Origin of the sequence: Nitrosomonas communis, from assembly GCF_001007935.1 — a bacterium.
Lineage (GTDB): Bacteria > Pseudomonadota > Gammaproteobacteria > Burkholderiales > Nitrosomonadaceae > Nitrosomonas > Nitrosomonas communis.
Window position 1 is genome coordinate 1 of sequence record NZ_CP011451.1, and the last position, 230,686, is coordinate 230,686.

Below are 230,686 nucleotides of genomic sequence, written 5' to 3' on the forward strand. Positions count from 1 at the left end.
GAAAAAGTATCATTAATTAATAGGTTACAAAAGCCTTTTACCTTGGTGGCTTTTTTAAATAATCATCCTAAAAACTCTATAAGCATTTCCATCTGTAAATGCAAAAAAATTTTACCTCCGACAAAACATATTCTTGCTAAGCCCCTATCCCACCAACAGCCAACAAGCGGGCATGGGTCACACTCTATTTCGGTTATTCAATTGTTTACATGTTGTAATATGCTTTAGTCGTCTTTTTATTCATGCTCTGCCTTCGGGCATGACTGCATTGCGGGAGAGAATGTTATAGTTGCTCCATGCCCGACCTCTGCTTGATGACTTATGCGGCCAGACCACGTTAAAAACCGCGTGTAGGTTTCTTATAAATTACTCTACCTAAAATTAATCTTAATTTTGTCATGTACTCCGTCAGTAAAAAAGCAAATAAAAACCTGGAAAGAAATGATCACTTGGCAATAGTAATAGGCAAAGCGAGAGATTTTGCTTCAGTAACAGTCAATCGAAACAGAATATAAAGCAATTGGAAAGCATTCTGATTCCAGTGTGCATCTGGTCCGTAGGTATTAATTGCATAATATTGGCCATCCAAGTGGCCGATAGCTCAGTATTAGGAACAGGCTTATTTGACACGAGAATCTCCATAATATTAATAGGATTTTCATCTCTGAGAATAGGAGGAGTACGTGAGTCTTTTTCTACATGATACTCTGATTCTTCCCCAAGTGAGTGACCGAGAAAATTGAGAATCGCATGAAAGCTTCTTAACCGGAAAGAACCTCTAAGGGGCCATTCTCCCCCGACATAGCCTGAGCGGATATCAAAGATAACATCGTTATCTATCAAAGAATTTGCCAAACTATACAAATCTTCAACTTCTTTAACACGCAGTGTATCAGGATCATAGTTAGTTATAAGAATAGGTCCCGACACTTGCTTGCTAAGCGTATACGTACTCTCCTCCTGGTTGTAGCGGACAGTAAATTCTTTTTGCAAAGACTGAAACCCTTCTGCTGAAACAGCGCCTGCAGGAATAGTCCAGCTTCGCTCAAACGTCAGCGGCTCTGCATATAATTGCTTCTGATCCTGAATGGCTGAAAAATGGAGCGCTACACGACGAAACATCTCGTAGCCCTCTCGATCTGATGGGCTGTTATAATAAGTAATCTTTTGAGAATATCTTTGCTGCGGCAAGCGAACACGGTCCTCGTGCTCCTTGGCAAGCTGGATAGCAGGAAGATTTAGTAGCGTAACTTCCTGCGCCATCATCCGCAGCATCAGATCTACATCAAAATGCTGCCGAAGCAACAGCGTAAATTTGTGTTGACTGAACGGAGCAAGGAGTCGTTGAGTAAATTCTTCACCTGCAATTGGCTCAATACTGAAAGTAGGGTTTTCTGAAACACCACCACCAAATATCGGCACCAACATGCCACCCTGAGCGCCTGTTAGTGCTGGAGAAGCGCCCGCATTCGCACTGAAATTGAAAGTAGCCGCAATAGCCGAAACTCGGGTGAAATGAAGAGGCTGATGATGTCGAGCCCGGGCAATATTAACGAGTAGCTGCTTGGCATCCGCATTGACAACTGCTTCATCATATGCCATCACTGCGCGGTTGAGCGTAATAGGCGACAAACAAGCAGAAAGGGTAGAAATAAGTAAAATACACAATGACAAACGGCAAATAAGTTGTTCCATGATCGATGCGTACGGCTAGCGGTTCAAATTTTGCATTTTGCAAGCAACTCGGAAACAACGCAATCGAAGCAATGTATTGTATTGTTAGTATTCTTATGAAATCAGACGATAGGTCACCTCTAAAAATTTATATTTGCGAGCATCCGCTTCTCGGATTGTCTGCCTACCCGTTTCGTCACCATACTTCGTGGTTCACAAAAAATGCTTCCTTACCTATTAGTGATAAGCTGCGTCAACATTTTTTTTTGCTCGCCTTGTCTTGTTTAGAACTCTCAATTTTTAGAGACACCCTATATTTATTTTTTATCAAGCTAAAGTTAACTTTGATTTATTGGAAGAGCGGTGACTTAGTAGCAGCATTAATTTATATTAGGGTTTTCAATGCAATGAAAATAGGCTAGATTGATTGCACATTTTCAATATATTCATATTCTTGATAAGAATTTGAATTAGTATAAGTTTTACCAAATTTTCAATACTGCACATCGTAGGAGAAGCAATGAAAAAACTCGTAACACTACTTTTATCACTCACTGTATTATTCTTTTTAGTCTCTCAAACAGCAATGGCACAAAGCTATACCATGTATGGTGAAAAAATGGAGAAGAATTACCCAACCATGGCAGGTGAAAAACTGATGAATGGGCTTGTTAATACAGCGACCGGTTGGGTGGAGCTTCCCAAAACAGTCATCTTGACTAGCCAACGCGATGGCGCGCCTTATGGTTTAACAGTCGGGTTGCTCACCGGCCTTATCCACACAGTTGGCCGTACAGTACTGGGTGCATTGGACGCTGTTACATTTTTCATTCCTACCCCTCCAGTTGTTTCCCCACCCTATATCTGGCAAGATTTCCATAAAGAAACCACTTATGGATAAGTATTAAGCTGATTGAAAATTCAACAGATCGTTGAAATAAAGTAATGATTATGGCTATTTTTCACGATCTGTTAAATATGAAAAGAGTTACAAGACCAAATCGGAAATGTCTTCCTTTCATGAAAGCATTGATTAACTCTGCATAAACCTGATCGATTGTGAAGAACTTTGAGGGCTTCTAAAGAAGCCTATCACCTTCTTTATGCTTTATTTCTCAGGATCATACAATGCCGCTTGTTGTCCCCTTTGCACATCCACCCGCATTAAAATCACCAAACCAATAAGAAAATAACCACCCGTAATCAGCATAGCAAGACGATGATCACCACGTGACATCCAGCTAACCAGACCATAAGTGATCGGCCCAGGATAGAGGACAGCTTTACCGCCAATCCCCATAGCCCAAAGAATTCGGCCCGTCGAGAAGAAGGACTGAATACTCCAACCAATGCCCGCGCGGCAGATTGAGATGCACCTAAGCACAAACCAGCAATATTGGCGGCTAACCAGAACATGGCAGAGCTTTTAGCCATCCATGCCAATAAAATCATAATGATCCAACCAATGAGCGTAAGTGCGATAGTAGGAACATGACCTAATTTATCCTGCAAGTTACCAAAAATAAATGCCCCTATTGCAGCAGTAATATTCACTAGCAGGACCAATAAGATCGTGTCTGTAGTGTTAAATCCCATCGCTTGCTGGGCATAAATTGCTGCCAATGCAATCACTGCTTGAATGCCCGCTTGATAAAAAACAAGGCAGACAAGAAAGCGCACCAGATCTTGGTAATGGTGTACATGCTTGAGCGTATTGCCCAATCGTGCAAAAGCTCCCCGGATGATATGATCACTCGTTTGATGCAACTGCGGCAGCGCTCGTTCTTTCAAGTAAAGAAAAGTAGGAATACAAGCAATAGCGAAAATGAGTGCAGTTATGAGCATGGTCACTGGCACGAATTGATCGGCTTCTTGCCCTTTCCCTTGCGCCCATGTCACATACGCAAGGGAGCAACCCAAGGTGAATAAACCACCCATATAACCAAGACTCCATCCCCAGCCAGATACTTTCCCTAGCGCATCGCTTCGTGCTAACTCAGGCAAAAAAGCAGCTATCAAATTTTCACCACTCCCAAAGAAAAAGTTGGTGAGAATAATAAAGAGAATTGCTAACCACAAATCACCCGGTCCGACAAAATAAAGTAATGCAGTAAATAAGACACAACCGATAGTTGTCAGCAATAATAAGCGCTTCTTCATGGCGTAAATATCTGCATAAGCACCGAGCGCTGGTGCAGTTAGAATAATAAGGATATAAGAAACTGCTAATGATGCTGTCCATGCAAATGTACCCCAATCCTGATTATCAGCCACGACCGCTACAAAGTAGGCATTAAAAATGGCAGTAATAACGACAGTGGTATAGCCTGAATTGGCAAAATCGAACATTGCCCAGGACCAAACTTCGCGCCGACTTACACCCTCAGTAAAATATGGTAGTTCTTTCTTCGGATTCATGTTACAGCCAATATCATTATTTTCTGATTGAGAGCATATGGATTTTTTATAAGAATTTTGGCAAAGCTTGCTGCCAGAGTGAAAATTATTTAATAAAACGGCAGCTTCAGCCATACGTTATCACAATTTTCTATCACGAAGTTCGGTATCACCATGGCTCCGGATAGGTTTTAAAATGCAGAAATACCAATAGCTATAGAAACTATCTTCTTATTTCAATCCCAAATTAAAAAAGACACAATGGCGAGCCGTAGACAGTATAAATAATACGGCAAGGTGAAGCTGACAAAGTCAGTTTTGATTTAGAAATGGAATCAGTACTTCCATTACTATTGCTTTTCTTATACTGGATATTTCGTCAATTCCGGCCTGATGGCAAGCCAGTTAATGAGTAAATTTATATATCTGCGCAAGCTGATATTCACGGCAATAGGCATGAAGTGGAACCGGAAGATGTTGAGTAGGTTCTCACAATCTGGAAATACATATCTGAACATTACAGAGAGGAATGGAAAAATATATACCACATTCCCCGCTGCAACTGATTAGCTCAAATGAGAAAAGCCCTTAGGCCCATCCGATCTTTAGATCAGGTAAAACATCCACTTTCTGTAGCAATCTTCGATTAGCCGAACGTAGAATACCGAGTAAAGAGATTAATTGAGACAGGAACTCTTCTCCAGAAGTCAATCGATACCATTCGTCGCCATCAGGATCTTCTTCATCGAGAGTACGCCAGAATAGTTTGTCGAAACCCCTAAAAGAAACCGGGCGTCCTGCAAGCAGGTCATGCTTGATTTCATCAACCCAAGCATGACGCCTGCAGATCAAACCTTCAGCACCTTTGTAGACAACAACGGAGAGATAATCGTAAAGATCCATCGGTCCACAAATCTTGGCAAGTTCAGTAATTCGTTGACCCACCATGGCATCTCTAATTAGGGCACGCAAAGCTATTGTTGAGACTTCAAGACTAACGCCTGTTTGTAGGGAATGAATTTTGTCGAGATACATTTTCAGAAAACCAGAAAAACCAGAAAAAATAAACCATCACCAATTAATAATCCGATTTGAAATTTTCACTAAGGTTCATTTTCTGACTAAAAAATTTAGTCTAGAAAGAAAATTAATCTTATTAACACGCTGTTTAAAATGTATTCGAGGCAGCTGATGATAGACAAGAGTAGGAGAAAAAGCGGAGTTTGTATCTGATAAATAAATATTTTCAGTTTATTGTTAAAATGACAGCGACAACATAGAGTGTTTTTCAACAGCTTGTTAAATTATTTTAAGATATCGTTGCAAGTAATTGGAATGAAAAATTTCTTTTAGTCATCCCTAAGGTATCTCTATACCATATAGAGGAGATGAGTGAGGGCATAATTTAATATTAAAAATAGGGAAGCAACTATTTCAGAACGCTTGTTACTCATACCGTAAAAAATTCTCTGCGAGCGCTTCTTCACCATATCGAGCAATCAGCGTATCAATCTCTGCAAGCAGCGCGTCGTCTTCATCTTCATCCAACGCGCCATCACCGACTAAACTAGCGATCAAACCCGAGAAAATAGCTTCTTTTACAGCGCCAAGCGTTGGCGGAGCCCGCCGATTCTCATTATACATAACCGCTTCGATCACTCGAGAAAGCGGTTCGCTAGCAATATCTTGCACAAAGTCAATGGCTAAGGCTGTTTCACCAAATTCCTCAATCAGTGCATCTAACTCATCAAGTAATGATTCATTCACATCAAAATGATGCAGGTTCTCTGTCTCAGTAAATGCTGGAGGCAACAAACCTACGAGAAGAGCACGAACGCTAGCAAGTGTTATCGGTTGATCAGTGTCTGCCTCATTGAGCCGGCTTTCAATCAACGCAGACAAACCGGGACTAACACGGCTAGCAACATCAATAGGATTACGGATCATAATGTTTTCCTTTTAGTGATAGCAAATACTATAACAAGGTTAATCCATACACTATTCATCATACAAGGTAGCAACCTTTCAATAAGTTTATACCCCTCAATTTTTAATTCCATCACGGAAGAGAATTAGCTGACTATTTTTACAGACTACGCTATCAACTCTTAAATTAGATTAATAACCAAGGCATTTGCTGATATCTAAACTATTCTCATCAGAATCCTGATGATTCAATATGACGACTACATCCATACTCCCCCTTTCCTGAATCGATCGTTAGGAAGCTGATATTTCATTGCATGCTCTTTCATGCGCAGGTGAAGTTCCTTCCTAAGTTGTTCTTGCTTTTTTGAAGCTTCTGTTGGATGTGCATGATCGCGAGACGTTTGCCATCCCTGCTGCGTCATAAGTTGATTTTCAATAATCTGTTTCTCATTTTGTGCTTGAATATCTTCTATCGATTGCATGCGATCAAGCGATAATATAAATAATCCAATACTCAACGAGATTATACTTATCACAGTAGAAGGGATTAATATTTCCTGTTTCATAATCAACTCCTTGAATGGGTTAGTTGAAAATAGGACTCCAATCACACAACCTTTCAAAGGATGATAGTTTTTTGTTCATTACAGCACTATTAAGCATAATGAGGCAGATAATGGGTTAAAACTTATATTCGATATACGTGAATGTAAGTTTCATGTACCTCTCAGTCATTACTGCACAGTAATACTACGTCGCTTTGAAGATTCAGCTTTTGGCAAAGTAATTTCTAGAATCCCACTTTTCAAAGATGCAGTCGTTTTGGCAGTATCCACTTCTCCTGGCAATGCAACTGAACGAGAGAATGAAAAATTGGAAATTTCGCGTCTATGATAATCACCTTTCTCTTCTTTTACATCGCTAGCACATTGACCTTTGATCGTGAGCAAATTGCCGGTAAGAGAAATATTCAGGTCTTCCTTCTCTATACCAGGGATTTCAGCACGAACCAGAATTTCATTATCTCGATCGATCACATCCAGCTTCGGTGAATGTGAAGCTTCCAATTCAAACGGGTTATCCCATGCCGGGACCCCTCCCATCGCCATAATGACGGCCAGCCACGCCGAAAGAAGCGATCAAAAGCGCGTTCCATCTCAGTAAAAGAACGTTCTATATCAGTGGCTGGTCGCATAGCAGATACTTCACCTTTTGTTGCTTCTTTTTTTGCTGCTTCTTTATTTGTAGAGACTGGAATATTCTCTTTATTTTCTTCTGCCATCATGATTCTCCTATTCCGGGTTAAAAAATTCTGTTTTTTTTCAATGCAAGGTATGTTCTTGATAAACAGGGTAGATCATGATAATCATCCGGTGTGAACCACAATCTTTCATATCGCTGAAAAAAAGCTTTCCTGCGAAATGTACTCCACTCATACTCACCACTTCAAAATGGTGTCCTATGCGTGAAAGAAAACGTAGATAGGGATTAGCCTGTTCTCCTTTTAGCAAATCGATCTCTGCCAGCTTTGGCAATAATCTGGAAATATGTAGTTTTGGCAAATTCTTGGGCCATCCTCCCAATAAATCCGCGCCCGCCTTGTTGCAATCACGAATGATGCCGTCTTCAGAAAGTATCAAAACTACATACTCGCTTTCGTTAATCTCTGCCTTAGCAGTAAAATTATTTCTCAGTAGTGCCTTACTGGTAATACTCATTATTCACCTCCACTTCAGCAGTCAGCCAATCATCCAGTTCATGTCCGGGTTGGAATCCTCTTTCCTGTGCTTTGTAATAAGCTGCAATAGCGATACGAGAATTGCGGTTTTCCTGCATATGCTCGCCATTAGATTCGTTACCTGTAACCGTTACTTTTTTCCTGGTATTCTTGGTAAGTGGTTTAGTAGGTTCCATCTTTGCCTCCTTGTTTAATCAATAAATTAATTGAGCAAAAAATTTATATAATCTTTCGTGACGGTATAAAAACCGTAATCATCAATTTATCGAAAAACAGAAGATGATTAAATACGTATAAACACGTAGATCATTCAGCAGAACGGCTTTTTCCCGATTTTCTTTGATTCTGCGCAATAAACTGCCCATCATTAAATAAATTGTAAATAAGGAAGCCAAAGCCAGGCTATTTGGTCGAGAAGACCGGAATAGGGTGGATAAGATGATTCGACAGAATATGGATAGGCATCAGACCGACTTGAACTAGAAGATAAATTGTTCATCAACCATGAAACTATCCATCAATACTTTTATGCAGACAAACTGGCAGGGGTGATGAGTGGCAACCTGCAACCTATCGCTGCCTGAAGCCGCGACGCAAGCGCTATGCAAGCGGGCAAGACCGACGCGGCACAAATTTGCAATCGAGTCATCACCGATGTGCAGAGCACGCGTATAGGTGATGGAAAAAGCAATACCATGAGCGGTAAGCACCCTTAGCGGGTGGTACTGTCGCCTCGGCAAGGCGGAAATGGCGCTGCGGAAGAAGCTTTCCCTATCAATTCAAATTCATAGCATCTTTGCGCCTAACCATCCATGACCGGTGATTTGGTAGGGTAGCATAGTGGTGGTTGCGTATGGAATTTACCGGACTTGGTTTCAGGGAAAGGTTAACCAAAAATCCTCGAGATTCACTTGCCAGAACAGCGTAGCAAGCTAAGATTGCGGATGTGTTTGTGTTGCTGTTCAGGCGGTGCAAGGAATGGAGGGAGAATATCTAGAATAACGTGAGTTCGACATAAGAAAAGCTGTAAAAGAAACCTGAATTCCTTATGATGAAATGGTTTTGCAAAAGAATTTCATCATGAGAGGAGTCAGATTTCCATGGATACTACAACGATTTTTTGTGAGAGTGACGAATTTTGTAAAGAGTTTGAGCCGCAATGGGAGCAGCACTTATTAGAGTCATCGCTGAAACAGCGTCGGCGGCAAGGAGCGCTGTGTCTAAGCGAAATCATGACCATCATGGTCGGGTTTCATCTATCCGGGTACCGGACGTTTAAACACTATTACCTGAATTACGTGTTGAGGTATCAGCGCGATTATTTTCCAGGGTTGGTGAGTTACCACCGCTTTGTGGAGCTGTTGCAAGGTAGCCTGGTGCCTTTGTGCTGTTTTCTGACCAGTCGCTTTGGGCAATGTAGTGGGATCAGTTTCATTGATTCGACTAAGATTAGTGTGTGCCATAATCGCCGTATTGGGTCTCATCAAGTAATGGCAGGGTTTGCTGCCCGGGGAAAGGCCAGCATGGGTTGGTTTTATGGATTCAAGCTGCACCTGGTCATTAATGACCAGGGAGAATTGCCAGGGGTAAAAATAACGGCGGGCAATGTGGATGACCGTGACCCGGTACCAGAGGTGACGCGCTCCTTGTTTGGCAAACTCTTCGGTGACCGGGGCTACATTTCGCAATCACTCTTTGAGCAACTCCGCGAGCAAGGCGTGCAGCTCATCACCAAAGTACGCAAGAACATGAAAAACAAGCTGTTGCCGTTGTTTGACAAGCTGCTGCTACGTAAACGTTCGATCATTGAGAGCGTCAATGACCCATTGAAGAATATCTCGCAAATCGAGCACTCCCGCCATCGCAGCCCAGTTAACTTTTTTGTTAATCTGATAGCCGGATTGGTGGCTTACACCTTTCGCGAGAAGAAACCCTCACTTAATATCAGGCTCCCTCAAGCTCTTCCAGTCGTGATTTGATGATTCTTATGTCGAACTCACGTTAGAATATCTAATTCCATTTCTAAATCAAAACTGACTTTGTCGGCTTCACCTTGCCGTATGATGGATACTGTCTGCGCCTCGCCTTCCTGTCATTTTTGATGTGGAAATAGAATAAGGAAACATTTTATGGACAACGAAGTATTGTGATGAAATGGGGGTAAGCAGGTAATTTGTGAAGTGGATGCTCGCAAATATGAATTTTTAGAGGTACCCATAAAATAGAGCCAAAGCAGAATCAAGCAGCATAAATCTCTACCAAACCAAAATACATGAGGACTTAGCTGCCGTAACTTCATCAGAACAGTATCAGTAAGCATCAGCGTTCGAGGCATAAGATAGTGTACAAATAACACTCACCCCTACTCACTCCGGCAAGTGATGCTTACCAGCACTCACCCGCTTGGCTTGTGGAGTTTCGGCTCCTAGCTCCTCGATGAACTTGACTTCATCCCCTTCCTGCAAGAGCTCAAAGCTTGGATCAATGACATTATCGCGATGAAAATAACGTTCCACGCTATCCTGTCCTCTAATAAAACCATAACCTTCTTCATAAAAGATACGCGCAACGTGTCCAATCTGATCAGCAGCGTGTGCTTTGGTTTTAAGCTGCATTCGACGTGCATGATCCTCAAGCTGACGCTTGGCAGCGTCGAAAGCCTCGCGCAAGGCGACATAGGGATCTTCGTGATGATCGCGGTTAACCACAATATCGTTGCCGGGCACACCGATATTGATGCGGACATTGAACTCTTTCCCTTGATGATGATGCTTATGCGGCATTTCAACTACTACATGGCAGGAAACAATGCGATCAAAAAAGTTTTCGAGCTTTTCCACTTTGTCGCGAATATGCGCTTCTAGTGCATCGGAAGAAGATATATCGCGTATGGTAATTTGTAGTGGGCTTTGCATAATTATTGTTCTCCTTCCATAGTTGATCTTTAATTACTAGCGGCGAATACCCGCTTCCTTTTGCTGCTCGTGTGCCATGAGCTTTACGAGTGCATCGAGTTCCTCAGACAGTAACCCTAATAAGTCATCGAGCGTAACAATACCGATCAGCATATTATTATCATCTACTACTGGCAAACGACGTACCCCCTTGACACGCATATATTGAATTGATTCAAATACACCCGTATTTTCCTTTACGCTAGCAAAATCAGAGACCATAATATCACCAACAGTGATAACATTTGTATCGAGTTCTGGTGCAATAACTTCCATGACCAAATCGCGGTCAGTCACTATACCGACCGGCACGCGCTTTCCTTCTCCCTCGTCATCGACCACCAGCACATCTCCAACATGGTGCTGGCGCATCAGCTTAGCTGCCTGTAATACAGTATCATCACGTTGAGCAACGACGACTTCACGTTTACAAATTTCACCTATAGGCATTCTATTCACCTCTTGTCTATAATTAAGAAACCTCTGCATAACTGTGTTTCTAGAGGGTTTCGCTGTATGTGTAACTCATAAAATCAATGACTTAAAAAAACCAAATTCCCCAAAAAGGTCAGTTATGCGGAGACTGATTAATTTTCTAATTAGATTGAAGCAATATATGCTGCTTATTTAGCGTGTGGAAGCAACGGATCTTCAGTGTCAGCAGGAATAGATTGTTCCTCTAATTCTTCCATCTTTTCAGTGTCAGTTTTTGTTTGAGGAGCAAATGATTCAGCAGAGCAGGCTTAGTTCTCTCTGCGGCCGCTTTATTTTCTATTTCAGCGCCAGGAGAAGATTTCTCTTGCTTTGGTTCACTACAAGCGGCAAGAGCCAAAGATACGAAGGCAACAACATATATACTTCATTTCCTTCTCCTTTATAACATAATAAAAGCTTAAGAAAGTGATTTAGCTTCCGATTATCACAGCTATCACACATTTCATCTGCATTCATATATATTCAACTTTTTAAACTTAATAATAACTCTAAATTCGTAAAGCTTACTACCAGTGATAATGTATCGAAAAAAAAGAAAGGGTTAAATACGTACAAATACGTATAAATATTTTCTTATTATGGTATTGATTGATAGACGAAAGCTGTTTTTTTGTCGTAGACTGTAGCTTATCCAAGATACAAATAATTTTTAAATATACTGTGATTGATGATTGACTCATTTACAGGGCTAAGCTTTCAAACACTGCTCAATGCAGTATCAGATGCTATATTGTTAATCGATGACTCGGATCGCATTGTGCTAACAAATGTGGCCGCGCAACAACTATTCGGTTATGTAGATCATGAACTTTGCGGTCTCGCGATCGAAGAACTCATATCTCCTCACTATCGGGATCTTTATCAGTACTACCGAGAAGTTTATCTCGGCAAGCCATGGGAACGCGACATAGGAAATGATAGAACACTGGTTGTCTTAACTCATGACAAACAGGAGCTGAAGGTAAATATTGGCCTGAATCCCCTGACAGCCCACGATCAACTTTATATTTTGATCACGCTGAATATCAGTGATCGACGTCGTCAGGCAGAAGTCGCACTGAAAGTTAGTGAAGAACGGTTGTGGCTAGCCAAACAAGCAGCAGCATTGGGTGTTCTTGATATCGATTTCGAAAACAACGTCATACACATTGATAAACGGATGCGCGAGCTCTGGGGTTGCGCAACTGGGGAAATCATGACTTATGATAAGTTTATCCGTGCGATTCATCCCAAAGATTATGCCACTCACCAAGCCGCTTTTGAGAAAGCCATGGATCCTGCTGGTGATGGCCACTACCTTGCAGAATTTCGTGTTATTAATGCTGCTGATGGATTTGAGCGTTGGATCACCATAACTGGGCAAGTGCACTTTGAAATAAGACGTGCAAATCGCCTTGTCGGCATGGCTCGCGATATCACTAAACGCAAAACACTCGAGAAAGAACTTCAAATGCAGCGTGCTGAATCAGAAGTACTTTTTAAGCAGCAAGTAGCGATTCATACGGCTTCTGCCATTGCCCATGAGCTAAATCAACCGCTTACTGCAATCTCTGCATACAGTGAGGTCACATTGCGTGCAATGGAAAGTGAGGCTTTCAATATCGACGAAGTAAGACAGATGCTTGAAAACTGTGTCAAACAATCTCAGCATGCTGGTTGCAGACTGCACGAACTGGTTGCCTTTCTGCAAAAAGGAGAATTGGTTACTGAAAAACTCAGTCTGAATGAAGTGGTAACGGATGCTTTAAAAATTGCTCACAGCGAGGGCTATAACGATTTTCATCACGTATTACATTTGGAATCTAATCTCCCTGCAGTGCTTGCCAATCGTCTTCATATACAAAAAACCCTGGTAAATCTATTGATAAATGCTGTGGAATCAATGCGCGCAGCGAATATCTCATCTCCTGCAATTACGATTGCCATCAGCATATTGAACGAAAAAAACTTAGCCATGGTCTCAGTACTTAATATTGGCCCTGGTATTGATCAAGAAATAGTCCGGTATATTTTTGATCCTTTCTTCACAACAAAACCAACCGGGATCGGCATGGGATTGTCGATCAGTCGCGCCCTCATTGAGGCTAATGGCGGTCAACTCTGGCTTGATCCTGATACCAAGGAGGGTGCCAAATTTAACTTCACACTACCTTTTGCATCATGATCTCTCAACACTTCATTGTTTTTATCGTGGATGATGAGCCAGCAGTAAGAGATTCTTTGGCTCTTCTACTCAAGCAGGAAGGAATCTTTGTGCAAACTTTTGAAAATGCTGAAACCTTTCTTAATGCTTATCAACCTGGTCACAAAGGTTGTATTATTCTTGATGTACGCATGCCCGGAATAGGTGGCTTGCAGCTTCAGGAAAAACTCTTAAATTATAAAAACATAATGCCCATTATATTTCTTACTGGGCATGGTGATATTCCTATGAGTGTCAGAGCAATCAAAGCGGGTGCAATCGATTTTCTCACCAAACCCATTACCCGCGTAAAACTTCTTGCCTCCGTTCAATCAGCTTTTCTGGAAAGTGAAAAGCTAATAGAAGCGAATAAACATAACCAGGATGCGCTATCACGCTTGGCAAGTCTCACGAAACGTGAGCATGAAGTTATGATGATTGCTATTCAGGGATACCACAACAAGGAGATTGCATCTCGTCTCGGTATCAGCTTTCGCACGGTAGAAATTCACCGATCCAATATCATGCACAAGACAGGCGCAATCAATTTGCTTGATCTTGCACGTATTGCCTATGAAAGTGGATTAAACACCTCAACATAATGCTGTGCTTTGCCAGCGTTAACTCAACGTCACCGCTACAGTAAGCAGCAAAAGATATATACGTATTTATACGGATAGCCTCTCGCATCGATTCTTGATACGGTAACCAAAATAAGATTTGCAATAGGAGTTGGCTATGCAAGAAACACAGGTTGAAATGACTGTTTTTGAGGCCATTCTAGCTAGGCGTTGTGTTCGTAATTACACTGAGCGAGTAGTTGACTTGGGCGCTATACACATCTTGCTAGAAGCCGCCATACATGGTCCTACAGCATTACATGAGGAACCATGGACATTTGCCATTATTCGCGATAAAGAGCTATTAAAAGATATTTCAGATTATGCCAAACCTCTGTTTGCTGGAGAACTTCAAATAGCAGGACGCGCCCCTGGTTCCTTTACTGAACCTGATTTCAATATTTTCTACGATGCGAGTACGCTGATTCTGATTTGCTCGAAACAAACCGGGTCTTGTGTAGCTGCGGATTGCTGGCTGGCAGCCGAGAATCTGATGCTGGCAGCATGTGCCATGAAATTGGGGAGCTGTGTAATCGGTGCTGCATTGACAGCTTTAAATACACCAGATATCAAGGTTAAATTAAATATCCCGGAAAATTTTCTATTATTGTCCCGATTATTCTTGGTTACCCAAATGGGGAGACACCCCCTACTCGGAGAAAGAAACCTGTCATTATCACACTAACCAGTTAGCTGCTTGGTATCAAGTAAACTAAACAAGTTCTTCCATTTCCAAATCAAAAATGACTTTGTCAGCTTCCACCTTGCCGTATGATTGATAACTGTCTGCGGCTCGCCTTCGCGTCATTTTTGATTTGGAAATGGAATAAGACTCTATACATAATCTTGGAAAATAGCTTCCCGTCAGTTAAAAAACAGAGATAAGCTGCTTATCAATCCTATCCACAAAACATAAACTAATCGAATTCTAAATGGTGTCTTTAGCAAAATTTCTCAGGTGGCCTTATCTACAACATTTAATATGCATCCTAACAATGTACTCCCTGGCAACATAATCTGGCGGCTTTGTTTTATCGGGTTACTTGCTGCGGCAGTGGATGCAGGTTCTTTCCTATTGCTAATGCATAGTGAGGCTGGTCTTTCATTAGCGCATATCACAAGCTTTCTCATAGCTGCTTCGATAAATTACTCATTCTTTTCGAAATGCTTGCCTCAATCAATTGACCCAAACTCCCTGCGATGGCAGCTATTCAGTCGCTACTCGATAGTCAGTATCCTGGTTTTGCTGATGCGCGGCGGCTTATTAACCTTGCTTCTTAACGTCTGGCATATACCACTCACACTGGCCATTTTTCTGATTATCGTTATAACCGCTGCGATGAGTTATATGGGGCTCGTATTTTATATATTTCCGCTTCTGCAGCAGCTGCCTTCTCCAGCTATAGGCTGGCGTGAGGCCACGATTGGGATTATCGTGTTTGCTATCCTGCTGCGCTTGATCTATTTAGTTCAAGCTCAGCTAATTCCAGACGAAGCATACTACTGGGTATATGCTCAGCATATGGACCTGAGCTTCTTTGATCACCCACCCATGGTTGCATGGCTGATCTGGCTTGGTACCTCAATCTTTGGTGATAATGAGTTAGGGGTCCGCATCAGTGCATTCATTTGCAGTCTGATAACAATGGGTTATCTATATGCATTAGCATGCAACCTTTACGACAAACAGACGGGGTTGCGCACGCTGTTGTTACTGGCCATCTTACCCTTTAGCTTTGCAACCGGCATGTTGATGACAGCAGATGCACCCTTGATCGCAGCCTGGGCTGCCACACTCTATTACATGGAACGTGCGCTAATAGCCGGTCGCAGTTCTGCCTGGCTGGGTATGGGAATCACATTCGGCCTCGGTCTTCTCTCAAAATATACCATTGGCTTATTGGTATGGCAGCTTTATTGTTTGTTATCCTGGATCCCATCGCGCGTCGCTGGATGCCGACGTGCTCATCCCTATCTTGCTGCCCTACTTGCCTTATTATTATTTACCCCGGTCCTTATCTGGAATGCCGAACATAACTGGGCTTCATTCCTGTTTCAAGGGCGACGACTAGAAGGAGCGGGTGATGATCAATTCTCAGTACATCTTCTGTTTCTTAATATTTTAGTGCTACTCACACCAGCTGGATTCCTTGCTGCAGTATGGGCGCTCATAACAGGTGGTAATCAAGATAGCGATCAATCTGCACAAAGACGTCGCTTGTTTTTGCGGGTTTTCACTGGAACGCCATTTGCGGTATTTTTGTTCTTAGTATGTTCGATTCAATGCGTTTTCACTGGACTGCTCCGCTATGGTTAGCGGTATTGCCAACGATAGCATGGATGATGGGACAGACCCATCATTTAGGCAATATCGCAAGCCGTCTGCAGGCAGCATGGAACCCGACTATCGCAATTTCCATGATTGCCTATGCATTGATACTACACTATGTCGTACTGGGATTTCCAGGTATCCCCTATCCGGAGTTCATGAAACGCTATTTCTGGCGTGAAACAACTATTGAAGTTGAAAAAGTCGTTCAGAATATACAGCAACAAACTGGACAAAAACCGCTTGTCGTAGGCATGAGCAAATGGCCGATTGCGAGCTCACTGTCTTTCTACAATCGAAAAGAACCTATGGATATTCGCTCACGTAATATGTTTGGTGATAGCGGCGCTATGTATCAATTCTGGTATCCATCGGAACCGCCAACCATGCGGCCGATCATACTGGTTGGTATAGAGAAAAACCATCTTGAGCAGGGCCGCTGGGGTAACGATATTACTTATATGCTTGATCAACCTGGCCCCATACAGAGCCAGTTAATCATGCGTGAGAATAAACCGTTGCGGTGGGTATATTATAGAATTGCCCGAGGATATCGGGGTAATTGATGATAGCAGATTAACCTAGCGGCAGCTCTCAAGTTCGATTGTTCCTGTTTCTTTTTGCCAGCTGATGGCAATAGCGGTAATGACAAGTAGTAAAGTAGGAATTTTGCTATAAAGAATAAAGGTGTCCGTTAGGCCTGATAAGAAAACAAAACTGACCAGGGTTACTCCCAAGATAGGAAGTTGGTAAGCTCGTAGCGTTTGAAACCAGCTTTTTAGAAGAAAGGCTAACGCGAAAATGCCAAGCACTCCGACATGCATGCCAATTTCAATCCAATCATTGTGATAGTTAGTTGTTTTATGATATTCAGGTAGATTCTTATAACGACCATCTTTATAAGTGGTTATCGTATCTTCGAAATAACTGCCTGCTTTTCCTGTACCATACCCAGTTAATGGTTTTTGCATAATACCGTGCAAACCTATATCCCAGATGGCAAGACGATATCCAAGGCTCGTGCCATATTTTCCTTGCTGGTATAACTCTACACCGTCAAGGATTTGAATCAGCCTTCCCTGAAAGCTGGCGCTATTGAATGCAAATATAAGGACCACAGTCATTAATGACAATGCAATGCCAGCCAATATTCTGATGTTTGTTTTATAGAATAGAAGAATTAATAAACCCGTCGACACCAGGGTTGCCAGGAGAGGCCCACGTGCATCTTGATTGAATTGAAGAAACAACAAGAAGCCGCCAAAAAACCAGAGTGCTGACTTTAATTTTTTATCGCTATTTATGCTTGCCAGGTAGATCGCCAGCATGACTCCAATCCCGAGCATTAATGAAAAATTTAAATAGCTAATATTGAGAGGAGGGATTCCTTGTACTCCAACAATTGCCCATTGATAAAACCCCATCAGTAAAACACCGAAATAACCAGTGAGCAATCCCCCGATTGCCCAAGGCAAGCGCTCTTTATTCAACAAAGATAAAAAAGGAATAAAGATCAAGAAGGCAAAATATCTTCTCCACTTTATATATCCAAACTCAGGATAATCACCCCAGAGTGTTCCGAGTGCAACCACACCAGATAAAATGAGTATTGCCATTACGAAAGGATCTTTGATCATTCCTCTCAACCGGTTAAAACCACCATCCAAAATCCAGAGTACAGTCAAAACGATACCGGCAGGCAGGCTCAGCCACTTGCTCCACAAAGCAATACCCAAAAAAAGTAACATGGCTTTTGTCAATATGTTGTGCCATGCATAAGAAGTCTGTATCAGATTGGCTGAACTGACTAGTTTATTTTGCATCAGTAATTTTTATACTTAATCTTGAGATGATCTGCGAAATACACCCAATGTCGCTGTTAAGAATGATTTTTTTGAGAAGTCATGTTCATCTCTAGATTGATTCCAAGGATCAGATCGCATGCTTCTCGCACAGCACCATGTCCAGCCGGACGGATGCAAACATAATGAACTCGCTGCATAATTTCTGGGACAGCATCTGCTGGGCAGATAGCCGCGCCTACCCTGCTTATGCAGTCTAAATCACAAAGATCGTCTCCCATATAGGCGATATCTTGTAAAGACATCCGCCAGAGCTTAGCCTTACTCTGGAGCACTTCAAATTTATTTTTTATTCCTGGATAGTATTCATCAATATTCAGTTTCTTCATTCTCGCGGCAACAGCAGGGCTAGCTTCGGAGCTCATGACACAGACCTTGATGCCGTTTTCACGCAGCAATTGCAAACCATGTGCATCGCGGGTATTAAACTTCTTGAATACCTCACCATCCGATCCATAATACATACCGCCATCAGTTAGTGTGCCGTCCACATCAAGGATGAATGCTTTAATCTGTGAAGCACCGAGGGTGGATTTTAATTTTTGCCTTAGCAGAAGTTGCTCCACCACCACCCAGTCGACTTCATCATCAATCTCAATCGCAGTTTCAGCAGTCATCTCATGAATACCGATGCGCCCGCCCAAACGGCTGGCCGTTTCTTTCAGCAGTTTTGCTCGTGTAAAGTAAAAAGCCCCATTTTCCATGAGACATCCTTCAAAATCTTGCCGTCTTGGGCGATTAGCCGGATCATAGTTAATAGGTATTGCTGATTGGGTCCAGAAAAAACGTTTCGATGACACGGCAGTTAGCAGAGAATCCAGATTGTCAGTAATAAATTTATGCTTAGCCATACGGAAATCATCTGCACGGGTAAGCGGTGAAGTAGCCTGGATCAGACTAACCACATCAAATGATATTTTCTGGTGAAACTCGAGCATAGCGCTTTCGGTACTCGCTGTGTCTGTGCACGTTTCAGCCGAACGATCCAGCACTTTAACAGCAGAAGGAAATTCTTCCAGTACTCTCTTTCGGATTCTTGGTGAATCGGTAGCAACGTAAATCTCATCAAAACACTGTGAAGTAAGCGCTTGTTCCAGACTCCAGGCGAATAGAGGCCGACCTGCGATGGAGCGAATATTCTTATCAGGAATCGATTTCGAATTCGCACGCAGAGGCATAAAAGCAACCCAGTGCATCAGTTGAAATGAACTCCTTGCAAACGTTTGAGCTTATTACGCTGCGGTAACTCAATTTCCAGTATAGGGGTATCTTTAAATGTCAAAGCGTTAGATACAGCACGCACATCGCGTACCAGCTTGCGTAACCCATCTGGCTCCAATGAGGCGGCATGATCAGTCCCCTTCCAAGTCCGATCCAGAGTAAAATGCCGTTCAATCCAGGATGCGCCCAATGCCACGGCTGCAGAATCAATGGCTATTCCGAGATGATGCCCAGAAAACCCAATTTCCTTAACGCGAGAACCAAACCGTTCCTCTATAGTTCGTAACTCCAGCAAGCAAACCTGCTCAAAAGGAACGGGATAACCTGAGGTACAAGCATATAACACAACCCGATGAGCGGCATCATGTGCTTCCATCAAATTCACAATCTGTTCTAGCTCAGGAGGGGTTGTCATTCCTGCGGAAATATGAATATCACCGCTATAGTTACGAGCAAGGAATTCCAGCATAGTTAAATTGAGATTGCACGCTGAAGGTATCTTAATGAATTCTGGATTGAGATCTGCAATTTCCTCTGCAGAAGTAAGATCCCAGACTGAAGTTGAATAACCGATATCATGCTCTTTGCAACACTCTTTTAACTGTTGATGTTGCTCAACATTAAATTCCAGAAATTCACGGTGTGCTCCATAAGTTTCCCCATAGCTATTCTGTGGATTGGGGTGAGGTGCATGGTACTCCTCGGGCGTAAGCAGCTCCTTATTCGATCGTTTCTGGAACTTGACGAAATTGCATTGAGCAAAGCTCGCGGCGACTTTTATCATCTCACGTGCAATCTCAATGTCACCTTTATGATTACAGCCTATTTCAGCAACAACTCTGGGTGTTTTCATAGATATCAATCAGTAAAGTAAGAAACTTATGCGCTGATCCTGAATACATGCTTAGCATATGGCGCAACTTTAATCTTGTCAAAGCGCTTTAATAAATCACCAAAACGCGCAATTTTCTGTTCAATTTCTTCTACTGAAATTCCAGGAAAACGGTGATTATGATAGGCCAGCCGATTGGGACCTGGGCGACGCATATAGAGATTCGTTAAACCAGCTTTTAGCTTGGTAAATAGCCACCCTTGAAGATAGACTCCGAGTGGTTTGGCCGGTGGTTGTCCTTTACTGTAACCACTGGCTTCCAAAACATCTACTATCCGCTCACAAGCTAATGGCCCTTTTTGTGCCGCCAGGAAATAATCGATGAGATCCTGGCGTTCCTGACCATCAGCTGCCCCTATTTCACCCTTAAGAATCTGAGACAAAATCTCTGCCAATTCCTCAAAATTAAAGCATTGATAACTCAGTTTAGTAGGCAGGCCTTGAAAGTCATAGTCGTAATATTTGTTAAGCGTTGCCAGGTAAGAGATCGCAGGAACATCGAGCATATAAGCCTCCAGCCCGGTCGTGCAGCCATTGTGTACCATCGCTTTTGCAGCGAGTAACCAAGGAATGACATTGCCTTGATTGGTTATGACTACTCGCGAGCATTTCGCAGCAATTTGATGATAAATTTGATAACTTTCACTGGGATGAGGTCGAACAATGATAGTTAACTCAGGAAATGCCTGCTCGAGCATTGGAATAAGTTGTTTGAAATCCTCCAGAACTGAAAGTTTATGCGCTCGCAGACCTTCAGCAAACTCCTTGCTCATGCCAATACCAGACTGCCCCAAACGTGCTGGCTGCGAAGGAGCTTTTGTTGGCAGAAATAAGCCCACGCTGGGAATATAGGGGTTTACATCACTAAAATTGGTGTTAATAAGAATGAAATCTCCATAAAGACTACGCAGCTTTTCAACGTCTGGGGCAAAGTAAGGACGGATTTCTGACCGCAGCATATCACCACGCGGATTTCCGGTAATATGGATGGGCATATTCTCAGGCAGTACAGGATATTGTCGAAGCAGATCAACATTTTCCTGACCCCAGGCAAATACATGCGACACATTTTTAATGGTCTTAGGAGACAAGCGAAGGGAAAAATACGTCTCTGAAGGTGGATGAACCAGCGCCTCTTCTTCCCATGCCACAATCTCATGACCTAGTTGGCGCAATATCTTAAACATTGAACTACTCAGGCCACGCATACTTTTCGCTAAATAAATTCCCCGAGGAACGGAGGCTACCTGGAAATGAGCATACGCTCTGGAACCCATGATGACTGGAAAACCACGCTCAGCTGCAATACAGGATAAAAGAATTTTCGCATCTAACTCACGAACTTGGCTTTCAACAGGAATAATTAGCGGTGAAGCTCGAGTTTTCATATGATATAGCACCTAACTTACAACCATTAAACAGGAATTAAACTAAACCGCTCTGGCGTCACAGGTGATATGGCTTTTTCATTTGCCAATATACTCCATCGATCGGAAAAAGCATTAAAAATATGCGAATTGCTGGAAATAGCAATAATTTCATGATTTAACCAGAATGAAGGCTTCGTCCAATTAAAACTACCAAAAATGGACCACTTCTGATCACCGGCTTCAACTAGTATGAACTTAAGATGCATGGGTAAATTATCACAATTTCGCTTGAATCGAATTCCCGCTGAGAGCAATCGCTGCTCTACGCTCGGAGTAACACGTCTAAGCGTTTGTTCTGCAATGATTTCCACTATTGCTCCTCGCTTAGTCAGGCCTACGATCACATCAACAGCCCGCTTTGTTCTGATATGAGATGCTGCAATACGAATACGCGCATTTTTGCCTATGTCATTCAAGAATTGTATGACGGGATGGGGACGCATGCTGGGTAAAAAATAAATAGTAGTATCCGTACCTTTGATGGCGTTATTTGCATTTGCAGAGAATCGATAAAATAGTCCTGATGATTTTTGGTGTAACTGTCGGGCATGCTTTACCAGTTGCTCAATGAGCAGCGGATCATAGCAACCAATCAACATATTATGACCCTGATCCTGATCACCAATCTCTCGGATAATATCCGATCTTTTTTCTAGTCGGTTTCCTGATGGATTAAAAGAGCCGATGAAGGCGACGGGTTTCGGGTGCGAAAAGCAGTACAGCTTTTCATGTAACTGAGGTCTCCATGCTCTTCTTGGCGGGGAAGGTATCCCGGTAAGCGTGACAGTACGAAGCTTATCACCTAGACCTTCTGGCGCTGAAAGCATGGCAATCACCTCATCATTAGCATCGGAAACACGTGGCTTGCCTGCCAGACAAACAGTCACTTTGACGCCTCGATTTTGAGCCTGGATGAGCGCTCTGGCAAGTTCTAAATCACGAAAATAATAAGCAACCCAATCGATAGAACCCCCTGCTGGCACAGCAGCGATCTGCTGTGCCAGCAGATCGCGCAGATAACCTGGCGACCGGTCAGGCCCACCAAAATAAACCTCGTAAGCTGATTTCATTTGCATAATGAATTTACCTCCAAGGGAGCATATTTAGCTTCGATTGTGCGTCTCAAATTAAATGCCAACAATTTGCCAAGCTGCTCATTGCCAACAGGCCCACCCCTCGTTCATTGGATGATATCTAAATCGGGCGCTTTATTCGCCTCGATTAAGCAAAAGGGCCGGTGTCGAGTATAGCAACCTCCCAGCCGATTACCACCTGATCAGAGAAAAGACAGCCATGAGCATCCTGCACAAAGCGGATAAATTCAGGCCAGCATGGAAGCCTGCGATGCAGGATGGGCACATTGGTTTCTGGATGTCGGTCGTACCATCCATCTGCAACTGTTAACCAGGCTCCGCGAATGCCTCTGCCCAGTTCACCTGTCTGAATATCGACATTCGCAGTAATGCCGCTGGCATGGTAATTGTCGACGACAGTTTTGCTGCTTCGCGCCATACGAAAGACCGCATCGGTCACCTCGTAGTGATCTGACTCATTACGACAGCTCATAACACGAATAGTGGCCAACGTGTCATCGGCAAGATTTGTGATTTCCCTGTGGTTTATGAACAGTGACTGCACAAGATAAGTCTTATGCTCTGAAGCTGTTCGCAAGTACTTAATTAATTGTTCTCCCGCCGCGACCATCCCATCGCCGCCTCGGTATTGCCGCCCCGAACCTAGATAATCCCAGCGCGAAGTACCTCCTCCACCCTGTCCGGCTAACGGTTTGATGAAAAGATCCATTTCGGGCAGTTTTTCATCCTGCCAATCTATTTTTCTGATTTGTCCTTTCTTAAAATTCCAAAAGATAGGTGTGGTTGCAATACCCTTATCATTACAGCGAACCTTAAGGCATGCTTTATTCTTGATACACGCTGTAGTATGCTCAACGGGAATGGGGAGACCACCATTATATTTACGTAACTTATAGATACCTGCTTTTATTTCGAAGCGATTAAGATATTCACCTGTGTGTTCTCTCTTATCCTCATCTTGCAGTTCAAAAATGTAGTACCAGGGTGATAGGATTGCATATCGGGTAGCAAGCCTTATTTGCTCGTAAATTTGCCTGATTATTCCCGTACCTGTTCGGTTTTTGATAAAGGGTCCATTAAGTGTGATGAAGACTATTGTCAGCAAGAGGATCATGAATGGCACCAATAGGAGCGCTGCATACATTATCAGGCGGTCAACCCTCCTGTTTTCATTCCAGACTTCACGTTGGTAGTACTGATGGGTGAAAGTAGCCGTCGTACCACCATCGAATAGTCTGGTAAGATCAAGAATGTACTGCTCAAATCACGCGTGATCCTGTCTATACCTAAATCCAATTTTTCCATTGCAGTTATCTCTTTATTTCTCATCTAATAAACGTATGATGATTTGAGCTAATTTACTACACTTCCTTATTCCTGATCTAGAGAACACAGGCTCTTTCTTTAATTCATCCCGTTTTTTGCATTACAAATTATGCAAAATGATTATTCTATGTACTTACCTCATAAATAGACAGAACTTTCCTTCAACGCTATAAAAATAATGAGTATTTGATAGTTTATAAAATATGGATAGTTATCTTATAAAGATAAATAAGCGCCTAAATACGCAATACATTCTTTACACGGGGAACGTTTTTGATGCCAATCTGTTTGATTGGAAAAGTGAATGCTTGAATTGTAAAAATCTCGTGAGAATTTTTCGTCATCACCTCAAGATGCTGATTTGCTGATGCTCTCCTAAGCGCGGCATAAAATTCGCTCATGATCAAGCTATATAGATTGCATAATAGAGCGTATTTACTTTCTCAGCTATCTCCTCAACTATGAGGACACGTTTTTTTCTCTGTTTTCACCGTATAAATAAACAACTAAATTACAAATTATCTTAAAACCACACATAAGTGAATACGTATAAATACGTAGGTATAAGCTTTATATTAGTAGAAAAAGTAGATTTATTCACGGGAATTAAAAATTTTTTATTTTCCTGGCTGCGTTTTATAGCATAAATAGAAATTAGCTATGATAAAACAATATCAGAGTAATCAATGATCAACAAGAAGCCTGAAGTGGTACCCAAAAACTGTACAGGTTGTTAAGCTCTGGCAGAATTAAAAAGGAGCTTAATAACAATGAGTAAAAAGCGCATACAATATTCGAGCGAATTCAAAGCAAAACTAGCGCTGGCAGCGATACGTGGTGATGAAACTGTCCCCCAATTAGCAGCGCGTTATAATGTACATCCCACGCAGATCAATAGCTGGAAACGGCAACTCATTGAGCAAGCTGCCGAGCTGTTTTGTAAAAATAATACTGCCGCCAATAAGGAGCAGCCTACAACAGATGACCTGCACCGGGTTATTGGTCAATTGGCGGTAGAACGCGATTTTTTAGCAAGAAAGCTCAATCATTAAGTCTTGTAGAACGCAAAGAGATGATTGAGCCCCATGGCAAACTTAGTCAAACTCGTCAATGTCAGCTGCTGGATCTGGCGCGCTCAACTTATTATTATCAACCGCAACCAATCAGTAATGCTGATCTGGTTCTGCTGCGCATGATGGATGAACAGTACTTAAAGACGCCACAATATGGCTCACGCAGTTATGCTACCTGGTTTCAACGCCAGGGAATCATGTTAGGGCGCAAGAAAGCCTCTTCCTTAATGAAGACACTCGGTATTGTCAGCATAGCTCCAAAACCCAGGACCAGCATCTCAAGCAAACAGCATAAGGTCTATCCTTATCTGCTTAGAGAACTTGTCATTAATAAACCCAATCAGGTTTGGGCTGCCGACATAACCTATGTCCCCATGGAGAAAGGCTTTGGCTATCTGGTTGCCATCATCGACTGGCATTCGCGTAAGGTGTTGAGCTGGCGCTTGTCCAATACCTTGGATACTGACTTTTGTACTCAGGCGCTGGAGGCAGCCATCCAGGATTATGGCTGTCCACAGATCATGAATACCGACCAGGGCGTACAGTTTACCAGCGAAGCATTTACCTCCATACTAAAAGATCATCATATTCAGATCAGCATGGATGGCAAGGGGTGCTACTATGACAACATTTTTGTTGAACGACTTTGGCGGACAGTTAAGTATGAGCTTTTATATACCAGAGAATTCAATAATCTGAAGGAGATAAAGCAGAATTTATCCACATGGTTTGAATGGTACAATCAAGAACGATTTCATCAAAGCCTTGACCGTCTTACGCCTGATGAAATCTACTATAGTGATCCAAGAATTGATCGGGTTGCCTGAACCTGTTTAACTATACATATCAGAGCTGAACTTTCTTTCAGGTTGTCCAGTTACAGGGAACCACATCAGCCTTGATGAATGAGCTTGTTTACCTTCCTTTCTTTTGGTTGGTAATATTGAAAATTACTTCGAAAGTAATCTGACTGAACAGTTTTGTATCGTCTTTTCTTTAAACGATAATTCTTTTATTTCCACTCTAAATGCACGGCCCCATAATGCCAGTGCGGCGCGTAATAGAAGTGGAATGCCGGGCATCATCCAAATTTCTGTAATACGCCTGTCTACCCGCCACCAACCACGAAGCATAACACTGATTAATGCACTTAAGCATAAGGGTTGACTATACATCTGCAAGCATAGCAATGTAGGAGATATAGCCGGTATAAGCCAATGTACATAACCCCCTTCATGGAATACATTCTCAATTGCATCGAGGACCGACGGAGGAAAATCTTCTAGTGAACAATCTCCCGAGAGCAAGAGTATACTCTGTCGTGCTTTAGGGTAGCGTGAAAGGTATATAGCTCGATTACGCTTTATGAGTTTCTGGAAGGCTCGTCCACGACCAAAAGAACCGCCCACTTTATGGTAAATTTGAGCGCCGGGATGTACGCCAAGGCGCCAACCGCGAAGAGCAAGCCGGCGGCCAAGATCAATATCTTCATAATAGCCTCGCCCAAATACAGGATCGAAACCACCCATTTCCTGAAAAATATCGCGACGAATCATAATGGCATGCCCTCGCAAGTAATATGTCGCAATATAGCCGCCCTCTCTCAGCAAATATTGATCCAAGTTATATTTGGCATAACTGTTACCGGCAGGAATAATGGCTGCTAACTTTGCATCAGCCGCTAATGTCGCACATAACAATGGCAGAAAATCATGGCTTATTTCAGTATCTGAATTAAGAATCAATATATAGAAAGCATCAGATCGATTAACTGCTTCATTTACTGATAGACCAAAGCCCTGATTCTTTTTTGCATGATAGACATCCACGCAATCGTACGGCAGATTATCTAGCATCTGCCGTGTCTCACCAGCGGAAGCATCATCCTGAATTAATATACGTCTAATGGAATTGCCAAGATAGGTCACGACAGAATCGACGCAGCGCCGTGTCAAATCTGGTGCATTGTATACAGGAATCACGACATCAATTGATTTGTCGGAATAGGCCATTGATCTACTCATGATAACTTACTCGAATTGGAAGAAACCAGACAATGCATACCTCCTCCATTTTTGTGCTCGGGCTCTCCATTCACTCTGAAAGACCGCACCGGGGACCGCTAGTTCTTCCAACTTATCTAATTCTAAGATCAGATCGAGATCCCTCCAAATTATTATTATTCTTTATCTTTCCGTACCGAACGTATTTGTGCTTGCGTCTCCAGCAAACTTACATAACGCGGCAATACATTGACATTATGACCATCGATCATTTCCTTGATAAAGCGCTGTCGATGCTCCTCGACATAGAAAGAGCTGCAACCATGAGAAAGAAATTTATTTATTTTTTGATAGACGTCATCACGACACCGCAGTTCTGTTTCCGGTATAAACTCAGCGACTGCAGAACGGCCCACATGCAGGTAATCGGCTGCCAATACCGGTTTTTTTGCCTTGATCGCTTCAAACACTACCGAAGTTGCAAGATCGATAATGACATCCGCCCAGTTCATCAAGTGAACCGAATGAATGGCGTCTCCAGCGATGCGCACATTTGGCAAGTAGCGCAGGGAAGCATCTTTGGTTAAAGATTGTTTCCAGCCGCCACGAGTATGAGGTTTGATCACCAATACAATTTCTGGAAAAGTAGCAATCATTCTAATCACCTCGCTGACTTCCTCCCAGAAAATGGTGAAATCATCCTTTCTCAAGAACATCGCTATTTTGAGCTGATGGCTGGAGCCTGTCAGCGGTGCAGGAGGTAATAATTTTTTCAATCTAGCGAGCCATTCATCGCAATAGCGCGGTGAACCTAGTATTTCTAATAAATGATCAGCTATAAAGGGGGAGAAACGTTTGGCACATAATTCATTCGGCACAACTAGCTTGTCAAATATTCGCCCAGCAGAATATAGCGTATTCGGCTGAAGATCCCATTCTCCACGTCGTATCAATTGATTAGCGTGTGGACTATCTCCGTGAGGAAGCGATACTGCCCCTAAGCCCATGGTATGGGCCATGGAGACAACTGTTTCCACCCACTCCAAAGATACCGGCGAATTTTTGGTAATCCAGTCAAATACCACCACCCCCTTATCCAGATTTACAAAACTATATCTTAGCAGTTGATGAGCAGCGCTTCTCCAAGCGTGTCCTCGTTGTTCATCATCAAAAATTCTACACAAGGCAACAGCAAAGGGTCCTATAAACGAGCGTCTTAAACTATGGCTCAATAACAGCGTTTGCATTCGCCATACAGCATATACAAGTGCTGGCAACAGTTCTCGTATATGAGCAACACGCACAGCCGCCAGACTGGCTAAATACTGAATGCGATAATCATCCCGAAATTTCGGATGGCCTATCAGAATGACGTCACAAGTATGACCCGATTCAATCCATTTGGAAATGACCGGGGTAATATGATCAATATCATTGTAATGGCGAAGAAAGAAAAGCGCTTTCATTCAATATTTACTAAAATATTCATTCAAAATGGTGAAATTAGATTAACCCTGGCAAAGCTGAGCGAAACCTTAATTTTTGTATCCTGCCCAACTAAGGAACTAGGGTTTAATGAATTATGGTAGCAAATGGCTTCTTCAATAAACCCAACGCTAACATGTTACTACATGGCACTGGAATTGAAGTCAAAACTAATTTATCTGGACAAAAAGGTGGCAATGTGATGATATTACCTGGCTTGCAGCTTGTTTATACTTATATATAAATCAATGATTTGTTATGGCAAGTAAGGAACATATTTTCCCTAGTCGAAGAAACTGAAATTGTGAGGATGCCGACAATTAGGCCGGGAACCGATTTATCAATGCCTGAGGTACGGAGCAAAGTCATCGAAATATTGGAAGCGAGAGGAGTTATCTACTTGCCCCGAAGTGGATTCGAGTTATCTGAGCGAGAGCAAGAATTGATCTCGAACACATCGAATATATTGATACGAGTGCTCGATGTCGAGGACGGCCGGCCAACAATCATTTTCGATCCAGCGCATGATCGCATCAAGAAATATCATTACGTACACGTAAAAGGAAAATGATGCGAGCCCAAGTCAAAGATACAGCGCATCCTGACCTTGAGGTAATCATGTCACATGGAATCTCCAACTGGATCAAGCTGGATCGCTCTTATCGATTTGGTACTGCATGGCGCGAAAGGAGACAGCACAATCTCGACCAAACATTCTATCTGCCGGCAAATGCGATAAATGATCCATCATGCTCTCCATTATACATCTTAGAAAGATAAACCGACGAAGCTTTGGTTTAAGGATAAGCAGACCCCGTTGGGTATACCAATCATTTTGATGAACGGCAATTAAAAATACCTTATCACAAGGGGGGGCGATACCGAATTCCGAGATTGAATTTAACAGGATAGACTACAAAAACTAAAAATTTAATTTGATGCGTTTACGTTTATTAAACTATGGAATCAAGTAGACATCATATACTCCGCCAGCATATCGACAGTATAATTTGAACCACTTCTCGCAAGTATCTCTGAAACTTCTTCGATACTTATCCCTCTTTTTATTAAAAGTTTTTTTGAGAAAAGGAAAGTTAAATTCCGTAAGGAGAGGCTTCCATAAGCAGGTAGTCGCATCTATCCAATTCTTTGGTCTGTCATGATAGTGGATTTGATTTAAGATACTCTCCAAGCTATAAAGAGCTGATAGTCTCAAACGGCGTCCAAATGATTGAGAAAAGCCAACTTCATATTTTTTTATTATCGCCATCTTAAATTCTAACACTTCAACTTCGCTAAAAAACCGGGTGAATTCCTGTGAATTTATTACAGTCTTTTTGCAATAGAGGAAGTACGATTGTAGATGGGGATGAAAATGTAAAGAATCTGTCATTCCTATAATATCAGCACTATTATTTTCCAATCTCGCGATTATATTTTTAATACTGAAATGGCCCTAGAACGCTATCATTTGCTAGAAGTAGTGCACGATGTAAATGATATTGAGGATACTCCTGCAACCCTACTTTCCAACCATAAAAATCATAACCCCTGTTCTCGCGTATAATTATTCTTATATAAAGTTTCGAGAATTCCTTTAGTTCTGTATCCAAGATCATCTCGCTTGAGCTGATGAAAATGATATCAAATCCTGCTAGCTTAAGCTCGCTAAGATAATAATATACATTCTTCCGAATGACGCTCTTTTCGTCAAAACTGCAGAATAAACATATTGGTCTAGCATAAGTTGGCGATAAATGCCCTGGTTTTGAGTATCGCACTTTTGGTTTTTCTTCTCTTCTGCTGTTTATGAATACGCTAGCCGAAATCTCATGCAAAAACTTTAAGTCTTCAGCTATTTTTAGTTTTCTAAAATACTGATATTTTAATAAATTTTGCTAAAGTCGCATAAACCTCAAAATTTTAGCAGGGCAAACAATTTTGCGCCAACACATGTTGGCACGTCACTCAAACAATGAATCGATCCCAAGTACCGTAGCGGTTGTGTACGGAACCACGTGGCAAACTGAATATGATTAAAAGTAATCCGCAAAATATGCTGGAAATGAGTGACTCAATACTTGTGTCATAAAAGAAGGGAGTAACTAACAAAGCCAAACCAAGTGGTATGAGAAAAAATCGACTAGCACGACCCGATTCAGCCAGAGCAGTAATAGCGACGGTCAACACAAGCGAGCCAATTAAATGATCTGCATTAGCCATACTTGTTCCAGCATCCAGCGTAATACGTGTAAACATCAGCCAGATTCCAATGGGTAAGCACATTACTAAATTCCAGGGCAAAGTCACGCCGCCCCCTAATATTTCCTTGAAAATTTTTGAGGGTCTTTGTGCAAAATTATCTTCAATTACCTCCCGTCTTCCTTCATCCGTATCTCCCTGGAAAAAAACGTGTATCAGGGAACGCCCCTGTTTTTTTCTACGGGATAGAAATTGTCCCGTCGCGACCAATTCGTCAATAGAATAGGGAATTTGTATCAGCATTGCCACTGCAGCAATCAAGCATAACGTGCACCAGGTTCCAATCAAGATCGGTTGAATGATAATAAAGAAAATGGAAACAATGCCCAATGGCACGATCATAATCCCGAATAGTATCACCAGCCATGGCATAGTTCGCCAACGCCTTGCTGAGCCTATGATGCCGGTCAGAATTTCTAATGCATACGTCATTGCTCCCAAGCCAGCATCGGGTACGGGCCAAGCTTGCGAAATAGATGAGGTGATTATTTCTTCGGTTCCATTGCGCGGATCTTGCGGTGAACCTGCAAAAAATGGCTCCCATACACTATCGATATGGCCAAGCTGATAAGCACACAAGTAGCGGGAGATAAAGAAACCAATAAACGCCAGTATGATAATGGGCAAACGCTGAAACCAGCTAGAAGGAGAGTACGACCAACCTGGCGGTATTGTCGGTCCGGTTTGAGCAGCAACAGCTGCAACACCGGGTACTGGTCGAGTTAAAATTGCAAAACCCATAACCAGCATCCCGACAATTGTGTCGTTGAGATAGGCAGCTGCGGTTGGTGCCCAGAAGATCAGTGGTGCACCCAATAGCCAGAGGCCTACTGCGCCACAAAGCCAGCGAGCTAGACCAAAACGCCACGACAAGGACATGAACGATAAAATAAGCAGCACCACACCAGAAATAACATCGCTCCAAACCATAGCTTGCGATTCGTATGCCAGGATGAAAGGAGCTGTCATGAGCCAGAAAGCCAGCCCTAGATTGAGGAAATGCGCCCAAAGATTTTCGTTATGTTGCCGAAAGTATTCTGTTTCATGTTTGTGTCTGATCTGGTCCGCGTTGAGATCTTTCTCTTGTGCCGTTCGTACCCAGTCTGGTAATAAAACACCGTTTCTTTTGTACCAGGCAGCAGGATCTTTCTTCAGGCTAGCAATGAGATTTTTTAATCCCTCATAAATCCTATGCTTCGGTTTCCAATGCAGTAATTTTTGTGCCCGACTGATATCGATATCGTAATGATCAGAAGCCAGGTCGATCATAAATGGTTTGATAAAAGGTTTTTTGCCCTGATCAATGGTATCAGGAACGATCGGCTCAGCCTGTTCCTCCAGCCATGCACCGGACTTGGCAATAAATTCCGGAATATCTACCGTTTGCCATTCCTTCTTGCCAAAAATCAGATAACCAATCCGATTTTGCAATTCCTGATAACTCATCACCTCATCCTCGCCAGCCAGCATGATGTTGGTGTGCGGTAATTTCTTGCGGCGGTCTACTACACGTTTGAATAGATCTACCATGTCTTCTTTATGGAGAAGAGCCTGGCCGGCCATCAGATCGCCCGAGTAAAGATGGCTTCTAAAGTCGCGTTCATAAATTCTGGCTATTTGGTGAGACAATGTCGGTACCGCCCTATCGTTATCATATACACCAGCTAACCGTAAAATGGTGTAAGGAATCTTGTTATGTTGCTGCTTGATGACTTTTTCTGCTTCGACCTTGGATTGTGGATAAGCCCACCGAGGCTTAAGCGGCATACCTTCATTGATTTTTTGGCCTGGTACAGTTGGTTCGTGAACCAACATTGTGCTAGAAAAAATAAATCGGTCAACTTCAAAGTCTTGCAATATGTTAAGTAAACGCTGGGTACCTTCAATGGTGACACTCTGATAAAGTGGATTAGGCTGCCCGGTAAAATCAAAATAGGCGATCAAATGGATAGCGGCAGCAATTTTTTGTCCATACTGGGAACGTATTTCATTAAATGCTGATTTGACGGAATTTTCAGAGGTTAGATTACAATCAATACTGATATCTGCTTTATCACACGGATTGATATCAAGCCCAACTACGAAGTAATCTTTTCTCAAGGCGTCACAGAGTGAACCTCCAATATTCCCGGAAGCCCCAGTTATAATGACAAGTGGTTTTTTTAGATTGGTCATATTTTTCTGATGATCCATCTTAAATGAACGTGCTCCAGAATTATTTTGTACACTATCAGCAAACAGAGCATCTTTATGGCAAAAAGAAAGCACTAAAACATATAAAGCTGTTTCTCAGCTTTATAGATCTTTTCTGCATTGCTTTATGACGACATAAGACTTTGGGTATAGATAAATTATTAGAATATAGACTCTTGAATCAGTTTCACCTTTTTACGAATAATTTCATTTCCCAATCAAAACTGACTTTAGTCGGTTTCAACTTGGCTTATGATTTATTCTCTCTGCGGCTCGCCTTTGCGTCAGTTCTGATTTGGAAATAGAAGTAGTGAATTATGTAATGTGACAGCAGCCTTCAGCTTTGCCGCCACAGATTCAACAGTTGTGGTCTCTATTACCATATGTGCTTCAGCATGAGTCAGCGCTTCCTGAGTTTTCAATTGAAGCTCCAGAACAGAAATATCTGCCTCGGAAGCATCCTTACCTGTTACGTTACGGGTTTGAATACGCTGCCTGAGCAATGTTTCCGGCACCGGAAAATCCAGGATATAAAATCCTACTCCGCAACGCATCGCAATTTGCTGAAATAACTCACGTTGCCAACGCGCAATGAAGGTAGCATCTATTAATACATGCCAGCCCGCCTCAAGCAGTATTTCGGCAAGCTCTGCCAAAAAATCATAAGTGCGCCGGGAGAATTCCCGGCTATAAATACCGCTTTCAACAGATGAACCGCTTTTAGCCAGCGCCTCCAGTCCAGCCAAACGTTTACGTTCGATATCGGAACGCAGGCTGATCATTTCAAACCTCATAATGAGACTCTGGCTAAACACGGTCTTCCCCGAACCGGATAAGCCATGTGTAATCATCAGAACAGGTTTTACCACCCGGGTAAGCCTTTCAGCTAATTGGAGATGATCCAATCCCTGCTGTCTTTCGTATTCCGCCATTTCCACAGACAATCCTGACTGAGCTGCACGGATAAAGGCTACTTTAGCGCGCACCATCGTACGATAAACCGCGTAGTAGCGCAAAAGCTTCATGCCGGCATAATCGCCTGTACGTTCCAGATAGCGATTGAGAAAACGGGAAGCCAGATCATGATGATTCCGAAACAGTAAATCCATATAGCAAAAGGCGACTTCTGACATCACATCAATCCAGCGCAAAGCTGGATTAAACTCGATGCAATCAAAAATTAATAACTTGCCTGCTTCCCAGGCCATATTGCCAAGATGCAGATCACCATGGCATTCTCGCACATAGCCTTGTACACGCCGCAGCTCAAAATCAGACAAGAGTTTGTTATGCTCAGCAACACTCCATTGATGAATCGCCTCTAGCCATTGAAGCCCTTCTGGCTTCTCTCCAGCTTGTTTACTAATGTGTTCGAAGTTATGGGCAACCGAATCCCAAATCATTTCTGCCGTACCCCATGGCGAATCCATCAGGGCAGATGGGATATGTAAATGAAAATCTGCCACGGTACTGGCAATGGTATCGACATGCTGCACCGATAATTGCGCCAGATGGTCGAGTCGATCCAGAGTTGTATCCGGATCAAACTGATCCATTTTAATAGCATAATCCAGCACAGGACCTGGGCCATTGAGGCAAGGTGCTGCTATTTCCCCATTAAAAGTAATGACTTCAAGATAAATATCCGGCGCCAACCGGCGATTGAGTCGCAACTCTTCTTCACAATAGAAGCGACGCTTGTCCAGCGTGCTGAAGTCAAGAAAGCCGAGATTCAGTGGTTTCTTTAGCTTGTAAACAAAATCGCCGGTTAGTAATACATGGGAAATATGCGTCTCCACATGCTGAATGCGCCCGACGGGGTGAGGATAACACCCCGGATCAAGCAGCGCTTCAATCAACTGCTTTTGTGCAGCTTCTTCTTTCATGGTCTGTTGCTATTTATATCTTCTTTAGAGGCTTGGATGCCCTTCATGCGCATACATTTGTTCGTGCCTCTCCTGGCAGCTCACACACCGCATGGCTATCGGATAAGCCAGCAAACGTTGTAAGCCGATTTCCTTACCACAATCAATACATTGATTTGCACTGCCTTCTTTGATCTGCACCAGTTTTCTTTCGATCTCGCGTAATTCGTTGATCTGTCGATCTACACGCACAATGTTCAGATCAGCCAGTAGATCAGCGAGCGAGAAGTCACAGTTATCACCAGGATCATTCCCCATCATAGCAGCAAAGGATTGGTTTTCGCGCTCGTCCAATTCATCACGAACTTCTTCGAGTAAATCCTGCTGGCGTTCACGTAATTTATTTTCAATCGATTCGATTTCTTTTCTGGTCAATTGTGTCATGGTTCACCTTCCTGCTTCCTTGGCTAAAAAATAATAATCTACTGGTAACAAAGCGTGCCTACAGAAAAATCACTTATTGTTCTTTTGGAGTCAAGCTTTAGTTTAGCGTTCTTATTCTTTTCCATTTGCTTCCCTACCTGGTTCCAGCTCTGATCCATGTATATGTGATCTCTTGCACGCTGCTTACTCAAGTCAAAGCAGCATGAGTTCCTGCACCTTATCTTTTCATATATCGTCATGGTCGGCTATAAGCTCTTTGTTGACTCAGATATTGAAATAGGACGCATAAAATCCAGTATGATGCAAGCAGTTAAATAGTAGCCCTAAAAAACGCCCTTAAGTAGGCTGTCATAAAATATTTGACTAGATCAAGCATTTTGCTGGACTCATCCATACGTGTTCACACGTATTTAATCATTCTCCATTTCCCTGTAGATTACGGTGACCAGGCCGAAGAAGGAATATTCAGTGAACTTATTCAGTCCTTTATTTAATTTGGATGAGTGAATTTTTAGAGGTAATCAATAACCATTAAGAATGTTGGTTAAGATTTGAATGGTTTCCCAACCTCTCATTTCTAACTTGTATTCCAAATATGTCATTAATAAGGGCTAAGATATACATGGGGACGTCTTTCCCTAAGCTGGTTTGTAATTCAAATATGGCATCTGTTGTTGTGCTTATGTTTTTATAGTTTGTGTAATACTTTAAATTAACAAGGAAAACATCATGATCACCATCGACAATAACAAGTGTTTTAAATCCAACTTAGTAGCTGAGTTAATTAACCTCAAACAAGAAAACCCTCAGCCCGATGTTACGACATACGCGTTTTCATCGGATGACCAATTATTATCAATTGTAGTCATTAGTACCGATCAAAAAGAAAATCAACGTGACACCACAATTATTCCCCTTCACTTCTATAACGTGAAACGTTCTTTGAACGATCAATGGGACGAACAATAATCTGAGTAACGATACACAGGCTGTGCTCACCTTCCTGCTCACAACCGCAACAATCATTAATAAGCCACTATAAATTCAGATTCCATCAGAAGTACATTGCATGACAAGACAAATTCCTAAAGAATCATCGCAATAGTTTTTTACAATTTCGACTTTTTGCACGAATGAGCAAGATTGGCACAGCCTGAGGATTGCCCTCTTTTATTGCGTCTTCCTTTCTCAAATTCTCAATAATATTGACAACCTTGCTTATCCCATCTAAAGTAACGCAACGTTGCTAAGTACCAAAGAACGCAAGTCCTCAGAAAAGCATAAACATAATTCAATGCTAAAACTACAGGTAATCGCCTTGGATGATCTGCGCATATCCATGAGCATTTGTTCTGCTGGCTAAGATGCAAGCAGTTAAGATACTCACCATACTGGTGAGTGCAATTTCAATAAAATGTTAATCTTAATGGAGGGAAGTTAATGATAAAAACAACCAAAGCATTATGTGCGAGTTTTGTACTTGGGTTGCTGTTGACAGGCACTACTCAAGCAGAAGATAAAAAAGCAGAACACCACCAACACAAAGAAGAACAACACTTCAAGGTCATTGTTAATGCTTATGACACCAATATTCCTGAGCTCAATGTCGAGGGCGTAACCGTTAAGAACATTCGTGCTTTTAATGTTCTCAATGAACCTGAAACGCTAGCTGTTCATAAAGGAACCAAAGTAAAAATTACCATAGAAAACAAATCTCCTATCAGTGAAGGATTTTCCATTGACGCTTATGACATCAAGGAAGTGGTCAAAGCAGGAGAAAGCAAAACAATCTCTTTCGTAGCAGATAAAGCCGGCGCCTTCCCCATTTGGTGCCAGCTCCATCCAAAAAACATCCATTTGCCAGGCACTTTCAACGTCCTGGAATAATGAGTTAGGTTGGAACCTGCAAAATTATTAGCAGACTCTAACCAACCTTTACCGTGATTATATGGCCGGATTTAATCTGGCCATACTTTTGTTACTAAGTCCCCCTTTTTTCTCTCGCTATATTTTCAGGCATCTGCTTACATAGGGGTCAATTCCTGATGGTGCATTTTGTTGTTTATCGCTCAGCCTACTTATTCCAATTCCAAATAAAAAAATAAATAATTTTTCCCATAAAACTATTTATTTACAGTTTATTATGTAATTTTATAATTACTTTTTCTATTAAAAATTACAATTACTATCACCCAGTTGAGTTTTTGCATAACATTTATCTACGTGATGGCAAAGACAATCTTCCTCTCATCTACTTACCAAGTTATATGGTATCCTGTCTGAAAATTTAATCTTCAAGGTTGCCGATATAGAACTTAATTGATGTATTTGGATAAAACATAAAGAGAAGATGCGCTCTAAGCCGACTCTATAGCGCGGCAACTAAATTACATAAGAAGATTTTTGCGATGCGCCTCTTAACGAGGGATAAGATGTATGCATTTACATTCTTGCGGCTCTATTATCTACTCCCCAATATTAATCTTGTCATAAAATTTAACTAATTTGATTTTTTCCTTCGATATTTCTTAATTAATAGGCAGTTAAGAAAATGGACTCTGGTACAATCATTGGCATCCAATTTAAAGTATGTGGATAAAGAATATTGTCATACTACTCATACTGACACTTTTTCTTCTATTAGAAAGTAGTCTTGCTTTAGCAGAACCACCAAAGCCACCGCTTATCGTATTATCGCAAGACCGCACAAAGATATCCATTACTTGGTCTCCAGTTTTAAATGCCAGCAGTTATCAGTTATTTTATGCACCTTTTCCTTTTACCGGACCAGAAAGCATCAAAAATGCTGACATGGGCAACGCCACATCTGGTTCAATTGAGTTATGGGATGGGGCTGCCTTTATTGTTGCGGTAAAAGCACTTAATGATGCGGGTAGTAGCGATTACTCCAACATTGAACTATTTATGCTTTCTAAAGCGCCGTTACTTGATCCTGAAGCATCACCGGTTACCGGTAATTGGTACAAACCGCCTGTAGCTATAACTTGGCAATGGCAGTTGAAAAGAGCAATAGAAAATGGTGGGATCAATGAAATCAAGGAAATCAATGAAATCAATGAAATCAATACAAGTTATCCAGTTCAGCTTTATGATATTGATTTATTTAATTCTTCTCCATCCTTGATTAACACACTCAAAGCTTCTGGCAAGAAGGTCATCTGTTATTTCTCAGCAGGCACTTATGAAAATTATAGAGAGGACAAGGATAAATTCAAGCCTGAGGAATTAGGTAATACTTTGATTGACTGGCCAGAGGAACGATGGCTTGATATTCGTTCACAAAATGTAGCGGAGATCATGATCTCACGGCTAAATTTGGCTCTGCTGAAAGGCTGTGATGGCGTGGAACCGGACAATGTGAATGTCTACGCAAATAATTCCGGCTTTGATTTAAGTGCCAGGGATCAGCTGGCATTTAATAAGTTTATTGCCAATGAAGCCCATAAAAGGGGATTGTCGGTTGCGCTTAAAAATAATTTGGAACAAATTCCTGAATTAATCGATTTTTTCGACTTTAGTATTAATGAGCGATGTCATGAGTTAAATGAGTGTGATTCGCTGACCCACTTTATTATTAACGGCAAGCCTGTATTAAATGCAGAATATCTGCAAAGTTACATTGACAGCCCAGCTGCGCGCCAAGCGCTTTGTGATACTTCTAAGGGAGCACAATTCAGCACCTTGATTCTGTCAAGAGATTTAGATGATAGTCAGCGATTTAGCTGCTTTTGAAAATACACACTCAGTCCTGCCTTACACCTGATACAACGCGCTACCGGATTAGATCTGCTGAAATTATATAAACCATGCAAAAAGTAAGAGGTACTCTAAGCTGTGATAATAGATGCAATTTAGGGCTATGTCTTAAGCTTGATATGGTTTCCCTTGGAAAAGAACTTATATGAATATTGCTTCAATTCTTCAATGACCTCATCTCTTCGTCGACTATTAATAAAGTCGACATAGCAAATAAATATTGAAATACGATTAATCATACTATTTTGGCAAAATAAGCCATATTTAATGCGAGATTCTATTTCTTGAGAAGATAGAGTAATCAAACAAAATATGATATTCGCGGAGTTTCATAAGTGGGATGTCCGGTTGGTGTATGAACACCGAGGGGAGCATGAGTTGCCATGACAAGTACTGGAATCGATAAGATTTATGAAAGATTGTACTGCTGAGGCGTTGCGCGAACAAGTGTAACAATTAGAGACTGATCAGAACATCAGAATAAGCCTGCCAGCCTCGGATCGTGAGCCACACATACAAGTTGGAGCAGGAGAATAGTATAAGGCTAAAGCAGTCAATGAGATATTGAGCGAGACACAGCATATTTTACTCAGGCAAAGCTCGACCGCCGACCGAAGCTATGGTGATATTTATCAATCAGCACAAGAAGCAGTACAAAGTCGACCCGATCTGCAGGCAAATTCAGATTACCCTGTCGAGTTGCTATAAGCATGAAACAGAGAACGAGATTCTAATCAGCTATCCGATCACACTAAAGCGTTTAAATGAGCTACACAAAGTATAAAGAAAATCAAATTTAAAGTTAAGACGCCAACCAAGTATAGGGATGATAAATAAGCAGAGGTATTCAAGATGCCCATTGTACAGTCAAGCGACTGATGGAGAAGTATGGAATACAAGCCATCAAGCGAGAAAAAAATGCTAGACGATAATGGCAGACGGCTTGCTTGAGCCCAACAAACAAGATTAGTCAACAATTTGTAGCGAATCGCCCCAACCAATTAAAAATGGCAAGCATCACTTTTTTGGCAAGTTGGACAGGATTTTTTTAGGTAGCTTTTCTCCTAGAAGTTTTTTCGCATTTATGGATCGGCTGGATAGTCGATACCCATGACATATAGGCTCACTATTCAAGGCATTACAGCAGAGTATGGTGGGGTCAGCGGGAAACCAGTGGGTTAATCTATTATAGCAATCATAGCACTGAATAATTGTCGATTCGCTATACCGAACTTTTAGCAGAAGCCAATACTGATTCTTCAGTTAGCAGCGTTAGCGATAATTATGCCAATGCGCTGCCTGAAACGACAAAAGGATGATACAAATTATAAGCCACCCAGCATGAGGCATGTAGCACAATATTCATAAAATGAAATTTACTGCTATGGAATGGGTTGGCTGGTTCAATAACCGCTGATTATTGAAGTTAATCAGAAGTACACAGTCGGCTGAATTTAAAATAGCATCATATTAATGTCAATTGAAGAAGTCAGTTAATTCAGCCTGACTCAAACTAAAAAATTCTCTGAAAAAACGGAACCTTTGATTATTCCTCTCAGCCTTCTCAGTCCTCTTAACTATCATCTTTCTTTTTTATTATGGTTAACAATGAAACAAAACCATCACCTATTTTTTAGTCAAACAGATTAGCCGTCTAAAGCAGGCAATCAAGACACAACCATAAGGTAATAACTAATTTGTCATAAATGTATGCTTTTGCATTATTGATATGCTGTTGTCCTCGTCATAACATAATCACAAATAAAGCTGGATTATTAATTTACTAGCCCGGTGCATGTCTTTGTTTTAGGGCTGGTTTCAGTCCGCTTTATTTTAATTGATCTATTTGGTACACAAGGTTTAAAGAGACCGACTATTCATTAGGATTGCCTCTATTTCCAAGGCTTTACTATAAATTTAGCTGGGCTGTCAAAACATTGTTTTGCTGGGTAGGCATTTTTGAGAAACAAGATGTAATTTTACTTGTTATGGACTCTTTGGTCTTATGAATTCCACTCATTAAAGGGAGATAATCATGAGTGCTAGCAATGAACAACAAAAAGAATATGATGCACAAGGATATGATCAAGAAGGATATGATCGGCCAGGGTATGATCAAAAAGGATATGATCGTGAAGGGTATGACCAGCCAGGGTATGATCAAGAAGGATATGATCGTGAAGGGTATGACCAGCCAGGATATGATCAAGAAGGATATGATCGTGAAGGGTATGACCGGCCAGGATATGATCAAGAAGGATATGATCGTGAAGGGTATGACCAGCCAGGGTATGATCAAGAGGGATATGACCGGCAAAGAAAAGATCAGCAAGGAAATGATGGACATAAACATGCTGGTCATGAAGCCGGTGGAATGAGTGGTGGGCCTGGCAGTAAAGACCAAGGCAGCAACGACGAAGGTAATAAAGATCAGGGCAGTAATGACCTTGGTAGTAAAGATAACCAAGATAACCTAGGCGGTCAATACAAATACTACCATCAGAGGAATGTCGACACACGTCCAGATCAACCTTGCCATGGTGACCAGGGAGCAGATAATTTTATTTTTCAGGGTATGGGGAACTGGAAAATTGACAACTTTGCTTGCCAGGAAGGCGATAGGCTGGATCTCAGTGGATATGGTTTGGCTCGTGATGAGATCGCTAGTTATGTCACAAATGTCACCATTCAGGCTGATACCTTGATCGTCAACTTTGGTGACAATGTATCGATTACGGTAGTAGGACAAACGCCCACCTGGGATCACGTAATTTGCGCTCAGCCACTTTGATGATATATCAATAGAAAGAGAAGCTTTATTTCCTCTCTTGCTAATACTGTAAAATTTGGAGCCGAAGTAAATAGAGCTTACTCAGAAAGTACAAACACTTGTTTTTACGTAAGAATATCGTAAAAATCAAATATTAAGTGCAAGTTTTCCAGATAAGTTATTTAGAATAACTTGCACTTGATTTGAGCTCAAGCTTACCTAAGTTCGATCAATTTTTATTAAACCGTATACTATTATGAATAATATTGTTTACAAAACAATATTATGGATAATCAATTTTGAACGAAATTACAACAAATACTTTTTGAGTAGACTCTAAACAAGGATAAGGTTGCTTTGGTCTCAGTATTCTTCGCCAGATATAGCATAGCTAAATAATACGTTGATTAATAAGAAAAATAATTTATTGTCTTTCCTTGGCCCTGCCTGTTCTTCTTATCCTGGAAGATTCTACTACTTCCAAAAAGCATTTTCTAACTCATAGGGTGAATGCGACATAGTAAAATATCACAGCAGCCTTCTAAACAAATCTAATTTAAATTAAATAATGATCAATACAGACTAAATGCTAAATTTTTCGGTCTCATAACGCGAAGGTTGTAGGTTCAAATCCTACCCTTGCAACCACCAACTATTACACACTATTGCTGTAACAGCTTCAACGATAGCATCCATCAGGAGCTAACTCCTCCCATGACTAAATGCTTCCTGCAAAATCATCTCAAAGCAATTCAGATGCCTTTTTACCTTTTTTAATATCGAGCACACGTGAATTACGTAAAATCTGGCTTTCCTGTTACTAAAAATTGGCTGATATGCTCTAGGCCAGAGTAACTTTAAATTTACCTTACTCCAGCCTAAATTTCCAGCATTAACAAAGAGAGGAAAAGTCTTCCCTCTCTAACACGCTATTAACCTTCAGCAGTAATAACGTTATCCCAGGTGGGCGGTTGGCCTACCAGTGTAATCGATATATTCTCGCCAAAGTTGACGATGAAGGTATCAGCCTCAATAGTGATATTGGTAATATGACTAGCGATCTCTCCACGAGTTAAACCATACCCAGTGAAATCGAGCATATCGCCTTCCCGTCCATTAAAATTGTCAATTTTCCAGTGTCCCTTGTCATGGAAGACAAAATTGTCTGCACCATCTTCCCCACGGCAACCCTCACCTGGGCGTGCGTCGACATGTTTATGTTTACCACCATGATCTTTGCCACTATGGTCTTTACCACCGTGGTCATTTCCATCTTGGCCTTTACCATCGCGGTCTCTACCACCGTGGTCTTTTCCATCTTGGCCTTTATCATCGCGGTCTTTACCACCGTGGTCATTTCCATCTTGGCCTTTACCATCGCGGTCTCTACCACCGTGGTCTTTTCCATCTTGGCCTTTATCATCGCGGTCTCTACCACCGTGGTCTTTTCCATCTTGGCCTTTATCATCGCGGCCTTTACCACCGTGGTCATTTCCGTCTTGGCCTTTATCATCGCGGCCTTTACCACCGTGGTCATTTCCATCTTGGCCTTTACCATCGCGGTCTCTACCACCGTGGTCATTTCCGTCTTGGCCTTTACCATCGCGGTCTTTACCACCGCGGTCATTTCCGTCTTGGCCTTTACCATCGCGGTCTTTACCACCGCGGTCATTTCCGTCTTGGCCTTTACCATCGCGGCCTTTACCACCGTGGTCATTTCCGTCTTGGCCTTTATCATCGCGGCCTTTACCACCGTGGTCATTTCCGTCTTGGCCTTTATCATCGCGGCCTTTAGCGCCTTGGCCTTTATCACCGTGGTCTTTACCGTCAGGCCTACCACTCATTCCATCTGCATCATGACCAGCATGTTTATGACCGTCATGTTTATGGTCATCATGTTTATGGCCGTCATGTTTATGGCCGTCATGTTTATGGCCATCATTTTCATCTCGATCGGATCCTTTCCAATCAAATCCTTTCCAATCGAACCCTTTCCAATCGAACCCTTTCCAATCGAATCCTTTGTGCTGGTCATTGTTAGTACTCATGGTTATTCTCCTTTAATGAGTAGGATCTATAAAATTAGAGTGTCCATAAAAAGTAAAATTACATCCTGCTTCTCAACAATGTCCATCCAGCAAAACAGCGTTTTAATAACCCAACTGAATTTATAGTGAAGCCTTGGAAATAGAGGCAATCCTAATGAATAGCTGGTCTCTTTAAACCTTGCTTGCCGAATAGATCAGTTAAAATAAAGCGGACTGAAATTTGCCAAAAGGCAAAGGCAAACACTTGTCTAATTAGTGCTCACCCTAAAATTCTCAAACCAAACAAAAAGAAAAGATTACGCTTACGTTCAAAAGTATAAGATGCTAGGAATGTGACAAAATGAAGATTTCTAAGAATGTGAGAAATGTACTGATATTTAATTAATTAACGCCACTCTGCCTCAAACTATTAGAAATTCTCGTCTCTTAAACTGGATATAACTTATTATTTCTTACAGGAATAAGGATTTTCGGGTAGACACTAATTAATAATCCAACTTTATTTGTAATCATACTAGAAAATATAAAATATCATGTCAATAATGCAATTGCATACATTTATACCGTAATAATCATCAGTTTATAAATGCATCCCAACAGCCCAGGAGGAGCAAATAACCTGATTGACTAAGAGATAGGAGGTAGTTTTAGTTCATCGCTAACCATAATAAAAAAACAATGTGATGGTAGAGAAGGATAATCAAATCCGTAGTGTAGAAAAAATGTATGAGATGCTCATACCCTGCAATGCACAAAAGGTCTTCGGCAAATGAAAAGTTACATATAGCGCTGGAAGATCTACATGATGAAAACTGCATGAGCCTTGTTTCGCTGATGGAAAGGGATCAATCTATTTTCGTCATCTGACGAAATCAGAAACTTTGTGGATTATTGTCACCATTTTTGTGCCCGAAGCTTTTGTGTGACACCTATGCTTCTAGTTGTTTAGCCCCACAATGTGCTGAAGTCATATATGGTTAATCATCGAGTAATAAAACTGTATGCAATTGTATTATTGTCCTCCTATTTTTTATCTCTTAGTATTAATTACGTAATAAAGTTAGGCAAGTTTGATTTATTGCTCCTGATTTACCTTTAGTGACATTTATGAGATTGAATCCCAATTCAATCATTTTATTGTTTATTTACTTTTGCATTTAATTAAACTATGCGCACAAATAATAATGTCATGCAAATCGTATTGATGCTTTTTCTTCTATTAATTAATAGCAGCCTTGCTTTAGCGGATGAACTAAAGCCACCTGCTATTTTAGTGACGCAAGATGGCACCAAGGTATCCGTTACATGGTCTTCAGTTCCAAATGCCAGTGGTTATCAGTTATTTTATGCGCCTTTTCCTTTTACCGGACCCGAAAGTATTAAAAGTGTTGACATGGGTAACACCACATCCGGTTCAATCGAATTATGGGATGGCGCGGCTTTCATTGTTGCGGTAAAAGCACATAATGATACAAATAGCAGCGATTTCTCCAATATTGAATTATTTATTCTTTCTAAAGCACCCTTACTTGATCCTGATGCACCACCTGTTACCGGTGATTGGTACAAACCTCCTGTTGCAATCACCTGGCAATGGCAGCTGAAAGGTGAAGTCAATACAAATCACCCGGCTAAACTTTATGATATTGATCTATTTAATTCTTCCCCATCCTTGATTAATACACTCAAAGCTTCTGGCAAGAAGGTCATCTGTTATTTCTCGGCAGGTAGTTTTGAAGATTCTAGAGAAGATAAGGATAAATTCAAAGCTGCTGAATTGGGCAATACTTTAGTCGATAAGCCGGATGAGCGGTGGCTTGATATTCGTTCCCACAATGTAGCGGAGATCATGATCTCACGCCTTAACTTGGCTCTGCTAAAAGGATGTGATGGCGTGGAACCAGATAATATGGATGCGTATGCCAATAATTCCGGCTTTGATATAAGCGCCAGGGATCAGCTGGCATTTAATAAGTTTATTGCCAATGAAGCCCATAAAAGAGGATTGTCGGTTGGGCTTAAAAATGATATAGAACAAACTCCTGATTTAATCAATTATTTTGACTTCAGTGTTAATGAACAATGTCATGAGTTCCATGAATGTAATATGCTAACCGGCTTTATTGCAAACGGCAAACCTGTATTAAATGCAGAATATCAACAAAGCTATTTAGATAATCCAGTTGAGCGTCAGGCGCTTTGTGATTCTTCTAATGGTGCACAATTCAGCACCTTGATTCTGCCAAAAGAGTTAGATGATAGTCAACGATTTAGTTGTTTTTGAAGATGAATACTGAATAAATTCTCACAAGTTTGGAGAAGTGGCTACATACATAAGGAAAAAACCAGTTACGCTCTAAGCTTGTGAGATTAATTTGCAATTATCAAACCATGTATCCAACTCATGGTAGTTATTGAAGTGTGGAGTCTTTATCCAGTCCCAGCACTACTTCATGAACAATTCGATAAAATGGCACAAGTTCTTCCCTTGCAGAGATAGCGGGAATTTTCCCTGCTCTATTTTCACCCTATTTCTCAGGCATAGCCGATATTTCGCAATTATGAATAAGTACCTTAAAGGTCTCAGAAACTAAACATTCCAATTTAATAAAGCAATCGAAATCAAGTTGATTTTTTCTAATTTTTACCCTGCTGTTGCACCTGTACATACGACTTACCGATCGCGGTAAGTTCTGCGAGTCGTGCTGCTACCTGGTGATTAATACTGCCTTGAGGATAGGTTCCGTTAGCATCAGCTTCGCCTGCTGATACGCCAGTCAGCAGTGTAATGGCTTGATCGACATTTTCTACAGCATAGATATGAAATTTACCCGCGGTTGCGGCCTCGATCACATTCTGACGCAACATCAAGTGCTGAACATTGGTAGCGGGAATTAATACACCCTGTTTGCCAGTTAAGCCGCGTGCAGCACAGATATCAAAAAATCCTTCAATTTTTTCGTTGACGGCGCCAATTGCTTGTGCTTGACCGAGCTGATTAACTGAACCGGTTATCGCCAATGATTGATCGATCGGAATATTCGCCAGATTGGAAAGCAATGCGCACAATTCGGCTAATGAAGCGCTATCCCCTTCCACCATGCCATAAGATTGTTCAAACGCGAGGCTGGCGGACAGCGCCAGGGGTTGATTTTTTGCATAACGTGCAGCAAGAAAGGAAGAAAGAATCAATACGCCTTTAGAGTGAATCGCCCCTGAGAGCTTAACTTCACGCTCGATATTGATCAAATCCCCTTTGCCAAATCGGGTCGTGGCGGTGATTCTGGTCGGCTGTGCAAAAGCAAACCCGCCCAACTCGATCACCGAAAGACCATTAACCTGTCCTGTCACAGCACCTTGTGTATCGATCATCAAAGTATCACGCAGAATTGCCTCGTATAGTCGGTCTCTCACCCTATCCTGACGGTGAACCTGGGAATCGATGGCCTGCTGGACATCGCTTGCCTGCACCACCTCATGACCTGCTTCACGCGCCCAATAATCTGCCTCATGCAATAAGTCAACAATGCTGCGCATATGCATGGAAAGTTTTTCCGAATCGCCCACCAGGCGAGCACTATGTTCGATCACTCTGGCAACTGCATAGCGATCGTAAGGCAATAACTTCTCTTTGCGCGTCAGCGTAGAAATCAATTGTGCGTAAAGCATATGGGATTCTGCATTCCGTTCGATCGTCTCTTCGAAATCTGCTGCTACCTTGAATAACTCCCTGAATTCAGGATCGTATCGCTGCAACAAGTAATAGAATAAGCGATCGCCGAATAAAACGACTTTCACGTCCAATGGAACCGGCTCTGGCTCGAGCGATACGGTGCTGACGAGGCTGTATAACTGCCCCAGCGATTCAATATGAATTTTGCGCGACTGTAACGCCCGTTTTAACCCTTCCCAGGCAAATGGTTGCATCAGCACTTTGCGCACATCCAGCAACAAGTAACCTCCATTGGCACGATGCAATGCTCCCGGTTTAATCAGCGTAAAATTGGTCACCAGCGCACCAAACTGAGAGACATGCTCCACTCGCCCAAGCAAATTGCTATAAGTCGGATTATCCTCACTGATGATCGGCGCACCAGGTTTTTTATGATTGGAGGCGAGCACATTGACCTGGTAATTATTAAATGTCTGGTGAGTGATAACCGTCATGCCGGAAATGTTGACGGATTCTTCGGGTTTGCGGAAATCATCCACATGCATTACCATATCCTGCTGCACCTCATCCAGAAAGTCGAGCACGTCAGGTAAATCTGTATAGATCGCGCGCAATTCGTTCATCATGTGCTCGACGATAGAGAGCATGATATCGCGGTTTAGCTGCTTAATTCGCTCACTACGCTCGCGACGACGCTGGGGCAGATGACTTAGAATTTTTTCCAGATGCGCTTGCAATTCAATAATGGCGGCTTCTATCCGATCTTTTTCCTTTTGAGGCAGCTTGTCATATTCTTCTGGCGGAATCACTTCCCGATTACGGCTCGGCGCCAGTGCAAATCCTTCTGGTGTGCGTAGCAAAACAATCTCTTTCTTCTCAGCTTCTTCTCCTAATGCTCTTATCTCCCGTTCCTGCAGTTCATTAAACTCTTGCTGAATTGCGCTCACCCTGTTGCGATATTCTTCGCTCTCAAACTGCGCCGGGATGGCGCTGCGTAAATAATCCACCAATCGCTCCATGTGTTGCTGCAATTCCTCTCCTCTGCCGGAAGGAAGCTTAAGCACTCTGGGTTTGTGTGGTTGGGCAAAGTTATTCAGATAGCACCAATCTGGCGGTTCAGGCTCCTTGCTTGCTTTTGATTCAAGTAATTGCTGGACTAAGCTACGCTTGCCTATCCCGGATGGACCCAGCACAAAAAGATTGTATCCTTCGCGGCGAATGCCAGAGCCAAAGCGCACTGCATCCATTGCACGAGCCTGACCAATAATTTCCGTCAGATCGGTTACCTCTGCCGTAGTCTGAAATGTGAACTGATCGAGGTCACAGGATAAATATAACTGTTGTGGTTCCAGAGGAAGAATAGTTGCCATTGTTTTATAAAGGAATTATATTAAAAATAATGCCACCCCGATTAAACCAACCTGAATAAGGTATGACATAAAATTATAAACGAATAGCATATTATTTCACTACGCGAAGGCGAACCGCAGATAGTACAAATAATACGGCAAGGTGAAGCCGGCCTGAATCGCTGCACCACAAACAGGCACCGTCACGACCGCTTTTCTAACGGCTCATTCACCAGAACTTGTGTGTCACTGGTCGCTATATAACTTAGAAATGTCTTGCCGAAAGCGCTGATGCCTTCAGCGCTGGGAATGATAATGGGATGCCCCCTGCACACAAGACTACCGTTGCCGAATTATATTCTTCGTATCTAATTCAATTCAGTAATAAGAATAGTATAACCACATCATACTTCATCCAACCACATTGTGAAGTGCTTATAACACTCATGACACAAATGACACAATGCCTCTCAGCGACAATAATACCAACTAGTGACAATTAGAATTGTCAGATCGAAAGATAAAATCATGATTAACAAGTAAATGCGTGCCTTTTCTATCGGTTTCTTTAAGCGATGCTGTTATCAGCATACCGCATAAAATCTGTCATTTTATCTTTTCTTCGAGATACTCCTTCAGTGCAACGGCATTATTGAAAGCGGGCTCGCGCGAACTGTAGATCAAGGTGACCGTTCCATGCTGGGCAGCGGTAACAAGGGGTTGCCATATTTCTGGCCTGGAATCTAATTCAGCGAAGTATCGTTTACGAAAATCATCCCATTTCTTCGGATCGTGAGCAAACCAGAGGCGTAGATCATGGCTGGGCCCAATGTCCTTCAGCCATTCATCCATTTTCAGGTCAATCTTCTTAATACCGCGCGGCCACAGACGCTCTACCAGAAAACGAAGACCATCAGTAGTTTCTGCTGCATCATATACTCGCTTTAACTTGATCATTTCTCAATCCCCAAGAAGAATGATTGGCTATAAACTGCCACATCAGAAAGCAGGTCAATTAATTTTTTCAAAGCTGCATAGAGCACCTCTACATTACCACCTTGTGGTTCACAGCATACTCTAGCACATCATTTGTAGATCATCATCACGCACTAGGTTCTGTTGACATTTCGTAATAATCCACGAGAATCTGATTCATTTCCTGTGAGAAGGAATAGCAGAACAGAATTAACCGATGAATAATGGGAATTTTATACCGACTCTTGCTGGTTCAGGAGCAAGTTTATATCGGAAGCGTTGAGACATGTCGCCGTTTTTTGAATGCAGTGTTGTGGATTCTACGTAGTGGCGTACAATGGCGTTTGTTGCCACAGTCATTGGGCAAATGGAATTCAGTTTTTAAACGTTTTTTCACGCTGGTGCAAGCATGAAGTCTGGAAATTTCTGCACGTAGGTTGCAGCCAATATCCTGACCTACAACAAATTCTGATTGATAGTACGATTATCCGTGCACATGCTTGTGCTGCTGGCGCAACAAACAGTTCGGCGCAAGCAGAAGCCCTGGGGCGGCGCTCGAAAGGCGGCTTCACCACTAAAATTCATGCTGTACCGATGCGTGAGGCAGCCCGCTGGATTTTATCCTGACTGGCGGTCAAGCCAGCGATATCGGACAAGCTGAGAATCTGTTGGCTCTGACGGCAGAAGGCGCGGTCGCTCTGGTGGGTGATAGAGGTTATGATAGTGATGCTTTTATTCAAACGCTCACTGAAAAAGGCGTTGAAGCTGTTATTCCGTCTCGCAGCAATCGAATCAATGCAAGAGATTGCGATTGGTTCGTTTATAAAGAGCGTCATTTGATTGAGCGTTTCTTCAACAAAATTAAGCATTACAGAAGAATATCCTCACGCCATGAATAAATGACTGGAAATTATATGGGGTTTATACGATTTGCCTCAGCATTAATTTGGCTCCGCTCAAATGTCAACAGAACCTAGAAGTTATTCCATTTCTAAATCAACCTTGGCTTTTCCGGCTTTTTCTTGTCGTATTATTGATACTGTCTGCGGCTCGCCTTCGCGTCAGGGTTAATTGACATATAGGATGACATAGGCAGGTAGCAACACAGTCTTCGGTCTCGAAAAGTGAGCGCAGTTTACACGCACTCTTGGTACGCACCCCTTGTGGTACAGCCGTAGCTTTTGGGCAATTAAATGAGCATCCAGGAGAATGTTTAAGTTCACGGCAACAATGCCATCGCGTGTGTAACTACATTTTCCACATTGAACCCGAGCTCGTGCATCACAGTCTCGCCTGAAGCCGAAGCGCCAAATCGATTCATACAGATGATGTCGCCGGCATCACCGACATATTTGCGCCAGCCAAGAGGTGCAGCCGCTTCCACTGCAAGCTTAGGTATTCCTGGCATCAGGATACTTTCTTGATACTCACGCTGTTGTGCATCAAACAACTCCCAGGACGGCATCGAAACCACACGCGAATGCACATTCTTTTTAATCAACCTTTCGCGAGCTTGCAAGAGGAGAGAAACTTCAGAGCCTGTTCCAATCAGGATCAAATCCGGCCGCGCTGCCTGCGCTTCCGCAAGAATATAGGCGCCACGTTTCACACCGGATACAATGGGATAATGGCTTGGATCAAGAACAGGCAACTTTTGACGGCTCAGTACCAGCGCCACGGGACCACGACGAGATACGGCGATTTGCCAGCATACACGCGTCTCATTGGCATCAGCCGGACGCATAACAACGAGGCCTGGAATAGCGCGAAGACTGGTTAACTGCTCGACGGGCTGATGCGTAGGACCATCCTCGCCAAGACCAATACTGTCATGCGTAAAAATGAATATGGAATGCGTCTGCATCAGCGCAGCCAAACGTATGGGCGGGCGCATGTAATCAGAGAAAATCAAAAACGTCGCACCATACGGCAGGATTGCGCCATGAAGCGCCATACCATTGACGATCGCACCCATTGCATGCTCGCGAACGCCGAAGTGGATATTGCGACCGCAGAACTGATCAAAGCCAAAGTCACTATAACCCATTAGCGTGGTCTTCGTGGAAGGGCTGAGATCCGCCGAACCCCCGATCAATACCGGTAACTTTTCCGCAAGGGCATTCATCACCTTGCCGGAAGCATCTCGCGTAGCCATCTGGCCGTCTTTAGTCGAAAACAAAGGAAGATTCTCATCCCAGCCACCCGGAAGCTCGTGATGCAACAAGCGCTGCAAGGTAGCCGCCAGATCCGGATGTTCTTTTTGATAAGCGTAGAACATCTCGTTCCATTCCTTCTCCCAGTGAGCACCCTTCGTTAGTGCTGCCTGAAAATACGCTTGCGCTTCTTCAGGAATATAGAATTCCGGCTCCAAGGGCCATCCAAGAGTTTTCTTTGTTGCCTTTAATGCCTCTTCCCCAAGCGGCTCACCGTGAGCACTGGCGCTATCTTGCTTTGGGCTTCCATAACCGATATGGGATCGAATCAAGAGCAGGGAAGGACGAGACCATTCGCTGCGGGCGATTTGGATCGCATGTTCGATCGCACCAATATCATTGCCATTAGCAACCGGCTGCACATGCCATCCATATGCCTCGAAGCGGTGCTGAACACTCTCAGTAAAGGCCAGATCAGTGTCACCCTCAATAGAAATATGATTGTTGTCGTACAGGTAAACCAGTTTGCCCAGACCTAAGGTGCCCGCCAGCGAAGCCGCTTCGGAGGAAATCCCCTCCATCAGGTCGCCATCCGATACAATGGCATAAGTATAGTGGTCGACCAGTGAAAAGCCTGGGCGATTGAAACAACTGCTCAAATGTCGTTCTGCGAGAGCCATTCCTACTCCCATGGCGAATCCTTGCCCTAGCGGACCTGTTGTTGCCTCGACGCCTGGCGTCTTACCATATTCCGGGTGTCCCGGCGTCTTCGATCCCCACTGCCTAAAACGCTTCAGGTCATCGAGTGAGAGATCATATCCAGTCATGTGCAACAGCGCATAGAGTAATGCGCAGCCGTGCCCGGCCGACAACACGAAGCGATCACGGTTTAACCATAAAGGATTTCTTGGGTTATGCCGCAGAAAGTGTGTCCACAGAACGTAAGCCATGGGTGCTGCATCTAACGGAAGCCCAGGGTGACCGGAATGCGCGCACTCAACGGCATCAACCGCGAGAAAACGCAGCGTATTGATGCAAATTTCATCTAGAGAATTCACACGACCTCCTTGTGGAATTTTGTGGCAATTCGGGCGAGCATGGCCACACAGATGATGCTCACGTCAATACTCACTCCAGTTTTGATATTCTGATGTCAAGCGGCAATACCTTAAAGCTTGTGCCAGATGTCCGACCTTATCATGCCAACTGATTATGGTAAGCCTTCAATCACACCGCCACCGACAATAACGACATACGGCTTAAAAATATCGATAAAACTGATAGCTACAAATTTCAGGTTGGCCCACAGTGTATAAGAAAAATAAACGCCTTTTTATTGAACCCTAATACTTCAATAGCTTATCGAGATAAACAGGTTAAGAAAATACGTGCGAATACGTAGGAATGAAAAAGAACTGCTTTTGACGCTCACTTAATCAATAAAAAACTGTTTCAGTACTCGCACCATAGATTCATGATCCTGCACACCAGCACTTTCGCGGATACTATGCATCGCCCACATCGGACAACCTACATCCACACTGCGTATGCCAAGCTTTGCCGAGGTCATCGGCCCGATCGTGCTGCCACAGGGTAGATCTGAACGGTGCGAGTAGCGTTGATAGGGAATACCCGCTTCCTCGCACCACTGGATGAAGCGCGCAATGGAGATACTTTCGGAGCTGTAGCGGCGGTTCGCATTGGATTTGATCACCGGACCTTTGTTGATGAACACTTTGTGATCAGCATCATAGGCCGAGGGGAAATTGGGATGATAGGCGTGTGCCATATCCGCACTGATCAAAAAGCTCTGAGCCAGCGCACGTGCAGTATCCTCACGATCCGAAGATGTGGCGATGCTGATGCGCTGCAATACATCAGCTAAAAAGCTGCCAGCAGCACCCACATGACTTTGACTGCCGATTTCTTCATGATCGAAAAAAGCGCAGACCAGCGTGCTCTCGGGATGACTCAGCACGGTATCATCCAGCAAGGCGTGCAGTCCGGCATGGCAGGAAGCCAGGTTATCAATCTGGCTGTTGGCGTAAAATTCCTGATTTGCGCCCCAGAATGCGCCTTTTTGGGTATCGTACACCGCCAAATCCCATGATAATACTTGGGACACGCTGATGCCTGCCGCTTGTGCCAGCAACGCCAGAAAATAAGGATGCGGCAGTTGGTCGCCGGTCAATTGTGCGAACAACAACGGCAATTCGTTTTGTTTATGGAGTTTTAAGCCATCTTCATTGACACCCCGGTTCATGTGTATCGCCAAATTTGGCAAACGCAACAGCGGCTGTTCGAAGCGCACCAGCTTATGCGCGAGCTCCCCTTGCTCATCGGCATAGCTGACCCGCCCGGCCAAACTTAAATCCCGATCGGTAAAGGTCGCAAGGATGGGCCCGCCATAAATTTCAACACCGAGCCGCGCGAGGCCATCGCTTGCCGTCGCAGCATTCGGTCTAATCCGTAACCCCGGCGAGTCGGTATGCGCTCCGATAATCTTGAAGCCCGCGTCGGCAGGTGTTTTACGTCCCAGTACGAACAGGACAATCGAGGAATCGTCGCGCACTACATAATAGCGCCCGCCCGTTTGCAATCCCCATTTGGCAGTTTCATCAAGTCGGACAAACTGAAATGCCTGGATCGCCGTTTCGATCGAGGCAACCACATGCCAAGGGCTCGGGCTGGTGTCGATAAAATCGAGTAAATGCTGTGCGCGCTGCTTAGCGGTCATAATTTATGTTTATATTCAGGTATTTATAATAAGGAAAAATACCTTTTTACTATACGTAAAGCCAGATATTTAGTCAAACAACTGCTAATTGATCAAAAAATTTGTTTTTACCGGGTATTAAAAAAGAAGCGATTTAAAAAATACGACAAGTTTAAAAAATATGCAGTCTTTTCCAGACGTGCGGCGCATTAAAGAATGAGCCTTACGCGCTGCAGCGTACTTACGCTAGAGCAAATAGCCACTACTCCCGCCGCCGCGCTATAATCACGTCAGGCAGTTGCCGAATCAGCGCGAGCAAGCGTTGCAGCTGTTGCAGATTGATGACCTCAAGTGAAAATTGCATTTTTGCTAAATTGCCACGGCTGAGGATGTTAGCTTTAGTGGCGTTCACCTTGGTGGCGTTAACCTTGGTAGCGTTCACCTTTTCGCGCACGAACAGATCACTGATATCGCGCAGCAGGCCTTGGCGGTCATGGGCTTCTACTTCAATATCGACGCTAGTAGCAAGATTTGCGTCAGCACCCCAGTGGGCGTGCAGTAGGCGGGCATGCCGATCTTCTGGCAAACGCGTGATAAAAGGGCAGGTTTGACGATGAATGGTCATTCCGCGATCGCGCGTCATATAGCCGACGATGCCATCCGGCGGCACTGGCTGGCAGCACTTGGCCAGGCTGATGAGCAGGTTGCCGACGCCTTCGACCACAATGCCTGACGTCACCTTGGGCACAAACATGTGTCTGGCAGCCAAAAGCGGGAGTGATTCCGCGGGCTTGGGCGATGTAATCTCTTGAATGGCATGAGCAATCTGGTGCTCACTCACATCGCCACGGCCAATAGCCGCAAGCAAATCCTCAAGATGGTTGTAGTGCAGCTTCTGTGCCAGCTTTTCCTGATTCATACTGCCGATACCAGCCCTATGCAGTTCGCGTTCCAGCTTGACGCGGCCAACAGCCACATTCTCCTCGAAGTTCTGATGCTTGAACCAATAGCGCACTTTGGCGCGGGCACGCGGGCTTTGCAGATAGCCGAGCGCCGGGTTAAGCCAGTCACGGCTGGGTGTGCCCGACTTGGAAGTGAGGATTTCCACACGCTGCCCATTCTGTAGACGCGTGTTGAGCGGGACGATTCTGCTGTCTACTTTGGCACCGCGCGTGCGGTGACCAAGCTCAGTATGCAGCGTGTAGGCAAAATCGATCGGCGTAGAACCCTTGGGGAGGTCGATCACCTTTCCTTGCGGCGTCAGCACGAATACCTTATCCTGAAAAAGCTCGCTTTTGAATTGTTCAAGCAACTCGCCCCCTCCGCTCACTTCGTCTTTCCATGCCAGAATCTGACGTAGCCAAGCGATTTTCTCATTGAGTTTGCTATCCGACTTGCCGCCCTCCTTGTAGCGCCAATGCGCGGCTACGCCCAACTCGGAGTTGTGGTGCATATCATGAGTACGAATCTGTACCTCGAGCGCCAGGCCGCGTAGACCGATCACCGCAGTATGCAGTGAGCGGTAGCCGTTGCTCTTGGCGCGCGCGATATAGTCGTCAAACTCGCCGGGAATCGGCTGCCACAGGTGATGCACCAGCCCCAGCGCAGCATAGCAGTCCTTAATGTCGTTCACCAGGATACGCACTGCGCGTATGTCGTAGAGCTCGCTGAACGACAGATTCTTCCTCCGCATCTTATTGATAATACTATGGATATGTTTGGGCCGTCCACTGACTTCACCCTTGATACCGGCCTGTAGTAACTCCTGCCTGAGCTGGGCAAGTACTTCATCGATGTACTGCTCGCGGTCCACGCGCCGCTCGTCGAGCAGGCGGGCAATTTCCTTATAAAGCTGCGGCTCTAAATAGCGCAGAGCAAGATCTTCCAACTCCCATTTGATCTGCCACACCCCCAGCCGATTGGCAAGCGGTGCGAAAATACCACGCGTCTCATAAGCGATTCGCTGCTGTAACTCACTGCTGGCACCGGCAAGATAACGCATGGTCTGCATGCGTTCAGCCAGCTTGATCAGCACGACACGAATATCTTGCACCATCGCTAGCAGCATTTGGCGCAGACTTTCGATCTGCTTCGCTTGGTCGACTTTGTTGTCTGATGTGTCAAGTTGCTCAATTTCGCTGAATTGACGGATCTGTTCCATACGCGAGATCCCTTCCACCAGCTTGGCGATACTTGGGCCGAATGGGTTTTCTATTTGCGCATACCAATCCTCCACATAATCCGGCACCGCGTGCAACAGCGTAGCCGCGGCAGTTTCGGCATCCATGCGCATATCAATAAGAATAGAGGCTGCGCCTATCGCATGCTGCAACAATGGCGTACCGTTCAGCGTGACTTGCCCTTCATATAATGGAGTAGCCATCGCGCAAGCCCGGCGCAACAGCGTGATTTCAGCTGGCGCAAATTGCGTGGCCAGATTATTCAGCCAAGCTTCGGTATCGGTATAGTCTGCAGCGGAGGGAAGAGATAGGCTACGTGTTAAAACCATAGAACGCTTATGGATCCTTCGAGCGGGAGGTTATTTTGAGCACTTTTAAAAAGCGCCATCATGTTGTCGACCATTTGGCCATACGCCAGGACGACCTTATTCTATTTCCAAATCAAAAATGACGTGAAGGCGAACCGCAGACAGTATCAATCATACGGCAAGGTGAAGCCGACAATGTCAGTTTTGATTTAGAAATGGAATAAAACACAGTCATCAATGCTTCATCCCACCACATCATGGAGAGTTTGCAGCACCAAATGACGCAGCGCCTGCCAGTGCTGTCTACCGTTAGCAACATGTTTCTGGTTGATTTCCAACTCGATTCCCAAATACACTTCCGCTGGAAATTGACGACGCAAGTAAGCCGTTAAGCCATCCGCTTTACCAGCATACGGATAATTACGCCGAATGGTTAAATCGGGTGCTTTTGCTTTGAGGCATGCCTGCCAACGATAGCATAAATCACGTTCTCCCAGTCTAGATGGATCATAAAGAAGACCGATATCAGCGTGACGTACCTCTCCATCAAGCACAGGCGTAAAACTATGTGAAGAAATATGAATAACTTGGCTGTTTTTCCTATTTATTACTTCAGCAATAGTCCGCTCGACCTGATTACGATAAGGCAGATAATAGCGTACCAGAATCTCTCGCCGAATAGTAGCCGATGTATTTTTGGTTACATCGGAGAATAATTGCGGATGGCCGATAGAGCGGTTAAGATCTATCAGCAAACGACTAGTAGTAGATACAAACAAGGAAGCGTGCAATAACTGAGCCAGATCCCTTGCCATGCGCAATGCACCACGGTCATAGCCCCGATGACTATACAATAAAACCTCAGATCCATGAAACAGATGCCGGTACTGAGTCGGGATACGGTTACCGCCATGTTCGCAGCTAATGACAAAATGAGTTGTTGATGCCAATTTTACTTCTCAGCCTTGTCTTTTAATAATTCCATTTCCAAATCAAATATGACATCAAGGCGAACCGTGGACAGCCAAAAAATAAGACAAGGAAAAACCGACAAAATTAAGTGATTGGTCCAATATATTTAGGTACCCCAGCTAGAAGAGATAGTTTAACTGGAATGTGCATTAAGAGCTAACTCGTAAAAACTTCAGAAAAGACAGAGCCACAGCCAGCTCTCCGAATACATCTACTACAAGCCTCTTATAAGAACAAACTTTATGGGTGATTCCAATACCTATCTTTTCTTCAATCAAGGCAAATCATGCTTGAATCGGTTGTCGAACTTGGAAGACCGCTGCAAGCAACGATTGATCCTGTATTTCCAGATAGTGTTGCCATCTATATTTTTAGCCAATATTTAGAGGATCAGATTACGGATTTTTCTGACCTCTTCGCGTCGCGTCATTAACTAGCCCTATCGTCATACAGTTCATTGTCGTGCAATTATAGCCGAATCTGATCAAGTATCTTATCATCACGGCTACGGCACAATTCACACCGATTCACGCTACTGCTGAATCAGCGCTACAAGGGTGCAAACATATCGACTACCCGATTCCGGCGCTGAACATAAATCCCCTCACTCAGAAGTCACGCAAACCAAGCGCGTTAATGATGATCCGCATGCTCATCAATACCATTGATCCGCTCTATGCTTGCCTACCACACCGAACAGGCAGAGTACGGTTACTTTTCGTCGCTAAAGCTTCAATCCGCGTAATTGCTCATTCTTTGACAATAAAGCCAAAGCTTCTCCGATCATGCTTGCAAACATAGAGATCAATCGTTATTACTCGGTCCTGCCGGCTCATTCGTTACTTTGATTGAGGTTGGGCAATGTCTTCCTTAATAGTTTAACGTTATTGATGAACTGGATTCTTTTCAGCTCGCAATTCACATTTAAGCGTCAGGATCCGTTAGCTTTCACGAGCACAGTGAGTTACAGGGCATCTTTTAAAAAAGATCATGTCGAACCAGGCGATGTGTATAGCTTAGCGTTGGGTGCCACGCTTGCTGCAAGTCCGCAAACTTCATTAAGTTTGGGTTTACAACAAAATTTTATAGATCACACCAAGTTATTTGGTAACTCAGTCCCTGGAACCGATGCAATCAGTAGTATATTCACACTCGGTGCTTCTTCCATTCTTGCCGGGCGGTTATTTTTCTCAACGATAGCCGGGATTGGTTTAACCAAGAGCGCACCTGATTATTTTGTCAGCGTAGCGATTCCACTCAGATTCGACGTGCCGTTTCAACAGATGTTCAGGTCAAATTAGAAAGGCTGTGCTTGGGTCAATTGCTGAAATTTTTTAGAATTTTTATGTGCCGTTCTATTTCATTAGCTAGAGCTTACTGATACCTTCTACGTAAGCTCTGTTTATCTAGCTGTCTGAGCAAACAGTTGCCGCTGACAATAATCACCAAAGGTTTCGTCCTCCATGCGTTCGCGGGCATAAACTGCCAGCAGGCTGTCGAGTGTGCTCAAGATTGAGGATTCATCTAGCCCTTCCTTGTAAACGGTATTGAGGCGATAGCCCAGGCGGTCACCGCCCAAGCGCAAATCGTAATGCCCCACTGAACGCCCTACCATCCCAATCTCGGCTACATAGGGGCGACCACAACCATTCGGGCAACCTGTCATGCGAATACTGATTTCGTCCTGCGTGAGTGCATATTTTTCCAGCAGCATCTCCACCTTACTGAGCAGTTCGGGCAGATAGCGTTGCCCTTCTGCCAGAGCCAGTGGGCAGGTCGGCAGCGCCACACAGGCAATCGCATGGGTGCGAATAGGCATGAGTGCAGCTTGCGTTTTAATGATGCCATGCGATTCCAAGATCGTATCTATCGCTGCCTTATCCTCGGCTGCCACATTCAGCAGCATAATGTTTTGATTGCCGGTTAAGCGGAATTTGCATAAGTTGCTTGCTGCAATCGCGTCCAGCGCGGATTTTGCGCGGTACTCGGGTGTGTCCACCACTCGCCCATTTTCGATGAACAGTGTGTAATGCCAGCGGTTTTTATGGTCTTGCAGCCAGCCATAATAGTCGGCGCGGCTGTTGAATGCGAAGCTGCGTGGCGCAGCCAGCGTAAACTCCAAACGACTTTCCAGATCGGCTTTGAATGCTTCCAGCCCCATATGATCAATGGTGTATTTCACACGGGCTTGTCTGCGATCGCTGCGGTTGCCGTTGTCGCGCTGCACGGCTGCGATCTGCCACACCGTATCCAACACTTGATCTGGTTTAATGAAGCCCAGCATATCTGCCAGCCGCGGATAGGTCACCGGGTTACCATGAGTGCAACCCAGCCCACCGCCCACGGTCACGTTGAATCCTGCCAGGCTGCCGTTTTCTTCGATGGCAATTAAACCCACGTCCTGCGTAAAAATATCAATCTCGTTATGTGGTGGGATAGCGATACCCACTTTGAATTTGCGCGGCAGATAGCGATTCTGGTAAAGCGGATCAGGTTCTGACTCAGCATTTTCATCCAAACGCTCCCCATCCAGCCAGACCTCCGTATACGCCTTGGTTTTGGGTCGCAGGTATTCGCTGATTTTAACTGCAAACGCATGAACTTCTTCGTGGAATGCAGAAGTGGCGGGGTGCGAGCCGGCCATGACGTTGCGATTGACATCACCGCATGTGGCGATGGTATCAAGCCCATATTTATTAAACCATTGTAAAGTGGGCTTGAGCTTTGACTTGACGACACCATGCACCTGAATAGTCTGGCGCGTAGTAATTTTGAGGATACCGGTAGTGTTCTCATGCAGGAGCGGTTGCAACCCCAGCCATTGCTGCGGTGTGATATCACCGCCTGGCAAGCGCAGGCGAATCATGAAGGAATAAGCCGGTTCCAATTTTTTGGTCTCGCGTTCGCTGCGGCGATCGCGATCGTCTTGCTGGTAGATGCCGTGATGCTTGACTAGCTGCTGATCGTCCGCCGAAAGCTGCCCGGTAAGCTGATTCTTCAATCCTTCAGCCAATGTACCGCGTAATCCTCGACTGCGAGTCTTGAGGTGTTCAACAGGTGAAAGGTTTTGTTCAGTCATAATCGCTTATCGTTTCCATGGCTTGTCATTTGTGCCGCAAAAGTTATGAATCACGGCTGTATCAATTGTATCAATAAACATCTTTCACATACCGGTTATCGTCATGCAATTGATCGAGAAAGGCTTGGGCAGCTTCGTGGCCACCCTTTTCAGTAGCGAAAATTTCCAGCAGAACTTGCTCCACATCCTTGCTCATGGGGTCTTTTGCGCCACAGACATAAATCACCGCACCACCATTTATCCATTCTACCAGTTCACTCGCGTTTTCTTTCAGGCGATGCTGGACATAGATTTTATGCTCTTGATCACGGGAGAAAGCAAGGTCGATTTTGTGCAGCACTCCCGTTTCCACGAAATCGACCCACTCAGCCTGATAGAGAAAATCGCAGTGCTGATGCTGCTCGCCGAAGAACAGCCAGTTGCGCCCGCTCGCCCCCCGCTCTGCCCGTTCCCAGACAAAGCTGCGAAACGGTGCGATGCCTGTACCTGGACCGATCATGATAATGTCCCGTTCATCCTCCGGCAGTTTGAACAGGCTGTTGCGCTGAATAAAAAATTTCACTTCATCACCCACTTTTAAATCGGCTAAATAGCGCGAACACAGCCCGTAGCCAATCTCGCCGTTTTCGCCCTGATGCCACGCCAGCGCCACCGTCAGATGAATGTTGCCGGCATGCGCTAAAGGTGACGAAGCAATGGAATAGAGGCGTGGCGTGAGGTGGTCCACTCCCTCAGCGAAATGAGGCAGAATAATGCCCGCCACATCGCCGGGCGCGTAAGCCAGCGACTCATCATACTCGATTTCAATATGATAGGTTGCTTTGGCAGAACCGCGGTCGTTGAGGTCGATAATTTCCCTCACAAGCCCCACTACCGGTTCCAGACGGGAATATCCTTTGCCTGAAGGTGCGGCTGTTTCTACGGTAGCTGGCACGCTGGCGGGTTGCGTAGAAGGTAGCGCCGACAATACCCCTGCTATCCATTGCGGGTAATGGCTGGCGAAATCCACATCCAGTTCACCGCGCTCATAAATGCGTTCCGCCCCCAGCTTTTCCATATAGGCATCCAGGTCGCGGACGGCTTGGTTGTATTGGGGATAGCTGCTGTCGCCGAGCCCAAGCACGGCGTACTTCACGCCCTTAAGCGACGCCTCTGACTGCTGGAGCATCTCAAAAAAAGCCAGCGCCGTCTCCGGCGGCTCACCTTCGCCATGGGTCGCGGTGACAAAGATAATTGGCTCATCACCTTGCAATTCTTCGGCTTGCTTAATTTTCTTCACCGACTGGGGCGAGGCGTTCCAACCATGCTCTTTGGCCTGCTTGGCTAGTTGCTGCGCGATCATCTTGGAATTGCCGGTTTCAGTGGCAAAAAACACGCGTAGCTTCTTTTGCGCAGTGACAGTGGCAGTAGCAGTGGCAACCATACCCTCTGGCTGCACTATCCCTTGCACATAGCCTGCAAACCAGATCGCTTGATCCCGGCTTAGCGTATGTCGCAATTGTTCCCATAAAGCTTTTTGCTGTTCGGTTAGCATGGGTATATATCATATTTACACATCATTTCCGCTCGCGGAGATGACAAATTACAATAGCCATTGCTCATTCTTTGTTCCAATAATATTTCCTTTTATGAAATGTTGCCTGCATCTAGTGCCGCCTTAGAAATGCAATAATGGTATGGCACTACTCTCAACAGCATGAAAGTGCTAGAGAAATGATGCAGTGACTCTCCTCATTGCATTCCCAAATCACGATGACATGAAGGCGGGCCGCAGACAATATCAGTTTTACGGCAAGGTGAAGCCGACCAAGTCAGTTTTGATTGTGAAATGGAATTCTACAATAGGAGCTTTCAATATTAGGATTATAACGGTAGGCATTGATTTAGCAAAAAAATGTTTTCCTCAGAAGCCGCGATTCGGTTTTTTCTCTTTTCCTGATTCCATTTCTCAATCAAAAATAACGGCAAGGTGAAGCCGATAATGTCAGTTTTGATTGAGAAATGGAATAAGCTAGAGTCATCCTACCTATTGACTATATTCGAGGCCAGCACATGCTATAAGGCCAAAGAATTTCATACTCGAACGCACTGATATAACGCGCTAAACTTTGCAACGCTTTGCCAAGTCGAAAGAGATAGTAGAACGCAGAACAACTATCAATTTAATTGATGAACCAGCAAAGGTTTTTTCCGGACTTAGTTCGGGAAAATTGAGGCATATTCATTCAACCTTTTATCCAGAACCTTATGCTACTAATTACCGGTATGCCGGGCGTGGGCAAGACCACACTCATCGGCAAAGTCGCCGAGCAGTTGCGCAACAAACGCATTGGCGGCTTTTATACCCGTGAGATACGCAAGGGCAGAGAGCGTTGCGGATTTCTGCTGGAAACCTTTGACGGACTGCAAAAAACTATTGCCCATATCGACTTTCCTCATGTGCATCGGGTAGGCAAGTATGGTGTGGATATTGCCGGGATCGATGCAGCAGTCGCCTCCGCACTGGCGCCGGATGCGAATGTCGATCTGTATCTGATTGACGAAATCGGCAAGATGGAGTGTCTGTCTGCAAGTTTTATCGCGGCCATGGAAAAACTGTTTGACTGCGGTAAGCCGCTGGTGGCAACCATCAGCAAAGAGGGTAGCAGCTTCATCGAACAGGTGAAACGTCGTCCCGATGCCTTGCTGTGGGAAGTCACCCACGCCAATCGGGACAAACTGCCGCAACAAGTACTCCATTGGCTTTCGACGCAATGACTGATTAAATTGGAGCATACCTTGGGATTGAGGCATTGTGCCGATTCTGAATGTATGAGGCAGAGGCACTTCAGCAACTCCCTGAAGGACACGGATAGCGAAAGCATGAACTCCACAAAGCGGTAGTAGCTCACCCACCCTGGAAAATAACCCCGCTGATAACTCAACACGTAATTCAGGTAATAGTGCTTAAACGTCCGACAACCGGATAGATGAACGCCCACCATGATGGTCATGACTCCACTTAAACACAGCGCTCCTTGCTGGCGACACCGTTTCAGCGACGGCTCTAATAAGTGCTGCTCCCATCGCGGCTCAAACTCTCTACAAAATTCGTAACTTGCATAAAAAAAATTGTTATAGTATTTATTAGACTCCTGCATAACTGGTTTTTTGAATAAATTGGTATTTCTAAATGATTGGTTTTATGAGTGACACATACAGAGAAAAACTCTAAAAACCCAGTTATCAGAAACCTCTGTAATCTGTTCCTGCCCTGCTCTGATAAATGCATTCCGTGCACCATGTAATGATTGACACGTTTATAACCAATAACCGTTCGAAGGATTTTTAGATACCTTACGATCATCATTGTCTTCATAAATATTTTGCCGACGATCTTCACACGATGTTCCATGATCAAGCACATTTGGAAATTCTAAACGAAGAGTCCTGACATATTTTCTTGTTACGCGACATGACCTCTTCTATGTTCATTCTTTAGCAACAAATTAAATAGTTTAAAAAGATAAAGTTACCTGTCAAATACAAAAAACATGTCTTTATTTATCGACATGCATAACTCTTTTTTAAACAGATTGTTATTCATTTTTCGAATATTGAGTACAAAATTTGCTTAATAAATGACGACAAATTCCTCATTTTTTTTCAAGGCATCAATATAATAAATTGATTAATAAAGGTTATATTTCTTGGCATAAATATTGCTATCTTTTTTACTTGAAAATTAAAATGACAAGAAAAAACTACTATGATTATTAAAAAAAAACAAAACTCTTTAATCGTCGCATCAGCCGTGGCGTTTCCGTTATTCTTTTCCTCTCTCAGCGCGAATGCTGTTAATCTTGACGCATTAAGGCAGTTGGGTGAGCAAGTGTTCTGGGACAAAATCTCCAATCCACCGCGCATGGCATGCGTTACCTGCCATGACCCAAGGGCTGGTTGGACGGGACCGCATTCCCAAACCAACCTTACTCAAGTGGCGATAACCGGTGCCAATCCGCACACGATCGGAAACCGTAAGCCACCCGCCAGTGCTTACGCAAGTTTCATCCCACCATTTCAGGAAGGTGTGGTTGGTCCACCGTCCGGAGTACTCGGGGGTGCTTTCTGGGACGGCCGTGCTAAAGGTAATATTCCTACCGGAAACACTACTGACCCGAACAAAATTGGCGATGAGGTTTTTGCAGGAACGGCCGATCCTGCTGGACTAAAAACTGCTTACGGCCAATATCGGGGACCGACCGCCGTCCAGGCGCTAGGCCCTTTCGTCAATCCTGTCGAGCAGAACAAAGCGGATAGAGCCGGTGTTTGCCGACATGTTCAAAAGGCTCAGTATGCTCCCCTTTTCGAGCAGGCCTGGACTATTCCGATCACTTGCGACGATACTCACGTCGATGTGAATTACAAGCGTATTGCAGTAGCAATTGCCGCCTTCCAAGACTCCGGCAAAGTCGTTTCGTTTAGCTCCAGGCGTGACCAGGCGCTCGCAAACGATGCTGACAAAAAGTTTCCGTTAGACGGTTTAACTGAGCAGGAAAATCTGGGTCATGACCTGTTTTATACGGTGAAGATTGGCGGCAACATAATTAGCGGGCCCGCCCCTAACGGTAAAGGAGCCAATTGCGTGGTATGTCATAATAGTGGCAATTCTCCTTTTGGTCCGAATCCGTCAGATGGGGCGGAGCCTACTCAGCTGTACACCGACTTTAGCTACCATAATATAGGCACACCGCCCAATCCCGCGATCGGACAGTTCAACCCCACGAACCCAGACGATGGCCTCAGTGATACCACCAACGACCCGGCTCACCGTGGCTTTTGGAAGACTCCAACCCTGCGCGGTGTGGATACTCGTCCCAATCCCTCTTTCGTGAAGGCCTATGCTCATAATGGTTTCTTCAAGAGTCTCAAGGGCATCGTAAATTTCTATAATACGAGCGCCACCGTATGTCCTCCCGAATTAGGGGTAGACACGGAAGAGAAGGCACTGGCGAATAAATGCTGGCCCGCAGCAGAACATCCGGAAAATACCGCTCGCGGGGGACCGATTCTTGGTAATCTTGGGTTAACCTCAGAGGAAGAGGATGCCATCGTGGCGTATATGAAAACGTTTAGCGATACCGAGATCCCTACGAAGCCGAAACCTTTTACGCCAGCTCGTAACAGATAAAACAGTCGAATGTTCACGGCACGGACCAGTAGCGTGCCGTGAACTGTAGTCTTGCTAAATTAGGCTGCATTGATGAGGTTGCCTATCATGGCTACGACCTCACTTATTTGACAAATACCCGCCTATTTTCCACACAGGATCAGGTTTTACCTTTGGTATTTTAGCTTATGCTTTCTATTCCTTTTGCTGGTTGGCTTACGTTCAAGCATACCTCACAACAACATGCTGATCCATTTGAGCTAATTCCGTCTCCCGATCAAACCTAACGAGAAGCCGAGCTGCAGACACGATAAAGACTAACAGCACAGTAGGGTTCTACCTTTTATTGCTCTTCTTCCTCACCCTTTGGACACCGGAAAGAACTGTAACGCAACAATGCACCTATTTTCTTTTCCCATCCTCGAATAAAATGCCCAGCAAGGTAAACCTAATATTTCGCTACAATAATGCCAGTTTCTCAGAATCATCCTCTCCCGCCAGCTATGTTAACCAAAACGAAATTTGATCCCATTGTTTTCCCAGGCAGGCTTTTGACTCCATTTTGCACCTTCCTTTAATTCCAAATGCGCTAGCATACTCGACTAGAAATCATCTCGCTTTGGAGATCATTTTACCGCTTTGCATCTTGCTCGACATAGCCGCTGGCAGCGCGTAAATAGACAACTCCCAAGGGCAATGAAAAATCGCCCTTCCCACTATGAGCCTTTCCATCTTGGTACCCAGTTAATTCTTAAGGCATAATGCATGTGCAACGGTTTAAAATCTCTACTACTCTTTTCGTCCGTTTCCAGAACAGCAATAAAACGGCGATGATGTGTCATCAGGCAATACGCCAAAATATCGTACCGCCTGTATTGCAGCACTCCCTTTGGATAAACGCTTCGACCGTTATCGAAGAAAAAATATTTCTCGCTGCGTGATGTAGCGCGGTATGCCCATATATACGGTTCTACATAATCTTGCCATGTAGTAGTGATAGTCAAACTCTATAAAAAGATAGCATTTATTCAAATACAAGCATTTCTGTCTGATACTTCCTTAATTCAGAAATCCTTATATCAAAGCTTATCACATCAACATAGCTATTTTTACTGTAGCTATAAAAGAGACAATCAATTTCTTCTTTTAGCACTTATTTTTTATTTTTATGTCGGTATTATATACCTTAAAAATAGATATAAATGTGATAGATAGGGTTAATGTATTAAAAACCATAATCTTATTATGCCTAATAGAAGAGAAAATCTCTTTGCTATTAAATAGAATGCCATGTTAGCCAAGCAAGTTGAGTATAGTTTTGTATCCCCAAAAGAACGTATTCTTGATATGGTTATTCTTAATGAAATACTGACACAATATTTTTGATAAAAGCTTTTAAATAAGGAAATGGGGGTGAAATTAAAGTAAGTTGATGGAGGTATTATGATGAAAAAATTAACTTTTTTGATGATTATTCTAATGCTTGGCTTCTTAGTTGGCTGTGCGCAAATGAGCCCGATAGGAAGTGTTCGAAGCAATGAACTTTATAGTGATAAATTGCATACCATAGACCCCAGTAATCATGAGGCCATGGCTACCTACTACGAAGAAGCGGCCAATGAGATGAAAGCAAAGCTACAAGCTCAGAAGAAGCGGCTTGAAGATTATGATAGTCATTCCTACTATTATGGGCGACGGGGACAAGATGTTCGGTCGCATACCACAGCGAATATTCGTATGTATGTGAATTCTATCAAAGAGAATATGAAGGAAGCCGCTCTTCACCGGAGAATGGCACAAGAACAGAAAAAACAAGAGTTCGGTTTAAGAAGGGAAGAGGCTACAGACTCTCCGTTAAATTAGTAATCATTTAGAAAAGCCATCTAAATTTTAGAGGATAATCAAATTAAAAAAAGCTGAGCCGCCCAGCGTCATTTTTGCTTTTGATTCACTGGAATATTGTGTATGCCGTTTATTTCATGATCATTGCTCTCTTTTTTATATTATCAGAGACACAATCGATCTAATTTCCATGAAAGGCACAAACAAGGAAAAATGAATTATGTATCCAGCCACATCAATCAAGTCATATTTGCGGCAATAGGCATTTTCCTATTGTTTTTTTTGATCCTAAATTCTACCCATGCTAATAGCCTATCTAATCTGTTCAATCAAAGTGGACTAGAATTTGGTGGTTGGATCAATGGCGGCGCAACTTACAACGCAAACCACCCTTCCGATGGTTTTAATGGCACAGTGACTTTTGCTGACCGTGCTAATCGATTTCAGTTAAACCAACTCTATTTATATTTGCAACGCAATGTCGAATCAGAAGGTACAAAATGGGATATTGGCGGCCGTTTCGACTTTTTGTTTGGAACAGATGCTATCTTTACTCAGGCTTTTGGTATATCCGCCTTTGATGAGAATACTGGCGAACCGACGGATAATAGAGGTAACTGGGATCTCAATTTGTGCTGTAAATCAACCCGCACTTACGGCATTGCTCTTCCACAAGCCTATCTAGAAGCTTATATACCGGTTGGTAACGGTCTCAATATTAAGGCCGGGCATTTTTACACCCCGCTGGGCTACGAAACCGTTCCCGCCCCGGATAACTTTTTTTACACTCGAGCCTATATCCTTAACAGTGGCGAGCCCTTCACCCATGTAGGATTTCTAGGTACTTATACCGTCAATCAAAATTGGATTATCCAAGGCGGTACAACGACAGGTAGTGCAACTGGCGGTTGGGATGGCGTTTTTGATAAGCAACTGGACAACTGGGGGGGACTGGCAAATATTATATGGGACAGCGATGACAAAAGAACTTCAGCGCAACTTGGCGGCACTTATGGGCAAACTGCTGTCGATGAGCCCTGGATGATGTACAGCCTCGTGCTGCAACATTGGCTCACCCCCAAGACGCACATGGTGCTGCAGCATACTAACGGCTGGGCCAGCAACATCAGTTTGCCTGATGGCATTCAGAATGCAGCATGGTATAGCATCAACACCCACCTGACTTATGATCTTTTTCGCGACCTTTCTATCGGCATTCGTGCTGAGCGTTTCCATGACCGCAATGGCTGGCGTGTTTTCTCACCTTATCGCATACTATCAGCGTTGAACAATAAAGGCGTTAGCTACGCGGGCAATGTTCCTTTCATCAGTGCTCCCGCAAATTATTATGCAGTTACGGTGGGTATGAACTGGAAACCGGGGCAACGCTGGAAAAGAGGTTGGGAGCCGATCCGCAACATCATGCTCCGAACAAATATCCGCTATGACAGAGCTGATGGTATTGATATGGCATTTCGGCCATTTGATGGCAAAAAGGATCAATTTCTGTTTTCTCTGGATGTAACGATGCCCTTCTGATTCAACTTAATTGAAAAAAATAGCGGCATAAGTGTATATGTCGTCACAACTAATTTTGGCTTATGGCTGCCTGAATTAATTCCATTTCCAAATCAAAATTGACTTTGTCGGCTTCACCTTGCCGTATGATTGATACTGTCTGCGGCTCGCCTTCGTGTCATTTTTGATTTGGAAATGGAAAATGGAGTAAGGGAGCAAAAAAATTTATGGGGAACTCCTCAGGATCTGCCTCCTATTCTGCATAAATTTCTGACAGATCAAGTTCAGCACGTAGTGGTAGATGATCGGACGCCACCTGCGCCATAGGTGAGCGATAACATTGCAGTTGACGCAGTACTGAGCCAGGTCGGACCCAGAGCCGATCAAGTGCCAGCAGCGGGAAGCGGGCAGGGAAAGTGGCCGGCGAAGGTGTCTCGACGAATGCCCGGTGGAACCAGCGAAGCAGCTGTCTCCTGAGAAACCACTCGTTGAGATCACCAAGCAGGATCTCTACTGGCTCAATTTGTGGTTCTATCAACTCCAGCACTCGCTGTGCTTGAATGCGACGTTCTCTAACTGACAAACCGAAATGAGCTGTCACCAAACGTGCAGTTGTATTTTTTGCCCGGATGCGTACATCGATGGCCCCACGTGGCTCCCGGCCTGGAACAGACAGGTCATGCTTAAAAATTTGCTCCACTGGTAATCGGCTGAGGAGCGCATTACCGTAATGAGCATTCTGTTTCAGCATGGTAGGTCCAGCGATCGGCTGATACACATCTTCGGCTAAGAATTCAAGCAGGTCAAGGCCACCATCTTGGCGTGTCTCCACTTCCTGAAGTGCAATAATATCTGCATCTAGTTCTCTTAATACCCTACGAATGCGCTCGGGTGAGAAGCAGCCATCATTCCCGTAGCAGCGGTGGATGTTGTAGGTAGCGATGATCACGGCTATCGGTTCAGTCCTTTTTCTGTTTTGGATTGTATGCCGACACGGCGCTTAAGCCAGGTGACCAGTCCATAGCCGATAAGAGCAATGCCGCCGAAAACCAGCGCCAACATAATACCGCTTTTCCAACTAGGCTCTACCAACATAGCGTGAATGCGATCGGTAAAAAGCGTAATGGCAGCAATGCCGGGCCACATACCGATCACAGTGCCCCAGAAGAAATCTTTGAGTTTGATGTGGGAAGCGCCAGCCACCACATTGGTGATTGTGTAAGGGGCAATGGGCACCACGCGGAAGAATATGACAGCCAGCATGCCTTGTTTCGCCAGCCGCAAGCTGATACGATTTAACCGGCCATTGCCAATTCGGTACACCACATTGCGACCAAGGTAAGCGCCGACCCCATAACCAGCTAGCGCGCAGCCAAGCGAACCAGCAAATGCACAGATGAAGCCGGTAAAAGGTCCAAAAGCCATAATAGTTACGATAATGAGCAAGGTAATTGGAAACATCATCAGCCCGAGGATTGTCACACCAACTATTGCTAACAGGGGGGCAGCGGGAAGTTCGGCGAATGCGCCGAGGGCGAGGAGCAGCGTTTCGTAATCAAGGTATTCCGATAACGGTGTCCAGCGCCACATTGCCGCCAATGCCGCCAGGAAGAGTAATATGATTATCCATACTATTACGCGTCGCCGCGCTGGTGGCCGCTCCTCTTCATAAACGAATTGCTCGACCAACCGGTCTGGATCGATTGGCTCCTCAGGATCCACTAGCGTCGTCTCGGACACCAATTCCTCGACTACCTCAGGCACTTCTAGAAGCAGAGGCACAGGCCGCAGCGTACGGCCACTGCCGGACAACGCGTCGATGGCTCGCGTCAATGAGCCCAGGTTCGCGGTTGCCTGGGCGATCTGCTGGGGTTCGACACCAAGGTGTTCCGCCAGCAACCGATTACGAAAACCAGCGATTGCGGTGCAGATATCTTCGCGACCTTCGGATTCGAAGGCAAGATCGCACTCTGTATCGATACCCATCGAACGATTGTTCAAATTGGAGGAGCCGATACGCACAAAAATATCGTCTACTACCATTATTTTGGAATGGACGATGATGTTGTTGTCGCCAAGCTCGGGGACTTCCGGGTAGAGTAAACGCAGACGCTTTTTGTGATCTCTTTGCTGCAGTTTGTGCGCGAATTTGGTGCGTAGTACATCCATAGTTACTTGAGACAGCCAACCGCACGTAGATTTGCCTGTCACAATAACTACTTCAGGACCTTCCGGCTCCTTGAGGCGTCGGGCAAGGGCGTCACAGATAACTGCGGAAGTGAGGTACTGATTCTCGATATAAATAGAGCGCTGGGCCGCAGCAATTGCATCCAAGTATAAGCGTTCGACCTCACGAATCTCGGTACACCCCTGATGAGCCGGCTCGGTACGAGCAATAGCCACGCGCACATTCTCCACATCTACGGACACGTCATCTGGCCATAGCTCTGCAACTGACCGTGGTGGGTGGGAAGGAATAGTATACCTACACGCCCGTTGCCAGCGATCGCGTACCAACTTGCTAAGCGAGCGGGCGACAGGACCTGCCACCATCAGCTGTACATCATGGTATGGAGCGGATGGACCATTGCCTTCGTCACGCCGCAGGTCATCAGCTTTATGTTCCGGCGTATCCCAGCGCCCCCGAGTCAGATCCAGACCACCACAGAACGCCACGGTATCATCTGCCACTATTACTTTCTGATGATGGCTGGCCCAGATGGGATGACAGTCGTCAAGCCAGAAATGGACTCGTCGGTGAGTGCGCCAATCCAATTGGTAAACTGGCAGCCATTCACGATCCATACCATAAAGCGCTATAAAGTCCCAATCGAGTACGTAGGCCAGGAATTCTGGCTCAGATTCGGCAAGATAATTAAGCAGCAATCTTAACGTCTTAGGCTGACCGTCATCCTCTCCATTACGGACGAGCAGAAGATCACTGTAAATGTCCCATGAGAGTATTAACAGCGAGCGTTTTGCTCGCAAGGCTGTGGCGCGGAATGCGCGAAAGTAGGCCGCACCGTCCACCAGAAAGGCAATACGGTCTGCTGTTTCGACACACCAACAATTCTGACCAGGCTTAAGAATCTTCATATTTGATGGAATGGGGAGGAGCCCGATTAGTTCCAAAGCAGAAAAATTTTCAAGCAGCATTTTTGATTCACATTACTTATGATCAAATAGAAAGAGCACAGATGAAGCATTATCAGCAGTTCACCCGAGGAGTGCACGCTATCAGATTTGCGAGTTACGGAAGACAGAGGTTTTAAGCAAGAAGAGATAGTGAGAAGCTAGCGTGAATAAGTCTACGATTTCGCGCGTAAACTAAGCAAGCCGGCAGGAACAGCGTGGTACCATTCGCTACCTACCGAGTCAGCATCAATGACCCGCCCGGAATGGTTGAGCAAAGCGCGCGTATATAGGTGATTGGGAAAACGATAATATGAAATTGACTGATGTTTCCGAAGAACAAGTGCAGCGGGCAGTCAATCGCCTTGGTCACCGACCACGCAGCTACCCGGATTTAGCACCCCGCATGAGGTATTCTTATAAGGGCATGGGTCGTCCGCTAGTGAACACGCCGCTGTGATCTGAGGAAATCTAGCTGAGCAATTCGAGATTGTTCACTACACGTGTGACGGCGAACACGTACCAGGCGTCAAGCTCGGCGCGGCGGCGCTCGTCAGCAGTGCGCACGTAGCCTTGCAGCGTCACCACATAGTTACTACACTTGACATCGATCTGATCAGGCTGCACGAACGGATCCATCTCGAGCACCAGGCGCACGGCATCAATAACTTCGTAGTCGGTATCCTCCTCCGATGGCGCGACGTCAAGCGAGTTGACGACGTTGCAGCAGCCAGGCGTCCACCAGGCAAGTACTTCAGAAATGCGTTTATGTGAAAGGCTGATCACTGTACCGTCGAGCGTAACGATCCCATCCTTGACTTCAAAGTCGATTGATCCGCCGTCTTCGGGCGGTGCCTCGCGTAGCGTCTCGAGCTTACTGCTATTCATGACGCGAATGGTGCAGTTGCGTAACTCGTTCGTGTTGAGCAGGAAGTTGGCGAATGAGTTGCGGATTGCACCGTCACCGCGTCGCTCGGAGGATACAACACGTAACCGGTCGACGACTCCGCGCGTGCCTACGATTGCACTGGCTGCTTCGAGAGCGAGCTTCTTGGCGGCGATGTCCGCGACCTCTCCCTCCATCACCACCGAATCTTGCACCACGCTTACCTTCACCGGATAACGATGCGGATTGATACGCGGCTCATTTTCAAGAGCCTGCTGGATATGCTTCATCATGGCTTCGGTTTCGTTCATTTCGATCTCCCTCTCACTTAATCCGGTGTATAGAAAAAATAAACGCTCTTTTTCATATAGAATGAAAGTAGAGCATCAATTTTTGATAAGTGACCAAAATAAAATCAAAAATTTGCGCTCAATTGGCAGAAAAAACTATTCGATTTAACGTTGTTGTTCTTGACGGCGTCCCAGTGGATAAGCTGAGATGATCAAGCATTTAAGCAATGGCGCCGAATTACAGGATCGCCTCTATCGCTTAATTCAAATAAGTAGCTGGCACAATCTGGTCGTAACTAATCATGAGAAAATAGATTCGACCGGCTCTATACACCAGAGATACAAAATAAAAAAATTGCCGTCAAAAAAACGGCAGAAAAAGTTACATCTTACGCCTAACATCAACCAACTAATGGGTTTCTCTATAATCTTTCAAGAAGTCTTGATGACTCCTTGGATCTGGGTAGTGCTTGACCTATGGGAACATAGGGTAGACCGTTCGTTGAAATTTTTTGTTTTTCTTCTGTTTGATTTGTTGCCGTGGTTGTGTTTGTTTACTGGTTTGATCCAGTTGATTTACTTGAGAGTTACCATGAATACTGTCGGTAACAGTAGCAACCTTAGTAGAACTCGTTCCACTCGCTGAAGTATTTATTGGGTTTGCCGATACATGTGCGGAGGCACCAAACGCAAGAAGAATGCTTACGAGTATAGTTTTTTTATTGAATGGATTCATTTTTTTCTCCTTAGAAACTATTCCCAGTCTCATCAAAATGTTTTACATAACCCCCTATCTGAGTAGTAATCGTATATGGCATTTCAGGCAATAAATATAAGCACATGCCTTAATTTGTTATAAAGAAGATCTTTAAAAATGACTAAAGAAAATCTTTAAAAAAGGAGTAAGAAAAATTGAGGTAGTTGTCAAACAAGGTGAGCTTGCTAAGGAAATTAAGCGCCACAAGCTGCTGGGTAATCTTGAATCAGGGCTAAACAGTCCTATAAGGAACAGGTTATGCAATTGGCTTGAGATATGATTGACGATTAATGATAAAGTAAGCCGTCTAATTCCACTTCTAAATCAAAATTGACTTTGTCGGCTTCACCTTGCCGTATGATTGATTTACTGTCTGCGGCTCGCCTTTGCGTCATGTTTGATTTAGAAATGGAAAAATCACATTACCTTCTTTCTGCTTTGGCTTTAATTTATTCCAAGAAATAGCCGCCCTTCATGCAAGCAGTCACACAATTCTCTGTAGACAGTTCTTAGTCGCGCCTGACTAAAATCCTGATCAACAGCACGCAAAATACGACGCGCTAGTGTGCCTCGTTCCAGAATGACAGTTAACGCCTGCCGCCAGGGTTGTACGCTCTGCTCTGACAGCACTGAGGCAATTAAATGCTGCCACAACTCCCGTGCTTTACAGTGTGGTGCAGAGCAACCCATCAATCTCAGATATTCCTGGTCAGTAATCCTCGCTTGCTCGGCATCTCGTATGCAGTCGTTTAGGATCTTGACCAGAGAATCGGTACTGATCGCCTGCTGATTAGCGAATGGTGCGGTGTGCTGGTGATACAATGCATGCACGATATCGCGCACCACTGCAGCGATAGCCAGATCGGCATACGGGCATTCCTGTATATCGATCAACCTGATTTCGATGGCATTGCGCACAAAACGGGCTACTGCGCCGCGTACATTGAACCATTCATACTGCAAGATGCCTTCTGGGTCGAGCGCAGTGATCTCTTGATACATCGGCGCTAGAATCTGCTTTTCATAAGCAGCACGAGTCGTGATCGTGTCTGGTATCACTTTGCCCATGGTCGAAGGGATTTTAATTTGATGTGTCAGGTAATTTTGCAAGCGGCAATCCAGAAAACCGGCTTGATATCCTGCAACAATCGGTGAGCTGGCTGCCAGTGCAGGCAAAATGGGTAACAGCAGTCGGATAGCTGCATGCAAGCGGGCGAATTCAGCATCGTCAGCAAAGGGCATATTGAAGTGCATGCTCTGCAGGTTGGCCCAGCCATGGCGTTTGCAATCAAAAATATCATCATAAGCACGATAGATTTCTGCATGATCATGCGGCCATAATCGTGTCTCGTTTCGAGGATTCATCCAGGGATGCATGGCAGAAGGCATCAATCTAGCGCCCATTAATTCAAGCTCACTATTGATGTGCTGAATTTCTTTCTGAAACAATACGGCAAGAGATTCAATATTCGGCTCAGGCTCAGCATTCTTTAGTTCAAGCAGATGCAGAACAAGTTCATTGGACCAGGCCAGCCGGCCGCACTCGACTTCAGAAACATATCTGCCCGAAAGTTTATGCAGCACTTCATCTGCAATCGGCAGAACGGACAGGCTTTCGCGATCGACAATCATGTATTCCAACTCAATGCCGTAACCTGAGAAAGCGGGCAGCATAGCTTTCACCATCTCCCTGCCTGCTTACGCCGATCCAACCGATGCAAGAATACTGTCATAATCTGTTGATACAAGACGTCCTGGAGAATAGCATCCTCATTGCCAGCATCGACGTTAGGGTTATCATTGATTTCAATAACATAACAGCGCTTGCCGACCTCCTTGATATCTACTCCATACAGACCATCACCGACCAGATTGGCGGCCTTGAGTGCCATTTTCACTACCTTGGGCGGAGCTTCTTCCAATGAGACAGCTTGCGTGACTCCTTCGACGTAATCCCGTTTGTGTTCGCCATGTTTGACAATCTGCCAGTGCCCCGGCGCCATGTAATATTTGCAGACGAATAAGGGACGGCGATCCAGTATCGCAACCCGCCAGTCGAATTCGGTTGGCAGGTATTGCTGGGCAACGATCAGCTCCGATTTGTCCAGCAATTCATCTACTTTATGACGCAACTCTTCTTCTGTCGTGACTTTAGCTACGCCCAGCGAAAATGAGCTATCCGGCTGCTTGAGCACACACGGCAAGGTGAGCGCAGGAATGACCTGTTCGACATTGTCCCGATGTACCAGTAAAGTTTTAGGTACGGGAATGCGGTGCCGCTCCATTAATTCGGCTAGATATACTTTGTTGTTGCACTTGAGAATAGAATTGGGGTCATCAATTACCACTAAACCTTCGGCAGCAGCCCGCCGCGAGAAGCGATAAGTGTAATGATTGACATAGGTAGTATCACGAATAAACAGCGCATCAAATTCAGGTAATCGGCCAAAATCAGTACGCGTAATAAATTCGACATGCATGCCAAGATTTTCTGCTGCCTTCTCGAACTGTTTCATTGCTTTGGCATTGGAGGGCGGTTCGGGATCATTTGGGTCACGCAGAATCGCTAAGTCATAACGAGGCACAGTTTGCTTCTGTATCCATGGTTTGCGCCCCGAAAAATAATCTGTAGCAGCCTGTATGACAAAGCCCTGGTGTTGCAACGGAATATCGCTCGTAGCGATAGCCTTGATGTTGCGAATGCGCCACTGATCCCCCTGCCGATCGAAATAAGCACGCAGCAATGGCGCCGGCAATAAATTAAACAACTGGCGACTGAGCTGATCGTAATGTTTGGCCACATTACGGCCAAAATAAATACTAAGCTCGAATTGATCTGATTTGATCAAGGCGAGTGATTTTTGTATCTGTTCATCCAGATTCTCAGTAATCAATCGCACTAAACCTGGGGAGAGCAGATCCTCGATAACGTTCACCCGCGGAAAAGGCTTATGCCCGCGAGCTTCAGCCAGTAGTGAAACATAATAGCCTAGGCTTTGGTAGCGATAGGATTTACATAGATTGAAGACACGCACTCTGAGCTGGCTGCTATAGGCCGGGTCAGTCAAATACACTCTGGCAGGCACCACCGTTATATCAGGAATATTCAGTGGCCAATCATGAGGATTGCTGACAACAATGAGGTTGCTCATAATAGCTCAATCGCTTGTTGTTCGAGCGTTCGTGGGGGGTGGATGACTAACAAGTTGGAATCATACGTCACAATCCCTAACAAAATCGCACCGATCACCCGGTCAATACTACTCCAGTATTCCTGGGTCGGCCCATAAGGATCAGCTACTAACAGCATACGCCGGGTGCGATTATAACCTGCGATAACCACGAAATGGCCGGCAGGGAAACCACATATATCATCCGGTATATCATCCGGTCCATGCTCGCGCGCAGCACGATACAAAAACGTCGCACTCAATCCAGTCAGAATAGGAAGACCACGGCGCAAGAGGCCATGAATCAATGCATAAGAAAGATCGGCCAGGCGTAGTCGCCCACCCAGACTCAGGAATTCCAGATAGCCTTCAGTAACGTAACGTAGCCTGTGATCCATTTTGGCCTCGCGCTGCTGGCGCAGCCGCTCAGCAATATCCACTCCTGTCACAAACCAGGTTGGATCGAATACCTTCAGATTATAGGTATAGATAGTGGCCTGAAAACCGTTGCGTAAAGCATCGCAAGCCAGAAAAACATCAAATGTGCCCCTGCCGCTTTCCACTTTGCGGATGCGGGCAATGAGATCTTCCAGCGACTCGTCCCTGCCCCAGTAGTCATAAACAGCATGTAAGCAAGTCGGGCCACATGTCGTCTCATCCGGCTGGGGCAGTATCTTGACGGGTAAGTGATGTATCAGTCTCAACTTGGCAGTCATTCTCATCCGCCTCTTAAAGCATGGATAATATATTCATCATGTTAAGGAAAACCTGGTCAGAAGCTACAGTAGCATATTTATTCTTCCATTTCTAAATCAAAACTGATAATCCTCTAGCCAGCCTCCTCGCAGCCAGTTGTTAAACTAGCTGCTGCAAAAACGATGAGGAGACTGAGATGCAACATTACTGCGGAATTGATTTACATTCAAATAATCATGTAGTGGTAGTCATTGACGAAGAAGACAAGCGTGTGTTTGAGAAGCGATTAAGTAATGATTTATCGCTCACACTTCAAGCACTCTCGCTAGAGGATTATCAGTTTTGATTTTGAAATAGAATTAGAAACTTAACTGCGTGCGGAAAGAAAGCACTGATGGATTATCTTTGCGCGTTAGTGTTTCAGAACTTGTATGACCGATATTAGCTTCAGTCAGGTAATAATTCAGCATAAAACGGATATTTTGGTAAGGATACCAATTAATCCCCAGCGTGATGACTTGAACCTGGCATTTCGAAGTCCCTGTCTTGCAAGGATCCACCCCAAGGCTTTGAGTGGCGTTCTCGGCGAGATCATAGCGGGCGGCAAGCTCCAGTGCGCCCCATTTCCTGATCGGTTTCGGTTTGCCAAAAGTACCCCGGTCCTTCTTATAAACTGCATTCTCTCCCGTCACAAACCAGCTTGCCTGGATATAGAAGGCATGGATCGTGGCATCTTTTGTATTTCCATTTACTTGATGGGTATTATCAAGATGCGCTATCGCATATTCGCCTTGTAGCGTTAACGCCTTAAAAGCATACGCTGCTTCAGCAGAGAAAGTCGATTGACTATTGCTATTCGGTGCACCTGGACTTGCCCCTGCCACCCCTAAAGATTGGCTGATCCCCTCACGCCCGCCATAGATATCCACTATCTTGGCAGGTAACGAATCTTTACTGGCAGTATCTCTGCTCAGAGAAAAACCAAGATGAAGAATGTGGCCTTCTTTATCCAGCGGCAGCCAGACCATGCGACCGCCATAAGTTATCCCTTCAATAGGCAAACCAAAATGGGAAAGACTCATGACATCGATACCAAAGCCAATATTGTCTCTGAGCATTGCTTTATAACCAATGCCGGTTAAAAATTGTCGTCCGTTATATATGCCGGTAGAGGAAGTGGATGGACGTTCCATCAGAGTAATTTCGTTGGAGCTGGTTAATTCTTCCATACCACGATAAGGTTTAAATTGACCCAGTGTGATCTGGCCTGGGCCCAGTTTAGTTGAAAGCCAGGCTTCACGCAGGCTATGCGGGAAAGCGCTATTAGCATTAACAGCAAAGTCATTTTCAAATTTGAAATTTAAACTGTAGATTCTGCCTGTGAGCGTAGCGTAGGTACGGCGCCAATTAAACCCATCGCGATCATGACTGCTGAGAAGTTGACTACCGAATGCAGGGTAATTAGGATCAGCTTGATCTGGATAAAATGAATGGACGTCCAGATGCGCGCGGCCGTTGAGTCCTATCTCAAAATTACCCTCATCACTCTTGATTCTCGGGCCTCCTTTAGAGGTCACATTAACCGCATAACAAGGAGTCATGCTTAAAATGATCAATACAATGACGACAAAAAACGGAATAACACGCTTCATGCTGATTGAGTTTTTCAGGAATAATCGCGACCATAACGCCATGATTTGCTTTTATAGTAACAAAAGGATGATTTTCTATTACTCGTTCTGCTCTTCTCTGTATTTTCTCAGAAACTACCACTGAGACGCTCCGGCCAGTTGCTACAATAGCTTTATTAACAATTGCAAATAATCTCCATTTGTAAGATGAACAAACGTCTAGCTACTTGGTTACTCATCATTGCTGGCCTCAGTATAACCGTGTTTAGCTTCTACGTAGTTTCTCTTCCTCTGCTAGCGTCATTCATCAGCGATCAGCTACGCAAACAGGGTATCCTACTTCATTCACTTGCGGTTACGGATGTTTCGTTCAATAGCCTGCTTTTGCGTAATCTGTCGATCGGCAGGGACAATGAGCTGCAAATCAGCAAAATCCATATCACCTGGCGTTTGCACGACCTGCTGGCAGGTACGGTAGGCTCAATTGAAATAAGCGGTCTGCAAGCGGCGCTTGATTTGAGCAGTGAGCAACCTCTTTGGGGTTCGCTTCAATCTGTCATGCCCTCGGCTGGAGAAGATACCGGTGCGATTTGGCTACATGCTATCTCCTTACGAGATTCAATTATTCATCTGCGCTCGGCACAGGGGCACTTTGTCATTACGCTGGAAGGTAACGTTGTTCAAGCTGATTCAGGCATTCAAACTGTCCATCTCGATGCTGAAATTAAAGATTCATTCGTGCAAGGAAAAAGCTCACTTGCTATCGCTAGGGATACTCAGGGACATCTCCAAGGCAAGATCACTGTCTCAGAAGGGAAACTGAATTTGCCCCAGCTAGAAATTTTTAACTTCTCTGGCCAGGCTGCTTTTGTATTCTCAGCAATGCGGCCACAACACATCACAGCTGAATTTGTGCTATCCGATATTCATCTGCCCAATAGCGAACAGAAAGAAAAAGTTTTTGAGCAAGCCAGATTCAACTTGCAAATGGATGAAAATAACGCCCACCTAACTGGAACACTCATGGCTTCCGATGACTCACCCGTGGCACATCTTGATGCCACGGTGCGTCATTACGATGGTACACCTGACATTGAACTGGTTTTAAACACAAGCAACACAGCCAACTATTATCCATGGCAATTACTTGGTCTGGCAAAGCCAGATAGCGGAATGATCACATTACAAATGAAAGTCACAGGACAGACTCCTCCTTTTCAAGAACTCTACCATAATGCGTTGCATGAATTGAATAGTCTGGGCTGGCTGCAGCAGCTTACACTGGCTGGTCAAGCCCGGCTTGAACTGCAAAACCTCAGCTATGCGCAAAAATTATCAAATCTACATGGCCTGCTCAGGCTAGATGCTGCGTTAACCAAGGGTTCAGGCAAACTCGAGCTGCATGCTGAAACAGACCGGCTCGTTATTGGGCCGATAGTGGCCCGTGCTACCTCTGCTGTCTTACCGCTGCAGATTCGTTTCGAGCATGACACCTTGCGAATGGGACTGCAAAAACCGGGGCAGGTCACCATTAAAAAAATTGACCCGATGGATGCTTTCAATCTCAAGAGCTCGTTAGACCTGTCTATCCAGAAGATGGATATGGAGTTGGTAAAAAATTCGCGCGGGGCGATACTTAATCACCACCTCGTAGTATGGCCTCGTCCCATTACATTACTAGTTAAACAGAAACAGGCGGCAGCAGTAGAGGCACAAATTTCCCCAGGAAAAATATCCTTGAGCGGGAAGCTTGGCTCAGGCGAAAAATATCAAGGTCTCGGTACGATCCATCATGCAAGTCTGACTCTACTACCCTCACAGATCCGACTGAATGAGATAACTGCAACGCTGAAATTCGGTACGACTGAGAATAACAGGGTCGCTGACTTCACGATTGGTCAGCTATCTCATCAAATAGTTACACCCTACTTCGCCCCATTCTCCCTTTCCGGCAAGATTACAAGCAAGCCTGTTCATGGGCAACCCAAGGTATATACGATTGATGCTGTCGGTGGAATACCCGGCACACGTTATTTGAGAATCATAGGGGAACACGCACTCGATGGCAGGGAAGGCATGCTGAAGATAATGATTGCCCCGTTAACTTTTGCAACTGATGGCCTGCAACCTAAAACACTTTTTCCCGCTCTTGCCCAGCTTGAGGATGTAAGTGGCATGGTCAGCGCCAGTGTTAAATTCAAGTGGTCCAAGAATGGCATGCGAAGCAACGGCATACTGGATTTAAACAATGTATCGTTTATCCATCAGGCTGCCAAAATCAGCGGGCTGAATGCCACACTGGATTTGGTTGACTTATTGTCGCCACGCAGCCCACCCCGGCAAAGCCTGACTATTCGACAGGTTGATGCGGGTATTCCCATGGAAAATCTGGTGGTTTCTTATCAAATTAAAGATTCACCGCCTCGAATTGTTGTCGAAAAAGCAAACCTTTTCTTGCTAGGCGGCATCGTGTCTTTAGGGCCCACCCTCATCGATCCAACTTCGGTTCGCAATGACATCTTAATACTCGTAAATAATATCGAACTCGCGGCTCTTTTTGACCTGATTAAAGTAGAAGGATTAGCGGGTAATGGTCGTCTCGATGGCAGTATTCCCATCACGTTCGAAGGTGATCATATCATCATCCAAGACAGTCATCTTGAGGCAGACTTACCCGGCACGCTGCAATTCCAATCTGAAAAAGCCGCACAAATGCTGGCAAGCACAGGCAAAGAAATGCAACTATTGCTTCAAGTGCTGCAGGACTTTCACTATACCGAACTGTCATTAAAGCTGAACAAATCCGCTACTCATGACCTGAAAGCCACACTCTCTCTGCTGGGGAATAATCCCAATGTTAAAAAGGGACGGATGTTTCGTTTGAATATTAATCTTGAAAGTAATATTGGTGAAATTCTAGAGGCCATTAATCAGGGCTACAAGTTATCTAACGAAATACTGCGCGATCTGTTCAGGCTAGATTAATTACTTCTCAAATAAATTGTATATAGTATATGTTTGTTATGATTATTATACGATCGTGGCAAAATCCGGCTCTAACGATCAACCAGTAAAGGAAATGCAATCATGTACGAAACTTGTCAAATAAGAAATATCCCCTCTAGCATGGGATTGTTGATACTTTGCTGTTTGTTAATCACCGCCTGCACCCCCACAGTCAAGGTCAAAGCACCACAAGAACCTATCACTATTAATCTTAATGTCAAGCTGGATGCCGATATACGCGTACAGCTTGAAGAAGAAGCGAAAAAAGACATTGAAACCAATCCAAATGTCTTCTAGTGCCAAATGAAATCGATAAGGAAAATATCATGCTCCATATTCCATGCATTTTAAAAACAAAACCTTTACTGGAAATCTTTAGTGCTATCCTTTTGACCTTATTACTCTATGGAACACCTGCCCGAGCCGATAATCTGGAACAGTTACGTGCCTCAGGAGCAATCGGTGAAAGTTATAGCGGATATGTCATTGCCAGGACCCCCCACGCTCAAGCTGAGGCTAAAGCCATTAATACTCAACGTAGAGCAATTTATCAGGAAAAGGCTACTGCCCAGCGAGTGGGTGTTGATCAGGTCGGTAAAGTTTATGCTGTCGAAATATTTAAGAAACTCCCTGCTGGCACTTGGTTCCAAAAAGAGAATGGGCAATGGGTACGGAAATAATAAGGATAATAGCAAATAAATATTGATCAATTCTGAGCTTGCCAGGGCAAATACACGTGTAAAGATACCGATACTATTGAGGGCATCTCTAAAAATTCATATTTGCGAGCATCCGCTTCGCGGATTGCCTGCATACCCCCATCTCGTCATCATACTCCATTGTTCACAAAAAATTTTTCCTTACCTATTAGTTATAGGCTGTGTCAACATTCTTTGTTCTCGTCTTATCTAGTTTAGAACTCTGGAAACTCTGAATTTTTAGAGGCGCCCTTCATTCACTTCTGTATTTTTTCTCGCTCAGCTTCTGCCAGCAATTTAGCCACTGCACCTTCGAGCTCGTGCAGGATGCGTTCTTCTGTGCTTCGCTCTTTTCCATCTGATGCAAGTGCTTGCAGTTGGAGGGGTGGCCCAAAAATTACAGTAATGGGCTGGAAATGTGGCCATACTGTCCCTACTGGAAGTGACTCATAAGCGCCCATAATAGCAGCAGGCACTACCATGACTGGATAGCGTGCGAGAATCATCCCAATTCCTGGCCGGAAGGGTTGTAACTGCCCGGTAACCGATCGGCTGCCTTCGGGAAACCAGACCAGGTTATTTCCTCTGCGCAGAACGGCTGAACCGAAAGCCAGATTGGAAATGGCCTTGCTTTCCTGGTCAATGGGCACTACCTGCGCGATTCTGCTCACTGTGCGGAATACAATATTGCGAAACGCCGCACCGGTAAATCCAGCCCAGTAAGTACGTTGCAAGCGCCGATAATCGAGCACAGCAGCAAGCATAAACGGATCGAGGAAACTGACATGGTTGCTGACCAGCACGAACTGGCTATCGGTAGGTACATGTTCTAATCCTGCTACTCGCACACGAAAAAAGACTCGCATCAGCAGACGGTTAAGCGCATAGAGTCCCCGTGCCACCGCTGATAAAAACGGCCCGTGTAGTCTCAACCAGTGTTTTTGCTGTGACGATAGAAATTCTTCCGGTTGCTCAACCGGCGTCGCAGCCGATCGGGCTGCAGAAGCCTCGCTCACCTCTCGCAGCAGATCGCGTACCGTATCAATACGACTGATAGCCTCTTCACTCAAGTCTACACCCGTACGCTCACCGATTTCGAGCGTCACATTCAACCATTCGATCGAATCAATACCGAGATCGAGTTGTGGGCTGGTATTGAGTGTCAGTCGCCTGGGTGCATAGCGTGTCGTTAGCCATTCCCACACGCTGCGAGCAACAGCATCATCAAACAGCGCCCGATCCTGTTCGATGAGTTCTTCCAATGCCATAGGCCCACTCGCTGTCTCACTGGTTGCTACGGACCTTTTCACGTCTAAATACCGCTCCTTCAAACGATGCCGTTGTAGCTTGCCCAAGCGTGTGCGTGGCAAGGGATCGCGCGTAATGCCATAGTCCGAGATACGCTGATAAGAGGGAAGGGTATGCGCGGCTGACATGAGCGCTTCGCGTACGACGCTTTCGATATCGCTGTTCCGACGCCGAACTTCACGCATCTCTGGAACAATGACGGCAACGAGTCGCCCCTTCTCTGCCAGGATTCCCAACTCACGAATGACTAGGTGTTGTTGATAAACCTCCTCGACATCTTCCGGTTGAACATTCTCACCGCCTTGCGTCACAATCAACGTCGAAGCCCGACCAAGCAGGAAAAGGTAGCCCTCTGTATCGAAACGGCCGAGATCGCCAGTACGGAACCAGCCATCAGCAGTAAATGCCTTAGCTGTTTCTTCAGGCAGATGATGATAGCCAGTGAAGACATTGGGGCCGCGTACCTGCACTTCACCATATGCTTCATCTCTTGCACTCATTTCTTGCACTCATTTCAACGAGCGGCATCAGGCGGACTTGCACACCCGGAAACGGTTTACCGACACTACCGATGCGAAGACTATCGGGATGGTCGTAGCTAATGTTAGGGGCTGTTTCAGTCATACCGTAACCAATCATCAGTTGCAAGCCTAATCCCTCGAGCTTCCAAGCAAGCTCGGGATTAAGTGCGGCGCCGCCGCAAACGGTTAGCCGTAACGAGGGCGCAAAGCGCTGATGCAGTGCTCGGAACAGCCATTGCCCCACGCGCCAGCCAAATACACGACGCAAGTAAAGAGATACCTGAAGCATGCCGTAAAAAAAGGAATAAGCAGCTTTGCCCTGGGCATGCATACGCGCATCAATCGCACTGTAGAGTGCGTCTCATAAAGACGAGGAACGCCGACCATAACGGTAGCCTGACTTTGCTGCATGGCTCGCACGATTTGCGGACCTGTCAAGGCATGGGGTAATACTATCGTTAGTCCTAATGCAAGTGGCAATAGCATGCCGCAGATGAAAGGAAACACATGGTGTAAGGGCAACGGCAGCAGCAGTCTGTCGTCCGTCAGCGTGACGCGGGTTTGGAATAAGTCATGGAGCGAAAAAGCGATATTAGCATGGGTAAGCGGCACGCCTTTGGGCCGCCCAGTGGTACCCGAAGTATAAAACAGGGCCGCTGCATCAGCGGGAATAACTTCAGGCAGAACCACTTCGTCACCTACTGGCAATTGACGCCAGTGGCGCAAATTCGCCTCATCTCCATCGTATAACAATAAGCTGCAAACTCTGGGTGCTGGCCAAGGCTTCGAACCGTGTCAGATGGTCTTCAGTCACAAAGGCTATGCGCACCTGGCTGTCAGTAAACATAAACTCGAGTGTCTGTGTGCCAAGCTGGGCATCGATCGGCACGACTACCGCCCCTGCTTTTAGGATGGCAAGTGCTGCCACAATGGTTTGGAGCGATTGAATGCAAGCAAGGCGACCCGATCGCCTTTTCTTATCCCGAGTTTTGATAATCTGGGCGCAAGCGCTAAGACATTAGCGAAAAGCTCTTGGTAGGTCCAGGTTCGAAGCCCCTGCTTCTGGAGTGAATAGATAGCGATGGCTTCACGCTCCGCACATACATCGATCAGTGTACAGAGTGTCGCAATTTTGGCTACTTCTGATTGCTGAATGTGTTTCGACATTGAGGTCTCCACCATGAACAACAGAATTTTAATTGAGCTTGCTTTGCTCGACTTTTAATACGCTTTTCCTTGCTGATACCAGGCATTATCAAGGCAGCATTTTGTTATTCAAATATCACGAGCGTTTTTCGCATACCGACACACAAGCGGTTTTTGCTGTTTTTGCTTAATGTCAGACAGCACTTTTAAACTCAAATCAAGGCTGGCAACAATGAGTAAAAACTTGTAGTACTGCAAGCCTCAGTACCACCAGATTTTAAATTCTATATACTGAAAAGGTTGTTGAAAAACATATTCGAGGCAGTCGATGCTAAATGTTGATGGCTTTCAGTTTTCCGCTCAGGCAGTCACCGTCTATAGATTCAGTCATCGGGTTGTAAATCAAGGGCAACAATTATTTTGTTATAACCAGTATACATTTCCATCACTGTAAGTATTTCTAAAATATCACGTTCTGAGTAAGCCGATTTTTTTAATGCATTAAAATCAGAGTCATTGAGATGATGAGGATCTTTTGTTGCTGTGCTCACGAATTTAAGTACAAGATCAAGACGCTGATCACTTGATTCGCCATTCGCAATAGACTCGACAGTGGCTGAGTTAAATCCAAGCTTTACAAGATTTTCTTTATGTATGTTTAAGCAAAAATCGCAACCATTTACTTTTGATACTCGTATTGCTATCGCTTCTTTTACCTCTATGGGTAGATTACCTTTTCCCAGAATACTCTTTGTGCGATTCCAATTCGCCTGCAAAATATGAGGATGTAGCGCAAATGCCCGATAAGCTGCAGGAATTCGTCCCACTTTTTCTCTCAGTTCACTGAAGATATCACTGACTTCCAGGTCATTCGTATTTTCAATTTCCAGATTGATTCTCGCCATTTTTTTCCTCTATAACTTGTTTTTAATAAGGTGACAGGAGCTAAGAGAGAAATAAACGCTAATTGATGCATTTGGGGAATAATCGACGTGTAAGCTCCTATCACCAAAGTCAGCTTTTATTTAAACAAATAAAGTGCTTAAGTGGATAGTATGTGCTATGCACAGCTGTAGCTATCCATTGCGCAAAGGAATGGCACTTGCTTTTCTTACAATCCTTAGTAACAGAGATCAGCGTTTATTTTCCTTATTTCCATCAGTATAATCCCGCTCTGATCAAATATTAAATTTATTATTTTTTGCTGAGGCGGTTATGCTGCTGTGGTTCGTTATTTTCTACTTGATGATTTCTGTGGGTATTGGCCTGTATGCTGCCACACGCGTACACAATGCAAAAGACTTTGCTGTTGCAGGACGCTCACTACCCGTGTATGTAGTCACCGCAACGGTTTTCGCTACTTGGTTTGGGGCTGAGGCTGTATTTGGCGTGCCGGCTACTTTCGTTGAAAATGGCTTGACCGGCGTAGCTGCCGACCCCTTTGGTTCCTCGATGTGTCTAGTCATCGCTGGTATCCTTTTTTCACGCTATCTCTACCGGCTCAATATCATCACGCTGGGAGACTTCTACCGCATGCGCTATAGCCGACCAGTCGAAGTGCTCACTTCACTCTGTATTGTTGCAGCCTATTTAGGCTGGGTGGCAGCACAGATCAAGGCACTCGGTTTGATTTTTTACGTCGTTACCGACGGTACGGTAAGTCAGGAAACAGGCATGATTCTTGGTACTGTTATTGTACTCACCTATACGACTTTCGGTGGTATGTTCTCGGTAGCAATCCTGGATTTCGTGCAGATGTTTGTGTCGATGAGCGGCCTGTTTTTTATTGCCTGGATTGTCAGCGACAAAGTCAGCGGTGGTGCGATGGCGGTTATTGATCATGCCAGCTTAGCGGGTAAACTTGATTTTTTCCCCGAAATGGATCCATTAAAATGGATTACCTTCCTCGGCGCCTGGGTCACCATGATGCTCGGTTCTATCCCGCAGCAAGACGTATTTCAACGCATTACCTCAGCAAAAAGCGCTACTGTCGCGCTTTGGGGCTCGGTCATTGGTGCTACCATTTATTTCTGTTTTGCCTTTGTGCCAATGTTCATTGCTTATTCTGCTACTTTGATCGACCCGATGCTATTCGCGAAATTGTTAGCAGAGGATTCTCAATTGTTACTGCCGACACTGGTATTGCAGCACACCCCATTGGCTGCCCAGGTGCTGTTCTTCGGCGCAGTCATCTCCGCAATCATGAGTTGTTCCTCAGCCACTCTTCTTGCTCCGTCTGTGACTTTTGCTGAAAATGTAATCAAGGGCTTTTGGCCGAATATAGGTGATCACCAGTTTCTTTGGATCATGCGAGCAACGTTGGTGAGTTTCGGGGGTATTGTACTCGCGTTCGCATTAAATTCTGATTCCTCTATTTTCGAAATGGTAGAAAGTGCCTACAAGGTCACGCTTGCTGGCGCATTTGTACCATTACTCAGCGGAATATTTTGGAAGCGTGCCACTACTCAGGGTGCGTTAGCGGCAATTTTCGGTGGCTTGTTGTCATGGCTCATGATTGAAATCCTGATCGGGGAAGAAAGTCTGATACCTCCACAACTGGTTGGTCTTAGTATTTCGGCAGTAGGGATGATTGCCGGTTCACTGCTGCCACAATGGGTTGGTCATAAAACACCTGGTCGCTCTTTGCACGAATTACAGCATTATGCGGCTTCGGAAACCCATCATATAGCGCCGCGCTAGCTGCTTCTATGCATGCCGGACAAAAATTAATGCAGGAAATACCGCAAAATACGCTAACTCATCATTTTGCAAAACCTCCTATTCTTGCTTTTTAGCATTTTCTTTAGATCAAATTAAGGTGTCTGCTTATTTTAATTTTTATCAAGAAAGCATACTTTTTGATCTGATTTATTAAGAAGGAGGTTAAGCATTATGGATGCACTTATCACTTTGTTAGCTGTTTTTTCGATTTCCTCTATGCTGGTGGGTTGCAAGAATTCCATGCCACCACAAGCTCCTGAAATAATCTGTGGCACTATCCAGGGATTGACATGCCCTGACCAGCAGTATTGTGATCTTGGTGTCGGTCATTGCAAAGTTGCTGATGCGCAAGGAGTCTGCAAGACTAAACCAGAGAATTGCACAAGGGAATTCGTGCCTGTTTGTGGTTGTGATGGTAAAACATATGGTAATGCATGTGAGGCGGCAGCAGCGGGTGTTTCCATTGATCATGCGGGTGAATGCAAGCCAGCGGAACCCCAGGCGTGTGGTGGCATTGCAGGCATCAAATGTCCAGAAAACCAGATCTGTATTGATAATCCAAGTGATGACTGCGACCCTGCTCAAGGTGGAGCGGATTGCCCGGGAATATGCAAAGCTAAATAGATAGCTTTTGGACTCTGGAAAAATGTGCGCCAAGGAATGACTGTTTAGTTTGATCTGACAGCATGATCAGATATACATTGCAATAGCATCAGGGTACTTTAAAGACATTGTGGTTATGGCGGCTGATTGAGCGTACTTTTTTATGTTTTATGCATTTCCCCTCTGAAAAGGTGATAGAGATCATGAATATAAAACATATCTACCTCAAAATCGAGGCAATACCGAACTACAGTCCCGTTGCTCCTGACGACGCTGAGCATCATAAGCACCGACTTGATTGCATGAGAAACATGGAGCACCTCGACGCTACCATTCCACAATCTGAAGTAGACCGTCGCTCACTGGATGCCCTGGTCTACCGCGAATACCTCGATGCCGCCTATACCATAATAAAAAATACGCCGCTCATTGCTGCGGATACCAATGAACCCCGTGTCGATCGAAGAATTCCCGGAACAGTCATCTATACGCAGCCGGGTGAGAGACTTTATGTCCATGTGCTGAACGGTGATAGCGAGCCACATAGCCTTCATGTGCACGGCCTGCATTATGGCATAGACTCGGATGGTTCTTGGCCTTTCGGCGTACAGGACGAGGCTGGATTTAATCGCAGCGATGCGATTTGTCCTGGCGGCCAGTGGTGCTACATCTTTGATGTGAAAGAAGACGCCATCGGTGCATGGCCTTTCCATGATCATCATATGCACATCGAGGAAGCCGTAAAGCGTGGACTCTTCGGTGGTATTGTGGTTCGGGATGCCCATTGTGAGAAAGCAGACCTTGAAGTACCCATCTTTTTCCACCGTCTCACAGCAAAGGTTGGAAACGCGCTTTTCGATAGTGGTTCGCTTAATGCGGGTGATCTATTCACTTTTACTTTCGGTCAGGAAGGTACTTTCGAATACTATTGCCGTTTCCACCCGATGCAAGGGCGTGTGCGCGTTATGACGACAGGTCCTCTGACAGCAACTATCAACATCCTGGATACACCGGCACGCTTCGAACTTGATGATATAACAGTAGGCGTAGGTGCAGTAGTCACTTGGTATCATGCGGGTAATCAACCTCATACTGTCACCGAGCGCAGCGGTGCCGGGCTGGAGTCATTTGCCATCAATGGGCGCACCTTTGTGGGAAATACGCCTACTATTGTGGCTGAATACGGCACGCGCGTGCGTTGGTATGTATTTAATCTAGATTTGAGCATGGTGTGGCACAATTTCCATTTGCATGGACAGCGGTGGCGATGGGGCAATGAATGGGTCGATACACGCTCGCTCGGACCAGCCGAATCGTTTGTCGCTGATACCATCGTGCCTCCGGTAATCCTCCAGCCTGTGCCCCTTGAATGCGAGTGCAAACCTCACGAGAACCAAGAAGATCACCATACCTCTCCAACGGCAAGTGAATATGAGCAACCAGCGCACTTTTTACAGTGTATGGATCAGCCTGAATACGCATCGAAAGATGCTTACGCTGAGCAATATGGGGAAAAGCGTAAAAAATACCAGTTACAGGGTGACTTCCTGATTCACTGCCACGTGGAGATGCACATGATGGAAGGCATGGCGGCAGTGCTTCGCGCTATCCAGGAAGTCGAGCTGAGCGATGAAGAACTTGACGGGATCTGTTACCAGTTGCCGACAGTGCATGTACACCAATGTCCAGAAGCGGATCCTCATCCATGCGGCGCACATGGCCAAGACAGTTGGGAGCTACTGGATCCATCACCAATCTTCGTGGTTCACGGAGCCCTATTGAGCACTGGCTATGTGTTGCTCTTTTCTGGTGCAGCAGAAATGAATTATCCTCTCGAGGCCCGTATTTGGGATCCGACAACCAAACAGATCATGCCAGATGTCATTACGTTGCCGGAAGATTTTTTCTGTTGCGGCCATTCTTTCCTGGCAGATGGCCGCTTGCTGATCGTCGGTGGCGACACCAACGGTGCAGGACACACCAATAATCGCTGCTTTATCTTTACGCTTAATGTGACGAATCCCACAAACAGCACGTTTAGCCCAGCCGCCAGCATGGCGCATGCACGCTGGTATCCAACGGTGTTGGGCCTGAGCGACGGACGTGTCCTCGCATTTTCTGGCGGTCATCCCGTTGCGGCAGAAGTTGAGGTATTTAATGGCGGTGCGTGGACATCCATCGTCGGTGCAAATCGCTCGTTCGATGAACTGTATCCTGGTATGCATCTTCTGCCTTCAGGAGAAATTTTCTATACGCGTGCTGGCTGGGCCGGCGCAACAGGAACCCAAACCGCTTATTTGGCTATGAGCGGACCAAACAGTGGTAGCTGGACCGATTTTGGACAGCAGCAGTTTTACGATCGCCAAGAAGGCATGAGCCTTCTCATGATCGATACGACCGCAAGCCCTGAACGTACCCTTCTGTATGTTTTTGGCGGTGGGGTCGCAGGCCCTGCCATTGCTCGCAACAATGCAACTGCTGAAGTAATCGAATTCAACGGGAACATTGCTGGTTCGGCATGGGCGCGTATCGCCGACATGAATTTTGGCCGCACCAATGTGAATGCTGTGGTATTACCCAACGGTAAGGTGTTTATCATAGGCGGCCACAGCAACGGCCAGAAGTGGTCACCCACACCGGTGCTGGAAACGGAAACCTATGATCCGGCCACAGATAGCTGGACAGTGGGCGCACCATTAAATTTCCCACGCCAGTATCACTCGGTATGTATTCTGCTGCCGGACGGAAAAGTGCTCGCAGCAGGCGGAGTTGCACCAGGCACAATGGAACAGGATCAGCATTCTATGGAGCTTTATTCACCGAATTATCTTAGTTTGGGTGCACGACCCATTATTTCGAATTCGCCGCCTTCGATCAGCTATGCAAGCATTTTTGTGATCGAGACGCCGCAGGCGATTGCTATTAATGCAGTGGTGCTGATCGCACCAATTGCGGTAACGCATCATACCGATGCCGGCCAGCGTTACATTAAATTGCCTGTCCATTCACAGACTGTCACCATTGTAGAAACTGAAGCGCCAGCGCATGGCAATATTGCGCCACCAGGATACTACATGTTGTTTATCATCAATGATCAGGGAGTGCCATCAGAGGCGAGGTTTGTGTTGATTGCTTAGCTTTAAGCTGACATGAAAAGACAAGGTAGCGCTAATAAAAAGACATCATATTAACTATAAAGCCAAGAGGTATTTTATGAAAACAAGCCATACAAATTCAGCTGAAAAACCAAGTGCTACCAATGTTTTTAGTAGTAAGTTAGGCCACTTTTTCTTCCATGTTGAACTAGATCTGGTGGCCTGCCATCAGCCCAAGTGGAACCATTGCGGGCTAAAAGCTGTTCTCCCTTGAGAGCATTAAACCAAATGAGGTGACTATCATGAAACAACACAATATGATCAAGCTTTTCTCTTTTCTGCTCGGATCAGTGTGCTGGTCTGGTTTCATCGGCACTCAACCAATCGCTCAGGCAGAAACAACGCAATACTCAGAGACAATCAAAACTGAGTATCAATATGCAGCTAAAGTTACCTGTTCGCTATTGTTACCCCATCAGGATGGGAATTTGGCGAAGGGCACTTACCGTACAGCCGTCAATATCCACAACCCTACTAATAAAAAAATCACTCTTGCAGCCAAGGTGGCACTTGCAACACAGTTTGGTTCTGAGCCAGGCTCCTTCGATGTCACACCTTTTAAAGGAATAGTTCTCCAGCCAGACGGAGCAGTTGGCGTAAATTGCTTTGATATTGCAGGCTACTTTTGTCCAATAGATGGTGTTTGTGTGGATTTTGCCTTTCTGGAGGGATTCCTGGTTGTTAAAAGCCCTGTTCCATTGGATGTTGTGAGCGTGTATACCGCTCGGCATAACGAAGGAGAGGTTGAATCCATTGCGGTTGAAACAATTCAACCACGAAAGGTTGAAGAAAGCATTAAGCTTGGGCCAACAAAGCCCACTAAACCAGGTGAGGGAAAACGTATGGATTATCCGCCCAAAGACAGTTCTGCTTACCATGATCAGAAACCCAAACAAATGTGTGGAGGCATTGCCGCATTACCTTGCCCTGAAGGAATGAAGTGTGTAGATGACCCTTCGGATAATTGCGATCCTGCTAACGGTGGTGCCGATTGTGCAGGCATCTGTGTGAAATAACTGTATGCAGGCGTAGAATTAGATCTGTAAAAAATGCAATCAGTTACGCTGTTCTTGAAATGATTCATACCAGCCTGCTGTGAGTGTGCAGGATGTTAATCGCAAGAGCATAGTGTCAAAAAATTACGATTGTTGATTAGTTGACAAGTTTCCTGTGCTTCTTTTTATACATCCTTGCACGCTCGCTCTATCCTCTTAAGTAACAATAGCAGGAAACAAGTTGTTGCGATTCTCATGGGCATGGCACGCATTCCTACGAACCAAGGATTAAACTGGAGATAATATAGGATTTTAAGTGAGGCTAGTATCTGCGCGTCACTTAGTGAAATAATTGGATAACTGACCCCAATAGAATAAAAAAACAGATAAACGTAGAATCATTTCCCCACCAAGGTGAAATAATTCATAGAATTTTCTTTAATTGATATCTGTTTTATAGCTCTAGGTGAATATGGATTGAGATGAAACAATTGAATGAACAGTGCTTTCGATAAATTAATTAAGCGATAAATTATATGTATATAGTATTTAATAGCTTTATTAATCAAGAAAATAATAAGCTTGGCGGTGACCTACTTTCACATGCGAAAACACACTATCATCGGCGCAACTTCGTTTCACGGTTCTGTTCGGAATGGGAAGAGGTGGTTCCAAAGCGCTATAGCCGCCAAGCGTAACCTTTTTTGTTTTAAAGTAGATTAAAACAACTAAACTTTTAAATTAATTTTTCTGTCAAGAGATGTTAATTTATTCTCAAAATTATAGGATCAAGCCGCACGGCCAATTAGTATCGGTTAGCTTAACATATTACTATGCTTCCACATCCGACCTATCAACGTTGTAGTCTTCAACGAGCCTTTAGGGGGATTTACTCCCCGGGAAATCTAATCTTGTGGCAAGTTTCCCGCTTAGATGCTTTCAGCGGTTATCTTTTCCATACTTAGCTACCCGGCAATACGACTGGCGTCATAACCGGTACACCAGAGGTATGTCCACTCCGGTCCTCTCGTACTAGGAGCAGCCCCACTCAAATTTCCAGCGCCCACGGCAGATAGGGACCAAACTGTCTCACGACGTTTTAAACCCAGCTCACGTACCACTTTAAATGGCGAACAGCCATACCCTTGGGACCGGCTACAGCCCCAGGATGTGATGAGCCGACATCGAGGTGCCAAACTCCCCCGTCGATATGAACTCTTGGGAGGAATCAGCCTGTTATCCCCGGCGTACCTTTTATCCGTTGAGCGATGGCCCTTCCATACAGAACCACCGGATCACTATGACCTGCTTTCGCATCTGCTCGACTTGTCAGTCTCGCAGTTAAGCACGCTTATGCCATTGCACTATCAGCACGATTTCCGACCGTACCTAGCGTACCTTCGTACTCCTCCGTTACACTTTGGGAGGAGACCGCCCCAGTCAAACTGCCTACCATACACGGTCCCCAATCCAGCTTATGGATCTAGGTTAGAATCTCAACAACACCAGGGTGGTATTTCAAGGACGGCTCCATATACTCTGGCGAGTATACTTCACAGCCTCCCACCTATCCTACACAAGCATTGTCAAAATCCAATGTAAAGCTACAGTAAAGGTGCACGGGGTCTTTCCGTCTAGCCGCGGGTAGATTGCATCTTCACAAACATTTCAATTTCGCTGAGTCCCAGGAGGAGACAGTATGGCCATCGTTACGCCATTCGTGCAGGTCGGAACTTACCCGACAAGGAATTTCGCTACCTTAGGACCGTTATAGTTACGGCCGCCGTTTACCGGGGCTTCAATCAAGAGCTTGCACCCCATCATTTAACCTTCCGGCACCGGGCAGGCGTCACACCCTATACGTCCACTTTCGTGTTTGCAGAGTGCTGTGTTTTTATTAAACAGTCGCAGCCATCTTTTTATTGCAACCTTTCTCAGCTCCTCGCGCAAGGCGATTCACTTACTAAAGGCACACCTTCTCCCGAAGTTACGGTGTCAATTTGCCGAGTTCCTTCTCCTGGGTTCTCTCAAGCGCCTTAGAATTCTCATCCTTCCCACCTGTGTCGGTTTACGGTACGGTCCTTACATAACTGAAGCTTAGCGGCTTTTCCTGGAAGCATGGTATTACTCACTTGGCACTCCGAAGAGTGTTTCGTTATCACGTCTCAACTTAGCCGCCCGGATTTGCCTAAGCAGCATGTCTACACGCTTCAACCAGGACATCCAACACCTGGCTGAGCTAACCTTCTCCGTCCCCGCATCGCATTATGTAAAGGTACTGGAATATTAACCAGTTTCCCATCAGTTACGCATTTCTGCCTCACCTTAGGGGCCGACTCACCCTGCGTCGATTAACGTTGCACAGGAAACCTTGGGTTTTCGGCGAGGAAGCTTTTCACTTCCTTTATCGCTACTCATGTCAGCATTCGCACTTCCGATACCTCCAGCAATTTTTACAAATCACCTTCACAGGCCTACGGAACGCTCTCCTACCATTCGCACTTACGTGCGAATCCCTAGCTTCAGTGTATAGTTTAAGCCCCGTTACATCTTCCGCGCAGGACGACTCGATCAGTGAGCTATTACGCTTTCTTTAAAGGATGGCTGCTTCTAAGCCAACCTCCTGACTGTCTATGCCTTCCCACCTCGTTTACCACTTAACTATATCTTTGGGACCTTAGCTGAGGGTCTGGGTTGTTTCCCTCTTGACACCGAACGTTAGCACCCGATGTCTGTCTCCCATGCTAAAACTCTTTGGTATTCGGAGTTTGCAATGGTTTGGTAAGTCTCAATGACCCCCTAGCCATAACAGTGCTCTACCCCCAAAGGTTATACATGAGGCACTACCTAAATAGTTTTCGGAGAGAACCAGCTATTTCCAGATTTGTTTAGCCTTTCACCCCTACCCACAGCTCATCCCCTAATTTTTCAACATTAGTGGGTTCGGACCTCCACGAAGTGTTACCTTCCTTTCATCCTGGCCATGAGTAGATCATCTGGTTTCGGGTCTACACCCAGCAACTTAGTCGCCCTATTAAGACTCGCTTTCGCTACGCCTCCCCTAATCGGTTAAGCTTGCTACTGAATGTAAGTCGCTGACCCATTATACAAAAGGTACGCAGTCACCCTATACAGGGCTCCCACTGTTTGTATGCATGCGGTTTCAGGATCTATTTCACTCCCCTCCCGGGGTTCTTTTCACCTTTCCCTCACGGTACTAGTTCACTATCGGTCGATTACGAGTATTTAGCCTTGGAGGATGGTCCCCCCATCTTCAGACAGAATTTCACGTGTTCCGCCCTACTTTTTTCAATCCTAGTTCCACATCAGAATTTTCGCCTACGAGACTATCACTCTCTATGGTTCAACTTTCCAGAAAATTCGACTAATTCCGATGCTAAAGATTGATGGCTGATCCCATTTCGCTCGCCACTACTTTGGGAATCTCGGTTGATTTCTTTTCCTCTAACTACTTAGATGTTTCAGTTCGTTAGGTTCGCTTCACTCATCCTATATATTCAGATGAGGATGATCCTTGCGGATCGGGTTTCCCCATTCGGACATCTCCGGATCAAAGCTTGTTTATCAGCTCCCCGAAGCTTATCGCAGATTTCCACGTCCTTCATCGCCTGTAATCGCCAAGGCATCCACCACATGCACTTATTTGCTTGACCCTATAATTTTGAGAACTTCTTTTCTTGATTACAACTCCAGATTTTCAAAATATTAACTATCTTTCCAGATAATATTTTATGCTCCAACAAATATTAATCAATTGATCCAATTAATATTCATATATCAGCTTTTTATGTTTCTGAATTTGTTTAATTTACAATCTACTTTTTCTATTTTTTTAAAGAACAAAGCTAAATTAGCAATAAAATATAATTTTATTTATCATGATTACCGAGAGATATTTTTCTCGAATCATCAAGATTGGACATAATATGGTGGAGGTGAACGGGATCGAACCGATGACCCCCTGCTTGCAAAGCAGGTGCTCTCCCAGCTGAGCTACACCCCCTATCTGGTGGGTCTGGGTGGACTTGAACCACCGACCCCACGCTTATCAAGCGTGTGCTCTAACCAACTGAGCTACAGACCCATAAAGGATCCTATATTAGCACAACCTTTCGCCTCATATCTCATTTGCCATTTAACTTTTAAAACAACCAATAGACTGTAGGCGCTTAGCAATATTTCATTAGAAAGGAGGTGATCCAGCCGCAGGTTCCCCTACGGCTACCTTGTTACGACTTCACCCCAGTCATAACTCTCACCGTGGCAAACGCCCTCCTTGCGGTTAGACTATCTGCTTCTGGTGAAAACTACTCCCATGGTGTGACGGGCGGTGTGTACAAGACCCGGGAACGTATTCACCGCGACATGCTGATCCGCGATTACTAGCGATTCCGACTTCACGGAGTCGAGTTGCAGACTCCGATCCGGACTACGACGCGCTTTCTGAGATTAGCTCCCCCTCGCGGGTTGGCAACCCTCTGTACGCGCCATTGTATTACGTGTGAAGCCCTACCCATAAGGGCCATGAGGACTTGACGTCATCCCCACCTTCCTCCGGTTTGTCACCGGCAGTCTCACTAAAGTGCCCAACTGAATGATGGCAATTAGTGACAAGGGTTGCGCTCGTTGCGGGACTTAACCCAACATCTCACGACACGAGCTGACGACAGCCATGCAGCACCTGTGCCTCGATTCCCTTTCGGGCACTTCCACATCTCTGTGGAATTTCGAGCATGTCAAGGGTAGGTAAGGTTTTTCGCGTTGCATCGAATTAATCCACATAATCCACCGCTTGTGCGGGTCCCCGTCAATTCCTTTGAGTTTTAATCTTGCGACCGTACTTCCCAGGCGGTCAACTTCACGCGTTAGCTACGTTACCAAATCTTTTAACAGATCCGACAACTAGTTGACATCGTTTAGGGCGTGGACTACCAGGGTATCTAATCCTGTTTGCTCCCCACGCTTTCGTGCATGAGCGTCAGTGTTAATCCAGGGAGCTGCCTTCGCCATCGGTGTTCTTCCACATCTCTACGCATTTCACTGCTACACATGGAATTCCACTCCCCTCTATCACACTCTAGTCATATAGTTTCAAACGCAATTCCCAGGTTAAGCCCGGGGATTTCACATCTGACTTATACATCCGCCTGCGCACCCTTTACGCCCAATAATTCCGATTAACGCTTGCACCCTACGTATTACCGCGGCTGCTGGCACGTAGTTAGCCGGTGCTTCTTATGTCGGTACCGTCATTCATTATGGATATTAGCCATAACTATTTCTTCCCGACCGAAAGAGCTTTACAACCCGAAGGCCTTCTTCACTCACGCGGCATGGCTGGATCAGGCTTGCGCCCATTGTCCAAAATTCCCCACTGCTGCCTCCCGTAGGAGGCTGGGCCGTGTCTCAGTCCCAGTGTGGCTGGTCGTCCTCTCAGACCAGCTACTGATCGTTGCCTTGGTAAGCCTTTACCTTACCAACTAGCTAATCAGGCATCGGCCGCTCTAAAAGCACAAGGTCTTTCGATCCCCTGCTTTCCTCCTTAGAGATTATGCGGTATTAGCACATCTTTCGATGCGTTATCCCCCACTTTAAGACACGTTCCGATGTATTACTCACCCGTTCGCCACTCGCCACCAGGGTTGCCCCCGTGCTGCCGTTCGACTTGCATGTGTAAAGCATGCCGCCAGCGTTCAATCTGAGCCAGGATCAAACTCTTCAGTTTAATTTAATTCTATTTGCTCAGCATTTAGCATATATTAATTCTATACACTATTTACCTTGTATACTCTTAGTTATTAATTTGATATCGATCAAATTAATTATATTTACTAAGCGCCTACATCTATTGGCTGTTAATTTTTAAAGAGCTGGTTGCTTTTTTTATTCGTCTCAAGCAACAGAGATGTGCATTATACAGACCATATTTTCTCCGTCAAGCTTTTCAACATTTTTTTTTAAAAAAATTTTCTCAACCAACGAACACAATAAGCTCACACCGATTATTTGCTTATTATTTCAGCATCTTACAGGCAGAATATAAAATATTACTATCTTGTTACTCTCTATTGATCCAAGCGATATGTTTCAACTTTGCATGTTACTGCGCTTTTCCAGGATCAATTGGTTGCGCTATAAAGCAATGCTCACCACCTGACAATGAGTGACAGCAGATTACGATTTATTATTTGAGAGTTGCTACAAACACAAACAGGGCAAACCCTGAATCGCTCTCTGTTACTCCGAATACTCTTTTGCCTTAACTTCCAGAGTAATCCTTAATTCGCGCTCAGTAACTGGCCAGATCAATTTTAATTTGACAGCCTGCATAATCTTTTCATAGCCTCCTTCCGATTGAGATACAGAAAAGTGAGGTTGTGCACATAATCTGATTGGAGCAGAAGTACTTATTAGCAGCATACCCTGCAGAACCACATCCTCCATAGCAATGTTAGTGGTATCCGCCAAATCCATATATTGCCCAAAACCACCCAGCACCGTGGATTCATCTTTAACGTAACGGCCACCTGGACCATCACAACTGGGCATAGCTAAATTGATTTCGGTTTCCAGATGGCCCTCTACATTACCCGACAAGTGATAGGAAACTAAAAGGCGGTTGCCAGAAAGCTCCAGTACCTTAACGACTTCACATTGATCGTTTTTGGACAAGAAACGGATACGAGACTCATCTTGTGATTCGAGATGATAAATTAATGACACTTCATTTAGGCTGTCAAAAAACAGGCTTTGCGGATGGGCGTCAACCTCTAAGTCAGAAAGAGCAATTTGATTCTTAAAATTGATCCGATCATGCGCAGAGGCAATACCCGTACCGCTATGTTTGGGTATTTCAAGTGCATTGGGTTGTATTTTGCAGTAGTAATGTTCTATTTGACGACGTAACGTGTCACCAAAATTATGCTTGAGCTGATAGGCATCAAATTCACATAGGCTCGCATTGCCATCAAGCTTAACTACAGCCTGGAGTACTCGATTATGTAAATAGGCTTCTTCCACACCGTCCAGATCAGTATCCTCGATAAAAAAAGCAGGACGTGGTGCACAGTCATCCAACAAACTTTCTAATTCGACAACATTATTGTATATAGCTCGTCGCAAATGCGGGAGATATAGACCACCAAACAAGCCATGCCAATAAGCATCATTGGCTTGTGCAGCATACAATTTTTGTCGCATCGCATCAGAGCATTGCGTTACCGGCAGCGCAGCAAAACGAGCAGAAAGGGATAGCATACGCTTGTGCATCCAGTTCGATTCAGGGTAACGAGAAAAAAAATTTTTCCAGATACCTCCACGTAGAAAGGATTTATTATGTTCATACCAGCCAGTTGCTTTTGCCTGGTGCACTAGATCAGCATAAGCATTAGCTGGTCCAGCAGGTAACGTCCATTCATTCATCTCAATGTAGGAAGTGGTTGGCAGATAAATTATTCCATGAGATTTTTGCAAAGCATGATAATCATGATAATGTCGAGGAGAAATTTTGGGAGAAGCCAGTACACCTTGAATAAATTGCTCAAGCCAGCCCTTCTCATATACCCACTGATAGGTCTCAGGCCAAATGCCAAATTTCTCGATATCATCGAAATAAATAGCGGCAACACCCTTGTTTGTTGTTGAGTTCTCAGCTAGAGACTCGATATAGGCCACCGCTTCATGTGCTGGGGAAAAAGGCAACTTATAACGAAGCATTTCAGATATAGGAAAAAGATCCAAGGCGCGATCGTCTTCCTCGGTAGTAAAGAAACCATTGAGTTCTGCTTTGGTTCTGCCCGCACACATAAAATGATAATCATCTACGATAACGTAGCGAATCCCACAATCTACCAATGCGGGCACCACAGTTGATTCCCATACCCGCTCAGTGAGCCAAGCACCCTGTGGACGCTGCCCGAATCTTTCCTCTAATTTCTTGGAAAAAGTTTCAATTTGTCCGATACGGTCCCGATTGGGAATCACCGCTAATACTGGTTCTGTTTCTCCGGCGCCGAAAAGCTCTACTTGTCCCCGCATGACCATCTCACGCAATAGAGCCATATCATCGGGGTAATGCTCAAATAAGAAATCAAGTAGCCATCCAGAAAAATGAAGAGCAAACTTAAAATCTGGATAACGATATAGAACTTGTAAAAAAGGTCTATAACAACGCAAATGCGCATCGACTAAAACTTCTGCAAAGTTTCCAACCGGCTGATGCGCATGAACACCAAATAGTAAAGAGATAGATTGAGATGTCACTAAGTTTCACTCGTTTTATGTTATGGACAATTTGAAGCTCCTAAGCTAATACATTTTTTATTTTATGAAAACAATTTCATACCAGGCGTCTATTTATTTACTTTGACCCGCTTTACGATGAGCGCCGCATCGTTTCAACCAACCCAGCATATCTTCCACCCTGGCTGATTGGCTCAAGCACGATTGCGGGTACTGGCAATTTCAGCAAACGATAGAGGTTGGCAAGATTTTTTCGAAACAATTGATCAAAACTAGCAACTGCCTGTGCAGAGTTATAATCACCAAACCACCAGAACCAGTCCGAGCTCTCACATGATGCAAGCTGCTGTTCTACCAGCAATTTTTCTTCATCCGTCAGACGATCACTCTTCATTACAAAATCATAACTCTGTTTAGCTGTACATAATAGATCCCAGGCTAAATTTTTGTCATGATCACCTATCCAAGTAGAAAAACTTCCGTAAACCCAGCTTCCTGCAGCTAGCACAGGTAAAATTTTGGTTTCAGCCTGCGTATCAACTAAATTCACAATATAGTCACGATAAGTCGTTGTTTGAATGAATGGGTGGCTTTCAAGCAAATCGTAAAGATCTTTGAGAAAATAGTAACCATTATAAGGATAAGACTCCCAAGCATTTTCACCATCAAGAATAACACTTACAATGGGATACGTAACAATTGCCTGCACCTCATGATGAATTTTCTCAAGCGTATGAATAAAATTCTCTGCTGCATCGCGCCCAAACCATTTTGAATATTCGAATCCGATCATATCGGATAATTTGTCATCACGAAAAAAACAAAACATCCCGTTTTTTTCATCGGATACTTGGTAGGGGCGGTAAAGATAGTGATTCCGATTCGGTAACGATTGATTCGGATACGATTTACGCAAGCTGTTAACCAATACACCCTCACCACTGGCACTCCATTGGCAGCCCAATTCCATGAAGATATTCAGCAAATCTTTTGAGATTCCCCCTTCAGCAGGCCAAAAGCCCGCAGGCTGCGTATCAAAGTGTTGTCTGTGACGATTGATAGCTGACTTTACATGAAAGGTAACGCGCTCACATCCTCCTGGATAAATTGTATTCGAAGGTAAAGTAGCCTCGGGAAGACTATCACGCGCTGACGAGAAATCGATCAGCAAGGGGGCCAACGGATGAAAATGAGGCGTAGTGGATAGTTCAATTTGACCGCTGGCAGCAAGTTCACGGTAACGTGGAATCAATTCCTGAATAAGCTTTCCAATAAGATTAAATAACTGCAATCTATCTGTATAACTAAAATTTTTACCTTGCGTCATGAGCTTTACCACAAACTCATGGCTTCGCCGCACACTTTCCCCCATCCATGCAAGGTGATACCACGTTAACAGATCAGCCAGATACTGACCGGAAACATAGATTAAATCCTTATCCCCTTGCCCTTTGAGCATATCGTACACCTCACGCAAATGTTGATAGGCAGGGTAAGGTTTTAACATGGTGGCATGATTGCTCTGAAAGCAGCTATTCAGTATAGATGCACGTTCATTTACCGTGATCATATTCAGATCGGGCGTAGCAAGCAGGCGTAATAATGGATCACGTATTTTTTTCTGTGTAAACTGCTGAGCATAATCTTCAAGTTGATCCAGCAATATGGGCACAAAATTGACGATCGCTTTGACACATGGATGTTGTTCTAAGTGATGCGCCATATCAGTGTAATCTTTGATGGCATGCAGATATACCCACGGCAGCAAGAATTCACCTGTGTCACGGTCCCGGTAATCGGGTTGATGCATATGCCATAGTAAAACGAGATTCAGTGGTTTCATGAATTAAAAGCAGATTGCCTATCTAGTTACTCAAAAAAATCTGAATTCTTAGTTAAGACCCGTCATATAGGCATGCCCAAGAACACCATGCCGCTTATGCTGATCCATTCCTAAATCAAGCCTGACTTTGTTGGCTTCACCTTGCTGTATTATTGATACTGCCTGCCGCTCGCTTTCACGCTATTTTTGATTTGGGAATGGAATGGCTTACTAATAAATTGAGGACGGTATTACCCTCTACCAGCCCCCCTTTTCAGATGCTTAACGAACATAATGTATGCTTTGACCCAGCATTTCGGGCGTTATGAGTGTAATTCCTTTTTTCGTTACATAGAACCGCTTGCTGTCTTCTTCTGGATCGAATCCAACTTTCAATCCTTCCGGTATGACGCAGTTTTTTTCAACGACCACGCGCTTCAAATGGACGTGCCGACCTATATCTACATTAGGAAGCACGACCGAGTCCTCGACGATTCCATAGCTTCGAACTTGGACATTGGAAAATAATAATGAGCGACGAATGGTTGCGCCACTAATAATACATCCCCCTGAAATCGTAGAATCAAGCGCATGTCCTCGTCGATCGTCACCATCAAACACAAATTTGGCAGGCGGTAATTGTTCCTGGTAAGTCCAGATCGGCCAGTCTTCATCATATAGATTAAGAGCAGGTGTAATGGTCGTAAGATCGATATTAGCTTCCCAGTAAGCATCCACTGTCCCCACATCGCGCCAGTAAGGAATACCGGCAGCCATATTGACACAACTGCTCTGAAAGCTATGTGCATAAACACGATGATGATTCACTAAGTACGGAATCAAATCTTTACCAAAATCGTGCGAAGAATGAGTGTCATCGTGATCGCGAATCAATTGTTCAAACAGAAATGAAGCATTAAAGAGATAAATACCCATGCTAACCAATGCACGATCTGACTGACCTGGCATGGAGGCGGGATAATCAGGCTTCTCAGTAAAACTAGTCACATGCCATTTATCGTTTACCGCCACCACCCCAAAAGCAGTGGCTTCTTCCAGTGGCACTTCCAAGCAGGCAATAGTGATGTCTGCGCCTCTTTTTTTATGCTCGACAAGCATTCTACTGTAATCCATTTTATAAACATGATCACCACCCAATATCAGAACATAGCCAGGAGCATGATAACGCAAAATATCAAGGTTCTGAAAAACAGCATCGGCAGTCCCTTGATACCAAGTTTCTTCAGTTCGCTGTTGAGCTGGAAAAAGCTCGACATATTCTTTGAACCGCCCATCAAGAAAGCTCCAGCCGCGCTGGATATGGCGAATCAGGCTCTGCGCTTTATATTGAGTAACCACTCCAATACGCCGCACACCCGAATTGACACAATTCGACAGAGGAAAATCTATAATACGGAACTTACCACCAAACGGCACAGCTGGTTTAGCACGCCAGTCTGTTAGATGATGTAAACGGCTGCCACGTCCTCCTGCGAGTATTAATGCAAGCGCGTTATGTGTAAGCATTCAATATCTCCCGATCTGAGAAGATCCATTTAATTGATAATATGAATATGGATAATCAATACATCAATCGCAACACAAGCAATTCAGCATAGAAAATAAGCCCATCTGGTAGATGTTATAGCGTTACTATATTCAAGCTCGTTACTTTATACTTTAGAATATGAGTTGTATTATGTAATCTATTGTATTTATAGCATCTTATCTTACTGGATCTTAATTGTCATTTCCAGACATAACCCTCTCTTGTTTTCTTGTTAGTTACTATCGATGCCTATGAAATCTGAACTTGTACATACCAGCACTGATTCATTGCAAGAAATGTTGTTAGCTGCACGATTACATAACCCATTTGATTACCTAGGCGTGCACAGGGAGCAGGATGATGCGCTGGTAACAAGAGTATTCCAGCCTTATGCTGCCAATGTCTGGATTCAGACAGCCAATGGTTTTGAGCCAATGACACGGATCCATGATGAGGGTATCTTTGAATGGCATAGCAAAATAACTCCCATGCACCCCTATCTCTTGCGAATCGAGGAAAAGACTTCACTGGGAGCTGTGCGTGAATGGTATGACCCCTATGCTTTTCCTGTGCAAATTTCCGATTACGAGCTGTATTTATATAATGAAGGCAATCTGCGTCAAGCTTATCGAACCCTGGGTGCACAGTTGACTGCCATACATGGAATTGCCGGTGTCCGCTTTGCGGTCTGGGCACCCAATGCTGAACGTGTCAGCATAATTGGTGATTTTAATCGTTGGGATGGGCGAATACATCCAATGGCTGTTCATCATCATAGCGGCGTATGGGAATTATTTATTCCTGGTTTACCAAGTGGCACCCTTTACAAATATGAGATTCGCAATCGTAATACTGGCGATATCTTGATCAAGACAGATCCTTTTGCACATTATCATGAGCTGCGCCCCAGCAATGCAGGGCGCACTCCAATGGAAGAAAACTTTGTTTGGCAGGATACAGATTGGATGCAGAAACGAACTGGCTGGGACTGGTTACATGCACCACTCAATATCTATGAAATTCATGCAGGCTCATGGAAACGGCATCCCGATGGGCGTTTCTATACTTATCGTGAGCTTGCCCAGCATTTGATTCCTTATCTGCTCGACATGGGCTATTCACATGTTGAATTATTGCCGATATCAGAACACCCACTTGATGAGTCCTGGGGTTATCAGACAACAGGCTATTTCGCGGTATCAAGTCGATATGGCTTGCCAGAAGATTTCAAATTTTTTGTGAATGCTTGTCATCAAGCAAACATCGGAGTCATCCTAGATTGGGTGCCAGCCCATTTTCCTCAGGATATCTTTTCCTTAGCCCGCTTCGACGGCACTGCCCTTTACGAGCATGAAGATCCTCGTCTGGGATTCCATCAAGACTGGGGAACATTTATTTTCAATTATGGGCGTAATGAAGTGAGATCATTTTTACTCTCAAGCGCGCATTATTGGTTAAATGTATTCCATATCGATGGATTACGTGTGGATGCAGTAGCTTCAATGCTTTATCTGGATTACTCACGCAAAGCAGGAGAATGGTTACCCAATAAATACGGTGGACGGGAAAACCTCGAGGCGGTAGATTTCCTGCGCGAACTCAATATTATGGTGCATGAAGCGTTTCCCGGCGCGATTACTTTGGCGGAAGAATCTACCTCCTGGCCAGCAGTATCACGTCCCACTTATGTGGGTGGATTAGGGTTTTCCATGAAATGGAACATGGGTTGGATGAATGACACGCTTACTTATATAAAGCTTAACCCCATCCACCGTCGTTATCAGCACAATAATTTAACCTTTAATCAGTTATACGCCTATACCGAAAACTTTGTATTGCCATTATCACACGATGAAGTGGTGCATGGTAAAGGCTCTTTGTTAGCCAAAATGCCAGGCGATGCCTGGCAGAAATTTGCCAACTTGCGTTTGTTGTTTACCTACCAACTGACTTGCCCCGGCAAAAAACTTAATTTTATGGGTAACGAATTTGCTCATGGGCCTGAATGGCAAGTTAATAAAGAGCTTGATTGGAATTTGCTGGAATATGAGCCTCATCGCGGCGTACAAATGGCATTACGCGACCTGAATCATCTTTATATGAATACTCCCGCATTGCATCAGCTTGATTTCTTCGCGGAAGGGTTTAGCTGGATCGATTGTCATGATACAGAGCAATCTGTCATTAGCTATCTGCGTCATGCGCAAGATGGTTCGTTTAGGCTGATTGTATTAAATTTTACGCCGGTCACGCGCATGAAATATCGTATCGGCACGCCTGTTAGCGGCTCCTACCAAGAAGAATTTAATAGTGACTCCGCTTATTATGGCGGGAGTAATATAGGAAATGCTGGCTGGATTACCACAACCGGAGAACCCTGTTTAGGTTTTGCTGATTCCCTCATGATCACTTTACCACCATTAGCTGGGATTATTCTGAGGCCGAGCAATGCTTAAACAGCCTAGTACCTCGCCGCACTTTCGATTCATAGCAAGTAGTCGTTTACATCCATCACATTATCACAAACAAAGAAGGCATATTGGGGTTAGCCTGAATTATCTTCATAAACAAAAATTTTACGCAGAGCGATTACTCTTCCGTTTTTAATGCCTTGATCCATTTGCGGTATAAATGATCGGCAATGGTATTCAATTTCGACACGCGAGACTTCAGATTCATTTGCATGGCATCAGCTGATTGCACTGCAGGACTGGCCTGATTCTGTATAATTTCTGTCGCATTCACTCTACTCCAGTTAAGCACCATGTCTTCGGTCATCTCCACATGGCACTGCATTCCCAGATGAATTCCTAATGCAAATGCCTGATTTTGGCAATAATCGTTGGAAAGCAGCAATGAACTTCCAGCAGGTAAAGAAAAGGTCTCCCCATGCCAGTGAAATAGTTCAAATTCTTTTACATCCCCTAACCATTCGCGCGCAACCGGATTATCCGCCACGCGGACTTTTCCCCAGCCCAATTCTTTGATAGGATTCGCCTCAATAATACCTCCAAACGCTTTGGACATAAGTTGCCCACCCAAACAATGCCCCAATACGGGTACATCATGAGCTACTGCTTGCTTGATCAGGTCAAGTAATAAGCCAATCCAAGGCAGGTTATCGTTGACGCTCATGGGGCCTCCCATCAGAACCAATCCACTAAATGGATAAATATTACCAGGAAGGCCCTCCCCCTGGTCGATGCTGATTAGCTGCCAGGGAATATGATTGTTGTCGAGAAATGTGGCAAAATAGCCAGGTCCCTCAATAGGGAAAAATCTAAAAATTGCAATTGGTTTCATGGCGATAACCTTTCTGATATAACAAATCTTTAACTGCTAATTGTAGCTTTTTCCATTGAGTTCTTTCTTCTGATTGTATTTTTAAATGATTTTGTGAACTGGAACCACTCGACGCACTTTTTTCAGGCTCAATTTAATCGATGCCAATCACCTTTCAATCAGCTTGACAGGTCAGGAAGAATAAGGCTCTGTTTTTCCATTCTTTTAATCAACAGTTATGGCCACACACAACACTACGTTCTCTGATCTGGTTCGTTTAGAGCAATTGCGTCACATTGAAACGGGCAAAGCAGAAGCGCTGTCATACGCAAGCATCGCTGATATGGAAACCCACGCTGTTTCTGATTTCAATTACCCTGTTTTTCTAAAACGGCTAACCACCCGTGCCCGGCGCCTGATCCAGGATAATGCGCTAGCCACAACATTACAATATCCACAAAAACTTTTTATCCGTGCGAGCCGAATAAGCTTAATAATCTCGGCAATTTTGGGCGCATTGGCAGCAGGTAATGCAATAGGCGAGTCTTCCACGCTCAACATATATTGGTTATTAGCAGTTTTGCTCGGCTTCAATTTAATTTCCATTATGCTGTGGGTGATAGGTATTTCATTCAAATTACAGGGATTGAGTGCAGGGGTTGTCGCTCAGCTGGCCTGCTGGTTACCCTATCGTCACAAAGAAAAGGAAAGTGATACGATTGCTTTACTTGCCGCACGCGGCTGGTGGGAAGCCAATTTGACTGGTACAGTTGGCAAATGGCGCATCAGTATTCTCACTCATCAATTCTGGCTAACTTATCTGGCGACCGGGATAGTCTTACTCGTGCTGCTCATGATGGCAAAGCAATATGACTTTATTTGGGGAACGACATTACTACCAGAAAGCAGTCTTCCTGAACTGACTCAATGGCTGAGTAAACCTATGGAATTTTGGGGTCTGGTTCCTCCCGACAGCTCTCAGATTGCAGCAAGCCGAGTGAGCGCGATTATACAAGAACAAGATGCAGAAACCAGAAGTGCCTGGGCCAAATTCTTGTTGAGCGCCTTATTGCTCTATGGCATTGTGCCTCGGCTTATATTGCTACTTGTTTCTGTGTTGATGCTAAAACTAGCTGAGCATCGCTTCAAAATAGATCTTTATTTACCTTATTATATTACTTTACGACAACGTTTAATGGCGCATCAACTTGAGTCTAGCGTCATTGATGCAGACCCGAATATAGTCGTAGATAAAAAGATCACTCCTCGACAAGTTGGCCAGGGCATATTACAAAATGCACTCGCAATTGGGATTGAACTTGATGATCATATCGTTTGGCCAGATGGCATGAACTGCAGCAAAAATGTCATTGATCAGGCATCGTTTTCGGAAGCAGCCAACATCATCCAGAAATCCGATAGCGCGTTGCTGATTGGTGTGGCTGCTCATCGTCTGCCAGACAGAGGCGTGCAACGCACCATCCGAGATCTGATGACTTATACCTCTGGAGAGGTTTGGTTAGTTTTACTGCGCAGCCGCGCAGCCATTCCCGTTGCCGACACACGCAAACTCGCATGGTTCAGAACGGCTGAGGCATGCGCCATTCCCGCTGAATGCGTTATCACTCAATAACCATGAATGTAGCAGACAAAGCATCACACCAGGATATTCCCTCATTGATAAATATTGCAGTGGTAGGTCACACTAATACCGGTAAGACCTCGCTGATTCGTACCATGCTGCGAAGCAATCAATTCGGTAAAATCGAAGATAGTGCAGGAACGACTCGTCATGTTGAACGGGCAACTATTTTTGCTGATAATGAAGCCATATTGAATTTACATGACACCCCTGGTATTGAGGATTCTCATGCACTGTTAAGGCAACTTAAATCGATTGGCACGCACCATAAATCGTTTTCACCCATTGAAATATTAGAAAAGTTCATTGCCACCACGTCTATCGATGATCCATTAGAACAAGAAGCCAAGGTCATTAGGCAAATATTACGCAGCGATGTCCTATTGTATATCATCGATGTGCGCGAGCCTGTATTGGAAAAATATCTGATGGAAATCGAGATACTCAGCAAGGCTATGAAACCCATCATCCCGGTTTTCAATTTTATTGCCAACCATACAGCAGAGCTTGCCATCTGGCGAAAAAAACTGGCTGTTTTCAATCTTCATACCTCATTAGAATTCGATACAGTTGCCTTTTCTTTTGAGGCGGAGAAGCGGTTGTATCAAAAAATACAAACTCTGGTGGAATCACACTATGACCAATTGCAAAAACTCATCAATTATCGCGCCACGGTATGGGACCAACTTTGCCTGTCTGCAGCCAAACGCATCGTTGAGTTGATTGTCTCGGTTGCCTGCTATCGTGAAAGCAAACGGAACCAGAGCGATAGTCATGCAAATTCAACCGCCGTCCAAAAATTAAAGGATTTCGTAAGAAAATCCGAACAAAGCTGTTTAAGAGATTTGCTAACCATTTTTAACTTCTCAGAGAAAGATATTGCTCTCCAAAAAATTCCTGTCAGCAATGGCCAATGGCAGCTTGATATATTTGCTCCCGGGGTACTCAAGGCGTATGGTCTTGATATTGGCAGTGCTGCACTCAAAGGTGCAGCAACAGGCGCAGGAATTGATCTGATGGTGGGTGGGCTAAGCTTAGGAACAGCCACTGCCTTGGGTGCAATCGCTGGCACTGGCTGGTCAACATTTAAACGCTATGGCAAGGAGATCAAAGCCAAAATTCAAGGCATGCAATGGTTGTGCGTGGATGAAAGCACGCTGCAGATACTCTACCTCCGTCAGCAGCAATTGTTGTCAAAACTGATGCATCGTGGTCATGCTGCGTACCAGGCAGACCAGATCGATACGACCACTGCATCTGCTTCAGAAAAATTACCCAGTAACTGGCCCGATATAATCAATACCCTGCAACAGAATCCAATATGGTGCAAACCTTCTACCGCTCGAAATCAAGATCCACAATATCAAAATATTGAAGCCAAACTGATCAATGCATTGCTAGCTAACGGCTGATTCCATTTCCAAATCAAACATGACGCGAAGGCGAGCCGCAGACGATGTCAATAATACAGCAAGGTGAAGCTGACAAAGTCAGTTTTGATTTAGAAATAGAATAAAACCCATCTGGAGCTCGTTAAGAAACAGGCAGTAGTCATCTGCAAGAACATGGCAGATAGAACGCACTATCACCGCCAAGATGACCCACAGTTATCTTATATTTGGGAAAATCTCGTAGATTCAGCTTTCATTCAGGATCTGCTGGATAAGATAACAATCAGTATCGCACATAATGAATCCATCTCAATTATTAGTTGCTGAAACCAGCACAATAAGCATTACTGAATGGTGTAATTTATAATTAATTTTGTTTAGTCTGGATATTCCGCTAAGTTAGCTTGGCGAAATATCCAGGCTAACTCTACCAAACTTAAATAAAGCTTGCTATGAACAGATTCAAACTGATTTGTATGGCTGTTGTTTTAGTTTGCTCGGTTTCGGCAGCTTCAGCATGGACTGTTGATGGGGATAATGCCGACTTTAATGAGGGTGATCTTGTAGATAATGTTGAAGCCGACGTTGATTTTAATAGCGATTTCGAAGAAAACTTTGACTGGAACGGAGATTTTGCTAGCAGTTTGAGGCCAAGAGATTTTGATCCAAGCAAAGATTTTTATCAAGGTGCAGATTCCGATCAGAGTAGCATCGATTATCAGAACGGAAATTTTGCTCAACCGGAGAGCTTTGAACGAACTTATGATCCTAGCCCAGGGCGAGACTTTGAGCAATACAATAAAGTGATGGCAAACGATCACGCTAATCATGATATGGGATCTGCTCATCAAGATAAGCAATCTGTCGAACTCGCTCACCCTCCTCAGGAAGGGGAGTTTGTCCCGGATTATGAATTCGCCCCAGTTTATCAAGCTACCGATGGAGATGCCACTCAGCATGATCAGCCTATTCAGCAGGATGGATCAGCTCAGGCAGACTTGTCCATCCAAACCAATGCTGCTCAGGGTGATTCTTTAGCCCAGAACATTCATATCCAGAACATTCAATCGCTTCAGAAGAATGAACATGATCACCACGGTGGGCTTAGCCACGGTATCTGGCATGGGCAGCATCACGTACATCACCATGATTTTGATATTGGATTTGGGCTACTAGGTATCGGCCCAGGATGGGGATTTAGCCCTTTTTATCCTTTTACTCCCTTCAGCGGCTTTGATTATTATGGATATGGTGGTTTCGCCCCTTATAGTAATTTTGGTTTCCACAGCAGTTACGCTTCTTTTGGGGGAATTGGTTTTTATAGTGGCTATGTTCCTGCTGGCTATGCTGGCTTTGGCCCCTATGGCCGTTTTGAAAGTTACTATCCGTTAGATGGCTTCCCCGCAGTGGTTGCTGATGCGGCATTCCCAATAGCCATGACCAGCACACCTGCCAGCAAGCCGACTTATATTCAGCAGCAGAACGTTTCACAACCTGCTGCTGCAATAAAAACCAATTACTGGCACTATTGTCGAAAACCAGAAGGGTATTATCCTTATGTCAGGAAATGCCCTGATGGTTGGGTAAAAATTCCTCCACAGCCTTCTTAATCAAATCTTAAAGGAAATCTGGTTATGCCAAGAATTACCAAATTATCCATGTTGCTGCCACTCACGCTGCTCACAGCATGTGTCCACATACCGACGGGACCAGGCGTAATGGTTCTACCCGCTGCCAATAAAACGTTTGATCAATTTAGATCGGATGACTTACTATGTAGACAATTTGCGAGTGAGCAAGTCAACGAACAAACACCACGCCGCGCATCCATATTCAGCGGTATGGAAACCGCCGCTCTTACAACTGCTTTAGGCGCCATTGCGGGTGCTGCTTTTGGAGGCGGGCGAGGTGCTGCCATTGGTGCAGGGAGTGGCTTATTGGCGGGAGGATTGGCTGGCAGCAGCTCTGCGCAATCTTCAGGAAATATCAATCAGCAACGTTATGATACAGCTTATATTCAGTGCATGTATGCCAATGGCCATCGTATCCCCTCTCCTGGGCGCTTTGTCAATGGGGAATACTCCAGCGGCGGCGGCACCGGCAGCTACAGCAAACCGGCGCCTCAGCGTGCTCCTTCCGACAGCTACCCACCTCCACCTCCAGGCAGCCCTCCGCCTCCCCCTCCCTATTAAATTTATTTAATGGCACTATTTCAAGCGTGAATAAGTAGAACCATGAAATAAACCCCAGCGTAAATCGCATAATGAATTGGAGCGAGCATTACGCCTATCGCCTATCTCTTGGCAGGTAAAATGCCCATACCTTGCGTTCTGGCTGATGATCATGAATATAGGATTAAAATGGAGCAACGCGATAATTCAACGAACTGGAAAGTTACTTTTACAGAACCAGACTGCCAATAATCACGCAGCATTATCGCTGGCTCCCCGCCCGGTGGATAGAGTTGTATACCAACCTGGCTGCTCATCTTCATCATATAAGCGCATTAACCCTTATTCTCGCGCCACCCCTTCTTCTAAGAAAGCTGTTCTGGAAAGCCGGTCATGCTGAACCATACCATACGCTGGCGATCAAATTTTTGCTGAACTTATTTGAAAACATGGGGATCCACATGAAAAGACGCACTTGGCTGAAAGGGTTGGCTGCATTAATCACATTGCCTTTTATCTCATCCTATCCACGCGAGTTAGCTGCCGGACAACAAAAGAGCACAAAATTCAAAATCGATCCGATAACCGTTACTCCGCTCAATAAACCGCATAAAGCGTGGCGTTCTTTATTGTCACCAGAGGCTTACCAGGTATTGTTTGAAGAAGACACGGAGCCTCCTGAAAGCAGTCCTCTTAACCAAGAATATCGTGGCGGCACCTACATTTGTGCCGCTTGCTATTTACCCTTATTCGATAGCAAACATAAATATGATAGCGGCACCGGATGGCCCAGTTTTACCCAACCTATTTCTGGCCATATCGGCACCAAACGTGATTTCATGCTGATCTGGCCTCGCACCGAGTATCACTGCGCACGCTGTGAGGGCCATCAGGGCCATGTCTTCAATGATGGTCCACCGCCACGCGGAGAGCGCTGGTGTAATAATGGATTAGCGCTAAGGTTTATCCCTAAAGAAGAAGCACTCCCCGAACTGAGGGGATAAAACATAAAGGCTGAAAGATTAAATCAAATTACATGAAATGAATAGCCGATGGGCTGACATGTGGCTATTCTTAATATTGACTGCTCTTGCAGGCTGGCAACAGTCGGATCGGATTGATCTGACCGGTGCTGACAAATCGTTTCTTAAATCAAGCGCCTGATAAAGCTCATGATATGATCGAAACCATATCGGGATATATCAGTGGCTACTTACGAGTCAATCAGCAAGGCAGAACTGACCACGTCGAAGTCGTACAGATTATTTTGGGCCAACCAAAAACAGCTCTCAGCATTATATAATCCCATTTGAATATCTTATACTATTTCCAAATCAAAGATGATAAGAAGGCGAACCGCAGACATCATCAATAAAACAGCAAGGTGAAGTCGACAAAATCGGGATCGATTTAGCAATAGAATGATTGATGTATCGAGTCTATAGGCTAGCCTATTTTTAATCAGCACTGTCAATGTCCTCCTCAAAACACGATCATATCAAAGCTGAATTTCTCAATCCGCTGTTAGAACAAAATTTACAGCAATGGAAGCAAATATGTCCTTCCATTCAGGAAATCGAAATTCCTGATAAACATTTTCTCTATCGCCAAGGGGAAAGTTGCGCAAGTCTTTTTTGGATAAAAGAAGGTATCGTAAAACTTTCCTATCTCACGATCCAGGGCAATGAGTTGACGCTTGCTTTAATAAAATCAGGGGGTATCACTGGACAACTGCAGCAGGATTGTGCTAATCCAGTCATGCAAGAAAGCGCACAGGCTCTGGGAAGAGTATCGTTCTATCGGATCGAATATGAAGATTTCAAAAAATTGATATATCGCTGGCCGGAGTGGTCATGGGCTGTTTTCGAGACCATGTCTAATCGTCAGCAGCAGATTGAACGCAAACTCCGCACTATCCTTACTCAGCCAGTTGGCAAACGGGTTGTTGCAACACTCCTGGATCTTGCTCAATTATTTGGAACACGATGTAAACATGGATATTCACTGGAAGTTTTCCTCACTCAGCAAGAGCTGGCAGATTTAGTAGGTGCCAGCCGTTCTGTAGTCAGTACCATCATGAATGAGTTTAGAAATCGAGGATTACTTGACTATACGCGCGAGCAGATTTGTATCAACGATGCCGCATTAATCAATGAGCAATCGTTCGATTAAACTCAGCTGTTGCGATATTTACCCTAAGCGGTTGTTGTCTAGCTAACAGACATTGGCAGTAACACCGTATTAAAGTACTGACTGTTACTCACCATCAATAAAGGATCAGTCAAATGAAAATAATTTCACCACGTAACCATGGCTATTTGGATTTCCTGACAGTGGTTATATTTTTACTCGCACCTACCTTATTAGGTTTAAGCAAAATACCCGCAATGCTTGCATATGGGTTGGCTGCAGTTCATCTTGCTGTTACCTTGATTTCCGGTTTTCCCTTTGGCACCTTCAAAATAATACCCTTTACGTTGCAAGGCTGGATCGAGCGCATAGTTGGGCCGGTATTAGTGGCAATTCCCTTCATCCTAGGTTTCGCTGACGAGTTTATCGCTCGGAATTTTTATATTGCCATGGGACTTATTATTATTGTGGTAGGATTACTAACAGACTATCGAGGTAAAAATCGCTCAATCTTTGTGACGATAAAAGACTAATTTTTTTAAAAAATGGCTATCACCAGGATATGAAATAAGTATAGGCACCACAGCCAGACAGGAATGCTTACGTCACACAAAGAGAGCGCCAGGATTCAACACCTCGCATGCTTTTTAGCACATCACTGGAGGAAGTACCATGCCTATACCAATCGTTACTTTGATACGGCTCTTACTGATCATTTGCGCAACATTGCTTCTTACTCCTATCAAACAGGCAGTAAGCGCTTCGCCATCCCTCTTTTACACTGTTCTGCCCTTAAACATTAGTAAAAAAGATTGCCTGAGTCGTGCATACACAGCAATTGCTTCTGAAGTAACAGGACAAATCCTGCAGCGTGCAGATGATGTTGCGCTAGTCAACAACGATTATAACCTGGCCGTACATTGCCGACGAACCAGTGATAAAAAGAGTTTCATCACCATCATGGTCACCCACCAATCGAGTTTCCAGGAAGCCAAAGAGCTTGCTTTGAGTATTCAGCACGCAATGGAAACCGGCTCGCTCAGATGAGCCTGTTGATTGAAAAATTTCAGGGTACCTCTAAAAATAGTTGGAAATGGAATAAGATAAGCAATTGTTTCTGCCAGCACCTTCATTCCGACCTCCCAGTTCACATACATATCTATATAAAAAACCGTAACTGGACAAGGTGTAGCGTGCAATGATCCGGTTGTACCGTCTGCATCGAGGTCACAGATCTGTTCCTGCTATGAGCACAATTTACGCGACACTAGGGAGTGGCCTACTATATAGCTACATGAAAGAATTAGAATTGCGAAAAAGTGTTTCTCTAGTCCTGACATAGCCTTTCCCTTAAGCGATCAACTGCGATTGGCAGGCTCATTTATGATTAGCAAATTTCCCCTCAAGAATTTTTCATTATTTCTATTTATATCTCATTTATGTAGCTAATTAACGACAAATTACTTCACGTAAAAACAGATAGTTATACAGATAGCACTAGATATGTTAATAAATTGGCGACAATTTATTTATAATCTTTCATTCATATTTTAATCAAGCATTTGATTATATTGCATAATATTTATTGGCACGGATATTGCTGACAGAGAACATAATAATAATTATTATTAATTGTTTCTTGATTTACATCAAAGTATCGTAACTGATAATCATTAATAATTACTTTATTAAGTATCTAATCCATTATCAACAACAAAAAATCAATAACCTCTAGGGCTGATTCCGGTATTGGGTAATGATTACGCTTAATCAAGTGTTTGAAAGTTTTATCTTAATTTTTAAATTTTAGGTATGAAGCATTAGTAGATATCGTCAAATTGCAAGCAGTATCAGCTTACTTATGATGCTGGCAACGCACTCTTGCAGATGCCAATAATTATCAGTTCATTCAAGTGCAGTCAAAAGCCACCTACTATTGAAGCATTACGCTTACTCAACGTTATTGCCACAAATTTATTTCAGTAGTTACATGCTTGTCTGGCCACCTCAGGGTTTAAAAAGTGTGCTTTTTTACCTTTACAAATTTATAACCCTGTTGAGGTAAGAAACCTCACAGATAAAGACTGCCTTTAAAAGCAAATTAACTTTTTCTAGCGGTTGCGCTTAACCCCCACACACAAGAAATATCAATCTTATTTAATTTAATGAGGGCTTGGATCATGCCAAATGATTTTAAGAAATTAAACTCCGTGATGTCACGACTCGTGTTATTAATTCTCTTGCTATGCATTATGCCAAATGCAATAGCGCAGGAAGAAGATGATTCTGAGGGAGAAGCCCCAGACATCGTTCTCCGGGGTGATGGAAAATGCACAAAATGCCATGATGAGACCAGCGATTATCCGGTATTTGCCATTGGCAAAACCAAACATGGGACTGTGGCTGATAGTCGCACTCCAACATGTACAAGCTGTCATGGAGAGAGTGATCAGCATATGAATAACGACGATGCGATGCCGCCACCACCATCACGTACCTTCGGGAAGAATTCGACGACTCCTATTTTGGAGAGGGATCAGGCATGTTTAGACTGCCATCAAGGGGGTAAACGCATGAATTGGATAGGCAGTGCTCATGCGAACCGGGATATAGCTTGCACTTCTTGTCATCAGATTCATACCGACCGAGATAGAGTCCGTGACAAAATGACTCAATCAGAAACATGTTTCACCTGCCATAAGGAGCAACGCGCCCAAATTAACCGTCCTTCCCGCCATCCCATTCGAGAAGGAAAAGTGGTGTGCTCAGATTGCCATAATCCGCACGGCTCAGCTGGTCCAAGCATGACAGTACGCGATAGCGTCAATGAAACTTGCTTTACCTGTCACATGGAAAAGCGCGGACCCTTCATTTATAACCATCCACCTGCCCAGGAAAATTGTGCAATCTGCCATAACCCGCACGGCACAACAGCACCTAACTTGCTCAAAGTGCGTTCCCCTTTCCTTTGCCAGGAATGCCATGAACCCAATAGTCATCAGAGTTCCCTCGGAACGATCACTGGAGCTTATGCGAGAAATACACTCGCGAGAGGTTGCATGAACTGCCACACCAACATTCATGGCAGCAATAATCCAGAAAATGTTCGCAATGAAGGACTCTTTCAACGCTAATTACCAGGAGAAACAGCAACATGAAACTACCTTTTTCTTTTCAGATCAAGGTTGCCGCTACCTTGCTGATCATAGCCAGCTCGGTTTGGGCAGAACAGGATGAGGATATTAAACGGCTGACTAAGCCACAGAGCACCATTAATTTTGGCGCAGGCTATCTATTCAATGATAATGCTCGCTTTGGTCAATTTAATGGCTTACGTGACGATGGTTTTTACGGGATTTTCAATCTCGACATAATAAGAAGAAATGACGATACCGGCACTTGGTTTAGGCTACAAGGTCGTAATCTGGGTTTCAGGAATCGGGATGTCCGGCTTGAACATAGTAGACAGGGTAATTGGGGTTACTTTTTTGAATTCAGCCAGACCCCACGATACGAACCCTTCACAGCCAATACTGCAGTTGGAGGCATCGGCAGCTCCCATCTGCAGGTTCCCACTACTCCCACGGCCGGAGGCCCTGAGCATCTTAAAACCGAACGAGAATCTTTTGCATTTGGTATTAATAAATTCCTTCCTGCAAATTTTGAACTGCAACTCCATTTCAAGAATGAAGATAAAGATGGCGCCCGCATATTCGGACGAGGCAATCGTTTAGGCCCTCCTGGACCCACTGCAGTAGGTGGTTATGAATTCCTTCCTGAGCCTATTAATTACACCACGCGTATATTTGGTGCCACACTCAATTATAACGGTAAAGATCTCCAGTTATCCGGAGGATACTATGGAACACTTTTTGAAAACAAAAATAAAGCCTTGACCACTACTGGCGGCAGCAGTGTAGGCGGAATTTTTGCACCTGCCTTATTTACTCCCATCGCACTACCCCCCGATAATCAAGCCCACCAGGCGTTTTTATCTGGTGGGTATTCCTTTAATCCCCATACACGGGGCACATTCAAGGCTTCCTATACGATAGCAAGCCAAACAGATGGCTTCTTTCCAACCCAGCTTGCAGCTCCTGGCGCTCCGAGTAATCTGCATGGCAAAGTGGACACCACATTAGTGCAAGCAGCTCTTACTTCTCGACCGTTATCCAAGCTTAACTTACTGGCAAATTTCCGCTATGAAGATCGTGAGGATAAAACGCCTGTTTTTCTTTACAATCCGAATGCCTTTAATGTTGATTTGAATGGAAACCGTTGGACTGGATTTAACACCCCACGTTCTTTCAGGACCTTTACCAATAAATTTGAAGCGAACTACGCATTGCCAATGAATTTGCGCCTGATTGGTGGTATTGATTATGAGCACTGGGATCGGACGGGAACACCTCAAACAACAGGCCATCGAAATAGTACTGACGAACTATCCGGACGCATAGAATTAAGGCGTACAATGGCAGAAACTGTGACAGGAACCCTTTCATATATACATAGTGACCGCTGGGGTTCGCATTTTTTAACCCAAACCACAGCAACAGGCCAACCATTCTTTAACCTGATCGCACCGATCAATCTCGCTGATCGCAATCGGGACAAAGTGCGATTATTGCTTAATTGGGAGCCTTTTGAGCCTCTATCCGTGCAAGCCGCGGTAGACCACTCATGGGACGATTATAATGGCGACCGCAATAACTCAGGCTTTGGTATAAAAAAAGGTATAGCACGAAACTACTCGCTGGATGCTGTTTATACATTTTCCGAAAATTTGCAAGCAAATGCATGGTTCTCACGGAATGAAACACAAATCGATCAAGCTAACAGGACACCTGCGCCGCGCGTGCCCTGGTCTGTTAAGCTGGAGAATTTGAGCACTTCATTTGGAGTTGGCATAAATGGCAGACCCCATGAGAAACTCGATATCGGCACCAACATTACTTACTCTGAAATAACTGACAAGTTTAAACAATCAATCACTGAAGTTGAATGTTGTCCTGGTAATACGCCTGTACCCGATATTAAATTCAAACAAGGTAGATGGAATTTATTTGCAAGATATGCCTTACAAAAAAATCTAGGCCTTCGCCTGGATTATATTCTGGATTATTTTAAAACGAACGAGTGGACCTGGAGCGGATGGACTTATACCGATGGCACCCGCTTAAGTCAGGATCAAAGGCAATGGGTCAATTTCCTTGGCATTTCTGCCTACATAAATTGGCAATAATTCAACGCAGAAAGAAAACTGGCCAGCTGGATAAATCTGCTGGCTAGAAAGTTCCAGGATAACAAGTTAGGGTATGGCGCCTGGTAAGCGTTTTACCGTACTTATCGCTTTCAGATAAGCGATGAGTTCCTCTATCACTTTTTCCCGTACTGAAATCTCGGCTACCAGTGGCGGCATGGTCGTGTTATAGCGAATACTGGATGGGTCATCAATCCAGCGTTTCAGATATTCTGGCTGGATATACTCGGTCACACTAAGCGGATAATTTAATTCAGGCGCCTTGCCACCACCTTGACCATTGATGGTATGACAGGCGATGCAGTGCTTGCGAAAATGCAGGAACCCTTGCTGTACTTGCTGAGATGCATTGGCTGGCGGGAAAAGCGCTGGAAAACGGGCGGCAAAAGAGGTCAGATCAATCTCTTTTATCTGATAAGGCATGCCGGCTGCCCCTTCTTCGCGTAATTCAGTTGACTTCAGATTATCCCATACCAGGTATAGCGGCTCTAATTCAACCGTTTCATTATTCTGCAATACGTTTTCCAGCGTAAACGGTGAATCATCTGCGCTAGCAAAAGCAAAATAGGCGTCATATGCAAGAAACTTTGCTACGGGAATGCTTGGCTGGTAACCATCTGCACAGAGAAAAACGATCTCTTCCGCCTCTCTCCAGTTTTTGCCAAAAATATGATCAAAAAGTGACCGTGCTGAATAAACTTGGTAAGTGCGCATTGTTTTATCATGTGGCTCATAAATTTTGAGAAAACGCTCAGATGCAATCGCCGCGAATTCTTCCAAATGCAGAATTCGAACGATCTCGCCCTTGTTTTTAAATTCAATCTTCGTGTTAATCGTACTGCCTTGGGCAAATGCCAAGTTGGTTAAACCCATCATCACGTACACAACAACAATCATGAATCCACAATACCAAAGATTTCTCATTTTTGTTCTACCTCATGATTTTAGTTAAGCTACTTATCCTCTACTCTTCTGATAGATTTAGCCAAAGTACAATGTACGCCGACACATCAGCAAATAATAGCTTTAGGTGCTCAATCCATTAGAAGTAAGTAATTTTTTTTGATCCGCTCTTTTGACAAACACATCGAAAGATATATCTGTCAATGCTTAAAAAGAAGATAGCAGATTATGAAAACGGCTAGCTGAATAAAACTTGATACAAACTGAACGAGAACGCAGCCGATCAGTTTCATTCAAATAAGCTAGGTCCAATGAATGAAAACGGTTGCTCGTACTTTACCGCACCTACCTCTATTAAAAGGCATACTGTTCCTTCGCTTCCGGCAAATTTTTTTATCATTCTGCCTAAAGCGATAGCCCAAAATCAAACTCCTCTATATCTTCTTTTATTTCGCGCGCTAGCGCTTTCAGCTGATCAGCTTAGATCCCTTGATGACATTGTACTTATGACCGCAAACACATTTGACGAGGTTGGGTGTTACATCAACAATATGTAGACACATGGCTGCATAGTTCAGTCATTGGGTTGGATTCCGGCTTACGTCGGAATGACGGTGCCTATAGCGTGCACCGGGAAAACAATATCGCCAGATTCATTCTTCACTATTTGTTCTCACGACCTAGGGATCGCTTTATTATAAAAAATTTATTACCTGATCAGTCTCGACTGTCTCTTGAGAGATCGGATTGATCGTATCACCAACCCGGAGATATCAATAACGAAATCGAATTGGCAGTATAACGCCAATTCTCTGCTCATCCGTCATTCCGGCATAGGCCGGAATCCAGTCGCAACTGTTACAAAATCTCGGAATACAAATCCCACCATGCCGGGTTCTGTTGCTCGATCAGCTTCAACTTCCAGTCACGTTTCCATTCCTTGATCGCCTTTTCGCGGCGGATTGCTGACTCCATGGTTTCATGCAGTTCAAACCATACGAGCGTATGAACCCCGTATTTCTGGGTAAATCCCTTGACGATATTATTCTTGTGTTCCCAAACACGCTTGACGAGGTTCGATGTCACACCGACATACAAGGTACCGTTTCTACGGCTAGCCAACATGTAAACACAAGGCTGCAAAGTTTAGTCACTGCTCTGGATTCCGGCTTACGCCGGAATGACGGTACCTATAGCGCACACTGTGCAATTGATACCGTCTGGTTGATTCTACATCACATGTCTTCACCATCTTAATATACAGGCTTCTTCTTAAAAAATCGTTACTATTGATCAGTCTTAGTTGCCTCTTGAGTGACCGGATTGATCTCGTTATCAACCTGGAGAATATCCATAACGAACTCGAATCCGCAGTATAACGCTAATTCTCTACTCATCCGTCATTCCGGCGCAAGCCGGAAGTATCAATTATATGCAGCGAAAATATTTGTTATTCTTACCCCGCTTTGTTTAAATTCTGAATTTTTAAAGGCGCCTTCTAATACTTCGCAATAGAAATCCAGCTAGTGATTATATTGTAATTATAAATATTTTTATTTTTCGTTCTACTTATAAGCTCAGAATTATAAACTCCAAGAATTGTGAATATATTCCTTCCATTATTTATACTTATCTACCCTCTTGGTAGTTCAATTCCTCGAAGTCGACGGTATAGAGTAACTGCAAATGAATCCGTCATACCTGACACAAAATCAGTAGCACTTAAAAGGCGCTCATAATGTGTTTTACCTTTTCTAAATTGCTCTGGGATGATTTCCAAAATTTTCTTTTCTGTCGATGATATTGAGCATCCAATGCCAACTAGGGCTGGCACAACTTTGTCCAACAATCCACCAAGCATTTCAAAACCGACTGCTTCGATATAAAGAACGTTTGGTGCTGCATATACTTTTTCTCTGGATAGTGTTTTAATAGCTTTAAGTTCGTTATTAAATTTGCATTGCGACATGAGGTCTTGTTCGTGCGTTTCTTCCATAAGTTCCTCGTAATGCTCCTAAAATACCGATACTGCATCAAGGATCAAAGAATTAATTGCTCTTGCTCGCAGGTATTCGAATCTACTCTTGTCATTATCTATGCCCGTGTATGAACCCGACATTAGAGCTGTTTTTGAATCAAATGCAATTGGCTCCAAATGTTCTGCTGCCTCCTTAAACGTGACGCGCCCAAGCCGATGACCATCCTCCAAGTCAACGATTCGATAACAAATATCGTCCGCAGCTTCCATCAGAAATGCTAGAGGATGGCGGGACCAGGCGCCATCCATTTTCTTCTTTAAACCAAGGCCATCTGCAACTTTTATGAACCATTCCTCATCACCAATGACAAAGCCAAATTTTTTCTCACTAACCTTCACTGAACCTTCCAAAGATGAGATATGAGCTCGGCGCGGATACTTGCTATAAGCACCGAGCACTGCATATGTGAGTTGAAGTCCTCCCCATTGATATTGTTTTGCAGGCGGCTCAACACACGAAAGCCTTGTGCATTACCCGCAAATTCGAGAAAATCTTGTACCTGTTCAGAAGCAAGATCTTTTAAGTACGACTTACCAACGCCCTCAAACCACGTCCTGATCGCATCTTCACCAGAATGACCAAAAGGTGGATTACCAATGTCATGTGCCAAGCAGGCAGCAGCAACAATATTCCCAAACTCTAGTGCTTGAAAGTCCTTAAACCCACTGCGCTCTATAATTAAGCTCCCGGCCAGTGTACCCAGGGGCCTACCAACACACGACACTTCTACGCTGTGTGTTAACCTAGTCCTGACGTAATTGCTCTCAGCCAGCGGGAAGACTTGCGTCTTATCTTGAAGACGCCGAAAAGCACTGGAGAAAACAATACGTCATAGTCACGCTGATACTCTGATCGTGCATCTGTTTTCTGTTCCTGACCGCGACCTAAACGCTCGGTCGACAATAGCTGCTCCCAATCCATATTTACTATCTCTTTCCAATCAATAAATTTGTCAGATTAAAAAAATAAAAACCAGCAATTATGCTGGTTTTTATCTGTTTTTAACAAAAACTCTTGCAAGAGTTAGAATGGAATATCATCTTCCAGATCGTCAAACCCGCTACCTGTCTTATTGTAGTTGGCAGGTTTATTAGCGTAGCTCGCACTGCTATTGTATTCCCCTTCTCTGTCAGCAGATTCGAAGCTGGCACCGGTTGCGCGGCCACCCAACATTTGCATACGGTCAGCGACGATCTCAGTGGTATATCGCTCAATATTAGATTTATCCGTCCATTTACGTGTCTGCAAGCGCCCTTCAATATAAACCTGAGAGCCCTTTTTGAGATATTCGCCCGCAATCTCAGCTTGCTTGCCAAACATTACCACACGATGCCATTCGGTTCGCTCTTGCTTTTCTCCACCTTTATCTTTCCAGGTATCGGTGGTGGCAATATTCAAATTGGCCATGGCGTCACCGCTTGGCATATAACGTACTTCCGGATCCCGTCCCAGGTTTCCAATTAGGATAACTTTATTAATTGATGCCATTTATGCACTCCCCTTTAATAATTGGACAACTCTTTGTTCATCAAACCCTTTGAGGTCGACTTTTAGATAAGCCACCTGCTCATTGGCCAATACCAGCGCTTCATAAACGCCGGGCAATGCTGCCAGTTCACGCGACAGCCCATTAGCTTGAGCCGCATCCATCTGTTCGACATGGTACATTTTGGAGCGCACTGCTGCAGGTGCTTTCATGGTAGCTGCCAGATACAACCAGGTAACCAACAATAATGCGCAGAAGGCAGCAATCGCATCCATGCCGTAATGCTGATAAAAATACCCCCCCGCGCTTGCGCCAACAAATGCACCCAAAAACTGGGTACTGCTGTAGACTCCAATGGCCGTTCCTTTCGCGCCAACCGGTGCGATTTTTGAAATAAGCGAAGGCAGGCTGGCTTCCAGCAGGTTGAAAGCCGTAAAAAACACCAGTAGTGCCACTGCGGTTCCCCATAAGGATTGATGCATGAGCGCCAGTAAAATTTGCCCCGCCAGTAGCAGGACGACTGCGGCAACGAAGATGAGTTTGAGTTTGGCTTTCTTTTCCCCATAGATAATGGCAGGCACCATCAGTACCACCGATAAAACCAGTACCGGCAGATAAATCTGCCAATGTTGCTCCGCCGCCAGCCCCGCATCACGTAGTGACAGTGGCACGACCAGCCAGAGCGCCATCAATACGGCATGTAACGCAAAAATACCATAGTTCAGGCGCAATAATTGCGGATCACGCAGAACATCGGCAAAGCGTCCGGTGGATACTTCGGTATCGGAATGAAAACGGCTGATGACAGGATCAGGGATCATTTTGTTAACAACTACAATCGCCGCGATCGCTAAGATACCTGTCATAATGAAAATACCCGGTACGCCGATCCATTGGTTCAGCAAAGGCGCCAGCATCAGTGAAAGTGCAAAGGTAGCACCAATGGTCATACCGATCATGGCCATGGCTTTGGTGCGGTGCTCTTCGCGAGTCAGATCAGCGGCAAGCGCCATAACCGCTGCAGAAATCGCACCTGCGCCCTGAATGATACGACCGGCAATGACCCAATAAATATCAAGGGCAGTAGCGGCCATGAAACTACCGATGGCAAATAGCACTAGTCCTAAATAAATAACAGGCTTACGTCCGATGCGATCAGACATCCAGCCAAACGGGATTTGCAAAATCGCCTGGGTCAGTCCGTAAGCACCCAATGCGATCCCCACCAGCGTGTAATTATCCCCACCGGGAAGATGTTCTGCAAATAGCGCAAAAACGGGCAAAATAATGAATAGTCCAAACATGCGCAATCCATACACACCGGCCAGGCCGATGGAGGCGCGCTTTTCTAGCGGAGACATTTTTTCGGAAGTTGATAATGCAGACATGAATCAGATTGTGAGAAAACTGGAAAATTAGGTATATTAGCAGGTTGACCCATACTTAGGTAGCTGATGGAACTGATTAAGATTCGCGGGGCACGCACCCATAACCTCAAAAATATCAACCTCGATATCCCGCGCAATAAACTGGTGGTGATAACCGGCTTATCCGGCTCAGGTAAGTCCTCGCTCGCATTTGATACCCTGTATGCGGAAGGACAGCGCCGCTATGTCGAATCGCTATCCGCCTATGCGCGGCAGTTTCTACAACTGATGGAAAAACCCGATGTCGACCTGATCGAGGGATTATCCCCTGCCATCGCCATCGAACAGAAAGCTACTTCACATAATCCACGCTCAACGGTTGGCACCGTCACCGAAATCCATGATTACCTGCGCTTGCTGTTTGCGCGCGTGGGCGAGCCGCAGTGCCCGGAGCACGGTATTACCCTGTCCGCCCAGAGTGTCTCGCAAATGGTGGACCAGGCGCTGCTATTGCCAGAAGGCACCAAACTGATGATACTGGCCCCGAGCGTGGTCGGGCGCAAAGGAGAGCAACTCGATCTATTCGACGAACTGCGTGCGCAAGGATTTGTGCGCGTGCGGCTCGATGGAGAAACGTATGAAATCGACAATCTGCCAAAACTGGAAAAAAACAAGAAGCATACCATCGAAGTAGTCATTGACCGGTTGAAAATATCGCCTGATGCCAAACAGCGATTGGCGGAATCGTTTGAGACCGCCTTACGCCATGCTGATGGCCGCGCCTTGGCCGTAGAAATGGAAAGCGGCAAGGAGCATCTGTTTTCTGCTAAATTCAGTTGCCCGGTATGCAACTATGCCTTATCAGAGCTGGAGCCGCGCTTATTTTCCTTCAATAACCCGGTCGGCGCCTGCCCCAAATGCGATGGGCTGGGACAGATTACCTTCTTTGATCCTGAGCGGATCGTTGCCTTCCCGCATTTGTCCCTTGCTTCCGGCGCGATCAAACATTGGGACAGGCGTAACCAGTTTTATTTCCAGATGCTGATGGCACTGGCCAGGCATTATGATTTTGATCTGGAAACGCCCTTCCAGCAATTGGACGAAAAAATCCAGCGCATCATTCTGCATGGCTCCGGCAAGGAAAAAATTAAATTTTCCTACCTCAATGAAAGTGGTCGACCCTATCAGCAAACACATGCTTTTGAGGGCGTCATTCCCAGTCTGACACGTCGCTATAAGGAAACCGATTCACAAACCGTGCGCGAGGAATTAGCGAAATTCATCAACTCGCGCGCTTGCCCGGATTGCGAAGGGACGCGCTTGTGCCGTGAAGCACGGCATGTGCAGGTCAATGGAAAAGCTATCTATGAAATCAGTGCATGGCCGCTCAAGCAAGCGAAATCGTTTTTCGATGAGCTAACGCTGGCTGGACACAGACAAGCAATTGCGGAACGAATCATACGGGAAATCGCCAGCCGCCTGCAATTTCTCAACAATGTCGGACTGGATTATTTGTCGCTCGACCGCTCTGCTGATACCTTATCGGGCGGAGAATCCCAGCGTATCCGCCTGGCGAGTCAAATTGGCTCTGGCCTGACAGGTGTGATGTATGTGCTGGATGAACCTTCGATCGGACTGCATCAGCGCGACAATGGCCGCTTATTGGAAACGCTGCAGCACCTGCGCAATCTCGGCAATAGCGTGATCGTGGTGGAACATGATCAGGATGCCATTCAGCTGGCCGATCATGTGATCGATATGGGACCTGGCGCTGGTGAACATGGTGGCGATGTCATTGCGCAAGGTACCCCGGCAGACATTCAGCAAAACCCCTCCTCGCTGACTGGTCGCTACCTTTCAGGCCGATTAGCCATCGAGGTGCCACCAAGCCGCACTTCCCCCAATCCTGAACGTATGCTGAGAATCACCGGCGCATCTGGCAACAATCTAAAGAATACCGATCTCAACCTGCCTGTTGGCCTGCTGGTCTGTATTACCGGGGTGTCGGGTTCAGGCAAATCCACACTGATCAATGACACGCTATATTGCGCTGTGGCGCAACATCTCTATGGCAGCAGCACGGAGCCTGCGCCTTATCAGGAGCTTGAAGGCATGGCCTTTTTTGATAAGGTGATCAATATGGATCAGACACCGATTGGCCGCACCCCACGCTCTAACCCGGCTACTTATACGGGCTTGTTTACGCCGATTCGTGAACTGTTTGCCGGTGTCCCGCAGGCACGTGAGCGTGGCTATAATCCTGGGCGTTTTTCGTTCAACGTCAAAGGAGGACGTTGCGAAGCTTGTCAGGGGGATGGCGTCATCAAGGTAGAGATGCATTTCTTGCCAGATATCTATGTCGCCTGCGACGTCTGTCATGGCAAGCGTTATAACCGGGAAACACTGGAGATTCAATACAAAGGCAAAAACATCTACGAAATCCTGCAGATGACTGTGGAAAATGCTTTTGCATTCTTTGAGTCCGTGCCGGTGGTCGCGCGTAAACTGCAAACCTTACTGGATGTTGGATTGGGCTATATCACACTCGGACAATCGGCTACCACGCTCTCAGGCGGGGAAGCGCAGCGTGTAAAACTGTCACTGGAACTGTCCAAACGTGATACCGGCCGCACGCTTTATATCCTTGATGAGCCTACTACCGGTCTTCATTTCCAGGATATTGATCTCTTGCTAAAGGTACTGCACCGGCTGCGTAATCATGGCAATACCGTTGTCGTGATTGAGCATAACCTCGATGTGATTAAGACCGCGGATTGGGTCATCGATCTTGGGCCAGAAGGGGGTCATGGTGGCGGCCAGATCATTGCCGAAGGTACACCAGAAGATATCGTACAAAACCCGGTAAGCGTCACCGGCGAATATTTGAAACCGATGCTTGCTGCCGCGAGTAAAAAGGAAAACACAGAGGTAAGCGCTTGAACCCACGCGAACTGTTGCTCAACAGTTTCCAGGCAGCGCTAGCTGCAGCTGACCCGCTAAAAATCATCCCGACTCATTTACCGAGTCCACCCGAAGGAAAGACCCTAGTAGTAGGAGCAGGCAAGGCTGCCGCAGCCATGGCGCAGGCAGTAGAGGCACATTGGCCAGCGAAAGCAAATTTAGAGGGTATTGTCATCACACGCTATGGTCACGGCCTGCCTACCCAGAAAATAGCAGTCATCGAAGCGGGTCATCCGTTACCTGACCAACATGGTGAACTAACCACAAGAGCGATTCTGGCACGAGTGCAGACGCTCAACGCTAACGATCTGCTGCTTGGATTGTTCAGTGGCGGTGGTTCCAGCCTGCTATCATTACCGATTACGGGCGTGTCAGTGGGTGAACTTAAGGATATCACTCGACAACTGCTGCTTTGTGGTGCATCGATCCAGGAAATCAATACGGTGCGCAAACATCTATCCGCCGTACTGGGTGGCAGACTGGCTGCTGCTTGCCGTGCGCCGATCCATTGCTTGATTATTTCCGATGTCACCGGAGACGAACCGACGCATATTGCCTCAGGCCCTTGTGCGCCTGATCCCACTACTTATGCTGACGCGCTCGCTGTAATCAAACATTATGCCGTCCACGCTTCTTCTCATGTCATGAATATTCTGCAGAATAAAAGTCAGCATAATGAAGAAGAAACTCCCAAACCGGGTGATCCCATTTTTAAAAATGTAAAAAATTGCGTTATTGCCACGGCGCACCAATCACTCACAGCCGCTGAGCATTTCTTTCGCATGCACCACATCACGCCGCTGATGCTGGGCGATACCGTCACCGGAGAAGCCAGGGAAGTGGCCAAAGTATATGCGGCCATGGCAAAAGAAATCCGCCATTACGGTAAACCGTTTAAACCACCCGTAGCATTAATCTCAGGTGGAGAAACCACTGTAACGGTCAAAGGTCATGGCCGAGGTGGACGTAATACCGAATTTTTACTCTCGCTCGCCATTGCATTAGATGGACTGAAAGAAATCTATGCCCTTGCCTGTGACACCGATGGCATCGATGGCACAGAACAAAACGCAGGCGCCATCTTCACTCCCGATTCGCTCACTCGTGCTCATCAGTTTGGTCTCAATCCCAATCCCCTGCTAAATAACAACAATGCCTATACCTTTTTTGAACAACTCAATGACCTGCTCATCACTGGCCCTACCCGCACTAATGTGAATGACTATCGAGTGGTTTTGATCTTATAGAGATTTTTTATCTATTCCATGGCCAGTGATTTACTGGTTCGGCGAAATGAAGTGCCAGCTTTATTCAAGATGATTCTGTTGAAGATCTCATTCTATTTCTAAATCAAACCTGACTTTGTCGGTTTCAACTTGACGCATTATTTATATACTTTCAGCATATTACCTCTTTGTCATTTTTTATATGAAAAAGGAATTGAAATTCTTGTTTTTCAAGCGATGAGGCCGCTTGTATCATTTCTACTATCACTGCAGCCACAAAATCAATTAAGTTTTTTTCACCAAGTGCCGATAACTAAAACAGATTTAGTTGCAAAAATTAAACGAGTAAGGAAGTTACCGTCTATTTTATGCAATGAAATTCTGAAGAGCGCTGAATAATTGAATGTAATTAAGTGCGAGGGAGTTGTTCCAGCAATATCACTCCAGTTCGAAGCAGATTGCTGACTGTCAGGTCGATCTAATGATGGTTTTCATGAAGTTTTATATGAATATCATATACCACCTGCATCGATTTAATTAATAACATTCATGCGTATTTATCCATTCAATTGAAGGAGTTTTTAAATAATGGGACATGATTCATTAGGCGGTGGACACGGGCATGGACATGGGCATGGACATGGGCATGGGCATGGGCATGGGCATGGAAACGAACATGGGCATGGGAATGGGAATGGGAATGGGAATGGGAATGGGAATGGGAATGGGAATGGGCATAATGAACAAAATGGTCTAAATCTTAAAGAAATATTAGAACAGCTTTTAAAGGATCATACTCCAGATCATGCTCATAAAGTTGATGCACATTTAGAATATCTTAACCACTCGAAAGATGTTGAGCATTTAGAATACACAGACAATTCACAGCATTTAGAATATTTAGAAAGCTCAGAGCATTCTCAATATTTAAATCTTGATGTGGAAAATTATGAAATTCCTGCTTTGCATCAGCTTGATAATGGTAGCTATGGTAGTGATTCTCTAGTTGGCGGCTATGGTGATGACATCATCAATCTCGATGGGCTTGGTGATCACATTATTCAGATTGATAATGACCATCTACCCTTCCAACTCGGTGATATTCATGCTGGTGCAAATATGAACTTGTCCTTTACTCATGTTTCCCAGATCAATAACAGCTTTACCTTTGAATTTACGGATGGTGATTCATCAATTACGTTAGTTGGTGTATCTGCTAGCGAAATTACTACCCATATGGAGATATTCAATTTGGTTTAATTAAATCAACATATGTAGGATATGTTCTAGATAGCCCGCAAGAAATATGCGGGCTTTTTTTATAACCCAAAAAAACTATTGTGTATAGACATTTCATATATCCGGATCGATAGAGATTTAATGACAAAAAATATATTGATTCCGGCAAGACTTATTATATATGACTAAAGCAAGCATTTTGGTGTGAGCCAGGCGCTGGTGAGCCGCACATAAAATCAGCGGAAAAGAAAGAGAATGTCAAATATGAGGCATGGTTCTATACATAGCTCTATCATCGGCTTAATTCTTCACCGGCATAGCCAGTTAGGAAACTTCGCTTCTTCTCGAATATCCAATTAATGGTAGTATTACTCGATGCCATAAAACATTTATGGCGTGCAATGCGAATCACAGGTTGATCTCAATATAACAGGATATCCTAAAATAGGACTGTCATTGTTTCGAAGATATTAAATGGTAAACCATGACACAACACACCAAATTGTTGTTAAAAGAAAGCTATGCCATATTAGCAAACTTTAATATCGTCGATAACGTCGATATCGTTAAGCCTGACAATCTCAAAAAGATCGGAAAAGTTATTATGATCATACGCGCTTACAGAGATATCAAGCCGGAACGCTATTGGGACGTTCCAGAGGGAATTGCTTGATGCACTTTACTTTAATTGCAGAAGGTCATCGCTATTATGCCAAACGTTCTAATTACCGGTAGTAACCGCGGACTCGGCTTGGAGTGGTGCCGTCAATATGCGGCGACAGGTTGGCGTGTTTTCGCCACTTGTCGATTTCCTGCACAAGCGGAAGAACTGCAGCAGCTGGAAATCGAGCACAATGCCTTAACCATACATCGACTGGATGTGACCGATTCCATTCAAATTGACGCCTTGGCAAGAGAACTTGCGGACCATCCTATCGATCTCTTGATCAACAATGCAGGGGTCTATTTCGAGAAATACATTCAGCCAGAGCAAGACATTGATTATGCAGCCTGGTCCCACACTTTCTGCGTTAATACGATGAGCGCGTTACGCGTGAGCCGCGCGTTCCTTGATCATTTGCGGCATAGTCAAAAGCGTTTAATCGTTGCAATCAGTAGCCACATGGGCTCCATTGCCGAGATCGAAAGCCCTGGTAGTTACTACTATCGTTCCAGTAAAGCGGCGTTGAATGCCACCATGAAGGGATTTTCATTAGAGCTAAGGCCGCAGCAGATCGGAGTATTATTGCTGCATCCCGGTTGGGTACAAACGCGGATGGGCGGTCCGGATGCGCCACTGACTACCCAAGAGAGTGTCAAAGGGATGCGCGCTCTAGTCGATGCCTTTTCCCTGGCAGATAGCGGTCGCTTCTTCCGCTATGATGGCAGCGAAATCCCCTGGTAATAAGACAAACTGTACCATGAATGATCTGTTGAGCCGCTTGAGTAGTTTAAGCTGGGCGGACCTGTCTCGCCACGGAGTAGGGAATTTGCGGTAAGCTGTATGCTTTATACATGCGTTATAGAAAAAAAGAGGTTGAATTTTTAATGCATAAAATGGTGTGGCGATAATGGGCAGAATATGGGAGCTTTTTGAATCACGCGTAAGTCATCTTCGTTTTCAGGATGAAAAAGTAGAGCTACATTTTTCCTTTACCTACATTCATTTGGAACACAAGCCGGCTGTCGTCTGGAGCCAAGAGGTGATAATGCTTATGGAGCATGCTCAGCTTGAAGTACCGTTACCACCACTGCCCAATACTGCGATCGAGGGTTATTTAGAGCTGAACGGGAAACATTATGAGTCGATCCCGCTTCCGCTACCTCAGCCTCAGACTCAGACTCAGCCTCAGAAGCAGAATAGCCGATTATATTTGCAGTTTGCTGATGAAAGTGTACTGGCGTTACATGGCGAGCATTTGGAAATCAGACTGGTGGGCGAAAAGCTATTTTTGAGCGATCGATCGATGAGATCGAAGAACAAAAATATTTGAAGATGGCTACAAATTTATTCGAAAAATAGACTCTAAAAAGATCAAGCGCTCATTCTCATAACAGCTTTTATTTTCGCCATATGGTGCCATGAATGACAATACTGAGCTGATTTGCTGGCTGCTTCACCCTCCATTTCTTCAGCGATCTTCTTCGTTATTGGCCAATTAATCATAAAAACTTTAATAGCTAAGGGCTAAAAGTTAAGCAAATTAGGTAAGTAACGTGAATTCGACATAAGAATCATCAAATCACGACTGGAAGAGCTTGAGGGAGCCTGATATTAAGTGAGGGTTTCTTCTCGCGAAAGGTGTAAGCCACCAATCCGGCTATCAGATTAACAAAAAAGTTAACTGGGCTGCGATGGCGGGAGTGCTCGATTTGCGAGATATTCTTCAATGGGTCATTGACGCTCTCAATGATCGAACGTTTACGTAGCAGCAGCTTGTCAAACAACGGCAACAGCTTGTTTTTCATGTTCTTGCGTACTTTGGTGATGAGCTGCACGCCTTGCTCGCGGAGTTGCTCAAAGAGTGATTGCGAAATGTAGCCCCGGTCACCGAAGAGTTTGCCAAACAAGGAGCGCGTCACCTCTGGTACCGGGTCACGGTCATCCACATTGCCCGCCGTTATTTTTACCCCTGGCAATTCTCCCTGGTCATTAATGACCAGGTGCAGCTTGAATCCATAAAACCAACCCATGCTGGTCTTTCCCCGGGCAGCAAACCCTGCCATTACTTGATGAGACCCAATACGGCGATTATGGCACACACTAATCTTAGTCGAATCAATGAAACTGATCCCACTACATTGCCCAAAGCGACTGGTCAGAAAACAGCACAAAGGCACCAGGCTACCTTGCAACAGCTCCACAAAGCGGTGGTAACTCACCAACCCTGGAAAATAATCGCGCTGATACCTCAACACGTAATTCAGGTAATAGTGTTTAAACGTCCGGTACCCGGATAGATGAAACCCGACCATGATGGTCATGATTTCGCTTAGACACAGCGCTCCTTGCCGCCGACGCTGTTTCAGCGATGACTCTAATAAGTGCTGCTCCCATTGCGGCTCAAACTCTTTACAAAATTCGTCACTCTCACAAAAAATCGTTGTAGTATCCATGGAAATCTGACTCCTCTCATGATGAAATTCTTTTGCAAAACCATTTCATCATAAGGAATTCAGGTTTCTTTTACAGCTTTTCTTATGTCGAACTCACGTTAAGTATATTGTTTTGCTTGGTCGTAATACTTTATTACTCAAAATAATGCGCCACTTCTGTATTTTTCGGTATGTAGTCAAGTTGTTGCATTAATCTTTCAAGAAATGGTCGCTGCCCTTTCAAGATTTTCTTCTTAGCTTCCTGTACTTCAAACCATTGCGCTCTATCGACTTCAGAAAACTGCTGAATTTTGCCGCTCCTGGGTGGCCATTCAATGCTAAACAGGTTACTTACGATTTTTGAAGTGTCAAAATTATGTTTTAAAGCCCATGCATGCACTATTTTCCGACTAGGCTGTTTTATTTCACCCAGGTCAATAAACACGCCGTCTACTTCATGTCCTGTTTCCTCTCGAAACTCTCGTTTAGCCGCAGCGAGCGGATCTTCATCTTTTTCATATATCCCTTTTGGGATTGACCATGCTCCATCTTCCCTTTTTGCCCAGTGAGGCCCGCCAGGATGAACCAGCATGACTTGAAGCTTGGCATCAATAAAGCGGTACAAAATAATACCTGCACTTTGAACGCTCATGAGTAATTCCATTTCTAAATCAAAACTGACCTTGTCGGCTTCACCTTGCCGTATTATTCATATTGACTGCGGTTTGCCTTCGTGCCATTTTTTATTTGGAAATCGAATAAGGGTGAAGCTTCGCATTTAGATAGCAGCCAGGAGAAATACTGAAGTTATGGCATAACGTTAAGACATACTGACGATGCTATTATCATCAAGACGCGTTCTGTATGCAATTATTCTGTTTCAAAATGGCACAGACAGCCGCCTAAAGGTTACTCGACTCATCCAGTGTGCAAGATTATTTTCAGGATGATGTATGGAATTTTCAATTGTTACTTTTTTATTAATCATGATCGCAATAGTGCTTTCAGATGTGTGATAGGCACTCTATTTCATTGATGTAGAAGAAAGAAGAGCACACCCCGCTGCATTCTGGTCGGCCATGATTATCCTAGGCATAGCATTTATCGTCACAAATTATGTCGAGAACAAAATCGATATCTCTGCTGCCTTTTTAGACGCATATTTAGGTATCTAAACCACCATTAAGTGGATGGTGAGAAAAGAAAGGGAGCAAAATTCTAAACCTGATAAGGCAGTATCAAAGAAATTAACCTCTATATAATTACTTTTCCGGGGCAGGTGTTTCGGCTTCCGAGAAAATACCCACCCGAGCGATGCCATCGTTACCGATGACGCCGCGGTACATTCCTGTGGTATTGAAGCACATGGCATGATTGCCTTTTGCATCCAACACAATCAAGCCACCATCGCCCCCCATGGCGGCAATTTCTGCCAGCACATTATTGGCCGCATCCGCAATCGGTTTGTGCTGTAACCGCACCTGTGCTGCCGTATGGAACGCAGCTGCAGCTCGGATGAACATTTCTCCCGTGCCGGTGGCAGATACCGCAACCGAGCGATTGTCCGCATAAGTGCCGGCACCAATGATCGGCGAATCTCCCACGCGTCCGAAGCGCTTGTTCGTGAGCCCGCCCGTTGATGTACCAGCAGCGAGATTACCGTGACGATCCAGCGCCACGGCACCCACCGTACCGCGCTTTTCATGCTCGTCTGGCAATAATGTCGCTGCACCAGCATCGTGATCGCGCAGCACGTGTTCTTTGGCCATCGCTTTTTGTAACTGATCCCAGCGGTATTGTGTATAAAAATAAGACGGATCTACGATCGCAAGGCCCTGTTCAGCAGCAAAGGTTTCAGCACCCTCGCCCATCAGCATCACATGCGTGCTTTTTGTCATCACGGCATGAGCAGCGAGGATCGGATTACGGATCGTTGTAACCGCAGCAACAGCCCCAGCCATGAGCGTGGAGCCCTCCATAATCGAGGCCTCCAGTTCGTTGCGGCCAGTATGGCTGAACACCGAGCCTTTGCCAGCATTAAACAAGGGCGAATCCTCCATTATTACGATTGCCGCAATCACAGCATCAATGCTGCTGCCACCCGCTGCAAGTACCGTATAACCCGCCGTCAAGGATTGAACGAGCGCCTGTTTGTAAGCATGATCGAGTTCTGTTTTCAACTTACCACGCTTGATAGCACCAGCGCCACCGTGAATGACCAACCGGATGGGTGAGATATCAACCATTACGGAGTTAATTCCCATTTTTCTCCCAAGATAAGCGTATTGATCTTGTTTTTAATATCCATGAATCATTCTAAAATTCCCATTGACTACTTGATGATAGAAATCTCTTCGAGATTTTCTCATTCTCCAAAATGGTAAGGCCGCTGCGAGGTATATTTTATGTCACTGCAAAAACAAATGCTGTGTTGCGCTCGTTGCAGAGAACTGCCCTGCGGTCCCATAAAGATCGGAAGGCATCGTGCCGGCCATGTTGGCCCTGCCTTCCGTATCAGGTGGGGCTGCAATGCAGCTCTGAACCAATCCGCTCGTTATAAGCATCGCCTCGCTACGTCAACGTGTCTTCAAGAACTCCGTCAGAGCATACTTCTCCTCGCTGGAAAGTTCTACCCCAAAATAATGCCCTTGATTTTCAATGAAATCCGGACAGAGGTTAGCGCCACTGTTGGGATCGATGCTGGCGAACTGGGCGATAGGTGTCCCGACAGGAAGCGTCACAACACCGGATGGAGTTGGCAATTGCACTAAGTCGCTAGTCCGCTGAATCGACCCGGGTTCGTCCCGTTTGTCAGGGTTTAACAACAGATCCATCGCATCCTGATAAGCTGTGATAAGGCTGGCGACTGACGGATCACCAGGATGACGGCCCAATCGATTATTGTGGAAGAACGGGGCTGTTGCCCAAATACCAACCAGGGGCATGTTGCGGTAGAAACCTGGTCCGCCAGTAGGCCGCTCCTTGTATTGGTCCGAGGAAAAAGCGGCCCAGATGTGTCCAGCCATCCAGTTGGTAGTACGGGCGCGGCAACTGTTCGTACCAATTTCCGAGAATGGGTGAATCAAATCATCGGAGAGCACGTTGTGCTTGATAGAACGGTCTCCATCCGAGTGGCAGGATGCACACGCGCGCGAAAAGACTTTCTTGCCTGTACCAACGACCTTCCAGTCGATAAAGTTAGCACCCTCCGGAGCATTCACCAGACTTGGAGGACGAGGGGTTTGCAGGAAGGCGCAGAGTTTTCCTACCGACTCTTCTGCCTTCAGCAGCTCAGGACATATCTGCCTGCACTCAGCAAGATCGATGGGCGTCTGACTTCCTCCAGGGCCGTTGGCAAGATGCCCAACCATGCACTCTGCCGCACACATGCCTATGTTGAAATAAACCCGAATTGTTGCCTGCTCACAACCGATATCATCTTCTCCTCCCTGCCCGCCGCGATGAGCACGAACAGGCTCGCCATTCATAGTCACATCGAAAAATGGACGGTCCGGTACGGACCAGATCGGCGTAATCATCCCGGGATTATTGATGTGATCGTTTTCTAATAAGGTGGTATCTACGGTGCCTGGCGCCCAGCTGGAGAAAATCTGGTAGCGGGGATCGTGCGGTGAAAGGTCCCCCTTGAAGATCTTCCCGATCTGCAGAAACTGATTACCGACGGTGGGGTGAATATTTTCCTGCTGTGGACGGTTCGGGTTTGCAGGGGGACGCACAGGATCAAACCCCACGTGGCAAGCAGCACAAGTCACCCCAATGAGTGGGGCCCCTCCGGAAGGATTGGGAAATTTGCGTACGCCAATGACACCGGTAGACTCGGGATCAGCACATTTATCAAGGTAACTGGTCGATGCATCACCTGGAGTACAATCTGGGTCATTGATAACCCCATACTCGTCGAAACGGCTATCTCGTGGCGTAGTTAACATTTGATCAAAAGCAAGACGAAGGCTGAAAGGCGGATTAGGTAAAATATTACTGAAAAAATGTTCACCACCGAACGTGCTCTTGAACCAAATATCGCGCCCCTCAGCCACATCCTGATCGTTTCCTGCAGAACATGTCCCAATTACAAGGAGCGTAATGAAGTACGTTGTAATAGCTGATAGCATTTTTTTCATATCTGTCCTCCTTAAAAACGGCATTCCCACCAGGGGATAAAAAAATGGCAACCCTATAACAATAGAACGAATTAACGGTTAAAATGCCGCAATGTTAGGTTTAAACTTCTTCAGAAAATTGTGCCTCATTTCAATCTGGTAATGCTTTAATATCTTGATATAGTTTGTTGTCTTGGATGAATAGCTTTTAAAAATGACCCGTATGCGTGTAATGGCGAGTCGCAATAGGTATAAATATATCGCTACACTGCGTTATAGCTAACTATTCACTCTCAATTCATAAACAAGGACACTTTATACCTAATCATGTTTCTTCGAACTCGTCAAGAATTTGCTCATATAACTGCCGATCAGCATCACTGAACAAAACAAAACGGATATGCCTAACAATCAAAAGCCTGGGAAGCATATTGAAAATTGTCTGAAAGGCGATCCTGGTAGCTAATTCCAAGGGGAAGCCAAAAAAGCCCGTCGAGATTGCCGGAAAAGCAATGGATCGGATGCGATTATTCTCGGCCAATTGCAACGCATTACGATAACAAGAAGATAGCAACTGATCAGAAGGCTCATCTTTACCGTAGACCGGCCCAAGACAATGAATAACATAACGGTTTGGCAGATTATGTGCTCCGGTTATGACCACCTGGCCAGGCTGAATAGGTGCAAGCTCGCGACATTCTTCTTCGAGGCCAGGGCCTGCTCCCCGATGAATCGCGCCTGCCACACCACCCCCCATTCGCAACATGGCGTTAGCCGCGTTCACAATGGCATCCATATCAGCTTGAGCTGCAATATTTCCCTTAACACACTCAACCGTTACGCCGAAGAATTCATGCTTAATCATAAATTACTTCTCCCATTATTAGGTTAGAGTAAATTAATATCCCTTAATCGCTTTACTCTTTTTATTCCATTGCTAAATCAAAACTGGCTTTGCCGGCTTTACCTTACCGTATGATTGATACTGTCTGCGGCTCGCCTTTGCGCCATTTTTGATTGGGAAATGGTATTACACTTCAATAACTAGCTGTTGCAGTTTACTCTTTGTCCAACTGCTGAGTCGTGTCAGCCAAACGGTTTAGCAGAAAGTCTAGGACGAGAACTTTGAGAACAAATAACTATCCACCCAGCTTCAGCAGATTAAGCAACATTACTCATGATGCTGCGCATCATCAACCTGGCAGCGATGCCATTTTGTGTTTAACAAAATCCAGCTTAGCTTTTTCTGCCTGTAAAAATGATTGGAAACTGCCTCAGTTAAAAAACTTTTGTGATCAAATTAAGACCAAAAGTCATCCAGCTTTTTGCACGTAAGGAGGGAGAATGCATGTTTAGCAATAATAGACACTACTTGCCTGTTTTAGCGTATCGACCGGCTGAAATCGCTACCACCGTGTTAACACACCACCGGCGTATATTGTTACATGGCCCACCTGGAGTCGGCAAATCGACGTTGGCTGCTCAGTTGGCACACGAACTCAACAAGGCTGGCCAAAGCTGTTATGGTATCTGTGCTGATCCCGGTTCGCCTGCCTTTGGTTTTCCAGGCGCTGTTTCTCTCGCTAGATGGCAATCGGATGATTGGCAGATGTGCAGTTATGAAGCTCTCTGCAGTCTCAATGCCAGTCGTTTCCGTCTGCCATTGGTTTTAGCGATACAACACCTTATCCCATCGTTTGATGACAACATACTGTTAATTGATGCCCCTGGCGTCACCCGTGGCGTTGCTGGTAGCGAATTGCTGCAAGGTTTGTTTGAAGTAGCAGCTGTTGATGCTGTGCTCATGCTTACTACGGCTGGTCGACCTCCAGCGCTACTCGATGAACTGCGTAGCTTGACGAGTCAGATCTTCATAGTCCCAGCCAGCGTGGAAGCCAGGCAACCCGGAAAACGTAGTCGCGCTCATCAGCGTACAAAGCTATGGAATGACTACCTTAAGCAGGGTATTGAACAAACGGTCGATCTGACGCAAGTAAATATTATCGGCACACCACCTCCTTTAGGTGAAGTCAGTGCCTGGGCTGGAAGGCAGGTCGCATTATTGAATCGCAATCAGACACAGGTCATGGCCGAAGTGAAGCATTTGCACGGAAAGCAGCTAACTGTCAGGTTGCCATACCTACCGCACGCTTTCGATTGTGTATTGATCCGAGATACGCAGCGTTCGCTCAGCGGTCTAGTGGAAACAGCGGTACCGTTTGCGGCAGAACCGCTCACCTACCTACCGGCCTCCAATATGAGCGACCTAGCTCTGCAAAATAGTGGTATGCAAGTGATGGGGCGAGTCGGGCAAATCGATTTCTGTCTGGTCAATGGGATTCTTGGCGACCCACTATTGCACGTGCGCTTGCGGCAGCAAAGGCGGAGCCTGTTGTTCGATTTAGGAGAGGGGGTGCGTCTGCCAGCACGCATTGCCCATCAGGTAACGGATGTTTTCATCAGTCATACTCATATCGACCATATTGGTGGCTTCATAATGTTACTGCGTTCGCGCATTGGAAAGTTTCCGCCATGCCGTCTGTATGGGCCGCCGGGATTGGCTCAAAACATCAAAGGTTTCCTGCAAGGTATCCTATGGGATCGGATCGGTGGGCGCGCACCCCAGTTTGAGGTAGCAGAAGTACATACCGATCATTTATTGCGCTTTCGCCTCCAAGCAGGCCAGCAAGCATGTGTGCCGTTAGACGAGATCAAGTTGGAAGCAAATGTGATCCTGCAAGATGCAGATTTCCGTATTCGAGCACAATTGCTAGATCACCACACACCAGTGCTGGCCTACGCCTTCGAACCGACGAAGGAAATCAATATCCGCAAAGATTATCTGCAAACACATAACCTGAAGCCAGGGCCTTGGTTAGCCCAGGTAAAAAAATACCTGTTGGCCGGAAATGACGAAGCAATCATTACTCTACCTGACGGCACGATGATCAGTGTGGCGGTTATCGCAAATGACCTGGTCCTGATCAAGCCAGGCAAGAAAATAGTTTATGCGACCGATTTTGCGGATACCGCAGATAATCGCCTGCGGCTACAGACTTTAGCTCGATACGCCCATACCCTTTTCTGCGAAGCTTGCTTTATGGAATCAGATACCAGCCAAGCTACGCAGACTGGTCATTTAACTACACGCGCTTGTGGCGAAATCGCAACAGCTGCTGAAGTTGCCAGACTAGTGCCCTTCCACTTTTCCCAGCGCTATGCTGACCAGCTACAGCAGGTTTATGATGAGATACATGCTGTCTGCTCATGTGTTGTTTTGCCGCCTGCTTTGCAACCTATTGGGCGTACTAACAAGCAGGATGAACTATCTTAGCAAAGCCGACCCTAGCTTAGCTGCGTCAGTAAAAACCGGGCAATGATCAGCGCCTGCACAACGATGAGAGAAATGCAAAAATGCCTCCTATGCCATGAGCTTAACTCTCCCATTAAGCAGTCAACTGCAATTTCCAAGTTTCGTCTTTTATGTCCTCGATTTTCTGGTACCCCATCCTTATTTTTGGCATACAGACTGATCAACTCTTATTTAGCAGTTACTTAGCTTGATAATACCACTAGCAAAAATAGTGCTCTCCGATGTCAAAGTAGGCAAGAAAATTAAACTGTGCAGTTTGTTGATCAGGGCAGTCATGCCGGAAAATCAGGACCGTACCACGAGGCATCCCATTCCCTGACGAACCAGGCTCTGGCAGGCAGTATGCGCTTCGTTTTTCTCTAAACCCACCAACTGAGCTCGATAGAGTTTGCGATTGCGAACCTCAACCTCAGTGACCACCACTTCACCTGCTACCCAGCGGGTAGCAGCTTGCGCCTGGGCCTGGGCCCGGTCATAGGCACGGTAGGAACCGATCTGAATTCCCCATCTGTTGTTGCTATCCACCACAACAGCCCTCTGGGACGCAACAGTGGCTTCTGACTGAGTAGCCTGCTGCATCATGGCCGTCTCGATAGTTCTTGGCTGCAAGGAGGCTGGTTTGGAGAGAGGAGCCGACATACTGGCTCTCATGGCTACGACTGGCCTCGTATCCACCATACTGCTGACATTACGGGCTGACTTGGTCATAACTGATTGCGTAAAGCTGCGATCCAGCAACTGGGCCATATGCTGATCGCGCGAGGTGGCACTTTGTCCTCCCATTACCACCCCAACCACCCGTCGGTTTCCTCGCTTGGCAGAAGTAGCCACATTAAAGCCAGAAGCCCGGATAAAGCCGGTTTTCAGGCCATCTACACCGGATATGTTACGTACCATACGGTTGTGACTATGATAGGTCATACCTTTGTAACGAAAGGATTGGGTCGAAAAATAATGGTAGTACTGAGGGAAATCCTTCATTAACCGCATAGATAAGATCGCCATATCCCGGGCCGTAGTTCTCTGTTCACTGTGCGGCAGACCGGAGGCATTGCGGAAAATAGTGGAATGCATGCCAAGCTTGCGTGCTTTCTCCGTCATCATGCGGCCAAAATTAGCTTCAGTACCCCCCAGCGCCTCGGCTACTACCGCTGCCACATCGTTGGCAGAACGGACTATCAATGCTGGAATCGCATCACGTACGCTAAGGACCTCACCCGATCGTAGCCTGATATTGGTCGGCGGCATGGATGCTGCATGAGTCGATACCCGCATGGAAGTATAAAGACTCATCTTCCTTTTCTCCACCGCCTCAAATAACATGTAGAGCGTCATCATCTTGGTTAGAGAAGCTGGGTAACGGCTGGCATCAGCATGTGACTCGTGCAGCACTTGAGCCGTATCCACATCGATCACGATGGAAGCATGGCGAGGATTCGCCTGTACCTGGCTTACCAGGAAGAGTAACAACAATACAGCAAGGGCAAAAAAATCTTCTCTCCTTGCACCTTTCACAGCAAACATGGAACCTTTCCTTTCTGCAATAATGCAAATCATTCTATCAATCAATCAATCAATGAAGTTATCTATCGATGAGCCCACTCATCATCTTGTCTTGTCAATAGACAAAATGAAACAAACTGCTACTGAATAGCATATAAATTAACTTATCCATCGTCGTCACCTACGCCGCAATCGCAATGTCTCGAGACAGCCTAGGATTTAGGAAAAACGAAATCATAGGGCCGAACTTGGCACCCATCAGCCTTCAATGGCTGCTAAACAAATCACATACAAGTGGCAAACTTAAATGATGGATATATATATCCTCCCTTGCATGATCATCAAATAACCTGAGCTTTTTCCTTATCCTGCTTATTTGCATATTTCAAAGGCTATGTTGCTTTATCGTTTAACGCCTGCCGAGCAGATTGCTCCATGCATTAATTTTTTCACACACTCCACGATCTAATTGGTTGCCAACCATGGCTGCATAAATACAGCGAATCATTCCCCATAGCAATTTAAAGTCAGGTCAATGTAATAGCTGTGATTTTATCCGAATTGCGGTTAAACGCCATACCTGATTTGTGGCTATTAATACATCTAATTATTTGCACTGATTCTCTGCGGAAGGATTTAAGGCCGTCTTTAAAAATTCAGAGTTCTAAACAAGACAAGGCGAGAGCAAAAATGTTGACGCAGCCTATCACTGATAAGTAAGGAAACATCTTTTGTGAACAACGAAGTATAGTGACGAGACGAGGTAAGCAGGCAATCCACAAAGCGGATGCTCGCAAATATGAATTTTTAGAGGTACCCTTAAGGCGTATAGGGTGTCTATTACTCCATCGCCAAATCAAAACTGACACAAAGGCGAGCCGCAGACCGTATCCATCATACGGAAAGGTGAAGCTGATAAAGTCAATTTTGGTTTAGCAATGAAATTACCACTTCATCGAAGGAGAATTGAATAATGCTGGAATCTTCTTTTCGTCTCGGCACTGTTTTTGGTATCCGTATCGGCGTGCACTATACATGGTTTATCGTCTTCTTTTTGCTAATCAGCTCACTTTTCGTTGTATTCAGAAATGCCCATCCAGAATGGAGCAGTCATGACACATTTCTGACCGCTTTGCTGGCCACATTGCTATTTTTTGTCAGCATCATCCTGCATGAATTAGGCCACAGTCTGGTAGCAATCGCTCACGGAATCAAGGTGCGCGCCATCACACTCTTCGTTTTTGGAGGAGTGGCACAAATTGGGAAGGATGCAGATACTGCCGCAACCGAATTCTTCATTGCGATTGCAGGGCCTCTGGTAAGCTTTGCTCTCGCGGGTCTCTTCTATTTACTTAAACTTTGGCTAATGCCCTACAGCGAAACCGCCACGGCAGTACTCGAGTGGTTAACAACTATTAATCTTGTAGTAGCCATCTTTAATCTCATACCTGGTTTTCCAATGGATGGGGGTCGTATTTTCCGTGCCCTGATATGGAAAATGACTGGAAATGCTGTTAAAGGAATGCAATGGGCTGTAATGAGTGGCAAGATAGTTGCCTATGGTTTGATGATGACAGGAATGCTGATAGCCTTACAGCCAGCCATGCTGGTCAATGGTTTATGGCTAATGGGGATAAGCTGGTTCTTGCTTGCCATGGCAGAGGACAGCAAGCGTACTTATTTCAGGGAGCACCTGGCTGGCCATGTATCTGTTGGTGATGTAATACAAAAAGAAGTCCCGATGATAACTGCAGACATGAGCATACTATCCTGGATAGATGAAAACATGTTGTTAACCGGCCATCGTGCGTGTCTAGTAATTAAAGATAACCAGACTATCGGCTTAGTATCACTTAGTGATATAGTTAAGTGTCCACGTGAGCAATGGTCCAACACGTCAGTGCGCAAGATCATGACCCCGCTTAAACGCCTTAGTATCGCACAACCTACTAACAGCATCCTTGAGGTATTACAAATCATGAATGAGAATGGCATTAACCAAGTGCCTGTACTCGACCAGGGGAAAATTATTGGCTGGATCGATCGCGAACATATACTGAAGATTTTGCAATTACACCTTGATACCGGTCGTTAGCCTCGTCAATATGGCTCCAACTATCAGGATTTATCCTATATAGCCAATAAGAAATATAGCATCCAGCCGATAAATGGCTAACCGGTAATGCCCCTACCTATACACTGGAAATATGAGGGTTTATTATTCACGCACATAGATCGGTAATCGTGGCTGCCACTGGCGCCATCCGCTTACCCCTTCAGGCAAGCGCTCATGCGCACCTAATACTAATACCCCCCCTTCTAATAGTCGTGTTTGTAATTTATGTAGAAATTGCACTTGTCTCTCCAAGCTAAAATAGGTAAACACCAGGTTGCGGCATAGCACCAAATGATAAGATCGCATGTCTATATCCTGCTCTACATCGCTTATCGAGAAGGTGACTGGATGCTGATAAATAGGAGAAAGGCAATATCGATCATTGATTTGTCTGAACGCTTTTTGACGCCATTCAGGTGCTAAATTCTTGACACTACTAAATGGATAGCACGCTTTGCGCGCCTGTTGAATCATGAGTGGCTCAATATCTGTTGCAGTAATCGAAATGACCACTTCTGGATAGCGATCTTGCAAAACGAAAGTCCAGAGTAACACCAGGCTATAAGCCTCTTCACCTCTGGCGCAACCTGCACACCAGCAATAGAAGTATTTTTCACCTCGTAGTTGCAGCTGAGCACATAATCGGGGTATTAATTCACTTTCAAGTCGGTTAAAAACGACTTTATCGCGGTAAAAACGCGAGATAGTAACATGACACAAGCTGGCCAGGATTTGCCATTCAGAGACATGGTTAAGCAAATAATTACGATAAGCCGATTCATCCACAAGACCTAACTGGTTAATACGCTGACCTATACGTTTACATACTTGTTTTCTAACCCGACGGAAACCCGGCCAACGCAGCTGCATCTGCGGTAGGACCCACTGCAAGAAATGAATACAGGCTTCATCTTTCATAAGTGTTAGCTATTTAATACTTGGCTTCTCTTTCCTGTTATTGTTTTAGCACTACTTCCTATAAAAACAATGCTCTTGCATCCAGTTTATTGCAAGCAATTTAATTGCATTGTTAAAACTTTATCTGGCTGGATTAATAACGCGCCAGCCAGATCGCTTGCTTTTTTTTTCAATATAATTATTGTATTAGCATGGAATAAAAATTGTAGGCTTATGCATTATTGCTTGTCTCTTTGTTATTCTTTAGCATCAACATAAAACAAAACTGAACAGTTTGATTCATTGCTTCTGCGCTGCTTCAAGTGTCAATCATAAAATCGACACAAACATTAAGCCATATTGAACCAATTATTTGGTTCAGTATGGTTCTGACGCCAGAATATTTTGGCTAAACGGATGATGAAGTTTTTCGCAGGAACCAACTCTCAAGCTGAAATTAAATATTGAGAAAAAACCAAAGAGGTATTTCAATGGAGATTGCTGACAAAACACTGAAAAGAACGACTCTGACGTCTGTGAAAAGCATGCTGGCTACCCCATTAGCTGGCATGGCGACATTTTTATATGTTACGTGGCAATTGGTGGTAGAGCAGCAATTTTTCTTACGCATGTTGTTTGTGGAGCGAATGGGTAAACGCGGTGTAGTGAAACTGCCGTTAGGATATGGAAATGTATTGGCACTAAAGAGCATCATGTTGTGTCAACATCTCACTAATAATCCTAACCTGTTGCAAAAAATGCGTCGGCAAACAGAGCAGCGCATGCTAAAAAGATTGCAAAATTATAATCTACCACGCCGAGTTGTTTTAAATATTGCGGAATATCATCCTGGTAAGATTGAGCCACACCAGTTTTACCATGAGCATGTCAAACGCGCCGTTCCATGCATTTTACGTGGCTTTGTAGAAAATGCGCCCCAGGACTGGACACTTGCAAGATTAGCGGAGCGATTTCCAGACACCATAGTGCAGGTTCTGGACAAGAACGCTAAGAAAATGATTAATACATCACTCAGCGAAGTTGCACTCGATCTCCGCCGTAATTTCATTCCGCAACAATTATTGCTCGACCAAAACCCAGCCTTCTACCATTATTTCGGTATTCCACGGTCACATGCTTATTTCCCCGTGATGGGCCGTCCATCCAAGCCCATTCTGAGTTTTCTTATACTTGGTTTGGGTAAAGGGTTGAACGCTAATTACCACTGCGAGGAAGGTATCAACTGGTATCAAGCTGTATCAGGATCCAAGCACTGGACGTTGATTGAGTCCGAGTATTCCTGGTTGTTATATCCAGCTGCTCGTGGCAATGGTATGCGTCGGTTTGCAGATTTTCGTGCTGATGAGCAAGGCGAACCAAGCGATCGTGATACGTATGCATTGGTGGAATACGCACCGCGCTATGAATTCGATCTGCACCCGGGAGATGTTTTATTTTTTCCAGCGTGGATGTGGCACAAGACCATCAATCTAGATGAGGAAGGGTTAGGGATTACTTGTCGATACAGTGCGCCAGCAGTGATGTCGAACAGGTATTTCCGTGGCCTGCAGCTGCTCTCCGCTGGCTTCTGGAAAAGCTGCGTCGAAGTTATCAGCAGCAGCATACGCGGTAATATTGGCGATCTAGCTAAAGATACTGACCACAACGAGCAGGAAACCCCGCTCTACTGAAAAAGACCTGGCTGCTATTTTTCAACAAAACTGAAATTAATTAGCCCATTTGACTATTCTTGATCGGTTAAACACGAGTACACAATGACGGAAAAACTGCTATCTTTATATGACGATAAATACCGGCAAAAAATATCATGGCAAAAATGATGCGTGCTGTACGGTTTTTTGCTCTTCTTGGGATCGCTTTGTTCCTGTCATTTCCCATTTATAGCGATGTGATCCCAGATGATTCATATATTGCAGGTTATGCCACAGGGATGCTCAAACGTGATTTTCAACTTGATCTCTCTTCCCTGGTGGTACGCAACGGTGTTATTACCTTGCCAGTCGGTAACTTGTCACCCGAAGATCGTGCTCAAGTTCAACAAATGTTATCTGAAATCCCGGGAGTAACCGGTGTCGAATTGGTTGAGGGCGTTCCTCAACAAGAGCTGGCGGTTCTGCCACCGCCAGCTAAACAGGAAACACCGATCACTCCCTCTGGGAAAGTCGCGAAAGTTTTTCCTACGGGTTTTTTACCAACCGGCCATTTATTTTTGCCATTACTGGCTGACCCACGCTGGGCACATTTCTCTGCCAGTTATCGCAATTATGTAGGTGCCGATATTGATGGAGAAAATAATGGGGCAGTCAGCTTCGGCGAAACTATCCCCTTCTATCGCGCCAATCTTGGCCCAACCACGATCCAATGGGAAGCAGGACTGCAAGCGGGTGTTTTTAGCGACTTTAATCTCGATGCAAAATCTTCCGATCTGATCAATACTGATTTTATTGCTTCTGTTTACTCAAGCATGCGCATGGGTCAACTTTCCGCTTTTGCCCGTATTTTTCATCAAAGCTCGCATCTCGGCGATGAGTTTTTACTGAGAACCCGGTTGGAACGCGTCAATCTGAGTTATGAAGGGGCTGATCTCAAGCTTTCATATGAGCTGCCATACGGAATCCGAGTCTATGGCGGAGGGGGGGGTATTTTCCACAAACATCCTTCAACCATTAAACCCTGGTCAATTCAATATGGGCTTGAATTCAGAAGCCCTTGGCGTCTCGATTTTGCCGCAATGAGACCTCTACTGGCTGTTGACTTAAAGAATCACCAACAGAACGATTGGAACGTGGATGTGTCTGCCAGAGCCGGTTTTCAGTTCGACACGCATCAGGTATTTGGTCGCAAACTGCAGTTTATGATAGAGTATTTTAACGGTAACTCTCCCACTGGTCAGTTTTACAAAGAGAAAGCTGAGTATCTCGGAATCGGTGCGCACTATCACTTTTAACTTTAAACCCAGTAAGTGTATAGCGCAAAGGAAGATAAATCAGTGAGGCAGGCACATTGAGGCTATATCATTCCATTTCCAAATCAAAAATGAGGCGAAGGCGAGCCGCAGACAGTATAAATAATACGGCAAGGTGAAGCCGACAAAGTCAGTTTTGATTTGGAAATGGAATTAGATCATGGCTTTGAGCTAGCCCTTACTTACTAATCGTTACCATTCCAACATTGCTGATTATTTCATCAACTCACACATGAGGCTGTTCACGTCTACCGGCGTTCCCAAGCGGCGAGCAACCTCTAAAATTTGGCCAGATCTGGGCTTGACTAAACGGGAACATGCTTTCGAGTTTGCATAAATGCTGTCTTGACAGTAAGCCGGCCTTGCACCCGAGCAAGCAGATGTATTGGCGTAGCTAGAACTGCTGCAATAGGATGGGTACGATGCGAAACATGCACCGGAATTGGCATAGCTATCACTTTCGCAATAAGCTTCGTTAGCCAGGAAGCAGGCACCTGAATTGGCGTAACTAGAGCTACTGCAATATATTGGGTGTGATATGAAGCACGCACCCGAATTCGCATTGCTATCGCTTTCACAGTAAAATGCATTCATCAGGAAACATGCTCCTGAGTTAGCAAAGCTTGTACTATCACAATAGGAGGGATGCGAGGCAAAGCATACTATGGCATCAGCATTGGTAGTACTTTTACAATATTCTGGCGGCTCAGTAGAAAATGTATAACCGTTGAACAGATTCAAAAGCAGAAACAATAGCATGGACCGCCAGATACTTATCATCACCCACTCCGATATGTCTCTTAAACTTTGTCCTGAACCTGAAAAGAACACTCATTCCGCTCAACACCCCAAACAGCATCAACATAACAAAGCATTAGGTTGTCAGCCAATTAGCTGGGTTTAAATCCATTCGAAATTTCAAATAAAATCCTGGAACTTCCTCGTTCAATTAATCCAGCTAATTTAATCAATCATTCAAGTAGAATAATCAGATATTGACTGTTAGCAGTACTATTTTCTGGAAACATTTCCCAGACAGTGAAAAATAAGTCATAGACAACAGATCAAACGTCAGCATTGTGTGGCATATTCACATTTTGGGTGGGCATTAAGCCAGATCGATCAGCTGTAACTCTGCAATGTGGCTTATCATTAGCAATATCGAAATCATTTTGCAAGTGAAATGGCTGCAGGTTTTCCAGGTGATCCGGACTACCTGGTTTAACATTTACAATCTTCCAGCCATATTCTGACTTTGCATTATTATAATTTTGTCGATTTATCCATGCACCACATTGATCCTTGCGCCACTCGGATATATCTTGCTCTTGCGTCCCTCTTCCTTTTTCCCAGACTGCCTGTACCAGATTAACATCAATAGCCATAGTCTTCTCCTGCAAAAAGGTTTTTTAAATATTTCCTAATGATCAGAACGAGTATTTTCCGCACTGCCATATTTAAAATTTATCAATCCTATTTTTCAGCCTCTTATTAGAATTAGAATACAGGATAAGCAGCAAATTCCATCATGCAGATAACAAAGGAAATTATCAGCAATATATGGCTTATCTCCTGCTGTGCTCTGAGAAGCACAGGCTGAGTATTTACCATGGAGAAATGATCGACGCTGGCGCATGCCATTCTCACGGCGCCGGAAGCAAAGAAACTCGCTCTATCTGCGGCTCGCTTTCGCGTCATTTATAATTTAGAAATGGAATAATGAGTAATCATTGCCGCACTGCTGAGGCTGTCGCCGCCAAGCTTGCGATCACCGAAGTCAAACCAGAGATTCTGCCGGAAGACAAAGGCAAAATTGGCAGAAAACTACGGGGGCAGCCAGAAAGGTAGCTATGATCGTCGATGACATCGACAATGTACCCGCATTGGCTTGCGGCCGATGTAGGCATTGCTATCGGGACAGGGACCGATGTCGCCATGAAAAGCGCGGGCATTACATGTCTCAAAGGCGGCCTGTCCGGTATTGTTCGCGCTCGCAAGCTATCCATGGCAATCATGAGCAATATCCGACAAAAACTGGTCTTCGTGTTTATTAACAACGCTGCTGGAGTACCTGTAGCAGCAGGTATGCTCTATCCTTTCTTTAGCATCCTGCTCTCGCCGATATTCGCTGCCGCCGTCATGTCACTTTATTCGATCGTATCATTAGTAATACTTTGAGATTACAGCTCGTTTCTCTCGAGTAATCGGCCGATAACGTGGCTGCAATACATAAAAATTATCAGAATTTTTTTCAATTTGAGTTAGCCAAATTACTTTCCGGATCATTTCTCAACATGTTTGACAACATATAGGATTCTGGGTACATTCCGGCTAGATTAAAAAATATTTAAATTAACTTTCCTTCCAATGCAATGATATTAAGAATAACGCGCTTCTCGAATGCATGCGCTCGAAGATGATCGGAGTAAAATATCAAGACTTCTCTCGAAGCATAATGCGTGACTCCGGGCTGAACTCGAAGCGGCATAGGAAGCTGCCGATCAGTGCTGTAATTACGGAAAGCGTCAGTCGATGTGGTGCAGTCTTGAGAGCCTTGGCGCATGAGTCATGGATTAAACATTTTTTGAATAGCTTACCTAAATCGTGCGTTTCCAAGGGAGTTACATTGATACTTATGTCCAGAAGAAAAATCGTATTCCTATCGGCCACCGTTAAAAATCAATTATACGGGGCCAGACTCATCGTGCATTCATCTGATAGATATCTCATATTACGCACTGCTATGCACCCTGCTTTCCGATTGCTCGCTAATTGTTTTCGATGCTCTCTCTTGCTAGTTTTGTTTATTTGCTTTGAAGCACTTGCCCAAGGAGCGCGCAGTATAGAAGGATGCAATATCCGGCGGGGCACGTTTTGTGTGGATATGAACCTGTATGGGAGCGATCTTCAAAATGAGAATCTGGCAAATTCTCAGTTCACTCGGTCGATACTTTCCAAAGCGAATCTGACTGGAGCCAATCTGAATGAAGCGAACCTATCGAGTACCCAACTACGCGAGGCCAACTTGAACCAGGCCTCACTGGTAAAAACGAATGCCCGGGGCGCACGCTTCAATGACGCCCAACTGGTAAAAGCGAATCTGCAAGGGGCCATTCTACAAAATGCTGATCTCAGTGGCGCTAATTTAACAGGAGCCATGCTGACCAACGCAGATCTCACCAACGCAAAGCTTGGCAATGCCATACTCGATAATGCCGATATTCAGCGTGCTAATATGCGCGCAACTCATTTGCGGGGAGCATCTCTGGTTAACGCTAATTTGCAGGGAGTAAATTTTACTGGTGCCGATCTGACTGACGCAGATCTGAGTGGAGCCAATCTCGATCAGACTATTTTTAACATGACACGTACGAGCGGATGCAAGAACTGCCCCTAAAGCGTGCGATGCTTCTCCAACTCTTGTGTATCAGCAGCATACAACTCGAATAGCGCCTGAATCTACTCATCGAATCTTTGTAACCAGATTGATTAAATAAATGATGCAGATTCGCGTCACCGCTGGTCGGCAATAGCAAGTGAGGGAGCTATCATCACGACGGTATCACGACTCCTGCTATTCATTATAAGAGCCTGGTAATTGTATAATTCTATACATCTTTTCCCATATCTAAATTAAACCGTCTTTATTGGTTTCTCTTTACTGCTTATTTACACTGCCTGCGGTTCGCCTTTATGTTATTTCTGATTGAGAATGAAACTGCGTGAAGAGAATATTTGATTAAGGATAATCCTCCCTCTAAAACAAAGTATCGCAGGGAGTCCCACCACTTCTTTACTCTATCCGTATACTTTCTTAGTAGCGTTCGTTCGCTTGGTTACAGACTGTAATAACGTGAGTTCGACATAAGAATCATCACATCTCGATTGGAAGAGCTTGAGGAAGTCTGATATTAAGCGAGGGTTTCTTCTCATGAATAATGAGGGAGATTTTTCTCTAAAATCGCTTCACCATAAGGAATTCAGGTTCCCTTTACAGCTTTTCTTATCCTGAAATCAATTGAATATGGCAAAAAAATACCGCCCGAAGGCGGCTTAAATAAGTAGCATGTCATGCCAACAAGGTCAGCCGTACTACATGGCATACTTGGGAGATATCGATTCCCTCGGCACCTTCGTTTTCTTTTAGGAGCCTTTAATTCCCGCCGAAGACTTTCAGAATTAAAGAAATTCTATTGAAGATTTTTAGGTGGCGGTAATATGAACTGGAGCTGCTCTTGCTTGCCGTTTACAATATCATCTGTTAATTGGCAAAGATAATTTATTGTAATGATTGAAAAACCTGGCTCAAGCTCTTCTATCTCGCCATGCTGATTTTCAAGCATATTGATAACCGCAAAAAGTGAGCCATACTCAAGAGCAACAGTCGTGTTATGTTCATCCACAGAGGGGGCAACAATTATCTTATCTTGATATTTTAACTGCTGAGGTACTGGAGCAATAATATTGGTTTCATTCTTGTATAAAAGATTATCGTATGTCCCATAATCGACAAGCAAAACGCCAGAGTAATTCTTTTCATTGCAAAACTGTCGAAGGATATTGGCGTAATCACGATTTGACTCAGTTTTGATATTAGGATGTAGCTTTTTCATTATTACCTCCTTATAAAGTTGTCACTACAGCTGCCGAACTTTTATCAGACAACTCTATGTTTTAACAATAAAATGACACTTTATTGCTGGGATAACAAGGCATTTAGTGTCATGCATATATATAGCTGCCCTGTTTGATAGATAGGATGAAGTTTTAGTCCAATCCGCCTGTTTCGATACGGCAGTATGGATTACGCATGTTGGTTGTGTTGATTATTGAGAATGATTTTGATTGTTTAGTAATATTGATTTCGTTGTTTCAATCTGTTTGATTCCTTTTTGTTCGATTTGTTCTTCTTGTGGTTGTAGTCTCGCTATGATGCGATCTGTTGAAACGTAGAGCAGTATGGGAGCAATAGGAATTGCTGTGTATGATGCCCATAGTTTTAAAGATATTAGCCTTGCTAGGTTTGCTCGTTATCCACATTTTCCGTGGATAATGCTGTGGATAACAGCCTTATCTTGAGTATGGGTAATGCCTATTTCGAGTGCTATAAAAATATGCTAAAGCTTTTTCCTACCTAGCCGATGCAAAATTTGCATCAAGATAATTTTAATTGTTGCTGTATTGATACTTATCATAATCCTTTGCAACCCAGTGGATTGTTCACGCTACTCACCGGGACCTTAAGCGAGGATTCCTCCTCACGAATAATGATGAAACTCTTTTTTAAAAGCTATTTATCATCAGGAATTCAGATTCTTTTGCTGCTTTCTTATCCCGAGCTCATGTTAATTAGCGATTCAGAAGTGAGTATTTATTGTTCACCGAATAAATAGTGCGTTGTATTATGTGCGGTGCAATATTAAGTATTCATTTTCAAAAACAGCTAAATCGCCGACTATCATCTAAAGCTGCTGGTAGAATCAATGTGCTGAATTGTGCGCCTTTAGAAATATCACAAAGCGCCTGGCGCTCAGCCGGATTGTCCATATAGCTTTGCTGATATTCTGCATTTAACACAGGTTTGCCGTTAGCAATAAAATTGATCAGCGCGTCACACTCATGGAACTCATGACATTGCTCATTAATACTAAAGTCAAAATAATTGATTAAGTCAGGAATTTGATCCAAATCATTTTTGAGCCCAACCGACAGCCCCCTTTTATGTGCTTCATTGGCAATAAGCTTGTTAAATGCCAACTGATCCCTGGCGCTTATATCAAAGCCTGAATTATTTTGATAAGCATCTATATTATCCGGTTCCACGCCATCACAACCTTTTAGTAGGGCTAAATTGAGCCGTGAAATCATGATTTCTGCTACGTTATGCGAGCGAATATCAAGCCATCGCTCATCTGGCCAATCATCCAAAGGATTACCCAGTTCAGCAGGCTGGAATTTATCTTTATCTGCTCTAAAATCTTCATAACTGCCTGCCGAGAAATAACAGATAACCTTTTTGCCAGAAGCTTTGAGTGTATTAATCAAGGATGGGGAAGAATTAAACAGATCAATATCGTAAAGTTGAACTGGATAATTCATATCGATGTCATTATCTTCAGTGGTGTCATTCATTGCATTTTTCATTGCGCCTTTCTTAGCAGCTTTTAACTGCCATTGCCAGGTTATTGCTACAGGCGGTTTGTACCAATTACCAGTAGTAACCGCTGGTGCATCAGGATCAAGTAACGGTGCTTTAGAAAGAAAAAACAATTCAATATTGGAGTAATTGCTACTAACTGCATCATTATGAGCTTTTACTGCAACAATGAAAGCAGCGCCATCCCATAACTCAATTGAGCCAGATGTGGCATTACCCATATCAACATTTTTAATGCTTTCTGGACCGGTAAAAGGAAAAGGTGCATAAAATAACTGATAGCCACTGGCATTTGGAACTGGAGACCATGTAGCCGATATTTTGGTGCCTTCTTGCGTTACTAAAATAACAGGTGGGTTTAATGCATCTGCTAAAGCGAGACTATTAGTTAATAGAAGAAAAAGTATCAGTATGATCAACATGATATTGTTATTTATTCTTTATTATATTATTAATATTAAGGAATAAAAGTTAAGGTGACAATAATACGATTGCATACAATTTTATTCCTCATTAGGAGGAACCTTGCTAAGAACAACTTATGTATTCTGCCTGTCCGCTATGGAGCCGGAGAAGAAGAAAATCTTCCCTTTGTGATCTTGCACGGTGGAGATCAAATTATGTCTTGATCCGATGAGTATCTATAGTTTTTCATCACCTTCAAAGATCATAATGCAAGCGTTTTAACTATTTGCGCGAAATATGTCCCTGTTGAGCAGTCGTGCCAAAGAACGGCAATGACAAAGCATATCATGATAGAGAAATAGCAATCGCAATCGCATATCAAACCAGTTTCATTTCGATAGCTCTATATCAACGAGTTCGTTGATTTCAGGAGAGATGAGGCTAAGATATTCGTTTGCCTGATCTATATCCATATTTGCTCTTTCGAATATTTCACTCATTCTGTCAGAAAATGAATCATCAGTAAAAAATTGGCTTGGCGAATATCCCATAACTTGCGAAACTGTTAACTCAATATATCTTGATGCTATATCAATATAGCTACAATAAAACATTTTCTTTGAAAGTTGAGCGTAGCACTCCGCTATTTTCTCAATCATGCCAGATACTCTGGATTCTCTGAACCCGGCAACTGCTACCTGTGATGCTTTAGTCATTGCTCTTTTCACGTCTTGATATGATTGAGCATATACTGAAGACATAACAGAGCTAATTACTATGAACAGCATTATTTTTATTGCTCTCATAATTTCAATTATTTTGTTAGTCCATGTAAGCGTTTATTTGTTGCGTAACAATAGCTTTCACGTCATAACGCAACTTGCTCAGAGCATTGAATTATGCTCATATCTTAATGGGAATCATGAAATTATTTATAATTTAAGACTCTGTACCCTAGTTCAGCTAAAACTAATTTTAGCTGAACAACTTAGCCTAACCTTGGTTTTGTTTAGGAATTAATATTAATTTTCAAAGGGTATTAAACATCGTACTTACTCAATTTCCGGGAAATTTCTGATTGCTCTTGTTTTCTTTCCCGATGCTTTTCACACCTTTTCTCATGATGATACGTTTTCATTTCTTGCAGCTTGGTATTTTGCTCAGGAGTTAATATCTTTTTTAATCGTGATTGAGTTTCCTCACGAATTGCTTTGTGTTTGTCGCCCTGCTCTCTCTTTAAAAAGGGCTTCAATTTTTACTTTTTGATCTTCACTTAACCTCAGTTCTCTATTGAGCCGCTCTATTTTTTAGCGCGGTATTGTTCATGATTTCCTTCCTCGCCTGAATGTGCGACTACCGTCAAAGGTAATACCAAAATAATTACTATACCATATAGTTTTGCATGCATAGTCCAGTTCTCCTAATGATTAATGATAATCAAGTAGTTTATTACTAGTCTTGAGTTGACTATAGGTAATAAATGTGCAAACAGTTTGCAGCAACTGTGAAAAAAATATGGAAGTGAAGTGTATGACTAAATTTCAAATCTATCCATGTATACTTCTCATGAATGAAAATTTGGTTTAAGTGAGTGCGCCAATGTCATGAATAGAATAGAATCGTTGTATGTCCTCACGCTACCGCCTAACCGATCAAGAACTCGCTGAGTTAGAGTTTGAACACCGTCATAATACTGATAAGCGTTATGCTGATCGGGTTAAGGCTGTTTATCTGTTAGGTAGAGGGGGTCGGTCACCAGGATTGCACACGCCCTGTTGATTGACCGTGAAACGGTACGCAATCACTTCCAGCGATAGGGTAAAGGCGGTTTGGCTGCCTTGCAAAGAAACAACGCTGGCGGCAGCGACGCTGCGCTTACAGAGGAACAGCAGCGCTTGCTGGATCAGCATCTGCGTGAGAATCTCTATCTCACTGCTAAAGAAATCGCGCATTACGTGAAGCAGACGTGGAGGTTGCTTACAGCGAAAGTGGCATGACCCATTTATTACATCGATTGGGCTATGTTTACAAAAAACCCAGGTTGATTCCAGGCAAAGCTAATGCTGAGTAGCAAAGGGAGTTTGTTGAATACTATCAACCCCTGAAAGCAAAAAAAAGCACCGGATGATCCGATTTATTTCATGGACGCCACGCATCCGCAGCACAACCCAATCGCTGATATGGATGGATCAGACGTGGCCAGGATCATCAAATTCCGAGCGACACAGGTCGACAACGCATCAACCTCAATGGCGCTATCGATTGCGCTGGACTATGCCCAATCATTCGCTATTGACTCGATCCATGCACAATCCACGAATTGAATTGATCTTCCTGCCACCTTATGCACCCGATCTGAATCTGATTGAGCGCTATTGGCGATTCTTCAAAAAAGAAATTCTGTATGATAAATACTATCAAACTTTTCCCTTGTTCAAGCAAGCTTGCGATGATTGCTTTGCTGCTTCCAACGGCTATAGGGAAGCGCTACGCTCCTTGTTGACCGATAATTTTCAGATTATCGATTGCGCTTGAGTGCCGAAATTTGAAGTACGACCAGTATAGAAGAAAAAGGTTAAGCGTCATTGTATGCTATAGTAATTTCTGCTGCTTATAGTTTAAAGCAGCGCCCGTTTTCTTGATGTTTTTATCAGTCATATATTTGTTATCTTTAGGAGGAACAACAGTGAAACAGATACTATTCTCTTTTGTTTTTTTGGGGTTACTGTTTATATTGCCAGCTTGGGTTATAGCGGGAGAGCACCAATCTGCGCGTGACAGTCAAGTACAGGCTGCCGGACCATATAATCTGGAGCTGATAGCAAAGGATGGTCAATTGCAGCTGTATGTCACTGATCGCATGCACAATGCAGTGCAAACTAGCGGAGGCTCGGCAAATGCCAATATTATTGACAAAGATGGCAATCGCGCTACTGTCCAGCTAAAGCCAGTTTTTGGCAATATCATGAGAGGGTCTGGGGATTTCAAGATAACCCCGGATACAAAAATATCTGTGCTCCTCGCAATGGATGAAAAAGGCACGCATGTGGCACGTTTCTCTTTCAAGGGTAAACCAGAAACTGCACCCGCGCAAACGACTGAAAGCGACAATCATCAACCACATGAAGGTGCCTCCGAAAACGGATCTTCCGATGAAGATTGAAGTTAGATAGCAATTTATTCCGTCAGCTAAGTGGGCCGATGTGACATTTAGCTGACGGTCGATAGGGCTCCAAAAAATGGGAGCTTTTCTACGATCAGCCAAAGCAAAGAGGTGTGTTGTTAAATATGGAGTCCATATAATTAAGCAGCGAGTAGATTTGCATAGTATCGCTGTGTAAATTCTGCTGACGATAGGTAGTCCAATTTTTCCTGTTTGCGCTGCCGGTTATAAAAGATCTCGATATTCGGTAATCTCCTGTTTTGCTTGCAGTCGTGTTTTAAATTTTCGATGATATACCAATTCGTTTTTAAGAATTCCCCAGAAGCTTTCCATAGGAGCATTGACGCTCCTATGTCAAGTAATTGCAGCAGCATCAGATAAATCTGCGAGAATAAGCGGATACAATTCACGAACAATGTAATGCTTCAGGCAGCGTTGAATTTCTTTGTTTGACATCCCTTGAGCAGCGCGTCGTGCCACATAACTTTGGGTTCTTGGTTCGCTGCGCATAAGTACCATCGCGATGGTCCATAACGCGTTGTTTGCAGATCGATTGCCTCCTCGATTTAATCGATGGCGGATAGTTTTTCCAGAGGAAGCCTGCAGTGGATTTACTCCACATAACGCAGCCAAGGCCGCTTCATTCCTTAAACGTTCTGGATTATCTCCCGCTACGGCAATAAGTGTCGCTGCCGTTTGCGGCCCGACTCCAAACTGATTTCGAAGGCGCTTCGCTGATTGACTTGTCAAACGATCAAGCGTCACATCGATCTCTTTTAGTTCCGCTGAAAGCATTAGCCAGCGCTTGGCCAGCAAACGAAGTGTTGCAGCTAATGTTTTATGCAAAACACTGCCTTTTGCCTTCCGAAGTCGTGCACAGCCTGCTACGCATTCCTCCGGTTTGGTTTTCCAGAGTCGTTCACGCAGATCATTCGGTGCACTGATTAATAACGATCTGAGTTGATTGATGGTTTGTGTTCTTGCCTTGACTGCACTACGTCTGGCAACCGATAACATACGCAGCGCTTCAGCCACGCCTGACTGTGACTTTGGCGTTGCCGTTGCATTACCGGAAAGTACTGTGCGTGCTGCACTCTCAGCATCAGTCGGATCAGATTTTCCTTGAAGTCGGCGCTTGGCACGATCAGGACGATTGACTTCCCATACTTCAATACCCTGTTCGCGCAATAAACGGGCAAGACCAGCGCCATATGTTCCTGTACCCTCAACGCCAGCACGACGAACATTTCCTAATGATCGTGCCCACGTCAGTAATTTCAGATAACCTGCTCTATTAGTCGGTATCGAAGTAAGTATCCCTATCACTTTACCTTGATCATTGATGACCACGCCAACATGGGTATCTAAATGGGTATCAACGCCAAGAATAACTTCATTTTTAACCAGTGTGCCGTCCATATTCATACTCCTTAATCAAGATTAGTGCATTACCAACCCCAGTTACCGGACAGGACACTCACGGTGCAAATTCAAGGCTCCTATTAGGTCACGAGTATTGGGCCCGGCAACGCTCGGGGAATACCTGGACCAGATCGACAGGTCAACGCAAAGGCACTTCGCCAATCCCAGCACGGGTCAGATCAAGTCAGGCATTCCATGACATATTAAACTGAGTATCCCAGCAATCGCGTTTGCCACTCATGGAAGAGACTATGTCCAGTTGTTTCAATCTGTCCTGGTAATCATGCGCACAATATTGGCTACCACGATCCGAGTGAAGAACCAACCCCTTTTCTGGCAGTTTTCTATCAGTTGCGCGAAACAAAGCCTGTATAATCAGATCCGTCGTCATCCTCTCATTCATGGCATAGCCTATTAATTCGCCATTAAATAGCTCTTTTATGCCAGCCAGGTACAGCCAGCCTTCGTCTGTAGGAATATGGTGATATCGCTGACCCACGCTTTGCCAGGTGCGCTAACAGCAAACTCTCGTTTCAAAATATTAGGAGCGAACGGTAAATGATGTTTAGAATCGGTCGTGACCTTGAATTTACGCTTTTGCTTACAACGCAAATTTAGCTTCTTGCGAAGCGCTCGAACACGGTATGCTGTAATCTGCACACCCTGATCTACCAGCTCACATGCAAGCGTTTCACGCCGTAGGTCTCGCGGGTGCGTTGGTGTGCTGCCAGTATTTCTATTACCAGCCGTGCATTTTTCTGTTCACGCTCACAAGGTGGGCGAGTATTCCAGGCATGAAAACCACTCTCTGAAACATCGAGTACACGGCACATAAGTGCAACCGGATATTGCTGTCGCAGCGTATCAATCATGCCGTATCTCACCGCGACTCCTTCGCGAAATAGGCCGCACACTTTTTTATGAAATCTCTCTCCATCTTCACTTCTGCCAGCTCACGTTTGATCCTGGATAACTCCAGTTCAAGCTCAGTCAGTGAGTTCTGCTTTTTACCTACAGTTGTGAGTTCGCCTTGCCGGTCAGCATAAACCCAGTTCTTTAACGTTCCTTTAGGTAAAGATAATCGTTTTGCTGCTTCAACCAGAGTTAATCCACTTTCTTTAAAAAACTTGACCGATTGCTCGCGAAATTCCTGGCTATATCGTGTTCGGGGTAATTGTTCCATCTATATCCTCCATTTCATGTCTATATTTTATGAAACTTTGGACTCCATAAAACTCAGCATACCTCACGTCAACATAGCAGGATTAATGCGAATGTTAGCTGCAACTATTATTACTTCAAAGTCATCATTATGCTTTTACCAGCACTGTCAGTGCGCCGGTTAGTCCTTCGACTACACGTGCCATCTCGACATAGTTGAGCTCTCCGGGGGTATCACTGGCCCGATGATAGTGCGGGTAGCGATAGAATGCTGTATCGGTGACCATCACTGCCTGATAGCCTTGCCGCCAGAACGAAATCTGATCACTCCAGGAAACGCCCGGCACGATGGTGGGGCTGGCAAGCGTCTCGTACGGAAAATCCGAGCTGGCAGCGAACGCCGCCGCGAATTGTTTGAGCGCACGGCGTGAGTTGAGGTTGGACACGAAGCCGATAAAATTGCCACGATCAGGGTAGAGCCAGCGCAGTAAGGGAGGATAGCTCTGGCTGCCTGGCTCTTCGCTGTAGCAGCCGAGCATCTCGAACGAGAGCATGATACGGATATTATCATGTCGCTCACGTGCAGCCTGCGCATAAATCTTGCTTCCCATTTCACCGAAATAGAAGAATGGCGATTCTTCATTCACGAACGCCACTAGCCGCAGTGTGCGCTCAGGTTTGGCTCCGACGAGAAATCGTGCGATCTCGAGTAGCGCGGCGACGCCGGAAGCGTTGTCATCTGCGCCCGGGCTGCCCGACACGGTATCATAGTGTGCGCCAGCGAGCACAATCTCACTGGCCTGCTCCCTGCCGCGTATCTCGATCTCGAGATTCTCGCTCCATACGCCGCCTGCATCATAGCCCTGAGCGTGAACTTCATAACCCAACTGGCTCCAGGTATCACGAATATAGTCGGCAGCAGCGTACAACGCTTTCGGCTGCCACACGTTGCGTTCGCCGATCTCACTTGCAAGCTTCTCAACATGCAGCTGCAGCCGTTGTTCAAGTAGTGGTTTCATTTTGTTTTACCCCCTGGATGTCGTTGCCAGATAATCATCCCATCTCGCCAAACTTTTCGCACCCGATGAAACGGGACAGTATGCAATGTGCCATCTTCCTCTTCCGCCTCGAAGGCAAAGTGCTGACCTGGCTCGATGATTATTCGCTCAAGTGGTATACGCTTGTGCTGGTGCTCGATTTTATCCTCGTAGGCAAGCTCAAATTTTCCCTTCCCGAATTCTGGATCCCAGCGGATGCGCGCGAGCAGCTCGTGAATCGGAATCATGATGATTCTCTACGTAATCTCACAGTAATGTATGCAAGATCTGACGATTCAGTTACCTCGAACGTTACCGGCAAGAACTGTTCAATCAGCCACATCGCGGTACGCGCATGCAGTGAGATATGACGCGTGCTGAATGAGCCACCGCCTAGAAGCGCGAGATAAACAAGTATTTGATCAGCTGCGTGGATATCGAGCGCAGCACCCGCGGCAATATCTGTAGCAAGCTCCTCCCCCACAGCCTCACCCAACGTCTCCGCAGTGACGCCCCACTCTGCCACCCGCGCTGCACCCCGCACAGTATGCTCACTCTCGAGCCAGCAGGTGATAGCGCCACCTGCACCGAAAGCTGCTTCGCGACCCAAAACCTGCGTCTCGATCCTCGCGTGCGTACCGTATGTGCCAAGCCGGTTAAGTACCGCCTGCTTCATTCGTAGCGCAATATGCTCAGGAAGATTAGTCACGTGCGCAAGCCCGGAGATGGTTTTGCTGTATCCAGACGCCTCGAACACTGCGGATGAGAGCATTGCCGGCTTTACTGCGAGCTCGATCTCGCCACCACCTTGTGGATAGTAGCCGCGGCGTAGCACGCACATAGTCACTTGTGCACCGAGTCGTTTGATCAGCGGGATAAGCACTGCACGCAAGTAATCCGCAGCGGGTGCCTGCCGCACGTCAGTACCGCCGGTGATATGCACCTTGCAAGGTAGCTGGGTCGCCAGCATGACCGGCAGCAAGGCTTGCAGCACCAGCGTAATGCTGCCTGCCGTGCCTACATCAAAGCGATAATCGCCACCCTGAAGCGTTGCCGGTCCGAAAACAATTTGGTCTGATCGCAAGGCGAGGCCTTCGATGTTCGCACCGCAAAGCTTGCCCACGGCGTGCACCCCGGCGAGGTGCTGTGCGGCAAGACCGGGTTTGTCGCGTCGTGTACGAATATTCATAATACGCACATCGATACCAGTAATGGCAGACAATGCGACGGCAAGCCGCAGGAGCTGACCACCGCCTTCGCCATAACTGCCATCAATCTCAAGCATAAGTTACCCCCAGAGAAAATAGCGGTGTGCGCCTGGCTTGAGGCTCGGAATACGTTGAGCGGCATCGAGCATCACCCGTGCGGCAAATGTGGCAACGTCAAACCGTCCCTCCAGCAGCAACGTGGCATGCGCACCTGTTCGCTCAGTACCGGTACGTTCGAGCAGGATACCGCGGCCTTCCTCCTCCAGGGCGGCAATGCTTTCCACTTCGAACACACGTGTCTGCTCACCGACGAAGAGCGGATCAGCAGCGAGAGCAGCCTCAACTTCATCGAGCGACGTCCTCCCTGAGCCCGCTACGTCCTTTACGTTCTTTGCGAACTCAACATAGACATAGCGGGTCAGTTGCCCCTGCCCATCACGCATCTCGGTGGAAAGTGCACCTTTTATACCTTCGATATTTTCTACCATTTCGGTATGATGAAGGCTCGCACCTGGTCGGCTGGTGCGCTTGGTGCGGCCATCAGGAATTAAGGTGGTAAACGCGCGCTCGAACAAAGGCAGCATGCCCGGGTTCCATCCTGCCCCAACAATAGCGCACGTATGATGATGGCGCGCCGCATTGCCGATGGCATCATAATGCGTCTCAAGTGAAGGCCCTTCCAGCACCGCATTCTCAACGATCGGTATTTCTGCTTGGAGCAATTCGCGTACTACGCCAAGGACGATCTCTGCGGGTACACAGATCAAGGCGACATCAACACGCTTCAAGTCACGAATGTGCGTAACTACCGGAATCTTGCCAAGTGGATCGGGCAATTTCATCGGTGAAACTGGACGCCGAACCACCCCAGCCAATGCCAGATAATCGGTATTACGTAATGCCATTGCACAAGCACGCCCTACTCGCCCAAAGCCGATGACCACAATGTTAAGCTTCGCCATGAGTCTTCCCTCCGTACCTCTTTAGGAAAAGTGTTTGCTGAGCTGTCTAATTTTTTGGGTTATCTTCCTGTTCGACCTCTCTTTTTACATCAAGTGCCATCCAGATAGGTGTGTATCCTAAGGTTTAATCTTTGTTCCCAGCACTTGCAGGAATTTGGCGAGCCAGTCAGGATGTGCCGGCCAACCCGGAGCAGTAATCAGCTTGCCATCGACATGGGCCTGATCCATTGGAATATCCCTGTACTTTCCACCTGCACGTGTGACGTCCGGTGCTACCGCCGGATAAGCAGAACATGCCTTACCCTCGATGACTCCGGCTGCCACCAGCAGTTGCGCGCCATGGCAAATGGCAGCAATAGGTTTGTTCGCTTCTGAAAAATGTTGCACTATTTTGATGACTTTTTCATTCAGACGAATATACTCAGGCGCGCGCCCGCCAGGAATGAGCAGCGCGTCATAATCTTCTGCCTTAACCTTGGTAAAAGTAGCATTCAACGTAAAGTTGTGGCCTGGCTTTTCGCTATAGGTTTGATCTCCCTCAAAGTCATGTATGGCCGTGCGTACAGTCTCACCCGCTTTCTTTTTAGGACAGACCGCATGGACGGTATGCCCCACCATCAACAGCGCTTGGAATGGGACCATGACCTCATAGTCTTCCACATAATCGCCTACCAGCATCAAGATTTTCTTTGCACTCATTATGAACTCCTTTTTATTGTGTTTTGCGAGTTATCTTTCTGGCAGCTATTGTAGCGAATGGGATGCGGTAATGGATCGACCGATAGTCCATCCAAGCTGGCTAATGCTGAGAAATTGCGAACAGTTATAGCACCTCACGGTTAATTCCATTTCTAAATCAAAGCTGACTTTGTCAGCTTCGCCTTGCCGTCTCATCGGTACGGTCTGCAGCTCGTCTTCGCGTCATATTTCATTTAGAAATGGAATCACTGGCTGATCATAAAGATAAGAGAGTGCCTGCAGCAGCAGGACCGATGCTCAGCTCTCTTGTTGAAATTAACGACGAGGCCTAAGGTTTACGGCCACTCACGATACTATAATAGCCAAAAGCTTTCTGAATTTGAATTTGCTCAAATCCGATTTCCCTGAGCATCGCTGACAATTCCTGACCGGAATATTGCTTGCCCTCAGTCCAGCCCAGCATCATCATGCTGAATGCTGCGGCAGCGAAAGGACCGGTTTTTTCATCATTATAGAGCATCTCATGAATAACGATCCGTCCGCCCGATTCCAGACTATTGAAACTTTTCGCCATCAAAAAGTGACATTTTTCTGGCAACCAATCGTGAAACATATTGGAGAAAAAGTGCAGATCGGCAGCAGGCCACTGATCGCGCCAGATATTGATCTCACACGTTTTAACGCGGTCCTGCAGCTTGTACCGGGTAATATAGTTCTGCGCAATCTCACACACCTGGGAGAAATCCAGGATATATGCCTGTAAATCTGGCCAACGCAAGGCCGCACCAATCGAATGCGCGCCAGAACCTCCCCCAATATCCAGCATCATCCGGTGCTGGGATAAATCCATGACTTGTGGCCAAACGAGCGCTGGTGTCATGCTGATACTGTGCATGCCGCAGGTGAAGCGTTGGAGCAATTCGATCTGCTCCTCATGAGATTTGAAAATATCGCCTCCTCCGTATGCCTGGGCAGAATCGGTAAGGGCAGCTTTCTCCAGACCCGCATAGGTAGATACTTGGTAATTGTCGATCATCAGATCCCAAAAAAATCCGAAGTAATTAGGACTGTCTTCGAGCAGATATTCCTTACTAACCGGGGTCAGCGAATAGCGCCCCTCTTGTAAGGATAAGAAGCCTAATGCAGTTGCCGTCGTCAATATCGCTTCGGCCGGACGCTGCGCTATGTTCAGTGCCTTGCAAATTTCCGGCAAAGTATGGGAATTTTGAGCTAATAAAGGAAAAATTTTCAACCGATGCGCCAGTAACAAGGCTGGATAACCATAAATTGCAAAGACCACATCCCAGAGTGGACGGTCATCCACCTGCGGTACCTGAATACTGGAAAAAATATCTCGCGCCATGAATTCTCCTTTTCTGACTACAAGTGACTGACAGAACGGGTCAATCGTCAGGATGTATTTTTTATCAATAATTAACCAATCTTTGTGCTTCTATACTGCTCAGGTTGCAGAACTTTCCATTGATTTTTCTGCCTCTACCAGGCGCTTGATATTCTGAACGGTACGTTCAGCCCCATCTTTTATAGCAGAACGAACTAATCCCTCGAAAGGCCGCATGACAACTAATAATTCCAGCAGCTCAAAAGAAAACGTCAGTTTAGTAGATTTCTCCAGATTCATATCCTGCAATTCATAGGTACAGCGAAAGGGATCAGATACACCGGCCAATACCAAGCGTACACCCGGTTCAAAAGTAAAAATTTTGAAGCGTGATTCGCTACGGCGCCCCATATCAAGACGCACTTGCCGCCCAAGCGTACCCAGTTGTACTGGACCTGGTGTGAGTTGCTCAAGCTCTTGAACCTCCGGCGACCATTTTGGGTAATTCTGGAACAGATCCTCACCCAGATATTTGAAGAGATCTTTCGTCGAACATTCCACTAAAGTGGAAGCTCTTCCTATGATCGGTTCTGTAGAGCCCAAGTTGAGCATGTTGCCTAAATTGAACATGTTACAAGAGTTCCTTCTGGCTAGTTGATGTCCGACTCAGCATCTGCGAAGAATGAAACTCCGCTAAAATGAAGCTTCGCTAACAGATTTGTTCATAACTTTTCAGCCAATTTCTTGACGATGAGTCTAGACCTTAAACGAATCAGAGATCAGTTTCAAGCTCTTCATATAAAAATATTGCTTGAACCAGCTCGCTCGTATAATCAGTTCATGCTTAACATAAATAACTAAAACCTTCTTCCTGAACCTCTTGATAGCTTATGATATGGAAACTGAAAAAGTGGTGGCGAAACTATATCTTCCAGCATGAACCGATCGCTGAAGCCATCTGGCAGAATGTGCTAGCACGCGTGCACTTTCTGCAAGGATTGACCCAGCCTGAAACCCTACAGCTGCGGCAATGGACGAGCATTTTCCTGCACGACAAAAAAATAAATGGCGCGCAGGGTCTCATCGTCACGGAAGAAATGCGCGTAATGATCGCGATCCAGGCCTGTATGCTGATTTTGGAACTTGATCTGGACTATTATCGCAACTGGCTGGAAATCATCGTCTATCCAGGAGAATTCATTCTTGATTATGAATATACCGATGAAATGGGCATCGTTCACGCTGTACACATGGCCGCATCAGGCGAATCATGGCTAGCTGGACCCGTCATCCTTTCATGGGAAGATGTCAACAATACCAATAATAAACAGGGATATAATGTGGTAATACATGAGTTTGCACATAAGCTGGATATGTTGAATGGGACAGCCAATGGCTGTCCTCCACTGCACAGAAATATGGATCCACGCGCCTGGACTGCGGCCTTTAAGCAAGCTTTTGAGGCTTGCTGTAAGCAGCTCGATAAAGGAGATGAGCTGGTTATCGATCCTTATGCCGCTACCAGTCCGGCAGAATTCTTTGCAGTCATGAGTGAAGCTTTTTTTGTCAAGCCATATGCAATACAACAATATTTTCCTCAAGTCTATCAGCAATTGTCTGCCTTCTATCGCCAGAACCCAGCGATGCGATGGCCAACAGGAGTTAACTTGTGAACAACTATTTTATTTATGGTGATATCGGTGGCACCAAGACATTATTGCGTGCAGAAGTAGCCGACGGTAATAAAACGGATTTATATTACGAACGGCGTTATGACAGCCAGGCTTATCCTGATTTCGACATGATACTCGCCGATTTTCTGGACAAAGCGGAACTGAATCAAGCCGGCCACTTTCCAATATCAGCTTGTTTTGGCATAGCAGGCCCAATCATGTCGCAACGAGCCAAACTGACCAATTTACCCTGGTTGATGGACGCATCCGCTCTTGCAGCCAAATTTTCTATTCCCAAGGTAAAGCTGATCAATGATTTCGAAGCGATCGCATTAGGTATTGAAAAGTTATGCCTGAATGATCTGGCAGCGCTGCAATGGGGGATAGCAGAGAGGCAAGCAATGCGGGTAGTGTTAGGCGCGGGGACCGGTATGGGCGTCGCCTGGCTTCATTGGCAAGGCGATCGTTATATTCCGTTATCTACAGAAGGAGGGCACATTGAATTCGCCCCTGCCACCTCCTTGCAGATGGAATTACTGGATTATCTGATGAAAAAATTTGATCACGTCTCAGTCGAGCGGGTTCTTTCAGGACCGGGGTTGACTAATATCTTCAATTTCCTGCAAAGCGACCCAACCAGATTTCCCGGGATCATTGCTGAGGAATTAAAGGAAGACAGCGGCGCCGTCATCGCGCAGCTGGCCTATGAGCAAAAGCACCCGATCGCTCTGCAAGCATTTGAGTTGTTTGTTGAAATTTATGGCGCCTACGCGGGCAATCTGGCGCTGCTGGGATTATGCCGAGGCGGCGTCTATATTGCTGGCGGGATCGCACCCAAAATCATTGACACCTTGCTGACGGGCAATTTCATGCATGCCTTCCGCCATAAAGGGCGATACTCCGAAATGATGAGTGAAATTCCAGTCTATGTCATCATGAACCCGCAAGTGGGCTTGTTAGGCGCCGGTCTCGAAGCGCAACGGTTAATGGGAGCTAGCACTTGATTAATCAAATCAGTCGCGTTAACCGGTATAGAAAAACATATTCGAGGCAACAGACGCGCAGGCAGACCGACAAAGAGTCAGATTGGGTTTGGAAAAAAACACATGATTAAAAAGGTAGAGCAATATGGGTAGTTATGAAGCATTAATGGCCACTTTGGCGCTCACCATGGGCGCATCGTGGGCAAGCGGCATTAATTTATATGCCGTTATGCTGGTGCTGGGCCTCGGAGGTGCCACAGACAATATCAACTTACCAGCCGAACTCAGCGTGCTAGAAAATCCACTGGTGATCGGCGCAGCGGCGGTGATGTATGTAGTACAGTTTTTTATCGATAAAATACCCGGCCTGGATAGCGCCTGGGACACCCTGCACACTTTTGTCCGCATCCCTGCAGGCGCCATGCTGGCAGCCGGTACGGTGGGTGATGTGTCCCCTGCAATGGAAATCGCCGCAGGCATTCTGGGCGGTGGCGTCGCCGCTACCAGTCACGCCACCAAGACGGGCACACGCTTGATGCTTAATACCTCACCCGAGCCAGTCACAAACTGGTCTGCCTCCATCAGTGAAGATTTACTGGTGCTAGGTGGCTTATGGACTGCATTGAATCACCCCATATTATTTCTGATCCTGTTCATTATTTTTATTGGCCTAGCCATCTGGCTATTGCCCAAATTGTGGAAATTTATTAGAGGGGTGTTACTCAGAATAGGTAAATTCTTTGGAATGACAAACGCTAGCGCTACTGAAACTGGTCATGGCGCTGCGTCATTTACTGAAAGCAAGCATGAGGGCAAATAGAGTTCTCAAAATCCGGAGAGTGCTTCTTAAATGCACTTCATGCACTCTTCCATGGTAAATACCATTTCATTCTAATAGCATTGTCTGGTGAGACTCATGAATTATAAGGAGAGTAAAAACAGTCTCCTGCTTCAAGTTTTCTGTGCTTTACCCGTAGATTTATTCTTAGAAAATTTATTTGCAGGCCTGAAGCGGTTTTTCCCTGCAACCTTTAGAAGACGAAGGAATTTTGAACACTCGAAATGACTGGGGGCGCTACATACCGCTGCATGACGGAGGCTGTCGCGCATAGAAGTTAATTCTTTTATTTTTCTGTCCAATTCGTCAGCCCTCGTTAAAAGCAGTTGCCTATTGATTTCAGGTCCCTGAGGGGTAAACATTTCCGAAATCTCTTCAAGTGAAAACCCAGCGCTACGTGCCAATGAAATCAGCGCCAGCCTCTGCAGAATATCAGCATGAAATAGCCGCCGCAAACCACTGCGGCCGTAAGATTGAATAAGCCCTTTCTCTTCGTAATACCGTAATGTCGAGGCCGGCAACCCCGATGCCTTAGCAATCTCTGCAATGTCCATAAAGATTCCTATTAAACCACTTGACTTAAAGTCAACTTGAACTTGTATCGTACTTTAGAACACCACCTAAAACAACATTAAAGTTGGCTTTCTGGTAACGGATAAATTGAAAATATGAGGAAATAATATGGAAGCGAGTTACTGGCATCAAAGATGGCAACAGGGTGAAATTGGTTTTCATGAAAGCCAAGTCCATCCGGCGTTGGTTGAGCATTTGAGCAGATTGAACCTGACAAAAGGGGCCAGACTCTTTCTACCTTTGTGCGGTAAAACGCTTGACATTGCCTGGTTGCTTGCAAATAACTATCGAATTGTCGGTGCAGAGCTGAGTTCGATCGCAATAAACGAACTGTTTGCAGCGCTGGGTTTAGTACCGGAAATCACCCCAGTTGGAGCGCTGTCTCGCTACAGCGCAAAAAATATCGATATCTGGGTTGGTGATATATTCGACTTAACTAGCAGCCTGCTCGGCGCAGTTGATGCCATCTATGACAGAGCGGCTTTAGTAGCACTGCCAGAGCACATGCGCAACCGATATGCGGCACATCTGATAGTGCTCACTCATGCAACTCCGCAGTTGCTGATCACCTATGAATATGACCAGCACTTATATGATGGTCCGCCATTTTCAGTTCCGGAAAAAGAATTGAAGCAGCATTATGGCGGAACTTATCAGCTGCAGCAGATGGCGCAAGATCAAATCGCGGGCGGCCTCAAGGGAAAAGTGGAGGCATCAACTGTTATATGGCTTCTTCAAAGGAAAAAGACATGACTGCAGTTCATATGCTGAGCATTGAATGGCTTCTGTTATACGCCGCTCTGGGCGCCTTAGTTGGCTTTATGTCGGGGTTATTTGGTGTAGGTGGTAGCGGAATACTGGTTCCGCTGCTGGCATCTTTGTTTGCTTACCAAGGGATTGGTACAGGTCAGCCTGTCCATTTGGCGCTGGGCACAGCGTTGACATGCATGATTGTCACCTCAGCGGTAAGCACCCGGGCACACAACGCAAGGGGATCCGTAGAGTGGAAAGTAGTGGGCGGCATGACATTGGGGATTCTTGTGGGTGCTTATGCCGCTAGTCAGGTTGCTGCCAAGGTCAATGTGGCTTATATAGCGCTGTTTTTTGCCTTTTTTATGGGACTTGTGGCAATGCAAATATTTATTGGATGGCAACCTAAGCCCAGCAATAAACCAATGAGACATCATACATTGATAAGTGTCGGCATGAGTATTGGTGCTATTTCTGCACTGGCTGCGGTGGGCGGCAGCTTGCTTACCATTCTTTATCTGAGCTATAAAAATATTGAGTTTAAAAAAGCCATTGGCACCTCAGCAGCCATTGGCTTTCCGATTGCTATTGCGGGCGCGGCTGGCTATATGATAGGTGGCTGGTCTGCAACATCGGACATCCCTTACACGGTTGGCTACCTTTACGCCCCAGCATTTATCACTATATCTATCACCAGTATTATTGCTGCTCCTGTTGGCGTGCGTTTATCACACAATTTGCCAGCAGGGTATATGAAAAAAATATTCGCAGTTACGTCGTTGTTATTGAGTATAAAAATGTGCTTATCAGTTGCTTGGGACTAACTTATAATTAGATATAATGAATGTGGCCAAGTATCGCGAATCAATAAAAATAAGTTACACTACAGACTATGTCAAGATCACTCCGATTAGTGCCGTAGGATATAGTAGGCGAAGTCATATGCCATATGCGGCGCCATGATCAAGGTTTAACATTCGGCGCAATACGCTTCGCTATTACGCCCTACACGAGTTTAAGGCAAGTGCATCAGGTGTCTAGCATATCCCACTCGTCACCCAAGACCCAGCGAGGTGCTGACAGCTTCCCGTTTAGTATCCCCCATTCAAAGTCATCCCATGGGCCGGTGTCATCATATTTCTCTACCACCTTCCGAGCTGCTTCGAGAGCGCTTCTCCATATACTCTCATGAATTACCTCATTTCCGTATCTTTTATCATCATCAGGAATGATGCGGATATTACCATTTTTCATATGATAAGCCCGGTTGCAATGACGGTTGTACCATACCTTATCTACCAGCTCATCCATAGCAGAAAGGATTTCTTGGAGACTACGAGTTTCCTGCGCGAAGTCATATTCAAACTGAGCATCCTCTAGCATACCTTCATCCAGAAAGTTAATGGCGGATGATATGGTGCTGAAGTAGTGAACGTTGCTGCTAGAAAAAATCTCAGAAAAATCCTGATGGGGCTCGCGATGATCTTTGGAAGAGAAATCGTTGTGATTGTGCGTAACAAAGACAAACGCGTCACCGCCGGATTGGTTATTAATAACAAACTCCGTAAATAACTCAATGAGTACTGCATCTGCCATGGAGTTCTTACTGATATGGAAGGGCGCTCGCTTATCAAGCGCTCTTGCGACAGCCGCTAACTTGGCACTATCTGTTGCCTCGACCTTCAACGATTTTTCTATCAGATGCTCAACCCTCGAGATGGTTGCATAGTTAGCTTCTGACAGTAGCGGCAATCTAGAACCCACCTCTTTAAGAACTTCTATAGCAGTTCCTTTATTATTACCACTAAATTCCTCGACAACGCTTCTAACTTGTTTAAATTCCTGCGATAGCCGTCTCGTTGTTTTCTCCGCAACATTATCTTTGTTTCTGTTAAACTCGGACACAGCGAGGTCCGGGATAACAAGCTTGACATTTCCGGTCGACACCAGCTCCTCTAAGGCGGACACTATAGGGAAATCCGTTTTCCGAGTAGATATATCTAATAACACGCAGGTATCAAGCATCATGTAGTGCATGGGCATCTTCCTAATTATCAAGCAGTTATGCCAAAGATTCTAACGTAAAACCTAAGGAGCGCCATATTTTCTGTGGCGTCCCTCTTTAGTGTCTCGTTAGGCATCTCTCTTGTTAGTCTTGGCCACTTTTCATTCCGGCTAGAGAACACATCGTGAGTATATTCATCTACCCTGCGCACCTTAGAATGGGGGAATAGTTGCCACGTGCTACTCAAGAAACCGCAGATAAGTAACTTTATAACTATCTCGATCTTAGTCTCCATCAACCAGTGAGATAATAGGATTGATCCATTGCACAAAGTTGGGATCTGCATCAAAAACGTATCGTAATTCAGCCAAACCGGATTCACCTCCTCCAGAGACGGTACGACGGGCAAAAACTTGTCGGACGCCTCTTCCACCATCGTTAAATTACTCAAGCTCCCAATTTTTATTCTATAAAGCCGTTTTACGCTCCAGCACCACAAAATGGTATTCCAGTTTGCTTCCATCTTCTAACCTATGGATCTCACGTGAGGATTCATACCATTCATCTTGATCAAATTCAGGAAAAAAAGTATCACCCTCAAAATTCTGCTGTATCTCGGTAAGATAGATATGCTGGCAATACGCCAGTGTCTGCTGGTAAAGTTCTGCACCGCCAATAATGAAGATTTCCTTATCCGGATAAGGCAAACAGGCGGTCAATGCTTCCTCAATCGAGCCGGTTACTACCGTACCCGGGACTGAAAAAGCTGGCTGCCTCGTGACGATGATATTGATACGCCCTGGCAGTGGCCTGCCGATGGATTCATAGGTTTTTCGTCCCATGATGAGTATTTGCCCCATGGTAAGCGCTTTAAAGCGTTTGAGGTCGGCTGACAGATGCCAGGGAAGCGCATTATTTCGACCGATGACGCGGTTAGTGGCCATGGCTACCAGGATGGATAAACGCTGTGCTGTCATACTGCCACCTGAGCTTTAATAGCTGGATGGGGATGGTAATTATCCAGCATAAAATCGTCATAATTAAAAGCAAAAATATCTTTTACTAATGGGTTGAGCCGCATGGTGGGCTGCTTTCTTGGTTCACGCGCTAACTGTTCCCGTGCCTGCTCAAGATGATTCAGGTAAAGATGCGCATCGCCAAACGAGTGCACAAAATCACCCGGCTTTAAATCGCAAACTTGCGCCATCATCAGAGTGAGCAAGGCATAAGAAGCAATATTAAACGGCACCCCGAGAAAAATATCGGCGCTGCGCTGGTAAAGCTGGCAGGAGAGCTTGTCATCGGCCACATAAAACTGAAACAGCACATGACAGGGTGCCAGCTTCATTTTATTCAGATCATTCACATTCCAGGCAGAAACAATCATGCGTCTGGAATCAGGGGTGTGCCTGATCTGCTCGACCACCTGTGAAATTTGATCAACTGCACCTCCCCCGGGGCTTGACCAGGAGCGCCATTGATGACCATAAATGGGGCCAAGATTACCGTCTGCATCAGCCCACTCGTCCCAGATAGAGACCCCCTTTTCTTTTAGATAGGTTATGTTGGTGTCGCCTCGTAAAAACCAGAGTAATTCGTGGATAATCGATTTGACATGGCACTTCTTGGTCGTGACCAGCGGAAAACCTCGTGCCAGATCAAAACGCATCTGATAGCCAAAAATAGAGAGCGTGCCGGTACCGGTACGATCTGATTTTGGATGGCCGTGCTCGAGCACATGCCGCATAAGTTCAAGATATTGATGCATGAAAAATTAACAAATAATGCAGTAATAAAAAAAACCATTCTAAATATCGCTAGGATAGCAGATATAATAGCGCAAACTATATTGGCAGGAATTCTGATGCTCGCAACACTTTTACAAAATAACTTACCGATTGATGAATCTGTTAAAGCCACGCATATTCTGGCGCTCCTTCCCAAGCTGGAAAAACTGCCCAGCAAAATGAATCTGCCTGGCGAATATGCGCTCAAGGCATTACTGCTTCGGCGCGAGATGCAGTTATCTGAGATTAGCGAAATACCTGTCTGTGCCAATTTGCAAAATGGTACGCTCTGCACCTGGGTGATGGTGGATTTTAATAAATCTGTTTTTGAACAGCACACCGTGATTCGCAAAGCGCTGCAACTGCTATTGGAAGAGGGACCCACTCAGATTCATCTATCGGTTCATGGCAATGCGCATCAAAGACAGCTCTTGGCAAAATTAGCCGTTTATGTCACTTGGATCAATGGTGCCGTTTTACCGGTACGCAAACTGAGAGCTGAGAGAAAATCGCTTGAGTCGATTATTTTATATGGACATGAAGACCCTGACCATTTTTTACTGTTACGCGCTCAGGCTGAGGGAAATTTGCTCGCGCGCGGATTGACCGGCTTGCCGCCCAATGAGTTAACGCCCAAAACCTATCGCGAGCAGATCGAAAAACTTGCGCATAATGAAAACTGGAAATATGAAGAATATGACCTCGCTACTCTACGCAAGCTGGGCGCCGGTGCTTTTGTGGCGGTAGCCCAGGGCAGTGATACCGAAGATGCGGCCATCGTCCATTTACAGCGCAGCAATGGAAAAAAATCAGGCAATACCGTCGCGCTGGTCGGCAAAGGCATTTGCTATGACACAGGAGGGCATAATCTGAAGCCTGCGCGTTTCATGCATGGCATGCATGAGGATATGAACGGATCAGCGGTTGCACTCGGCGTATTACTCGCCGCAACGCGAGCTGATTTACCTATCAATATCGATTGCTGGTTGGCGATTGCACAAAATCACATTAGTCCCCGTGCTTATAAGCAAAATGATGTCATTACGGCATTAAGTGGGACCACAATAGAAATTATCCATACTGATGCGGAAGGCCGCTTGGTGCTTGCTGATACGTTGACTTTGGCAGAAAAACAAAAACCCGATTTGATGATCGATTTTGCCACCTTAACGGGTAGCCTTTATACCGCATTGGGGTCACGTTATAGCGGCATCTTCAGTAACCGCGAACATCTGATTCAGAAAGCGCTCGCTGTGGGAAAATCAAGTGGTGAACGCGTTTGTGCTTTTCCTATGGATGCTGATTACGAAGCTGATCTGGAAAGCAAAATCGCGGATATCAAACAATGCACGTTGGATAGCGATTATGACCATATTCTGGCAGCCCGTTTCCTCAGCCGGTTTATTGACGATGTGCCCTGGCTCCACATGGATCTTTCCGCCTGTCATCATAAAGGTGGCCTGGGGGCTGTGGGAACCGATATCACTGGCTTTGGCGTTGCCTGGTCCATCGCCTTTCTGCAAAAGTTTCTTAGCAACTAATGGGAGCTCATTCTTCTAAGAATGTTCAATAAATGCATCTTATTTATTGAATGACTCCTCTAAAGATGAGTACCTGATCGATAGAAAGACGTTTGCTATTAGCTGTTCTATAATTTAATTTCTTTTATACCGATTCCATCGCGCTTGTCAGTAGCGTATAACATCTCACTTTCTTGACAGGCTATCTAATTCCATTTCTAAATCAAAATTGACTTTGTCGGCTTCACCTTGCCGCACTGTTTTTGATTTTGAAATGGAATAAGTGATCTGATTAATTCAATGGCGAGAGAGTATTATACTTATCCCTCTCGTTATTTTGTGCCAGATAATTTTTTTCTCCACTTCTCTTTTTGCTGCGAGGAACTAATAAAATCTGTCCCTTCCTCACAATGCCATTTTCAGCAATCCCATTGATCTCTGCAAGTTCAGCCACATCGATGGTGTACAGATTGGATAAACCCTCCATAGTTTCCGCTTCTTTCACCCGATAAATTCGCCATGACACGAGCGATTTATCGTAATTTTCCAGATTATCCACAAAAGTTTTTGCCTTATTGACTGGCAATAAAAGTTTGCGGGGTGAATCGTCAATTTTGATAACCGGCCGATGGTAGGCTGGATTAAGTGCAGTAAATTCATTTTCCGTTACATCCGCCAGCTCAGCTGCCAACTTCACATCAATTTGCTGATTAATTTCAACTTGTTCAAAATAGGGCCGGTTAGGAAGCGGTTTTAGCTTGATCCCAAAATTTTCTGGATTAGCAATAATATTCTTTATTGCAAATATCTTAGCCACATGATTTTTGGTTTCAGTAGGTAACTGAAGGTCACGAAAATTAATAGGCTCCTTTTCTTTATAATTTTCATCGATATATCTTTTTAGCATGCCCTCTCCACAATTATAGGCGGCTAAAGTCAATTTCCAGTCCCCAAACATTTTATAAAGCCGCTGCAGATAGTCCAAGGCAGCACGTGTAGCGGCCACGACATCGCGTCGTTCATCATGCCACCAGTTTTGTTCAAGCCCGAATGCTTTCCCAGTAGAGGGAATAATCTGCCAGAGACCGGATGCATGCTGAGAAGAATAGGCGAGTGGATCAAAAGCACTTTCGATAATAGGAATCAGTGCCACCTCCATGGGCATGCCACGCCGTTCCACTTCTTCCACAATATGGAATAGATAGCGTCTGCTCCGCTCAACGATTTGATCGATATACTTTTGATGGCGGGCAAAACGATTTTCGTTATGGCTTACTTCCTGGCTTCGCATGCTCGCAAGGGAAAATCCATTACGGATACGTGCCCATAAATCATTTGAACGGTTATTTGAAGAGACGACTGTTTTCTTTATTTCCGAGGTATGGCCTTTTTTATTATTTCCTAAAGGTTCCTGTGCTTGTGTCGTAGATGGTAGGAAAGCCAGTATGGTACTAACCATAAGTATAACTATGAGATTTGGTAAGATTTTTTTTCTTAGCATGAGTGTCGTTCATCCTTAATTTTCAAAATAATCAATATCTCTGAAAATTCAGATTCGATCATGCCTACTTTATACGCAGCCTTATTCTCTGAGATTTCTTTCGAACCACTCAGTTAGCTGCGTGTCTGGTAGACAAGTGGCTACATCATTGCTTTTTGCGCTTACTTATAAAGTATTAATAAGTCTATAACTTATAGAGTCTTAAATTTCAAAAACGCTATCCAGCAAATTTACTTTTATTTGTTGTTAGCGCTAATCCCAGCTCAATACACCACCCGTTTGATATTCAATAACGCGTGTCTCAAAAAAATTCTTTTCTTTCTTTAGATCAACCATTTCCGACATCCAGGGAAATGGATTGCCCGCGTCTGAAAAGAGAGTATCGAGGCCAATTTGCTGGCATCGACGGTTTGCTATAAAACGCAGATATTCTTTGAACATGGATGCATTGAGTCCCAGTACACCACGGGGCATCGTGTCTTCTGCATAGCGGTATTCAAGCTCTACTGCTGTCCGCATCAACGTGCTGATTTCTTCGCGGAACGCTTTCGTCCAGAGGTGAGGATTTTCCAGCTTAATCTGATTGATGACATCAATGCCAAAATTGCAATGCATGGATTCATCCCGCAAAATATATTGATATTGTTCAGCAGCACCTGTCATTTTATTTTGCCTGCCCAGTGCCAGAATTTGTGTGAATCCTACATAGAAAAACAGCCCTTCCATGATGCAGGCAAATACAATCAGACTCTTCAGCAACTGCTGATCAGTTTCTGATGTGCCTGTTTTAAATTTGGGATCGGTCAAGGTATCGATGAAAGGAATCAAAAATTCATCTTTATCACGAATTGATCCAATCTCATGATACGCATTAAAAACCTCACCTTCATCCAGGCCGAGTGATTCCACGATATATTGATAGGCATGGGTATGGATGGCTTCCTCGAAAGCCTGACGCAAAAGGTATTGACGACATTCAGGGTTAGTAATATGACGATAAGTGCCCAGCACAATATTATTTGCTGCCAATGAATCAGCTGTCACAAAAAAACCAAGGTTACGCTTGACGACACGACGCTCATCCTCAGTCAATCCATTAGGATCTTTCCAGAGTGCGATATCACGACTCATATTGATTTCCTGCGGCATCCAGTGATTGGCGCAAGCTGACAGATATTTTTCCCATGCCCATTTATACTTGAACGGAACCAGCTGATTGACATCGGCCTTGCAATTGATAATGCGTTTATCTTCTACCGAGATGCGGCCATTTTTTGTTACATTTTGGTTCGGTACCTCATTCGGTATCTCAAGGTGATGTTCTGTCGCTGGATTGCTTGCAGCAGGAGAATACAAAACGGAATCGGATATTCCACTTACACTTAACAGGTCTTTTTTGGGAATACTTTCTGGTTGCAGTGGCTCATCATCAAATGTCAACATTATCTTTTCTCCTTATCTTTATATAGTTGCATCCCTGCATTCATTATCATTGGCACGATTCACATTCAGGATCATCAATTGCACAATAATTGATTTCTGCTGCCATCTGTTGAGTGCTTGCTGCCGCCATGCCACCGCTGGTTGGTACGGCATTGAGTGTTCCGGTATGCACCGTAGATTTTTCTGCGGTCGTGGCACCTAATGAACGTAAATAATAGGTGGTCTTGAGCCCCCGCAGCCAGGCAAGTTTATAAATCTCATCGAGTTTCTTACCAGAAGCCGCCCCCATATAGATATTGAGCGATTGTGCCTGATCGATCCATTTCTGCCGCCTGGCAGCCGCCTCCACTAACCAGCGGGGATCCATTTCGAAAGCAGTTGCATACATATTGCGTATGGTGGTAGGTATCCGGTCTATTTTGCCGACAGCACCATCGTAATACTTGAGATCAGCAATCATCACTTCATCCCAGAAACCACGTTGCTTCAGATCATTGACCAGCCATTTATTGGCGATCGTAAACTCACCAGACAAATTGGATTTAACGTATAGATTCTGATAGGTAGGCTCAATACTCGCTGAAACACCGACGATATTGGAAATCGTCGCAGTGGGTGCAATCGCCAGGCAATTCGAATTTCTCATACCATGCTTTTTGATACGCGCCCGCAGCTTATCCCATGGCAGAGTGGTTGAAGTATCCACCTCAACATAATTTCCACGCTCTTCGCGCAATAACTCAAGAGAATCCTGTGGCAGAATGCCACGATCCCACAAACTGCCACGATAGGAGGCATAACAACCGCGCTCTTCCGCTAATTCGGTGGAAGACCAATAAGCATTATAAGCGATAGCCTCCATTGACCGGTCTGCAAATTCTACCGCTTCTTCAGAAGAATAAGGAATGCCAAGCTTATACAAACAATCCTGGAATCCCATGACGCCAAGTCCAACCGGACGATGTCTCAAATTGGCATTACGTGCTTTGGCAACCGCATAGAAATTGATATCGATCACATTATCAAGCATACGCATCGCTGTACTAATCGTCCGCTTGAGTTTATCCATATCAAGCTTGCCATCGTTAATATGCGCCAGTAAATTGATCGATCCCAGATTGCAGACAGCAATCTCCTGCTCGTTGGTATTTAACGTAATTTCAGTACAAAGATTAGAACTATGTACCACACCGACATGATTTTGAGGGGAGCGTATGTTGCATGGATCCTTAAAGGTAATCCACGGATGCCCTGTTTCGAACAACATAGTCAGCATTTTTCGCCATATTTGCTGAGCAGGGATCTTCCTGTGCAAGGTAATTTCACCCTCGATCGCTCTTTTTTCGTAAGCAAGGTAGGCCTGCTCAAATACTTTACCATATTTGTCATGGAGATCCGGCACGTCCGAAGGGGAAAACAGTGTCCAATCCCCTCCTTCTATCACTCTTTTCATGAACAAATCGGGCACCCAGACAGCGGTATTCATATCATGCGTACGACGGCGATCATCACCGGTGTTTTTACGCAGCTCCAAAAACTCCTCGATATCCAGGTGCCAGCATTCCAGATAGGCACATACCGCACCTTTACGTTTGCCGCCCTGATTGACCGCTACCGCGGTATCAGAGACGACTTTGAGGAAAGGAACCACACCTTGTGATTTGCCATTGGTTCCCTTGATGCGCGATCCCATCGCCCGCACCGGAGTCCAGTCATTCCCCAGTCCACCCGCAAACTTTGAAAGCAAGGCATTTTCTTTAATGGCTTCATAAATACTATCCAGACTATCGGGTACAGTAGTCAGGTAACACGAAGAGAGCTGCGGACGACACGTACCTGAATTGAACAACGTCGGCGTTGAGCTCATGAAATCAAATTTTGATAACACATGATAGAACTCGATGGCCCGCACTTCACGATCGATCTCATTAAGCGCAAGCCCCATGGCTACTCGCATGAAAAAAGCCTGCGGCAACTCGATACGTTTTTCATTGATATGCAAAAAATAGCGATCATACAGCGTCTGTAAACCCAGATAACCAAACTGCATGTCACGATCTGCCTCCAGCACCTCTACTAGACGCGCCAAATCGAATTGCGCCAGTCGCTCATCCAGCAATCCTGCTTCGATGCCATGCTTAATAAAACCGGGAAAATACTCTGCGTAACGAGATTTCATCTCTTTCTGCGCAACATCCTCTCCTAGCACCTCAAACCGGATCGTATGCAATAACAACCTGGCTGTAACGTAGCTATAGGCAGGATCTTTTTCTATCAAGGAACGCGCTGATAAAATTAACGATTTTCTGACTTCTTCCGCGGGCACCCCATCATATAAATCTCTTAACGTTGATTTAAAGATCAATGCACTATCTACCGCCTCGCCGAGATCCACACAAGCGGCTTCTACCAGCGCGTTCAGTCGCGCAATATCGAGCGGTATTCTGTGGCCATTTTCCAATACATGCAAAACAGGACTCTGCTTCTCAGCAGCCAATTTTTCCTGCTGTTTGGCCCGTTCACGCGCGCGCGCTTCACGATACAGCACATAAGAGCGCGCCACATCGTGTTCGCCCGAACGCATCAGCGCCAGCTCAACCTGATCCTGAATATCCTCGATATGAAACGTGCCCCCTTCAGGCTGACGCCGCGTCAACGCTGCCACGACATCCTGAGTCAACCGCGCCACCACCTCACGCACCCGCGCAGACGCAGCCCCCTGCCCTCCCTCGACTGCGATAAAAGCCTTGGTCATGGCAACAGAAATCTTGCTGGGTTCAAAAGCAACTACTGCTCCATTACGGCGTATCACTTTGTATTGCGCGTATTGCAAACCTTCCGCCGAAGACGTATCAGAATAATCTTTTTGCAGCGTTGGGCTTAAATTTTCACTGTCGGCTATAAGCACTGGTTACTCCATTGGGTACACTTATATTTTTTTGTTGTTAATAATAACGATAAGCGAAACTTTGTCGCCCTATAATACCCTACCCTATACTACCTATAGTAGTAGGGAATAAATTATGGCTGACATATTGTACTAGGTCAATAAGTTTATAGATTTTTTGAGAAAATGGAATATTCTGATCAATTAACAGATTGATAAAAAATAAAAATTGAAAAGGTTGAAATAGAGTCAAAAAAACTAAAACAATAAAATAGTACTCGATCAAAGTCAGCCGATACAGGCCAGCTTTTACCTCAAAATCGCTGTTAGGTTTAAGTCAAAAACGGGTGTTTTATTCATAAGCGCGCTTACTCTTTCTCGAGTTTCAAGGCAGAGAATGTTATGAGAAACTACGCTCGATTGATCTCCCTCATTATTACAGGCGTATTCCTATGCATCAGAACCAATGGCATTTGCTGACTACTAAACGCTTTTTGCCCCTTTTTCTCACCCAGTTCCTGGGGGCATTGAATGAGCATGTTTGCAGAAATATATCGGTCATTTTGATCACTTATGCAACCATGGAGCACACTGGCTTTAGCCCGCAAATCATGTTAACGATTGCGACCGGCCTCTTCATTCTGCCTTTTTTTCTTTTTTCTGCGACTGCCGGTCAGATTGCAGACAAGTGGGACAAAGCAAAACTCATCAGAATCATAAAATTCATAGAAATCCTCTTGATAAGTAGTGCAGCAGGCGGTTTTTTTTCAGGGAACGTCACCTTTATGCTGAGTATCCTTTTTTTAATGGGAACCTTGTCAGCATTTTTTGCGCCACTTAAATACAGTATTCTGCCAGATCACCTCCAGGATAATGAGTTGATTGGCGGGAATGCTTTCATTGAAGCGGGTACGTTTTTATCTCTATCAACTGGGGCAATCGTTGTAAGCTGGCTCCTTGTGGCTGAGAACGACATTACTCTGCTGACAGCCTTGATGATCATCAGTGCGCTCACCGGCTGGCTATTCAGCCTATTGATTCCATCAAGCTATGCTGCATCACCTCAAATTAAAATTGGCTACCACGTATTGAACGAAACTCGCGCCATCCTTCAGTATATCCGTCAGAATACCCTCGTATTCCGCTCCATCCTGGGGATCTCATGGTTTTGGCTGTTTGCGGCAGCCTTCGTCTCTCAATTCCCCCTTTTCGCGAAAGAAGTCATGGGTGGCAATGAACAAGTTACCCTCTTGTTATTAGTATTTTTTTCCATTGGCATTGGCCTGGGCTCGCTGCTTTGCAATAAGTTACTAAAAAGCGAAATTGTAGCGACTTTTACTCCGCTGGGAGTTCTAGGCATAACTATTTTTACCGTCGATCTGGTTTTTGCCAGCGCAAGCATGCTGCCAGCAAAAGGGGAGTCGATCGGTGCCATAGCCTTTCTGACTTCATTCGCGCATTGGCATATCTTGCTGGATCTGCTGGCTATCGCGATTTGTGGCGGCGTCTATGTGGTTCCGCTTTATGCTCTTGTTCAGCGTTACTCAGAAGCATCTCATCGCTCACGTGTCATGGCTGGCAATCACATCATAAATGCATTCTTTCTAGTGATATCCGCCATGACGATCAGTTTGATGTTAGCCAGCAATTTCTCGGTAGCAGAAGTTTTTCTTACCATCGCGATTCTTAATGGTCTTGTGATGATCTACCTTTCCAGTTTATTGCCACAGGCTTTAATCAGATCCATTCTAAAGTGGTTTTTTCATACGAGCTACCGCCTAGAAGTTAAAGGGCTGGAGAACTATGCAAAAGCGGGAAATAAAATGATCATTATGACTAATCATCTCTCATTTTTGGATGCCCTTCTGCTAAGCACTAGCTTGCCCGACCCACTATGTTTTGCCATCAATCCACGCACAGTACGGCGCTGGTGGCTCAGGCCATTTTTATTTCTGGCTGACACTGTCCCGGTCGATCCTGCTGATCCGAAATCGACTCAATTATTGATGGATAAAGTAAGCAGTGGTCAGAGAGTGGTTATTTTTCCCGAGGGTAGATTAACGCTCACCGGGTTCCTCATGAAAATATATGAAGACCCGGTCATCATTGTCGCCAAATCAGGCGCCCTGCTTCTGCCGATTAGTATTTCGGGTGCACAATACACCCCATTCTCTCGACTGAAGGGCAGAATCCGCATGCGGTGGTTTCCCAAAATCACCCTTACCTGCATGCCTCCAGAATCATTTGATTTTCCACCGCAAGTCCAGGGAAAACCACGAACACATCTTGCTACAATCAAGCTCTACGACATCATGACAAGCATTATGTTTCAAAGCAATGAGCTCAGGCAAACGTTATTTCAGTCCCTTTTGGATGCCTCCGCTATTCATGGCAAAAAATATCTCATTGCGGAAGATATTGAACGCAAACCAATAAGTTATGCTCAATTGATTACCGGCAGTCTTATTGTAGGAAACGAGCTGCGCAAGCTTACCCGGGCAGGGGGAAATGTGGGAATGTTATTGCCTAATATGACGAGCACATTGATCAGTTTTTTTGCGTTACAAGCTTTTGGTCGCATCCCTGCCATGTTAAATTTCTCTGCCAGCAAAATGAATGTGATGGCGGCGTGTCAATTAGCACAAATCAAATTAGTCATTACTTCCAGGCAGTTCATCGAAGTAGCAAAATTCACTGACATGATCGATGGGTTACAAGCACAACATATCACCATATTTTATTTGGACGATATGCGCAAACACCTTCACTGGTGGCACAAGTTGACAGGATGGGTAGCCGGGCGGATGCCGCGGCTTGCTTATCACTTTACTCACCCTGCACACGATCCCGATGCAGCTGCGGTAGTACTATTTACTTCTGGCTCTGAAGGCACGCCTAAAGGCGTAACGCTCAGCCACATCAATTTACAGGCCAACCGCTTTCAAGTGTCATCTGTGATTGATTTTGGCCCAACGGATAGTGTATTTAATGCTTTGCCGATTTTTCATTCCTTTGGTCTGACAGGCGGCATGTTGTTACCTGTTTTATCTGGAATAAAAACATTTTTTTATCCCTCTCCGCTGCATTACCGGGCTATTCCTGAACTGGTGTACGATACGAATGCAACCCTTTTATTTGGCACGGATACCTTCCTGGCTGGTTATGCACATTATGCCCATCCCTATCATTTCTGCAGTCTGCGATATGTATTCGCAGGTGCAGAAAAATTAAGGAAAAGCACGCGAGGAACATGGTTAGAAAATTTTGGTATCCGCATTCTCGAAGGATATGGTACAACCGAAACAGCACCTATCTTGAGTATCAATACCCCGATGCACCATCGTCCAGGATCAGTAGGCCGGCTGATCCCGGGCATTCACTACCAATTGGAAAAAATTTCTGGTATTGAAAATGGCGGTAAATTACTGGTCTCCGGCCCTAATGTCATGAAAGGGTATTACCTGATCGATTCTCCTGGGCAAGTGATGCCACCGGTTAACGGTTGGCATGACACAGGTGACATCATCGAAATAGATGAGGAAGGCTATCTCTTTATTAAAGGTCGTGCTAAGCGCTTCGCCAAAATTGGCGGTGAAATGGTGTCCTTGACGGCGGTAGAAGAATACATCAATAAACTGTGGCCTGCTTATACGCATGCTGTCGTGCAGATTCCCGATGCTAAAAAAGGTGAACAGCTGGTTCTCATTACCACCAACCCTTCTGCCCATCGAAATGAGCTGCTCAGCTATGCTCAACAACAAGGCATTGGAGAGTTGAATATTCCTAAAACCATTTTAATCCTTGATGAAATACCTCTCTTAAGCACTGGTAAAACAGATTATGTCACATTGCGCGATTGGACTCTAAAACAAATGGCTGGCCTTTGAGGTCATACCTTCCCACCTTTCTCTTTTCATATCAATAAATCTCATCGGCCATATTTTTTCCTGTTGCGCCGCCGCCGGCTATGTGCTCGCCTGGCTTCTTCTTCAGTCAATGGTGCAGGTTTTTTATTCGCATAAGGATTGTAACCCGTCCTGAATTCTACTCGTAATGGGGTACCTTCCAGTCGGAAAGTTTCACGAAAGGTATTCTCCAGGTAACGGCGATAAGTTTCTGGCACATGATCCAGCATACTGCCATGGATAATAATCAAGGGAGGATTAGACCCACCCTGATGAGCATAGCGCAATTTAGGACGAGACATTCCTCCGCGTGGGGGCGATTGTTTTGCTACAGCTGCCTGCAAAGCGCGTGTCAGTTTAGGTGTGGACAGATCAGCCATTGCAGCGGCATAAGCAGCATTAATTGACGGAAATAGCCCTCTTATGCCATTTCCATGTAATGCAGAGATATAGTGATATTTAGCATAATCAAGAAAGACAAACCTTCGTGCCACTTCTCGTTTGATCGCTTCTCGTTGATAATCATCCAGACCATCCCACTTGTTAATGGCGATGACCAATGCTCTTCCCGTTTCCAGGATGAACCCAGCAATATGCGTGTCCTGATCAGAAATATCATTTCTTGCATCAAGAACCAGAACCACCACATTTGCCTCCTCAATGGCTTGCAGCGTTTTGATGACTGAAAATTTCTCAATCGTCTCAAATACTTTGCCACGGCGACGCAAGCCTGCTGTATCGATTAGAGTATAATGATGCTGATGATACTCAAAATCAATATAGATACTGTCGCGCGTGGTACCGGGTTGATCAAAGGCAATGACACGCTCTTCACCCACCAATGTATTGATCAATGTAGATTTGCCTACGTTGGGTCGTCCCACAATAGCAATTTTGGGATAATTTTCCGCTCTCTCTTCTATTTCTTCTTGCTGAGGAAGAAAGCCAGCCAAAGCCAACTCAATGAGCTCACCCACATGGTCACCATGCATTGCTGAAATCGCACAAGGCTCTCCCAAACCCAGCTCATAAAATTCCGAAGTGACCATAGCTGTTCGCATACCTTCAGTTTTATTTACCACTAGCAGGATTTTTCGGCCAGTTTGCCGCAAATGCTCCGCAATAATCCTGTCATGCGGCGTCAATCCCTGCCGTCCATCAACCACAAATAAAACAATATCCGCCTCATCCACTGCCTGGAGTGTCTGCCGGGCCATCGCGTGTAAAACACCCGATTTCACAACAGGTTCGAAACCGCCCGTATCGACGACAATATAAGGCTTATCCCCTATTTTGCCGTGACCATAATGTCGATCTCGCGTCAATCCTGGAATGTCTGCCACGATCGCATCCCGGCTCCGCGTGAGACGATTAAAGAGGGTTGATTTACCGACATTGGGACGCCCAACCAGCACAAGCGTAGGTTTCATGATTGCAGGAAATGAGAATGACTAAAAAGGTGCATGCTTTCCCCTTGTGTGAAGAAGAAAGCATTTCTGAAATTTATCGTGAAAATTATAAAAAGTTATATGATGAGCAACCGTTATTGCACAGCAAAAGCATAAATCCCGCCGTTTGAAGTCTGCACAACAAAGCCATCAGAAATATATTCCGGACGGCTCAAAATCGCGCCACCATCGGTAGCAGCTCGTGCGACTAAACTGCCGTCATGCCGCCTAAGTAAAGAGACATTCCCTTCCGCATCGCCCAATGCCAAAAGCTCACCTCGAACAAGCAAGGGTGCAGATAATTTACGGCTGCCCAGTTTAGCCTGTTTCCACATCATGGCGCCACTTCTTTTATCATAGGCAACGACTGCACCACGATCTTCACTGACATAAACATTGATGCTATCCATGGTAAGGCCGGCATTGCTAGAAGCGTCTCTGGCCCAAATCTGATTACCATCTGCGATTTCAAAACAGCCGACACGACCGTGGTAAGCCACCGCACAAACTTGTTGATCATCAATGACAGGTAGACCAGCAATATCCGTCATCCGTTCCAACTCTGTTACTCCGCGTGGTTGCGCAACAGCCGCCTCCCAGCCTACATTACCATTCAACAAACTCATTGCCACAAGTTTGCCACCAGCCAATCCAGCAAACACAGCGCCGCGATAAACTAATGCGCCGGCAGAATTTCTCATCGTCAGGGCAGGAGTAGGCCCTTGATAAACCCACTTACGGCTCCCATCAGCCGCATCTAATCCAAAAATCCTGCCATCTGCGCTTCGTACCACGACCACATCACTATCGATCTGTGGTTGGCTTAATACTTCACTGGTTACACGTGTTTTCCAGCGCTCATGGCCCATCTCATCAAACGCAAGCACTTCGCCATTAAACGTTCCGACCAGAATGGTTCCATAACCAGCCCCTACCCCTCCTGCCAACTTATGCTCAGTCTCTACTTGCCAAACCTCTTTTCCATTAGCAGAGTCAAGACGAACCAGATAGCCTTTGGCATCAGCCGCGTAGACTGCACCATTCTCATAAATAGGAGAAAAAACAGCGATCTTGCTCTTATTCAGACTGTGCTTCCATAATAGCGGTATCTCAGGTACTGCTTTTAATGCTGCAATTTCTTTCTCATCAACTTTGTTTTCATCTTTATCACTCAGCTGATCAACCAAATTACTGATACCCAGATCACCCATATTACCGATACCCAGATCACCCATACTTGCGCATCCAGTCAGTAACATCATCGCTGTAAATAATGCGAAGTGTCGCAAAAAAGAAGTGCCTGCTCTAAGTAACAAAAGATACTCCAAACGCAAATTGATGAATACTTACTGCTTGCTTTCTCTCAAAGCATCCAGCTTCATCTGGATAATGTTCTGATAGGCACTTCTCCCACCACTCAATTTATCGATAGCTTGTTGATAAGCAACACGTGCCTCAGCTATTTTCCCAGATGCAGCCAGAATATCCCCTTTCAGATCAGCATAGAGCCCGCTAAAAGCCCCCCCATGCTGAGCATTCAGAAGAATCAAAGCTTCTTCATATTTTTTCTCATCCAATAAAATGCCGGCAAGGCGCAAGCGTGCAATATCCTTTAGCTCTGGCTCTTTACTCCTATCGAGCACCCATTGCAGTTTACTTTTAGCTGCTTGTTGATTGCCAGCATCCGCATTGGCCTGTGCGGCAATGAGTGCTGCACGTGAGGCGTACCCACTCGTAGGAAAACCTTCTGTCAACAAATGTGCCGCATCATTAATCTTGGCAGGATCACTCCCCTGCTCAATTTGCTGTTGTAAGACAGCAAATAAATCAGCAGACTGCTGCGCTTGTTGTTTGTGGTAATAATTCCATGCCTGCGTCCCGACTATCGCGGCAATAAATGCTGTCATCATGATAATGACTGTGTTACCATGCGCCGCCCACCAAGCTGTTAGTCCCTCTATTTTTTCCTGCTCTTCCGGATTATAAGCTGCCATTTTTTTGTTTATCTAGATAATTAACGATTAAATTCGTTTGAGTAGCGGACCCGCTTCTACTAATCCCACTCTTACTTGTTCTGCTGCCTCACGCAATGGCTTGATGCTCACCTCACCTTCTTTTGCTTCATCATCACCGATAATGACCGCAAAACGAGCACCGCTGCTATCCGCTTTTTTCATTTGTGATTTGAAACTGCCACCACCGCAATGTAAAATAGTATTTAACCCTTCATTACGAAACCATTCTGCTGCTTTCCAGGCAAAATCCGCTGCGAGCTCTCCCTGATGAACCACATAAATATCTGTGGTAGGGCTTGGAATTTCAATTTCACTCATCAAAGCAAGAATGCGTTCAATTCCCATCGCAAACCCACAGGCAGGTGCTGGTTTACCCCCCATTTGCGTGATTAAGCCATCATAACGCCCGCCTGCGCATATCGTTCCTTGGGCGCCCAGCTTATCGGTGATCCACTCGAATACGGTACGGTTGTAATAATCCAACCCCCTCACCAGTTGGGGATTTATCTCAAAAGCAATACCTTGCTCGTGTAGCACACGTTGCAATGCTTCAAAATGCTGAAGTGAATCCTCATCCAGGTCATCCAATAACCTGGGTGCTCCAGCCAGCATTTCGCGCATATGCGGATTTTTACTATCGAGAATACGTAATGGATTACTATGCAAGCGCCTCTGAGCATCTTCATCTAGCTCATCCCGATACTGCTCAAAATACTTAATCAACCTTGATCGATAAATGTGACGGGATTCAGTACTTCCAAGCGTGCCAATTTCCAGACGCACCCCTGAAATGCCCAGCTCGCGCCAAAGTCGAGCGCCCATAATAATCAGCTCTGCATCAATATCAGCGTCTGCATAGCCCAATGCTTCCACGCCAACTTGATGAAATTGACGATAACGCCCTTTTTGTGGACGTTCATGACGAAACATCGGCCCATAGTAATACAATCTCTGCGGTCCCGCATAAAGCAGATTATGCTCCAGCACTGCCCGCACACAGGAAGCCGTTCCTTCCGGTCGCAATGTCAGGCTGTCTCCATTCAGATGGTCCACAAACGTGTACATCTCTTTTTCAACTATATCCGTCACTGCCCCGATTGAACGTATGAATAAATCAGTCTGCTCAACGATAGGGGTACGAATATTGCGATACCCATAGCTTGCCAACCAATCCCGTACGGTATCCTCGAAAAACTCCCAACGATGGGTATCCTTCGGCAGGATATCATTCATCCCCCGAATAGCCTGAATCAGGTTAGACATGAACTGACTTTCTCTGGTACTTAGTGCGTACATATTCATCAACGATGTGACGAAACTCACCCGCGATGTTATCACCTTTCAGGGTCACCGTTTTTTGTCCATCGACAAAAACGGGCGCGACTGGATTCTCTCCTGAACCAGGCAAGCTAATCCCTATATTGGCATGCTTACTCTCTCCCGGACCATTGACGACACATCCCATCACCGCCAGCGTCATGTTTTCTACTCCAACATATTGTTCACGCCAACTAATCATTTGTTCTCGGACATAAGCCTGGATACTTTCCGCTAATTCCTGAAAATAAGTACTCGTCGTTCGTCCACAGCCCGGACATGCTGCCACAAGGGGAACAAATGCCCGCAAACCCATGGTCTGAAGAATTTCCTGCGCTACGATCACTTCACGCGCGCGGTCCCCTCCAGGCTCAGGGGTCAGGGATATCCTGATAGTATCGCCTATTCCTTCAAACAACAGCACTGACAATGCTGCAGTTGAGGCAACAATCCCCTTCGATCCCATTCCTGCTTCTGTCAACCCCAAGTGCAGCGCATAATCACACTGGGCTGCCAGCTCACGATAGACGGCTATTAAATCTTGCACACCACTTACCTTGCATGACAATATGATGTGATCGCGGGAAAGTCCAAGTTCTTCTGCTTTAGCAGCGCTCTCCAACGCAGAAGTAATAAGGGCCTTACGCATCACTTGACCCGCATCCAGCGGCTTAGCTAATTTGGCATTTTCATCCATGATGCGTGCCAGCATTTCTGGATCTAAGCTGCCCCAATTCACGCCAATTCGCACAGGCTTATCATATTTACAAGCTGTCTCTATCAGTGTGGCAAATTGCTCATCACGCTTCCTGCCATGACCTACATTGCCAGGATTGATGCGATACTTGGCTAATGCTTTAGCGCAATCCGGATACGCTGTCAGCAATTTGTGACCATTAAAATGAAAATCACCTACCAATGGCACATGGCAACCCATATCATCCAATCTTGCACGAATCGCTGGTACGGCCTTGGCTGCTTCCGCTGTATTAACTGTAATCCGTACCAGCTCTGAACCAGCGCGCGCCAATTGGGCAACCTGTACGGCAGTAGCCACTTCATCCGCTGTGTCGGTATTCGTCATCGATTGCACAATGACAGGCGCATCACCGCCAATCGTAATAGTACCCACACGTACACCAACACTTCTGCGGCGCGGTGAAGAAATATTGTTTTGAGACATCATTCTATAGAACCTGAAAAAGAACTAAAAATTTAATGGACAAAATAAGAGATCTACTCCAATGAAAAGCGAGCCACATTGTCGCCTTTTCGTATATAGGGCGCTAGATCGACTAATTTGCTATTGTACGTAAGATTCACACCGCTCGCATTACCAATCACCAAATGAAGAGGCGGCATCCCTTTTACCACTTGCTCTGTACCCTTGCCATTCATTTTGACAAAAATAACTTTTTTATTGCTGTCTCTTATCTCAACCCATGATTCCTTAGAAAAAATGAAGTGTAGTACTTTTTCGTTATTCTCCTCCGCCTCATTCACAACAGGCTCAGCAACAGCAGGCGTAGCCGGAGCAAGCGCTATTTCGGCTGGCCTCTTCTCTGGAGGTTCTAATGGCTCTACACTGCGTGAATGAGCTGAAAGTGTCTGAGGCAGCAATAATTCCATGGTAACCTGCCCATTTTCAGCCTGTGAATCAAAGGAAGCAGGCGCATCCATACTATTCCTCATGATCGCATCTTGACTCCAATTTCCTCCCTGATATACGCCGTAGCCTACTAGAACCGAAATTAAGACCATAGCCAAAAACAATATGCCACGCCCTCCGCCATCTCGTTTCGACGGAACCAGTGGAATGGCTTTTACCTGTTTTGCAGAGCCTTGATGAGCCAGCGCTGGAGTAGATTGAGCGAATAAACGAAGTAACGAATTCGTATCAAGTTGGAGCAAGCTACCATAATTTCGAATAAACCCCCGAAGAAATGTGCTGGAAGGAAATTTACTATAATCTTCTTCCTCTATCGCTCTGATTTGCTGCACTGATAATCTTAATCGTCTCGCCACTTCCGCCACACTCAAACCGCGTTTTAATCTTTCAGCGCGTAACAACTGTCCACATCCAGTGCTTGTGCTTGCATTAAGTTTTTCTTCTGGATTTGTTCCATGATCAGCAAACTCCTTATCGGGTGCATCCATTCCGCCTTCACAAGCATCAAGCTGAGCGGGCATGTTTGGGTGAATGCTGCTATCAGAAGAAGTGGTTTCCGAAGTGATGTCTTCCAGGCTATTATCCAATACTTTTTGTTGGCCTTTATCATTATTATTCATGATTTAATCTCCCTTCCCGCAGGGCTATTGCCTCATTTGAATCAGGAAAACGTCTTTGTAACTGAAAAGCATAGCTCGCTTCAGCCTGATAATCTCCGATTGTACGTTCAATCTGAATGGCCAACCATAAGCTTTCTGGCGAAAGCGAATAAGTTTGCATATAGGAAGTAATATTTGATTTAGCTGTTTTAAGATTTCCACGTCTGAAATCAATCTCGATTAACCCAAGTACTGCCAGTGGGTAGTTGGGGCGAATCACCAAGGCTTTCTGGAAAAAAGCTTTAGCTTGTGCAAATTCATTACGTTTTAGCACACAAATTCCGGCATTCGAATATGTTTTTTCAGGCGTTTCATAAAGGGAGTTTCTAGTTGCACTCATAAAATGATCCATTGCCAGAGCCACTTCTTCAGGATGGCGCTGACAAAGAAACCACCCAAAATTATTGTGTACGTCAGAATCGTTAGGATCTATTTTAAGTGCACGCTCAAAATTCCAGCGTGCAAGCCCATCTTCGTGCAAATTCATATAGACCAAGCCGAGTACATTATAAGCAGGTGCATAGTCCGGGTTTGCTCGTAATGCGATTTCAGCTTCTTCTATAGCGACTTTGTACTGACCACGACTGTAATATTGTCCGGCGAGTTCGGTATGAATCTTGACACTTTGTTGAGTTCGATTTCTTGTTTCTTCTGCAGCTTGCTCCATCTCTTTCACAGATAGCTGGGCACATCCTGTGACTACGCCAGCAAACACTCCCAGCAAACCCGCCAACACCCTTTTCATCCAGCTATCTTCGTAATACTGCGATCTACCCGCCGGGTTTTATCCAGCACCTGGCCAGCCAATTGGCCGCACGCTGCATCGATATCGTCACCGCGTGTTTTACGCACTGTAGTTATGAGACCTGCTTGCAGCAACACATCGCGAAAAATTCGTATCGCTTCTGGTGAGGATCGCTTATAGCCTGATTCGGCAAATGAATTGAACGGAATCAAATTCAATTTACAGGGAATTTTTTTCACCAGCCGCACCAATTCATGGGCATGTTCAATACTGTCATTCACACCATCAAGCATGACATATTCAAATGTCACAAAATCTCTAGGTGCAGCCTGGAGATAGCGTTCACATGCAGCCAATAACATTTTGATGGGATATTTCTTATTAATGGGCACCAACTGATCACGCAAAGCATCATTCGGCGCATGCAAAGAAACCGCCAAAGCAACGGGACAGCGCTCGCGCAACCGATCCATTGCAGGTACCAGACCGGAAGTACTGACAGTGACTTTTCGCCTAGATAATCCATAAGTGTTGTCGTCCAACATCAAGCCCAGCGCAGTGACGACATTCTCAAAATTAGCCAATGGCTCACCCATACCCATCAGCACGACATTACTGATAGCCCGACCTATATTTTTTTCCTGATGAGGTATCCTTCCATTGGTAGAATTTTCTAACATAAAAGAAGTTTCATGAGTTTTTTCAGTTTTGAGCATTTTGTTTGCCCACCATAACTGGCCGATGATTTCCGCCACCGTCAAATTACGGTTAAACCCCTGCTTGCCCGTTGAACAAAAACTGCATGCAAGGGCGCATCCCACCTGACTGGAAATGCACAGCGTGCCACGATTAACCTCAGGAATGAAAACCATTTCGACAGCATTTCCTGCACCCGTTGACAACAACCATTTACGGGTACCATCTGCAGCAACATGATCATTAATAACTTCAGGTGAGCGAATGATGGAAAGGGCAGCGAGTTTCTCTCTAAATGCTTTTGCCAGGTCACTCATCTCAGAAAAATCCGATATGCCCAGTTGATGAATCCAGCGCAGCAACTGTTTCGCACGATAGGGTTTTTCTCCCATATCCGTGCAGAAACGCGTGAGGCCAGCCGAATCAAAATCAAGTAAATTAATAGCCATATTCATACGCAAAGCTATCTTGGCTGCAAATTATTTAGCGTGAATAAACATCCAAAGTAGGAAAAAAACAGACAATTTCCACTGCTGCCGTCTCAGCTGCATCCGAGCCATGCACCGCATTTGCATCGATACTCTCGGCAAAATCAGCACGGATAGTTCCTTTTTCAGCTTTTTTAGGATCGGTTGCTCCCATCAATTCTCGGTTCTTACTGATAGCGTTTTCTCCTTCAAGCACCTGAACCATGACAGGTCCAGAAATCATAAATTCCACTAAATCATTGAAAAAAGGACGCCCACGATGAACTGCATAGAAAGTCTCAGCTTCCCTTTTAGACAAATGTGCCATACGTGCTGCGATAATTTTTAACCCCGCCTGCTCAAATCTCGAATAAATCTGGCCAATGATATTTTTTGCAACTGCATCCGGCTTAATAATCGATAACGTTCTCTCAACAGCCATTAAATACTCCACAAAATTAACAAATCAAAATAAAGCACTATTCTAACAAAAAATATATATTGATTCTGAAAAAGAGCGCTTAAGACAAGATGTTATGATTGACTAAATCAGCTGGCGCATTCCACTCAGCCCTCAATATTTAATTGATTTCATTTTATAACACTTTAGTATTGACAGTTTCATAATTAGACAAGGATAATGTTATGATTCTCCAAAGAAAGCACTTTGAATGCTCACAATGAACTATTATCCTAGATCTCATATTTTCCTAATTTTTTAATCTGAATATCAGATACATTCATATTATTTTTTCTGTCATATCCATCCGGATTTAAAACTTCAACGCAGGACCGGTAAACTAAAAGCCTATCTGATCCCATAAGGTTCAAACATGTTTTTTCAATTTTTCGAATGCAAATCTGTCACGGAGCTTGGTTTATGAATATCCAGGAACTCATTCGACAACGCGGCAGAGAAAATTTCACCTTACACGATCTCTATCTCAATAGTCAGATGGTAAAGGTGTTAAAAACAATAGGCTTTGATCGTCATTATGTAAAGGCTGAAGGCGCTTATCTTTTTGATGATCAAGACAATCGCTATCTTGATTTACTAAGCGGCTTCGGAGTATTCTCCTTAGGGCGCAATCATCCTCAAATTGTCCAAGCACTGAAAGACGTTCTTAGCGCAGATCTTCCCAATTTGGTGCAACTCGACGTCTCGTTACTGTCAGGCATATTAGCAGAAAAGCTGGTAGCCATTAGTCCAGAAGGTCTTGATCGCGTTTTCTTTGCTAACTCTGGAACAGAAACAGTCGAAGCAGCGATCAAATTCAGCCGTTATGCCACAGGTAAATCTAAAATTATTTACTGCCGGGGAGGGTATCACGGTCTTAGCCTCGGCTCACTTTCTGCTACCGGAGATACTCACTATAAACAAGGATTTGGCCCGCTAGTGCCGGATTTTATTGAAGTACCTTTTGGAGATCTCGCTGCTTTGGAAAGAGCACTTTCCCAGAAAGATGTGGCCGCCTTTATAACCGAGCCGATCCAAGGACATGGCGTCTGGATACCAGATGATCATTACTTGCCGCAAGCGGCTGAGCTAACCCGGCGTCATGAAGCATTATTTATAGCGGATGAAGTACAAACGGGTTTGGGACGTACTGGTAAATGGTGGGCTGTAGAACACTGGTCAATCACCCCGGATATACTTTGTATGGCAAAAGCGCTATCAGGAGGGTTCATTCCTGTTGGCGCACTGGTCTGTAAAGAATGGATATTTGATCGTGTTTTTAATCGCATGGACCGCGCTGTCGTTCATGGCAGCACTTTCGGCAAAAGTAACCTTGCCATGGCCGCTGGATTGGCTACTTTAGAGGTACTAAAATCAGAGAATCTGATCGAAAAATCTGCTCAATCCGGGCAAGCTATTATTGATGCACTGCAGCCTCTTGTCGGAGAATATGAATGTCTGAAGGAAATTCGAGGAAAAGGTATGATGATTGCGTTAGAATTTACTGAACCACATAGCCTGTCTCTTAGAATGTCCTGGAAAATGTTAGAAGCGACTAACAAGGGATTATTCTCGCAAATGATTACCGTCCCCTTATTTTCCCGGCATCGCATTCTATCCCAGGTAGCCGGGCACGGTATGAATATCGTCAAGTTTATTCCACCACTCATACTGACAGAATCCGATATCAAGTGGATAATAGATGCGACCAAGTCTGTTATTCATGATGCACATCGCGGCCCTGCTGCAGTTTGGGATTTAGGTAAAACGCTTGCGACTAAAGCCCTGCGAAGAAAAGTCAGTACTTAACAATGTCATAAAAGCGCTATTTAAAATAGTTGATGACCACTCCTGACTTATGGAGGTGCATTCCACCTCGCTCTTCTATGAGCTGAACGCCACATGCTTCCATAAGCACTTTCCTTTGCTTTCTTTATCAATATTCTCAAGCTGCTGCGAGTGCAATTCAAGCTCCTTCTCACCGGCAGGCAATATTATTAAATGCAAATTCTCAGCAATGACTGCCGAGTCAATGGGTAAGGGCGTGATATCCAATTCCATCAACAAACTTTCCTGCCCTCTGGTCATAGCTAAATAAACCTCGGCCAGAAGCTCTGCATCCATTAATGCACCGTGTAAGGTGCGCTTCGAATTATCGATTTGATAGCGCTCACATAAGGCATCCAAATTATTCCGCTTACCTGGATGAATCTCCTTGGCAATAACAAGTGTATCGGTGATCTCAGAGCAGTAATTTTTTAGTGGTAGTTGCTTGACCAGCCCTAATTCATGATCAAGAAATCCTACATCAAACGGTGCATTGTGAATAAGAAGCTCCGCACCTTCAATGAAATCCAGAAAAACAGCACAAATATCACGAAATTTTTGTTTGTCCTGCAGAAACTCGCTGGTTAAACCGTGTATTTGCAGCGCACTTGCTTCGCTTTCCCGCTCAGGATTCAAGTAATAATGAAAATGACGACCCGTCAATTGCCGGTTATACATTTCGACGGCCGCTATCTCAACAATTCGATGGCCCAATTTAGGGTCTAAACCAGTGGTTTCAGTATCAATAAAAACTTTACGCATCAGCTATTTACCTTATCGCCCGAGCTTTCTTTTCTTGTGATGACAGATGCTACTCCCTGGTTAGCCAGTTCATCTGCTCGCTCATTACCCTCATGTCCCATATGCCCGCGTACCCAGCACCATTCAATTTGATATTGCTGTGACAAATGATCAAGTTCTCTCCACAATTCTTCATTCTTAACTGGCTTTTTATCAGCAGTACGCCAGCCCCGATTTTTCCAGGCATATATCCATTCACTGATACCTTTCTGTACATACTGTGAATCAGTATAGAGGTGTATTTTGCAGGATTGCCTTGAAATAGGCAGCGATGCTAACGCTTGTAAGGCACGAATTGCCGAGATCAATTCCATCCGATTATTAGTCGTGCTTGCTTCACCACCACATAATTCCCATGTACTTGCCTGGTATTTCAGCAAAACGCCCCATCCCCCTACGCCCGGATTACCCTTACAGGCACCATCCGTAAATATTTCCACTACGCATGCAGCATCGTGCATATTCATAACTACTACTTTATATTTATTGTATGATTAGTTGTCGAGCATAATTATTCCCTTTCTCAATCAAAACTGACTTTATCGGCTTCACCTTGCCATATGGTTGATACTGCCTGCAGCTCGCCTTCGCGTCATTTTTAATTAAGAAAGGGAATTACACTTACTTTACAGTATTTTTGAATTTTTGCGTCGCTGGCACAATTTTTCTTTTGGTAGACAGCTTATTTTCCCAACAAGGTTTAATTATACGCATGCCATGGATTTGCTTGACCGCGTGCAAGAAATAAACTCCTCCGGAAATTGGCCACCAACGATCTCCTGCAGCCTCCATAAAATGGAAGCGTTTTATCCATTTCTCTTTACTGAAAGGAGGGGCATAACAGCCGAGTCGCCCTCCAACAATCTCAAAATCGAGCAGTTTCAACCAATCCTTAAGACGAGGTAATGCGATGAATTGGCCATACCAGGGAAATTCATTTCTTACTGTTTTCCAATACCGAGTCACCCCCCAAAGGCTGAATGGGTTAAAACCGCTGATCAGGACATGTCCTTCCGGCATCAATACACGATGTACTTCGCGCAGAATCTGATGTGGATTAGAATTGAATTCCAGTATATGCGGCAATAATACCAGATCCATACTGCCACTTTCGATAGGCAGGAAATCTGGTAACGCATAAAAGGATGCACCAGGACTAATGCCAAGACGAAATTGATAAGGGATACGGTTAGCACATAAAAAATTCAATTGAGGAAAACCAATTTGCAAAGCGTTATAACCAAAAATATTAATAACCGCTTGATCAAAATAGCTTTGCTCCTCCTCAAGCAAATATTGGCCGAGCGAGGTTTCAAACCATTTCTGCATAGTCCGAGCATGCAGAGAGAGCGTTATGATGCTGTTAGCACTCAGCCTTTTCATAAATATTTTTTTATTAAACCGAGAAAAACACCATGCTCAATATTTACCCTGTTCGCGCCTTCAAAGACAATTATATCTGGGTAATTCATAACCAGCATTATGCTGCCATTGTCGATCCAGGAAGTGCAACCCCCGTGTTAGCCTATCTTCAGCAGCAGAAATTGCAACCTATCGCTATTCTCAATACACACCACCATAACGATCATACTGGTGGCAATGTGACATTATTGCAGTCCTATACTATGCCAGTATATGGCCCTGCAAATGAAAACATCCCAGGACTTACGCATGGCCTTAAAGAAAGTGATGTGGTTCATCTCTCGGAACTATCGCTCGATTTGGCCGTATTGGATATACCTGGTCATACAGCAGGTCACATTGCTTATTATGGCGGAAAATCGCTGTTTTGTGGCGATACTCTATTTGCCTGTGGCTGTGGACGTATCTTTGAAGGTACTGCACAACAGATGTATGCTTCACTCCAGAAACTTGCCAGCTTACCTGATGAAACGCTTGTCTACTGCACGCATGAGTACACCTTGTCTAATATCCGATTTGCAAGCGCTATCGATGCCAGCAATCCAGCCTTAGCTCAACGCGTAATTGAAGTAGAAGAGCAAAGAAAGCACGATATACCCACACTGCCCTCAATATTGGCCATCGAAAAAGCGACGAACCCTTTTTTGCGATGTAACCAGTCAGCCATCATTCACGCAGCTAATCAACATTCCAGAAAAATACTGTCAGACCCGCTCAGTGTTTTTACAGAAATTCGTAAATGGAAAGATACTTTCTTTCAAGAAACAAATGTAACACAATGATTTTACAGCAAATATTAAGTAGCCTCAGGAACAGGGGTAAGATTAAACCCCAGCTTCCGAGCGCGAACAGTCAGATGATGCAACACGCGTTGACGATATCGCTCCTCATAGTACTCCTGCCCTTTATCGACGTACTCGGTTCCTTTCGTTAGCATCGTGTAGATCAAGCGCGCCAGTTTGTGTGCTGTCGCTGTGATTGCCTTTGCCTTGTCGAGTCTGCCACATAATCTTCTGTAATAGGCACCCAGTGCAGACTGGCTGGATTTCAATGAAACTGCCGCCATGCGCAGTGCCTGAGCCGCACGGTTCGCTGTGCGCTTGCTTGCCCCCGATAGCACTTTTCCGCCCGATATCTTTGTTCCAGGACACAACCCAAGCCACGAGGCAAACTGCTTCGCACTCTTGAACCTGCTCATGTCAGCGCCCACTTCACTCAGGACTTTCATCGCAGTCATCACTTCGATGCCGTCAATTCGCGTCAAATCAACCCCACACATGCCAATCAGATGGGCACGCAAATCAAATTTGGGAGCGTTCTTGACATTGGAGCGGCGCTTCTTCTGGCAGATCTCTACCTTGTGCACCTGAAGTGCCGCCAGCATGGTTTCAAGCTGCCGGTCACATTCGGTGAGTCGTTCGCTGTAGGCGTCATAGAGTGACATCGCTTGCTTGAGTGCAAACAGGTGTTCTTCCCGCCAATTCCCGACTAACGATTTCTCAATCTCGTCTTTGCCAGCCCGGATGCGATTGCTCTTGAGATTCGCCAGGATGTGCCCATCTCTCTCACCAGTAATGATGGCACGAACGATCTTTTGACCGGTTTCGCCCACAATATCCGAAATCACGTTCGCCAATTGTATGTTCATTTGCGCCAGAGCCTTTTGCATATGTTGCACATGTCGCGCCTGATAACGGATCAGCATATCGCGTTGACGAGATATGGCTCGTAGTGCACATATCTCATCTTTCGGACGGAATGCGCCAGACATCAACCCAAAGCTCATCAGTTGCTGTAACCATTGGCAGTCCAGTACATCCGACTTCCGGCCAGAAACATTTCTAACGTGCCGCGCATTTACTAGATACACAGTCAGCCCGCGCGACTCCAAAAGTTCATACAGTGGAATCCAGTATACCCCCGTCGATTCCATTGCCACAGTGTCAATTTCACAGGCCTCTAACCAGTCCGCTAAACCATTCAGGTCTGCGGTGAAACTCTTGAATTCCCTTACCGGCTTGTTATCTCGATCCGGCGGTACCGCCACAAAATGGCTCGCAGAGCCAATATCAATCCCCGCTGCATTCGGATGGATTAACTCCAATTTACTTCGCTTGAACTTTGCCATGACATCCTCCATTATCTCTATTGGAATGTCGCGCTGGTTCAGGTACGTCGTTGTACTCACTCTTTCAAACGGGATGTCCGTTGCCACGGACTCACCAATGTCGCCGACGTGACCCATGACCACGCTAAAAAACGGGCGGATTAGCACCAGTGATGGGTCGGTCTTCTCCAGCGCGACATTCCAACTTTACTCCTCAAGCTCTGACGCCGCTTGTTTCTTCTGCGCGCCTTGCCGCCTCTAGCGGATTACTACGCTAATAAGCTGTTGAAAACACATTCGAACCAATCGATGATAGGCAAAAAAAGCGGAGTTTATGCTTGATAACTATGCTGTCAGACCGTTTTTTAACACCGTAGAGGTAACATAGATAGTTTTTTCAACAGCCTGCCAAATCAGACTTCTGAAATTTACTTTCCTACCTCTCTAATTGAGGTCAGCAGGAAGAATTTACTAAAACTCATGCCATTAAACTGCACAACCATCCGGCCCACAACCTAAAGATTCAGCCTCATTCTGCTTGCTTTGAGCAGGTTGTAGCTGTTCGGTTTCATCCACTTCTTCTGCAAGCAAAGTACCTATTGATACCCCCAATATAAAATCACTGACATGGCCAAATTTATGCATGCGCAGATGACCGGTCTTATCGATCAGAATTGTCGTAGGTGTGCCTTGCATCTGATAAGTCATCATGGTGTGCGGAATGACATGCTGATCATTCGGCTTATCGATCCCAATCGGAAAACGCAACCGGTACTCATAAGCAAATACTTCAAGCGCCTCACGGCCCATTACTGAATGATGCTCAAAGACCGTATGAAGACCAATCACGGCAATCTGATCTGGATTGAATTCTTCAAATATTCTTTGCGTCTGGGGAATACCCATTTGCACACAACCTGGGCACAGCATCTGAAAAGCATGGAGTAACACCACTTTGCCCCGCAATGAAGCGAGTGTAATAGGTTGAGGTGTATTCAACCAACCCACTGTCTGAAGTTCTGGCGCCAAAATTTTTCCATTTGCTTGATGAGTTTTCATTAATGAGCTACCTTCTGTTTTAGAATCTGCATATTACTATAATTTTAGTCAAAATGAACTTTGTCGACTTCTCCGGCCCTATTATTGATATGGTTAGCGGCTTACCTGTAATTAATTTGTGATGAGAAATAATAGAATTAAAAAAACAACTGCATGAATACAAACAAACCGCAGGAATATCTCTTAAAGCTTTATGAAAAAGAAAGGGCAAGTCATCCTGCACTAAGAAGTGCTGGGAATAAAATACCCTTTTTTCTAAAACCTTTAGATGACTACCGCAGTCTTTGCAACCCTTCTCTCCTAGCCATCACCTTACCAGGTTACTTTACTTACTTCTCAGGCTTGCCAGCGCGCAATACTGGGTAATATTGGGTAAACACGTTGTCTTCAGCAGCATTTTCTTTATGGCAAGCGTTGCAAGATTCATCAGGTTGGGGAGCCGCGCTCTTGCTTTTATAGCTATCATAGCCAAAGTATGCCCAATTGTTAGGTCTATCAGCAAAACGCTTGGAATCCTTGACGGTCGCAACAATACCAAGATATTCCCCTTGAAAATAACCATTGCCACTGGCCGCCTCTTCGGCACCGACGCTTACTAATTCCTTAACGATAATCGTCCCATCACGAAATTTTCCAGTTTGCTTCCAGTGTGCCCAGCTAACGGGATCAATATATACATTGTGAAACTCAGGAAATGCGGGATTGCCATCGTTCATATCTTTTGGTGTCACAGGTGCGCCAATGAAAATCCATTCACGATAATTCCTGGGTGTGAGCAGCTGCCCACCTTTGTTGAAATGAGCATAGGTTGTTCTGCCAGGCTCATGACGATCATCTTGTTGGCCAGCAGTAACAGTCATTCCCTGGCCAACTAGCAAACCGGATAGCAAGAATGACGTTAAAGGACCAAACAACGTTCTTTTAGACTGTGACATAATCAATCCCTAAAGTAATAAAATTAAAATGTCAAAAAATAGTTTTAAATAAAGACTTTTTATAGTAGACAGCCCCACAGACAACGTCAAGACAAGAATCCGTCACGCTTGTCATACCAATCAATAGCTGTAAATTTTTTTTGGATAACTTTGCAAAATCTTGTAAATCACCCATTAGAAAAGCATAGCTGTAATTCCATTTCCAAATCTAACATGGCGCGAAGGCGAGCCGCAGACAGTATCAATCATACGACAAGGTGAAATAGACAAATTCAGTTTTGATTTAAGAATGGAATAACCAGTGCTATCACTCAAGTAGATTAATTAGAGCTTGCTCAGAAAATATAAACAATTGTTTTTATTTAACAATATCGTAAAAATCACTTTTTAAGTGCAAGGTTTTTGAATAAATCATGCAGAAACCCTTGCACTTGATTTGAGCTCAAGCTCACCTGAGTTCGATCAATTTTTATTAAACCATATACTGTTATGAATAATATTCTTTAGAAAGCAATATATTATGGATAATAAATTTTATATGAAATTACGAGAAATACTTTTTGAGTAGACTCTAAGTAAGGCATTCGGTCCTCAACATAAAATCAATGAACGATTACCAACACAACACGATAAAAGGATGCGCTTATATGGTATAGCGGCAATGACACTCATGCTAACAGCTCAAGAAATGGGGGATGCGTCTTACCAATGAATGGGTTTGAGTTAGAGGCGGTCACAAATCTCCTTAAACCTGTAAAGCGGTTTAAGGAGATTTGTTGCTATTGACACGGGAATCAGAAGCATGGTCACGTAGCGGATAGCTTCCTTTAGAAGAAACCATCTTTTCTTGTAACTAATTCTAAATTCCCTTTCAAGCTTCTTTGCAATATTTTGTAAGTGAAAATACCAGCCTAATTTCCCGCAGCACGTATAGCCTTAAGATTTTCTCTTGCTTCTTCATTGCCTTGTTTCTCAGCCTTCTCAAACCATTCAATCGCTTTATCTATATTCTTAGGGACCCCCTCGCCTACTAGATACATGACACCCAGGTTATTTTGCGCATCCACGTTGCCTTGTTCAGCAGCCTTGGTAAACCACTCCACTGCTTTAGCGGAATCTTGTGGAACACCCTGGCCTTCTGCGTACAACAGGCCCAGATTAAATTGGGCGGCTGCATGCCCCTGCTCTGCAGCGCGATGAAACCAACCTGCAGCTGATTCCAGATCATAGTCCATAATTTTTCCTGTCACATCCTTGGAGATAGCCTCTCCGGAATAGAACAAGGAACCAAGAGCGTTCTGCGCTTCGGCATCGCCTGCTTCCGCATCTTGGCGTAATTTTAGGAATCGTTCTTCAGGTGATAATCCATCATCTGCCATTGGCATGATTTTTTTCAGCAGATCAGCCTTTTCTTCCGGCGATAAACCTTGTTGGAATACGGATGGTAATTCATTGATAGGAGTAATCTCATCGGGCAGATTTTTCCAAGTTTCGTCTGCCTCCGATTTTGCTGATGGGGTTTCATCACCGCATCCAGCCAGAGTTAACATCAATAAGGCTAGCAATGTAAAAATACGTATATTCATTGAGTCATTCCGCTCTTCTTAGAGTAAATAAAAATTATAACATTCTGGTTGTATTACAGTTAGATACATCCATCAAAGCCAAGCCGATAAATTAATAAGAAGCTCACAAGATGATTACTCAGCAGAATCTCTATTTCGCACCTGCTTTTTGAAGTAACTCAATGACACCCTTATGATCATATTTTTTGGCCAGTAATAACGCAGTCGCACCATTTTCTGCCTTAGCATCAATTTCTGCACCCATAGCAAGTAGCGTCATGGTCACTCCGCGATAGCCATGTTGTGCGGCTAGCATTAACGCAGTTGCGCCATTTTTTGCTTGGCTATTCACATTGGCGTTTGCTTGCAGCAAGTGCTGGATCACGACTTGGCCCCCTATTTGTGATGCAAGCATCAATGCGGTAACCCCTTCGTTGGTCACGGCATTGACATTGACATCCTTATCTGCTTCAAGCAATAGACGCACCATCTCTATGTGATTTCTTTGCGATGCAAACATTAATGCTGTCATTCCATCGTCGGTAACCGCATTTATATCTGCATTAGCAGCAAGTAATGCTTGCGCGATACCAATACGATTATCCTGCGCAGCCAACATGAGTACGGTCCGACCATTGTTTGCCTTTACATTTGCGTCAGCGCCAGAAGCAAGCAGTAGTTTAACAATATTTTCATGACCATTCTGTACTGTGCCTATCAATGCCATATCTTTATCGCGCCCTTCGTGGCTTTTGTCAGACATTGAAAGCAATGCTTTTACTTCAGACAAATTACCGCGTGTAGCTGCATTGACCAGATCACTATTGTCTAAATTAGCCCTTGCGTCGTTTGAAAAATGCAGCAACCCTATCAGCACGCCTAAAGCATACAAATTAATCCTTGACCAGAGCATTTCTGTTCCTCCTCTCTTCTATATGTATTCACGCAACTTAATAATCAGATAGCAGATAACAAATAGGGCTATCTAAAATCCGCTGTTATTCACACAAAATGAATGTTAGTTTTCACTGATGATAAACAGTCGCTGGTATTCCTTAATTGCAAAACGATCAGTCATGCCGGCAATATAATCAGCAATAGCCTGATGTCCATATTGAGAAAATTTAATCTGGTATGCTGTAGGTAGCAGTCGAATATCTGAGTTGAATGCATTGAATAACATTTTAATCGTATGTTGCGCCTTATTACTCATGCGTGTTACTTGGAAATGTCGATAAAGGTTATCGTACAAAAAGCTTTTTAGTTCCTGCTGCTCCTGCTTTATCTTTTCGCTGAATCGAATCAAGCATGGTGCTGATCGTATTTCATCCAGACCCTTTGGTCGCGCATTTTCGATGTTGCTTTTACTTTGTTGGGTTAAATCTGTTGCCACACTATTAATCATGCCACGTATCGTTTCATGAATTAAACGTCGACCACCAATATTCGGATAATCTCTTTTCACCTGCCATAAATGTCTGGAAAATATTTCTATTTTTTCCAATTGCGACATTGTAATAAAACCGGAACGTAAACCATCATCGACATCATGATTATTATACGCAATTTCATCAGCAATATTGGTAAGCTGTGCCTCCAGTGAAGGTCTTTGATTAATTAAAAAACGCTCTCCCACTTCACCGAGCTTTTCAACATTCTTTCTAGCGACATGCTTGAGAATGCCTTCACGGGTTTCAAAGCACAAATTCAAACCTTCAAAAGCACCGTACTGTTCTTCAAGCACATCAACGACTCTTAAAGACTGAAGATTATGTTCAAAGCCACCATATTCCTTCATGCAATCATTCAAAGCATCTTGCCCTGCATGGCCAAAAGGCGTGTGTCCTAGATCATGCGCCAGTGCTATTGCTTCAACTAAATCCTCATTCAACTTTAAATTCCGCGCGATTGAACGTCCAATCTGGGCCACCTCTAGACTATGTGTCAAGCGCGTGCGAAACAAATCACCCTCATGGTTTACAAATACCTGTGTTTTATATTCAAGCCGACGGAAAGCTGTTGAATGAATTATTCGGTCACGATCGCGTTGAAATTCACTTCGACCAATAGGAGGGGCTTCTTTGATGAGACGTCCGCGCGAATTAGCAGTGGATACTGCGTAAGAAGCCAAATCATTCATTAGCCATACAAGTCAGCAATGTCTCTCTCAAGGTTGATGCTGGAATATCATGACTCATCATTGCCTCACCAATACGCTTCAGTAGAATAAAACGTATTCTTCCCTCCTCTACTTTTTTATCAAGCTTCATCAAGCTCAAGTAATCATCTGGAGAAAGTTTGGGTGCACTAACTGGTAGTCCTATCTTTTGAAATATGCTGCATATGCGTTCGAAATCACTTTCATTGATAAATTCTAATTGTTTTGACAGATTTGCTGCCATTATAGTCCCCGCAGCAACTGCTTCACCGTGCAACCATACACCATAGCCCATGGCGTTTTCAATTGCATGACCGAAAGTGTGGCCAAGATTAAGCAGTGCCCGCACGCCACCCTCACACTCATCTGCAGCGACAATTTCTGCTTTGATTTCGCAACTTCGGCAAATAGCTTTATTCAGAATGTCAGCATTACGTGTAATTAAACCCGTTATATTCTGTTCCAACCACATAAAAAAGTCAGCATCGCGTATAAGACCGTATTTAATCACTTCTGCAATGCCGGCACGCAATTCCCTATCAGGCAAGGTGGTAAGCGTCGCACTGTCTGTCAACACCATGCGCGGTTGATAGAATGCTCCTATCAAATTTTTGCCAAGGGGATGGTTAATACCTGTCTTACCGCCTACTGAAGAATCCACTTGTGCAAGGAGGGTAGTAGGAATTTGGATAAAAGGTACACCTCGCAAATAAGTCGCCGCCGCAAACCCTGTCAGATCACCAATAACCCCTCCTCCCAACGCAATGAGGGTAGTTTTTCGCTCACAGCGTTGCTCCAATAATGCGTCAAAAATCAAATTCAATGTCTGCCAGTTTTTATGATCTTCACCATCAGGCAGAATAATTGCAACGGAACAGATCCCATGCCGCTCTAGTGCCCTACGAAATTGATCTAAATAAAGAGGGGCTACAGTGGTATTAGTGACAATTGCCACCCGTTTCTGTGGCAAATGAGGCAATAACAAATCTACCTGCTCTAATAATGCATTACCAATGTAAATGGGGTAACTTCGGTCCTGTTCGGAAGAAAATAAGGCCACCTTAACAGTTTGCATATCATTCATATAACATAACTAATGGGAAGAACTCATCCCTTTTAAGATTCATAATTATTCGGTTGGTAAGCCTTGATCACGTTCTTTTTCCGATTTAACGCATCAGCTCGGAGTTTCTTCATTTTGAAGAAAAGCAGCTTTCGAGCGAGCCGTTGTACTAGAGATCGCACACCTTGTTTTCCGCTATCTATGATGATATGTGCTACCTCTCGATAAAGGGCATCGCGTTGAGCATGAAGCTCTGTCAATCTGGCATGCAAATCCTCAGTCTGAAGTAACGGCCTATTTTTATCAGTGCGTGTTCTTCGTTGCAGTTCATTCACGGATGCGCTCAAATAAACTACGATACCATGTTGTCTTAATAAGGCACGATTTTCAGCACTTAGCACCGCCCCCCCACCAGTAGCCAGCACTACATTCTCTGCTTGCACCAGCTCATGCAACACTTCCGTTTCACGTCTACGAAACCCAGCCTCTCCTTCAATTTCAAAAATCAAAGGAATCTTAACACCAGTACGCTGTTGAATTTCATGATCGGAATCCAGAAACGTTTTACCCATGTAATTTGCCAGCAACTTACCAATCGTAGTTTTTCCGGCACCCATCATACCTACGAGAATAATATTCCCCTGTAAAAACTTTATATCATGATTATTTTTGCTGATTGGCTTAATTAATGACATAGAGACAATTGTAACGGAATACTTTCACCTACGCAGAGATTCCAATGAGTCCATAAAAAAATTCATGTAATTTATTATTATTTTTAGAAATGGCCGATCCTGCTTCTAGTGAGCCAAAAATATTAACAAAATTATATTAAATGTGTGATGTGGACTGTTCAAAATATTATGCATGCGCATAATACTTGGTGTCCATGACTATATAGTACTTGGTAAAGGCTCCACGACAAGACAAAAAGTAATTTCTTATTTGGGCAGAAAATATAACCTTTTGCACGATAGGCCTTGAGGCCTACTCAGGTAGTCATTATTCACGCAGGAGCCAGGTGAACTGGTACATGAAGTGAAATTAATAGCAACTGAGCGCGTATTGCAGTAACGCAAAAGCCATAAAGGCAAGCACGATACCATTGATGCAGAGGTAATTTACGAAGCGGCAGACAGGCAAAGCATACAGTTTGTTTATAACAATTAAAAAGATCTCCACTCCACTTTGAAAATTTTATTGCAGTAGTGAGGAAAAAATTTTCATGGTAGTGCAGAATTTAACTAGATTGGCTTAAATAATAATATTGAATATTGAACAAAAGCAATAACCCATTGATTTAACTGGGGCATAATGTGTATTCATTTTTTGCAAAATAAGAAGCTCATTTATTGAACTTCATTAAAGATTGCAAATCATAGCTTGCTATAGTTGACTAGTTCAGTCAGGTATTATATAGTTGACAAAAATAATCAAGTATTATTTACAACAAACCCTAATTAACTCTTATTTACCCAACTTTTATTGTATTAAGGAATCTGGTATGAGACTGACAACGAAAGGACGATTCGCAGTGACAGCACTATTGGATCTCGCGATGCAGCACAGCAATGGACCTGTCACACTTGCCGATATCAGTCAGCGTCAAAAAATTTCACTATCATATCTTGAACAATTGTTTGCAAAATTACGCCACCGCGAACTTGTTGATAGTGTGCGTGGTCCTGGCGGTGGCTATTGCCTAGCTAAAAGTCTGGACCAAGTATCTATTGCAGATATTATTCTTGCTGTCGATGAACCCATTGATAACACGCGATGTGGTGGAAAAGAAAATTGTCTGAATGATGGCAAATGTATGACTCATGATCTATGGGCAGAACTCAATGACATTATTTTCAATTATCTTGGCAGCGTAACATTAAAGCAATTGGTCGATGAGCAGAAACAACGCGATCAGCAACGCGAGCAAGCCGTTGTCAAGTTGTACGATATGCGTGAAGCAGCATTTTAGTTTTAATTAATTTATAGAGAAAAATTATGCCTATCACATTGACAGAACGTGCAGCCAAACAAATCCAGCAGCAACTCACAAAGCGTGGTAAAGGATTGGCTCTACGGATAGATATAAAAGAATCCGGTTGCTCTGGTTTTACTTATATCTTTGATTATGTTGATGAAATGAAAGAAGAAGATCAGCTCTTCGAGTCGCATAACGCAAGAATAGTCGTAAAACGAGATAACCTATCTTATTTTGATGGATCAGAGATAGATTTTGTCAAAGAAGGTCTAAATAGTACTTTCAAGTTCAACAATCCAAATGTTGGAAATACATGCGGCTGTGGTGAGAGCTTCAGCCTCAAAATACCTGAAGAGTCTAAGGAAAATATATAAAAATGAGTGCTGTACTACAAAATCTTGTAAACCAGCCTTACAAGCATGGTTTCGTCACAGAAATAGAATCAGATATTGCACCCAAAGGACTTAACGAAGAAATCATTCGATTGATTTCATCCAAGAAAAATGAGCCTGAATGGATGCTCACATTCAGATTGCAAGCTTATGAAAAATGGCTCAGCATGTCTGAACCACGTTGGCAAAATGTCGAATACCCAAAAATTGATTTTCAATCAATTAGTTATTACTCAGCGCCTAAGCCGAAGAAAAAGTTAGCAAGTATGGATGAAGTAGATCCCGAGTTGCTACGCACATTTGAGAAACTCGGCGTACCCATGCATGAACGAGCAGCGTTAGCGGGGGTTGCTGTGGATGTCATTTTTGACAGTGTATCCGTTGCAACGACTTATAAAGAAAAACTCGCCGAAGTCGGGATCATTTTTTGTTCGATTTCTGAAGCTGTTCAAACTCATCCAGAATTAGTTAAAAAATATCTTGGAACTGTCGTACCAGTTGGCGATAATTTCTATGCAGCTCTTAATTCAGCAGTATTTACCGATGGCTCATTTTGTTTTATCCCAAAGGGCGTTAAATGCCCAATGGATTTGTCAACTTACTTTCGTATCAATACTGAAGAATCAGGACAATTCGAGCGTACGCTCATTATTGCTGAAGAAGGTGCTTCGGTTTCTTATCTGGAAGGATGTACTGCACCCAAATTTGATACCAACCAATTACATGCAGCCGTCGTTGAGCTGATTGCGCTGGATAATGCCGAAATTAAATACTCGACTGTTCAAAACTGGTATGCAGGAGATGAAAAAGGCATTGGCGGTATTTATAATTTTGTTACTAAACGTGGGCTGGCGAAAGGGGCTAATTCGCGCATTTCCTGGACGCAAGTTGAGACTGGATCTGCTATTACCTGGAAGTACCCTTCCTGTATTTTACGTGGTGAAAATTCTGTGGGAGAGTTCTATTCAGTCGCTGTTACCAATAATTATCAGCAAGCCGACACTGGCACCAAAATGATTCATATCGGAAGAAATACGCGTAGCACTATTATTAGTAAAAGTATTTCAGCGGGAAACTCCAATAGTAGCTATCGCGGCTTGGTAAGAATTGCGCCTACAGCCGAGAATGCACGCAACTATTCACAATGTGATTCGATGCTCATTGGTAATCAATGCAGCGCAAATACATTTCCTTATATCCAGGTCAATAATAATAGCGCTAAAGTTGAGCATGAAGCCTCTACCTCAAAGATTGGTGAGGATCAACTTTTTTATTTTTTACAACGCGGGATTGATACTGAAGAAGCTGTATCAATGATTATCAACGGATTCTGTAAAGAAGTTTTTCAACAGTTGCCTATGGAATTTGCAGTTGAAGCAACCAAATTACTCAGTTTTAAATTAGAAGGGAGTGTCGGATGATCAATCAGAACAGTAAAACACTCCTTGAAGTACGTGGCTTACATGCTAATGTAAATGGTATTGAGATACTGAAAGGCGTTGATCTGACGGTCAAGAGTGGAGAAGTTCATGCCATCATGGGACTCAATGGATCTGGTAAAAGTACTTTTGCTAAAATTCTTGCTGGCCACCCTGCTTACGAGGTCACTGCCGGAACGATTATCTTCAACGATCAAAATCTTTTTGATCTTGAACCTGAAGAACGTGCTCGTGCCGGTGTATTTCTTGCATTTCAATATCCGATCGAAATACCAGGCGTCGCTAATAATCAATTCTTGCGGTTAGCATACAACACAGTTCAGTCCCAGCATGGCAAAGAAGAACTTGACCCGCTTGAATTTGATGATTTTGTACGCGAAAAAATGAAATTACTCGAAATGAGTCCAGATTTCCTGGATCGGAGCGTCAATGAAGGATTCTCAGGTGGAGAAAAGAAACGTAATGAGATTTTACAAATGGCATTACTTGAGCCAAAACTCGCCATTCTGGATGAAACAGATTCAGGGCTCGACATTGATGCGCTCAGGATTGTAGCTAATGGTGTAAATCAGCTTACCAATAAAGATAATGCTACTATTTTGGTGACGCATTACCAACGCTTGCTTGATTATATCGTGCCTGATTATGTTCATGTGATGGAAGCTGGACGAATCATCAAAACAAGCGGTAAAGAGCTTGCCAAGGAACTGGAAGCTCATGGTTATGATTGGATCAATACCGATGACCGTGGTAACACCGCTGGAGTACGGCCATGAGTACAGCGACTAGCCCTAGCTACCTCGACCACCTTGTTCAGTCATGGCAGAAACCATCAACTTCATCGTGGCTTGATCAGCTTCGCGCAAACGCGATGGATAGTGCTGGTGCACTTAGGATACCGACAACTCAAGATGAAGAATGGCGTTTTACTGATATTTCGCCCCTTAGTCAGCTGCCTTATCCGGTAGCCCCGACAACATTCAAAATACAGCTCTCGGATATTAAACATTACTATCTCGAAGAAGCCAGCTGTCGGCTGGTATTTGTAGATGGTCAATTTGTCCCCGAGTTATCACATATTGCTCATGATTCAGGTGCAATTATTGGCAATTTGTCATCGCTTCTTCCTACTCATGGGGATACGATTGCTCGTTACCTTGGTAAGTTGGCAGAATTTAAGAATGATGTGTTCACGGCGTTAAATACTGCTTTTCTTCGGGATAGCGCCTGTATCATTATTCCGACGAATAAGTCAGTAACAACGCCTATTCATTTGCTGTTCATATCCAGGCAAACTGAAGTTACCAGTTATCCTCGCTGTCTACTGATCGCCGAAGCGGGTAGTCATGCGACAATTATTGAGGATTATATTACTACTGAAGCAGCTTCTTATGTGACGAACTCAGTCGTTGAAATGAATCTTGCCGATAGTGCGCACATCAATCATACTCGTGTTCAGCGGGATAACCAGCAGGCTTTCCATATTGGGAATTGTACGGTATCCCTTGCTCATGCAAGCCGGTACCATTCAGTCAGCATAACGTTAGGAGCCTCTATTTCCCGTTATAACCTGAATGTGATATTGTCAGGTGAAGGCGCTGAATGCGCTACAGATGGATTGATATTGATTTCTGAACGTCAGCTCGCCGATACTCATACATTTATCGATCATGCGAAACCGCATGGCAAGAGTCGGCAGCTCCATAAATGTATTGTTGATGGCATGGCACATGGGGTATTTAATGGCAAAATCATGGTACGCCCGTATGCTCAGTTAACGGATTCAGCACAATTAAGCCGCAATCTTTTACTGACCAATAAAGCCCGTATTGATACCAAACCACAACTTGAAATATTCGCTGATGATGTCAAATGCGCGCATGGCGCCACAGTAGGCCAACTCGATAAAGAAGAAATTTTCTACCTAAAGAGCCGCGGTCTGTCTGATTTGGCAGCACGTAATTTGCTAACCTATGCATTTGGTGGCGAAGTTATTGACCGTATTCCTATTTCTTCCCTTAAAAGGCAACTCGAAGAAGTCGTCCTTGCAAGAACACAGATATCTTGAAACATGAAAATTGTTGATGCATTACTAGACATGAATACTTCCCCAACTTCAGAGTTGGCAGCACGATATCGTGCCGATTTTCCCATTCTCAATCTCAAAGTAAACGATAAACCACTTGTTTATCTGGATAACGCTGCATCAAGTCAAATGCCTCAATCAGTCATTGATCGTCTGATACGGTATCAAACAACTCAGCATGCTAATATCCATCGGGCAGTGCACTACCTATCTGAGATAGCCACACGGGAATATGAAACGGCCCGACGCACCTTGCAGCATTTTATCAATGCACGTGAAGATAGAGAAATCATCTTTACCAGCGGTACAACAGATGCCATTAATCTAGTGATGCATGGTTATGGTCGCAAGTTTATTCAGAGTGGTGATGAAATTATTTTAACGAACCTAGAGCATCACTCAAACATTGTGCCATGGCAAATGCTGGCGGAAGAAAAAGGTGCAACCATTCGTGTCGTACCGATTAATGACGCGGGCGAGCTATTAGTTGATGAATATGAAAAGCTATTTAATCCTCGAACTCGCTTTGTTGCATTAACGCATGTATCGAATGCACTGGGCACCATCAATCCGATTAAAAGCATGATTGCTTTTGCCCACCAGCAAGGCGTACCGGTTTTGATCGATGGCGCACAAGCTGCTCCCCATATGAAAGTCGATGTGCAAGATCTGGATTGTGATTTCTATGCTTTTTCTGGTCACAAATTATGCGGCCCAACAGGAATAGGCATCCTCTATGGTAAAGCCAAGTTGCTGGAATCCATGCAGCCTTTCAAAGGAGGAGGTGATATGATTGCTTCGGTAACCTTTGAAAAAACGACCTACAACACCATTCCGTATAAATTTGAAGCAGGCACTCCTCCTATTGCTGCTGCGATTGGCTTTGGTGCCGCAATAGAGTATTTATCGAAGATCGGGTTAGATGCAATTGCAGCTTATGAGCATGAACTGCTTAATTACGCAACCGAACAGATCATAACTATACCCGGTGTCCACATTATAGGTAATACACGGACTAAAGTTGCTGTCTTGTCATTCATCATTGATGGCGTTCACCCTCATGATGTGGGAACACTGCTTAATCAAGAAGGAATCGCTGTACGCACGGGTCACCATTGCGCACAACCCATTATGCAGCGCTTCAAAATACCTGCTACCTCACGCGCCTCCTTTGCGTTTTATAATACTAAGGCAGAAATTAATACTTTGGTAGAAGGTATTCATTCTATACAAAAGGTTTTCTCATAATGAATTTAAAATCAATTTATCAGGAAGTGATCCTTGATCATAATCGCAAGCCCCGCAACTACGGTACGCTTGATAATGCAAATCACCATGCGGTAGGGCACAATCCTTTATGCGGTGATCGCATTGATCTTGCGTTGCATGTGGAAGGAGAGCACATTGATCGTATTGCTTTTCATGGAGAATCATGCGCTATATGTAAAGCATCTGCTTCAATGATGACAGCGACTGTCAAAGGGAAATCACGGTCAGAAGCAGAAACTTTAATAACAGAATTTCGGGAAATGGCAGTGGGTAATCTTGATCTTTCGGGACCTCACCACCTTGGGAGACTAGCTGTTTTTGCTGGCGTACGTGATCTACCTACACGGGTCAAATGCGCAATTCTGCCTTGGCATACTTTGCAAGCTGCATTGAATTCTAATGCTATCGTATCGACTGAAACAGCAGAAGATTCAATCCATGCTGCTAACAGTAAGGCCTAACCCCAAAAAACCAGATATCGCATAATAAAACACTACCAAAACAGTTAAAACAAAATGCCAAAAATAGCTGAAATAGAAGGTACCCCTAACCCAAATGCTTTGAAGTTTGTTCTGAAAGAACCGCTTACCTGGGGTATAAGTCATTCCTATGACAGCGCTGAGCAAGCAAAGGATGATCCATTGGCATCAGCTTTGTTCGATATAGATCATGTTACCAATGTCTTCTATGTTGACCGCTGGATTACGATTACTCAAGATGGAGAAGCTGACTGGCAAGATCTTGCACGCGCTGTTGCTGATCCAATTAGGGCTGCACCAGCGGCTCATGCGCAATCCGCTGAGACGGTAGCAACAGCCAATGAACTATTGACTAACTTGAGCCCTGAAGATCAGCAACGACTGGAGCGTATCAATATATTATTAGATGAGGAAGTACGTCCTTACTTACAAAATGATGGCGGTGATCTTCATATATTGAGCCTGGAAGAGAATATTCTGAAAATTCATTATCAAGGGGCATGTGGCACTTGCCCTAGCTCGATTTCTGGAACGCTCAGAGGAATTGAGCGATTGTTAAAAACAATTGAGCCGGATATCGTGCTTGTTTCCGCTTGAGAAAATATAAGTAACGTGAGTTTTAAACATAAAGAAAACATAAGGATCATATCACAGCAGGCTTTCCCTGCCATGGTGTGATCCTTAGTCAAAGTCACGTTAAATCTATCGTCACCATCATGGTGTTGAACAAGCTAAGCTGCTCCAGTCTGCAAAATAATGCACTTAAAGCAACTCATCCTAACTCAAAAGGAATCAATAAATTAGTCTCTTAATACCTTGAAGGTGACTTAAAAGGATAAGCATCTTCTAGGCATTAACTGCTTTCACCATATCCTCTACCACTTTTTTGGCATCGCCAAACACCATCATCGTCTTGTCCATATAGAACAAATCATTATCAAGGCCAGCGTAACCTGCAGCCATACTACGTTTTACGACTATTACGGTACGAGCCTTGTGTGACTCTAGAATAGGCATACCATAGATGGGACTGCCCGGCACATTTGCGGCTGGATTGACCACGTCATTTGCCCCTAGTACCAGCACCACATCAGTATTAGGAAAATCACTGTTGATCTCCTCCATCTCCAGAACTTGTTCATACGGTATTTCTGCCTCAGCAAGAAGTACATTCATATGCCCTGGCATACGGCCCGCAACGGGATGGATAGCAAAACGAACATTTACGCCTTTTTCATGCAAAACTTCGGCAAGCTCATTGACTGCGTGTTGCGCACGAGCAACGGCCAGACCATACCCCGGAACAATAATAACGCTATCAGCATTGCTCATCAGGAAGGCAGCATCCTCAGCACTTCCACTGCGATAGGTTTTCTGTGTTCCATCCGCGGCTCCTTGGCTGCCGCCCTCACTACCAAAGCCTCCCAGGATGACGGAAAGAAAAGGACGGTTCATGGCTTTGCACATAATATACGACAGAATTGCGCCAGAACTGCCTACCAACGAGCCAGCAATGATCAGCATCGGATTACCTAGCGAAAAGCCGATACCCGCCGCGGCCCAGCCTGAATAGGAATTCAGCATGGAAATGACCACCGGCATATCTGCTCCCCCAATAGGAATAATGATGAGGAATCCGAGTATGAAAGCAATCGCTGTCATGGTGATAAATGCTGGCCAGTTAGTCGTCTCACTGAAAAAGAACCATAAACCGAAGCCAATCATGACCAGGGCTAACGTCAGATTGATCATGTGTTGCCCAGTGAAAATAACTGGAGCGCCACTCATGCGGCCAGACAATTTAAGAAAAGCAATGACAGAGCCAGACCAGGTCATGGCACCGATAAACGTCCCCAAAAATAACTCCAGCTTGCTACCAGCTGGCAACATCTCAGGCAGGCCAAATGAAACAGGATTATTAACAGCGGCAATAGCGATGAACACTGCGGCCAAACCTACCAGCGAGTGCATGAAAGCAACCAGTTCCGGCATTGCGGTCATCTGGACGCGCTGCGCTACGATAGAACCTATTATCGCTCCGATTGCGATACAACCGAGTATCAATGTCCAATTCTGGGTAATGGTCAAAGTAGTGCCAACGGCTATCGTCATCCCAACCATTCCAAACAAATTACCACGCCGGGCAGAAAGGGGGGAACTAAGCCCTTTCAGCGCCAGTATGAAAAAAATCGCTGCAACCAGATAAGCGAGAGCAATCAAATCAGCAGACATTTAGGCGCTTCCTTTTTTATCTTTTTTTCTGAACATTTCCAGCATGCGTTGTGTGACAAGGAATCCACCAAATACATTAATGGAGGCAAGAACGACAGCCGCCCCCCCCAGCCAGACCCCCCAGTCGGTTTCAGCAGGCCCTGCAGCCAGCATGGCGCCTACTAAAATAATACTAGAAATGGCATTAGTTACTGACATCAGCGGTGTATGTAACGCAGGGGTTACATTCCAGACCACGTGATAGCCAACAAAAACCGCCAACACGAATACCGTGAGATGAATTATCGTTGGATCAATTTCACCGATCATGTGTGCTCCTCTTGAATTCTTAACTTTTATTGATATTAAAGCGCGCATCAAAACAATAGATTACTCTTTGTCTCATGCTTTCTTGACAACCTGCCCCTCCGAACATACCAATGTTCCGGCAATAATCTCATCTTCTTGGTTAATTTTGAGCTCCCCGCTCTTGGCATCAAGCATTAAATTAAGAAAATTCATAAGATTACGTGCATAAAGCGCGCTTGCATCTGCGGCAACCAGACCCGGAAGATTCGCAATACCGATGAGATGAACACCATGTTTTACCACAGTTTTATTCAGCTCTGATAAGGGGCAGTTTCCGCCTGCCTCCACCGCCATATCCACTATCACTGAACCAGGTTTCATCGCTTGAACCGTTTCTTCTTTTATTAAAACTGGCGCTGGACGCCCGGGGATCAAAGCAGTCGTAATGATAATATCAGCCGCAACAGCTCTTTGATGAATTAATTCACCCTGCCGACGCTTGTAATCATCCGACATTTCAGTAGCATAGCCACCGGCTGTTTCAGCCTTCGCTTTTTCTTCGTCCGTTAACGGAACCTCAACAAATTTAGCACCCAAGCTTTCAACTTGTTCCTTAACTGCAGGACGCACATCAAAAGCTTCTACCACTGCTCCCAGCCGTTTAGCCGTGGCAATCGCCTGCAATCCGGCTACCCCTGCTCCTAATATTAATACTCTTGCTGCTTTCACGGTTCCTGCAGCTGTCATCAGCATAGGAAAAAATTTCTGATAAACATTGGCAGCGATAATGACTGCTTTATATCCACCAATATTCGCCTGAGAAGACAGCACATCCATACTTTGTGCACGTGAAATACGCGGTAGTTTCTCCATGGCAAACGCAGTCAAGCCATGTTGAGCGAGCACCTCGATTCCTTCCACTTGATGGGGTGACAACAAACCAATCAGAATCGCATCCTTGCGCATTAGCGCCACTTCATCAGCTCCGGGGCCACGCACCTTCAGGATAATTTGTGATTGACCATATAATTGTGATACATCGTTAACGATCACTGCACCCGCTTCTTGGTAGGCAGCATCAGGAATACTTGCACCAGCACCTGCGCCAGATTGAACCAGAACAGTGTGAAAACCCTTGGCAGTATATTTTTTAACCGTCTCCGGCGTAGCTGCTACACGTGTTTCTCCCGCATTAATTTCTGCAGGTATGCCTATGTGCATCGATTATCTCCCTTATCCTCTATTCAAACTTGAAAATACCAAATGCTTTGCATAACTTTTCTCGAATGCGAGATTATAAATGAATCTTGATGAATACATTGCTTTGATTGAAGCTTATACATAATTTATCTGTGAACCTATCTATACGTTAGAGCGTTATTGTCTTATATATTCAAAGGCAATAAACACCATGATAAGCTACGCCGCTTTTATTCTTAATTGAAATTTTTCAGGCAACGACCTAACCATTGACTGGTTAATTTTTCCTGTACGCTATTTTGGCGCAAGCGTGACGATAAACTACTAAAATCAACCCAATCTAATGGCTGATCTTGATTGAAACATGAAAAAACGTAAGTAATCTCACCCGTTTCAGGATCTTTATGCGGCTGCAAACATTGGGCACAAATTTCCTTCATCATACATTGCATCGGGGAATTGATAGAACCAATAGCAAAGTGATTTTTTTTCAAATAGGGCTGCAGCTGATGATGACGCGCATAACCCACCGCCGCCATCATTCGATCAGAACCAATCGCAATGATACGATCAGCATCTGCCAGGGATATAGGCTGTGCACCGAGTGCACCGCTGCCATAAGCTACCATTGCCTGCACAATATTGCCAACGAAATTAAAATCACCTGGCCTGGAAGGTGCAAATCCAGGCGCTTCATCACAACACCACACAATAGTGTCTGCCGCGGCCTCAATTTCAGCCACTTTATAACGATCAACCAGTTTTTTGTAGCCAGCAAAATACAAAACCCGGCATCCTGCAGCACGTGCAGCAGCGCCAATAGAGAATAACACCGCATTGCCAAGTCCTCCTCCCACTAGGACGAGTGTCTCATTTGGCAGAATTTCGGTAGGCGTACCTGTAGGTCCCATCAGCACAACCGGTTCGCCTGGCTTAAGCAAAGTAAACAAATTCGCTGACCCCCCCATTTCGAGCGCAATCAGAGAAATAAGCCCACTCGAAAAATCTACCGATGCTCCTGTCAATGCGATGCCCTCCATCGCTAGTCGGGTGTTTTCTATCATAGGAGCCAATGTCACAAAATTCTGGAAGCGGAAAAATTGCCCGGGATGAAAATGTCTTGCTGCCATAGGTGCGCGCACGACCACTTCGATAATATTAGGTGTCAGCCTTTCCACTTTATGTACGGTCGGTCTCAATTGATGATTCATTTCAGCAAAAAACTGAGCATTCAATTGAGCCGAAGCCGGCGTAACACGTTCAAGCACGCGACTGACAATGGGATAACCTTGTTTGGCGCTTGACATGGCTTTAACTACATTACCTGAATAAGACGGGTGCAAATCACCAAAGAAACTGATAAAACGCCCATCATCACAGTGGCTCAGCAAGACCGCTGGTGCCTCTGGCTTAGGATTACCCCTTGTCAAGCTAACTGAATTCCCCTGATCATCGCAAGCTGCAAAATAGCGTTCATTCAATTTGAAATACTTCTCATCTTCTCTGGCAAGGACGGTATTCGGCTGGGTACCAGCGGCGACCAGAATGGCACGGGCGGGCAAATCAACTTCCTTGATTTTTTGCCATTGTCCTGCCTCATTTACTGTTTGAGCAGAAAATCTAATCGACTGGGTATGCTCCCATTGATCGACATCAACTCGCAACGGCGTCAGTCCTTCAGCAAACCAAATCCCTTCCTCCATTGCTTTCTCAACCTCTTCATGATTCAGCGTATAAGAAGGGCTGTCAATTAATCGCTTACGATACGCAATGGTAGCCCCGCCCCATGATTGCAATAGCTTCAGAATATCCGGTGCTCGCTCTTCCTTAGTTGCCTGTGCACGCTCGGCACGAATCGCTCGTGCGTGTGCCAAGAACTCCTCAGCAATTTGCCGCTCTTCTTCATCCCAGCGATTGCGAACGGCAGTTTCTCCCTGTTCTGAAGCAAGTAACTCATAACGCTGTAAAAATTTCTCAACCTGGACCGGATAGTAAGCCAAAGCTTCCGTAGCCGCATCGATCGCAGTAAGCCCGCCACCAATCACTACAACAGGCAAGCGCAACTGCACGTTAGCGATAGAATCAGCCTGTGCTGCACCGGATAGCTGAAGTGCCATTAGAAAATCGGAAGCTGCGCGCACACCACGTGCCAAGCCATTGGGTAAATCAAGAATAGTTGGACGCCCAGCGCCTGCGGCAAGCGCGATATGATCAAAACCCAAAGCCAGCGCATCATCTACTGTCATAGTACCGCCAAAGCGTACCCCACCATAAAGCGCAAATTCTGGCCGTCGCTCCAGTAAGAGACGAATTAATTGAAGAAAATTCTTATCCCAGCGCACGGTGATACCGTATTCGGCCACTCCACCAAAACCACCTGGGATACGTTCATTCAAATCGACACGGAGCATATTGGTATCATAAATAGCATTAAAGGATATACGCTCTCCATGCAGACCGACTCCGGAAATCTCTGCCGGTAATGGCTCAATCTTGAGACCATCTACTCCCACTACGGTATGACCATCGTTCATCAAATGGTGTGCCAGAGTATAGCCAGCAGGCCCCATTCCCACCACCAGAACTTTCTTACCGGTAGCTGGTCTGGGTAGCGGCCTGCGTAAATTAAGGGGATTCCAGCGCGTAAGCAAGCTGTATATCTCAAATCCCCACGGTAATTCGAGCACATCTTTAAGGGTGCGCGTCTCTGCTTGCGGAATATCTACCGGATCCTGTTTCTGATAAATGCAGGATTTCATGCAGTCATTACAAATACGATGCCCCGTGCCTGCGCACATTGGGTTGTCCAGTACAATCATGGCTAAGCTGCCAATCGCCACTCCCTGCGACTTGAGTTTATGGAATTCCGAAATCCGCTCTTCCAAGGGGCAGCCCGTGAGTAATGCTCCTAACTCACTTTTCTTGAAAGCAGCGGGTTCTTCGGCACTTTTAGGTTTGACTTTGAATCCTTTTGAGCAGGAATCCTTACCTTGTTCATGACACCAGATACAATAATTGGTCTCATCCAAAGCGCCCACCAGGTCGGTACCGTTATCAGTCAGAGAAAATCCTTCACGCTGACGAAGATGCTCAAGACGGTGGACAGTATAACCGGCATGATCATCGGTTACCATTGACAACAAGTGCAGATAATCGAGTTTTTCTGGAGATTTGAATAACACGCCTTGCTGGGTATGCGCTTGCCCTTTAGGCGTGCGTAATGCCCAAGCCGCATAGTGCAACGCATCATTTATGCGGACTGCGTTGTTTGCTTCATCCTCTAACCATCGGGCCACGTGTGTTGCAAACACCAACTCAGAAAAAGGCTCGCCAAACTCTTCTTCGAGTTTCTTTTCTAGAGCATTAGCGTCTATGGTTGGTAATACTTCATCGCTCACCTTAGTTTTGGCACGACGTTGCACAAATTGCCGCTTACAGAAATAAAGCGGGGCAAGTTCATGATGACGCGCTGCAAGCACACGCACTTCCTTGTCTATACCAAATAACTGTGCAATGAAATCCTCCATCCACGGAGCAAGCTCAATCAGAAAAGCAGATTCATCTTTGAGTGACAAGCTATCCGGATGGAGGCGCGCCAGCTCCAAGCGTTTACACAGACCAGCATCACCTGCTTGCAGAAAGTCAAGAAATGCTTGATCCAGCTTGACTAAACCATCACGGCAATACAAATCCGCAAAAACCATCCCAAATTTAAGATCAGGAATAATAACTTCTACTGATGGTTTGCTACGCATTAATGCTGAATTTGTCATAATTGTTTATTGATATTTTTATAGCAAAAAAAAATAGAGGACTCAGGGTGAAAAATGAAGTCGATTGCTTAAGACCGGCTCAAGCTAATTTTGAATAAAAAATGATATGGGTGCTACTTTTTCACTATCGTAAGATTCTGTTTATTCCCAAAAAGCGTATCTAGCAAATCATGCCGGCTGCGACGGTATTATTGCTCGTTTCATCAATAATAATGAAGCTACCGGTAGCACGATTATGAGCATAATTGTCAAATACAATTGGCTGCTGCACTTTCATCACCACCCGTGCGATATCATTCATTTTCAAGGAATCTGTTGTCTCATGATCGAGCGTATTGACATCCACACGATAGTCAATCTGACTTACCATTCCTTTGATCATACGCGTCGTGTGCTTGACGATATACTTACGGCGAGAATCAAGTTGCTGTTCAGATAGCCAGCATAGCATCGCAGCAAATTCCTTCTTGATTTGTGGCTGCTCAGCAGCTTTTACTAACATATCCCCACGAGAAATATCTAAGTGATCTTCAATAGTCAGTGTGACAGATTGGGGTGCAAATGCATCCTCAAAAGAATGCTTGTACAAAAGGATTTCTTTAATGCGTGAAGATAATCCAGAAGGAAGAATCGCCACTTCATCACCCACACGAATTGAGCCTGATTCAATTCGTCCCATGTATCCACGGAAATCGTGCAATTCTTCAGTTTGTGGACGACAAACCCATTGCACAGGAAAGCGGAAATCATCGGTATTGACATCATGCTCAATATCGATATTTTCCAGCAAATCCATCAATGTCGTGCCTTCATACCAAGTCAACTTGTCGCCTCTTTCAACCACCATATCCCCGTTCAAGGCAGACATGGGAACATATTCAATATTACGTAAACGAAGCCCCTGGGCAAAAGAAGCAAAATCATTACGAATTCGCTCGTATACCTCGCGTGAATACCCCACCAAATCCATTTTATTAATGGCCACGACTAAATGAGGAATCCCTACCAAACTGGCAAGATAAGCATGGCGACGAGATTGCGTAAGTACACCTTTGCGTGCATCAATCAAAATAATCGCCAGATTAGCAGTAGATGCACCCGTAACCATATTTCGGGTATATTGCTCATGGCCAGGGGTATCGGCAATGATGAACTTACGTTTTGGCGTCGCAAAATAACGATAGGCCACATCGATCGTTATCCCTTGCTCCCGCTCTGCTTGTAAACCATCAGTTAATAAAGAAAGATCAACCGATTGCATCCCGCGTCTATTAGAACTACGCGCAATAGAGCTCAACTGATCCTCAAAAATCGATTTGGAGTCATGCAACAAACGCCCAATCAGAGTGCTTTTCCCGTCATCCACACTCCCAGCAGTGATAAAACGCAACAGTTCGGCACGATCAAGCCTTACATTTTTAACTTCTGACATTTGGTAATAGCCTTTGACAAGTGATTCTTAAAATAGAAATGGTTTCTGTTTTTTCAACGAGCAAACTGAATTAGAAATACCCTTCTTTTTTGCGCAATTCCATAGAGGCTTCTGAAGTCTGATCATCCATACGCGTGGCACCACGCTCAGTTATACGTGTCATAGCGGTTTCGACGATAATTTCATTTATATTCTTAGCCTGAGAAATAACTGGGCAGGTACAGCTCATATCACCTACGGTGCGAAAACGCACCATCATTTTTTCTATGCGTTCCCCCTCTCTGGGCTGGACCAGATGTGATACTGGCAACAAACCGCTATCACGCGGAATAACCTCACGCCAATGAGAAAAATAGATAGAAGGCACTTCCAGCTGCTCGCGCTCAATATATTCCCACACATCTAACTCGGTCCAATTACTAATGGGGAAAACACGAATGTTTTCTCCTGGATGGGTGCGTGTATTGTAAAGACTCCATAGTTCGGGTCGCTGGTTTTTAGGATCCCATTGACCAAATTCATCGCGAAATGAAAATATACGCTCCTTGGCACGCGCTTTTTCCTCATCACGACGTGCTCCACCAATGCAAGCATCAAGACGTAATTCCGCAATGGCATCCAATAAGGTAATGGATTGAAATGGGTTACGGCTTTGGTTTTCAGAGCGCAACACGACTCTACCTTGTTTGATAGAATCCTCCATACTGCGTATAATCAAGCGCTCACCTAACTCTTTGGCCCGATGATTACGAAACTCAATTACCTCGGGGAAATTGTGTTCGGTATCAATATGTAATAACGGGAAAGGAAAGCGTCCTGGCCGAAAGGCTTTTTCAGCCAATCTGAGCAAAACGATGGAATCTTTTCCTCCGGAGAATAATAATGCAGGATTAGTACATTCGGCCGCTACTTCCCGCATAATATGAATGGCTTCGCTTTCTAAGGCATCCAAGTGGGTAAAAGTTCGATGACTCATTCTTCTTTAACCTTCTAACAAAAAAATTCAGTATTATCTATTTGATCCAGGCGGCTTTACCTACATGCAAGCCGCATTCCTTGGAGCCAGAATTCTCCCACCACCAGCGCCCAGAGCGAATGTCCTCCCCAGGTGTTATCGCACGTGTACAAGGAGCACAACCAATACTTGGATAAAAACGATCATGCAATTTGTTGTAAGGGACATTATATTGTTTAAGATATGCCCATACTTCGGTATTACTCCATTCACAGAGTGGATTAAACTTCTGCAAGTTGTTTTCAGCATCAAACGTGGATATGGATAGACCATCTCGCGTGACGGCTTGTTCACGACGCATTCCTGTGATCCAGGCACCCTTGCCCGCTAATGCTCGGCGAAGTGGCTCAACTTTGCGGATATAACAGCATCGTTTGCGTAACTCGACATTCTGATAAAAACCATTAGGGCCATTTTGGGCGATATAGCTTTCCACTGCAGCCGCCTCAGGAAAATATACCTGGAGAGAAACGCCATAGCGATCTTTTATTTGTTGCATCAGATTGTAGGTTTCTTGTGGCAACCGCCCTGTATCTAGCGTAAACATAGCAATATGCGGATAGTACCGCGTGATCAAGTCCGTCAAAACCATGTCTTCGGCACCAAAACTATTGGCAAACACAGCGGGTGCATATTCTCGCTGTATCTTTGCGAGCAAAACATGTAGTTGCTCGACTTTTTGTGCTACTTCAGATTGACCCATCTATTTTAATCAAGCAAAGTTTAAACTACGGCTGACTGCGAAATTTTCTGGAATTGTAATGGCTTATCTATAGCTTGCGGTAGCGAGCCTGTTAAGTCGAGCTGACTGTCAAACTGGGTACAAAACTTGGCCACATCGAGTGTCCATACATCCAATTCCGCATACCATTCAGTCAACAAGGCATCTGTCAATTCATTGGCAGAATGCGCAAATTCTCGAGCAAGTTTAGCTAGTTGTTGAGATAGATTAGGTTGGGTTGGCAACACACGTTGTAGTTCTTCCGCCTGCTCTATCAGGCTTTCATATTTCTGACCACCCACCAGTTGGGTCAATCCTTGGCTGATCAAACGGACAATTTCTTCCGCACACTTGGCTGACTCCTTAAATTTACGCTGAAACTTTAGTGCATTACGATAATTACGCTCGTTTGCAGCATCAAAGAAAGCTGTGCCGATCTGCTGCTGTTTTGCACCTGCACACTCTCCACCACCCAGCTGTAATACTCTGAAATCATCTCTCTGACCGTGATCGCGTAGCACTGACTGCAAATCTTCCTGCTTAACTTCTACCACATCAGCCAGTAATTCAGCGAAATAACTCTGGCCAACTCGTCGCGTCCAATTAAAAAACGTTTCTTCCATTTCACGGTCTGCGGCATACGCTGATTTCACCCGCTCTACCGCCAGCTCGATACGGGCGCTTGGTACCGATGGACCTTTAAAAGCCAAACCACCATTAACCATACCATTGCCACCGAAATACATCTGATAATGCGGCACCAATTTACCAAACATGCGCTTACCTTCGCCATAAATTCCTATATCACCACTTTCCGGCTGAGCGCAGCCATTGTGACAGCCCGAAACCCGAATACGCAGATCATCGCTTCCACCTGATAATTTACCTCCGACAGTCGGACTGGAAGTAATTCCCAAGCGGCAGGTGGATGTTCCAGGACAAGCCACGACATTGTCACCTGCTTGAGGTAAACCCAAACCGAGATTGGCGAGTGCAGACCGAATCTCCACTATATTTTTTCGTGGCACATCAAC

At 44.7% G+C, this 230,686-nt stretch carries 202 protein-coding genes, 2 tRNA genes, 3 rRNA genes, 4 pseudogenes and 1 other annotated feature (1 of these 212 cut by a window edge); of the genes and pseudogenes, 81 read left to right on the top strand and 130 right to left on the bottom strand.

Annotated features, from left to right (window positions below; translation table 11 throughout):
• Positions 1-495 precede the first annotated feature (495 nt).
• Positions 496-1,695: a hypothetical protein gene (locus AAW31_RS00005; protein ID WP_309567374.1), complete on the bottom strand. Its 1,200-nt coding sequence runs from the start codon at positions 1,693-1,695 to the stop codon at positions 496-498.
• A 499-nt stretch (positions 1,696-2,194) separates the two neighbouring features.
• Here AAW31_RS00005 and AAW31_RS00015 point away from each other — a divergent pair, with 499 nt between their 5' ends.
• A complete protein-coding gene (locus tag AAW31_RS00015; RefSeq protein WP_046848674.1) occupies positions 2,195-2,575 on the top strand; it encodes an exosortase system-associated protein, TIGR04073 family in 381 nt (126 codons plus the stop codon).
• A 207-nt stretch (positions 2,576-2,782) separates the two neighbouring features.
• Here AAW31_RS00015 and AAW31_RS23225 read toward each other — a convergent pair whose 3' ends face one another.
• The 10 genes from AAW31_RS23225 to AAW31_RS00060 all read right to left on the bottom strand — a co-directional run bounded on the left by AAW31_RS23225 (position 2,783) and on the right by AAW31_RS00060 (position 8,448).
• Positions 2,783-2,911 (bottom strand): hypothetical protein, encoded by a 129-nt coding sequence (locus AAW31_RS23225; protein WP_309567375.1) that lies wholly within the window; start codon positions 2,909-2,911, stop codon positions 2,783-2,785.
• Positions 2,878-4,092: an MFS transporter gene (locus AAW31_RS00020; RefSeq protein WP_309567376.1), complete on the bottom strand. Its 1,215-nt coding sequence runs from the start codon at positions 4,090-4,092 to the stop codon at positions 2,878-2,880. Before AAW31_RS00020 ends, AAW31_RS23225 begins: the two co-directional genes overlap by 34 nt.
• A gap of 567 nt (positions 4,093-4,659) precedes the next feature.
• Positions 4,660-5,019, bottom strand: coding sequence for a hypothetical protein (locus tag AAW31_RS00025; protein ID WP_235264425.1), 360 nt, complete (start codon positions 5,017-5,019; stop codon positions 4,660-4,662).
• 498 nt (positions 5,020-5,517) lie between these two features.
• Complete coding sequence (locus AAW31_RS00030; protein WP_046848676.1) at positions 5,518-6,018, bottom strand: hypothetical protein; 501 nt, start codon at positions 6,016-6,018, stop codon at positions 5,518-5,520.
• A 239-nt stretch (positions 6,019-6,257) separates the two neighbouring features.
• Positions 6,258-6,566 carry a hypothetical protein gene (locus AAW31_RS00035; protein WP_046848677.1) on the bottom strand — a complete coding sequence of 103 codons (309 nt, stop codon included), beginning with the start codon at positions 6,564-6,566 and terminating at the stop codon, positions 6,258-6,260.
• A gap of 168 nt (positions 6,567-6,734) precedes the next feature.
• On the bottom strand, positions 6,735-7,067 hold the full coding sequence (locus AAW31_RS19325) for an Hsp20/alpha crystallin family protein (RefSeq protein WP_158441287.1): 333 nt from the start codon (positions 7,065-7,067) through the stop codon (positions 6,735-6,737).
• Positions 7,034-7,285 carry a hypothetical protein gene (locus AAW31_RS20995; protein WP_158441289.1) on the bottom strand — a complete coding sequence of 84 codons (252 nt, stop codon included), beginning with the start codon at positions 7,283-7,285 and terminating at the stop codon, positions 7,034-7,036. Before AAW31_RS20995 ends, AAW31_RS19325 begins: the two co-directional genes overlap by 34 nt.
• A gap of 37 nt (positions 7,286-7,322) precedes the next feature.
• Complete coding sequence (locus AAW31_RS00050; RefSeq protein ID WP_046848679.1) at positions 7,323-7,718, bottom strand: hypothetical protein; 396 nt, start codon at positions 7,716-7,718, stop codon at positions 7,323-7,325.
• Complete coding sequence (locus AAW31_RS00055; RefSeq protein ID WP_046848680.1) at positions 7,702-7,914, bottom strand: DUF2934 domain-containing protein; 213 nt, start codon at positions 7,912-7,914, stop codon at positions 7,702-7,704. Before AAW31_RS00055 ends, AAW31_RS00050 begins: the two co-directional genes overlap by 17 nt.
• A gap of 303 nt (positions 7,915-8,217) precedes the next feature.
• A complete protein-coding gene (locus AAW31_RS00060; RefSeq protein ID WP_046848681.1) occupies positions 8,218-8,448 on the bottom strand; it encodes a hypothetical protein in 231 nt (76 codons plus the stop codon).
• 390 nt (positions 8,449-8,838) lie between these two features.
• Here AAW31_RS00060 and AAW31_RS00065 point away from each other — a divergent pair, with 390 nt between their 5' ends.
• Positions 8,839-9,717: an IS982 family transposase gene (locus AAW31_RS00065; protein WP_046848682.1), complete on the top strand. Its 879-nt coding sequence runs from the start codon at positions 8,839-8,841 to the stop codon at positions 9,715-9,717.
• A gap of 387 nt (positions 9,718-10,104) precedes the next feature.
• On the opposite strand, the gene hpf is transcribed toward AAW31_RS00065, so the two are convergent.
• Both hpf and AAW31_RS00075 read right to left on the bottom strand, forming a co-directional pair.
• The gene (hpf, locus tag AAW31_RS00070) at positions 10,105-10,653 is read right to left on the bottom strand and encodes a ribosome hibernation-promoting factor, HPF/YfiA family (RefSeq protein WP_046848683.1); all 549 of its coding nucleotides are present in this window, start codon (positions 10,651-10,653) and stop codon (positions 10,105-10,107) included.
• Positions 10,654-10,689: 36 nt separating this feature from the next.
• Positions 10,690-11,142, bottom strand: coding sequence for a CBS domain-containing protein (locus AAW31_RS00075; protein WP_046848684.1), 453 nt, complete (start codon positions 11,140-11,142; stop codon positions 10,690-10,692).
• Positions 11,143-11,854: 712 nt separating this feature from the next.
• Between AAW31_RS00075 and AAW31_RS00080 the strand changes: the two genes are divergently transcribed.
• The 5 genes from AAW31_RS00080 (at position 11,855) to AAW31_RS22405 (ending at position 16,884) form a co-directional block, all read left to right on the top strand.
• Entirely contained in the window at positions 11,855-13,351 is a 1,497-nt protein-coding gene (locus AAW31_RS00080; protein WP_046848685.1) for a PAS domain-containing sensor histidine kinase, read from the top strand.
• Positions 13,348-13,971, top strand: a complete 624-nt coding sequence (locus AAW31_RS00085; RefSeq protein ID WP_046848686.1) for a response regulator transcription factor — start codon at positions 13,348-13,350, stop codon at positions 13,969-13,971. The genes AAW31_RS00080 and AAW31_RS00085 overlap by 4 nt, the downstream gene beginning before the upstream one ends.
• Positions 13,972-14,107: 136 nt before the next feature.
• The gene (locus tag AAW31_RS00090) at positions 14,108-14,674 is read left to right on the top strand and encodes a nitroreductase family protein (RefSeq protein WP_200899671.1); all 567 of its coding nucleotides are present in this window, start codon (positions 14,108-14,110) and stop codon (positions 14,672-14,674) included.
• 297 nt (positions 14,675-14,971) lie between these two features.
• On the top strand, positions 14,972-16,306 hold the full coding sequence (locus AAW31_RS00095) for a glycosyltransferase family 39 protein (protein WP_052751956.1): 1,335 nt from the start codon (positions 14,972-14,974) through the stop codon (positions 16,304-16,306).
• A complete protein-coding gene (locus AAW31_RS22405; RefSeq protein WP_235264429.1) occupies positions 16,273-16,884 on the top strand; it encodes a hypothetical protein in 612 nt (203 codons plus the stop codon). The genes AAW31_RS00095 and AAW31_RS22405 overlap by 34 nt, the downstream gene beginning before the upstream one ends.
• A 15-nt stretch (positions 16,885-16,899) precedes the next feature.
• On the opposite strand, the gene AAW31_RS00100 is transcribed toward AAW31_RS22405, so the two are convergent.
• From AAW31_RS00100 to AAW31_RS21000, 7 genes are all read right to left on the bottom strand, one after another.
• A complete protein-coding gene (locus AAW31_RS00100; RefSeq protein ID WP_046848687.1) occupies positions 16,900-18,141 on the bottom strand; it encodes an O-antigen ligase family protein in 1,242 nt (413 codons plus the stop codon).
• A gap of 56 nt (positions 18,142-18,197) precedes the next feature.
• Complete coding sequence (locus AAW31_RS00105; RefSeq protein ID WP_046848688.1) at positions 18,198-19,376, bottom strand: N-acylneuraminate cytidylyltransferase; 1,179 nt, start codon at positions 19,374-19,376, stop codon at positions 18,198-18,200.
• Positions 19,376-20,254 (bottom strand): N-acetylneuraminate synthase family protein, encoded by an 879-nt coding sequence (locus AAW31_RS00110; RefSeq protein ID WP_046848689.1) that lies wholly within the window; start codon positions 20,252-20,254, stop codon positions 19,376-19,378. Before AAW31_RS00110 ends, AAW31_RS00105 begins: the two co-directional genes overlap by 1 nt.
• 26 nt (positions 20,255-20,280) lie before the next feature.
• Entirely contained in the window at positions 20,281-21,681 is a 1,401-nt protein-coding gene (locus tag AAW31_RS00115) for a surface carbohydrate biosynthesis protein (RefSeq protein ID WP_046848690.1), read from the bottom strand.
• Positions 21,682-21,707: 26 nt separating this feature from the next.
• Complete coding sequence (locus AAW31_RS00120) at positions 21,708-22,799, bottom strand: phospholipase D-like domain-containing protein (RefSeq protein ID WP_046848691.1); 1,092 nt, start codon at positions 22,797-22,799, stop codon at positions 21,708-21,710.
• Between the two features lie 145 nt (positions 22,800-22,944).
• Complete coding sequence (locus tag AAW31_RS00125) at positions 22,945-23,931, bottom strand: sugar-transfer associated ATP-grasp domain-containing protein (protein WP_235264428.1); 987 nt, start codon at positions 23,929-23,931, stop codon at positions 22,945-22,947.
• A gap of 32 nt (positions 23,932-23,963) precedes the next feature.
• Positions 23,964-24,122, bottom strand: a complete 159-nt coding sequence (locus AAW31_RS21000) for a hypothetical protein (protein ID WP_158441291.1) — start codon at positions 24,120-24,122, stop codon at positions 23,964-23,966.
• Between the two features lie 791 nt (positions 24,123-24,913).
• Between AAW31_RS21000 and AAW31_RS23285 the strand changes: the two genes are divergently transcribed.
• Both AAW31_RS23285 and AAW31_RS00135 read left to right on the top strand, forming a co-directional pair.
• Complete coding sequence (locus AAW31_RS23285) at positions 24,914-25,195, top strand: IS3 family transposase (RefSeq protein WP_036503716.1); 282 nt, start codon at positions 24,914-24,916, stop codon at positions 25,193-25,195.
• A 20-nt stretch (positions 25,196-25,215) separates the two neighbouring features.
• Positions 25,216-26,043, top strand: a complete 828-nt coding sequence (locus AAW31_RS00135) for an IS3 family transposase (RefSeq protein ID WP_046848692.1) — start codon at positions 25,216-25,218, stop codon at positions 26,041-26,043.
• A 123-nt stretch (positions 26,044-26,166) separates the two neighbouring features.
• On the opposite strand, the gene AAW31_RS00140 is transcribed toward AAW31_RS00135, so the two are convergent.
• Positions 26,167-27,240: a glycosyltransferase family 2 protein gene (locus tag AAW31_RS00140; RefSeq protein WP_046848693.1), complete on the bottom strand. Its 1,074-nt coding sequence runs from the start codon at positions 27,238-27,240 to the stop codon at positions 26,167-26,169.
• 155 nt (positions 27,241-27,395) lie between these two features.
• Complete coding sequence (locus tag AAW31_RS00145) at positions 27,396-28,685, bottom strand: hypothetical protein (protein ID WP_046848694.1); 1,290 nt, start codon at positions 28,683-28,685, stop codon at positions 27,396-27,398.
• A 116-nt stretch (positions 28,686-28,801) separates the two neighbouring features.
• Here AAW31_RS00145 and AAW31_RS21005 point away from each other — a divergent pair, with 116 nt between their 5' ends.
• Together AAW31_RS21005 and AAW31_RS22410 are read left to right on the top strand one after the other, a co-directional pair.
• Positions 28,802-28,948, top strand: a complete 147-nt coding sequence (locus AAW31_RS21005) for a hypothetical protein (protein ID WP_158441293.1) — start codon at positions 28,802-28,804, stop codon at positions 28,946-28,948.
• Positions 28,949-29,047: 99 nt separating this feature from the next.
• On the top strand, positions 29,048-29,275 hold the full coding sequence (locus AAW31_RS22410) for a hypothetical protein (protein WP_046848695.1): 228 nt from the start codon (positions 29,048-29,050) through the stop codon (positions 29,273-29,275).
• Positions 29,276-29,662: 387 nt separating this feature from the next.
• On the opposite strand, the gene AAW31_RS23290 is transcribed toward AAW31_RS22410, so the two are convergent.
• The 5 genes from AAW31_RS23290 to AAW31_RS00175 form a co-directional block, all read right to left on the bottom strand.
• Entirely contained in the window at positions 29,663-30,097 is a 435-nt protein-coding gene (locus tag AAW31_RS23290; protein ID WP_052751958.1) for a rhamnan synthesis F family protein, read from the bottom strand.
• Positions 30,098-30,143: 46 nt separating this feature from the next.
• Positions 30,144-30,323, bottom strand: coding sequence for a rhamnan synthesis F family protein (locus AAW31_RS23295; RefSeq protein ID WP_052751959.1), 180 nt, complete (start codon positions 30,321-30,323; stop codon positions 30,144-30,146).
• A gap of 349 nt (positions 30,324-30,672) precedes the next feature.
• Positions 30,673-33,141 (bottom strand): vitamin K epoxide reductase family protein, encoded by a 2,469-nt coding sequence (locus AAW31_RS00165; protein WP_235264430.1) that lies wholly within the window; start codon positions 33,139-33,141, stop codon positions 30,673-30,675.
• Positions 33,142-33,443: 302 nt separating this feature from the next.
• Positions 33,444-35,045: a bifunctional aminoglycoside phosphotransferase/ATP-binding protein gene (locus AAW31_RS00170; RefSeq protein WP_046848697.1), complete on the bottom strand. Its 1,602-nt coding sequence runs from the start codon at positions 35,043-35,045 to the stop codon at positions 33,444-33,446.
• Positions 35,046-35,069: 24 nt separating this feature from the next.
• Positions 35,070-35,468 carry a TraR/DksA family transcriptional regulator gene (locus AAW31_RS00175; protein WP_046848698.1) on the bottom strand — a complete coding sequence of 133 codons (399 nt, stop codon included), beginning with the start codon at positions 35,466-35,468 and terminating at the stop codon, positions 35,070-35,072.
• A gap of 729 nt (positions 35,469-36,197) precedes the next feature.
• On the opposite strand from AAW31_RS00175, the gene AAW31_RS00180 reads away from it, so the two are divergent.
• From AAW31_RS00180 to AAW31_RS22940, 5 genes are all read left to right on the top strand, one after another.
• Complete coding sequence (locus AAW31_RS00180) at positions 36,198-36,437, top strand: hypothetical protein (RefSeq protein ID WP_046848699.1); 240 nt, start codon at positions 36,198-36,200, stop codon at positions 36,435-36,437.
• A gap of 471 nt (positions 36,438-36,908) precedes the next feature.
• Entirely contained in the window at positions 36,909-37,355 is a 447-nt protein-coding gene (locus AAW31_RS00185) for a nitrosocyanin (protein WP_235264431.1), read from the top strand.
• A gap of 702 nt (positions 37,356-38,057) precedes the next feature.
• Positions 38,058-39,221, top strand: a complete 1,164-nt coding sequence (locus AAW31_RS00190) for an endo alpha-1,4 polygalactosaminidase (RefSeq protein WP_200899672.1) — start codon at positions 38,058-38,060, stop codon at positions 39,219-39,221.
• Between the two features lie 588 nt (positions 39,222-39,809).
• Positions 39,810-39,953 carry a hypothetical protein gene (locus tag AAW31_RS21010; protein ID WP_158441295.1) on the top strand — a complete coding sequence of 48 codons (144 nt, stop codon included), beginning with the start codon at positions 39,810-39,812 and terminating at the stop codon, positions 39,951-39,953.
• Positions 39,823-39,939: a sequence feature (AL1L pseudoknot), on the top strand. (Overlaps the previous gene by 117 nt.)
• A gap of 1,327 nt (positions 39,954-41,280) precedes the next feature.
• Entirely contained in the window at positions 41,281-42,036 is a 756-nt protein-coding gene (locus AAW31_RS22940) for a hypothetical protein (protein WP_144412790.1), read from the top strand.
• A 911-nt stretch (positions 42,037-42,947) separates the two neighbouring features.
• On the opposite strand, the gene AAW31_RS21015 is transcribed toward AAW31_RS22940, so the two are convergent.
• The 3 genes from AAW31_RS21015 to AAW31_RS20275 are packed head-to-tail and all read right to left on the bottom strand — an operon-like array spanning position 42,948 to position 44,050.
• Entirely contained in the window at positions 42,948-43,115 is a 168-nt protein-coding gene (locus AAW31_RS21015) for a hypothetical protein (RefSeq protein ID WP_158441297.1), read from the bottom strand.
• Positions 43,088-43,855, bottom strand: coding sequence for a hypothetical protein (locus AAW31_RS18505; protein ID WP_144412791.1), 768 nt, complete (start codon positions 43,853-43,855; stop codon positions 43,088-43,090). The genes AAW31_RS21015 and AAW31_RS18505 overlap by 28 nt, the downstream gene beginning before the upstream one ends.
• Positions 43,856-44,050, bottom strand: coding sequence for a hypothetical protein (locus tag AAW31_RS20275; RefSeq protein WP_144412792.1), 195 nt, complete (start codon positions 44,048-44,050; stop codon positions 43,856-43,858).
• 1,181 nt (positions 44,051-45,231) lie between these two features.
• On the opposite strand from AAW31_RS20275, the gene AAW31_RS00210 reads away from it, so the two are divergent.
• Complete coding sequence (locus tag AAW31_RS00210) at positions 45,232-46,347, top strand: endo alpha-1,4 polygalactosaminidase (RefSeq protein WP_200899673.1); 1,116 nt, start codon at positions 45,232-45,234, stop codon at positions 46,345-46,347.
• A gap of 353 nt (positions 46,348-46,700) precedes the next feature.
• Here the strand turns inward: AAW31_RS00210 and AAW31_RS00215 are convergent, their stop codons facing one another.
• Entirely contained in the window at positions 46,701-49,106 is a 2,406-nt protein-coding gene (locus tag AAW31_RS00215; protein WP_046848702.1) for a Lon protease family protein, read from the bottom strand.
• A 585-nt stretch (positions 49,107-49,691) separates the two neighbouring features.
• Entirely contained in the window at positions 49,692-50,042 is a 351-nt protein-coding gene (locus tag AAW31_RS00220) for a DUF488 domain-containing protein (protein WP_046848703.1), read from the bottom strand.
• 242 nt (positions 50,043-50,284) lie between these two features.
• On the opposite strand from AAW31_RS00220, the gene AAW31_RS23300 reads away from it, so the two are divergent.
• Genes AAW31_RS23300 through AAW31_RS20285 form a run of 3 tightly spaced genes read left to right on the top strand, consistent with a single transcriptional unit; the run spans position 50,285 to position 50,959 of the window.
• The gene (locus tag AAW31_RS23300; RefSeq protein WP_144412793.1) at positions 50,285-50,473 is read left to right on the top strand and encodes a transposase; all 189 of its coding nucleotides are present in this window, start codon (positions 50,285-50,287) and stop codon (positions 50,471-50,473) included.
• Positions 50,388-50,687 carry a hypothetical protein gene (locus tag AAW31_RS21555; RefSeq protein WP_162488637.1) on the top strand — a complete coding sequence of 100 codons (300 nt, stop codon included), beginning with the start codon at positions 50,388-50,390 and terminating at the stop codon, positions 50,685-50,687. Before AAW31_RS23300 ends, AAW31_RS21555 begins: the two co-directional genes overlap by 86 nt.
• A 20-nt stretch (positions 50,688-50,707) precedes the next feature.
• Positions 50,708-50,959, top strand: coding sequence for a transposase (locus AAW31_RS20285; RefSeq protein ID WP_046848705.1), 252 nt, complete (start codon positions 50,708-50,710; stop codon positions 50,957-50,959).
• A 320-nt stretch (positions 50,960-51,279) separates the two neighbouring features.
• Here AAW31_RS20285 and tkt read toward each other — a convergent pair whose 3' ends face one another.
• The 4 genes from tkt to AAW31_RS00250 all read right to left on the bottom strand — a co-directional run bounded on the left by tkt (position 51,280) and on the right by AAW31_RS00250 (position 58,367).
• Entirely contained in the window at positions 51,280-53,271 is a 1,992-nt protein-coding gene (tkt, locus tag AAW31_RS00235) for a transketolase (protein WP_046848706.1), read from the bottom strand.
• A gap of 374 nt (positions 53,272-53,645) precedes the next feature.
• Positions 53,646-54,950: a M18 family aminopeptidase gene (locus AAW31_RS00240; RefSeq protein ID WP_046848707.1), complete on the bottom strand. Its 1,305-nt coding sequence runs from the start codon at positions 54,948-54,950 to the stop codon at positions 53,646-53,648.
• A 241-nt stretch (positions 54,951-55,191) separates the two neighbouring features.
• On the bottom strand, positions 55,192-57,438 hold the full coding sequence (locus AAW31_RS00245) for a RelA/SpoT family protein (protein ID WP_046848708.1): 2,247 nt from the start codon (positions 57,436-57,438) through the stop codon (positions 55,192-55,194).
• Positions 57,439-57,659: 221 nt separating this feature from the next.
• Positions 57,660-58,367 carry an N-formylglutamate amidohydrolase gene (locus tag AAW31_RS00250; RefSeq protein ID WP_046848709.1) on the bottom strand — a complete coding sequence of 236 codons (708 nt, stop codon included), beginning with the start codon at positions 58,365-58,367 and terminating at the stop codon, positions 57,660-57,662.
• 912 nt (positions 58,368-59,279) lie between these two features.
• On the opposite strand from AAW31_RS00250, the gene AAW31_RS00255 reads away from it, so the two are divergent.
• The gene (locus AAW31_RS00255; protein ID WP_046848710.1) at positions 59,280-59,690 is read left to right on the top strand and encodes a hypothetical protein; all 411 of its coding nucleotides are present in this window, start codon (positions 59,280-59,282) and stop codon (positions 59,688-59,690) included.
• A 101-nt stretch (positions 59,691-59,791) separates the two neighbouring features.
• Here the strand turns inward: AAW31_RS00255 and AAW31_RS00260 are convergent, their stop codons facing one another.
• Entirely contained in the window at positions 59,792-61,468 is a 1,677-nt protein-coding gene (locus AAW31_RS00260; RefSeq protein ID WP_046848711.1) for an NADPH-dependent assimilatory sulfite reductase hemoprotein subunit, read from the bottom strand.
• Positions 61,469-61,538: 70 nt separating this feature from the next.
• Positions 61,539-63,002: a diflavin oxidoreductase gene (locus AAW31_RS00265; RefSeq protein WP_046848712.1), complete on the bottom strand. Its 1,464-nt coding sequence runs from the start codon at positions 63,000-63,002 to the stop codon at positions 61,539-61,541.
• A 713-nt stretch (positions 63,003-63,715) separates the two neighbouring features.
• On the opposite strand from AAW31_RS00265, the gene AAW31_RS00275 reads away from it, so the two are divergent.
• Entirely contained in the window at positions 63,716-64,225 is a 510-nt protein-coding gene (locus AAW31_RS00275; RefSeq protein WP_046848714.1) for an NTPase, read from the top strand.
• 104 nt (positions 64,226-64,329) lie between these two features.
• Here AAW31_RS00275 and AAW31_RS23825 read toward each other — a convergent pair.
• Positions 64,330-64,608, bottom strand: a pseudogene (locus AAW31_RS23825) (hypothetical protein); the annotation flags it as partial.
• Positions 64,609-65,261: 653 nt separating this feature from the next.
• Between AAW31_RS23825 and AAW31_RS00285 the strand changes: the two are divergent.
• The 4 genes from AAW31_RS00285 to AAW31_RS00295 all read left to right on the top strand — a co-directional run bounded on the left by AAW31_RS00285 (position 65,262) and on the right by AAW31_RS00295 (position 69,998).
• Positions 65,262-66,638: a cytochrome-c peroxidase gene (locus AAW31_RS00285; protein ID WP_158441299.1), complete on the top strand. Its 1,377-nt coding sequence runs from the start codon at positions 65,262-65,264 to the stop codon at positions 66,636-66,638.
• A 746-nt stretch (positions 66,639-67,384) separates the two neighbouring features.
• Complete coding sequence (locus AAW31_RS21020) at positions 67,385-67,558, top strand: hypothetical protein (RefSeq protein ID WP_158441301.1); 174 nt, start codon at positions 67,385-67,387, stop codon at positions 67,556-67,558.
• Positions 67,559-68,063: 505 nt separating this feature from the next.
• Entirely contained in the window at positions 68,064-68,480 is a 417-nt protein-coding gene (locus tag AAW31_RS00290) for a hypothetical protein (RefSeq protein WP_046851358.1), read from the top strand.
• Positions 68,481-68,672: 192 nt separating this feature from the next.
• On the top strand, positions 68,673-69,998 hold the full coding sequence (locus tag AAW31_RS00295) for a porin (protein WP_046848716.1): 1,326 nt from the start codon (positions 68,673-68,675) through the stop codon (positions 69,996-69,998).
• A 232-nt stretch (positions 69,999-70,230) separates the two neighbouring features.
• Here AAW31_RS00295 and AAW31_RS00300 read toward each other — a convergent pair whose 3' ends face one another.
• From AAW31_RS00300 to AAW31_RS00330, 7 genes are all read right to left on the bottom strand, one after another.
• The gene (locus AAW31_RS00300; RefSeq protein WP_235264433.1) at positions 70,231-70,926 is read right to left on the bottom strand and encodes an endonuclease/exonuclease/phosphatase family protein; all 696 of its coding nucleotides are present in this window, start codon (positions 70,924-70,926) and stop codon (positions 70,231-70,233) included.
• A gap of 2 nt (positions 70,927-70,928) precedes the next feature.
• Positions 70,929-73,109 carry a VTT domain-containing protein gene (locus AAW31_RS00305; protein WP_200899674.1) on the bottom strand — a complete coding sequence of 727 codons (2,181 nt, stop codon included), beginning with the start codon at positions 73,107-73,109 and terminating at the stop codon, positions 70,929-70,931.
• Positions 73,110-73,580: 471 nt separating this feature from the next.
• Positions 73,581-74,306 carry a BON domain-containing protein gene (locus tag AAW31_RS00310; protein WP_046848718.1) on the bottom strand — a complete coding sequence of 242 codons (726 nt, stop codon included), beginning with the start codon at positions 74,304-74,306 and terminating at the stop codon, positions 73,581-73,583.
• A gap of 454 nt (positions 74,307-74,760) precedes the next feature.
• The gene (locus AAW31_RS00315) at positions 74,761-75,021 is read right to left on the bottom strand and encodes a hypothetical protein (RefSeq protein ID WP_046848719.1); all 261 of its coding nucleotides are present in this window, start codon (positions 75,019-75,021) and stop codon (positions 74,761-74,763) included.
• A gap of 465 nt (positions 75,022-75,486) precedes the next feature.
• Positions 75,487-76,728, bottom strand: a complete 1,242-nt coding sequence (locus AAW31_RS00320) for a carboxylate-amine ligase (RefSeq protein ID WP_046848720.1) — start codon at positions 76,726-76,728, stop codon at positions 75,487-75,489.
• Positions 76,722-78,194 carry a RimK family protein gene (locus tag AAW31_RS00325; protein WP_046848721.1) on the bottom strand — a complete coding sequence of 491 codons (1,473 nt, stop codon included), beginning with the start codon at positions 78,192-78,194 and terminating at the stop codon, positions 76,722-76,724. Before AAW31_RS00325 ends, AAW31_RS00320 begins: the two co-directional genes overlap by 7 nt.
• Positions 78,191-78,928, bottom strand: a complete 738-nt coding sequence (locus tag AAW31_RS00330) for a C39 family peptidase (RefSeq protein ID WP_046848722.1) — start codon at positions 78,926-78,928, stop codon at positions 78,191-78,193. Before AAW31_RS00330 ends, AAW31_RS00325 begins: the two co-directional genes overlap by 4 nt.
• A gap of 176 nt (positions 78,929-79,104) precedes the next feature.
• On the opposite strand from AAW31_RS00330, the gene AAW31_RS21560 reads away from it, so the two are divergent.
• Positions 79,105-79,254 carry an IS110 family transposase gene (locus AAW31_RS21560; RefSeq protein WP_139297490.1) on the top strand — a complete coding sequence of 50 codons (150 nt, stop codon included), beginning with the start codon at positions 79,105-79,107 and terminating at the stop codon, positions 79,252-79,254.
• A 13-nt stretch (positions 79,255-79,267) separates the two neighbouring features.
• On the opposite strand, the gene AAW31_RS00335 is transcribed toward AAW31_RS21560, so the two are convergent.
• Positions 79,268-80,602, bottom strand: coding sequence for an OprO/OprP family phosphate-selective porin (locus AAW31_RS00335; RefSeq protein WP_235264434.1), 1,335 nt, complete (start codon positions 80,600-80,602; stop codon positions 79,268-79,270).
• A gap of 144 nt (positions 80,603-80,746) precedes the next feature.
• Here AAW31_RS00335 and AAW31_RS18510 point away from each other — a divergent pair, with 144 nt between their 5' ends.
• The 3 genes from AAW31_RS18510 to AAW31_RS00350 all read left to right on the top strand — a co-directional run bounded on the left by AAW31_RS18510 (position 80,747) and on the right by AAW31_RS00350 (position 84,225).
• Positions 80,747-83,524 carry a YdbH domain-containing protein gene (locus AAW31_RS18510; protein ID WP_052751966.1) on the top strand — a complete coding sequence of 926 codons (2,778 nt, stop codon included), beginning with the start codon at positions 80,747-80,749 and terminating at the stop codon, positions 83,522-83,524.
• A 102-nt stretch (positions 83,525-83,626) separates the two neighbouring features.
• On the top strand, positions 83,627-83,842 hold the full coding sequence (locus AAW31_RS00345) for a YnbE family lipoprotein (protein ID WP_046848723.1): 216 nt from the start codon (positions 83,627-83,629) through the stop codon (positions 83,840-83,842).
• Between the two features lie 29 nt (positions 83,843-83,871).
• Complete coding sequence (locus tag AAW31_RS00350) at positions 83,872-84,225, top strand: YdbL family protein (protein WP_046851362.1); 354 nt, start codon at positions 83,872-83,874, stop codon at positions 84,223-84,225.
• A 275-nt stretch (positions 84,226-84,500) separates the two neighbouring features.
• Here AAW31_RS00350 and AAW31_RS18515 read toward each other — a convergent pair whose 3' ends face one another.
• The 5 genes and pseudogenes from AAW31_RS18515 to AAW31_RS18530 form a co-directional block, all read right to left on the bottom strand.
• Positions 84,501-86,051 (bottom strand): 1-acyl-sn-glycerol-3-phosphate acyltransferase, encoded by a 1,551-nt coding sequence (locus tag AAW31_RS18515; protein ID WP_052751967.1) that lies wholly within the window; start codon positions 86,049-86,051, stop codon positions 84,501-84,503.
• Positions 86,035-86,316 carry an AMP-binding protein gene (locus tag AAW31_RS22945; protein WP_158441303.1) on the bottom strand — a complete coding sequence of 94 codons (282 nt, stop codon included), beginning with the start codon at positions 86,314-86,316 and terminating at the stop codon, positions 86,035-86,037. Before AAW31_RS22945 ends, AAW31_RS18515 begins: the two co-directional genes overlap by 17 nt.
• A complete protein-coding gene (locus tag AAW31_RS22950) occupies positions 86,259-86,798 on the bottom strand; it encodes an AMP-binding protein (RefSeq protein WP_158441305.1) in 540 nt (179 codons plus the stop codon). Before AAW31_RS22950 ends, AAW31_RS22945 begins: the two co-directional genes overlap by 58 nt.
• 7 nt (positions 86,799-86,805) lie before the next feature.
• A pseudogene (locus AAW31_RS23305) lies at positions 86,806-87,254 on the bottom strand (AMP-binding protein).
• A 347-nt stretch (positions 87,255-87,601) separates the two neighbouring features.
• Positions 87,602-88,123: a carboxymuconolactone decarboxylase family protein gene (locus AAW31_RS18530; RefSeq protein WP_052751970.1), complete on the bottom strand. Its 522-nt coding sequence runs from the start codon at positions 88,121-88,123 to the stop codon at positions 87,602-87,604.
• A 310-nt stretch (positions 88,124-88,433) separates the two neighbouring features.
• Here AAW31_RS18530 and AAW31_RS00365 point away from each other — a divergent pair, with 310 nt between their 5' ends.
• The 5 genes from AAW31_RS00365 to AAW31_RS00380 all read left to right on the top strand — a co-directional run bounded on the left by AAW31_RS00365 (position 88,434) and on the right by AAW31_RS00380 (position 94,713).
• The gene (locus tag AAW31_RS00365) at positions 88,434-89,918 is read left to right on the top strand and encodes a sodium:solute symporter family protein (RefSeq protein ID WP_046848724.1); all 1,485 of its coding nucleotides are present in this window, start codon (positions 88,434-88,436) and stop codon (positions 89,916-89,918) included.
• Positions 89,919-90,110: 192 nt separating this feature from the next.
• The gene (locus AAW31_RS00370) at positions 90,111-90,563 is read left to right on the top strand and encodes a Kazal-type serine protease inhibitor family protein (RefSeq protein WP_046848725.1); all 453 of its coding nucleotides are present in this window, start codon (positions 90,111-90,113) and stop codon (positions 90,561-90,563) included.
• 182 nt (positions 90,564-90,745) lie between these two features.
• Positions 90,746-93,679, top strand: a complete 2,934-nt coding sequence (locus AAW31_RS00375; protein ID WP_158441309.1) for a galactose oxidase-like domain-containing protein — start codon at positions 90,746-90,748, stop codon at positions 93,677-93,679.
• 76 nt (positions 93,680-93,755) lie between these two features.
• Positions 93,756-93,911: a hypothetical protein gene (locus tag AAW31_RS21025; RefSeq protein WP_158441311.1), complete on the top strand. Its 156-nt coding sequence runs from the start codon at positions 93,756-93,758 to the stop codon at positions 93,909-93,911.
• 28 nt (positions 93,912-93,939) lie between these two features.
• A complete protein-coding gene (locus AAW31_RS00380; protein ID WP_046848727.1) occupies positions 93,940-94,713 on the top strand; it encodes a hypothetical protein in 774 nt (257 codons plus the stop codon).
• A gap of 559 nt (positions 94,714-95,272) precedes the next feature.
• Here AAW31_RS00380 and rrf read toward each other — a convergent pair.
• The 8 genes from rrf to glgC form a co-directional block, all read right to left on the bottom strand.
• A 5S ribosomal RNA gene (gene rrf / locus AAW31_RS00385) occupies positions 95,273-95,385 on the bottom strand.
• Positions 95,386-95,476: 91 nt separating this feature from the next.
• Positions 95,477-98,366 (bottom strand): 23S ribosomal RNA (locus AAW31_RS00390).
• A gap of 274 nt (positions 98,367-98,640) precedes the next feature.
• Positions 98,641-98,716, bottom strand: a tRNA-Ala gene (locus tag AAW31_RS00395).
• A 4-nt stretch (positions 98,717-98,720) separates the two neighbouring features.
• Positions 98,721-98,797, bottom strand: a tRNA-Ile gene (locus AAW31_RS00400).
• Between the two features lie 103 nt (positions 98,798-98,900).
• Positions 98,901-100,438 (bottom strand): 16S ribosomal RNA (locus AAW31_RS00405).
• The 16S, 23S and 5S rRNA genes sit together here with 2 tRNA genes alongside, the layout of an rRNA operon.
• Before the next feature lie 512 nt (positions 100,439-100,950).
• Positions 100,951-102,975: an alpha-amylase/4-alpha-glucanotransferase domain-containing protein gene (locus tag AAW31_RS00410; RefSeq protein ID WP_046848728.1), complete on the bottom strand. Its 2,025-nt coding sequence runs from the start codon at positions 102,973-102,975 to the stop codon at positions 100,951-100,953.
• 112 nt (positions 102,976-103,087) lie between these two features.
• Entirely contained in the window at positions 103,088-104,797 is a 1,710-nt protein-coding gene (locus tag AAW31_RS00415) for a glycoside hydrolase family 57 protein (RefSeq protein WP_046848729.1), read from the bottom strand.
• Positions 104,798-105,058: 261 nt separating this feature from the next.
• On the bottom strand, positions 105,059-106,303 hold the full coding sequence (glgC, locus tag AAW31_RS00420) for a glucose-1-phosphate adenylyltransferase (RefSeq protein WP_046848730.1): 1,245 nt from the start codon (positions 106,301-106,303) through the stop codon (positions 105,059-105,061).
• A 273-nt stretch (positions 106,304-106,576) separates the two neighbouring features.
• Between glgC and glgB the strand changes: the two genes are divergently transcribed.
• A complete protein-coding gene (gene glgB / locus AAW31_RS00425; RefSeq protein ID WP_046851364.1) occupies positions 106,577-108,781 on the top strand; it encodes a 1,4-alpha-glucan branching protein GlgB in 2,205 nt (734 codons plus the stop codon).
• Positions 108,782-108,914: 133 nt separating this feature from the next.
• On the opposite strand, the gene AAW31_RS00430 is transcribed toward glgB, so the two are convergent.
• Complete coding sequence (locus AAW31_RS00430; protein ID WP_046848731.1) at positions 108,915-109,628, bottom strand: type 1 glutamine amidotransferase; 714 nt, start codon at positions 109,626-109,628, stop codon at positions 108,915-108,917.
• Positions 109,629-109,845: 217 nt separating this feature from the next.
• Between AAW31_RS00430 and AAW31_RS00435 the strand changes: the two genes are divergently transcribed.
• The 10 genes from AAW31_RS00435 (at position 109,846) to AAW31_RS00480 (ending at position 122,186) form a co-directional block, all read left to right on the top strand.
• Positions 109,846-111,240 (top strand): DUF2868 domain-containing protein, encoded by a 1,395-nt coding sequence (locus tag AAW31_RS00435; RefSeq protein WP_046848732.1) that lies wholly within the window; start codon positions 109,846-109,848, stop codon positions 111,238-111,240.
• Positions 111,241-111,242: 2 nt separating this feature from the next.
• Positions 111,243-112,661 carry a DUF3482 domain-containing protein gene (locus tag AAW31_RS00440; RefSeq protein WP_046851365.1) on the top strand — a complete coding sequence of 473 codons (1,419 nt, stop codon included), beginning with the start codon at positions 111,243-111,245 and terminating at the stop codon, positions 112,659-112,661.
• A gap of 431 nt (positions 112,662-113,092) precedes the next feature.
• A complete protein-coding gene (locus AAW31_RS00445) occupies positions 113,093-114,250 on the top strand; it encodes a hypothetical protein (RefSeq protein ID WP_144412796.1) in 1,158 nt (385 codons plus the stop codon).
• A gap of 24 nt (positions 114,251-114,274) precedes the next feature.
• On the top strand, positions 114,275-114,832 hold the full coding sequence (locus AAW31_RS00450; RefSeq protein WP_046848734.1) for a YMGG-like glycine zipper-containing protein: 558 nt from the start codon (positions 114,275-114,277) through the stop codon (positions 114,830-114,832).
• Between the two features lie 440 nt (positions 114,833-115,272).
• Entirely contained in the window at positions 115,273-115,815 is a 543-nt protein-coding gene (gene msrB, locus AAW31_RS00455; protein ID WP_046851366.1) for a peptide-methionine (R)-S-oxide reductase MsrB, read from the top strand.
• A gap of 469 nt (positions 115,816-116,284) precedes the next feature.
• Positions 116,285-116,983: a Crp/Fnr family transcriptional regulator gene (locus AAW31_RS00460; RefSeq protein ID WP_046848735.1), complete on the top strand. Its 699-nt coding sequence runs from the start codon at positions 116,285-116,287 to the stop codon at positions 116,981-116,983.
• Positions 116,984-117,096: 113 nt separating this feature from the next.
• Positions 117,097-117,474, top strand: a complete 378-nt coding sequence (locus AAW31_RS00465) for a hypothetical protein (protein ID WP_046848736.1) — start codon at positions 117,097-117,099, stop codon at positions 117,472-117,474.
• A 139-nt stretch (positions 117,475-117,613) separates the two neighbouring features.
• Positions 117,614-117,988: a hypothetical protein gene (locus tag AAW31_RS00470; RefSeq protein ID WP_046848737.1), complete on the top strand. Its 375-nt coding sequence runs from the start codon at positions 117,614-117,616 to the stop codon at positions 117,986-117,988.
• Positions 117,989-119,121: 1,133 nt separating this feature from the next.
• A complete protein-coding gene (locus AAW31_RS00475; RefSeq protein ID WP_200899675.1) occupies positions 119,122-120,075 on the top strand; it encodes a DmsE family decaheme c-type cytochrome in 954 nt (317 codons plus the stop codon).
• Positions 120,076-120,095: 20 nt separating this feature from the next.
• Positions 120,096-122,186: an MtrB/PioB family decaheme-associated outer membrane protein gene (locus AAW31_RS00480; protein ID WP_046848738.1), complete on the top strand. Its 2,091-nt coding sequence runs from the start codon at positions 120,096-120,098 to the stop codon at positions 122,184-122,186.
• A gap of 66 nt (positions 122,187-122,252) precedes the next feature.
• On the opposite strand, the gene AAW31_RS00485 is transcribed toward AAW31_RS00480, so the two are convergent.
• The 8 genes from AAW31_RS00485 to AAW31_RS00510 all read right to left on the bottom strand — a co-directional run bounded on the left by AAW31_RS00485 (position 122,253) and on the right by AAW31_RS00510 (position 127,993).
• On the bottom strand, positions 122,253-123,128 hold the full coding sequence (locus tag AAW31_RS00485) for a c-type cytochrome (RefSeq protein WP_046848739.1): 876 nt from the start codon (positions 123,126-123,128) through the stop codon (positions 122,253-122,255).
• An 837-nt stretch (positions 123,129-123,965) separates the two neighbouring features.
• Positions 123,966-124,232: a GIY-YIG nuclease family protein gene (locus AAW31_RS00495; RefSeq protein ID WP_144412797.1), complete on the bottom strand. Its 267-nt coding sequence runs from the start codon at positions 124,230-124,232 to the stop codon at positions 123,966-123,968.
• Between the two features lie 508 nt (positions 124,233-124,740).
• Positions 124,741-125,103 (bottom strand): hypothetical protein, encoded by a 363-nt coding sequence (locus AAW31_RS21610; RefSeq protein WP_052751972.1) that lies wholly within the window; start codon positions 125,101-125,103, stop codon positions 124,741-124,743.
• Positions 125,104-125,121: 18 nt separating this feature from the next.
• The gene (locus AAW31_RS21615) at positions 125,122-125,544 is read right to left on the bottom strand and encodes a hypothetical protein (protein WP_200899676.1); all 423 of its coding nucleotides are present in this window, start codon (positions 125,542-125,544) and stop codon (positions 125,122-125,124) included.
• Positions 125,481-125,972 carry a dGTP triphosphohydrolase gene (gene dgt / locus AAW31_RS21620; RefSeq protein WP_200899763.1) on the bottom strand — a complete coding sequence of 164 codons (492 nt, stop codon included), beginning with the start codon at positions 125,970-125,972 and terminating at the stop codon, positions 125,481-125,483. The genes AAW31_RS21615 and dgt overlap by 64 nt, the downstream gene beginning before the upstream one ends.
• Positions 125,885-126,067 carry a hypothetical protein gene (locus AAW31_RS21625; protein WP_200899677.1) on the bottom strand — a complete coding sequence of 61 codons (183 nt, stop codon included), beginning with the start codon at positions 126,065-126,067 and terminating at the stop codon, positions 125,885-125,887. The genes dgt and AAW31_RS21625 overlap by 88 nt, the downstream gene beginning before the upstream one ends.
• Positions 126,068-126,169: 102 nt before the next feature.
• Positions 126,170-126,634 carry a single-stranded DNA-binding protein gene (gene ssb / locus AAW31_RS00505; RefSeq protein ID WP_046848742.1) on the bottom strand — a complete coding sequence of 155 codons (465 nt, stop codon included), beginning with the start codon at positions 126,632-126,634 and terminating at the stop codon, positions 126,170-126,172.
• The gene (locus AAW31_RS00510) at positions 126,635-127,993 is read right to left on the bottom strand and encodes an MFS transporter (protein ID WP_046848743.1); all 1,359 of its coding nucleotides are present in this window, start codon (positions 127,991-127,993) and stop codon (positions 126,635-126,637) included. It lies immediately after the preceding gene.
• A 93-nt stretch (positions 127,994-128,086) separates the two neighbouring features.
• Between AAW31_RS00510 and uvrA the strand changes: the two genes are divergently transcribed.
• The 6 genes from uvrA (at position 128,087) to AAW31_RS00540 (ending at position 135,419) form a co-directional block, all read left to right on the top strand.
• Entirely contained in the window at positions 128,087-130,939 is a 2,853-nt protein-coding gene (gene uvrA / locus AAW31_RS00515; RefSeq protein WP_046848744.1) for an excinuclease ABC subunit UvrA, read from the top strand.
• Entirely contained in the window at positions 130,936-132,207 is a 1,272-nt protein-coding gene (locus AAW31_RS00520) for a glycerate kinase type-2 family protein (protein WP_046848745.1), read from the top strand. The genes uvrA and AAW31_RS00520 overlap by 4 nt, the downstream gene beginning before the upstream one ends.
• 567 nt (positions 132,208-132,774) lie before the next feature.
• Positions 132,775-133,446 (top strand): hypothetical protein, encoded by a 672-nt coding sequence (locus tag AAW31_RS20295; protein WP_046848746.1) that lies wholly within the window; start codon positions 132,775-132,777, stop codon positions 133,444-133,446.
• A gap of 463 nt (positions 133,447-133,909) precedes the next feature.
• Positions 133,910-134,098, top strand: a complete 189-nt coding sequence (locus AAW31_RS00530; RefSeq protein ID WP_046848747.1) for a hypothetical protein — start codon at positions 133,910-133,912, stop codon at positions 134,096-134,098.
• A 36-nt stretch (positions 134,099-134,134) separates the two neighbouring features.
• The gene (locus AAW31_RS00535; RefSeq protein WP_046848748.1) at positions 134,135-134,830 is read left to right on the top strand and encodes an SDR family oxidoreductase; all 696 of its coding nucleotides are present in this window, start codon (positions 134,135-134,137) and stop codon (positions 134,828-134,830) included.
• A 166-nt stretch (positions 134,831-134,996) separates the two neighbouring features.
• Positions 134,997-135,419 (top strand): hypothetical protein, encoded by a 423-nt coding sequence (locus AAW31_RS00540; RefSeq protein ID WP_046848749.1) that lies wholly within the window; start codon positions 134,997-134,999, stop codon positions 135,417-135,419.
• Between the two features lie 244 nt (positions 135,420-135,663).
• Here AAW31_RS00540 and AAW31_RS00545 read toward each other — a convergent pair whose 3' ends face one another.
• The 6 genes from AAW31_RS00545 to AAW31_RS00565 form a co-directional block, all read right to left on the bottom strand.
• Positions 135,664-136,542, bottom strand: a complete 879-nt coding sequence (locus AAW31_RS00545) for an IS982 family transposase (RefSeq protein WP_046848750.1) — start codon at positions 136,540-136,542, stop codon at positions 135,664-135,666.
• Between the two features lie 133 nt (positions 136,543-136,675).
• Entirely contained in the window at positions 136,676-137,173 is a 498-nt protein-coding gene (locus AAW31_RS00550; protein WP_046848751.1) for an NUDIX domain-containing protein, read from the bottom strand.
• A 610-nt stretch (positions 137,174-137,783) separates the two neighbouring features.
• The gene (locus AAW31_RS00555; RefSeq protein ID WP_046848752.1) at positions 137,784-138,785 is read right to left on the bottom strand and encodes an isoaspartyl peptidase/L-asparaginase family protein; all 1,002 of its coding nucleotides are present in this window, start codon (positions 138,783-138,785) and stop codon (positions 137,784-137,786) included.
• 144 nt (positions 138,786-138,929) lie between these two features.
• A complete protein-coding gene (locus tag AAW31_RS21030) occupies positions 138,930-139,085 on the bottom strand; it encodes a hypothetical protein (protein ID WP_158441313.1) in 156 nt (51 codons plus the stop codon).
• Between the two features lie 12 nt (positions 139,086-139,097).
• The gene (locus tag AAW31_RS00560; RefSeq protein ID WP_046848753.1) at positions 139,098-140,663 is read right to left on the bottom strand and encodes a c-type cytochrome; all 1,566 of its coding nucleotides are present in this window, start codon (positions 140,661-140,663) and stop codon (positions 139,098-139,100) included.
• Between the two features lie 304 nt (positions 140,664-140,967).
• Positions 140,968-141,507 carry a macro domain-containing protein gene (locus AAW31_RS00565; protein WP_200899678.1) on the bottom strand — a complete coding sequence of 180 codons (540 nt, stop codon included), beginning with the start codon at positions 141,505-141,507 and terminating at the stop codon, positions 140,968-140,970.
• Between the two features lie 483 nt (positions 141,508-141,990).
• Between AAW31_RS00565 and AAW31_RS18550 the strand changes: the two genes are divergently transcribed.
• The gene (locus AAW31_RS18550; RefSeq protein ID WP_052751976.1) at positions 141,991-143,976 is read left to right on the top strand and encodes a Clp1/GlmU family protein; all 1,986 of its coding nucleotides are present in this window, start codon (positions 141,991-141,993) and stop codon (positions 143,974-143,976) included.
• Between the two features lie 324 nt (positions 143,977-144,300).
• Here AAW31_RS18550 and AAW31_RS00580 read toward each other — a convergent pair whose 3' ends face one another.
• A complete protein-coding gene (locus AAW31_RS00580; RefSeq protein WP_046848755.1) occupies positions 144,301-145,539 on the bottom strand; it encodes a D-alanyl-D-alanine carboxypeptidase family protein in 1,239 nt (412 codons plus the stop codon).
• 952 nt (positions 145,540-146,491) lie between these two features.
• Between AAW31_RS00580 and AAW31_RS00585 the strand changes: the two genes are divergently transcribed.
• Positions 146,492-147,613: a site-2 protease family protein gene (locus AAW31_RS00585; protein WP_046848756.1), complete on the top strand. Its 1,122-nt coding sequence runs from the start codon at positions 146,492-146,494 to the stop codon at positions 147,611-147,613.
• Between the two features lie 123 nt (positions 147,614-147,736).
• Here AAW31_RS00585 and AAW31_RS00590 read toward each other — a convergent pair whose 3' ends face one another.
• Positions 147,737-148,552, bottom strand: a complete 816-nt coding sequence (locus tag AAW31_RS00590) for a CheR family methyltransferase (RefSeq protein ID WP_046848757.1) — start codon at positions 148,550-148,552, stop codon at positions 147,737-147,739.
• Between the two features lie 470 nt (positions 148,553-149,022).
• On the opposite strand from AAW31_RS00590, the gene AAW31_RS00595 reads away from it, so the two are divergent.
• Positions 149,023-150,222, top strand: a complete 1,200-nt coding sequence (locus AAW31_RS00595) for a cupin-like domain-containing protein (protein ID WP_046848758.1) — start codon at positions 149,023-149,025, stop codon at positions 150,220-150,222.
• Positions 150,223-150,359: 137 nt separating this feature from the next.
• Positions 150,360-151,499, top strand: coding sequence for a DUF1207 domain-containing protein (locus AAW31_RS00600; protein WP_235264435.1), 1,140 nt, complete (start codon positions 150,360-150,362; stop codon positions 151,497-151,499).
• Between the two features lie 323 nt (positions 151,500-151,822).
• On the opposite strand, the gene AAW31_RS00605 is transcribed toward AAW31_RS00600, so the two are convergent.
• The 3 genes from AAW31_RS00605 to AAW31_RS00615 form a co-directional block, all read right to left on the bottom strand.
• The gene (locus AAW31_RS00605) at positions 151,823-152,107 is read right to left on the bottom strand and encodes a hypothetical protein (protein WP_046848759.1); all 285 of its coding nucleotides are present in this window, start codon (positions 152,105-152,107) and stop codon (positions 151,823-151,825) included.
• A gap of 474 nt (positions 152,108-152,581) precedes the next feature.
• Complete coding sequence (locus AAW31_RS18555; RefSeq protein ID WP_052751977.1) at positions 152,582-152,902, bottom strand: PDZ domain-containing protein; 321 nt, start codon at positions 152,900-152,902, stop codon at positions 152,582-152,584.
• Between the two features lie 112 nt (positions 152,903-153,014).
• Positions 153,015-153,215, bottom strand: coding sequence for a hypothetical protein (locus AAW31_RS00615; RefSeq protein ID WP_046848760.1), 201 nt, complete (start codon positions 153,213-153,215; stop codon positions 153,015-153,017).
• A 21-nt stretch (positions 153,216-153,236) separates the two neighbouring features.
• Here AAW31_RS00615 and AAW31_RS22960 point away from each other — a divergent pair, with 21 nt between their 5' ends.
• Positions 153,237-153,365, top strand: a complete 129-nt coding sequence (locus AAW31_RS22960) for a hypothetical protein (RefSeq protein ID WP_258920404.1) — start codon at positions 153,237-153,239, stop codon at positions 153,363-153,365.
• 12 nt (positions 153,366-153,377) lie between these two features.
• On the top strand, positions 153,378-153,695 hold the full coding sequence (locus AAW31_RS00620) for a hypothetical protein (RefSeq protein WP_144412799.1): 318 nt from the start codon (positions 153,378-153,380) through the stop codon (positions 153,693-153,695).
• Positions 153,696-153,864: 169 nt separating this feature from the next.
• On the opposite strand, the gene AAW31_RS00625 is transcribed toward AAW31_RS00620, so the two are convergent.
• Positions 153,865-154,080, bottom strand: a complete 216-nt coding sequence (locus AAW31_RS00625) for a hypothetical protein (protein ID WP_046848762.1) — start codon at positions 154,078-154,080, stop codon at positions 153,865-153,867.
• 180 nt (positions 154,081-154,260) lie between these two features.
• Here AAW31_RS00625 and AAW31_RS00630 point away from each other — a divergent pair, with 180 nt between their 5' ends.
• On the top strand, positions 154,261-154,914 hold the full coding sequence (locus AAW31_RS00630; protein ID WP_052752360.1) for a pentapeptide repeat-containing protein: 654 nt from the start codon (positions 154,261-154,263) through the stop codon (positions 154,912-154,914).
• Positions 154,915-155,707: 793 nt separating this feature from the next.
• On the opposite strand, the gene AAW31_RS00635 is transcribed toward AAW31_RS00630, so the two are convergent.
• The 3 genes from AAW31_RS00635 to AAW31_RS00645 form a co-directional block, all read right to left on the bottom strand.
• Entirely contained in the window at positions 155,708-156,130 is a 423-nt protein-coding gene (locus AAW31_RS00635; RefSeq protein ID WP_046848763.1) for a hypothetical protein, read from the bottom strand.
• 820 nt (positions 156,131-156,950) lie between these two features.
• On the bottom strand, positions 156,951-158,096 hold the full coding sequence (locus AAW31_RS00640) for an endo alpha-1,4 polygalactosaminidase (protein WP_200899679.1): 1,146 nt from the start codon (positions 158,094-158,096) through the stop codon (positions 156,951-156,953).
• A 372-nt stretch (positions 158,097-158,468) separates the two neighbouring features.
• Positions 158,469-158,885, bottom strand: a complete 417-nt coding sequence (locus tag AAW31_RS00645) for a hypothetical protein (RefSeq protein WP_046848764.1) — start codon at positions 158,883-158,885, stop codon at positions 158,469-158,471.
• An 820-nt stretch (positions 158,886-159,705) separates the two neighbouring features.
• Here AAW31_RS00645 and AAW31_RS21565 point away from each other — a divergent pair.
• Positions 159,706-159,858 carry a hypothetical protein gene (locus AAW31_RS21565; RefSeq protein WP_162488638.1) on the top strand — a complete coding sequence of 51 codons (153 nt, stop codon included), beginning with the start codon at positions 159,706-159,708 and terminating at the stop codon, positions 159,856-159,858.
• Here AAW31_RS21565 and AAW31_RS23310 read toward each other — a convergent pair.
• Positions 159,807-160,031, bottom strand: a complete 225-nt coding sequence (locus tag AAW31_RS23310) for a hypothetical protein (protein WP_082110288.1) — start codon at positions 160,029-160,031, stop codon at positions 159,807-159,809. The two genes, AAW31_RS21565 and AAW31_RS23310, sit on opposite strands and share 52 nt — an antisense overlap.
• Positions 160,032-160,072: 41 nt before the next feature.
• Here AAW31_RS23310 and AAW31_RS23315 point away from each other — a divergent pair, with 41 nt between their 5' ends.
• From AAW31_RS23315 to AAW31_RS00660, 4 genes are all read left to right on the top strand, one after another.
• Entirely contained in the window at positions 160,073-160,150 is a 78-nt protein-coding gene (locus AAW31_RS23315) for a winged helix-turn-helix domain-containing protein (RefSeq protein ID WP_392390553.1), read from the top strand.
• A 70-nt stretch (positions 160,151-160,220) separates the two neighbouring features.
• Positions 160,221-160,403, top strand: a complete 183-nt coding sequence (locus tag AAW31_RS21035; RefSeq protein ID WP_158441315.1) for a hypothetical protein — start codon at positions 160,221-160,223, stop codon at positions 160,401-160,403.
• A complete protein-coding gene (locus tag AAW31_RS23320) occupies positions 160,384-160,614 on the top strand; it encodes a transposase (RefSeq protein WP_158441317.1) in 231 nt (76 codons plus the stop codon). The genes AAW31_RS21035 and AAW31_RS23320 overlap by 20 nt, the downstream gene beginning before the upstream one ends.
• A gap of 151 nt (positions 160,615-160,765) precedes the next feature.
• The gene (locus AAW31_RS00660; RefSeq protein WP_052751980.1) at positions 160,766-161,242 is read left to right on the top strand and encodes a hypothetical protein; all 477 of its coding nucleotides are present in this window, start codon (positions 160,766-160,768) and stop codon (positions 161,240-161,242) included.
• A 140-nt stretch (positions 161,243-161,382) separates the two neighbouring features.
• Here AAW31_RS00660 and AAW31_RS20300 read toward each other — a convergent pair.
• The 10 genes and pseudogenes from AAW31_RS20300 to AAW31_RS00720 form a co-directional block, all read right to left on the bottom strand.
• Positions 161,383-161,584, bottom strand: a pseudogene (locus tag AAW31_RS20300) (IS3 family transposase); the annotation flags it as partial.
• Between the two features lie 12 nt (positions 161,585-161,596).
• Complete coding sequence (locus AAW31_RS00670; RefSeq protein ID WP_046848766.1) at positions 161,597-162,661, bottom strand: IS110 family RNA-guided transposase; 1,065 nt, start codon at positions 162,659-162,661, stop codon at positions 161,597-161,599.
• A 217-nt stretch (positions 162,662-162,878) separates the two neighbouring features.
• Positions 162,879-163,847, bottom strand: a pseudogene (locus AAW31_RS22435) (IS3 family transposase); the annotation flags it as partial.
• Between the two features lie 127 nt (positions 163,848-163,974).
• Complete coding sequence (locus tag AAW31_RS00690; RefSeq protein WP_046848769.1) at positions 163,975-164,844, bottom strand: M28 family peptidase; 870 nt, start codon at positions 164,842-164,844, stop codon at positions 163,975-163,977.
• On the bottom strand, positions 164,841-165,110 hold the full coding sequence (locus AAW31_RS00695; RefSeq protein WP_046848770.1) for a DUF504 domain-containing protein: 270 nt from the start codon (positions 165,108-165,110) through the stop codon (positions 164,841-164,843). The genes AAW31_RS00690 and AAW31_RS00695 overlap by 4 nt, the downstream gene beginning before the upstream one ends.
• The gene (gene rtcA, locus AAW31_RS00700; protein WP_046848771.1) at positions 165,107-166,147 is read right to left on the bottom strand and encodes an RNA 3'-terminal phosphate cyclase; all 1,041 of its coding nucleotides are present in this window, start codon (positions 166,145-166,147) and stop codon (positions 165,107-165,109) included. Before rtcA ends, AAW31_RS00695 begins: the two co-directional genes overlap by 4 nt.
• 3 nt (positions 166,148-166,150) lie before the next feature.
• Complete coding sequence (locus AAW31_RS00705) at positions 166,151-167,032, bottom strand: hypothetical protein (RefSeq protein ID WP_046848772.1); 882 nt, start codon at positions 167,030-167,032, stop codon at positions 166,151-166,153.
• A gap of 117 nt (positions 167,033-167,149) precedes the next feature.
• Positions 167,150-167,731, bottom strand: a complete 582-nt coding sequence (locus AAW31_RS00710) for a DJ-1/PfpI family protein (RefSeq protein ID WP_046848773.1) — start codon at positions 167,729-167,731, stop codon at positions 167,150-167,152.
• A 328-nt stretch (positions 167,732-168,059) separates the two neighbouring features.
• Complete coding sequence (locus AAW31_RS00715; RefSeq protein ID WP_046848774.1) at positions 168,060-169,094, bottom strand: methyltransferase; 1,035 nt, start codon at positions 169,092-169,094, stop codon at positions 168,060-168,062.
• 99 nt (positions 169,095-169,193) lie between these two features.
• The gene (locus AAW31_RS00720; RefSeq protein ID WP_046848775.1) at positions 169,194-169,703 is read right to left on the bottom strand and encodes an SRPBCC family protein; all 510 of its coding nucleotides are present in this window, start codon (positions 169,701-169,703) and stop codon (positions 169,194-169,196) included.
• Between the two features lie 260 nt (positions 169,704-169,963).
• Between AAW31_RS00720 and AAW31_RS00725 the strand changes: the two genes are divergently transcribed.
• The 3 genes from AAW31_RS00725 (at position 169,964) to AAW31_RS00735 (ending at position 172,549) form a co-directional block, all read left to right on the top strand.
• Positions 169,964-170,746, top strand: coding sequence for a M90 family metallopeptidase (locus AAW31_RS00725; protein ID WP_046848776.1), 783 nt, complete (start codon positions 169,964-169,966; stop codon positions 170,744-170,746).
• Positions 170,743-171,750 carry a glucokinase gene (gene glk, locus AAW31_RS00730; protein WP_046848777.1) on the top strand — a complete coding sequence of 336 codons (1,008 nt, stop codon included), beginning with the start codon at positions 170,743-170,745 and terminating at the stop codon, positions 171,748-171,750. Before AAW31_RS00725 ends, glk begins: the two co-directional genes overlap by 4 nt.
• A gap of 124 nt (positions 171,751-171,874) precedes the next feature.
• A complete protein-coding gene (locus AAW31_RS00735; RefSeq protein WP_046848778.1) occupies positions 171,875-172,549 on the top strand; it encodes a DUF4126 domain-containing protein in 675 nt (224 codons plus the stop codon).
• A gap of 131 nt (positions 172,550-172,680) precedes the next feature.
• Here AAW31_RS00735 and AAW31_RS00740 read toward each other — a convergent pair whose 3' ends face one another.
• The gene (locus AAW31_RS00740) at positions 172,681-173,121 is read right to left on the bottom strand and encodes a helix-turn-helix domain-containing protein (protein WP_046848779.1); all 441 of its coding nucleotides are present in this window, start codon (positions 173,119-173,121) and stop codon (positions 172,681-172,683) included.
• Positions 173,122-173,248: 127 nt separating this feature from the next.
• Here AAW31_RS00740 and tmpT point away from each other — a divergent pair, with 127 nt between their 5' ends.
• Both tmpT and AAW31_RS00750 read left to right on the top strand, forming a co-directional pair.
• Positions 173,249-173,893, top strand: coding sequence for a thiopurine S-methyltransferase (tmpT, locus tag AAW31_RS00745; protein WP_046848780.1), 645 nt, complete (start codon positions 173,249-173,251; stop codon positions 173,891-173,893).
• On the top strand, positions 173,890-174,714 hold the full coding sequence (locus AAW31_RS00750) for a sulfite exporter TauE/SafE family protein (RefSeq protein ID WP_235264437.1): 825 nt from the start codon (positions 173,890-173,892) through the stop codon (positions 174,712-174,714). Before tmpT ends, AAW31_RS00750 begins: the two co-directional genes overlap by 4 nt.
• A gap of 205 nt (positions 174,715-174,919) precedes the next feature.
• Here the strand turns inward: AAW31_RS00750 and AAW31_RS00755 are convergent, their stop codons facing one another.
• From AAW31_RS00755 to AAW31_RS00770, 3 genes are all read right to left on the bottom strand, one after another.
• Positions 174,920-175,927, bottom strand: coding sequence for a PIN domain-containing protein (locus tag AAW31_RS00755; RefSeq protein ID WP_046848781.1), 1,008 nt, complete (start codon positions 175,925-175,927; stop codon positions 174,920-174,922).
• Between the two features lie 435 nt (positions 175,928-176,362).
• On the bottom strand, positions 176,363-176,872 hold the full coding sequence (locus AAW31_RS00765) for a dihydrofolate reductase (RefSeq protein WP_046848783.1): 510 nt from the start codon (positions 176,870-176,872) through the stop codon (positions 176,363-176,365).
• Positions 176,869-177,663 carry a thymidylate synthase gene (locus AAW31_RS00770; protein ID WP_046848784.1) on the bottom strand — a complete coding sequence of 265 codons (795 nt, stop codon included), beginning with the start codon at positions 177,661-177,663 and terminating at the stop codon, positions 176,869-176,871. Before AAW31_RS00770 ends, AAW31_RS00765 begins: the two co-directional genes overlap by 4 nt.
• Positions 177,664-177,759: 96 nt before the next feature.
• Between AAW31_RS00770 and AAW31_RS00775 the strand changes: the two genes are divergently transcribed.
• Entirely contained in the window at positions 177,760-179,223 is a 1,464-nt protein-coding gene (locus AAW31_RS00775; RefSeq protein WP_046851376.1) for a M17 family metallopeptidase, read from the top strand.
• Positions 179,224-179,494: 271 nt separating this feature from the next.
• On the opposite strand, the gene AAW31_RS00780 is transcribed toward AAW31_RS00775, so the two are convergent.
• The 3 genes from AAW31_RS00780 to AAW31_RS00790 form a co-directional block, all read right to left on the bottom strand.
• The gene (locus tag AAW31_RS00780; RefSeq protein ID WP_052751982.1) at positions 179,495-180,661 is read right to left on the bottom strand and encodes a transglycosylase SLT domain-containing protein; all 1,167 of its coding nucleotides are present in this window, start codon (positions 180,659-180,661) and stop codon (positions 179,495-179,497) included.
• Between the two features lie 294 nt (positions 180,662-180,955).
• A complete protein-coding gene (locus AAW31_RS00785; protein ID WP_082110292.1) occupies positions 180,956-182,146 on the bottom strand; it encodes a ribonucleotide-diphosphate reductase subunit beta in 1,191 nt (396 codons plus the stop codon).
• Between the two features lie 46 nt (positions 182,147-182,192).
• Complete coding sequence (locus tag AAW31_RS00790; RefSeq protein WP_046851379.1) at positions 182,193-185,018, bottom strand: ribonucleoside-diphosphate reductase subunit alpha; 2,826 nt, start codon at positions 185,016-185,018, stop codon at positions 182,193-182,195.
• Positions 185,019-185,485: 467 nt separating this feature from the next.
• Between AAW31_RS00790 and AAW31_RS00795 the strand changes: the two genes are divergently transcribed.
• Positions 185,486-188,920, top strand: coding sequence for an acyl-[ACP]--phospholipid O-acyltransferase (locus AAW31_RS00795; RefSeq protein ID WP_046848785.1), 3,435 nt, complete (start codon positions 185,486-185,488; stop codon positions 188,918-188,920).
• Positions 188,921-188,961: 41 nt separating this feature from the next.
• Here the strand turns inward: AAW31_RS00795 and der are convergent, their stop codons facing one another.
• The 9 genes from der to ndk all read right to left on the bottom strand — a co-directional run bounded on the left by der (position 188,962) and on the right by ndk (position 198,396).
• Positions 188,962-190,368: a ribosome biogenesis GTPase Der gene (gene der, locus AAW31_RS00800; protein ID WP_046848786.1), complete on the bottom strand. Its 1,407-nt coding sequence runs from the start codon at positions 190,366-190,368 to the stop codon at positions 188,962-188,964.
• A 113-nt stretch (positions 190,369-190,481) separates the two neighbouring features.
• Positions 190,482-191,702, bottom strand: a complete 1,221-nt coding sequence (bamB, locus tag AAW31_RS00805; RefSeq protein WP_235264438.1) for an outer membrane protein assembly factor BamB — start codon at positions 191,700-191,702, stop codon at positions 190,482-190,484.
• A 30-nt stretch (positions 191,703-191,732) separates the two neighbouring features.
• Complete coding sequence (locus AAW31_RS00810; protein ID WP_046848787.1) at positions 191,733-192,380, bottom strand: YfgM family protein; 648 nt, start codon at positions 192,378-192,380, stop codon at positions 191,733-191,735.
• A 27-nt stretch (positions 192,381-192,407) separates the two neighbouring features.
• On the bottom strand, positions 192,408-193,664 hold the full coding sequence (gene hisS / locus AAW31_RS00815) for a histidine--tRNA ligase (protein WP_046848788.1): 1,257 nt from the start codon (positions 193,662-193,664) through the stop codon (positions 192,408-192,410).
• The gene (gene ispG / locus AAW31_RS00820) at positions 193,657-194,901 is read right to left on the bottom strand and encodes a flavodoxin-dependent (E)-4-hydroxy-3-methylbut-2-enyl-diphosphate synthase (protein WP_046851381.1); all 1,245 of its coding nucleotides are present in this window, start codon (positions 194,899-194,901) and stop codon (positions 193,657-193,659) included. The genes hisS and ispG overlap by 8 nt, the downstream gene beginning before the upstream one ends.
• 53 nt (positions 194,902-194,954) lie before the next feature.
• Positions 194,955-196,007, bottom strand: coding sequence for a RodZ domain-containing protein (locus AAW31_RS00825; RefSeq protein ID WP_052751985.1), 1,053 nt, complete (start codon positions 196,005-196,007; stop codon positions 194,955-194,957).
• Positions 196,000-196,791, bottom strand: a complete 792-nt coding sequence (pilW, locus tag AAW31_RS00830; RefSeq protein ID WP_046848789.1) for a type IV pilus biogenesis/stability protein PilW — start codon at positions 196,789-196,791, stop codon at positions 196,000-196,002. The genes AAW31_RS00825 and pilW overlap by 8 nt, the downstream gene beginning before the upstream one ends.
• Positions 196,788-197,936, bottom strand: coding sequence for a 23S rRNA (adenine(2503)-C(2))-methyltransferase RlmN (gene rlmN / locus AAW31_RS00835; RefSeq protein ID WP_046851383.1), 1,149 nt, complete (start codon positions 197,934-197,936; stop codon positions 196,788-196,790). The genes pilW and rlmN overlap by 4 nt, the downstream gene beginning before the upstream one ends.
• 34 nt (positions 197,937-197,970) lie before the next feature.
• On the bottom strand, positions 197,971-198,396 hold the full coding sequence (gene ndk / locus AAW31_RS00840) for a nucleoside-diphosphate kinase (RefSeq protein ID WP_046848790.1): 426 nt from the start codon (positions 198,394-198,396) through the stop codon (positions 197,971-197,973).
• 438 nt (positions 198,397-198,834) lie between these two features.
• On the opposite strand from ndk, the gene AAW31_RS00845 reads away from it, so the two are divergent.
• On the top strand, positions 198,835-200,220 hold the full coding sequence (locus tag AAW31_RS00845) for an aspartate aminotransferase family protein (RefSeq protein ID WP_046848791.1): 1,386 nt from the start codon (positions 198,835-198,837) through the stop codon (positions 200,218-200,220).
• A gap of 75 nt (positions 200,221-200,295) precedes the next feature.
• Here AAW31_RS00845 and dnaQ read toward each other — a convergent pair whose 3' ends face one another.
• The 3 genes from dnaQ to AAW31_RS00860 form a co-directional block, all read right to left on the bottom strand.
• A complete protein-coding gene (dnaQ, locus tag AAW31_RS00850) occupies positions 200,296-201,000 on the bottom strand; it encodes a DNA polymerase III subunit epsilon (RefSeq protein WP_046848792.1) in 705 nt (234 codons plus the stop codon).
• Positions 201,000-201,506 carry a ribonuclease HI gene (rnhA, locus tag AAW31_RS00855; protein ID WP_046848793.1) on the bottom strand — a complete coding sequence of 169 codons (507 nt, stop codon included), beginning with the start codon at positions 201,504-201,506 and terminating at the stop codon, positions 201,000-201,002. Before rnhA ends, dnaQ begins: the two co-directional genes overlap by 1 nt.
• Positions 201,507-201,660: 154 nt before the next feature.
• A complete protein-coding gene (locus AAW31_RS00860) occupies positions 201,661-202,422 on the bottom strand; it encodes a class I SAM-dependent methyltransferase (RefSeq protein ID WP_235264439.1) in 762 nt (253 codons plus the stop codon).
• A 32-nt stretch (positions 202,423-202,454) separates the two neighbouring features.
• Here AAW31_RS00860 and gloB point away from each other — a divergent pair, with 32 nt between their 5' ends.
• Positions 202,455-203,243: a hydroxyacylglutathione hydrolase gene (gloB, locus tag AAW31_RS00865; protein WP_046848794.1), complete on the top strand. Its 789-nt coding sequence runs from the start codon at positions 202,455-202,457 to the stop codon at positions 203,241-203,243.
• A 14-nt stretch (positions 203,244-203,257) separates the two neighbouring features.
• Here the strand turns inward: gloB and AAW31_RS00870 are convergent, their stop codons facing one another.
• From AAW31_RS00870 to AAW31_RS00905, 8 genes are all read right to left on the bottom strand, one after another.
• Positions 203,258-204,589: an IS110 family RNA-guided transposase gene (locus AAW31_RS00870; protein WP_046848795.1), complete on the bottom strand. Its 1,332-nt coding sequence runs from the start codon at positions 204,587-204,589 to the stop codon at positions 203,258-203,260.
• Positions 204,590-205,054: 465 nt separating this feature from the next.
• Complete coding sequence (locus tag AAW31_RS00875) at positions 205,055-205,627, bottom strand: peroxiredoxin family protein (RefSeq protein WP_046848796.1); 573 nt, start codon at positions 205,625-205,627, stop codon at positions 205,055-205,057.
• Between the two features lie 329 nt (positions 205,628-205,956).
• Complete coding sequence (locus AAW31_RS00880) at positions 205,957-206,562, bottom strand: cytochrome P460 family protein (RefSeq protein ID WP_052751986.1); 606 nt, start codon at positions 206,560-206,562, stop codon at positions 205,957-205,959.
• A 911-nt stretch (positions 206,563-207,473) separates the two neighbouring features.
• Entirely contained in the window at positions 207,474-208,148 is a 675-nt protein-coding gene (locus AAW31_RS00885) for a tetratricopeptide repeat protein (RefSeq protein WP_046848798.1), read from the bottom strand.
• 130 nt (positions 208,149-208,278) lie between these two features.
• Positions 208,279-209,040 (bottom strand): ankyrin repeat domain-containing protein, encoded by a 762-nt coding sequence (locus AAW31_RS00890; protein WP_046848799.1) that lies wholly within the window; start codon positions 209,038-209,040, stop codon positions 208,279-208,281.
• A 105-nt stretch (positions 209,041-209,145) separates the two neighbouring features.
• Complete coding sequence (locus AAW31_RS00895) at positions 209,146-210,267, bottom strand: deoxyguanosinetriphosphate triphosphohydrolase (RefSeq protein WP_046848800.1); 1,122 nt, start codon at positions 210,265-210,267, stop codon at positions 209,146-209,148.
• A complete protein-coding gene (gene aroB / locus AAW31_RS00900) occupies positions 210,260-211,360 on the bottom strand; it encodes a 3-dehydroquinate synthase (protein WP_046851385.1) in 1,101 nt (366 codons plus the stop codon). The genes AAW31_RS00895 and aroB overlap by 8 nt, the downstream gene beginning before the upstream one ends.
• A 41-nt stretch (positions 211,361-211,401) precedes the next feature.
• The gene (locus AAW31_RS00905; RefSeq protein ID WP_082110293.1) at positions 211,402-212,043 is read right to left on the bottom strand and encodes a shikimate kinase; all 642 of its coding nucleotides are present in this window, start codon (positions 212,041-212,043) and stop codon (positions 211,402-211,404) included.
• Positions 212,044-212,852: 809 nt separating this feature from the next.
• On the opposite strand from AAW31_RS00905, the gene iscR reads away from it, so the two are divergent.
• From iscR to AAW31_RS00945, 8 genes are read left to right on the top strand one after another with little or no spacing between them, the layout of a single operon-like run.
• A complete protein-coding gene (iscR, locus tag AAW31_RS00910) occupies positions 212,853-213,320 on the top strand; it encodes a Fe-S cluster assembly transcriptional regulator IscR (RefSeq protein WP_046848801.1) in 468 nt (155 codons plus the stop codon).
• Positions 213,321-213,346: 26 nt separating this feature from the next.
• Positions 213,347-213,700, top strand: a complete 354-nt coding sequence (locus AAW31_RS00915; protein ID WP_046848802.1) for a HesB/IscA family protein — start codon at positions 213,347-213,349, stop codon at positions 213,698-213,700.
• A gap of 2 nt (positions 213,701-213,702) precedes the next feature.
• The gene (sufB, locus tag AAW31_RS00920) at positions 213,703-215,139 is read left to right on the top strand and encodes a Fe-S cluster assembly protein SufB (protein ID WP_046848803.1); all 1,437 of its coding nucleotides are present in this window, start codon (positions 213,703-213,705) and stop codon (positions 215,137-215,139) included.
• On the top strand, positions 215,136-215,933 hold the full coding sequence (gene sufC, locus AAW31_RS00925) for a Fe-S cluster assembly ATPase SufC (protein WP_046848804.1): 798 nt from the start codon (positions 215,136-215,138) through the stop codon (positions 215,931-215,933). Before sufB ends, sufC begins: the two co-directional genes overlap by 4 nt.
• Positions 215,930-217,225 (top strand): Fe-S cluster assembly protein SufD, encoded by a 1,296-nt coding sequence (gene sufD / locus AAW31_RS00930; RefSeq protein WP_046848805.1) that lies wholly within the window; start codon positions 215,930-215,932, stop codon positions 217,223-217,225. The genes sufC and sufD overlap by 4 nt, the downstream gene beginning before the upstream one ends.
• Positions 217,226-217,228: 3 nt before the next feature.
• Complete coding sequence (locus AAW31_RS00935) at positions 217,229-218,491, top strand: cysteine desulfurase (RefSeq protein WP_046848806.1); 1,263 nt, start codon at positions 217,229-217,231, stop codon at positions 218,489-218,491.
• Positions 218,491-218,973 (top strand): Fe-S cluster assembly sulfur transfer protein SufU, encoded by a 483-nt coding sequence (gene sufU, locus AAW31_RS00940; RefSeq protein ID WP_046848807.1) that lies wholly within the window; start codon positions 218,491-218,493, stop codon positions 218,971-218,973. The genes AAW31_RS00935 and sufU overlap by 1 nt, the downstream gene beginning before the upstream one ends.
• 54 nt (positions 218,974-219,027) lie before the next feature.
• Positions 219,028-219,588 (top strand): NifU family protein, encoded by a 561-nt coding sequence (locus AAW31_RS00945; RefSeq protein ID WP_046848808.1) that lies wholly within the window; start codon positions 219,028-219,030, stop codon positions 219,586-219,588.
• 249 nt (positions 219,589-219,837) lie between these two features.
• Here AAW31_RS00945 and AAW31_RS00950 read toward each other — a convergent pair whose 3' ends face one another.
• From AAW31_RS00950 to AAW31_RS00985, 8 genes are all read right to left on the bottom strand, one after another.
• Positions 219,838-221,223: an NAD(P)(+) transhydrogenase (Re/Si-specific) subunit beta gene (locus tag AAW31_RS00950; protein WP_046848809.1), complete on the bottom strand. Its 1,386-nt coding sequence runs from the start codon at positions 221,221-221,223 to the stop codon at positions 219,838-219,840.
• A complete protein-coding gene (locus AAW31_RS00955) occupies positions 221,224-221,532 on the bottom strand; it encodes a proton-translocating transhydrogenase family protein (RefSeq protein WP_046848810.1) in 309 nt (102 codons plus the stop codon).
• A 72-nt stretch (positions 221,533-221,604) separates the two neighbouring features.
• Positions 221,605-222,732, bottom strand: a complete 1,128-nt coding sequence (locus tag AAW31_RS00960; RefSeq protein WP_046848811.1) for a Re/Si-specific NAD(P)(+) transhydrogenase subunit alpha — start codon at positions 222,730-222,732, stop codon at positions 221,605-221,607.
• Between the two features lie 215 nt (positions 222,733-222,947).
• Entirely contained in the window at positions 222,948-226,484 is a 3,537-nt protein-coding gene (locus AAW31_RS00965; RefSeq protein ID WP_046848812.1) for an FAD-dependent oxidoreductase, read from the bottom strand.
• A 160-nt stretch (positions 226,485-226,644) separates the two neighbouring features.
• A complete protein-coding gene (gene cysN / locus AAW31_RS00970; RefSeq protein ID WP_046848813.1) occupies positions 226,645-227,916 on the bottom strand; it encodes a sulfate adenylyltransferase subunit CysN in 1,272 nt (423 codons plus the stop codon).
• A gap of 70 nt (positions 227,917-227,986) precedes the next feature.
• Complete coding sequence (gene cysD / locus AAW31_RS00975; RefSeq protein WP_046848814.1) at positions 227,987-228,892, bottom strand: sulfate adenylyltransferase subunit CysD; 906 nt, start codon at positions 228,890-228,892, stop codon at positions 227,987-227,989.
• Positions 228,893-228,929: 37 nt separating this feature from the next.
• The gene (locus AAW31_RS00980; protein WP_046848815.1) at positions 228,930-229,634 is read right to left on the bottom strand and encodes a phosphoadenylyl-sulfate reductase; all 705 of its coding nucleotides are present in this window, start codon (positions 229,632-229,634) and stop codon (positions 228,930-228,932) included.
• Between the two features lie 20 nt (positions 229,635-229,654).
• On the bottom strand, positions 229,655-230,686 hold the 3' portion of the coding sequence (locus AAW31_RS00985) for a nitrite/sulfite reductase (protein WP_046848816.1). It continues 1,065 nt past the right edge of the window; only the last 1,032 of its 2,097 coding nucleotides appear in the window; its start codon lies beyond the right edge, outside the window — the gene reads right to left on this strand; the stop codon is at positions 229,655-229,657.

What these genes read in the sequence shown, in the direction of transcription:
- AAW31_RS00005 (WP_309567374.1), bottom strand. Translation starts at nt 1,695, where the DNA reads ATGGAACAACTTATTTGCCGTTTGTCATTGTGTATTTTACTTATTTCT.
- AAW31_RS00015 (WP_046848674.1), top strand. Translation starts at nt 2,195, where the DNA reads ATGAAAAAACTCGTAACACTACTTTTATCACTCACTGTATTATTCTTT.
- AAW31_RS23225 (WP_309567375.1), bottom strand. Translation starts at nt 2,911, where the DNA reads ATGTCACGTGGTGATCATCGTCTTGCTATGCTGATTACGGGTGGTTAT.
- AAW31_RS00020 (WP_309567376.1), bottom strand. Translation starts at nt 4,092, where the DNA reads ATGAATCCGAAGAAAGAACTACCATATTTTACTGAGGGTGTAAGTCGG.
- AAW31_RS00025 (WP_235264425.1), bottom strand. Translation starts at nt 5,019, where the DNA reads ATGGTGGGTCAACGAATTACTGAACTTGCCAAGATTTGTGGACCGATG.
- AAW31_RS00030 (WP_046848676.1), bottom strand. Translation starts at nt 6,018, where the DNA reads ATGATCCGTAATCCTATTGATGTTGCTAGCCGTGTTAGTCCCGGTTTG.
- AAW31_RS00035 (WP_046848677.1), bottom strand. Translation starts at nt 6,566, where the DNA reads ATGAAACAGGAAATATTAATCCCTTCTACTGTGATAAGTATAATCTCG.
- AAW31_RS20995 (WP_158441289.1), bottom strand. Translation starts at nt 7,285, where the DNA reads ATGATGGCAGAAGAAAATAAAGAGAATATTCCAGTCTCTACAAATAAA.
- AAW31_RS00050 (WP_046848679.1), bottom strand. Translation starts at nt 7,718, where the DNA reads ATGAGTATTACCAGTAAGGCACTACTGAGAAATAATTTTACTGCTAAG.
- AAW31_RS00055 (WP_046848680.1), bottom strand. Translation starts at nt 7,914, where the DNA reads ATGGAACCTACTAAACCACTTACCAAGAATACCAGGAAAAAAGTAACG.
- AAW31_RS00065 (WP_046848682.1), top strand. Translation starts at nt 8,839, where the DNA reads ATGGATACTACAACGATTTTTTGTGAGAGTGACGAATTTTGTAAAGAG.
- hpf (WP_046848683.1), bottom strand. Translation starts at nt 10,653, where the DNA reads ATGCAAAGCCCACTACAAATTACCATACGCGATATATCTTCTTCCGAT.
- AAW31_RS00075 (WP_046848684.1), bottom strand. Translation starts at nt 11,142, where the DNA reads ATGCCTATAGGTGAAATTTGTAAACGTGAAGTCGTCGTTGCTCAACGT.
- AAW31_RS00080 (WP_046848685.1), top strand. Translation starts at nt 11,855, where the DNA reads ATGATTGACTCATTTACAGGGCTAAGCTTTCAAACACTGCTCAATGCA.
- AAW31_RS00085 (WP_046848686.1), top strand. Translation starts at nt 13,348, where the DNA reads ATGATCTCTCAACACTTCATTGTTTTTATCGTGGATGATGAGCCAGCA.
- AAW31_RS00090 (WP_200899671.1), top strand. Translation starts at nt 14,108, where the DNA reads ATGCAAGAAACACAGGTTGAAATGACTGTTTTTGAGGCCATTCTAGCT.
- AAW31_RS00095 (WP_052751956.1), top strand. Translation starts at nt 14,972, where the DNA reads ATGCATCCTAACAATGTACTCCCTGGCAACATAATCTGGCGGCTTTGT.
- AAW31_RS22405 (WP_235264429.1), top strand. Translation starts at nt 16,273, where the DNA reads ATGCGTTTTCACTGGACTGCTCCGCTATGGTTAGCGGTATTGCCAACG.
- AAW31_RS00100 (WP_046848687.1), bottom strand. Translation starts at nt 18,141, where the DNA reads ATGCAAAATAAACTAGTCAGTTCAGCCAATCTGATACAGACTTCTTAT.
- AAW31_RS00105 (WP_046848688.1), bottom strand. Translation starts at nt 19,376, where the DNA reads ATGCACTGGGTTGCTTTTATGCCTCTGCGTGCGAATTCGAAATCGATT.
- AAW31_RS00110 (WP_046848689.1), bottom strand. Translation starts at nt 20,254, where the DNA reads ATGAAAACACCCAGAGTTGTTGCTGAAATAGGCTGTAATCATAAAGGT.
- AAW31_RS00115 (WP_046848690.1), bottom strand. Translation starts at nt 21,681, where the DNA reads ATGAAAACTCGAGCTTCACCGCTAATTATTCCTGTTGAAAGCCAAGTT.
- AAW31_RS00120 (WP_046848691.1), bottom strand. Translation starts at nt 22,799, where the DNA reads ATGCAAATGAAATCAGCTTACGAGGTTTATTTTGGTGGGCCTGACCGG.
- AAW31_RS00125 (WP_235264428.1), bottom strand. Translation starts at nt 23,931, where the DNA reads ATGATCCTCTTGCTGACAATAGTCTTCATCACACTTAATGGACCCTTT.
- AAW31_RS21000 (WP_158441291.1), bottom strand. Translation starts at nt 24,122, where the DNA reads ATGGAAAAATTGGATTTAGGTATAGACAGGATCACGCGTGATTTGAGC.
- AAW31_RS23285 (WP_036503716.1), top strand. Translation starts at nt 24,914, where the DNA reads ATGAGTAAAAAGCGCATACAATATTCGAGCGAATTCAAAGCAAAACTA.
- AAW31_RS00135 (WP_046848692.1), top strand. Translation starts at nt 25,216, where the DNA reads ATGATTGAGCCCCATGGCAAACTTAGTCAAACTCGTCAATGTCAGCTG.
- AAW31_RS00140 (WP_046848693.1), bottom strand. Translation starts at nt 27,240, where the DNA reads ATGAGTAGATCAATGGCCTATTCCGACAAATCAATTGATGTCGTGATT.
- AAW31_RS00145 (WP_046848694.1), bottom strand. Translation starts at nt 28,685, where the DNA reads ATGAAAGCGCTTTTCTTTCTTCGCCATTACAATGATATTGATCATATT.
- AAW31_RS21005 (WP_158441293.1), top strand. Translation starts at nt 28,802, where the DNA reads ATGGTAGCAAATGGCTTCTTCAATAAACCCAACGCTAACATGTTACTA.
- AAW31_RS22410 (WP_046848695.1), top strand. Translation starts at nt 29,048, where the DNA reads ATGCCTGAGGTACGGAGCAAAGTCATCGAAATATTGGAAGCGAGAGGA.
- AAW31_RS23290 (WP_052751958.1), bottom strand. Translation starts at nt 30,097, where the DNA reads ATGACAGATTCTTTACATTTTCATCCCCATCTACAATCGTACTTCCTC.
- AAW31_RS23295 (WP_052751959.1), bottom strand. Translation starts at nt 30,323, where the DNA reads ATGATCTTGGATACAGAACTAAAGGAATTCTCGAAACTTTATATAAGA.
- AAW31_RS00165 (WP_235264430.1), bottom strand. Translation starts at nt 33,141, where the DNA reads ATGACCAATCTAAAAAAACCACTTGTCATTATAACTGGGGCTTCCGGG.
- AAW31_RS00170 (WP_046848697.1), bottom strand. Translation starts at nt 35,045, where the DNA reads ATGAAAGAAGAAGCTGCACAAAAGCAGTTGATTGAAGCGCTGCTTGAT.
- AAW31_RS00175 (WP_046848698.1), bottom strand. Translation starts at nt 35,468, where the DNA reads ATGACACAATTGACCAGAAAAGAAATCGAATCGATTGAAAATAAATTA.
- AAW31_RS00180 (WP_046848699.1), top strand. Translation starts at nt 36,198, where the DNA reads ATGATCACCATCGACAATAACAAGTGTTTTAAATCCAACTTAGTAGCT.
- AAW31_RS00185 (WP_235264431.1), top strand. Translation starts at nt 36,909, where the DNA reads ATGATAAAAACAACCAAAGCATTATGTGCGAGTTTTGTACTTGGGTTG.
- AAW31_RS00190 (WP_200899672.1), top strand. Translation starts at nt 38,058, where the DNA reads ATGTGGATAAAGAATATTGTCATACTACTCATACTGACACTTTTTCTT.
- AAW31_RS22940 (WP_144412790.1), top strand. Translation starts at nt 41,281, where the DNA reads ATGAGTGCTAGCAATGAACAACAAAAAGAATATGATGCACAAGGATAT.
- AAW31_RS21015 (WP_158441297.1), bottom strand. Translation starts at nt 43,115, where the DNA reads ATGCTCGATTTCACTGGGTATGGTTTAACTCGTGGAGAGATCGCTAGT.
- AAW31_RS20275 (WP_144412792.1), bottom strand. Translation starts at nt 44,050, where the DNA reads ATGACCAGCACAAAGGATTCGATTGGAAAGGGTTCGATTGGAAAGGGT.
- AAW31_RS00210 (WP_200899673.1), top strand. Translation starts at nt 45,232, where the DNA reads ATGCGCACAAATAATAATGTCATGCAAATCGTATTGATGCTTTTTCTT.
- AAW31_RS00215 (WP_046848702.1), bottom strand. Translation starts at nt 49,106, where the DNA reads ATGGCAACTATTCTTCCTCTGGAACCACAACAGTTATATTTATCCTGT.
- AAW31_RS00220 (WP_046848703.1), bottom strand. Translation starts at nt 50,042, where the DNA reads ATGATCAAGTTAAAGCGAGTATATGATGCAGCAGAAACTACTGATGGT.
- AAW31_RS23300 (WP_144412793.1), top strand. Translation starts at nt 50,285, where the DNA reads ATGGGAATTTTATACCGACTCTTGCTGGTTCAGGAGCAAGTTTATATC.
- AAW31_RS00240 (WP_046848707.1), bottom strand. Translation starts at nt 54,950, where the DNA reads ATGACCGCTAAGCAGCGCGCACAGCATTTACTCGATTTTATCGACACC.
- AAW31_RS00245 (WP_046848708.1), bottom strand. Translation starts at nt 57,438, where the DNA reads ATGGTTTTAACACGTAGCCTATCTCTTCCCTCCGCTGCAGACTATACC.
- AAW31_RS00255 (WP_046848710.1), top strand. Translation starts at nt 59,280, where the DNA reads ATGAACTGGATTCTTTTCAGCTCGCAATTCACATTTAAGCGTCAGGAT.
- AAW31_RS00260 (WP_046848711.1), bottom strand. Translation starts at nt 61,468, where the DNA reads ATGACTGAACAAAACCTTTCACCTGTTGAACACCTCAAGACTCGCAGT.
- AAW31_RS00265 (WP_046848712.1), bottom strand. Translation starts at nt 63,002, where the DNA reads ATGCTAACCGAACAGCAAAAAGCTTTATGGGAACAATTGCGACATACG.
- AAW31_RS00275 (WP_046848714.1), top strand. Translation starts at nt 63,716, where the DNA reads ATGCTACTAATTACCGGTATGCCGGGCGTGGGCAAGACCACACTCATC.
- AAW31_RS00290 (WP_046851358.1), top strand. Translation starts at nt 68,064, where the DNA reads ATGAAAAAATTAACTTTTTTGATGATTATTCTAATGCTTGGCTTCTTA.
- AAW31_RS00295 (WP_046848716.1), top strand. Translation starts at nt 68,673, where the DNA reads ATGAATTATGTATCCAGCCACATCAATCAAGTCATATTTGCGGCAATA.
- AAW31_RS00310 (WP_046848718.1), bottom strand. Translation starts at nt 74,306, where the DNA reads ATGAACGAAACCGAAGCCATGATGAAGCATATCCAGCAGGCTCTTGAA.
- AAW31_RS00315 (WP_046848719.1), bottom strand. Translation starts at nt 75,021, where the DNA reads ATGAATCCATTCAATAAAAAAACTATACTCGTAAGCATTCTTCTTGCG.
- AAW31_RS00320 (WP_046848720.1), bottom strand. Translation starts at nt 76,728, where the DNA reads ATGGTGAAAGCTATGCTGCCCGCTTTCTCAGGTTACGGCATTGAGTTG.
- AAW31_RS00325 (WP_046848721.1), bottom strand. Translation starts at nt 78,194, where the DNA reads ATGAGCAACCTCATTGTTGTCAGCAATCCTCATGATTGGCCACTGAAT.
- AAW31_RS00330 (WP_046848722.1), bottom strand. Translation starts at nt 78,928, where the DNA reads ATGACTGCCAAGTTGAGACTGATACATCACTTACCCGTCAAGATACTG.
- AAW31_RS21560 (WP_139297490.1), top strand. Translation starts at nt 79,105, where the DNA reads ATGCAACATTACTGCGGAATTGATTTACATTCAAATAATCATGTAGTG.
- AAW31_RS00335 (WP_235264434.1), bottom strand. Translation starts at nt 80,602, where the DNA reads ATGGCGTTATGGTCGCGATTATTCCTGAAAAACTCAATCAGCATGAAG.
- AAW31_RS18510 (WP_052751966.1), top strand. Translation starts at nt 80,747, where the DNA reads ATGAACAAACGTCTAGCTACTTGGTTACTCATCATTGCTGGCCTCAGT.
- AAW31_RS00345 (WP_046848723.1), top strand. Translation starts at nt 83,627, where the DNA reads ATGTACGAAACTTGTCAAATAAGAAATATCCCCTCTAGCATGGGATTG.
- AAW31_RS00350 (WP_046851362.1), top strand. Translation starts at nt 83,872, where the DNA reads ATGCTCCATATTCCATGCATTTTAAAAACAAAACCTTTACTGGAAATC.
- AAW31_RS18515 (WP_052751967.1), bottom strand. Translation starts at nt 86,051, where the DNA reads ATGAGTGCAAGAGATGAAGCATATGGTGAAGTGCAGGTACGCGGCCCC.
- AAW31_RS18530 (WP_052751970.1), bottom strand. Translation starts at nt 88,123, where the DNA reads ATGGCGAGAATCAATCTGGAAATTGAAAATACGAATGACCTGGAAGTC.
- AAW31_RS00365 (WP_046848724.1), top strand. Translation starts at nt 88,434, where the DNA reads ATGCTGCTGTGGTTCGTTATTTTCTACTTGATGATTTCTGTGGGTATT.
- AAW31_RS00370 (WP_046848725.1), top strand. Translation starts at nt 90,111, where the DNA reads ATGGATGCACTTATCACTTTGTTAGCTGTTTTTTCGATTTCCTCTATG.
- AAW31_RS00375 (WP_158441309.1), top strand. Translation starts at nt 90,746, where the DNA reads ATGAATATAAAACATATCTACCTCAAAATCGAGGCAATACCGAACTAC.
- AAW31_RS21025 (WP_158441311.1), top strand. Translation starts at nt 93,756, where the DNA reads ATGAAAACAAGCCATACAAATTCAGCTGAAAAACCAAGTGCTACCAAT.
- AAW31_RS00380 (WP_046848727.1), top strand. Translation starts at nt 93,940, where the DNA reads ATGAAACAACACAATATGATCAAGCTTTTCTCTTTTCTGCTCGGATCA.
- AAW31_RS00415 (WP_046848729.1), bottom strand. Translation starts at nt 104,797, where the DNA reads ATGAAACCACTGAATCTCGTTTTACTATGGCATATGCATCAACCCGAT.
- glgC (WP_046848730.1), bottom strand. Translation starts at nt 106,303, where the DNA reads ATGCTTACACATAACGCGCTTGCATTAATACTCGCAGGAGGACGTGGC.
- glgB (WP_046851364.1), top strand. Translation starts at nt 106,577, where the DNA reads ATGAAATCTGAACTTGTACATACCAGCACTGATTCATTGCAAGAAATG.
- AAW31_RS00430 (WP_046848731.1), bottom strand. Translation starts at nt 109,628, where the DNA reads ATGAAACCAATTGCAATTTTTAGATTTTTCCCTATTGAGGGACCTGGC.
- AAW31_RS00435 (WP_046848732.1), top strand. Translation starts at nt 109,846, where the DNA reads ATGGCCACACACAACACTACGTTCTCTGATCTGGTTCGTTTAGAGCAA.
- AAW31_RS00440 (WP_046851365.1), top strand. Translation starts at nt 111,243, where the DNA reads ATGAATGTAGCAGACAAAGCATCACACCAGGATATTCCCTCATTGATA.
- AAW31_RS00445 (WP_144412796.1), top strand. Translation starts at nt 113,093, where the DNA reads ATGAACAGATTCAAACTGATTTGTATGGCTGTTGTTTTAGTTTGCTCG.
- AAW31_RS00450 (WP_046848734.1), top strand. Translation starts at nt 114,275, where the DNA reads ATGCCAAGAATTACCAAATTATCCATGTTGCTGCCACTCACGCTGCTC.
- msrB (WP_046851366.1), top strand. Translation starts at nt 115,273, where the DNA reads ATGAAAAGACGCACTTGGCTGAAAGGGTTGGCTGCATTAATCACATTG.
- AAW31_RS00460 (WP_046848735.1), top strand. Translation starts at nt 116,285, where the DNA reads ATGTCCTCCTCAAAACACGATCATATCAAAGCTGAATTTCTCAATCCG.
- AAW31_RS00465 (WP_046848736.1), top strand. Translation starts at nt 117,097, where the DNA reads ATGAAAATAATTTCACCACGTAACCATGGCTATTTGGATTTCCTGACA.
- AAW31_RS00470 (WP_046848737.1), top strand. Translation starts at nt 117,614, where the DNA reads ATGCCTATACCAATCGTTACTTTGATACGGCTCTTACTGATCATTTGC.
- AAW31_RS00475 (WP_200899675.1), top strand. Translation starts at nt 119,122, where the DNA reads ATGCCAAATGATTTTAAGAAATTAAACTCCGTGATGTCACGACTCGTG.
- AAW31_RS00480 (WP_046848738.1), top strand. Translation starts at nt 120,096, where the DNA reads ATGAAACTACCTTTTTCTTTTCAGATCAAGGTTGCCGCTACCTTGCTG.
- AAW31_RS00485 (WP_046848739.1), bottom strand. Translation starts at nt 123,128, where the DNA reads ATGAGAAATCTTTGGTATTGTGGATTCATGATTGTTGTTGTGTACGTG.
- AAW31_RS00495 (WP_144412797.1), bottom strand. Translation starts at nt 124,232, where the DNA reads ATGTTGGCTAGCCGTAGAAACGGTACCTTGTATGTCGGTGTGACATCG.
- AAW31_RS21610 (WP_052751972.1), bottom strand. Translation starts at nt 125,103, where the DNA reads ATGGAAGAAACGCACGAACAAGACCTCATGTCGCAATGCAAATTTAAT.
- AAW31_RS21625 (WP_200899677.1), bottom strand. Translation starts at nt 126,067, where the DNA reads ATGGATTGGGAGCAGCTATTGTCGACCGAGCGTTTAGGTCGCGGTCAG.
- ssb (WP_046848742.1), bottom strand. Translation starts at nt 126,634, where the DNA reads ATGGCATCAATTAATAAAGTTATCCTAATTGGAAACCTGGGACGGGAT.
- AAW31_RS00510 (WP_046848743.1), bottom strand. Translation starts at nt 127,993, where the DNA reads ATGTCTCCGCTAGAAAAGCGCGCCTCCATCGGCCTGGCCGGTGTGTAT.
- uvrA (WP_046848744.1), top strand. Translation starts at nt 128,087, where the DNA reads ATGGAACTGATTAAGATTCGCGGGGCACGCACCCATAACCTCAAAAAT.
- AAW31_RS20295 (WP_046848746.1), top strand. Translation starts at nt 132,775, where the DNA reads ATGGGACATGATTCATTAGGCGGTGGACACGGGCATGGACATGGGCAT.
- AAW31_RS00530 (WP_046848747.1), top strand. Translation starts at nt 133,910, where the DNA reads ATGACACAACACACCAAATTGTTGTTAAAAGAAAGCTATGCCATATTA.
- AAW31_RS00535 (WP_046848748.1), top strand. Translation starts at nt 134,135, where the DNA reads ATGCCAAACGTTCTAATTACCGGTAGTAACCGCGGACTCGGCTTGGAG.
- AAW31_RS00540 (WP_046848749.1), top strand. Translation starts at nt 134,997, where the DNA reads ATGGGCAGAATATGGGAGCTTTTTGAATCACGCGTAAGTCATCTTCGT.
- AAW31_RS00545 (WP_046848750.1), bottom strand. Translation starts at nt 136,542, where the DNA reads ATGGATACTACAACGATTTTTTGTGAGAGTGACGAATTTTGTAAAGAG.
- AAW31_RS00550 (WP_046848751.1), bottom strand. Translation starts at nt 137,173, where the DNA reads ATGAGCGTTCAAAGTGCAGGTATTATTTTGTACCGCTTTATTGATGCC.
- AAW31_RS00555 (WP_046848752.1), bottom strand. Translation starts at nt 138,785, where the DNA reads ATGGGAATTAACTCCGTAATGGTTGATATCTCACCCATCCGGTTGGTC.
- AAW31_RS21030 (WP_158441313.1), bottom strand. Translation starts at nt 139,085, where the DNA reads ATGCTTATAACGAGCGGATTGGTTCAGAGCTGCATTGCAGCCCCACCT.
- AAW31_RS00560 (WP_046848753.1), bottom strand. Translation starts at nt 140,663, where the DNA reads ATGAAAAAAATGCTATCAGCTATTACAACGTACTTCATTACGCTCCTT.
- AAW31_RS00565 (WP_200899678.1), bottom strand. Translation starts at nt 141,507, where the DNA reads ATGATTAAGCATGAATTCTTCGGCGTAACGGTTGAGTGTGTTAAGGGA.
- AAW31_RS18550 (WP_052751976.1), top strand. Translation starts at nt 141,991, where the DNA reads ATGTTTAGCAATAATAGACACTACTTGCCTGTTTTAGCGTATCGACCG.
- AAW31_RS00580 (WP_046848755.1), bottom strand. Translation starts at nt 145,539, where the DNA reads ATGTTTGCTGTGAAAGGTGCAAGGAGAGAAGATTTTTTTGCCCTTGCT.
- AAW31_RS00585 (WP_046848756.1), top strand. Translation starts at nt 146,492, where the DNA reads ATGCTGGAATCTTCTTTTCGTCTCGGCACTGTTTTTGGTATCCGTATC.
- AAW31_RS00590 (WP_046848757.1), bottom strand. Translation starts at nt 148,552, where the DNA reads ATGAAAGATGAAGCCTGTATTCATTTCTTGCAGTGGGTCCTACCGCAG.
- AAW31_RS00595 (WP_046848758.1), top strand. Translation starts at nt 149,023, where the DNA reads ATGGAGATTGCTGACAAAACACTGAAAAGAACGACTCTGACGTCTGTG.
- AAW31_RS00600 (WP_235264435.1), top strand. Translation starts at nt 150,360, where the DNA reads ATGGCAAAAATGATGCGTGCTGTACGGTTTTTTGCTCTTCTTGGGATC.
- AAW31_RS00605 (WP_046848759.1), bottom strand. Translation starts at nt 152,107, where the DNA reads ATGCATTTTACTGTGAAAGCGATAGCAATGCGAATTCGGGTGCGTGCT.
- AAW31_RS18555 (WP_052751977.1), bottom strand. Translation starts at nt 152,902, where the DNA reads ATGGCTATTGATGTTAATCTGGTACAGGCAGTCTGGGAAAAAGGAAGA.
- AAW31_RS00615 (WP_046848760.1), bottom strand. Translation starts at nt 153,215, where the DNA reads ATGACGCGAAAGCGAGCCGCAGATAGAGCGAGTTTCTTTGCTTCCGGC.
- AAW31_RS22960 (WP_258920404.1), top strand. Translation starts at nt 153,237, where the DNA reads ATGAGTAATCATTGCCGCACTGCTGAGGCTGTCGCCGCCAAGCTTGCG.
- AAW31_RS00620 (WP_144412799.1), top strand. Translation starts at nt 153,378, where the DNA reads ATGACATCGACAATGTACCCGCATTGGCTTGCGGCCGATGTAGGCATT.
- AAW31_RS00625 (WP_046848762.1), bottom strand. Translation starts at nt 154,080, where the DNA reads ATGCGCCAAGGCTCTCAAGACTGCACCACATCGACTGACGCTTTCCGT.
- AAW31_RS00630 (WP_052752360.1), top strand. Translation starts at nt 154,261, where the DNA reads ATGCACCCTGCTTTCCGATTGCTCGCTAATTGTTTTCGATGCTCTCTC.
- AAW31_RS00635 (WP_046848763.1), bottom strand. Translation starts at nt 156,130, where the DNA reads ATGAAAAAGCTACATCCTAATATCAAAACTGAGTCAAATCGTGATTAC.
- AAW31_RS00640 (WP_200899679.1), bottom strand. Translation starts at nt 158,096, where the DNA reads ATGTTGATCATACTGATACTTTTTCTTCTATTAACTAATAGTCTCGCT.
- AAW31_RS00645 (WP_046848764.1), bottom strand. Translation starts at nt 158,885, where the DNA reads ATGAGAGCAATAAAAATAATGCTGTTCATAGTAATTAGCTCTGTTATG.
- AAW31_RS21565 (WP_162488638.1), top strand. Translation starts at nt 159,706, where the DNA reads ATGTCCTCACGCTACCGCCTAACCGATCAAGAACTCGCTGAGTTAGAG.
- AAW31_RS23310 (WP_082110288.1), bottom strand. Translation starts at nt 160,031, where the DNA reads ATGCGCGATTTCTTTAGCAGTGAGATAGAGATTCTCACGCAGATGCTG.
- AAW31_RS23315 (WP_392390553.1), top strand. Translation starts at nt 160,073, where the DNA reads ATGACCCATTTATTACATCGATTGGGCTATGTTTACAAAAAACCCAGG.
- AAW31_RS21035 (WP_158441315.1), top strand. Translation starts at nt 160,221, where the DNA reads ATGGACGCCACGCATCCGCAGCACAACCCAATCGCTGATATGGATGGA.
- AAW31_RS23320 (WP_158441317.1), top strand. Translation starts at nt 160,384, where the DNA reads ATGCACAATCCACGAATTGAATTGATCTTCCTGCCACCTTATGCACCC.
- AAW31_RS00670 (WP_046848766.1), bottom strand. Translation starts at nt 162,661, where the DNA reads ATGGACGGCACACTGGTTAAAAATGAAGTTATTCTTGGCGTTGATACC.
- AAW31_RS00690 (WP_046848769.1), bottom strand. Translation starts at nt 164,844, where the DNA reads ATGAAACCACTACTTGAACAACGGCTGCAGCTGCATGTTGAGAAGCTT.
- AAW31_RS00695 (WP_046848770.1), bottom strand. Translation starts at nt 165,110, where the DNA reads ATGATTCCGATTCACGAGCTGCTCGCGCGCATCCGCTGGGATCCAGAA.
- rtcA (WP_046848771.1), bottom strand. Translation starts at nt 166,147, where the DNA reads ATGCTTGAGATTGATGGCAGTTATGGCGAAGGCGGTGGTCAGCTCCTG.
- AAW31_RS00705 (WP_046848772.1), bottom strand. Translation starts at nt 167,032, where the DNA reads ATGGCGAAGCTTAACATTGTGGTCATCGGCTTTGGGCGAGTAGGGCGT.
- AAW31_RS00710 (WP_046848773.1), bottom strand. Translation starts at nt 167,731, where the DNA reads ATGAGTGCAAAGAAAATCTTGATGCTGGTAGGCGATTATGTGGAAGAC.
- AAW31_RS00715 (WP_046848774.1), bottom strand. Translation starts at nt 169,094, where the DNA reads ATGGCGCGAGATATTTTTTCCAGTATTCAGGTACCGCAGGTGGATGAC.
- AAW31_RS00720 (WP_046848775.1), bottom strand. Translation starts at nt 169,703, where the DNA reads ATGTTCAATTTAGGCAACATGCTCAACTTGGGCTCTACAGAACCGATC.
- AAW31_RS00725 (WP_046848776.1), top strand. Translation starts at nt 169,964, where the DNA reads ATGATATGGAAACTGAAAAAGTGGTGGCGAAACTATATCTTCCAGCAT.
- AAW31_RS00735 (WP_046848778.1), top strand. Translation starts at nt 171,875, where the DNA reads ATGGGTAGTTATGAAGCATTAATGGCCACTTTGGCGCTCACCATGGGC.
- AAW31_RS00740 (WP_046848779.1), bottom strand. Translation starts at nt 173,121, where the DNA reads ATGGACATTGCAGAGATTGCTAAGGCATCGGGGTTGCCGGCCTCGACA.
- tmpT (WP_046848780.1), top strand. Translation starts at nt 173,249, where the DNA reads ATGGAAGCGAGTTACTGGCATCAAAGATGGCAACAGGGTGAAATTGGT.
- AAW31_RS00750 (WP_235264437.1), top strand. Translation starts at nt 173,890, where the DNA reads ATGACTGCAGTTCATATGCTGAGCATTGAATGGCTTCTGTTATACGCC.
- AAW31_RS00755 (WP_046848781.1), bottom strand. Translation starts at nt 175,927, where the DNA reads ATGCACTACATGATGCTTGATACCTGCGTGTTATTAGATATATCTACT.
- AAW31_RS00765 (WP_046848783.1), bottom strand. Translation starts at nt 176,872, where the DNA reads ATGACAGCACAGCGTTTATCCATCCTGGTAGCCATGGCCACTAACCGC.
- AAW31_RS00770 (WP_046848784.1), bottom strand. Translation starts at nt 177,663, where the DNA reads ATGCATCAATATCTTGAACTTATGCGGCATGTGCTCGAGCACGGCCAT.
- AAW31_RS00775 (WP_046851376.1), top strand. Translation starts at nt 177,760, where the DNA reads ATGCTCGCAACACTTTTACAAAATAACTTACCGATTGATGAATCTGTT.
- AAW31_RS00780 (WP_052751982.1), bottom strand. Translation starts at nt 180,661, where the DNA reads ATGGTTAGTACCATACTGGCTTTCCTACCATCTACGACACAAGCACAG.
- AAW31_RS00785 (WP_082110292.1), bottom strand. Translation starts at nt 182,146, where the DNA reads ATGTTGACATTTGATGATGAGCCACTGCAACCAGAAAGTATTCCCAAA.
- AAW31_RS00795 (WP_046848785.1), top strand. Translation starts at nt 185,486, where the DNA reads ATGCATCAGAACCAATGGCATTTGCTGACTACTAAACGCTTTTTGCCC.
- der (WP_046848786.1), bottom strand. Translation starts at nt 190,368, where the DNA reads ATGAAACCTACGCTTGTGCTGGTTGGGCGTCCCAATGTCGGTAAATCA.
- AAW31_RS00810 (WP_046848787.1), bottom strand. Translation starts at nt 192,380, where the DNA reads ATGGCAGCTTATAATCCGGAAGAGCAGGAAAAAATAGAGGGACTAACA.
- hisS (WP_046848788.1), bottom strand. Translation starts at nt 193,664, where the DNA reads ATGTCTAACCTGATTCAGGCTATTCGGGGGATGAATGATATCCTGCCG.
- ispG (WP_046851381.1), bottom strand. Translation starts at nt 194,901, where the DNA reads ATGTCTCAAAACAATATTTCTTCACCGCGCCGCAGAAGTGTTGGTGTA.
- AAW31_RS00825 (WP_052751985.1), bottom strand. Translation starts at nt 196,007, where the DNA reads ATGAATAATAATGATAAAGGCCAACAAAAAGTATTGGATAATAGCCTG.
- pilW (WP_046848789.1), bottom strand. Translation starts at nt 196,791, where the DNA reads ATGAAAAGGGTGTTGGCGGGTTTGCTGGGAGTGTTTGCTGGCGTAGTC.
- rlmN (WP_046851383.1), bottom strand. Translation starts at nt 197,936, where the DNA reads ATGGCTATTAATTTACTTGATTTTGATTCGGCTGGCCTCACGCGTTTC.
- ndk (WP_046848790.1), bottom strand. Translation starts at nt 198,396, where the DNA reads ATGGCTGTTGAGAGAACGTTATCGATTATTAAGCCGGATGCAGTTGCA.
- AAW31_RS00845 (WP_046848791.1), top strand. Translation starts at nt 198,835, where the DNA reads ATGAATATCCAGGAACTCATTCGACAACGCGGCAGAGAAAATTTCACC.
- dnaQ (WP_046848792.1), bottom strand. Translation starts at nt 201,000, where the DNA reads ATGCGTAAAGTTTTTATTGATACTGAAACCACTGGTTTAGACCCTAAA.
- rnhA (WP_046848793.1), bottom strand. Translation starts at nt 201,506, where the DNA reads ATGAATATGCACGATGCTGCATGCGTAGTGGAAATATTTACGGATGGT.
- AAW31_RS00860 (WP_235264439.1), bottom strand. Translation starts at nt 202,422, where the DNA reads ATGAAAAGGCTGAGTGCTAACAGCATCATAACGCTCTCTCTGCATGCT.
- gloB (WP_046848794.1), top strand. Translation starts at nt 202,455, where the DNA reads ATGCTCAATATTTACCCTGTTCGCGCCTTCAAAGACAATTATATCTGG.
- AAW31_RS00870 (WP_046848795.1), bottom strand. Translation starts at nt 204,589, where the DNA reads ATGGCAAAGTTCAAGCGAAGTAAATTGGAGTTAATCCATCCGAATGCA.
- AAW31_RS00875 (WP_046848796.1), bottom strand. Translation starts at nt 205,627, where the DNA reads ATGAAAACTCATCAAGCAAATGGAAAAATTTTGGCGCCAGAACTTCAG.
- AAW31_RS00880 (WP_052751986.1), bottom strand. Translation starts at nt 206,562, where the DNA reads ATGTCACAGTCTAAAAGAACGTTGTTTGGTCCTTTAACGTCATTCTTG.
- AAW31_RS00885 (WP_046848798.1), bottom strand. Translation starts at nt 208,148, where the DNA reads ATGAATATACGTATTTTTACATTGCTAGCCTTATTGATGTTAACTCTG.
- AAW31_RS00890 (WP_046848799.1), bottom strand. Translation starts at nt 209,040, where the DNA reads ATGCTCTGGTCAAGGATTAATTTGTATGCTTTAGGCGTGCTGATAGGG.
- AAW31_RS00895 (WP_046848800.1), bottom strand. Translation starts at nt 210,267, where the DNA reads ATGAATGATTTGGCTTCTTACGCAGTATCCACTGCTAATTCGCGCGGA.
- aroB (WP_046851385.1), bottom strand. Translation starts at nt 211,360, where the DNA reads ATGCAAACTGTTAAGGTGGCCTTATTTTCTTCCGAACAGGACCGAAGT.
- AAW31_RS00905 (WP_082110293.1), bottom strand. Translation starts at nt 212,043, where the DNA reads ATGTCATTAATTAAGCCAATCAGCAAAAATAATCATGATATAAAGTTT.
- iscR (WP_046848801.1), top strand. Translation starts at nt 212,853, where the DNA reads ATGAGACTGACAACGAAAGGACGATTCGCAGTGACAGCACTATTGGAT.
- AAW31_RS00915 (WP_046848802.1), top strand. Translation starts at nt 213,347, where the DNA reads ATGCCTATCACATTGACAGAACGTGCAGCCAAACAAATCCAGCAGCAA.
- sufB (WP_046848803.1), top strand. Translation starts at nt 213,703, where the DNA reads ATGAGTGCTGTACTACAAAATCTTGTAAACCAGCCTTACAAGCATGGT.
- sufC (WP_046848804.1), top strand. Translation starts at nt 215,136, where the DNA reads ATGATCAATCAGAACAGTAAAACACTCCTTGAAGTACGTGGCTTACAT.
- sufD (WP_046848805.1), top strand. Translation starts at nt 215,930, where the DNA reads ATGAGTACAGCGACTAGCCCTAGCTACCTCGACCACCTTGTTCAGTCA.
- AAW31_RS00935 (WP_046848806.1), top strand. Translation starts at nt 217,229, where the DNA reads ATGAAAATTGTTGATGCATTACTAGACATGAATACTTCCCCAACTTCA.
- sufU (WP_046848807.1), top strand. Translation starts at nt 218,491, where the DNA reads ATGAATTTAAAATCAATTTATCAGGAAGTGATCCTTGATCATAATCGC.
- AAW31_RS00945 (WP_046848808.1), top strand. Translation starts at nt 219,028, where the DNA reads ATGCCAAAAATAGCTGAAATAGAAGGTACCCCTAACCCAAATGCTTTG.
- AAW31_RS00950 (WP_046848809.1), bottom strand. Translation starts at nt 221,223, where the DNA reads ATGTCTGCTGATTTGATTGCTCTCGCTTATCTGGTTGCAGCGATTTTT.
- AAW31_RS00955 (WP_046848810.1), bottom strand. Translation starts at nt 221,532, where the DNA reads ATGATCGGTGAAATTGATCCAACGATAATTCATCTCACGGTATTCGTG.
- AAW31_RS00960 (WP_046848811.1), bottom strand. Translation starts at nt 222,732, where the DNA reads ATGCACATAGGCATACCTGCAGAAATTAATGCGGGAGAAACACGTGTA.
- AAW31_RS00965 (WP_046848812.1), bottom strand. Translation starts at nt 226,484, where the DNA reads ATGACAAATTCAGCATTAATGCGTAGCAAACCATCAGTAGAAGTTATT.
- cysN (WP_046848813.1), bottom strand. Translation starts at nt 227,916, where the DNA reads ATGTCAGAAGTTAAAAATGTAAGGCTTGATCGTGCCGAACTGTTGCGT.
- cysD (WP_046848814.1), bottom strand. Translation starts at nt 228,892, where the DNA reads ATGAGTCATCGAACTTTTACCCACTTGGATGCCTTAGAAAGCGAAGCC.
- AAW31_RS00980 (WP_046848815.1), bottom strand. Translation starts at nt 229,634, where the DNA reads ATGGGTCAATCTGAAGTAGCACAAAAAGTCGAGCAACTACATGTTTTG.